Raw genomic sequence first — 223,943 nt, forward strand, 5'->3', positions numbered from 1 at the left:
TATCTTGTGCTTCTATAATAATCGGCGCTTGCTTTTTTGCTTCTTCTTCGGTTTTTCCTGCTTCGACTAATTGGTTAATTTCTGTTTTGTAGGCTTTATCAAACTCAACATAATATTTACCAACTAATTTATCGCCTTTTAAATTTGAACTTTGTGGTGTTTCTCCGTTTCCAAATTTTTCCCAAGCCAGCATTGATTTACAAATATGGATTCCACGATCGTTTATGATCTGCGTTTTGTAAACTTTTTTACCAGAAGCTTTTAAAATCTCTGCAACCGAATATCCTAACAAGTTGTTACGAACGTGGCCTAAATGTAAAGGTTTATTAGTATTTGGCGAAGAATATTCAACCATAATTGCTTTATCAGCAGGGTCTGGCGTTACATATCCAAATGTTTGGTTGTTTTTTATTTCATTAAAGAAATTCAGATAGTAGCTGTCTGAAATTACAATATTCAAAAAACCTGAAACTACATTGAAACGAGCAACTTCAGAAACATTTTCAACCAGATAGTTTCCAATTTTATTTCCTAATTCGGCAGGATTACTTTTAATTACTTTCAACAAAGGAAAAATTACCATCGTAATATCGCCTTCAAACTCTTTTCTGGTAGTCTGAAACTCAATTTTATCGACAGAAACATCAAATAATGCCTGTATTGCTTTTTGTATAGAAGGTGTTAGAATTTGTGATAATGACATGTAAACTTATTTTTAAAGTGAGCAAAGATACTGCTTATTCATCAATTAGAGAAAATGAAAAAGATATAAAATCATATAATCGTGTTAGAATTTCTTAAAATTTAAATTGTTTTGAATGTTAAAATTATCAAAAAATCAAAACGCTAACCTGCTCCAAAACAGAACTTCCCGAAAAAAGAAAAAGTTTTTTATGTTTTTCTTGTAACATATCGGCAGCAAAATAGTCTTAATAGTGACTTTAAATTTTATTTGAAGCGAAAAAATCAAAACAAAATAAAAAAACAACCTCATCATCAATCAAATCAAAATAATCATTATCAAGCTATGAAATTAAAATTCTTTCTGTTTGCATTACTGGGGGTAATTGCAACAGCACAAGCCCAGAATACCGGAACGGTCACGGGAAAAATCATTGAAAAATCAAACAACGCGCCTATTTCTTACGCTACTGTTTCTCTAAAAGAAAATGGAAAAGTAGTTTCGGGCGTAAATACAGATGATAACGGAGATTTCTCATTTAAAAATTTAGCTTTAAAAAACTATACAATCGAAATTCAATATATCGGTTTTAGAAAATATATTGGTTCTGTTCTTTTAAATGAAAATAAAAAGTCTGCAACGGTAAATGTTTCTCTTGAAGAAGAAGCAACTCAGCTTAAAGGCGTAAACATTGTTGCTGAACGTTCGACAATTGAACAAAAAATTGATAGAAAAGTAGTTACAGTTGGAAAAGACTTAACAACTGCCGGAGCTTCTGCATCTGACATTATGAATAATATTCCTTCTGTGAATGTTGATCAGGATGGAAAACTTTCGCTTCGCGGAAATGATAATGTTCGTGTATTAATTGACGGACGTCCATCTAACATTGATCCTGCGCAGTTATTGAAACAAATTCCATCAACTTCTATCAAAAAAATTGAGTTGATTACAAATCCGAGTGCAAAATACAATCCGGAAGGAATGTCTGGAATTATCAATATTATTTTGCATAAAAATGCCAACACTGGTTTTAACGGAAGTTACAGCGGTGGTATTACTTTTGGTGAAACGGCAAAATACAATCAGTCTTTAGATTTAAATTACAAAACCGGAAAAGTAAATTTCTTCGGGAATGCCGGAAATAACTTTGGAACTTATTTTAACGATGGTCATATCCAAAGATTAGATCAGAACGTATCTCAGAAATTAGAAATTTCGAATGATAACGATAATTATTTGTATAAAGTGGGTATGGATTATTTAATCAATGATCACAATACTTTATCTTTCTACACAAATCAAAATAAATCCACTGGTACTGGTATTGTAAATACTGATATTGATTACAATAACGGTGATCCTGAGATTAAAAACATTTATCAAAAATCAAGATATCAAGGACCAAACGAAACTGGAACTTATAATTTAGCATACAAACACATCTTTAAAAAAGAAGGACATACTTTAGATTTTGAAGGAAATTATAGCAAAACTACTGAATCTCAGAATGCAAATTTTGATACTCAGACCACAACTCCTGCTAATGCAGTAAATAGTGTTGTTTACAACGATTATATTCATGAAAACAGAAAACTAGGAACTTTAAACGTTGACTATGTTAATCCGTTGAATGATAAAACGACACTTGAAGCAGGTGCAGAAGCTAGAATAACAAGAACTGAAAATATTTACAATACAACCAATGCTGCATTTAAATCTTCTGTTTATACTTACGATACAGATATTTATTCTGCATATGTAACTTTTGGTCAGAAATACAAAAAATTCAGCTATCAATTAGGAGCTCGTTTTGAGAGTTATAATGTAAAGTCATTTTTAACTCCTGATGAGAAAAATTTTGATGATGACTACATTACATTATATCCTTCTGCTTATTTAACGTATAATTTAAATGAGAAAAACGTTTTACAATTAAGTTACAGCCGTCGTGTAGACCGTCCGAGTTTAGAGCAGACAAAACCTATTCGTGAGTTTTCTACTCCATTAGTAACTTCATACGGAAATCAGGAATTAAGACCTCAGTTTACAAATTCTGTTGAAGTAAATTATACTAAAACTCTTGAAAAAGGAAGCATTACCGCTGGAGTATTTGTAAGAGCGATTAATGATCAAATCAGCAGAACTTTAAGACCTGATCCAGACGATCCTTCTGAAAAACAAATCTTAGGTTTTACAAATTTTGATCACAATACTGCTTATGGTTTTGATGTTTCGCTAAACTATAAACTTACAAAATGGTGGGATATTCAGCCGGCAATCGATTTTTCAAGTATTAAACAACAAGGTGTTGTTTTTCAACTAGATCCAGACACCAACCTAAGTTCTCCTAAGGAACGTCATGTAACAACTTCAGCATTTAATGCTCGTATGAACTCAAACTTTAAACCAACAAAACGTTTAAGCTTTTTATTATTTGGTTTTTACAGAGGTCCTGTTGATGAAATTCAGCAAAGAAGAAACGAAATGTACAAAATTGACGTTGGTTCACGCTATACTTTGTTAGACAATAAAATGAATATCAGCCTACGTTTTAATGATGTTTTCAACACAATGAAATTCTCATTTGATGGTATTTATCCTTATCCTCAAACTGGTCAGTTTACTTGGGAAAGCCAGACAGTTTATTTAGGTTTAACATATAACTTTGGTGGTGCTAAAATCAAAAAATTAGAGCGTAAACAAAGAGAAGACAACACTAATCAAGGTGGCGGCGGAATGTTCTAATCGCCGCTTTCTTAGAAGATATTTTAATAATTTTTGAATAATTTTCTTGTAGAAAGAAAAAGCCTGGAGTATGCCAACTCCAGGCTTTTTTATTTAGGATAAATTATATTTCTATAAAAAATTTCGAAGCTCTTTTATTTCTTCCGGATTAGCAATTTCTGAATCATCTGTAATTGCCGATGAATGATAAAAAGTCAGATCTAAATGTTCTTGCAATAACTTAATATTTGAAGATCTTAGTCCGCCTCCAGGCATTATTTCAACCCTGTTTTTAGCAAGTTCCTGTATACGTTTTAAAGCTAAAACTCCTTCGGCAACATTTACACATTGTCCTGAAGTTAAGATTGTTTCAAAACCACAATCAATAACATCTTCCAAAGATTTCTCAACATCTTTTACAACATCAAAAGCCCGATGAAAAGTACAGGATAAAGGATGTGCCAAATGAACCAGTTCTTTATTTTGTTTTTTATTGACTTTACCGTTTTCTTTTAAAATTCCAAAAACAAACCCATCAACTCCCAATTTTTTATATTGTTTGATGTCTTGTTTCATTTCTATAAGTTCTTCATCAGAATAAACAAAATCTCCGCCCCTAGGTCGTATTATGACATGCATTTTTATGTTAAGGTTCTCACGAACTTTTACTACCAAAATAGAATTTGGCGTTGTTCCGCCAAGTTTCATGTTTTCGCATAATTCAATTCTATCTGCACCATTTTCCTGAGCAATCATGGCCGATTCGTAATTAAAGCATGCTATTTCTAGTTGATTTTTTTTCATTTTGATTATAATACTAATTTCCTGTTGTTAGTCATTGCGAGGAACGAAGCAATCTCATTTGATTATCCTTATAATTAGAAAACGCAATTTTGCTTGTGAGATTGCTTCGTTCCTCGCAATGACATTACTAAAGTATAAAAAAACCTGCTCCGAAAAGAAGCAGGTTTGAAATATAATGTAAGATGAATTAATTTACCATTTGATTATTGCACTTGCCCAGGTAAATCCGCTTCCAAAGGCAGCCAAAACTACAGTATCTCCAGATTTGATTTTTCCTTCTTCCCAAGCCTCAGTTAAAGCGATCGGAATAGAAGCTGCAGTTGTGTTTCCGTATTTTTGGATATTATTATGGACCTGATCGTCTGTCAGCTTAAATTTATTTTGAATGAATTGTGAAATTCTCAAGTTTGCCTGATGCGGAATCAGCATATCAATATCCGAAACCTGAAGCCCATTTGCTTCTAACCCTTCATTGATTACTTCTGCAAAACGAACAACAGCATTTTTAAATACAAATTGCCCGTTCATATACGGGTAATAACTTTCATCATTCGGGTCATTATCCGCAATAATATCGGTTACCCAGCGCGCTCCCATTCCTGGTGCCTGCAATGCCAATTCTTCCGCATGCTGTCCTTCAGAATGTAAATGAGTAGACAAGATTCCTTTTGTCAAATCTTCTTCACGGCTTAAAACCGCAGCTCCTGCTCCATCTCCAAAAATTACCGAAACTCCGCGTCCGCGAGTTGTCATATCCAATCCTGTTGAATGAACCTCAGAACCAATAACCAAAATATTTTTATACATTCCGGTTTTAATATATTGATCGGCAACTGAAATAGCATAAACGAAACCAGAACATTGATTTCTTACATCTAAAGCTCCTACTGTTTTTAATCCTAAATCGCGCTGTACTAAAACTCCAGGTCCTGGAAAATAATAATCAGGGCTTAATGTAGCAAAAACCACAAAATCGATATCTTCTTTGGCTACACCAGAACGTTCAATTGCAATTTTAGCTGCTTTTACTCCCATCGAAGTTGTTGTATCTTCACCACGAATGATATGTCTTCTTTCCTGAATCCCTGTTCTTTCCTGAATCCACTCATCATTGGTATCCATAATCTTAGACAAATCATCGTTTGTCACAACATTTGAAGGAACGTAATATCCTAAGCCTGCTATTTTTGAATGATACATATAGTATTGTTATTTGTTAAAAATTTAGAATGCAAATTTACGTATACTTTAAAACATAAGAGTACAAATTACTATTTTTTTCGTTATTAGCAATTTAATATACTTTAATTCTCAGACTGTTTAAAAAGAATTACTTTTCGAAAAAACAGTTTTTAGAGTAAATCATTGTAAAAAATGAAAAATAAGAATTATAACAAGAGATCTTTTTCAAAAAACAAAACCCGACAATTTAAAGGTTGTCGGGTTTTGTTTTATAAGTAATTCAGTCCAAGAAATATTTCCTGTTCGAGTGGTAAATCAATTTCACTTTCAAAAAATATTAACTGCCTCTTAAAAACGGTTTCAACTAAATAATGTCCGCCTCTAAAATACGTTCTTCTAATTTTTACCGGAAGTTTCGATTCGGCAACCATTTTAAACTGATGCGGATAAACTAGCGTTTTATGCGTTTCATCTTCATACGGAATTAATAAATGTGTCGGAACTTCATTTACTTCTCCAAATAAAGAAGCCACATATTTAGTCTGCGGGTCTTCGTATATTTTTGCCGGATCACCTTTTATAATAATTTCTCCATGTCGCATTACAATCGTTTCATCTGCAAAAGACAAAGCATCTGTGCTATCATGGGTAGCAATTATACAGGTAATTCCTTTTTGTTTTAAATATTTGAATAAATTTCTGCGTAAAGCATTTTTACGAAAAGCATCGATTTGGCTAAAAGGTTCGTCCAGCAAAATCACCTCGGGTTCTAAAGCCAAAACCCTTACCAATGCCACTCTTTGTTGCTGGCCTCCACTCAAAAATTTAGCTTTTACATTTGAAAACTGATCCATTTCTACCATTTCAAGCAATTCCTGAACGCGGAGTTTTTTCATGTTGGCAAAACCATTAGAAAGAAACTTACCTACGTTTTCTGCTACGGTTTCGTATGGAGACAGGTCAAAATCCTGAGCCAGATATTTCATATACGGCATTCCCGGAATCAAATTGTACTTTGGCCCCAGAATAGGTTTTTCGTTATAAAATATTTTGCCCTCGTCTAAATCGAAGAGACCGTACATAAGCTTTAAAAGTGTACTTTTCCCGCAGCCGCTCTCGCCAATAATGGCAATATTTTCACCTTTATTGATTGTGAAAGAAACATTATTGATAACTGGCTTATCAGTATACGAAAAAGAAATATTTTGAATATCAAGCATGAGTTATGTTTAGAGAGGTCAAATTTACAATGTTTAATTTCTAAAGTCAAAAAAAAGCTGCCTCAATTAAGAAACAGCTTTTTTTAAATTTTATTTTGTCTGAAAATTATTTTCCAGCTTCTGCTTTTGCATCGTTAACCATTTTGTCATTTGCTGTAATAGAAAATTCAACACGACGGTTTTGAGCTCTTCCTTCCGGAGTATCATTTGTTGCGATAGGATCTACAATACCTAAACCTGAAGTTTTAAAACGGCTTGATTTTAATCCTTTAGAAACTAAATAAGCTTGTACAGAAGCTGCTCTTTGTCCAGAAAGTGTCAGGTTATATTCTGGTTTCCCTGTATTATCTGTATAACCAAAAATTTGAATATCAGTATCTCCGTACTCATTAAATACAGGAACTAATTTATCTAAATTTGCTTTTGCCTGAGAAGTTAAAGTTGATTTGTTAGTATCAAAACGAACTGCATTCTCATTTAAAGTCAGGTGAATTCCTTCTCCAACTCTTTCTACAGAAGCACCCGGTAAAGCCTGATCGATTTCACGAGCTTGTTTATCCATTTTGTTACCAATCAAAGCACCTGTTCCACCACCAACGGCAGCACCAATTGCAGCTCCTAAAGCAGCATTTCCTCCTTTACCTAAATTATTTCCTAAAATACCACCGATGATACCTCCGGCAACTACTCCAATTCCGGCACCTTTTTGAGTGTTATTAGCATTTTTTACTGAATCGCAGCTTGCAAATAAACTAACTAATACAAGTAAACTACTTAAACCTAAAACTGTTATCTTTTTCATTTTTATCCTTTTTAATATTAATTAGTTCTTTGAAATTGGTAAGTAACATCTTTTACCTGTCCTCCAACATTGATATTGTCAATTAACTGAAAAGAACTTTCAGTTACACCGCCAACTTTAAGTAAATAACCATCTCTTACTTTTTTAGCTTTTTCACCTGCATCAAGAATTTTAAGCACAAACATCCCCTGATTGTTAATACTCCATACAATTGGTGAAGAAAATGAAGTACAGCTTGGCGATGTTAAAGCCATTGTACCTTTATTATTGTTTGAGATAAAACTCCATGTACTTCCGATGAAACATTTTGAATCTGCAAGATCAAATGAATTTACTTTGATATAATCTGAACCCGGATAAGTTACGTTAGTTAGTACCCAATTTCCTTTTAAAGCTACTTGGGTTTTTCTGTCAAGTTTAGTTGAAAGTGTTGTTGCTTCAGAAGATGAAGCTGTTGATGAAGCTGATTTACATGCAAAAAACATAGTGGAAACCAGACAAATGAAAATTATCTTCTTCATTTTGCTTATTTTTTTAAGTTAATACCTACAAGTTTAACAATTATTATACCACAAATATACGATTCGTAGAAATAAGTTTGGTTGTAAAATCTAATTATTTTCTTTCAAAATTAACATTTGCGACATTTTGTCACCTAAAAAAGAATGGTATTTTATTTGAAAGAATGAAAACCATCAAGTTAAATCAAAAAATAAAAAAATATGACAACAGGTAAAATTAATGTTTCGGTAGAAAACATCTTTCCCTTAATCAAAAAGTTCTTATACAGTGATCACGAAATCTTTTTACGTGAGCTGGTTTCAAACGGAACTGATGCTACATTAAAGTTAAAACACTTAATCAGCATTGGCGAAGCAAAAGTTGAATATGGAAACCCAATTATCGAAGTAAAAGTTGATAAAGAAGGTAAAAAAATCCATATTATCGATCAGGGTTTAGGTATGACGGCTGATGAAGTTGAAAAATACATTAATCAGGTTGCTTTTTCAGGAGCTGAAGAATTCTTAGACAAATACAAAGATTCTGCTAAGGATGCTGGAATTATCGGGCATTTTGGTCTTGGTTTCTATTCTGCTTTTATGGTTGCAGAAAAAGTTGAAATCATCACAAAATCATACAAAGACGAACCAGCTGCACACTGGACTTGCGACGGAAGCCCTGAATTTACTTTAGAGCCAGCTGACAAAACTTCACGTGGTACTGAAATTATTCTTCACGTTGCCGAAGATTCTTTAGAATTTTTAGAAGATTCTAAAATCAGCGGATTGTTGAATAAGTATAACAAGTTTATGCCTATTCCAATTAAATTCGGGACAAGAACAGAAACACTTCCAAAACCAGAAGATGCTCCTGAAGATTATGTTAATGAAACTATCGAGCTTGATAACATCATCAACAATCCAAATCCGGCATGGACAAAACAGCCTTCTGAATTATCTGATGAAGATTACAAAAACTTCTACAGAGAATTGTATCCAATGCAGTTTGAAGAGCCATTGTTCAACATTCACTTAAATGTAGATTATCCGTTTAACTTAACTGGTATTTTATATTTCCCAAAATTGGGTACAGATATGCAAATACAAAAAGATAAAATTCAATTGTACCAAAACCAGGTTTACGTTACAGATAACGTAGAAGGAATTGTACCAGAATTTTTGACGATGTTAAAAGGAGTTATCGATTCACCGGATATTCCGTTAAATGTTTCTCGTTCTGGTTTACAGGCTGATGGAGCGGTTAAGAAAATTTCAAACTACATTACTCGTAAAGTTGCTGATAAATTAAAAGCTTTATTTAACGAAAACCGTGCTGATTTTGAAGCTAAATGGAACGATATTAAAATCGTTTTAGAATACGGAATGCTTTCTGAAGATAAATTCTACGAAAAAGCCGGAGCATTTGTATTGTATCCAACTGTAGATGACACTTATTTTACTTTAGAAGAATTAAAAGAGAAATTAAAAGAAAACCAAACCGATAAAGACGGAAAATTAGTAATTCTTTATGCTGGAAATAAAGATGCACAGCACTCTTATATTGAATCAGCAAAAGACAAAGGTTACGAAGTATTGCTTTTAGATTCTCCGATTATTTCGCATTTAATCCAGAAAATTGAAAACGATAACAGAGATATAACTTTCGTTCGTGTAGATTCTGATCATATTGACAATTTAATCAAGAAAGAAGAAAACGCTATTTCCAGATTATCTGATGATGAAAAAGCTGCATTAAAAACTTCTTTAGAAGCATATATTCCAAAAGCATATAGCGTTCAATTAGAAGCTATGGATTCTCAGGCAGCACCGTTTATTATTACGCAGCCAGAATTTATGCGCAGAATGAAAGAAATGAGCCAGACTGGCGGCGGCGGAATGTTCGGAATGGGTAATATGCCGGAAATGTACAATCTGGTTGTAAATACAAATTCTGATCTGGCTTCAAGTATTTTAAATACTGAAGACAAAACGCATCAGGAACATTTAGTAAAACAAGCTTTAGATTTAGCTAAATTATCTCAAAACCTTTTAAAAGGTGAAGCATTAACAGCTTTCGTAAAAAGAAGTTTTGAAATGATTAAATAAAAATCTTTCATAAGAATATTTCAAAATCCTGCAGATTACTCTGCAGGATTTTTTTTTGATTTATATTGATTTATAAATAGTTAAAATTCGAAATCTAAAAAGCAGAATTTTCAGGATTATTTTTGCGAATTATTTTTTTTACTACATTTGAGTGCCTTTAATCTAATCTTAAACAAAAAAAAGTATGAAAAAAACTGCTATTTTACTTTCTGTTATGTGTGCTTCGGCATTTATTTATGTTTCGTGCTCAAGCGATGAAATAGTAAATCAAGCCGATACGACAACCGTAGGTGCTTCGGTTGTAATTGATGCTGTAAACGAAATGGATATTAAAACCGGATTAACTGTTACAAACTCAAATCCTGCTGCAAAACCATCTGAAACTTCACCTGGCGTTTGTGCCAATATTACGGTCGAAACTCCAAACGGAACTGCTTATCCAAAAGTTTTTACTGTAGATTACGGTACAGGATGCGCTGTTAACCAAATTACAAGAAAAGGAAAATTAAAAATTACACTTACTGGTCCGGTAATTACAACTGGAAGCAAAATGACCATCGAAAGAATCGATTATTATATCAACAGCCTTAAACTTGAAGGCACTATTGAATACACAAATACAACAACAGTTGCAACTGTACCGCAATGGACAAGAAAAGTAACCAACGGAAAATTTACAGATTTACTTGGCCGAGTTTTTACAAATTCAGGAACAATTACAGTAAAACAAACTGCCGGAGTTGACACGCCTTATGTTTTAGAAGATAATGTTTATGAAATGCCGGAAGGAAATCACACAGTAACTTCTGAAAAAGGAGGAACTTTGACACTTACTGTACAAGAAACTTTGGTTAAAAAATATTCTTGTGAATATATCTCTAAAGGAAAATTAAAAATTCAGGGAGGTTATTTAAACGGTGTTGTAGATTACGGAAACAACGACTGTGATACTAAATATACTTACACTCACGAAAATGGAGCAACATACACTTTAGCTATGTAATTGATTCATTTTTAAAAAAATATATCAATCCCAATTTAGAAATAGATTGGGATTTTTATTTTTTTGAAAAATTAAACAGCGACATATTTACATTCAAACTATTTTCTTTATTTTGCACCAAAATCCAATAAACTAATGAAAAAATCAATTATTGCCTTTGTTACACTTGCAGTACTTGCATCGTGCAGCAAAAAAGAATCTGCTCCAGATAACTTACACCTTACAGGAAATATAAAAGGTTTAAAAACCGGTACTTTATATATTCAAAGAATTGTTGATACTTCGCTTGTAGCAATCGACAGTATCAAAATTGACGGAAATGCTGCTTTTGAAAGAGATATTAAACTTGAATCTCCTGAAATGCTTTATTTATTTCTGGATCGTGGTGTAACAAATTCTTTAGACAATAATATTTTATTTTTTGCTGAACCCGGAAATATCAATATTGAAACTAATTTAGATAATTTTATTTCAAGCGCTAAAATCACCGGATCTAAAAATCAGGAGTTATATGAAGAATACAAAAAAATAAACTCTCGTTTTATCGACGAAAACCTGTCAATGGTTGAAGCAAGATTTAAAGCCATTAAAAGACAAGATCAAAAAGCAATCGACAGCATCGACGCAAAACAGCAGTCAAATATCAAAAGAAAATATTTATACGCTACAAACTTCGCCATAAATAATAAAGATCACGAAGTAGCCCCTTATATTGCTTTAGCAGAGATTTATGACATCAACATCAAATTCCTGGATACGATTCAGAAATCAATGACTCCAAAAGTAGCTCAGTCTCTTTATGGAAAAAAGCTTACCAAATATGTAGCTGACATTAAAAAAGAAGAACAAAAAGCTCCAGCAGCTGCAGAATAAAAACAAAAAAACGTCCTGAAAATTCAGGACGTTTTTTTTATCTTAAAACTTATTTCTATCTTCCGAAAAGAACTCCTAAAGCTCCAAAAACTATAGCAAGTCCATAAAATGCAAGCATTATAATCATCAAAATTCCGATGAATTTATAATGTGATTTTAAATAACTAAATGATGAAGTTAATGCTTCTGAATCATTTTCTCTAAATGCTTTTTTTCCGTTTGAAGCGAACTTAAATAAATAATAAACCGGGAAGAAATAAAGCCCCGCTAGTAATAAGTAAATAAAGCTAAAAATTGCCCCAACAGAGCCTCCTCCAAATCCAGGCATCGCACTTCCCATTGTAGAGAAAATTGCTCCGGCAAAAATTGCTATAAGCACTAAAAAAGCAATTCCAACAAAACCAATGATTGCAATAAAATAAGCCCATTTTACGGTTTCCTTTAAAAAGTCTTTTGCAGTTGAATCGAGATGCAGCTCAAATTTTTCAAATACTGAAGTTTCTTCCATTTTTTATGTTTTTGGTTAAGAAACAAACATAAGAAAATTAAAATTACATACAAATTGAAAATTTTAAATTGCAATTCTAAACTACAAATCCCAAGCTGAAAAATCTAAAACTCAAAACAATTTGTCATTTCTGTAAAGGTTAGATATTTCGGTAACAAAATTTACCTTTAATAAATTTTGTTGCGATGAGAAATAACAGTCAGGATTCAACATTAGAGAGAAACTATTTAGAGAAGTATCGTTTTTTAATAAAAGAATATGAGCAAGTAAAAAACAAGACTCATCCGTTGCATAAAAAGGCGATGGATTTTTACAAGGCAAATGACACCTGCAGAAAAAGCTTCTTAAAGTATTATAACCGTTATAAGCAGAGCGGTAAGTCTTTGGATCTGCTTCCTCAGAAGCGTGGTCCAAAATACAAGACAAGACGTCCTCTGCCATTTATAGAACGAAAAGTAATTGAATTAAGGGAAAAAGGAAACAACAAATATGAAATTGTTAGTATCTTAAAGCCAAAATTAGGAAAAAACACACCTTCATATTCAGGAGTTTATAATATTTTAAAGCGTAATAAAATAAACAGGTTAACTCCGAAGATTAAAAAGAATCATCAAAAAATAATCAAGGAAAGAATGGGACAGCTTGGTCATATTGATTGTCATCACTTAAGCAAAAGCATCATAAAAGGAGAAAATCGAAAATTGTACTTAGTATGTATAATTGACGACTACAGCCGGATTGCCTGGGCAGAATTAATCCCAGACATCACTAGTTTAACGGTTATGTTTGCGTCATTAAAATGCTTAAACATCTTAAGCGATCATTATGAGATAAAATTTGAAGAGATTTTATCTGACAATGGACCTGAATTTGGAATCAAAACCAGCCAGCAGAAATATAACCATCCTTTTGAGAGAATGCTTATGGAATTGGGAATTGTTCACAGACATACAAAACCTTATAGACCACAGACAAACGGGAAGGTCGAACGCTTCTGGCGAACTCTTGAAGATGATCTGCTCAGAGAAACTGATTTTGATTCTTTGGAAGAACTAAAAGAAGAATTATTGCAATATTTATATTACTATAATCACGAAAGGCCACATCAGGGAATTGATGGAAAAAAGCCAATCGAAATGATAAATCCGTTACCGAAATAAGTGACTTTTACAATTTCGACTGAAAGGAGAAATCACACCAGCAGCTCGACAAAGATTGGCGATTTTCGTTATGGAGTTTCTTATGTGATTTCTCCTTTCAGTTGAAATAACAATACAGGACGTTTATTCCAAAATACAGCAATACATTTTTTTCGAAACGTGAAACCTGAAACTTGGAATTTGGAATTTGGAATTTTTAAGGCATAAAAAAACCACCACATTTCTGTGATGGTTTTTTGAGCCGATAGAGGGACTCGAACCCACGACCTGCTGATTACAAATCAGCTGCTCTAGCCAGCTGAGCTACATCGGCGTTATTTTTTATTTCGGGTGCAAAGATAAAATTGTTTTTTAATATTCCAAAAATAATTTCACACATCTCTCTATTATTAAAAAAACCATCACATTTCTGTGATGGTTTCCGTTGAGCCGATAGAGGGACTCGAACCCACGACCTGCTGATTACAAATCAGCTGCTCTAGCCAGCTGAGCTACATCGGCCTCATTACGGGTGCAAATATAAAGCGGTTTTTCAATTTCCCAAAATAAATTTGCACTTTTTTACACTTTTTTTTGCTTAAAGTGCGTTGATTTTTTCAATCAATTGATTAGCAGTTTGTTCTAATTCAACATTGATTTGTTTGAAATGTGCTTTTTTATTTTCAACGTTTTTTGCGTTCACTTTTGTAATCAAAGTATCAAATGCAGCGATAGCTTCATCGATTAAAGCATTCGTTTCTGGAGTAGGATTTCCTGTTGTAGACATCTCAAACAAGTAAACTGCCTCAATAATATCTCCTAATACAAAATTGATGTCTTTCTTTAAATTTTTAACGTTTGCCATTTTTATTATAATTTTAATTTGCGTCTGCAAAAGTACGCATAATCTTTAGATTAAGTGTTAAGAAATGTAAATTTCTAAAATTGAAGCTTTTCCGCTCAAAATAAATGCATTTATCGCAGCAGGAACTAAAACAGTATCTCCTTTAATGTAAGTATGTTTAAACCCTTCATATTCGATTTCGAAGCTTCCTTCAATACACATATAAACTGTAAATGTTTCTCCGTTTTTAGAAACCTCAACCTTATCTTCTAAAGGAAGGAAATTTGTTGTGAAATAAGGACAATCTACAACTACGTTTGAAGTATTTGTTTTTGAATCGTATTTCTTTTGTGTATCAACTTTATTGTAGTTTATAGCGTCTAGTGCTAAATCTACGTGCAATTCTCTTTTATTTCCCTGCGCATCCACACGATCAAAATCGTATAAACGATAGGTAATATCAGATGTTTGCTGAATTTCGGCAACAACCAATCCGGCGCCAATTGCGTGAACTGTTCCGGTTTCTAAAAAGAAAACATCTCCGGCTTTTGCCTTAACATCATCTAAAATAGAAACTAAACTATTATCGTGTAAATGTTTTAAATATTCTTCTTTACTTGAATTTTCTTTAAACCCTACGATAATTCTTGAATCAGTATCAGCCTGCATTACGTACCACATTTCAGTTTTCCCGAATGAATTGTGACGTTCTTTTGCTAATTTATCGTTTGGATGAACTTGTATCGAAAGATCTTCTCTGGCATCAAGATATTTAAAAAGTAACGGAAATTGCTTTCCAAAACGTTCGTAAACTCTTGTGCCCAAAATTTCATTTGGTGTTTCATTAATTAAATCCATTAATGATTTCCCTTTCAAATCTCCGTTGGCAACTGTACTTACATCACCTTCAACTGTAGATAATTCCCAGCTTTCTCCGGTAATTTTAGAAGTGATAGGTTTGTTTAATAATGTTTTTAGTTTTTCTCCACCCCAAATTCTTTCTTTCAGGATTGGTTCAAATTGAAGCGGATATAATTTTTCTGGTTTCATAATTTCTAAATTTCGGCTAATATCTATATTAATTAAACAATGATGTAATACTATTTTCTAAATCTATAATACTAATTCTTTTATTATTTCGAGTGCTTTCGGAATGTGTTTGGCTGCATTCATACTATCAAAAATATAAATAACCACTCCGTTTCTGTCAATAACATACGTTACTCTTCCCGGTAAAAGCCCGAAAAGGTTATTTTTCACACCAAAAAGATGTCTTAATCTTTTATCCTGATCAGAAAGTAAAATAAAAGGCAGATTGTGTTTGTTTGCAAATTTATGATGTGATTTTACACTATCAGCACTAATACCAATTACTTCGGCTCCTAAATCTTTAAAATCTTCATATTGGTCTCTAAAACTACAGGCTTCTGTTGTGCAGCCCGGAGTATTATCTTTTGGATAAAAATAAATCACCAATGGTTTTCGGCCTAAAACGCTCTGGCTTTCAAAAACTTCTCCGTGATTATCTTTCGCAGTAAAATTCGGAACTATATCTCCTATTTTTAATGACATTTATTATTCTCCTTTATAAGTTACAAAATTGCGTTCTGTTTCATAAAGCACGACTTCAAGATCAAAATCGGGCTGAATTCTTTTTCTAATTTTATTCCATATCACAACAGCAATATTTTCTGCAGTTGGATTCAAATCCTGAAATTCCGGAACATCCAGATTCAGGTTTTTGTGATCAAACGGAATTTCTACTTCTTCAAGTATAATATCCGCTAATACTTTCACATCTAAAACAAAACCAGTTTCCGGGTCAATTTTTCCTGTAACACTTACTGTTAAACCATAATTATGACCATGAAAATTAGGATTGTTGCATTTTCCAAAAACGGCATTGTTCTTTTCTAATGACCAATCCTTCCTATGTAATCGATGTGCAGCATTAAAATGTGCTTTTCTTGATATGGTTACTCTCATTTAGGTCTTTGGTTAGTTTGGGTTATAATTTATGGTCTTCGAGATAATGATCAAATTCATCAAAAATTATCTTAAACCAAACGGTATAAATTTCGGGCTGTTTTTCAATATCTGCTTTAACATCTTCAATACTCATCCATTTCCAGTCTTCTACTTCATCAGGATTTATAATTGGTTCTTCATTATAGTAACCAATCATAACATGATCGAGTTCATGTTCTGTTAAACCATTATCAAAAGGTGCTTTATAAATAAAATGAAACAACTCTTTCAATTCGGCCTTAAAGCCCATTTCTTCAAACAGTCTTCGGCTTCCTGCTTCGATATTGGTTTCGCCTTCACGCTGATGACTACAGCAGGTGTTTGTCCAGAGTAAAGGAGAATGGTATTTATGATGAGCACGCTGCTGCAGCATGATTTCGTTTTTATTATTCAAAATAAAAACCGAAAAAGCACGGTGCAATAGGGCTTTTTCATGTGCTTCTAATTTTGGCATTAAGCCAATCTGCTCATCGTTTTGATTAACTAATATTACGTTTTCTTCTGTCATAAGGCTTCTTGAGCAAACAAAAATACGAAAAAAGAAATGGCTTAAAAACGCTGCTATAAGTTTGTCAAAAGCTTACTCTAAACGTATTTTCCTATTTAATTGATTTGCAACACAATAATTCAAACCAAAATTAAAAGCTGTTAAAATTAAGACATAAAAACTACACTGCATTGTTTTACGTAACTAATAAAAAGTTAAAACATACTTAAATAAATCTCAATTGTAAGCCAGCCGACATTTCTGAGCAAAATCTCACCGTATCTTTGATCTATACATTAAAGCATTCAAAAACATATGAAATCTAAAAACTTAATTTTCAGCCTTTGCTTTCTGGTTCCACTATTTATTTTACAAGCTTGTGGACAAAACACAAAAAAACAACCTGCAAAAATGGTTCCTATGGAAAATAAAATCAGTAAACCCGGAAATCCTTATTATTCAAACACCGACACTACCAAATTAAACGTAAGCAATGCCGAATGGAAAAAAGTTCTTCCTGAGGATGTTTATGCTGTAATGCGTGAGGCAGATACAGAAAGACCTTTTACCGGAAAATACTGGAACACAGACGAAAAAGGAACGTATTACTGCGCTTCTTGTGGTAACCTGCTTTTCAGATCGACTGCCAAATTTTCGAGCAGCTGCGGCTGGCCAAGTTTCTTTGAGCAGGAAAACAAAAAAAGCATTGTTTTTAAAGAAGATAATTCACTTGGAATGGAAAGAACCGAAACACTTTGCGGGCGCTGCGGTGGACATTTAGGTCATATTTTTGATGATGGTCCTGAACCAACCGGAAAACGCTACTGCATGAATTCGATTGCTCTTGATTTTATTCCTGATAATAAATAATATAAAAATGAAAAATATACTTTTAATCTGTCTTTTTGCTTTATCAGCAAGCGGATTTTCTCAAAACAAAAAACCAAATTTAGAAACTATAACTCTTGGCGGCGGCTGTTATTGGTGTGTTGAAGCCGTATATGAAAATCTTGACGGAGTAAAATCTGTGGTTTCAGGATTTTCAGGAGGAAAAACGGTAGATCCTTCTTATGAAGATGTCTGTACCGGAACAACCGGACATGCCGAAGTGGTTCAGATTACATACGACAAAAACGTAACTGACATTAACGAAATCTTTAAAGTATTTTTTACCGTTCACGATCCAACAACTTTAAACCGTCAGGGCGCTGATGTTGGAACACAGTATCGTTCTGTAATTTTTTACAAAAATGCCGAACAGAAAAAAGCTGCAGAAAGCATTATTGCAGAATTAAATAAAGCTAAAGTTTACAACAATCCGATTGTAACGAAAGTTGAGCCTTTTAGAGTTTTTTATAAAGCTGAAGATTATCATCAGAATTATTATGCAAACAACAAAAACCAGCCGTATTGCAAAATGGTAATTCAGCCGAAATTAGAAAAATTCGAAAAAGTCTTTAAAGACAAACTCAAAAAGAAATAAGAAATAAAAAAGGGAAATGAGCTAATTCATTTCCCTTTTTGTTTGCCCGAACTTTGTCAAAGTTTTAAACTTTGACAAAGCTGACTAGCTTAAAATTATTGCTTAGTCACTTTTTTAAATCGCATTACCGGTACGTCTTTATGGATTAAATTCAATTTTCCGTCTTTATCAACAGTATAACTGGTAACGTTTTTTATTTGTTTTAAAAATTCCTGCTCTCCTCCGCCTTCACAAAACATCATCGTAGTTGGACCTGCTTCTCCAAAAGTCAAAGAATTTCCTTTTAAAGTATAAGGCGCGCTATAACCATTACATCCATTATTACCATAAACCCTAGTTTCTTTTTGATCAAAAGTGAGCTGTGGTTTTTTATTTGGGTACAATCCTTCAAAAGCAATTCTTGGTCCAGAAATATATTCTAATTCCCAAGTTGTACCATATAGACCGCCTGAATTTTTAGTTTCTTTTGTCGCCATACAGGAAGCAAATAATAGAGTTAAAACTGAAACGACTGCAAGTGTGTATTTTTTCATAAAAATGCATTTTTAGAGATTAATGTAATTTGTTATTTGAAGATTATATTATTCAGTAAAGATTCCCTTCTCAATATTTATGCCCAATTATTCAATTTTTCAAAAATACTATTCCTCAATAATTACCTAAAATTTCACTGTAAACTTAGATTTTGTGATCTCTAAGTTACACTATTTTACTCAAAATACTACAAATCAAAAACTTAAATCAAAACAGCTGATCGCATTTTTTTTGTAATTTGCATGCAATAAAAAACCAAAAATCATCAAATAAAAAACCAAAAAAATGAAGCAGTTTCTATTAATACTTGCATTCTTAGCCGGTATTTCTCAAATTCATTCTCAAGAAAACCTTCCAACAGATTATCTTTCAAAAGAATTTCACAAAGGTCGACGTGAAGCTTTCAGAAATTTAATGCCTGCCAATTCTGTAGCTGTTATTTTTTCTTATCCTGAAAGAGTTTTCTCAAAAGATGTTAATTATAATTACCACGCAAATCCAGACATGTATTATTTAGCAGGTTATAAAGAACCTGATGCAGTTTTACTAATTTTTAAAGAAGAACAAGGAACTGAAAAATACAATGAAGTTCTTTTTGTACGAGAAAGAAATGCTACCAGAGAAATGTGGACAGGAAGACGTCTGGGTGTTGAAGGAACAAAATCTAAACTTGGTTTTACAACTGTTTTTAACGGAAAAGAGTTTGCCAATTTTGCTGTCGATTTTAAAAAATTCGATAAAATTATTTATGACAAAATCCCAACTGATATTGCAGCGAGCAATAACATTGACAACTTATATTCTTTAGTACAATCTTTTAAAACTAAAGCAGAAATTACAAAAGAAAACGAGGCTTCGGTAGATTTATTCACCAACATTACAAACTCTCTTCGCGAAATAAAAACTCCGGAAGAATTAGTATTAATGCGTAAAACCGTAAAACTTTCATGCATTGCACACAACGAAGTAATGAAAGCAGTTGGTCCTGATATGAGCGAAAATGATGCTGACGGAATTCACGCATACGTTCACAGACATTATGGTGCAGAAGACGAAGGTTATCCGCCAATTGTAGGAGCTGGAGCAAATGGCTGTATTTTACATTATAATGACAACAACGCTACAAAAATCGACAATCAATTATTGTTAATGGATGTAGGTTCTGAATATCACGGTTATTCTGCAGACGTTACCAGAACAATTCCGGCAAACGGCAAATTTACCGAAGAACAAAAAGCCATTTATCAAATTGTTTACGAAGCTCAGGAAGAAGTTTTTAAACTTTGTAAAGAAGGAACTCCTATTCAGGATTTAAATAAAAGATCTCGAGAAGTGGTTGCGGCTGGATTAATAAAATTAGGAATCATTACAGATCCTAAAGATGCCAGAATCTATTATCCGCACGGCTGTTCTCATTTTCTTGGTTTAGATGTTCACGACAAAGGAAATTACATGGGAACATTAAAAGAAAACATGATCCTGACGGTTGAACCTGGAATTTACATTCCGGCAAACAGTAAATGTGATAAAAAATGGTGGAATATTGGTGTTCGTATCGAAGATGATATCTTAATGAAAAAAGATTCTTATGAAAATCTTTCCGAAGAATCTCCAAGAAAATGGCAGGATATCGAAGCTTTAGCAAAACAAAAAAGTACATTTAACGAAATGAAATTTCCTAAAATATAATTTGCTTTTTGCCACAGATTAAAAGGATTATTAAGATTTTTTAAAATGAAATAATCTGCGAAAATCTTTTAATCTGTGGCAAAAAACCAACAACAAAAAGCCTCATTTAATTATTTAAGTGAGGCTTTTTCTTTGATTTTTCCCGTACTTTGTATTCTAAAAAATTAAAAAAATGAAAGCACTTACCTTCTCTACTTTTGGAGATTCAAATGTTTTAGAATATATCGAAATCCCTAATCCGCAATTAAAAAGCGATGAAATTTTAGTCGAAATGAAAGCCATCGGACTAAATTTTGCAGACGTTTACCGCCGAAAAGGAAATTATCACCTAAAAGGAAATCCGCCTTTTATAGCTGGTTATGAAGGCGCCGGAATTGTTGTCGATGCCAATAATCACCCTGAATATAAAGTAGGAGACCGCGTGGCTTTTGCCGATGTTCCGTTTGCTAATGCCGAATTAGTTGCCGTTAACACAAATCATGTTCTTCCCTTACCTCAAGCTATTTCTTTTGAAACTGCCGCATCGGTTTTATTACAAGGCTTAACGGCTCATTATCTGGCAACTGACAGCCATAAAACCTTAAAAGGAGAAACTGTTTTAATTCATGCAGTTGCTGGCGGAGTTGGACAGATCTTAACTCAAATCAGTAAACTTTTAGGTGCGAATGTTATTGGTTTAACTTCATCTGCTGAAAAAGCTAAAATTGGATTTGAACAAGGTGCTGACCATGTGTTTCTGTATAACGACGACTGGAAATCGCAGGTTTTTGATGTCGTATCAAAAGGTGTTGATGTAGCTTATGACAGTATTGGAAGCACTTTAAAAGATAGTTTTGAAGTTACAAAAGAATGCGGGCAAGTTGTTTTCTTCGGAATGGCGGGCGGCGATCCGGAACCTGTAGATCCAAGAATGTTAATGGACGGTTCGAAAACCTTAACCGGAGGCGATTTATGGAGTTATTTAAATTCTAAAGAAGAAAGAATTAAACGCGCTGCGCAATTATTCAATTGGATTATCGAAGGAAAAATCAAACTTTCTGAACCAACATCTTTCAAATTATCCGAAGGAAAATTGGCACACGATTATCTGGAAAGCAGAAAAAGCACTGGAAAGATTATTTTGATTCCGTAATAATCTGGACGTGCCACCAATAAAAAAAGGGACTGACTATGCAAACCGCTTAGTCGCCCCTTTTTTATTGCTGTCGGGCTATCCGCGCTACTTCGGTAGCCTGCTCCTATCCCTCACGCAAAATATATTGTGTACAAGTGTAGTCCTTACGGGACATTTTTCCATTTCACATTATATAAGTTCTACCGATATTTAACTCCTAACGGAGTTCATCTAGAAAAGCTAATTTCATTTAAAAATCTCATAGAAATTTAAAATTAATCTACTCTCACTCAACAATATCTAGTAGATATTATATGTTAATATACTCACAATCAACATATCTCGTAGAGATTTCATATCGGTAGAAAAAAAAAGACACAATACACATTTGTCCCGTGGGACTATACAGATCACAAAATTCTACAATTTATCAATCTCAATTTTAGTCAATTCAGACAATTCTAAAATCCTGTCAACGTCATTTTTATTGGCCACAAAAAACAAATAATTATCACCTTTTGTATCATAACTCATCAACTCAAAGCCTCGTTTTTCTAATGCTGATTGAATGTACGGAAACAAATCATGACTATAAGTTTCTTCTGGATATTCAAAATTAAAATCCTCACCAATCATTTCCGAAATGAAATATTCAGCATCTTCGGGATTAAATTTCCAATCGCTGTTCCAGGCATTTACACTTTCGAAGAGATCAAAATGTCCTTCAATAATTTCGTGATATTCTTTTGTTTCCTTTTGATAGTTTTTTAAAAGCTTTTTTGACTGCGTTTTCAATTCCTTTTCTTCGGCATTTCCTCTGGAAACTAAGTTTATAAACTCTTCAAAAGTTTTTGCAGTAACTTCTTCAGTTTCTGTTAAATTTCCTAACGAAGGAAGTTCTATAGTTTGAGGAATTTCTATATTTAAATATTGACAGATCCCTTGCAAAACCAATTTAAAATCTCTAACTCCAATTTCCTGACTTTCATTTTTTGGATTATTTATATCTAAAAGTTCGCTCTCCAGAAGTCCTTTTGTGTAATCGAAGAAATAGCTTCCAGAATACAGGATCCTAAAATCGTTTATTTGCAAACTATTATTTGTACAGCAAAAAAAGATAATGAAGTTTTTTATTGCGCGTTTAAAAACCTTTTTTTCGTCAGCCGTTGGCTCTGAATAAAACTGAATATGTATAAAATCATATTCTAAACCTTCCTGAATCATTTCATCAGAAAGAATACCAATATTCATCTTTTTATAAAGCTCATTTAAAACTTCATAAGAATTATTAAAACCTGCTTTTTTAATTTCTGCCTGAGCTTGTTCATGATCTAAAGATCCTGGAAAATAAAATAAATTAACGAAAACATTATCCTGAATTCCTTTTACTTTAAATTCAAGATTGGATTTCTCATTATATAAATACGAATATATGGGATCAATAACATCAAAAGATAGTATTGATTTTGGATCGTTATTTTTATTAAATAAATTGGAGAAAAAGTTTTTCATTGGGCCTGTAATTATTAAAACTAAATATATTACAAATTTTAATAATCAGAAAACCAAATCAACAAATCACTTCAAAGATTCTGCAATCATTAAGGCACATTTTTCACCATCAATCGCTGCAGAAATAATTCCGCCCGCATAACCTGCGCCTTCTCCGCATGGATACAATCCTTTTACCTGAAGATGTTCTAAAGTTAACGGATCTCTCGGAATTCTAACCGGTGAAGAAGTTCTGCTTTCTGGTGCGTGCAAAATAGCTTCATTGGTTAAATATCCGCGCATTGATTTTCCAAAATCCTGAAATCCCTGACGCATAATCTGCGTTAAAAACCCTGGAAAAACCTGTCCCAATTCAACCGAAGTTGTTCCCGGAACATAAGATGTTTTTGGAATATCTGCTGAAACTTTGCTTTTAGTAAAATCGATCATTCTTTGTGCCGGAACTTTTTGAGTTTGTCCAGCTAAATGCCACGCTTTTTGTTCGATACTTTTTTGAAATTCCATTCCGGCCAGAGCTCCGAATTTTGCAAAAGGTTTAAAATCTTCTAATTTCAATTCGACAACAATTCCAGAATTTGCCGTACTCTGATCACGTTTTGATGGCGACCAGCCGTTTGTAACTACTTCGCCCGGACTTGTCGCACAAGGCGCAATTACACCTCCCGGACACATACAGAACGAATACATTCCGCGGCCGTTAACTTGTTTTACTATAGAATATGGCGCTGGAGGCAAATGTTCTCCACGGAAATCACAACTGTATTGAATGCTGTCTATTAATTCCTGAGAATGTTCTGCACGAACTCCTAAAGCAAAAGGTTTTGCTTCTATTAAAATTTTCTTTTTATCTAATAATTCGAAAATATCACGTGCAGAATGTCCGGTTGCCAAAATCAGTTTATTAGCATGAATTTTATCTCCGTTTTGGGTTACGATTCCTTCAACTTCATTATTTTTCACCAAAATATCCGTAACTCTGGTATCAAATAAAACCTGACCGCCAAATTCGATTATTTTGTTTCGGATATCTTCAATAATTTTCGGAAGTTTATTGGTTCCGATATGCGGATGCGCTTCAACCAAAATATCTTCTGAAGCTCCAAAAGCAACTAAAAGTTCTAAAATTCGGGTTACATCACCGCGTTTTTTAGAACGCGTATATAATTTCCCGTCAGAATAAGTTCCGGCTCCGCCTTCACCAAAACAATAATTAGAATCTTCGTTTACAATATGTTCTCTGTTAATTGCTTTTAAATCACGTCGGCGGCCGCGAACGTCTTTTCCGCGTTCTAAAACAATTGGTTTTAAACCTAATTCTATTAATTGTAAGGCAGCAAAAAGACCAGCTGGACCTGCTCCAACCACAATAACCTCTTGTGCATTGGAAACATTTTTATAATTAGGAAGTTCAATTTTGGTTTCCTTAAAAGGTTCGCCCTTTAAATATATAAGAACTTTCAAATTTATTTTAATCGCTTTCTGACGTGCATCTATCGAGCGTTTTAAAATCGAAACGTGCTGAATTTCCTGAGCAGAAACTTTAATCTGCTTAGACAAATGGTCTTTTAGCAATGATTCGTTTGCAGCAATTTCTGGTGTAACCTGAAGTAAAAGTTCTTTTGGCATTTTTTTGTTTTTATTCTATTAGCTTTTCTTTCTATGAAAAGAAGATGCAAAAGTACTATTTTGAAATGAGATTTTATATTTACTGTAAAATTTGCCCACAGATTTGCACAGATCTAAACAGATATATAGTTTTTTTTAGCCACAGATTATTTGGATTAAAAGGATTTCTTGAAGAACAGTTTAAAAAACTTAGAATCTTAGCGTCTCAGAACCTAAGAACCTTTTTAAAAAAGACTTTGTACCTTTGCCACTCTGAACCTTTGCACCTTTAAAAAAAATGTCTAGAAAAATAAAACTGATTTGGGATTTTCGCGGTCCGGCTTCTGCTAAAACAGCAGAACATCACGAAATTCATCTAAAAGAATATATTGTAATCGAGAAGTTACCTTTGAATATCACAGGTTTTAATATCATTAACGAGATGCACGCTATCGCTTTTATGGTCGTAACCGATGAAAATATGATTCAGGTAAGAGATGCTTTGAAACCGCATCGTGGAGAAATTTATACTGAGTAAGATGTGAAATGAAAAATGTGAGATGTTTGTATCGAAAATACCATTTTACATCTCACATTTAACTTATAACTAATTAGCTACTTCACTAATAAACTTAATACGCATTAAACGTAATTCGTCAATATCATAATCACCGTCGAATTCTTTTAAGGCATCTTCGATTTTATCAGATTCTGATTCCATGAAGTAATCGTGAATTTCTTCCTGCTGATCGTCGTCTAAAATATCATCCAGCCAGTATTTGATATTTAATTTAGTTCCTGAATATACGATCTGTTCCATTTCTTTGATTAAAGCATCCATCGTTAAACCTTTTGCAGAAGCAATATCATTTAATGGTAATTTCCTGTCGATATTCTGGATAATGTATAGTTTGTTGGCAGAGTTTACTCCAGTCGATTTTACAACCAGATCATCCGGACGGATAATATCGTTATCTTCAACATAACGGCTTATTAAGGCTACAAACTCGCTTCCGTACTTTTTTGCTTTTCCTTCACCTACACCGTGAATGTTGTATAATTCCTGTATGGTTATCGGATATTTTAAAGCCATATCTTCGAGTGAAGGATCCTGGAAAACCACAAACGGCGGAACTCCCAGTTTTTTGGCTACTTTTTTACGAAGTTCACGTAGCATTCCGGTTAAAACTTCATCAGCAGTACCAGATGATTTTCCTCCTGTTACAATAGTTTCATCATCGGCTTCTGTGTATTCATGATCTTCAGACATCATAAATGAAACTGGGTTCTTGATAAAATCTAAACCTTGTTGTGTAATTTTTATGACCCCGTAAGTTTCTATGTCTTTTGAAAGATAACCTGTTACTAAAACTTGTCTTAATAAGGCCATCCAATATTTTTCGTCGTGGTCTGAACCCGATCCAAAATAAGACTGAATATCTGTTTTGTGTGCTTTAATAACAGCATTTACGCGACCAATTAAAGTAAACACAATTTCTTTTGACTTATAAATATGTTTGGTATCGCGAACAATTTCCAGAAGTTTAACGACCTGATCTTTGGCTTCAACTTTATGTTTCGGATTACGAACGTTGTCGTCCATATCTGCACCTTCGCCTGTTTCGCTGTCAAATTCTTCTCCGAAATAATGAAGAAGGAATTTTCTACGTGACATTGAGGTTTCGGCGTAAGCCACAACTTCCTGCAAAAGAGCAAATCCAATTTCCTGTTCGGCAACTGGTTTACCAGACATGAATTTTTCCAGTTTCTCTACATCTTTATAGGAGTAATACGCTAAGCAATGTCCTTCTCCTCCATCACGACCGGCACGGCCTGTTTCCTGATAGTAACTTTCTAATGATTTTGGAATATCATGGTGAATTACAAAACGAACATCTGGTTTATCGATTCCCATTCCGAAAGCGATTGTTGCCACAACAACATCAACATCTTCCATCAAAAACATATCCTGATGTTTTGCACGGGTTTTGGCATCGAGACCTGCATGGTAAGGCACAGCACTGATTCCGTTTACTTGTAAAACTTCGGCAACTGATTCGACCTTTTTACGGCTTAAACAGTAGATAATTCCTGATTTTCCTTTATGCTGTTTTATAAATCGAATTATATCCGATTCAATACTTTTTGTTTTGGTACGTACTTCGTAATATAAATTAGGCCTGTTGAAAGATGCTTTGAAAGTACTCGCATCAGACATGTCTAAGTTTTTCAGAATATCTTCCTGAACTTTTGGAGTTGCAGTAGCAGTAAGTCCAATAATAGGCACTTTACCTAATTGTTTAATTATAGTTCTCAGGTTTCTGTATTCAGGTCTAAAATCATGCCCCCATTCTGAAATACAGTGAGCCTCATCTATGGCAACAAACGAAATAGGAACACTTTGCAGGAAAGCAACATATTCCTCTTTTGTTAAAGATTCGGGCGCAACATACAAAAGCTTCGTTACACCTGAACTAATATCTTTTTTAACCTGAGCAATTTCTGTTTTGGTAAGAGAGGAATTCAACACATGTGCAATTCCGTTTTCTGATGAAAGGCTTCGAATGGCATCAACCTGGTTTTTCATCAAAGCAATCAGAGGAGAAACAACAATGGCTGTTCCGTCCTGAATTAAAGCGGGTAATTGATAACAAAGAGACTTCCCGCCGCCAGTAGGCATAATTACGAAAGTATTCTTTTTATCTAAAATACTCGTAATGACTTGCTCTTGCAAGCCTTTAAATTGGCTAAAGCCGAAATACTTCTTTAATTCCTTGTGTATTTCAATTTCGTTTGAATTCATTCTTTATTTAAATGGATATTTTTGTATAAATTTGCAACATATAAAGATACAACTTTCTTTTATACATACAAATTTTAAATATTCTGTTTTGATTACAAAAGAAAATATACTGGCAATAGCCAAAAAAACAATACTCTCTGAAAGTGAAGCAATTACAAAACTAATTGATTTTCTGGATGAAAATTTCTTCGAAGCAGTCCAGCGTATTTACGAAACTAAAGGCCGATTGATCGTTACAGGAATTGGAAAAAGTGCCATCATTGCTCAAAAAATGACCGCCACTTTTAACTCTACCGGAACACCTTCAATGTTTCTGCATGCAGCAGAAGCCATTCATGGCGATTTAGGAATGATACAAAATGATGATGTTATTATCTGCATTTCAAAAAGCGGAAACAGCCCTGAAATAAAAGTCTTAGTTCCGTTATTAAAACGTTTTGGAAACACCTTAATTGCGATTACCGGAAATGTAACTTCATTTCTTGCAAAAGGCTCTGATTATGTTTTAAATACAACTGTTGATACAGAGGCCTGCCCTATTAATTTAGCACCAACAAACAGCACTACAGCTCAACTTGTTATGGGAGATGCTTTAGCTGTCTGCCTTATGGAAATGCGCGATTTTAAACCAGAAGATTTTGCGGTTTATCATCCCGGAGGTGCTTTGGGCAAAAAATTATTGCTTCGAGTAAAAGACATGATCGAACATTCTTTAAAACCAGCCGTTACACCAGATACTTCAATCAAAAAAGCAATTTTTGAAATTTCTGAAAAAAGATTAGGTGTTACTGCTGTAATTGAAGACAATAAAATTATCGGAATTATTACAGATGGAGACATCCGACGAATGCTAAATGACGTAGATACTATTGCGAATTTGACTGCAAAAGACATTATGTCTAAAAATCCAAAAGTAGTTTCGTCTGAAACTATGGCTGTTGATGCTTTAAATATTTTAGAAGATTTCTCTATAACTCAGTTAATTGTTGCTGACGAAGGAGAATATAAAGGAGTTTTACATTTACATGACATTTTAAAAGAAGGAATCGTATAATGGCAAAGAAAAACCTTGGCGAGATGTCATTTTTAGACCATCTTGAAGAACTTAGATGGTTGTTAGTTAGAAGTACAATTGCAATATGTATTATGGCATTTGTTACTTATTTTGTTAGTGATTATTTATTTGATCAAATTATTTTAGGCCCTACAAGACCAACTTTTTTTACTTATGTATGGTTTTGTGATTTATCACACCAGCTTGGTTTTGCAGACAGTATTTGTATTACGGAACTAAATTTCATTATTCAAAATACTGAAATGGAAGGACAAGTAAATATATTTGTCTGGATGTGTCTATTGGCCGGTTTTATATTAAGTTTCCCTTATATTTTATGGGAAGTCTGGAAATTTATCAGTCCGGCTTTGTATGAAAAAGAAAGAAAAAATGCTAAGATTTTTATTTTTACCTCTTCGCTGCTTTTCTTTTTAGGAGTAATATTCGGCTACTATGTAGTAATACCAATGTCGGTAAACTTCGTTGCTACTTTTTCTATTAGTGAAATGGTAGTCAATCAGTTTACTTTAGACTCTTATATGGGAATGGTAAAAACGAGTATTGTGGCCAGCGGATTGTTTTTTGAACTTCCTATAATTATTTACTTCTTAACCAAATTAGGATTAGTAACGCCTCAATTTTTAAGAAAGTACTGGAAATATGCTGTTGTAATTATTTTAATTATTGCTGCAATTGTAACTCCTCCAGATGTTGTGAGCCAGACTATTGTAGCTATCCCAATGTTAATTATCTACGAAATCAGTATTTGGATTTCGAAGGTTGTATATAAAAATAAACAAAAAGAAAATGTCTGATTTAATTCAAGAATTTAACGACTATCGTTCTAAAATGAACGAAAAATTATTGGCTGACAATAACAAAATTGTAAAGCGAATTTTTAATCTTGACACTAATGCTTACGCAGAAGGTGCACTGGATGTAAAAACAAAAGAACTTTTAGGTTTAGTTGCTTCAACTGTTTTGCGTTGCGACGACTGCGTAAAATACCATTTGGAAACAAGTTATAAAGAAGGTGTTTCTAAAGAAGAAATGATGGAAGCTATGGGAATTGCAACTCTTGTGGGAGGAACAATCGTAATTCCGCATTTAAGAAGAGCTTACGAATTCTGGGAAGCACTAGAAGAAGCTGGAAATAAATAATTGTTAATACGTTTAACTGTTGAATCGTTTATTCGTTAATTTGCAGCGAATAAACGATTTATCGATTAAACGATTAAACTTAAAAAATGAAATTAAGAGCCGATAATTTAATCAAAACATACAAAGGCCGAAGTGTTGTAAAAGGAATTTCTGTAGAAGTAAATCAGGGAGAAATCGTTGGGCTTTTAGGTCCAAATGGTGCCGGAAAAACAACTTCTTTTTACATGATTGTAGGTTTGGTAAAACCAAATTCAGGAAACATTTATCTTGATGATTTGAATATTACCGATTATCCTATGTACAAACGTGCACAACAAGGAATTGGTTATCTGGCACAAGAAGCTTCTGTTTTTAGAAAATTAAGTATTGAAGATAATATTTTAAGCGTTTTACAATTAACCAAACTTTCAAAAGAAGCTCAAATTGCTAAAATGGAAAGTTTGATTGAAGAATTCAGCTTAGAACATATTCGAACTAACCGCGGAGATTTACTTTCTGGAGGTGAGCGCCGTCGTACGGAGATTGCACGTGCATTGGCAACCGACCCAAAATTCATTTTATTGGATGAGCCTTTTGCGGGAGTTGACCCGGTTGCGGTTGAAGATATTCAGAGAATTGTAGCTCAGTTAAAAAATAAAAATATCGGTATCTTAATTACCGATCACAACGTTCAGGAAACTTTAGCTATCACAGATAAAACATATTTAATGTTTGAAGGAGGAATCCTGAAAGCGGGAGTTCCGGAAGAATTGGTTGAAGATGAAATGGTGCGCCGTGTTTATCTTGGACAAAACTTCGAACTTCGTAAAAAGAAACTGGAGTTTTAAAAAGGTTATATGTGAATGGTAAAAAGTGAAATGTAAATTGCTTTTTACCATTTTTCATTTCACATCTCACTTTTTACATCTCACTTTTCACATCTTACTCTACAGTAATAAACTGCAGCTGCTCAATATCACCATTATAGATATTCACATCAACACGATGTTTTATTCCCGGCAGAGAAGCTTTTTCTGTAAATTGCCAAAACAGCCAGTCATCTTCGATTTTTTCTCTGTAGAAATTATAATTGGCTATCCAAAACAAATATTCTCCGAATTCTTCTTTTAGAAAATCAGAATAATATCTTTCTCCTGAATAAATAATAGGGCGAACCTGATAATGTTTCTCAACTTTAGTTAACCAACGTTTTAAACCTTTTTTCAAACTGTCTAAAGGCTGATTTTTAGGTAATTTTTCAATATCTAAAACCGGAGGTAAATCGCCTTTTTGCAATTTTACGGTTTTAATAAAAAGATTGGCCTGCTCAATAGAATTTTCGTTCGGACGATAATAGTGATAAGCTCCGCGAATAATTTTATTTTCTTTCGCGCCTGCCCAATTACGTTTAAACTGTCCATCAACACGATCGTTTCCGGCCGTTGCACGAATAAAAACAAACTGTACAGGATATTTTTCGTCTAAAATTTCAACCTCATCCCAATCCACTTTTCCCTGAAATTCAGAAACATCGATTCCAACAACTTTTCCTTTATGATTTTCGAGAACACGAATATTTCGTACATCAGATAAATGCTTATCTACCTCATCCTCATCCAGAACTTTCTCTGATCTAAATCCGAGATAATAAGCTAATCCTTTACGATAATGATATACAATTCCGACAAATAAAAGCGAGAAGAATATTAGCAGCAGCCCCCGAAAAAGCTTGCTTAGAAAAGATCTTCCTGCAGGTTTTCTTGAATATGTTTTACGATAAGTCGTTTTTCTTGCCATTACAATAGAACTACTTTTTCTTCAGAAATAAATTATTTATGATTGACAACAACACATAAAAAGTGATAATTAAAGGAATTGCGCCAAAATGAAACAATAAAAGTAAAACGAATGAAATTGTCAAAAACACAATTTGTAACGCATTATCCTTTAAATTAAACTTCTTAAATTTTAAAGAAAACAAAGGAATTTCGGCATTCATGATATAAGCACTACATAACGTAATTACTAATAAAACCCATTGATTTGTTAAGATTTCAAGTAACACCAATGAATCTGAGAACTTCAGAACCAATGGAAGACTCATCATGAAAAGTGAATTTGCCGGAGTTGGCAAACCAATGAATGAATCTGTCTGGCGAGTATCTATATTAAAGTTAGCCAGTCTGTAGCAAGAACCTAAAGTTACGATAAATCCTAAAAAAGGAATAAAAGGATTTGTTCCTAATTCGTGAGCACTATTGTTAAACAAGGTATACATTACATAACCTGGCGCAACTCCGCTCGTAACCATATCTGCCAATGAATCCAGCTGTAAACCAAGCGGACTTGAAACTTTGAATAATCTGGCAAAGAAACCATCAAAAAAATCAAAAAAGATTCCAAGGCAAACCATGTAAAAAGCCATTTCATAATCGGCTTTCGAAACAAAAACTATTGCAATACAGCCGCAAAAAAGGTTTATTAAAGTAATTAAATTCGGAATGTGTTTTTTGATATTCATGTTTTATAAATTTTGATAATCTCGGAGAACAAATTTAGCATAATAAGTACATGAAAAACGTGTTTTAGAAATTGTTTTTTAATAGAAATTCTGAGTTTGGTATTATTTCTAAAAAGGAAGAAATTAGATGAGTAAAATATTCTATTTTTGGTAAAAATTAAGATTAGGCCTGTGCCTGCAAAAAATTAGCTTTTGAAAAAACTTTTTGCATTTTTATTATTTTGGAGTTTTGCTTCGCAATATGGCCAAACTGTTCGAAAATATTCGAATGAGTTTATGAATATTGGTGTCGATGCCGCTGCATTGGGAATGTCGAGTGCTGTTACTTCATCTACCAATGATGTAAACGCTGTATATTGGAATCCAGCCGGATTGACTAATCTAGAAGACCATCAGCTTTCGCTAATGCATGCCAGTTATTTTGCCAATATTGCGCAATATGATTTTATTGGTTATGCCAGTCCGATTGACGATCGAAGTGCCTGGGGAATTTCGATGATTCGTTTTGGAGTCGATGATATTATGGACACGACTCAGTTAATCGATAGTCAGGGAAATATTGACTACAATCGAATTAAACTATTTTCTACTGCCGATTATGGTTTTACTTTTTCGTATGCGAGAAAGCTTCCAATAGAAGGTTTTCAATATGGTGTAAATGCAAAAATTATCCGAAGAGTTATTGGAAAATTTGCTAATTCATGGGGTTTTGGTTTTGATCTTGGGCTTCAGTTTCAACACAATGACTGGAAATTCGGATTGATGCTTCGGGACATTACTACAACTTATAATGTCTGGAATATTGATGAAGAGGAATATGAAAAAATTGCCAACGCGATTCCGGGAGAAAACAACGAATTACCAGAAAGTACTGAAATTACTTTACCAAAAGCACAATTAGGCGTTTCAAGAAAATTTGAATTTCATGGCGATTACAGTCTTTTAGCAGCCGGAAATTTGAATATGCGTTTTGAGCAGACTAATGATATTATTTCATCGAAAGCAGTAAGTATTGATCCTGCGATTGGTTTTGAATTTGGTTATACTGATCTTGTTTTTTTAAGAGCCGGAGCCGGAAACTTTCAAAATGTTACGCAATTGGATAATACTGATAAATTGAGTTTCCAACCGAATATTGGTCTTGGTTTTAAATACAAAGGCATTCAGGTTGATTATGCTTTAACGGATTTAGGAAATCAAAGTGCAGCTTTATATTCGAATATCTTTTCTATAAAAGTCGATCTCGGTATTTTTAGATAATAATTATAAACCCTTCTAAACTTCTTAAAAATTTTAAATTATGAAAAAAGTCCTTTTACAAAAAACACTTTTTAGTTTATTATTAATGAGTTTTGCGATTGGATTTAGTCAAAATATACCATTGTCTAAATATGCTAAAATAAGCGTTATTACCTGCGGATTAGGAAATGAAACGTATTCTTATTTTGGACATACGGCTATTCGTGTTGCAGACCCGATAAACAATCTTGATGTAGTTTATAATTATGGGGCTTTTGATTTTAGAACGCAAAATTTTGTGGCAAAATTTGCAAAAGGTGATCTGCAGTATTTTGTAGTAGCTCATTCTTTTCCAGATTTCATAAATGATTATACCTACGAAAAGAGAAGTGTTTTTGAGCAGGAATTGCTTCTTTCAGAAGAATTAAAACAAAAGCTTTTTGACAAATTAAATGCCGTTTTAATGTCTGATGAACGCTATTATACCTACAAGTTTATTGATAAAAACTGTACATCGATGGTTGTTGATGTTGTCAACTCTACTTTAGGAGGAAATGTAATTATTAAAAAAGAAGATACTGACAAAACATATCGTTCTGTTTTGTTTCCTTATTTTAAAGGGCATTTTTACGATCAATTAGGTACCAGTATTATTTTTGGAACCAAAGTTGATCAATTGGCAACCAGAATCTTTTTGCCTTTTGAATTAAAGAATAGTTTAGATGAAACAACTTTTCAAGGTCATCTTTTAGCAGGTAAAAGCAAAACACTTTTAAATTTTGAAAAAGAAACACCAACTTCGTGGTGGAATAACATTTATACCTATCTTTTTATTTTAGGATTTGTTGTTCTGGTTCACAATAAAATTGTAGACAAAATCTATTTATTGATTTTATCTTTAATGGGAGTATTTTTTGTTTCGGTTGGATTTTATTCATTTCACCAAGAACTGGCAATGAATTACAATGTGTTCTTATTTAGTCCGCTTTTGTTGATTTTGCTTTTCTTTTCAATCATCAAAAACAAAAAATGGACTTATCGATTTGCTGTTTTACATTTAATTTTACTAATAGGTTACAGCATTTTTATGATCAATAAAGCTCACTTTTTAATTGTGCTTCCAATGATTATCACTAGCGGTTTTGTTTTGGTAAGAGTCGCGATACGAAATAAAAAACCTATTCCGATAATTATTTAAAATTATTGTCCGCGGTAGAATAAAACTGTTGTTATTGTTTTAAAAGTAATACTCAAATCTAGAAAAACACTTCGGTGTTTTATATAGTAAAGATCATATTGCAATTTTATCAGACTCTCTTCTATTGATTCTCCATAAGAATAGTTTACCTGAGCCCAGCCTGTAAGTCCCGGTTTTACAACATGACGTGTTTCATAAAAAGGCATTACTTTGGCAATTTCTTCAACAAAAAAGGGCCTTTCCGGTCTTGGTCCAATAACAGCCATGTCTCCTTTTAAAACATTATAAAACTGCGGTAATTCGTCGATTCTTGATTTACGCATGAATTTACCGAGCGGCGTTATCCTTTTATCATTAAAAACGGCAAATACAGCACCATTAGTTTCAGAAGCTTCGATCATGGTTCTGAATTTATAAATTTTAAAAACCTTACCATTTTTTCCAACTCTATCCTGCGTATAAAACATACTTCCTTTATTTGCGAAAAGATTTCCAATAAAAATAAACGGAATTAAAACGACACAGATTATCAAACCTGAAACAGAAAATATAAGTTCTATAAAACGTATTAAAAACAAATACAACTTGTTATTATTACTCCTGCTGAAAGGGAAAAAACGATAAAAATCACGAGCTATATATTGCACCGGAATTCGCTGGGTTTTGCTTTCGTAAACCTGTGTGTATTCTCTAATGATATTTCCAGATTCTAATAAATGAAGTAATTGCTGATATAAATCTGCTGTGATTCCGTCCGTTTTTTGAGAAGCAATTACGATTTCTGAAACATAGTTCTTAGCTACAAAATCTTCTAATTCATTTTTATCAATTTCTTTAACATAATGAAAATCCAGATTAAAAGCTGAAGCTGAATCAGAATTAACAAATCCGATAATTTTATAATGCGGGTCAACATTTTCAAGTCCCAGAACCAATTCTTCAACCTGATCCTGATCACATATTAAAACCACGCTTTGTGAAAAACGATGTGATGCTAAGAAAATAGCATAAAAAAACCGCCACATTAATACTGTAAATAGTAATGTGAGGTAAAAAATTAATATTACTAATCGCTGCTTTGGTAATTCTGGCGACAAAACCGGTGTAAGAAGATATACTAAAACCGTTACAGATACTGCAAGTACAACACTTTTAAGAATTTGAAACTGATTACTAGCTACCTGCAGATTATACATTTCGAAAATTACCCCAAAAATATAGAGATAACCAATAAGAATTAAAGGTCTATAAATGGTTTCTATTTCGAAAGCAAAATAGTGGTAATTGAAAAAGCTATTTAAAAAATATAATGCACATAATACAAATATAACATCAAAAGCAAAAAGCAAAACTTTTCGTTCTGAAATCTCAAAATGCATTTTATTATTTGAACGCATATTTATGTAGGTTTAGGGGCTATAAACTGAGGCAAATGTATTATAAAAAACCAAACTAAAACGATTAGATTTCTGTTTTTTCAGGAATTTGTATTTGAACATGTAAAAGCATCATTGCATATACAAAAGCTGGGGCGGCTATTCGCATTGCAGCATGATTTATTGTTAAAAGCCAAAAAAGAAAGAAAGATAAAAAATAGAGATGCTGTCTATTATTAATATAAGTCATGAAGGGAACTATAAATAAAATTAAAAGACCAAAAATCCCAAATAAACCATGTTCACTCAACATACGTGATATTTCGTTATGTGCTGCAACTGCCTGCCCTAAAGATTCTTCCCGGAGTTGTTTTCCTATTCCAGCACCAACGCCTAAAACAGGGTTGTCGAGAAAAAGTTTATAATCAGCATCCATAATAGCTTCTCGTCCTCCTAATCTATCTTTTTTTGTTCTTCCTTTTGCATCTTGATTAGCATAACGTTTTTCTATAAGTCCTCTTGTCTGTAATGAACTATATATCCAGGTTCCTAATCCCATAGAACCTATCAAAATAAAAATCAAGATAAATTTCTTTTTAGCTTTTGCATTGGAAAAGTAATACAAGTAAAAAAGCGAACTCACAATCATTGCAGCGCCTGTTAAAACACCACCTCTGGAAAAAGTAACTATTCCTCTATAACTAATAAAGATTAGAACTACAATATTCAACATTGTAATTATTTTCGTTTTTGAAAATAAAATCAACTGTGTAAAAAAAATAAACATTCCCAATCCTAATATTGTTGAAACCTGATTGGGACCAAATCCCCCCGATGTTTCAAAATTTGAACTAGTTCCTGTAACTACATCTTTTACACTCGGATTGTATAAAAATAAATAAACTACTGTGGTAATTATTGGCAGTCCAATTATGGTTAAAATATTTTGTAGATCTGTAAAAACTATTTTTCTTTTAAACATGTATATTGAAGAAATCGCTAAGCAAAATGGACCAGATAAATTAAAAACTAAAGCCTTTTTAATATCTGTATCGATAGCAGCCTCAGTAAATGCTATCAAAATACCTGGGATTAAAAAAATAATGAAAACACCATAAATTGAAGCATTTATGGAAAAGTTGCTATATATCATTCCTAGTAACATAAAAAAAATGACGCAAAACTTTACGTACTCATTATTAAAGTTCCCCCCTGTCATTCTTAAAAAAACCTCAACACCTACTAAATATGCAGCAACAAAAAGAACTTCATTGTTTCTGTTTTTATTACGGGTAACAATATATAATCCTACGATAGGAATTAAAAGAGCATATATTTTTGACAAAAACGGAATTGCAAAAACGATCAATGCGATTATCGCATGAATTAAGATTAAATATATGTATGACAAAGAAAATTTTTTCATTGATTTAATCTTTTATATTCTGATAGTAATTTTTCGACCGCTACCTCTTTTGAATAATTATTATCACCTAACACTTTTAATTTATCTGCCATATCTTTTCTAAAAACCTTATCATTTATCATTTTTTGCAGTTGATTTTTCAATTCGAAATCATTTAAAGGATTAAATAACAATCCTGTTATTTCATTTTTTATAACCTCAGGACAAAACCCAACATTTGTTGAAACCACTCCTAATTTATTTGTCGCATATTCTAATAAAGTTACAGGAAATCCTTCTTCTGTGGAAGTTAAAACACCAATCTCTGCCTGAGATAAAATAAATTGAATGTCTTTTCTTTCACCATATAAATGGATATGTTTTTCTAATTTATTAGAGTCTATGAAATTTTTCAGCAAGACTGAATATTCATCAAAATAATCTCTTCCTATTAAATGCAGTGTCCACTCTGATTCTTGCAACTTTAAATCTAAAAAAGCTTTAAGCATTAAAATATGGTTTTTAGGATTTTTTAAATTTGCCAAAAAAACAATTCGTTTTCCGTCTACACCTTTCAAATTTGTAATTTCATCTACATTATTCTCTTTTATTGCAAAATTAGGAATAAAAACGACCCTCTTACAAAGCATTTTTTTTTGGCTCCAGTCTCTTAATTGGTAATTAACTACAAAAATGGAAGAAAAAAATACAGATAATGGAATCAAAACTTTATTCTCTTTCCATGACTCCTTAAATCGTGTACCATAATGATCATGCCAAACAATCTTAATTTTCAACAATGTTAGTTTAACTAATACAGCAGTAAAAAATGACGAGCTATGGGCATGAATAATTGTAATTTTATTTTCTACTATATATTTTCTTAATTTAAAAATTGCTTTTAAATCTATTTTCCTTTTTTTATTTAAAAACAAATAGGAAACATTTTTATCTATTTGATGAATTAATTCACCTTCTTTTCTTGTAGCAGTTAATCCTGAAAAGCTTATTTTCTTTGCAAGTGTATTTGCATAATTAACAGCCATTCTTTCTGCTCCACCAGACTCTAGGGAATCTATTAATTGTAGTATTCTCATTTCCCTAGCATTTTTTTAATTTCAAACTCAAAAATATCTGTTGTATAATACTGAGACCAATCGCTGACCTTACCGCTCATTTCTATAAAAAGTTCATTATCCAGGAAATTATTGATCTTTTTTACATCATTATCTAAATCAAATTCTATAAGAACGCCTCTTTTTCCATAATCAAGCATAAATGGAATACATGAAACTTTTGTTGCGATTGGTATACATCCCCAAAACATGGCTTCGGCAATAGCTTTAGGCCAACCTTCACTTTTAGATGGCAAGATTACAAAATGGCTTTCCTGATATGCTTTTTTTAAAATTTCTTTTGTTTGATTCCCATTTAATATAATAACATTTTCAAGTTTATTATTTTTAATATAATTCTCTAAAGCACTTCGTTCAACACCTTCTCCGTATATATCTAAAATGGCGTTATTCCCTTTTTTAATAAATTTTTCAACCAGATTAACCGCATACATTGGATTTTTTCCTAAAACTAAACTCCCTACAAAAATAAATTTTACAACTGGCCTTAAAGGTATTTTTTGTATTTGAGTTTTTTCAATTTCAGAATAAGTTGCTGTAAAAAAAGATTTGATATTTTTGGATTGTTTTTCCCAATCTCCATATACCAAAACTGTCATATTTTTAGTCAAAAAGGTATTATTTAAAATATATTTTTGCAATTTATAAGTCCATGGCTGTTTACTTTTAGGATCCCAATTTCCAGCATATTTTGCTGTTTTTATTTTTTTAGGAAATAATATTTGAACAAAACAACCTATGAGCCCCATATTTCCGGGACACCTTAAATGAATATGATCTGCATTTTTCATTGTCCAAAATATTTTCCAAATAATTATTGGAATTTTGAACATAGAAAAAATAATATTTTTAAAACTTATAAAACTAAAATCTGGTACTTTTTTAAATTCGATTTGATTATGAAAATAAGGAATATCGATAGTTGTTGGATTATCTTTTCTCGAATGAGCAACTATAGCTACCTGATCAACATATTTCAACCATATATTCATTTCTCGTACATATGGTGAATAGCCAAAAAATTGGCAATTCTTTTCGATATGGTTTACATTTGTAATTATTACAAATTTCATTTCAATATTTCTTTAGAAAAATTCAAACAATACTTTTCCATCGTAAATATTTCTGAAAAAGTTTCTCTGGCATTGAGAGCCATTTGTTGTTGATTGCCAAAATTATCTTCTACTCTTTTTAAAAGTAGAGTTATAGATTCTACTGTTGCATCAAATTTGAAACATTCTTCACCATCTTTTAAATAATGCGATAATCCTGTTGTATTTGATATAAGCAAAGGAGTCTTATTCATAAGAGATTCAATTCCTACCATATTTAGAGCGTCTACTTTTGACGGTATTATTGTAAAATGAGTATTCTTTAAATATTCATCAACTTCATTGTATTGTAATGCTCCTATATAAAAAATATCCGGCTGATTTATTATTAGCTTATTAATTTCTAATTCACAATTTCCGCTACCCGCAATATTCAAAATCATTCTGGATTTTTTATTGTGATTTTTATAGATTATAAATGCTTGTATTAACTCTATTATGCCTTTTGAAACAGCAAGTCTTCCTAAAAAAGAAATAATGATTTTATCACTTTTTATAGCTTCCTTGCTTAAAAACCTATCTTTCATTGGATTTAAAATGACTAATCCATTTTTTGAATTATAGTTTTTCTCAAAATCTTTTAGAGCCAATTCTGAAGGACATACTATTACATCACAAAAGAATTTATAAAACATTTTTTTACGCAAGAATAGGATCTTTCTTTTAAATGTAGAGGTATTTTGATTATCTAAATTGATTTGTTCCATCAAAGTATGATAATATGCAAAAGTTTTAACTTTAGTAAATGATAGTAATTTTGAAATCCCAATAGTAATATTTGCTCCAACAAAATGACCAACCACCATATTAGGCTTGTACATAAAATACAATTTAGCAAACCAAATAGCATCTTTTATAGAAGTTGGGCGTTTTTCTGATGGCCACGAATAAATTATTAATTCTCCTTTATCTTTTTTAATTTGTTTTTTTTCTGAAAAAAAAGGGCGATAAGAAATAAAAACAACTCTGTTGCCAAGATCTGCCAGATAATGAGCTAATGAATAGCTAATTACAGCAAATGAGTTTTCATTATAATTATGAGCTATTAAAATAGTCTTCATAAACTTTAGTTATATTTTGGATGTTGTTGAGTCAAGACTAATAAAATTTAAGAAATCAATATTTTGTTTGACAATAGTATCTAGTGCATACTTTTGAAGAACAAATTGTCTTGCTTCTTTACCAATCTTTACAGATCTCTCTACATCTGCTAGAAACCAAATAATTTTTTCTGCAATATCTTCCAGATTATATGGATCACATAACAATCCTGTTTTATAATCTTCTATAGCCTCAGGACCTGGACCCAATTTTGTAAAAATAACAGGTTTTTCCATTGCCATAGCTTCGGGAGCAACCAACCCTTGCGTTTCCATGTGAGAAGGAAATACACATACAGATGCTTCAGAATATGCATTTGGAATATCTGTATAAGAAATAGCTCCATGAAAATGAATATCTTCAGAAATTTTGCCGAGTTTTATTAATTCTTTTTCGTTTAGCATTTTTATGTACGAAGTGCCATCTGGAAAAAACCAATCTCTACCATAAATTTCTAATGTGAGATTAGGGAATTCTTTTTTTACTAACGGAAATGCCTGAATTAATTGACGTATACCTTTTTTTTCGCATACTGTTCCGGCAAAAACAATTTTATTTTCAGATTGGTTTTTAACTATTGGTTTAAAAAAATCTGTATCAATAGGATTGCTTATGTAGGCGATTGGTTTGTTGCGGTAACTTAAATATTGCTCTGTGTGCGTTTTTACATATTTAGAAACGGCTATAAAAGCATCGGCTTTTTTAAAGGATCTTTTTTCCTGAAATCCTTTCCATTTATTGATTTTTCTATTTTCGCTTTCGGCAAAAAAATGATGCCCTCCGTGTAAACGAATTACATATTTAATATTCCTAATTTTAGAAATAAAGGCAAATCCAAGCTCAGAAGATTCGACAACATCAATTGGATCTTGTTTATGAATCTCTAAAAGCTTTTTATTTAGTTGTTTCGAATTAAAATACCACGAAAATCCTTTTACATTGCTTTTCTGTATTCGGTAAACATTTACTCCGTCAATAATTTCATTTTCATTGTTTGAAGTATAATTAATGCCTACAACAGATATTTTAATATCCTTTTTTGCTAATGCGGTTGCCAAAGTTTTAACAAAACTGCCTATTCCTCCATGTGGGAAGCCTTTTTTTGGAAACTCATTTGTTAGAAAACAGATATGCATCTAGGAATGTTTTTTTATGAAATCGGTTATTGGCAAGTAGAAATCATTTATATTTAATTTCACTTTTTCATCAGACCAATCCCACCAGCTGATTTTATTAAAAGTATTAATAATTTCTTTATCGTGTTTGTATTTAATTATTTTCGCTGGAACTCCCCCTGCAATTGCATAATCTGGAATATCATCAGTTACAACAGCCCCAGCCAGAATTGTTACTCCATTACCAATTTTTACATTCGGTAAAATGGTTACATTCATTCCAATCCAAACATCGTTACCAACTATTATGTTAGCTTTTTTAGGTTTTAATTTTTCATTCAGATCTCTTACTTTGTATGATACATTTTCAATTACTACATGATCATTTTTTTCTAAAACTTCATGAAACAATGGAAAAGAAGTTATCTCACTTTCAGTATGAAAACCTGAATCGCAGATAAAATTTACATCATTTGCAATAGAACAATATTTCCCTATTTTGAGGCTTGAATCATTATACCATTTCCAAACAAAAGCACCGTTATCATATGTCTTATTGCCTACGACTGCCCATTTAGCATCTTTTAAATAAACTGTATTTTTACCTTTTAAATAATTGTAATATTTAATTCCTAAAAGATGCCATAAGAGTTTTCTAATTTTTTCAATCATAGCTTTATTTTTTTTAGAGCTTTTTCTAATAAATTTCCAATGTTTGTAGAAGCATTATTATCTTTTTCTCCAATTACTATATTATGCCACTCTTTTAAACTATCAATAGAAATCCAGTTTTTCTTATAAATAATTTTATCGACAATCTCTTTTTTACTATTGAGCCATATTACTGCATCTTCCTTTGGCATGCTTTTAAAATGCTGAAATTCGTAAATGGTTTTTACTGACCAATTTTTATCGTTTTGATTTTTTTGATCGTAATTAATAAAAACACATGGTTTATTAAACATTCCAAAATCAAAAGCCATGGTAGAACCAACATTTACGACAATATCAGAATAAAACGCTGTACTCACTAATAGTTTCACATCTTCAAAAGTTGGGTAAACTGTATTCCATTCTTTTGATTTACTGAAGTACCATAAAGGCGGTGCTTCTTTTATTAAATCTTTATATTCCTCAACAACTTTATCAAACCTGCCAGAAAAATCTACCGGGCATCTTCTCAATAAAATTTGAAATTCATTCTCCAAACCAGCTTTGGTAATTTCTTCGGCAATATCTTTTAAATAACTCGGATCATCCGGAGAAGTTTTAGTATCATCTCCAGAGAAACAAATTATTTTTTTATTTAAATCAAGATTATATTTTTCATAGAAAACATCTTTTTCAATGATATTTTTTGGTTCATCATAAAACTCAAACTGAGGAGTTCCTGTAACATGAATATTTTCTAATGGAATTTCGGCATAGTATTGTTTCAATTCATTTTTCATATGATCTGACCATACTAAATAATTATTTGCCCGTAATGCTAATCTCGCTTTTGGCAAATTATCCCATGAATAAATTACAGTACTTGTTGTAATCTCTAAGTCTTTTGCTGCAGCAAAAATCGGTGCCGCATTTAATGCTCTTTGATGAGAACAGAACAAATGGTCAACATTAGTCTCTTTTAAAATGTTTAGGACTTCATTGTAAAATGAATTTTGACGAATCACTTTTTCATATTTTTTTTCAAGTTCTAAAATACTCGAATATGTTTTATAAAAAATCGATAAAAATTCTATTGTCTTATAAAATATCTTTTTTGAAAATCCTTTTTGTTTCCAATTCCAATTGGTCAATAAAGTTGGATTATTAACTTTAGAATTGTTATATTTTAATCTCGAAAGACATATTAATTCTCTTAAAAACTTTTCCTTTACGGATTCTTTATATGAAGGAATTAAAATCTCTTTATTAATTTCTGTGTTTTGTTGAATTGCAGCAATTGTTTCCGGATCGAAATTATGAAATAGAATTACTTCATCTTTTAAAGTATCAAAAACCTTAGAATAGAGATAATTTCTAATTCCTACTCCATCAGGAAACAGCAATAGTATCTTATTTTTCTCCATTGAAATTATTTATTGAAAAAAATCTTTTAAAATTCTTGCTGTAAAGATTTTCGATCCCGCATCATTCATATGTCCACAAGAAGAAAAGTATTTATCTTCGATCACAACATTTTCGTAATTATGAATTTCCGGATATGCTTTTTTCACTTTATCAAAGTAATTCATCCCTTTTGTGTTTTCACACATTGGTGTCATAACCGAAATAAAATTAATGTTGTTCGTTTTGCAGATATTTTTAATTTCTTCGTAATACTTATTATGTTTTAATGGATTCAAATTGACAATATTATTTTTCATATTGCCATTTTTATGTTTTTCTAATGGATAGTATCCTAAATTATCTAACGCATTTGTTCTTCTATTCATAGAAGCAAAAAAAACTTCCCGAAACCCTATTCTGCCATCATATTTTATATATCTGTAAAACGGAATATAATATAGCTCATTGAAGTCTTCTTCTCCTGAAAAATGATCTTTTATAATTTTTGAATTATGAATGTATGGAAGAAATTTTGCCGATATTCCTTCTGCCTGATGTTCGTTTGATAAATTCAAGTCTGCTTCTAAAATGACATTTTTGATTTTGTACTTTCTTTCAATCATTAATTTTAACATCAATGAAGCCTCGAATAAATGTCCGCCGCTCATTCCGTAATTGAATGTTTTTAAGCCTTTATCTTCAAACATTTGTGCCACAAAATGATTATTTGCTCTTGAAGAACCTAAAATGACAACATCATAGTTTTGAGCCGTAGAATTAAAAACTTTTTCAATCTTTCCTCTATTATTCGAATGCATAAAGATATAAGTATATAATCCGTCTAATAGAAATGCTATTAAAACAGTTATTACAATAATTTTAGCGATATAAATTAAAAACTTCTTCATTAAAATTGAAAATATATAAATTCTTTATAATCTGAAAAAGTTCCAAAAGCCATTATAGCTAAAATTGCTAAAGCTACTTTTATTGTACTCCATTTTCCAGAAAGCGGTTCTACTTTACTGCGATTATTCCATTCTATTAAAACAAATACCCCAATCATAAGCAGTAATTCATAACTATAGCGTTCATTGTCTAAGTATTGAAAACTGAAATCTTTATTTGTAACTATTCGTTTTAAATATAAAACTGCATCTGTTATAGTTCTGGCTCTAAAAAACACCCAGGCAATACAGGTTAACAAAAATGTATAAAGTATGCTTGCGAAAACTTTCACCGAATTGAAGTTAAATTTTAACCGGATCGTATCCATATTATTTCGATTGCTATTTGAAAGAAGTAACGGAAGGAAATAAACTGCGTTTATAAATCCCCAGGCAATATAGGTCCAGTTTGCTCCATGCCAAAATCCGCTGACTACAAAAATGATGAAGGTGTTTCTAATTTTCATCCATAATCCGCCTTTGCTTCCTCCTAATGGTATGTATAAATAATCGCGAAACCAAGACGAAAGTGAAATATGCCAACGTCGCCAGAACTCTGCAATGTCTCTTGAAAAGTAGGGATAATTGAAGTTTCGTAATAAATCTAAGCCAAATAGTTTTGAAACACCAAGTGCAATATCTGAGTATCCTGAAAAGTCTCCATAAATTTGAAACGCAAAATATATGGCTCCCAAAATAAGCGAAAAGGAGTTCATAGAAGTATAATTATCGAAAACAGCATTTGCATAAGGTGCACAAGTATCTGCAATAATTACTTTTTTTACCAATCCCCAAATAATTTGATAAACACCTTGTTTGGCATTCTCTAAATCAAATTCACGCTTAACTTTTATTTCAGGCAGTAAATGTGTTGCTCTTTCAATTGGGCCGGCAACCAAAAGCGGAAAATAACTCACAAACAGAGAGTAATCTACAAAATTGTACTCGGCTTTTATTCTTTTAAAATAAATATCAATTACGTAAGAAAGTCCGTGAAAGGTGTAAAATGAAATTCCGACTGGCAAAATTACATCCAATAAAATTGGACTGGCTTTTATACCAATTGAATCTAATAACTCTGCAAATGAAGACGCAAAAAAGTTGTAATATTTAAATACTCCTAAAAATCCAAGATTGACTAAAATACTAAGCCAAAACCAAAATTTTCGGCTTTTTTCTGATTTTCCTTTTTCAATTTGAATCCCGGTATAATAATCTAAGAAAGTTGAGAAAACTAAAAGAAAAAGAAACCTCCAGTCCCAGCATGAATAGAAATAATAGCTTGCTACAATTAATAGAGCATTTTGAGTGCTTTTATTTTTATTAAAAACAAACCAATAAAGTACAAAAACTATTGGAAGAAAAATAGCAAACGCTATAGAGTTAAAAAACATAAAATCCTTAAGTGGTATTAAATTGTAAAAGACAATTATATGTCTCTAAATTGTTTTTGATGGTTGAGCTGCCAAATATCTTTTTTCTTTAGAGACTGCAAAAATAATTCATTACTGTTTCCTCTTCCAAAATCATTGTCTGAAATTTCAACTTGATGAGAGTCTATTTTGGAAAGCGCTTCATTTATACTGTTTTTCGAATAGTCGACATTTATAATATCTGCATGAATGGCTCTGTTTTGCTGACGGGTTCCTATATTTATAATTGGAATTCCGTAATAAGGAGCTTCGCGGATTCCGGCACTGCTGTTACCAATTATAAACTGGCTGTTTTTTAATAATGTCAAAAAGTATTCAAATCGTAAAGATGGAAAAATTCGGAATCTTTCGTTGTTTTCCAGTCTTTTAAATTCATCAATAATAAATTGGCTTCCTAAATCATTATTAGGAAAGATCACAACATAATTTCGATTGTCTTCAAGTAAACAATCTACAAAAGACACTGCATACTCTTTCATTGATGCATATTCTGTAGTAACGGGATGAAACATTACTAGAGCATAATCTTCAAATGAAATTTCGTAATATTTCTTTGCTGTTTCCAGTGAAGGCAAATCATTGGAAAACATAATATCAATATCAGGAGAGCCAATTGTAAAAATTGATTCTTTTATTTCTCCCATTTGAATTAGTCTTTTTGCAGCTTCTTTATTAGAAACAAAATGTACGTGGCTTAATTTACTTACACTATGACGAATTAATTCATCAACAGTTCCCGAAACTTCCCCTCCTTCTATGTGAGCAACTAAAATATTATTTAATGCCCCCACAATTGCACCAGCGAGAGTTTCTACCCTATCACCATGCACTACTATCATATCTGGATTTATGGTTTTACAATAATTTGAAAGGCCTTCAATTGTTTTGGCCAATGTCAAATCCATTGTAGTTTCGTGTGTATGATTTTCGAAAGTAAAAACATTTGTAAAATTGCAGCGCTCAATTTCAATTAATGTGTAACCATACATTTCCTGCAAATGCATTCCGGTGACGAAAATAAAAACTTCAAAATCCTGCTGTTTTTCCAGCGTTTGAATCAATGATTTTATTTTTCCGAAATCAGCACGGGTACCTGTAAGAAATAGAATTTTTTTTGGAGAATTACTCAAAATCCGTGAAATCTAATTGCTCATCATTTTCAATATCTCTTGAAGCTGTTTTACCGATTAAATCGTTAAAATGTTCTGCTAAAATTTTACCAGTTCCAGGGCGTTTAACCCAAATATTTTCTTTAGATAAAACTTCTCCTTTTTTAATTGATTTTATAGCGCAGACTGTTGCAAAGGCAAAATCTATTGTTACTTGTTCTTCAAGAGCAGGTTTTTTTGTTCCGCCGCGCATTAAAGCTATTTCTGCACTTGAAACAATTAACTCACCGCATGCTTTTTCGTCCATACTGCAAACAATATCTGGTCCGGTACGCTGCATATGATCTGTAAAATGCCTTTCAAGAATACTTGCACCAAGAGCTACTGCGCCAAGACAAGCATTATTATTTAATGTATGATCACTTAATCCAAATACTTTGTTCGGAAATGCTTCATGAAGTTCTACCATTGCGCCAAAACGAACTAAATGAATTGGTGTTGGATATAAATTTGTGGTGTGTAATAATGCTACCGGAATATTATGTTTATCAAAAATTGCAACTGCTTTTTGAATACTTTCGATGGTATTCATTCCGGTACTTAAAATTACGGGTTTTCCAAATGAAGCAATATGCTCTAATAAAGGATAATTATTGCATTCTCCAGAACCAATTTTGTATGCCGGAATATCAAACTTTTTTAATCTTTCGGCAGCCGCTCTTGAAAAGGGAGTTGAAATAAAAATCATGCCTTTACTTTCTACATAATTTTTTAACTCTAATTCATCTGCTTCATTTAGCGAGCATCTTTCCATAATTTCATAAATAGAAACATCTGCATTTCCGGGAATTACTTTTTTTGCTGCTCCGGACATTTCATCTTCAACAATGTGTGTTTGGTGTTTTACAACCTCAACTCCGGCACGATGAGCGGCATCGACCATTTCTTTGGCAACTTTTAAAGATCCTTCGTGATTAATTCCGATTTCGGCAATAACTAAAGGCGGAAAATCTGGACCAATTTTGCGACCTGCAATTTCTATATATGGATTCATTTCTTTTTTGGGATTTGGAATTTTATTGTTTTTGATACAAAAATCTCGCATAATCTAAATCGTCAGGAGTATCGATATCAACTTGTGCAAAAATATGATTTACTTCGAATGGAAAAGCATTTTCTGAGATAATTATATCATTCAAAATCAAAGATGCTTTTGAGATATATAGCAGCCCATTTTCAAAATAAAGTGGTTCTAAATCCTGACTCCTTTGTCCGAAAGAATAATTGAACGGCTGAAATTTATTTTCTACAATTTTTCCAAACTTTTGATGATTTCTTGAAATTGTAAATAAACTATCTTTATTTTCTTTTTGATATTGACTAAAAGCCTCTTTTAATAAATTTTGTGGGCGTAAAGGATTTGTAGGCTGGAGCAAAATAACATTTTCAACATCTGACCCTACTGATTCTAAAACATGTTTTAATGCTGAAACTGTTGGTTCTAAATCTCCAGAAATTGATTCAGGTCTGTCTATAACTTTTACCCCAAATTGTAATGCTGTTTTTTTGATTTCAGCATCATCAGTTGAAACATAAATTTCATCTATTATGTCGCTGTTTTCTTTTGCATATAATATAGAATGAGCTAATAAAGGATATTCACCCAATAATTGAACATTCTTTTCTGGAATTCTTTTCGAACCTCCACGGGCTGGAATTATAGCAATTGTTTTCATTTGTCTTTTGAGTTGAATTACCTACCAAGAAGTTATCAGTTTTTTTTCTTTTATTTTTTCCTTTATCGGTTTTTCAATATAGACGTAAGATAGTGCAGAAACTACAATTAAGATTACAAGTCTTAAAAAAAACACAATCGTTGGATCTGTTATATGGAAATATTTGTTTACGCTATATGAACTAAATAGTGAATAAATTGGAAATTGTAAAATATAAATTCCGTAACTGATTTCTCCTAAGAAAACAAAAGCTTTTTTCTGAAATAATTTTGTTATGTACCCCTTGTTCAAAGAAATTAAAACTATCAATGGAATAAATAAGACTGCCATTAGACCATTATGAAAATTTAGACTTGAAAATTTTAAAGTCAAAATTATTGAGCAGATTATTAAAAGAATTAAAAGATCATAGTTCCCTTTTTTATTCTGCCATTTTTTAATCATAAAATACCCTGCCAAATTTCCAACCAAAAATTCGTTAAGGTGCATTAAAGGGTTATATTTTAAAATATCTTTTATATTACCTGATTCACTTTCACCATATAGTGAAAAGAATATTTGAAATAAAATTTGGCTAAAAACCCAAAATAAAATGATAAGTATTGCAATCTTTTTTGATTTATCATTTTTAAGAAACTTTCTAAAAATAAAAGGAAAAATTGCATAAAAAAAGAATTCAACACATAAAGACCATCCAGGAGGATTGAAAGATAAAGCATAACCCTGAATCCAGCTTTGAATCATAAAAACATTCAAAAGCAAGGATGATAAACCTAAATCATTTGTTCGTATCTGTAAAAACAGGACTAAAATTATAGCAAGAAAATATATCGGATAAATTCTTGCAAATCTATTTCTAAAGTATTCTTTTGATGATAAGTTAGGTTTATTTCCATATGCAATCATCATAACAAAACCAGACAATATGAAAAAGTAACTTACACATACATCTGCATTAAAAAATATGAAGTTTACTGCATCATTATTAAAAATGAAACTTTTTTTTCCGAAATGAAAAATTACAATTGATATTGCCGCTAGAAATCTAGTAAAAGTTAATTGTTCTATTCTCATACTTTATAGTTTTGTTTCTAGTCTTAATTTTGCCTGATCAATTATTCTATTCATGTTATTTCTCCATAGATCTATTGAATATAAATCGTCTTCAATCTCTGGATTTTGAAATTTTCCTTCTAAAAAATCATTTATCGCGTTTACCCATTCAGAGGTAAAATGAGGATTTTCAATTAGTTTACCTAGTTTCCCATACTGCAAAACTTCTGGCACTCCTCCTAATGCTGATGCAATGCAATAATTGCCACAACGCAATGCTTCAATTAAACTTAAACCAAAACCCTCCTGCCATAAAGTAGGAAAAAGGTAGCAATCAGATGCTTGATAATATTGAGCTAAATCATCATTTGGAATCCTGCCTAAAAACCTTACTCCGGAAATATCATGTTTTTTTTCTGTTCCTATAACGAGCAATATAATGTTTTTTTCAGTTTCGTATACCTTTTTCCAGGCATCCAAAACTATATGTAGTCCTTTCTTAGGTCTTTCCTGCGAACACCAAATAAATACTTTTTTATTTTCAAGTTCGAATTTTTGTTTTAGGTTTTCTTTATCAGAAATCGATACTTTTTTAAATTTCTGCGTTTCTATCCCATTATGAAGAACAGAAAAATGACATGGTAAAACATGAATTCTATTTTTAAACTGTTTATAACTATCTTGAGTTAATACAATCAATTCATTAATTAGTTCATAAAAATCAGGTCCGGAATTCAATTGATCATACGGTGAAAAGCCATGATAAAAAAACTGGATATAACATTTTTTTATAACTCCTCTCGAAACAAGATACCTATGTAGTGGTTTCACCATTCCGTAATTATCAACAATCTGGATTATATAATTATTATCAGGTTGAATTATTTTATCTAAAGCTTTTAAATATTCTGTCTTTTGTTTCTTAAAAACTTTATTTTGAAACTTCTGCCAAAAATTAATATTCGCAAAACTATAATTTACATTGTCATACAATTTTTCTGGCTTAGGACAAATCAAGTAATCTATTTTATGATCGTTCAAAAAATAATTAGTATACAATGTTGTCCAACTTCCTATTTTTGAAAAAGGAAGCGGTACTTGAGAAATTAATATAACCTCTGTTAAACCATTCATTTTCTATTTATATTTTATTGCCTCTTCGTGAGAAAGTCCTTTTAGTTTAAGAAGAAGTTGCCAGATTTTTTTTCTTGTAATTATTTTTGCAAACACTTTAGATTTTATAAAATATCCAAACCTTGAAGATTGAATATTTTTAAGTACGATCGGCTTTTCAGCAAAAAAATCATTATTTTTTAATGCTTCTACTGTTTCTCGCATCCAGTTTTCTTGTACATTTCCTAGATGATAAGCGAAATTATTTTCTGTCGAAAGTCGCCACATCCCTTTTTTAACTACAGGAATATCAAGTAATTTTTGTTCACTGTCTCCACCAAGTTTATAATTAGTATGTTTAATATTCATTCCTTCAAAAATTTCTTTTCTGTATGTCGCTGCGAAATGCCCCGCTCCCACTACTGCTTTAAAATTTCCATTAGAAACCGTCAGATACTTTTCAAGATGAACTTCATTATAAAAATTTGGGTTTTCGATGCTCACTGCAAATGCTTTTAAAGCCTTCGAATTTTTAACTTTTGTAAAATGTAATGACTTTGAAAAAAGTAAATCAAACCATATATTGTAAGTATAGTTTTTAAGAGATCTTGAAGAAGGAGTTGGACAAACTACCCCTGTTTTAGGAAAGTTTTCAAAAATGTTATAAGTTTCTTTTTGCCAATTTTCTAAAAAAAGAACATCACAGTCTGTTATGGTTACAAGTGAAAAATCATGCCCCGAAATACCTTTTAAAATTGCATTGAGTTTTCCAATATTTGTGGTATTTATTATTTCTTGAATTTTTCCCAATTTGTTAAGTTCACTCAAATAATTGACGACCTCAAAATGACTTCCGTTATTAACAATTGTTATATACGTTTTTTCATGAATTGTTTTTAATAAAGATTCTAAGCAATATTTTAAGATCTGAAAACTATCTTTAAAATAATCTTCATTGTTGGGTATATAAACGGGAATAATTATCTGATGAAAAAAATCTTCAGAATCTTTTATTTTATCTTTATTAGGATTAAAACCTACTCGCATAAATAATTTTTAACTAAATCTAAATATTGCCTTGAGACGTTTTTCATTGAATAAAACTTTAAATATCTAGCTCTGTTTTCGTTAGACAATTGGATGATTTCATTTTCTTCCATTGCAGAAACTTTCTTTATTTGACTTAATAAACTATTTACATTGTTATCAAACCAGAAAGGATTATTTGGGAGTCTTTCCATCATTGCTCCCGTTTTTGCTGATATTATTAATCTAGCAGAAGCCATTGCTTCAATTCCCGTTAATGGGCCTGTTTCTTCATCATAATGAGATACTATTAAAGCATCTGAAAGAGCTAAAAATTTATCTAATTCCTGATTTGGCATAAATCCAGTAAATATAATCGATTGATTATCTTTTGCTATTTGTTTTAGATTACTTATTTCTAAACCATCACCAACAATATACAATTTCAATGAGACATCATTAATTTCATTAAAAGCATTTATTAGAACATCTAAATTTTTTTCTTTAACGAGCCTTGAAATAGTTACAAATGTTCTAGCCTTATTACTTACATTATCGATTTTTAAAAGCTTTTCTTCATTATAAGCGCACTGATCAATAACCGAATATGGCAAATTCAAATTTGAAGCATTAGCTTCAGAGTGATGAATAAACTGAGTAACTTTTTTTAAACAATCACAATCCTCGTAAATTTCTTTCTTAATTACACCAGTTGTTCTAAAAAGAACCGGCTTTTTTCCTGAATATGAATAATTAATAATTTCTTGTATATAATTTGAAGATAATTGAGCGCAAATAATTATTAAATCATGTTTAGAAATAATACTTTCGATTTGATGCTTAATTTTTTCTTCACTATTAAAATACTTTTTATTGATTGTATTATTTACAAAAGAAAACAAAGGAAACTTCCCTCCATGTTTAACAAAAGATAGAAAAGAGGTGATTTTTAAGATTAAGTTATTTTTAAATGCTAATTCTTTTATTGTATTAACCTGCTCTTTTTTCACAAAATCAAACACTTGAGATTTTGCAGTTAAATCTCCCGTAGAGCAAATTCTAACTTCAAATTCATCTTTAAGTGATTTGGCTATAAACCCAGCTTCTAATTCTCTCCCTCCAAAATCTCCAATAGGGCCAATTATTAAAACTTTTCTCTTCATAAATTCAATTCAAACTAAGATTTATTTACGAAAGAAAGTCATCACTTTAACAATTACTGACAATTGTAAAGTTACTATTTTTCTAAAAAAAGGGTGATTATCAATTATTTTGAGATACTTAAAACGTTTATTCGTTTCTCGAAATTTATCAAAAATATAGCTGTCATTTTCATTATTAAAGATATATGGCAAATACTTTTTTAAAACAATTTCCTTTTCATTTTTGACCTTTTCTATTTCAGAAGAAGAAATTCCAGCCATATCAAAATTAGTTATAGTATAATCGATCTTTTGATAACTTTCTCCATTTAATCCTAAGGCTTTAAAGAAAAACTCCCAATCAGAAATTATTTTATTTTCTTCATTATAAACCCCATACTTATCAAACATCGCTTTTTTTATAAAAGTACTCGGATGGGAAACTGTTTTAGAAACTAAATAACTAAAAGACATTGTGTCTGGATGTTTTCTAATTCTTTTTTCATTATCTATTTCGTAATACAAATGACCGCAAACGAAAGAAGCATCCGTGTTTAATTTATCAATCATATCAAACAGAACATGATTATTAAAAAGACAATCACCAGAATTTAGGAATAAAAGATATTCTCCATTTGAATTTATTATGCCTTTATTCATGGCATTATATATTCCGGAATCCTTCTCGCTAACCCAATAATTAAAATATTGACTTTGAGACTCGATATATTCTTTACTTCCATCATTACTGCCTCCATCAATTATAATATATTCGAATTCCTTCCAAGTTTGATTTGCAACGCTGTTAACCGTTTTTATTAAACCTTCTTTATTATTATAATTAATTGTAATTATCGACAATTTAAACATATATTCTACATACTTTTTATCTCAAATAAAATGAATAGTAATTTTTCATTTATTGAAGCATATTTTATATTTTATCAGCTACATTACCAATAACATCCATTTTCAACATTCAGAAAATTTTCAGGTTTTTCTACATCCAACGGTCTAATCCAATGATCATTAAAAATTGCAGACATATCATATTCTTCTTCCCATCTCTTTCCTTTTATTCCAAATAAAACCTGAGTTGCACCTCCCAGATGAATGCTTTTCTTTCCAATTTCTTTTATAAAACTAGCTAATGGAAATCCGTAAGCACCACATCCGATAATTGCAATATCGAATTCAATCTTATGAATGTCTTTTTTCATAAATTCTAAAGCTTCAAACCATGTCTTAAAGTCGATATTTTTATGATTCCCTGCAAAAGATTGAACAGGCTTATAAGTTATTAAATCAAAATCTGGCAGAACATCTGGATTCTTAAATAAAAGTTTTCTATTCTCATACTGAGATTTGATACTTTTTACAAAAGGATGTATAACTAGTACCTTTTTATTTTTTAATGCTATGCTCCATGGCTGTTTATGATAATAAGGTTCTAAATCTGTTAATGGAACAGTTTTTACATCTGACAATTCGATTTTGAAATTATTTTCTTTTTGAAGCCAAGAGCCCAAAATATCTAAATTACTTATACTTTTAAGCATTAATTGAGAAAATTTTGTCAAGTTTACATCATCAACAGGAAAAAAACCTGCATTATTAAGCATACTTTTTCTGATCTCTTCTGTCCAATCAATCGTATTCGAATTTTCATTAATATATCTAAAATATCTCTTAAAAAGATTATTTTGTTTTTCTTTATAACAATCTAAACAATCTAATTCTACACTTCCAAACCGAGCAATCATACAAGGTTTTTCAGATTCCAATAGATCTTTTATTATATCTGAAGCCTTTTGAGAATTATATTGCGGTGGTTGTTGATTGAAAAAAAAACTTCTTTTTTTTCCAAAAAACTTAGCTTTAAACTTTCTTAATACCTTCAAAAACAACATCTCTAAATTATTTTTCATTTTTTTTATACAAAACTTAAACTTTACCTGATTGTTTTAAAATAAAATCATATAAGTCTAAATATGAATCTGCTTGTTTTTGAAAATTAAAACTGTCTTCAGCATATTTTCTAATAATCTGAGTGTTGTAATTTGCATAATTATTTTTCATATTGATGATTGCTTCAGCTAATGATTGTGCAGATATTTCTTTTGCCAACACTCCTGTATGATTTTCTATTACATGTTCAGATATTCCCCCTACTTTAAATCCTACAAGAGGTAACCCGCAAGCAAAAGATTCCAACATAACATTTGGTAAATTATCCTCGCGGCTTGGTAAGACAAATGCATCAGCCAAAGAATAACATTCTGCCATTTTAGAACTTGAATAAATTTCTCCTAAATAGATAACTTTATGATTCTCAATAAATGGAAGACTACCTTTTCCAATAGTCAATAATGTAACTTCTTGATTTTTTAATAACATTAATGCTTCTACCAATAAATCATAACCTTTTCTATTATTAGTTAAACTATCGGAAACAAATAGTATCGCAAAATCATTTTTATCAATATTATATTTATCCCTTAATTTGTTTTTATCATTGACTTTAAAAACATCTAAATCAATCGAATTTGGCACACAAAATTTATCAAAATTAGAAAATACTTGATTCTTTTTCGCTTCTTCGAGCAGCCAATTTGATGGAGTTACAACAACTCCATTCTTTACTTTCGTAATTGCATTCTTTTTAATTTCTTTAATTTTAAAATTTAGAGATGATGCAATTTCTATATTTCTAACCTCATCATTATGATAATGGAAAATTCCCATGAAAGGATTCATATCATGAAATGTCCAAATAATTGGTTTGTTACTTTTTGAAAAAAAGGTAGGATAATCTACAATTCCATCTATCCAATGTAAATTTATGATATCTGCTTCAAGATATAATGGGTGGTTTTGTAATTGATAATTGGAGAATGGCAAGGTAGCGATTTCACAATTTATTTTATTTGTTAATAACTTGAGTTCCTTTTCGAAGTATTCTTTCTCAGACTTTTTGTAATATTTCTTTAATTTATTAAGTATTTTTTTAAAATAATTCGGCCTTTTATATGCAAAAAAAGAATTAGAAATTATTTTATTATTATAATCAATTGCAAGATTGGCTGAAACAAAAGCTGATTTTACATTATATTTATGCAATGCTTCATGTAATCTAATAGCAGCTATCCCAGCTCCTCCTTTTGAAGATGTTGTAACATGAAGTACTTTCATATATTTTTATTTGATTTTATCTCATGATATATTTTACGTGAAAATTCTTTAAAATACCTTCGAAAGTAAGTATAAGAATAACCATAAATTAAAAAATCGAATATTACTTCTCTCCAATTTTTAAACAATATACGTAATCCTGTTTGCTTTTTAGTTTGCCAGGAATGATCCCAAAGATGTACTGATACACTATTAGAATTCAAATATTTAGAGTAATCTTCTAATCTGTTTTGATATGGCAATGGATAGAAATATTCAGCATTATAAATTATTTCATTATGCTGAATACTGTTTTTATTTATTATGGGACTAAAAGTATGCGTGATAACCGGAGGAGAAAATACATTAAATTCAGTAGTTTCATAAAAATCAATCATCTTTTTTAAAATCGGATGATTTTTTTCAGAACCAAAAATTCCAAAAGCAACTCTATCCTCTACTTCTTCTCCTATAAAAAAATTATATTTCAGTAAATTATTTATTGGTTTCACTAATAACATATCAGTATCTAAATAAATACCTCCAAATTCAAATAATACTTTTGCTCTTATATAATCTGATGCAAAAGCATATTTTTTTTTTCTCAATGCGTTTCTATAAAATTTATTTGTATACTTTTTTGCATTCTTTTCATTCCATTCCAATATCTCATAATCAGGGCAAAATTGCTTCCAGGAATCTAAACATTCTGTAAAAATTTTTGATTTTTGGCCATTACCAAACCAACAATAATGAAGTATTTTTGGAATCATTTTTTTATACAAATAAATTTTGCTGGATTACCTGCATAAACATTATTCGAGAGAATACTTTTTGTTACAACTGAACCTGCTCCTATGATAACATTATCTCCTATGGAAACACCTGGCTTAATAAGTCCTAGCTTAATCAATATTTTTTTTAAAAGATATCTCATTATTTAACAATAAAATTTATCAAACTTAACATCATTGATGATAACTTTCTTCCAGCATAAGATTCTTCTAATTTTCGCAATTTTCTAAATCTTTCTTTATTTAGTAATTTCCTATCGTCAATTAAACTTTTATAATCATCGTAATAAAGGGAATAGTCTTTTTTTAGAATTTCTTTTCTCTCATTTTCCACGAGTATTACTCCTTCAGGAGTACAGCTTAAACCTCCAAAATAAAAAGTTGATAACGTTTTATTTATTCGTTTATAAGTAGCATTGTGTTTTACAATAGCATCTATAAAGAATTTCCAATCAGCTACCATTTTAAGATCTTCATTGTAAACACCAACTTTTTTGAATAAATTTTTTTTAATAAAAACCGATTGATGAGCGAGTGTTCTTTCGAATAAATATAGAAAAGTTAGTTTATCAGGATGTTCATATATAAAATCATTTTCAGAATCTTTTAAATGGATATCAAAACATAAAATATCTTCACCTGTAAAAAAAATTATATTCTCTTCCAACACATCATTTTTATAAAGATGATCTCCACTATTTAAGAATAATAAGTATTCTCCTGTTGCCATTTCAATGCCTTTATTCATTGCATGGTATATTCCATTATCTTTTTCACTAACCCATTTAGAAATAGAAGACTCATGTTTTTGAATAATCTCAACACTATTATCAGTAGAACCACCGTCTATAATAATATATTCTATATCCAAATATTCTTGTAGTAACACACTATCAATGGTTTTTTTTAAACCGATAGCGTTATTAAAATTTATAGTTATAATTGATAATTTCATTACTAATATTCCACTTTTACATTGAAAATAATATTCTTACAAAAAGCTGCAATAAAGTCGTAGGTTTTACTTTTTTTATAATCTAAGAATCGCATAGTTTTTAAAAAATAATTAATCCTTTCAGATTTTTTTATACTATTCGAAAACAAAAAAGACTTTGATAAAGTTTTTATTCTATCACTCAAAAAATCACCATATTGTTTTCTTAGCTTAGGAACGCTATATAAAACTAACACTCTGTGGTATTGAATAAGATTTAGTTTTATTGTTGATGTTCCGCTCCAAACTCCTCCTGAATGATATCGATAAGAAGCTCCATTAAAATTTAAAAAAAACAATTTACCATTTTCAGTAATTATAATATCTAGTATTTCATCACATAAATTTGACAATAATATCTTCGGCGCGTTTTTTAAAACATTTTTTCTGAACACTAATGAACAAGTCGCATAAGAAGATTTCAGTATTTTTAGACATTGCTCCTGATTATAACTATTAATCTCCCCAACTTTTGGATTATATATTTCATTGATAATAGATCTATCTTGATCTACAAATGAAGCATGGTGAAAACACCCCATAGCTTCTTTATTGTTTTCTAAAAAGTCAATCTGTTTTTGCAACTTAAGTGAATCTGTCCAATAATCATCCCCTTCACAAGCTGCAATATATTCTCCTTTACTATTATCTAATACAAATTGAGTGTTTAGCATCATACCAATATTAGGATCTTGTTTTGTGTACTTAATCCAACTTCCCCTAGGATGAGTTTTTATAATTGATTTTACTATTTCATCAGTTTTGTCAGGTGAAGAATCGTTAGAAATAATCAGTTCAATTTCAAAATCGACTTCTTGCATCAAAACTCCATTTATTGCTTCTTCAATGAATTTTTCATGACCATAAGTTATCATGCATACGCTGACTTTAATGTTTTTTGACATTACCTTTTATTATTTTTTATTGTAGTTTCCATTCAAATTGTGGTCTTATGTAGCCTGGTTCTCTTCCCATATAAGTACCTAGTTCTCTTTCAGAATCTATTACTGTAAAAGAAATAATATCATTTTCAACAAATATGGCCTGTCTAGAATCTTCGACGATAAAAAGAGATAAAAAATATTGTCCTGATTGAAAAAAGGAAGCTGGAAAACTACAAATGATGTCATTTGTACCGTTTTTCAAATAAAATGATCCTGCATTTGTAAATGAAAACATAACTTCACCAATTTCATTATACATATGATATGTTATATGATATCTTTCAGCATCTCTTACTTTTATATCTATTTTGGTATTAAGAATTATAGTCTCTTTTTCGTTTAATACATCGTCGGTGTTTCTTCCGTTATTTTTTAAAGAAATTTCGTTTAACTTAAAAATTGGAAAATCATATTCCTTTCCAAATGTTCTCAAATTCATTGATTCGGCATCTCCGCCAAGGTAATAACTTACTGCATTTTCTATTTCACCTTCAAAAACTACTTTTCCATGCTCTAAAATAACCCCTCTAGTACATAAACTTTTTACTGCAGCCATATTATGACTAACGAATAGAACTGTCCTTCCTTCTCCTCTGGAAATATCCTGCATTTTTCCAATTGCTTTTTTTTGAAATTCAGCATCTCCAACAGCTAAAACCTCATCTATAACTAAAATTTCTGGTTCAAGAAATGCTGCTACTGCAAATGCAAGACGAACTGTCATACCGCTACTGTATCTTTTTACAGGCGTATCAATATATCGTTCACATCCTGAAAATTCTATTATTTCATCAAGTTTAGAAGCAATTTCCTTTTTGGTCATCCCTAGTATAGCGCCATTCAAAAAGATATTTTCTCGCCCCGTCATTTCTCCATGAAATCCTGTTCCTACTTCCAATAAAGATGCAATTCTACCACGAGATTTTATACTTCCTGTTGTTGGTGCCGTTACTTTTGAGAGTATTTTTAATAATGTCGATTTTCCTGCACCGTTTTTACCTATAATTCCTAATACTTCTCCACGTTTTACTTCAAAATTAATATCTTGTAAAGCCCAAACATAATCTGAAGTCCCTTTTTTAGAACGATCATTAGTATCTCCTATTTTCAGATAAGGATTTTCTTTACCACGAATTTGATGCCACCATCTATTTAAATCATGTGTTAATGTACCAGTTCCTACTTCTCCTAAGCGATATTGTTTAGATATATTTTCGGCCTTTAAAATGATATTTTTTTCCAATTATAATTCGTAATTGTTAGTTATTTAAGAATAGCAGACTGTTCAATATTAATTTAAACTGTATCAATAAAGCTCTTTTCAGTTTTGTTAAATGTTAAAATCCCAAAAAAAAGTATGATAATTGTAACAGCTACGGTATAACTCAACCCTAATATCGAAATTTCACCAACATTTAAAAGCATATATCGTGATGATTCAATAATATATGCAAGCGGGTTATATTCTACAATCCATCCATAAGTTGGTAATTTTGCTTTTATGAGTTCCATCGGATACATTACTGCTGACAAATACATCAACAACTGTATTCCAAAAGTTACTAAATAACTAAAATCTCGATACTTAGTAACCATTGAAGAAATAAGCATTCCTAAGCCCAATCCTAAAATCCCAATAATTACAATTAATATTGGAAAAAATAGTAAAGATTTATTTAGAGTTAAATTATCGCCTTGAAAATAATAGAATAAATAAAACGCAATAAAAATTACAAGCTGAATTCCAAACTTAATTAGATTAGAAATAACGACCGAAAGGGGAGTAATTATTCTCGGAAAATAAACTTTCCCGAAAATATTTGCATTAGCTTTAAATGTATCAGAAGTTCCATTCAAACATGCTGTAAAATAATTCCATACAGTAATACCAGCTAAATTAAACAAGAATGGTCGTACCGAACCTGTATTAATACCGGCAACATTGTTAAATATTATAGTAAACGTTATTGATGTAAACAACGGCTGAATTAAATACCAAAGAGGGCCTAATACAGTTTGCTTGTAAACAGTAATAATGTCTCTTTTAACAAAAAGAAATAATAAATCTCTGTATTGCCAAATTTCTTTAAAGTTAAGCGAAAAGAACTTGTTTTTGGGTGTTATCTCAAACAACCAATTATTTGAATTACTATTCATTTATTTTTTATAATTGTATTTACCACTGTTTAAATCTCGCATTTAACAAGATTTTTAGTCTTTTATTATTTTATTAAAAAGCAAAAAGGCGTTTAAAAAAACACCTTTTGTAAAATTAAATTAAAATTGATATTGGAAATTATTTGTCAAGAACTTCAAAAGCAGAGTTCATACTTTTAAATTCCGGAACAATTTTTTTCATTTTTGCTACTATATCTTCATTATCATAAAAATCTGCAATTCCTATTAGTTCATCAATATCGGTATGCAGATTTTCATATTCATCCTGAATTTCCTGAGCAATCATAATCTTATTGTGATAGGTTGGCAGGGTTTTAGAAGTATCATTTAATAATTCTTCATATAGTTTTTCACCAGGTCTCAATCCTACAATTTTAATTTTAATTTCCTTATCTGGAATAAATCCTGCAAGCTTAATCATTTTTTTAGCCAAATCAATTATTCTAACAGGTTTGCCCATATCAAAGATATAAATTTCACCTCCGTTACCCATAGCACCGGCTTCTAATACTAATTGACAAGCTTCAGGAATAGTCATAAAATAACGAATAATATCCTGATGCGTAATTGTTACAGGTCCACCTTCGGCAATTTGTTTTGTAAAAAGAGGGACTACAGAACCATTAGAACCTAAAACGTTTCCAAAACGAGTAGTAATGAACTTAGTTATTCCTAACTCGTTTTCTTTTTGATTTTTCAAAAATAATGATTGAACATATTTTTCTGCAATTCGTTTACTGGCTCCCATTACATTACTAGGATTCACAGCTTTATCTGTAGAAACCATTACAAATTTTTTGACATGGTACTTACATGCTAAATCAGCCAAATTTTTTGTTCCTTTTATATTTGTTAATATAGCCTGTGACGGATTTTCTTCCATAAGAGGAACATGTTTATAAGCCGCAGCATGAAAAACAACATGTGGATTGTAGTTTTTAAATACTTTTTCTAATGCTTTTTTACTTTTAACATCAGCAATAACTGCTACAATTTTTGCTGTTGTATCTGTACTAAGCGTTTCTAAGCATAAATTGTGCAAAGGAGTTTCTGCGTGATCCAGTATAATGACTGTTTTTGGATTAAATCCCAGAACTTGTCTTACAATCTCACTACCTATAGAACCAGCTGCACCAGTAATAAGAATTGTTTTATCTTTTAATTGTTTTGAAATTGATTTACTATCAAGTACAATCGGCTTTCTTTCCAATAAATCTTCAATCTGAATATTCTTTACTTTTTGAGAAATCTCTTTTTGATTTTCCCAATCTGAAATCAAAGGTACAGTATATACTCTATAATTAAATTCTAAACACTGATCGACTATGATTAACTGTTCGTCTTTAGTTAAACTCTTATCTGCAATAATAACACCTTCTGCTGCTACAGAACGCATTAAGGCAGGTAATTTTTTTCTTAAAATCAAAATTGGTAAATCCAACATTCGTTTAGATGCATTTTGATTATTCTTATCTACAAAACCAACAATTTTAAAACGTGAAGGTGTCTCAAACTTTAATGCATTTGCAACTGAGATTGCATTTGCATCGGTTCCATAGATTACGGTTCTTATAAGTTTTGAATTCGTTTTTTCTGAAAAATACAATTCGAAAGTTTGCTTAACTACAACACGATATAAAAACAAGCCACAGAATGACAAGACTAAATTGATGAAAAGAGCTGTATTTAAAAATGCTTTATGTCCGAAGTATAACTCAAAAACTAAATTCACAAACAGAAAAAACACTAAAACTGACATCTGCGAAAACAGTAATTTAATCGCATCAATATAGGATGAATGCCTTATAATTCCTGAATAGGTTCTAAATAGCCAAAAGAAAAAAACATTTACTATTATTAAACTTGAAACAAAATAAAAATCATGAGAAATAATAATATATCCTAAAGCTGTTCCTTCAAACAGCATATAAGTAAATGTAAATGAAAAAATAAGCACCATCACATCTATAGCAACAATAATCCACCTTGGCAAATAACTAAGGTTATTAATATGTGCTCTCAAATTCCTTGGTGAAAAAGAATTATACAATAAGGATGCTATTTTAGTTGATTTATCTGTATCCAATTTGGTTTAGTTTAATTCTGCAAACTTTCTACGGCTTACAAAAATACAAATTAAAGGTTTAAAAATTTACTTATTAATTAAAATTAAAATTTTGAATGGTTTTTCTTTTGTTTTAAAAATTCTAATAAATAAGATCCATATCCAGATTTAACTAAAGGTAAAGCTAAAGCTTCTAATTGCTTATCATCTATAAATCCTTGTCTCCATGCAACCTCTTCAACACATCCTACTTTCAAGCCCTGTCTTTCTTCAAGTACTTGCACAAATTGACCAGCTTGCATTAAGCTATTGAATGTTCCGGTATCTAACCATGCAGTACCACGGCTTAATATGCCAACTTTCAATGAATTTTTATCCAAATATACTTTATTGATATCTGTAATTTCATATTCACCTCTTGCACTTGGTTTTATACTTTTAGCAATTTCTATTACTGAATTATCATAAAAATACAAACCAGGGACAGCAAAATTAGATTTTGGTCTTTTTGGTTTTTCTTCAATACTAATGGCATTTAAGTTTTCATCAAATTCAACAACACCATAACGTTCTGGATCAGAAACATGGTAGGCAAAAACAACACCTCCTTTTGGCTTTCTATTTGATTTTAACAGTTCTTGCATATTGGCTCCAAAAAATATATTGTCTCCTAAAATCAGGGCCACATCATCATCGCCTATAAATTCCTCACCAATAACAAAAGCTTGAGCTAAACCATTAGGTATTTCTTGTTCTGCATAACTAAATTTACATCCCAGGCTTGATCCATCTCCTAATAATTTTTCAAAATTTGGCAAATCATGCGGAGTTGATATAATTAATATCTCATTAATTCCAGACATCATCAATGTAGATAATGGATAATAAATCATGGGTTTGTCATAAACTGGCATCATCTGTTTACTCATAGCAAGTGTAAGTGGGTGTAAACGTGTACCAGAACCTCCAGCTAAAACTATTCCCTTCATAATCTGTTTTAAAATTTTAGACTTTATGTTAACTCAAACGTTAACTATTCAAACATTTTTTTAAACTTTCTTTGTAATCAGGAATATTGATATTATAAATTGCTTTTATTCTTTCCTTACTTAACAATGAAAATTTTGGTCGCTTTGCTTGTGTTTGATATGCAGATGTTGGAATAGGTTTCACATTGCATTTATACATACCTAGCTCTTTTATTAGCAACGCAAACTCATACCAACTTATTTCTCCTTCATTGGAATAATTAAAAATTCCCGGAATCCATTTTTTAGATTCAAGAATATCTATCAGTACATTAGCCAAATCAACAGCATATGTTGGCGATCCTATTTGATCATTTACTACGCTGATTTCTTCCTTTTCCTGCATTAATTTCTGCATTGTTTTTACGAAATTATTCCCAAATTTACTATAAACCCATGAAGTTCTTATAATAATCGAATTTGGATTCTCCTCTAAACAAGCAATTTCACCAGCTCTTTTACTAGCCCCATACACATTGATTGGATTAGTTTCTGCATCTTCACTTAAAGCTATCGAAGTATTTCCATCAAAAACATAATCTGTAGATATATGAATCAAGTTTATATTATTATTTACAGCATATCTAGCAATTATTTTTACAGCCAAACAATTAATTCTAAAAGCCAATTCTTTTTCAGATTCAGCCTTGTCAACAGCTGTGTAAGCTCCACAATTAAATATTATATTTGGTTGAATTTCTTTTAATTGAGTTTCGAGTAAGTCTAAATCGTCTAATGTAATTTTTGTTCTATCAGCAAAAATCCATTCGTATTCGGAATGTTTTTTAGATAAAAGATTTAACTCGGAACCTAATTGTCCATTTGCTCCTGTTACCAGTATTCTTTTCATTAAAATAAACTGTTACAATTTTCTATAAAAGGAAGTATTAAATCCTTTTCTGAAACTATTGCGTCTTTTAAATCTATTCCCCAATTTATATTTAATGAAGGATCATTAAATGTAATTCCACCTTCTGAAAGTTTATTATAAAATTGGTCACATTTATACATTACTGACGCTGTTTCACTAATAACTGAAAAGCCATGGGCGAAACCTTTAGGCACCAATAATTGTTTTTTATTTTCTGCTGATAATGAAATAGTAAATGATTTACCATAAGTTGCAGAATTTTTTCTTAAATCAACAACAGCGTCGATAATTTCACCATGTAAGACACGTATAAGTTTAGTTTGAGCATATGGTGGATTTTGATAATGAAGCCCTCTTAAAGTTCCATATTTAGAAAATGATTGATTGTCTTGCACAAAGTCAATTTCAATACCTAAATTATTAAACTTCGTTTTATTATATGACTCAAAAAAGCATCCTCTTTCATCCTCAAAGACCTCAGGTTCAATTATCAACAAATCTTTTAAAGATGTTTCTGTAATTTTCATATTACTTTTTAATTGTTTTATGACTTAAAGAAACCGGTAATTACTTCTTTAATTTTATCTCTATTTTCATCAGTAAGGCTAGATCCCGAAGGCAAACACAGTCCTATATTAAATAAATCCTCTGCAATTTTTTTTCCATAATAAGGATATTTATTGAAAATTGGCTGCAAGTGCATAGGCTTCCATAAAGGACGGCTTTCAATATTTGAATTCTCCAGCGTTAATCTCAAGGCTTCTCTATCTTTTCCTTTATTAGGTTTAATAAGAATAGTATTTAACCAAAAATTAGAAAAAACGTCCTTCTCTGAAACTTCAGTAAGTTCTACATTATCAATTTTATTGAACAATTCTCTGTAAAAAGAATGATTATTTCTTCTCCTCTCAACGTTAGTTTCTAATATTTTGATTTGTCCTAGACCAATTCCAGCGCATATATTACTCATTCTATAATTATAACCAATTTCAGAATGTTCATAGTGAGGGGCTTTATCTTTAGACTGTGTAGAATAAAAAATTGCTTTATCTTTCAAATCTTGAGAATTTGTGATTAATGCTCCTCCGCTAGAAGTAGTAATAATTTTGTTTCCATTAAATGATAAAATCCCAAAAGCTCCAAAAGTCCCGCATTCTTTCCCTTTATATTTACTGCCAAGCGCTTCTGCACTGTCTTCAATTATTGGAATTTCATATCGATCAGCAATTGAATGAATCTCTTCAACTTTATAAGGAACACCATACAAATGAACTGCTATAATTGCTTTTGGTTTTTTACCTTTTTTTATTCGATCTTTTATAGCAATTTCTAAATTGTTTGGACAAATATTCCATGTTTCATTCTCGCTATCAACAAAAATGGGCACAGCTCCTTGGTATAATATTGGATTTGCAGAAGCAGAAAACGTTAAACTCTGACAAATAACTTCATCCCCATGTGTAATTCCTAATAAAATTAATGCTAAATGGATTGCTGATGTACCTGAATTAAGAGCCGTCACAAATAATTTTTCTTTAAGATAATTCTGTAAGGCTATTTCAAATTCATTTACATTTGGCCCTCCGGAGGTGATCCAATTTGTTTCTAATGCTTTTCGAATATATTCAAATTCAAAACCACTTTGCTGTGATAATGATAAATAAATTTTATTATTACTCATTTATATTCCAATAATCTGAAGGATAACGAGCATCATCTTCTTTTACATTAATTAATGGCAAAGTAGAAAATGAAATTAATTTTGAGTTAGTCTCTAACGATTGTATTGCATTTGCATAACCTGTCGGAATATGAACTATTTTACTGTCAAATTCAGAAACAATAATTGTTTCAACAGGTAAATCTTTTGAAGGATTCTCCCAATTATCAATTTTTACAAAATGAATTTTGAAGGAGCCGCTTACGCAATAAAAATTTTTTGAATCTAATTTATGCCCTTGCCAAGCTCGAATTGGATTTTCATCAGAATTACTAATGATATAAAACCTTTCAATATCTTTAAAACTAAAATCATTTACATAGGAAATAATACCCCTATGATCTGAAAAGTTTCCTCCCTGAATTACTTTAGGAATCATATATTTAATCTCATTTTTTTTAACAAATAAAACTTAGATGAATATATCAACAGCAATGGCAAAATTACAATTACGAATAAAATCAAATCATCTACTTTTTGATAAAGAAATATAACTAATAAAGAAATTACTGCCTGAACTAATGCGTAATAAAGAGAAACAATTCTATGCTGTATCTTGTATTCATTACTTAAAACCTGATACAAATGCAAACGATGTGCCTCAAAAATATTTTGTTTTAGATATAGTCTATGTATAATTGTACACACAGCATCCACACCATAAACAGCTAAAAACAAAAGCCATATAAATGAGCTTGTATTAAGGATAAGTTTTAAAACTAAATAAATTATCCAAAATGCGATCGCAATGCTACCAACATCGCCTGCAAAACACTTCGCTTTTTTTCTATAATTAAAGAACAAAAAAACCAAACTGGCAATCATACCATATTTTACAAAGCTGGAGTCAATAAAAAGTTGAATTTTTGAATTAACATACAATAACGATCCTAAAACTACTAATGTATATAATCCCGTTATTCCATTAATACCGTCCATAAAATTGTAGGCGTTTATTAGCCCAATTGCTAAAATGTATGCTATTATTACACTCCAGACGGGAGTCAAATTAAACAATCCTAAATCATAAAATATTAAAGTAATTGATATGAAATGAATAGAAATTCGGATTTTATTCGATAAACTTTGAATATCATCCCAAAAACTGACTAAACTGACTAAAGTAATTCCTGTGAAAAAAAAATAATTACTCTCTATGTTTTTTATAAAATAAAGCAAGGCTGCAAACCAAAAGATGATTCCTCCTCCTCTTAATGTTATGTCTGTGTGCGAGCTTCTTTGATTAGGTTTATCAATTATATTAAAATGATCTGCTACTTTAAAATAAAGTAACATTATCGTCGTCAAAATTATTCCTATTAATAAGTATTGCATTAATTACAGAAGTTTATCTATTCCCAATTAGTGTCTTTTATCTCATCATAAACTTTCTGAATACCTTCTTCAAGTGTCGTTTTGGCTTTCCATCCAAAACTATTCAATTTTGATACATCCATTAATTTACGAGGAGTCCCATCCGGTTTACTTGTATCTGTTAAAATTTCGCCTTCAAAACCAACTACTTTTTTTACTAAAACAGCCAAATCTAAAATTGAAATATCTTCCCCAACACCTATATTTACTAAACCTTCTTCATTGTAATTTTCCATTAGGAAGAAACAAGCCTCGGCTAAATCATCTGCATGTAAAAACTCTCTTCTTGGACTTCCAGTTCCCCAAATTGTAACTGAAGCATCTTTATTACGTTTTGCAGTTATAAATTTTCTAAGCATTGCAGGTAATACATGAGAGTTTTTTAAATCATAATTATCATTTGGCCCATATAAATTTGTAGGCATTACAGAAATAAAATTACACCCGAACTGGCTTCTGTATGCATCACACATTTTAATTCCGGCAATCTTTGCGATCGCATAGGGCTCATTTGTTGGTTCTAATTCTCCAGTCAAAATATACTCTTCTTTCAATGGCTGAGGAGCCATTTTTGGATAAATACATGATGACCCCAAAAACATTAATTTTTTAACATTTTTTAAATATGACTGATGGATTATATTATTTTGAATCATCAAATTCTCATAAATAAAATCTCCTCGGTAAGTATTATTTGCAATAATTCCACCAACCTTTGCAGCAGCTAAAAAAACATAATCTGGTTTTTCTTGCTCGAAAAAATCAGCAACAGCTTGTTGATTTCTTAAGTCAAGTTCTGACGAGGTTTTTAAAATAAAATTGGTAAATCCTTTGCTTTTTAATTGGCGTAAAATAGCAGAACCTACCATTCCTCGATGTCCGGCTATATATATTTTATCATTTAAATTCATAGTATCAAATTTCTCTGTTTTCAGAATAAAATTATTTTAACTCAATTTAATATTTAATTCCTGATCTTACTTCTTTTAGCATCTTTTCTCTATTAACATACTCTAGATCAGACGCCATCATTTCTTTAACTAATCCAGCCAAATCATACTTAGGCACCCATCCTAATTTGGTTTTAGACTTTGTTGGATCTCCAATAAGTAAATCAACTTCTGTAGGACGGAAATATTGCGGATCAACTGCAATCACCTGTTTTCCTATCTCAATTTGATATGATGGGTTATTACATGCAGCAACATATCCTTTCTCATTAACTCCTTCTCCTCTAAACTCAATATCTATTCCTACTTCTGCAAATGACATTTTCACAAAATTGCGTACATAAGTCGTTTCTCCCATAGCAATTACATAATCCTCAGCAACGTCTTGTTGTAAAATTCTCCACATTGCTTCTACATAATCTTTCGCATGTCCCCAATCACGCTGAGCATCTAGATTACCAAGATATAAACAATCTTGCTCTCCTAATGCAATAGCAGCTGTAGCCATAGTAATTTTTCTAGTAACGAAAGTTTCTCCTCTACGTGGTGATTCGTGATTAAATAGAATTCCATTACAAGCATACATATCATAAGCCTCACGATAATTTTTAGTTATCCAAAAACCGTAGATTTTAGCTACCCCATATGGTGATCGAGGGTAAAAAGGTGAGTGTTCATCATAAAAACCTTTCTCATTTTTATTTTCAGCCAAACCTCCATATAATTCAGATGTAGACGCCTGATAAATACGTGTTTTCTTTTCTAATCCTAAAATACGTACAGCTTCTAAAATTCTTAATGTACCTATTCCATCAACATTTGCAACATATTCTGGTGAATCAAAAGAGACTTTTACATGACTCATTGCTCCTAAATTATAGATTTCATCCGGCTGTACTTCTTGAATAATTCTAATAACATTAGTCGAATCAGTTAAATCTCCATAGTGTAATTTAAAATTCACATGAGCTTCATGTTGATCCTGATATATATGGTCAATACGTTGTGTATTAAAAGAAGAAGCTCTTCTTTTAACTCCATGAACCATATAACCTTTCTCTAATAATAATTCTGCCAAGTATGAACCATCTTGTCCTGTAATCCCTGTTATAAGAGCTATTTTCATATTCAAATTTTTAACTATTCTATTTATTTTTTATTTTTAAAGGACTTAAAAGTAATTATCAAACCTTCGCGAGTTGATACAGGTAAAGGTTTTTCAATAGCTTTTAATATTTTATTATTACTCACCACGTAATTTTCAGTCAATTTTTGAAGTCTCTCTGAATTTAGAGGTAATTTTAAAAAGTCTCCAACTCTTGAAATCCCATATATAAACGAAGTGGGAATTTTCAAAATATTTGGTTTTTTCTCTAGAGTTTCGCACAAATTTATAATTAATTCATTTGTAGAAAGAGCTAAATCATCTGCCACTTGATAAACGCCAGAAATAATAGATTCGTTTTCAATCATTTCTTTAACTACAAAACAAAGATTTTCTATACTAAGAAATGATCTTTGATTTTCAAAAGAACCAAGCGGCCACGGAATACCCTTTGAAACTATATTATATAAAAGATTTAAATTTCCTTTATTACCAGGTCCATGAATCATGCAGGGCCTAATAATATATACTCTTTTTCCTTCTGGAAGTTCGTTACTTAAAATATATTGTTCTGCTTTGTATTTGGAAATCCCATAATGAGTTTGGGGATTAGGCGTATTTTCTTCGGTTAAGATTCCGTCAACTTTATCTGAAGATGCTTTAACACTGCTCATAAAAACAAAAACACTAGCATCTGAAACTAAAAATGCATCAAATAATTGTTTTGTCAATTCAAAATTTGCCTCATAATAGTCAGATGGTTTCGAAACTTTCTTTAAGTCATGTGCTTTACCCGCTAAATGAATTACTGCATCCGTTTCAAATTTAAATTTTTGATCATTTTCAAAACGTACTTTCAATGCATTTATTTCGTGATCATTTCTTAAATAACTCTGAAGATTTAACCCAACAAAACCAGAAGCACCTGTAATTGTTACTTTCATTTTTTTAAGAATCCTATTATTTTCCAAAAAAAGCGCATTTTAATCTTAAAAGGAGAAAATTCAAGCTGATTCATTTTTAATGCTTTCTGAATTTCTTTTGTAATTAACTTATAAGATGAAGACCCTGAACTACTCAAGCCTCCAACAAGCATAGCTGTTGTCGTTATATTTGAATATTTCCACGATATTTTATTTTTTAAGAAAAATCTAGTGATCAGCTCGTAATCAGCACCGATTTTAAAACCAAGTTCATAATTGCCAAACTTGGAAAATAATTTTGTTTCAAAAAAAATAGACGGGTGTGGAGGCATGAATCCTATACGTAATTTTTCAGGACTCCAAAATTTTGACGAATATATTCTCACAACTTTGCCATCTTCTTTATGTTGGATAATATTTCCAACCGAAGCATCTATATTATTATTTTCATGAAATTTTGCAATTTCTTCTATAACATTGACAGAATAAAAAGTATCATCAGAATTTAAAATCCCAATTAAATCACCAGTTGCCAAAGCCAATCCTTTATTCATTGCATCATAAAGTCCTTTATCTGGTTCTGAAATCCATTTAGTTATATTATTTTCATGTTTTTTGATAATATCAATTGTATTATCTTTGGAATTACCATCAACAATAATATATTCGATGTTTTTGTATGTCTGACTAGCAACAGACTTAATTGTTTTTTCAATAGTTGATGCGCTATTATAGCAAACAGTAATTATAGAAATTTTCATATCCTCCTATCAAGCATCCATTTTAAAGTTATTTTTATTCCCTCTTTTCTTGAATATGGTAATACTGGTGCAACTTTGTAAGTATTTTCTAAATTTATAATATTATTAGTTGTCATATTACGAAGACGAAATGAACTCATTGGAAAATTTATTTTGAAAAAAATCAAACCATCACCAATTAAAGCCGCAGTCTTAATTAAAAAATAAGGCATTTTTTTAATCTTTTGTCCAAGTTCACCTGCAATCTCATTTCCCCATTCTTCAATATTTATTGCTGGATTATCTCCTATAAAGAAAACTTTTTCTTGCTCATTAAGTGTTTCTTTAAAAAGAATATTTTCAATTTGATAAATTGCATTACCTATAAATCCGTATGTTTTTGTACAACCTCTATCTCCTATATGAAAATATTTACGTGAAATAACCATTTCAAAAAAATTCTTGTATGGTGTACCAAACCAAGGTCCCCAAATTGATGTTGGTCTTAAAATTGCCCAATCACAAACAGGCTTATTATCCCAAACTATTTTTTCTGTAAGTACTTTACTTTCTCCATAAATTGTTGATGGAGTATAATCAAACTGATTTTTCGGATAATAACCCGTATGACAAACTAACATTGAAGAAGTTATTAAAATTTTTTTTAAATTGTTTAGCTCATTCGCTATTTTAAGTAAATTATCAACTCCTAAAATATTTGCATTATAGTCTTCTATACTTTTTCCATCCAAATCAGTTCTGGCAGCAAGATGAACAATATAATCCGGTTCAAATTTTAAAACGATTTCTCTAAAGTTTTGCAGGTCATTAATATCTGCTTGCTCCCAATATTTTGACAATTCCTCATTCTGTGGTTCTTTAATGTCAATATTTAGCACTTTATGGCCATCTAAAATTAATTTATCTGTCAAATTTGTCCCTATAAATCCCGAACCTCCTGTTATTAATATTTTATGTTTGATAGACATTCCGTTTTAGTCTTTATTTTTTTAATTTTCTACTCTTTCTAGATATTGTGAGAATAGTGATTTTATTCTAAAATTGAATTGTTCTGGTGAAAATTCTAATTTTGCGTGTTCAATATTGTGTTGTTGAATTTTTAAAAGTGTTTCTAAGTTTTCAAGAAAATATTTTACTGCATTATAGGTACTTTCAACATCATTTGGTTTAACCAGAATACCTTCATCTTTTGTCACAATATCAGACAGAAAATTATGATCTGTTGTAATTACTGCATTTCCTGTTCTCATTGCCTCAACATTAACCAGTCCGAATGATTCTGTTTTAAAGAAAGTCGGAAATAATAGTATATCACTGTTTAAAAATAGTTCCTTTTTATCATTTCCTTTTACTACACCATGATACTTAAATCGTTCGGGATAAATTTGTTGTAGTTTAGATAATTTATCTTCAAACAATAGTTTTACTTCTGCAGATGACATTAAATAATCAGATAAAGGTTCTCCAGCTATATGAAATACAACATTTGTATATTCAGAGGCTATTTTTTCAAATGTATCCAAGGCTACAAAAATACCTTTGCTTTTCATCAAAAAAGAAATATACAATATCTGTATTTCGTCTTTTTTGTTTTTATGGTTAAAATCAACATCATCTAAAATTGAATCATAACAATTTGGAATGACAATTTTTTTCATATTTGATAATGATAATGGCATCAATTCTTTTTGGCGCTCCGTTACAAAAATTGTCACATCTATTTGCTTATATGCCAAAGTAATTATTTTTGAAAAAATATCATTTTCTTCAAAGAGATCCATAATCTCATTACCATGTAAATGATTTATTACTTTTATCCCACGCAACTTACACAGAAAAAGTAGAAACACATCTTTTATAGCACCTTTTTTACTTCTAGTACAGGTAAAATAAACCAGATCAACTTTACGGAAAATTAATATTAAAAAGGTCCTGAATATAGTTATTAATGTTCCAAAATATTTACTTTTTACATTTGTATCAATTAAAAATTCAGGTCTGATTAAATTATATACAATACTTGAAATCAATGCCTGTCCCCCAATTGGTGGTGGGATTGGGCAAAAAAATAAAATGTTTTTTTTCATTTATATCTTTATAATTTTTCATTATTTATTAGCTGGTCTTAGCCTTTAAGATTTGCTAGAATAATAATGAAAAAATAATTTGTAATTTTAAATTTCTGATTGGTTAAAGTTTTCTTTTTGGGACCCCTTAATTTTATATTTTAATTTATAAAATTTTACAAAAAATGAATTCGGCATTGATATTTTGAGTGTTTCTACAAAATATAAATATGAAGTACTTTTAAAATAGTTGAAATAATTACTTAAAGAAGGTATTAACGTGTTTTTTATTTTTAATCTTTCTTTAAAAACTTTTATTCGATTTATATCTGATAGTCCTCCATTTGAAATAGTGGCTATTTCTTCTGAAATTCTAAGAAAAACAGCTCCCTCCAAATAACTTTTTAATAAGAAATCATAATCGGCACAAATTTTATATTTTAAATTATAATAACTTTTTTGATGTAGTGTTCTTTTTATAAGACAAGCCTGATGACTAAAAACCATATCTTTTTTTATATTCTCAATACCACCTGCTTTACGAACAAAACTAAAATCTAAATTTTCAGACAATACGTTGTAATTTCCATAAATAATATCAACATTCTTGTTTTGTTCGATGTAACCAGAAATTTTGTCTAGAATGTTTTTATCATGAAAAAAGTCTCCGGAATTAAGAAAAAGAATCCAGTCTCCTGAACACAATCCAATTCCTTTATTCATAGCATCATAAATCCCGTTATCTTTTTCAGAAACGAAAATATCAATATTACTAATATATTTGTTAATTTGATCCAATGTTGAATCAGTTGATCCACCGTCAATTATCAAATATTCTATATTACCATAAGATTGATTAATTACACTTTCGATGGTTCTTGATATATTAATGTGGTCGTTATAAACTACGGTAATAATGGATATTTTTGGTAACATTTTTAAAATTTAATGAAGTTAAGGTTAAGAGACATACTGTTAGATAGGTCAATATTCCTCCAATATAATCAGGTCTTTGTAATATCAAAACTAAATATATCAGACAGCTTTTTTGAGGAATTGTCAGCCATGCTCTTTTTTTAAAACAAACATAGATATAATAAAATACATGTAAGGAAAATATTAGTCCTCCAATTATCCCATGTATTCCGAATATTCCAAGAAAATTTGCTGACATAAAAGTCCCATAAAACTTACTATCTTCGTTTGAAGCATATGAGATTCCTTGGCCAATTATTGGGGAATCAATAATTGCTTCTTTGGCATTTGATATTAAATTTGATCTATTATCTGCTTGAAAATTGTCCGATGCAGAACCTGGATTAATTATACTCTCTAGTCTTCCTATTGATGACCCATATATAACTCCTTGATATTCGCTATCCAATTGTGAGTATAAATAAACAGAAATAAAAGAAATGAAGAAAAAAGAGATCAAAATTTTTATCAAACTTTTTTTACTTAAATATAATAATCCGTAAAGGGTAAGAATTAAATAAAATGCTACTGAGAATGTAAAAAGTCCCACTATCATTAATGTAGTTTGAATCTTTGTATTTTTTATCGTTAAATCATTTAGCAGTATTCCAACTATTAGATAAAAAGCAAGTGTTCCAGGCTCATCAAAAAAACCTGCCGGACGAATAAATTTACCAAAACCGTAATCAACATTGGTATTTGTAAATGCTATAATAAAATTAAAGCCATCCCTTCCATCAGGGTTTTGAAAAACTGAATAATATGGCAAATTAATTGTTAAACAAAGTATAAAACATATCACAGATAAAACTCCCATAACTAATGACAGCTTAATTAACTGTTTTGATAAAATTCCTATATCTAAGAATAGTAGTACATATATATATATTATAAATGGTACTAAAATTTGAAACAAAAGGTTTATATATGCTAAATCTCTATGAATAAATAAATATATGAATGATGTTAAAATTTGAGATAAAAAGATAAAAGCAATTGTTGTATTTACTTTAATATCTTTGATTTTAAACAAAAGTCCCCCCATCAATAAAGTCGTTAACAAAGCCATTATTATTTTTGCTGGCAAATTGTAAGCTTGTGCAATTGAAAAAGGAAATGCCATAAACATAATAATCCATATTATTACATATCCTTTTTTATTAATCTTAAAGAAACTAATCATTAATATTTTTTCTGTCTAATAAAATTTCATCATAAAGTTTCATATAGTTTTCTGTTACAATTGACGAACTAAAATTCTCAACAATTTTTGTTCTTGAATTAACAGAAAGCTGTTTATGATTATCATCATTTAAAACCCATTGAATACCATTTGCTAAATCTTCCTTTTCGAATGGTCTAGCCAAATATCCCGTTTTAAAATGCTCAACAATATCTAATAATCCTGTATGCCCAAAAGCAACTACTGGAGTACCACATGACATCGCTTCGATTGCAACTTGTGGTAATGTTTCTTGCAAACTAGGTACAACTACTAAATCAACCGCATTATACAAGGAAACTAAACTAACATCATCACTCAAATGACCTAAATAATGTGTTTTAAATTTTAAAAAATCTTTCTCTTTAGGTTCACTACTTCCAAAAATAACCAACTCAATATTATCATTGTCTAATAACTCTAATGCTCCTTTCAATTCTTGATATCCTTTATTAATGTCACTTGTAGCAACCATCGCTCCAAATAATACTAATTTTTTATCTTTAGGAAATTTCCACAAATTTCTTGATAATTCCTTATCGAAAGGAGAAAATAAATCTGTGTCAATAGGATTTGGAAGATTAACGATTTTATGTGTTTTAAACAACGTACTCTCTTTTGCGCAATTTGTAATCCATTGACTCAAACCAATAATAACCATATTAGGTATTTTAGAGTATGTTTTCTTTTTTCGATTAAAAACATACCTACTCAAATCATTTTCCTTATCGCTGCCTAGTCTTGGGCAACTTCCACAATTTGCTTTATATTTATTGCAATCCCACATAATATGACACCCTCCTGTGAAGGCCCAATTATCATGCAATGTCCAAACAATTTGCGCTTTAATTTTTGCTAAATCTTCAACTTTAATCATTCCTCCACAAATCCAATGTAAGTGAACAATATCAGGATTAAATGCATTTATTTGATTAACAACATTATTAAAACCTAACCATGAGGGACTAAAAAGTGTTTTATTTTTTTTTTTATAAAATCTTAGTGGAATCAAATCTAATATATGCTTGATTTTAGCAAGTAACTCTTGAAAAAGGCTATTTGGAAAAGCATGTACTGTGTAATCATCACTTAATTTGCGCTGCACGAGCATAGTACTATCAACTCCTTTTAATAAAAGAGATTTATGCAATCTATATGCTGCTCTTGCTGCTCCACCAACATTATCAAATGAATTAACTATTAATATTTTCATTATCTCTTGAACTTAATTTTATTATAAAGTATAAATTCAAGGATGCGATATCTATTTATCATTTAAACTTTAGAATTATTTAAAAAAATTTGAAGAAATTCAATCCTCTAAATTTATTATAAGAAATTACAGAACAATAAAAAACACTTATAAGTGCATCTTATTTTAACGCTTTTTTTAATTCTACTGAACTTTTTAAATATTGTAGTCCAAAAAAATCTTTAACAAATATTAAATCGTCTGAATTTGGATTTTCAGATAAAATAGACATTAATTTTTTCTGTATTTGATAATAATCAACCATATGATCTTCTGCTTCTATAAAACCAATTCTATTGATATGCTCCTCATTTCCTTTTTCTGCAGAAAATTCACTTTTTTGACTAAATAATTTAATTTTTTTATTTAAACATAAGCAATAGGCAATATAAGTTCCTATTTCATTAGAGATTACAAAATCTGATAATTCGATAATTGATCTAAGTCTATTCAAGAAAAACATATCGTTTATATGCCCAGCTGTAGTAACTTTATAACCTTTTTGTATATATTTTTCTGCTCTACCAATTTGAATATCTTTCCAATACAAACAAACCAATACACTATCAAATTCTTTTTCAATTTTATATTTGTCTATGTTCTTAATAAAAAAATCTGTATCAAAACTACTCAAAACCCCATCTATAGAGTGGAATGGAAAAACTAATAATGTTTTGCCCATTTCTTTTTTTATTTTATCTTTTTCTTCTATTGATAATAAAGAATCCGCATAATGAATATAAGGTCCAATTTTAATAACATTTAAACCATCCGAATATTTTTTTTGCAAATATTTTTCCCTATAATCACTAAATGTAAATACTATATCTCCCTTTATATATTTTTCAGACACAAAACTGGAGAATATAAAACCATGTTCATTTGTAATTTTACTTTTCAAATTTGATAATCCAATATATTTTGAAATCACCTGGTTAAAACCGTAAAACTGTATTTCATTTGGATAGAAAAAAGGCGCAATATTCTTAGCTAATTCATTATAATTAAATAAATCTATCTTTTTTCTTCGATAACATTCTTCTGTCATTTTTTGAATTTCTTTAGAATTTTTCAATTTCAACAACAGGTAAATATAATTTCTAGATATGGAAAATTTTAAAAAATATTCTATAATCTTTCTTTTCATTTATTTTGTATATTTTTTGTGTAATTATTTTTATAAAAAAAGACTAAAATGAGCAATAAAACAGAAGTTATTAGCAACTTATATATATAATTAACTTCTACTAAAAAAAGAACTGCTATAAAACAGAATATTGTTGTTAAAAACCAAATTAGAGGTTTAAAATTGATTATAGCAATTTCTCTATAATCCTTCAAGAAAAAAACGCCATAGCCCATTATCAAATAACTGAAGAATAACACAAAAGCAGGAACTTTAAAACCTAAAGTGGGAATTAGCAAAAAATTAGATATTACACAAAAAATTCCCGCTCCAAAAGTAACTTTCCAAAGATTTCTAGTTTTTTCATTATAGAATAAAAAACTTCCAGTGCCAAAATACATAGGTCTGTAACTATGCCCCATTATGAAGACTATTGCTAAAAAATATGTAGCTTGTAAATGATCATTTTTAACGATTAAATAAAAAATTTCTTTCATCCATATACATCCTAGAGTAACGGCAATTAAAAAGGTACCCTGAATTATCCAAATTAAATTGCGAATTGAAGTATATTCTTTGTTTCTCATTAATTGAAACAATATTGGACCTACTGCTGTGTTTATTGCACCAACAAATAAAGCCATTAAATTTCCAAATGTTGCGGCGAAACCGTAAAATCCAATTTGAACAGTCGCAACCATATAATACTTTAATATTAAACTGTCAGCAGAACCAAGTAAAAATGAACCATAATAATGAGGAATCATTGGTAAAGAAACCTTTAAACCTTTTTTAATTACAATCGTTTTGAAATGATAAATAGGTCTTATACCTAATTTATAATGTAAAGGATACCAATATGAAACATTTAATAATAAAGTCGATACACAAGTTGAAAAAAACCATCCCATGTAATGCAATTCAAAAATTACAATAGTTACATAATTTAATATTATTGATATAAAAGAGACTATTATAGTTCGAACTACAACTTGTTTTGGCTGCTGATTTAACTGATAATATAATTGACCAATATCAGCAGTTGGACCAAATAAAACTATAGGTATTACATTAAATACAATAATTAGGAATACATTATCACGAGCTTCTAAAGGAACAATATAGTATATTATTCCTGCTAGTAAAATAGAATAGATAACCATCCATAGGTTTAAAAAACCATAAAATTGAGCCCATCTTTTCTTATAATGATTATTGTGTTTATAAAATACATTGGTTAAAGGTAAATTAAGACCTAGCATTGCTAAAACACCAATAAGTCCCATACTTGAGTTTAACAATGATTGCACCCCATAATCTACTGGATTTAAAACTGCTGTAAAAATTGGCAGCATTAACAGATTAATTATTTTAGGTATAAATGGGGCTAAACCATATATTAAACTATGCGAAATAACTTTTTTAAACATAAAAACTACATTTTCACTTTTATAGATAGTGAAATAGATTCTAAATAGATTTAAATATCGAGTGTATTCAAATCTATTTGCGAAAGATAAATTGATGTGCCATATTGATTTTCATGTGCCGAATAATAGCTCATCCATAAAATATTATCTTTTAAAATCATCCCTGCATAAGAACAATCTCCACCACTAGGAAGCTCTAAAAGTTTTTTATATTTATTTAATTCTACATCATATACTCCTAAAATCAATCTTTGACCTTCTCTTCCAGAAACTAACATTTTATTCTGATCTAATAATAAAAAATTAGGCCCACCGAAACTAGTAACCGGTATTTCTCCAAACCAATCCCATTCTAATTCTGGTTTTTTTGATTTTCCAATTATTGCACTTCCAGAGCTTCTTCTTGCAAGAATAAAAAATTCTCCGTTTTTACTGATACGAATTGTCGCTTCATTAGGTAAATTTGTAATTTTTTTAAAAACATTAGTTTTTCTAAAAAATTCTCCATCATTACTAACATATAAATCAAAAATACCATTTAAATTATAACCTACAGAGTAAGCTTTATTTTCAAACCAAGTAATTCTCCATGGCCAAGCTTGATTGCCCTGAGTTTTTGATTGAGAATCTTTAACATTGTCAAGAACAACGCTCTTTAATTCTTTCCAGCCGCTAGTCGAAGAATAATATGAAATATAATCTGAAAAACCTGTCAGTTCTTTGTTTGTATAGGTAGATCCGTGAATATAAAGCATTAATTTCCCATTATTCTGAGAAAATTTCGGATCTCTTAAATCAATTCCAGAAACATTAAATTCTTTTATCAGTGTCCATTTTTTTCCATCAGAACTACTTAACATTTTTACAATTCCATCTGTGCCTAACGCATGTGAATCTGATTCTCTGAAAACTAAAAAAAACTGATTATTAAAAAAAACTAAGTCTGTAAAAGCTTGATGCTTGCCTTTATCATTTGTTAATCTTTTGACGATAATAGAACTATTATCATCATTATCTTGTGAAGTACAAGATGTGCAAAATAAAACCCCAAAAAATAAACTTAGTAAAATTCTCTTCATAAAAAATTAGCTTATGTGAATTTGTTTCAATGCATCTCCTTTTTCTAAATCTACCACTACTTTTTTACCAAGAATATCTTTTAAAAATTTTGGATGCATTCCAAATCCTGGCCTAATTGAACGAACATTATTTTCAGTAATAATTTCACCTGATTTAATATTTTCGACAACGTATAATGATCTTGAAAAATCTTTCCCTTTTCTTTGTTTTTCTGTTAGCTTATAATCAACAACTCCAATAGCGCTTTCAGCTTCGCGTACAGCTTTTACCATTTCACTAAACTCTTCTTCATTCATTGAGAAAGAAGCATCAGGCCCTCCAATAGCTCGATCTAAGATAAAGTGCTTCTCTATTATTTTTGCACCAAAACAAGTTGCTACAATAGGTACTGTAGACCCCATTGTATGATCAGACAAGCCACTAATTACATTATATCGTTCTGCTAAATCCTTTACCATAGACATATTGGCTTCATTAATCGGAGCTGGATAGCTAGAAGTGCATTTTAATAGTGCTATATCCTTATTTCCCATTCTCCTGCATGCATCTAATGCCAGTTCAATGTCTGTTTGTTCAGAAATACCTGTAGAAATAATAACTGGTTTTCCTTTTGAAGCAACATATTCAATTAAAGGTATGTCAGTGATTTCAAATGAAGCGATTTTGTAAGCAGGAACATTTAGTTTTTCAAGAAAATCAACTGCTGTCTTATCAAATGGAGAAGAAAAGCAAATTAGTCCTTCTTCTTCTGCAACCTTAAATAATTCTTCATGCCACTCCCATGGTGTATAGGCTTCTTGATATAGTTTATGTAAATTTTGTCCATTCCAAATTGTTCCGTTAATGATAAAATCGTCTTTGTCACAATCTATAGTCATTGTATCAGCAGTGTATGTTTGCAATTTGATACAATCTGCACCAGCTCTTTTAGCTGCTCTTATAGTATCTAAGGCTGTTTTTAAATTACCGTTATGATTTGCTGATAATTCAGCAATTATAAAAACTGGTGATGTACTATTTATTTCTATGTTTCCTAACTTCATAATAATATAACTAATTTATTGATCTTACTAAACAAAAAGCTTCTGCAAAATTATTACCTATAACTATTCCCCATCTTTGAGCTTGAATTCGTAATGCTTCTGGTGAACGAGGATGTGGATATTCTCTACGTTCAAATTCGTAACTTTCCATTCCTTTAATTTTTGCATTAATATCTTCCTCTGATACACTAAAAAATAAATTTGGCAAAAAATGTCTCGGATCTGTAGAAGATCTCCATTCTGTCCCTGAAGGAGTTTCAAAAGTTATTATGACTTTAACTTTTTCATTTTTCATTGGTCTGCAAGAAGTTATAACAGATTCAAAAGTTCTTTGATGATCAATATTTACATCTCCACCATGATGTGTAAAAATTACATCTGGATTAAAAAGACTCTTTTCTTTTTCAATGGTTTTTACTATATCAAGCAAAGCTACTGAATCAAAACGATTATCTGGAAAATCATAAATACTTGTACTGTGATAACCAATAGCTAATTGAGCTTTTTTTATATTTTCTCGATGAATGGATAATTCTTTCTCCCATACATTTACATCTCTTGTATCTGATCTTGATGTTATTCCTTCTCCCAGGATTACAACATGAGTCTGAACATTATATTCCTTTATTAATTTATGAAATGTAGCTCCTAATCCTAGTAATTCATCATCAGGATGTGCAACAACAATCATTATTTTTTTATTTCTTAAAGATTCGAACATTGGCCTTTATTATTTCTTGAGTTTCATCAAAACTGGCGTTATCAAACTCAAATTTTAAATTATTTGTTTCTATATATCCATTTGGATAACCTTCACAATCAAGCATCCTAATATAATCATATACTTCTTGTAGTTCATTTAATAAAATCAAATTACTATCCTCTTTTTTTCTTCTTTTAAATTCAACCACCTCGCCAACTTGTGGTTTTGCAACAATTTTGTTATTTATAATATCAAAAATCATATTTTCGATTATTCCTGACGCACGAAGAAAAATTTCAGATGCTGTACCATACAACTCTAGAGGGGCTTTTAAATAAATATCTCCTGTATCTAGTCCTTCTTCTACTCTCAAAGCAGATATTTTGGTTGATTTATAACCTCTAACAATTAAATTCTGCAAGGGACTACCACCTCTTCCAAATGGAAGATCTGTCATATGAAAAACAATACATTCATATTTATCAAATATTTCCTTTGGTATAATATGTGACCAATGTGGAATAAAAATTTTGGTTGGATTAATTTTTTTTAAATTGTCAAGATTAAAATCTTTTTTTGAATCAATCATAAACCATTTATCATTGCTAAAAAAAACTTCTAGATTACTAAAAAGCTCTTTGTGCCAGCTTTTTTCTGACAGAATTAAATATCTAAACATGATTAATTTAAATTAATATTCAAAAAATGCAAAATCCGGATCATTTATTAGTAATTGTTTAAATCCTAATTTAATAAACACCGAAGAAGATGCTTCATTATATTTTTTTACAGTAGCCTTAAATTTAAATGTTTTAAATTTTTTCAGTAAAAGGTTTACTATTTGTGTTCCAAGACCCTGGCCTCTATAATTGTAATCAATAGAATAATCAATATGCCATACGGAATCAATTTCATCTATTCGTATTTGCCCAAATGAATTATTTCCATCACTTAAAATGAACATTTGCGTTTTGGAACTATTCATTTTTTTCTCAAACCAGATTATATGCTTTTCCCAAGTAATTGTATCCTGATTGATTGCATTTTTTCTAACATGCATATCATTTGCCCAGTTAAATAATAACTTTGTATCATTTTCTTTAACTTCTCTTAAAAAAAGGATATCTTGTTTAATTATAAGATTTTGCATTTATAAATTTTGAATGAATAACTACATCAATGAATTTACCATCAAAAAAACAATGATTTTTTAAAACAGCTTCTTTCTGATATCCTTCAGTTTCGATAACCTCATACAAATGAGGTCTTAGATCAAATGCATAAGTATATATTTTGTAAAGATTTAATTCATTAAAAGCAACAATTTCAATTAATCTTAAATAATTTGACCAATATTTTTTGAAATTATCCTTCTGTAACTTAGTATTCATCACAAAAGATATCTCTGCATTTTTATCAATCCAATTAATATGAACCAAGCCTCCATAACCTATACATATATCATTCTCCAAAAAAGAAAATAAAATCTGTCTCGGCCTTTCCTGATTAAAAAGATTAGCTATAACATCATCAAAATAGTGATCTTGATCTTCAATTGTAAGTGGCTTATCCTGACGTAAATGATAAATTTGTTCGTTCCGCCAATTCATTATTTCAAGTCGATCTTCATAACGAATCGGTATAATTTTAAAATTATCTAAACTGAAAAAAGATTTTTCCAGACAGACATACTTAGCTCCTTTTTTAAACATCACAATAATTTATTTTCAACTTTAATATTTTGTTAAATAGTAATAAATTTTAAGATTCTAAATGTTTTTTTAAAATTTCTGAAGCATTTTTTAATTCAAACTGATCTAATAAGTAATGCGCTTCCTTAATTTCCAGATTAATTGTCGGGAATTGTCTCTTTTGAAAATTAAAAGAATTAGATTCAAATAACCATGGAAATTTTGAATAAGTAACCTTAATTAGTTCAATACCTCTTAAACCAACATTATTATTTATCTGAGAAAAAATAGATGATAGTAGCGTATAATCTGAGGAGTAATCAACCGTAAGTCTAAAATCTTTAAAAATCTCTTCACAACTCACCACATACTCCCCCTTTTTAAATTGAGAGTTATTTTTTATAAATAGAGTAACATGTTCTCTATCTGAATCATTTAAATTACAATTTTCAAGAGAAATCAGAGCATCTGGTGCTATTACTTCAAAATTCATTCCAATTGGCAACCCAACTGTATTTGTATAATCATTATTATTAAAAAAATGATATTTTATAGTATCATCTAATATTTTAATATCAATTACTGGATTATCTGCAGTTAGCCTTACAACACAATTATAATTATCTCTTTTGGCGATAGAAATAAACCTGCTTAAGACATCCTCTTCATTACCTCTAAAAATTTCTACTTTGTTTTTTTTACAAAATGCTTCCAATATATCATTTTCAGTATTTGTAGAACTAGCAACTATGATTTTATTATCGAATTCTGAAAAATTTAATTCATCTAGTATCCATGACAATAACGTCTTATCACCACCTAAAGGAATCGGTAATAAAATTTTACCAGGCAATCTTGTAGATTTCATTCTTGCCTGTATAATAAAGGCAATTTTTTTATTTGATTGTCCACCCTCCATCTATAATGATATTTTGTCCTGTTATAAAATCTGACATTTCAGAAGATAGAAAAACAAAAGCCCCTGCAAGATCTTCTGGTTTTCCTATTCGCTTTAAAGAAGTTTTATTTTCAAGTTTTTTTATAAACATTTCTGATTTTTGAACTTCTAAAGAAGGGAATGGTCCTGGAGTAACTGAATTAACATTTATTCCTAAATTACCTAAAAAACTAGCATAATATTTAGTCAATTGTATAATTCCAGCTTTTGCTGCCCCATAATGTGGTGGGTTTAAAAATTGCTCAAAATCATCATATACATCAAATTGCGGAGCAACTAAACCATACATTGAAGATACATTAATAATTTTCCCTCCTTTAGTTTTAAAATAAGGTATAATCTCCCTTATACATCTAAAAACACTACTCAAAGTTCCATCTATACCAGTACTCCATTCATCATCTGTCATATCTTCTGGAGATTTTCCTTTACTATAAAACGCATTATTTATAAGTACGTCTATTTTATTGTTTTTTTCAAAAATATTTTTAAAAGTAATTTTTATATCTTCTGTACTAGAGATATCACAATACTCAAAAAAAAGACTATCCTTATGACTATCTCCAAAACAATTCAAAAATTTATTCTTATCACGACCTAACACATATACTTTAGCGCCATGATACAATAAACTTTCTGTAATAGCTTTTCCTAAATACCCATAACCTCCAGTTATCAGTATAACTTTTTTATCTAAATTAAATGTTTTAATCATTATGACATTTTAGGCCAATTCGATGGCATTAAAATTTGATCAGTAAAATCGAAATCCTGATCTGGAAGATTTCTACTAAGATCGATATTTTTTAAGTTATCCTTAAGCTGTTTTTCATCATTAACTCCCATAATTACAGTATCAATAAAGTCCAAAGACAAAACATATTTTAATAGTGATTTGGACAAATCTTGTCCTAAATCTAACTGAAGACTTTTTATTATTTCTTTTGTGTCATCAAAAAAAGACGGAAGTTTTTGAACATCAGTAAAAAAAAGACCTTGTAAAAATACAGAACGAGTATGTATTTCACACCCCATATTTTTTAATGCAATCAAACTATCCTTAAACCTATTATCAAAATAATTATACGGAACTTGTACTAAATCTGGGGTATAGCCTTTTTCTAATAGCTTATCTATTTCCTGAGGGCTATTCAATGAAAAACCTATTTTCTCAACTTTTTTATTACTTTTTAAAAACTGTAACTCCTCCCATAATGTTGGATTATTGAGTAATGATAATGGTCGATGTGATAAATATCCATAAATTGAATTTAGTTTCAAATTTGCTAAACTTTTATCAAATTCATTTTGGATATTTTTTTCAGAAATAAATTTTGATACAATCTTAAACTTAGTGAGATCATTATCCCCCAATACTTTTTCCGCATTTCCATATGCTGATGCAGTATCAATTATAGATATATCATATTTTTTTGCCGTTCGCAAAACATTTAAAACCTCATTTTGAGAAGTTTGACCTGTTAAATTTGATACTCCATATTGCATACCAAATTGAACTGATCCTAATCCTATTTTATTTAACGGAATCATAAAATGCAATTACTTTATCTATAACAAAATTTTGCTCTTCAATTGTTAAGGTAGGATACATCGGTAAACTTATGCATTTTGAATAATAGTTTTCAGAGATACTCAAATCAGTATCATTATTATATCCTATTTTTTTATAATAAGGTAATTGGTGAACTGGAATATAATGGATTTGGGCATAAATTTTATTTTGATGCAAATAATCATAAAGCCCTTTTCGATCTTCAACTTCTATTACAAAAAGATGATGCGCATTTAAAAAATTATCTGGTAAACTTTGAAATTTAATCTTTCCTTCAAAAGCTTTTTTATATCTTTTTGAAATCTCATTTCTCACTTCGACACCTTTCTCATTTCTTGATAATTGTGAGATTCCTAGTGCCGCCTGAAAATCAGTTATTCTATAATTATAACCTAATGTCTGCATTTCGTAAAACCATCCACCTTGATTTTCTGACATATTTTCTTTTGTTATTCCATGAGAACGTAAAAGGAATAATTTTTTATAAACTTCTTCAGAATTCGTAGTGACCATTCCGCCTTCTCCACAAGCGATATGCTTAACTGGATGAAATGAAAAAACAGCTGCATCAGCATATACTCCATTACCACAAAATTGTTTTTGATTTTTAGAATCAATAAAATATCCACCTGGAGCATGACAAGCATCTTCCAAGATCCAAAGTCCATGATCATCTGCTAATTTTCTAAACGCTTCTAAGTTTACTGGTAATCCCGCAAAATCTACAGGAATTATTCCTTTAAAGAAACCTTTAGGTTTACTTTCTATTAGTTCTCGTGTTTTATCAAGTGATAAAAGATAAGTATCTTGATCTATATCAGCAAACCAAACTTCAGCTCCTACAAAACGCGCGCAATTAGCTGAAGCTGCAAAAGTAATTGGAGTTGTGATTACTCTATCTCCTTCTACCAACCCTAATGCCATAACACCAATATGTAACCCAGCTGTTGCATTATTAACCGCTACAGCATATTTTGCACCAACAGATTTTGCAAACTTCTCTTCAAATTCTTTTATTTTCGGGCCTTGCGTTAAAAAATCAGATTTTAAAGTTTCAATTACAACTTTAATATCTTCATCTGTTATATCTTGTCTTCCGTAGGGAATAATTTTATTTTCCATTATACTTCAAAATTAGCATCAACATGTTCTTTTATTAAAGTTCTTAGCGTATCAACGGTTTCCCAATCCTCATTTGAACCAGAATTGTAATTAAACCCTTCCTCAACTTTCTTTGCATTAAAATGATTTAAATATTGCTCTAATTTAAAATTAGGAATTGAAGGTAATATTGTATAATATTTACCTAAGTCATAAGTGTAAAAAGAATCAGACGCAGTAATCATTTCTTCATGAATTTTTTCGCCCGGTCGAATTCCTATTACTTCAATTGGACAAAGCGGAGCAATTGCTTCAGCAACATCAGTAATTTTATAAGATGGTATTTTAGGAATAAAAATTTCTCCACCCCATGCATGTTCCATTGCATGCATAACCATATCTACTCCTCCCTGAAGAGAGATATTAAAACGAGTCATTGCAATATCAGTTATTGGTAATTTACCTTCTTTCTTTTTATTAATAAAAAACGGAATTACAGATCCATTAGATCCCATTACGTTTCCATATCTAACTACTGAAAATTTTATAGGATTAAATCCCTTTATATTGTTTGCTGCAACAAATAACTTATCAGAGGTCAATTTTGTAGCTCCATAAAGATTAATTGGCGCACAAGCTTTATCAGTTGATAAAGCGACAACATTTTTCACATTGGTTTGCATTGCTGCATGAATAACATTCTGAGCACCTCCTATATTTGTTTTTATGCATTCATCAGGATTATATTCAGCCAGATGCACATGTTTCATAGCTGCTGCATGGATCACATAATCTACTCCTTGAAAAGCTCTTACTAATCTTTGTTCATCTCTAACGTCACCCAAAAAAAATCGAATCTGAGGATAGCTGCTTAATGGATATTCCTGAGCCATTTGAAATTGTTTTTGCTCATCTCTAGAGAATATAATTACTTTTTTAACTAATGGGTAAGTACTAAAAATATGTTTTGTTAGTGCTTTACCAAGAGATCCTGTTCCTCCTGTTATTAAAATTGTTTTATTGTTCAACATATAATAGTTGTTATAAATATTAAAAAAAAGATTTAAATTAATCGTTTAACTATACGTTTAATAATTAAATAAATCAACATTAAAAAACCTCCTAAAAAACCTCCAAAGATTATACCTTTTGCTTTACCAAAGCGTTCTTTAAACAATGGCAATATAGGCTTATCTATTACTTGAATAAGGGGAGTTTCTCTACGCAAAGTAACTTTTGCTAATTCTGTTTGTTTTACCAGTTCTGTAAGGATAGCTGTATTAGCCTGAACATCTACCTGTCTTCGAACTGATGGCGCTTTCCGAACATTAAGAGCAGGATTTAAGTTAAAAGTATTATCATTAGCTACAGCAACACCCGTAATTGCCCCATTAAGCTCACTTCGAATAGAATCAGTTTGTCTTTGAAGTATATTCATGTTTAATCTGGCTTTTTTGCTTTTGGTATCTATGTAAAAATTTCCAACTTGTTGAACCAACCCTTCACAAAAATATTTTGAAAAAAGCTCATCGCTTGAAGAAACTTCAACAGTGATGATTGATATTTTTTTATCTTTTTGATCAACACTTAATCCCCCTTTTGATAATCTGTCAAAAATAATCCCTAAAATACTATCTTGAACACGATTAAAATTTTGACGCTGTGAATTAGGTAAAAACTGAATCTTTTTTAATTTCAAATCTTTATCCCATTTTTCTCTCCAGTCATTATTTTTAATATACATCTCAGCCAAAGAAATAGTCTTACCATCTACAGTAACAGGTGATAAAAGTGTTTTTTCAACCATATATCTTGATTTAAACAGCTCAGTTAAATTACTCCCAGAAAACATTCCCCCACCACTTCCGCCTAAATCTAATCCAAGTGTACTAGCCAAGCCTAATGCTCCACCAAATCCTCCTCCAGCTTTTTCATCTTCTAGAGCAAAGGATAATTTGGCCGTATAAATTGGCTTTTTTATTAGTGAGTAACCAATTCCTAAAAATGCTCCTAATATTCCTGCCAGCATTATAATTTTCCATTTAGAAAATAGATAGGCTGTCCATTCTTTTAATTTTATAATTAATTCTTTCAATGAAATTTCATCATTTTCAAAAGCAATATTATCCATTTAATTTATTTAAAAGCTGTTACTATTAATAATGCCAGACTAGTTAATACACTTCCAATACTAACCCATTCTCCTGTACTCATTTTTTTAGTTTCAGGTTTTTCAGGAACAACAATTTGTGAATCAGGTTCGACTGAAGGATATGCTCTGAAAAATAAAAATGATTTTGTTACATCTGCCTTACCATTTGGATATATAATATATGCCTTTCTCTTCCATCCTTTATTATTAACTCCCCCTACAGCATTAATGTAATATTTAAATCCTTTTCCGCTTCTATATGGAATTTCAGATGTTAATAATACATTTCCTGTCACTTTAACACCTTCATTATATACAGCTACTTCAATCTCATCGCCTGGAAATAATGTAACATTAGAATAATGATCTTTATCTTTCTCTATTTTTTCCCAGTTAATAGGAATTGTAGAAAATTTTATATCCGCTAATTTTTCTTTTAAAGAATCATTTTTAGATAAATTTAAATCTACACTTTCTAATTTTTCAATTTCTTCTTTCTTTATAGGTCTTTTAATTTTCATTCCTTCTATATTAGAAATTGAAGTTAAACCACCAGCCCTCAAAACTATGTCATAGACTTTTTCTTTTTTATTTGCTAAAACATATTTTCCTGGATAAACAACGGCTCCTGAAATAGTAACCATTTCTGGCTTTTCATAAACCGCTATTCTTCTAATATTTATAACATCAAAAGGTTTTAAAATAAAATTTTTAATCTGTTCATTGTTATCTGTAGTAATTTCAAGTTGAACTAATTCTACACGTTTTGGATCTGAATCATTTATTTTATCAGATTTAACCATTCTTGCAATTTCAACTCTTTTTGATGCAGAGCCAGTTAATCCTCCAACTTGTACTATTAGATCATTCAAGGTTAAATTTTCGTAATAATCGTAAACTCCAGGTTTTTTCACTTCTCCATCTATAGTAACTTTATATTCTTCTCTAAAATCCAAAATAGAGTAAACAGTTACTATATCTTCTCTCCTTAATTCAATATCTGCATTTATGTCTCCAGATAATGCTGCACTTAAATCTACATTTACTATTTCAGTTGTTAAGTCTGACTTTAAACGAATAATTCTAGCTCTTTTACTATATGCATCTTCTTTAAGTCCTTCTGCTCTTGTAACAATATCCGATACCCTCATTCCTTCTGTAAAAGAATAATAATCCGGTCTAAAAACAGCTCCTTCGATTTTAATTCTATTTTCAAATCTGTTTAGAATCTTTGTTACTCTAAAAACATCTCCAGATTGTGGTTTATAGATTGAAAAATCACTTTCATTTATATCATGAACTTTGAATTCTTTTCCTGTTTTTTGAGTTACATTTACAGAAGCTGTATAAGCAAACTCGTTAAACCCTGAAGCAAAGTTTAATAAATCTGAAAAAGTTTCGCCCTTTTTCATCTCAAAAATACCTGGACGTTTTACTTCTCCTTGTAATGTTACTCTTTGGCTGTAAGCCGGAATTCTTATAACATCATTATCCTTTAAGCTAACATTATCAGACTGATCTCCTTTAACTAAAAATCTATATATATCTATATTTTTAAAAACTTTATTATTGCGAATCAATTCAATATTTCTATAACTCCCATTCTTCCCTGGTCCTCCAGCTAGATGTAATGCATTATAAACTGTTGCTAGAGATGAAATTGAATAATTCCCTGGCTGCTTTCCTCCAACTACGGTTATTTTTATGGTACGTATTTGAGTTAGACTAACACTAACTTGTGACTGACCGGAGCGAACTGTACTATAAACTTTTGCAATTGCCGATTTTATCTTTTGTGTAGCAGCTTCAACTGACATTCCTGATACTGGTATTTGCCCTACATATTGAATTGTGATTTTACCTTCAACACTTACTGGAATACTTGCGTTATATTCTTGAATTCCATAAACACTAACTTGTAATTCATCTCCAGGACCTAATACATAATTCACTGGTGTAGCTAATTTTAAATCCGGTTCAAAATTAAGAGTTGGGTTATCAAAAAGTTCCGATCCAAAAATTAATGCATTTGCTGAATCTTTTACTTTTTCATTTATAATTTTTTCTTGTTTTCTCCCTGTATCTTTGGTAATATCTTGATTTTTTGGTTTATCAGCCAATTTAGCGGAATACATATTTAGCTTCGTCTTTAGCTTATCAAATTCTGCCTGGCTCATTCCTCTCGAAAGCGCCATAGGTTCAACTTGTTCAATTGTTGTATTATTACTTTTTAATTGTGCATTAATTTTAGCTAAATCATCATCCGTTAAATAATCTACATTTATGGTGCTTAGATCTTTAGATCTTAGTATATCTTGAGCGTTTACATGTAAGGAAGTAAGTAAAATCGTAAAGAGAATAAAAACGTATGTTATTTTTTTCATATTAAATTGTTTGATAAAAATAAATCTTATGAATATTGTTTTTTATAGTAATCTTTATAAGAACCTAAAGTCACATTTCGTAACCATTCTTCATTTTCAAGATACCAGTTTATTGTTTTTTCTAATCCTTCTTCAAAGGTTACAGATGGCTTCCATCCTAATTCTTTATTTATTTTTGAGGCATCAATTGCATAACGTAAATCATGACCTGGTCTATCTTTAACATATGTAATTAATTCATGAGAAGTGCCTTCTGTTCTACCTAATTTTTTATCCATTAAATTACACAAAAGCTTAACTAACTCAATATTTTTCCATTCATTAAACCCACCGATATTATAAGTTTCATGATTTTTACCTTCATGAAAAACTAGATCTATTGCAATTGCATGGTCTTCAACAAATAACCAATCACGAGTATAGTTTCCATCTCCATATACTGGCAATGGCTTATTGTTTATAATATTATTTATAAAAAGAGGAATTAATTTTTCAGGAAAATGATAAGATCCATAATTATTTGAACAATTAGTTAAAACATATGGCAAGCCATAAGTTTCACCATAAGCTCTGACAAAATGATCCGAACTAGCTTTTGATGCAGAATAAGGAGAATTAGGATCATAAGGTGTATTCTCTGTAAAAAGCCCTTCCCTACCAAGAGAACCATATACTTCATCTGTACTAATATGGTAAAATCTTTTTCCTTCAAAATTCCCTTTCCATTGATTTTTTGCAGCATTCAATAAATTCATTGTCCCAATAACATTTGTTTTTACAAAAGCTAACGGATCTTCAATAGAACGATCAACATGTGATTCAGCTGCTAAATGCAAAATCCCATCAAAATTATGTTTTAAAAAAAGATTATTAATAAATCTTTCATCAACTATATCACCTTTTACAAAAGTATAATTTGGTTTATCCTGTATATCTTTTATATTTTCCAGATTTCCCGCATAAGTTAATGCATCCAAATTAAAAATTTGATAATCTGGATATTTATTCACGAAACGTCTTACTACATGAGAACCGATAAAACCAGCTCCACCAGTTATAAGAATTTTTTTCATTTTGATTAATTTAATAAATCTGAATTTTGTTTTTCTAATTCACTATAGATATCTTTTACATCTTGTGAATTTTCTTTTTGTAAAATCAGATTTGCAGTATTAGTATGCACAAATATAGCATTTTGTAATCCTAAAAAAGTTGTATGAGTATCACAACCAATAACCATATTGCCATTTTTATCTACTGGATGTCCCTTTGCAACTAAATATTCATAAACAGACTCAAATGATCCTAAATCTGACCATGAAAATGAAGCTGGTACAACTTTAATTTTTTTACTACGTTCCATTACAGCATAATCAATACTTATTGATGGAATTTGTAAAGATAAATCTAAATCAAGAAAACCTTCTTTATGAGCTTCCCACACAGCTTTTGAACTTTCATATACATCTGGCTGAAACTGTTTCAATTCGTCTAAGAGTACACCTGCTTTGAAACAAAACATACCGCTGTTCCATAAAAAATTACCTCTTGCAATAAACTCTTTTGCTGTAGTTTCATTTGGCTTTTCCCTAAATGATATTACTTTATCTCCTTTTGATTCAATGTACCCATAACCTGTTTCTGGCTTAGTTGGAATAATCCCAAATGTAACAATAAACCCTTCTTGAGCTTTATTAATAGCATCCTGAATTGCATTATTATAATCATCCATTTTATCAATAATATGATCAGATGGGGTGATTATTAATATATCTTCAGGATTTGATGCAAATGCTGCAAAAGCAATAGCTGCTGCAGTATTTCTTGGTGTCGCTTCAACAATATTCACATAGTCTGTCTTTGTTTTATTCATCACTTTTCCACTTAAATGGTGATTATCAACATTTCCAACTACCATAACTTTATCTGCTAAATGGCTATTACGCTCAACAGTCATTTCAAACAAAGATTTATTTTCAAATATTTCTAAATATTGCTTTGGCTGGCTTTTACGAGAAAGAGGCCATAATCTGCTTCCTACTCCGCCAGTTAAAATTACATGTATTATTGATTTTTTATTTTCCATTTATTTAAATTTAAAAAGCAGAAAATCACAGTCTATTATCTGCGATTTCTCCTAAGACGCCTTTAACGTCATATAATAAACTATCATTTTTTTGCAACGCTGAAAAATTCAACCCTAAAAACTCGCTATGAGCTACTCCTAAAACTATAGCATCGAATTTTTCTGTTGGTAAAGAATTTTTAGTGTCTAATTTATATTCATTTTTCACCTCTTCCGGACTGGCTAGAGGATCAAATATTGTAACTACTATCCCGTATTCTTTTAATGCTTTTATTACATCTACTATTTTAGTATTTCTAACATCCGGGCAATTTTCTTTAAATGTGATTCCTAACATTAAAAGTTCTGCTCCATTAACTGAAATACCTTTTTTAATCATCAGTTTTACAATTTGTGAAGCAACATACTCACCCATGCTGTCATTTAAACGTCTGCCTGCTAAAATTATTTCAGGGTGATAGCCAAATTCTTGTGCTCTTTGGGCTAAATAATAAGGATCTACCCCTATGCAATGACCTCCAACAAGACCCGGTTTAAATGGTAAAAAGTTCCATTTTGTTCCTGCGGCTTTTAATACTTCCTGAGTATCAATATTCATTAAATTGAATATTTTAGCCAATTCATTAACAAAAGCAATATTAATGTCTCTTTGAGAATTTTCTATAACTTTTGCAGCTTCAGCTACTTTTATTGATGGTGCTAAATGCGTTCCGGCAGTTATTACGGACTTGTATAATGAGTCTACTTTTATTCCTACTTCTAGAGTTGAACCAGATGTTACTTTTAAAATTTTTTCTACCGTATGCTCCTTATCCCCCGGATTAATTCTTTCAGGCGAATACCCAACAAAAAAATCTTCATTGAATTTAAAGCCGGATATTTTTTCAAGAACAGGCACACATTGTTCCTCAGTAACTCCCGGATAAACTGTTGATTCGTAAATTACAATATCTCCTTTTTTTAAGACTTTAGCAACTGATTCACTTGATTTATATAAGGGAGTAAGATCTGGACGATTATTTCGATCTACTGGGGTAGGAACTGTTACAATGAAATAATTGCATTTTGAAATATCTTCAAGAGAATCTGTGCAATAGAGTCCAATTTTATTATCATGATCTGTAGTCAATACTTTTTGAAGTGTTTCTTTATCTACTTCTAATGTTGTATCAATACCTGCATTTAAACTTTCAACTCTTGCTTTGTTTATATCAAAACCAACAACTGAATATTTTGTAGCAAATAATCTAGCCAAAGGCAGGCCTACATAACCCAAACCTACAACCGCTATTTTTATGTTTTCTTCCAATTTTATTTTCAATTTATTAGTTTCAGTCAATAAAACTCACGGCTTCGCCTCTCTGAGTCCCCAAAAAGAGGTCAGATTTTCAAAATTTAATTTCGGCAAATATAAGATATTAACTCAATTTATTTATTAAAGTTTTCGCTAATACTTAGTAAACTATGGATTTCTAACAATTTTAACTTGTAAAGTTCTTATAATCAATATGTAGTAAAATGTTTACAAATAAAAACAGGAAACTTTAACTTAATTTTAATTATAATTATCCATGATACTGACATCAAAAAGTCTTATTTATATTTTATTTTCAACACACATCCTAAAGATTCTAATATCAAAATATAATGTGTATTTGAAACTTCCTGAACTATTGCATTTTGATTATTAAATGCACCCGATTCTAACTTTATTTTATCTCCTACTTGAAGAGATGTCACAGAAATATCGGCAATATTTGAAGATTTAAGACTCTTTTTAATAATATTTATTTCTTCATCACGAACTATAGCGGGTTTTCCTAACCAAAATAAGTATCTTACAACTCCTGGAATTTGAAAAACAGAGTTTCGATCTGCATCAGATACCTGCACAAAAACATATGAATTAAAAAGTGGAATTTCAACTTTCTTTTTTCTATCAGACCATTGCTGCACTTTAATTATTAAAGGACAGTAACATTCTATCCCAACCTGCTGAAGTCTTTCTGCAACTTTTTTTTCCCATTTCGGCTTTGTATAAATAACATACCAGTTCATATTTTTTCTATTGAAATAAATCTTTTAACCAACCTTTTTTCTTCATCCATATATCAAAGCCTATCTCAATACAAGCAATCTATACTTACGAACCTATTCCGTTATATACAAAACCAATAGATTTTAATTTATTTGCATCTAATATATTTCTTCCATCAAAAATAAATGCTGGTTTGTGCATTGATTCATAAATTTTCTGCCAATCGTATGTAGTAAATTCATCCCATTCAGTTAACACAGCAACTGCGTGAGCATCTTTACATGCCTCATATGCATTTTCAAATATTTTTAAGGCATCAAGATTTTCTTCTTTGGTTCTAGTTTCTAAATAATCCAAATCACTTAACATTTTACTTTTTGAAACTTTTGGATCATAAACAGAAATTTTAGCCTGTTCATTTATCAAATCATCTGCAACATATATCGCAGCCGATTCTCTTGTATCATTTGTATCTTTTTTGAAAGCCCAGCCTAAAAAAGCAATTTTTTTATCAGCAACTGTATTGTATAATGTTTGAACAATCTTATTTGAGAATCTTCTCTTTTGGTGATCATTCATAATTATAACCTGCTCCCAGTAATCTGCAACCTCATTTAAGCCGTATGTTTTAGCAATATAAACCAAGTTTAAAATATCTTTTTGAAAACAAGACCCTCCAAAACCTACTGATGCTTTTAAAAACTTAGGACCAATTCTACTATCCATTCCGATAGCTTTAGCAACTTCATTTACATCTGCTCCTGTTTTTTCACACAACTCAGACATTGCATTGATTGACGAAATTCGCTGTGCTAAAAATGCGTTAGCAGTTAACTTTGATAATTCAGAAGACCAAACATTTGTTGTTAAAATTTTATCTTTACTTACCCAATTTGCATACACATTTACTAAAGCATTAATTGCTTCTTCACCTTCAGGTGTTGTATCGCCACCGATTAAAATTCTGTCAGGAGCTAATAAATCTGTAACAGCAGTTCCTTCAGCTAAAAATTCAGGGTTCGATAAAATTTGAAACTGAACTCCATTTCCGGTATTATCTAAAATACTTTTTATGGCTTCTGCCGTTCTAACTGGCAAAGTCGATTTTTCGACTACAATTTTATTTTGTTTGGCAACTTTTGCAATTTGTCTGGCACATAATTCAATATATTTTAGGTCTGCAGCCATACCTTTACCTTTACCATAAGTTTTAGTTGGGGTATTTACTGAGATAAAAATTATTTGTGCTTCATCAATTGCTTTTTCAACGTCTGTTGAAAAAAACAGGTTTCTTCCTCTGGCTTCTGCCACAATTTCAGAAAGACCTGGCTCATAAATAGGAATATTATCAGTATTTGGATCATTCCAATCTTTAATTCTTTGTTCGTTCAAATCTACGACTGTAACCTGAATATGCGGGCATTTTTGCGCTATAACTGCCATTGTAGGACCTCCAACATAACCAGCACCAATGCAGCAAATTTTTGTAATTTCCATTTACTATAATTATTATCTTTTATTTTACTTCAAATTATTCCAATACCAGCTAACGGCTTCTTTTAATCCTTCTTGCAAAGAATATTTAGGATTATATCCTAAAAGTGCTTTTGCTTTTTCAATACTTGCAAGTGAATGCGGGATATCTCCTGCTCTATTTGCTCCATATATAATTTCTACATCTGCAATTTTGGAATCAAACTCTGATAAGTATTTTTTTAAATATTTCACCAGATCATTTAATGTATTCCTGTCTCCAAAAGCTGTATTATAAACGGTATTAAAAGCTGAAGAATTTTGAGTTTTTATTGCCAACTCATTCATTTGAATCACATTCTCTATATATGTAAAATCACGTGAATAATTTCCATCTCCATTAATAACCGGGCTTTCATATTTCATTAATTGCTTAACAAATTTTGGAATTACTGCCGCATACGCTCCATCTGGATCTTGTTTTCTGCCAAAAACATTAAAATAACGCAACCCTATTGTTTCTAAGCCGTATGTTTTACTGAAAATTTCAGCATATAATTCATTGACGTATTTTGTAATTGCATAAGGAGATAATGGTTTCCCGATTACTTCCTCTACTTTTGGCAATCCCTCAGAATCTCCATAGGTTGATGAACTAGCCGCATATACAAATCTTTTTACTTTTGCATCTCTTGAAGCTACCAGCATATTTAAAAACCCCGAAACATTAACTTCATTTGTAGTAATTGGATCGTTTATAGATCTGGGAACAGAACCCAAAGCTGCCTGATGCAAAACATAATCTACACCTTTAACAGCTAGAATACAATCTTCAATATTTCGAATATCTCCTTCAATTAATTTGTAATTGGGATTGTTTATGAAATCGTTTAAATTATGATGATGTCCTGTAGAAAAATTATCCAAACACACTACTTTGTATCCTAATCCTAAAAAATACTCAGATAAATTAGACCCTATAAAGCCTGCTCCTCCAGTAATTAATATTGTATTTTGATTTGAAATTTCCATTTATATCAAAATTATTTTTTTCTAAATTTATTAGAAATCAATTTCCATAATCCAGTTGGTTTTTCTTCTTCATGATATCCATTTGAATAAGCTCCGTATCCATATCCGTATCCATAAGTAGATCCATATTTTGCTTTGTTTTCAAAACCGTTAAAAACAATACTTGCATTGCTTAGTTCTCCTCTCTTAACCTTATTATTAAGCAACGTGATCATATCTTTTTTAGTATAATTCTGTCTTACGATATACAAAGTCACATCTGCATATTGAACTAGCTCAGAAGCATCTGACACTAAACCAACCGGTGGTGTATCCAAAATTATATAATCATATTTTTGTTTTAATTCATCTATTAATTCATGCATTGCATCGCTCAAAATTAATTCTGATGGATTAGGAGGTATTGGTCCTGAAAGGATAACATCCAGATTTGCAATTTGAGTAGAATTAGTAATTTCATCGAGACTATTCTGTCTAATTAAATAATTTACTACCCCTAATTGTTTGTTTGTTAAACAAAATTCATCAGCCAATCTTGGTTTTCTCAAATCCAAACCAACAACAACTGTTTTCTTTTCGCTTAAAGCAAAAACTGTAGCAATATTAACCGAACAAAATGTTTTTCCTTCACCACTTATTGACGATGTAATCATCAGGGTTTTTGAACCGTTGAGCTGTTGTTTTTTATATAAAAATTGTAAAGAAGAACGAATTCCTCTGAAAGCTTCTGAAAGTGCTGATTTTGGCTTATCAAATACAGCCAGACTTCCTGTATCTTTATTTAAGCCTACTACCCCAATTATTGGAATATCGGTTAATTTATTAATATCATCTGTGTTTTGAATTGTGTTATTAATAAAGAAAATTATAAAGACAAATATTAATGGAATTAATATCCCCAGAAATAATGCTAAAATATAGTTTGCAGAAGTTTTTGGACCAATCAACCCTTCTCCAATATCTTTTGCCGGATCAATAAAATGAATATCTGATAGATTTGAAGCTTTTACAATTTCTGCTTCATTTCTTTTTTGAAGAAATTCTGTATATATGTTATCATTAAGGTCGTATTTCCTTTTAATCTTTAAGAGTTCTTGCTGTTCTTGAGGAAGTCTCTTAACAGTACTTTCTGCTTGTCCGATTTTTGCATTTACCAATGATAAATCATACAATAAAGAAGCTTTAGCTGAAACTATATTTTCTAATAAAACACTTTTAACAGCTTGCATTTGGTTATCAAAGTCTTTAAAAATCTTATCGCTTTTTACTGCATATGCCATTTCTGATCTTTGAGTAGAAAGAGCGATAAGTTTTGACACATTTGTAACAATATTAGGATCTTCAATTCCCGCAACAGATGGCGCTGGTAATCTCGAATAATCAACACTATTATTTAAGTATGACTTTAAAGAATTATAATACGCTATTTTTCTGGTAACCTGATCTTTTTCAACATCAAAATCCATTATTTTGTCAGAAACCTTCGCACCACCCCCTTCAATTTCAAATACGTTTCTATCTTTTGTGAAAGTTTTTAATTCGTTACCCGTTTGCTTCAACTGAGCTTCCATAGCGACAAGTGTGCTGTCTATAAACCTAATAGTATTAGTTGCAAACTGATTTTTACCATCGAGTTGAATCTTAATCAACATTCTAACTGTTGCATTAAGATATTCCACTAACCGGGCCTTGTTTGTACCTTGCATTGCTAAGGTTAATATTGATCCACCGTTTTTATCACTATCTACACTTATTCCTTTATAGCGGGAAACTGTACCATCAAAATCATTGAATTTTACAAAATATTCTTTCCCTTTATAGAAACCCGGATTATCATTAATTTGTAATTTCCAATTTAAAAAAGGTAAAGAAACCTGCTCACCAACTTTATATTTTTTAGCAAATACTTCAGGCTGTACTGATGTATTTCCATAAGTATTCGTGGAATAAGTAATCAGCGAAACTGAGTTGCTTTCAAATGGTATCTGAATTTGATATTCATTTTCATTTAAAAACTTAATACCAATCAAAGTATTAGCAAGCTGTCCTTTAGTTTTATCAATATCAACATAGAAAGGAACAGATCCATAAGAATCAACTAGATTATATTCTCCTTGTTCCAGATAATCGATATAATATTGTAATTTATCAACTACCAATTCATTATGAGATCTTGACTGCAGTATAGTAGAAATTCCATTTACCTGATCTGAAATTCCTCCCCAATTAAAAACCAAACTTGTATTAGATGTAAAAAACGGATTGCTTTCTTCTTTAATAGAAATCATTGTCTGCATTCCGTAAATTTTTTCTTTTCGAATATTTACCTGATATGCAATTGTAAAAGCAATAATTAAACTTAACAGAAACCATTTCCAATAGCTTAGAATTTGCAATAAAAACCCTTTAAAATCAAAATTTGAATGATTCTCAAAAATGGAAAAATCTTTTATATCTAACATCTTAAAATAAATTATTTTTTAATTTCTGATTATCAAATAAACAGTTGTAGCTAATGACAATAAGGTTATAACTGTACCTATTGATTGTATTCCGGTTTGCCCCGTTCCCCAAGTTTTTTGCTTCAATGGTTTTACATAAATGTAATCATTAGGCTGTAAATAGTAATACGGAGATTTCATAACGTTAACATCGGTAAGGTCAATATTATTCATTTGAACGCCTGTTGGTGTTTGACGAATAATGGTTACTTCCTTTCTATTACCAACAGTTGTAATATCACCTGCATTTGCAATTGCTTCCATTACATTCACATTATCTTTAAATAATGTTTTTGTGCCTGTACTTCCTACTTCTCCATTTATAGTATATCTAAAACCCGCTAATTTTACTGTAACAAAAATGTTAGCCTCACTTTTAAAATATTCTTCTAGTAATTTTTTTTCAATCTTGACACGAACTTCTTCAAGAGTGTATCCAATAACATTTATTTCTCCTAAAACAGGCATCCTGATATTTCCATGATCGTCTACAGTAAATCCGTCGAAATATAATGTTGATTCTGATTTTCCTTGTTCTTTTGCTTCTGTTGTATTAAAAATAGAAACCAATTTAGGATCAATAGCTTTTATGTTAATACTTAAAACATCATTTACTTGTAATCTATAAGGCTTAGACTCTACTGATGAAATATTATTTTGCTCTGAAGAAGTATTTTTATCCTGCAGATATACTAGATCATTTAACGGGATACAAGATGTAAATAATAAACTAATGAGTAATAATATATAAAAGCTTTTTTTTGTCATTTTGAAAATTTTACCGCAAATATAGTTTTTCCTTTAGTCTTCAGAAAATCTATATCTTATTTGATGTCTTTTAATTGTTTTTGAAAGTTCTTTCGAACGGAACACGATGCAAAATACTTCTCCCTAATGTAATTTCATCTGCATATTCTAATTCATCTCCAACAGATATACCTCTCGCAATTGTTGAAATAACAATATCTGTGTCAGCAATTTGTTTATAAATGTAAAAATTGGTAGTATCACCTTCCATTGTAGAACTTAGAGCGAAAATAATTTCGACTACTTTTCCTGATTTTACTTTTTCTACCAAACTGGAAATATTTAACTGGCTTGGACCTACTCCTTCAATAGGAGAAATTTTTCCGCCTAAAACATGATAAACTCCTTTATATTGCCCTGTATTTTCTATTGCCATTACATCGCGAATATCTTCGACAACACAAATAGTTTGATGATTTCTTGCTGAATTTGCACATATTTCGCACACTTTGGTATCTGAAATATTATGGCAGTTTTCACAAAATTTAATATCCTCACGCATATTCAGTAATGCCTGCGACAAAAATCCAGTTTGTTCTTTTGGCTGTTTTAACAAATGCAGAACCAAACGCAGCGCTGTACGCTTACCAATTCCGGGTAACTGCGACATTTCGTTGACCGCTTTTTCGATTAATTTCGATGAAAATTCCATGAGAACAAAAGTAATAACTTTTAACGGCATTGTTAAGCTTTAAAGAAACTAAAAATCAATGTGATTATTATTTGATTTTAAAGCCAAACAATAGCTAAAATCATTCTTTCAAGAATTTTCATTAACAATTAAATCATACCAAATTTAATATCTAAAAATTAATATTGATTGGTTGCCAATAAAACTAATGTACAAGCTACTTCAACTTCAATATTGTTTAATTCTAATAATTGATACAATTCAGGATTTTCTGTTCCGGGATTAAAAATCACTCTTTTGGGCTGCGCTTCAACAATATAATTATAGTAATCACGCTGACGAGTTGGGTTTAAATATAAAGTTACGGTGTCTATATTTTTAACAGGTATTGCTTTTGTGTGTATTTTTACACCTGCAACTTCTCCAGTATTTTGTCCTATTGCTATAACTGTATGCCCTTTTTGAGTAAGCATATTTATCGCTCTAAAAGCGTAACGATCTGGTTTTGTAGTTGCTCCAAGCAATAAAGTCTTTTTATTTTTCATAGTCTTAAAATATTTCACAAAAGTAGTCAAAAAGATACGCTTACCTTAGCTCATTTACTTACAATTATTGACTATTAAAAACAATATCATAATATTATTTTGACTGCAAATATTAAAATTTGACTACTTTTACTTGACAAACCAATATTCTATGGATTTATTTATTTATCTATTTGCTGCACTTTTTTCGGTACTTAACCCAATCGGAACTGTTCCAATTTTTGTTGGATTAACGCAGCATGACTCACAAAAAGAACGTTCAAGAATTTCTTTATGGACCGCTATTAATGTTTTTATCATCTTACTGGTTTCCTTTTTTATTGGTCAATATGTTTTGACTTTTTTTGGAATTAGTATTGATGCACTTCGAATTGCCGGAGGAATTGTAATTGTAAATTCTGGTTTCTCTTTACTTTCAGGCAAATTCAACAAAAAACGTGGAATTAATAAAAAGATTGAAAATGAAGTTCAACAAAGAAATGATATAGCTTTAACTCCTCTGGCTATTCCTATGCTTGCCGGACCAGGATCAATTTCTTTATTAATTGCTTTTTATCAGGAGCATCATCAAATGGAAGAAATTATTTTTTCATGTCTTGCAATTTTAGCAATTGCGGTTGCGATTTTTGCCATTCTAAAGAGTGCGCATTACTTGGCGAGAATTTTAGGAGCATCCGGAATTGTTGCTATTTCAAGAATAGTTGGCTTCATCGTAATTTCTATTGGAATTCAATATATCGTAAGTTCAATTGTAAATATCATCAAAGGAAATTTGATGTAGAAAATTTAATTTACAACAAAAATAAAATGGGATAAACTTTATAATGTTTATCCCGTTTTTATTGGTCTAATATTTTTAATTTCTTGGCAAGAACACTTCCGCCATCATACATCTGGCGCTTCCGCCTCCACAAGCTTCAATTGTATCTAAACTTGAGCTTAAAATTTCAGCATGTTTTTCTAACTGTTCGATTTGTTTTGAAGTCAAACTTTGATGCGCTGAAGCACTCATTATAATATATCGTTTATCATTTGTGCCTTTAACTTCTAACATATTTCCTGCAAAATTGTTTACCTGATCTTCTGTTATTAAAATGACTTCTTTTTTATCATCTTTCAGATTATCTAAAACCATTTTACGCTCTTTTTTATCATCAATGCAATCCGCACAAATGACCGCAAAAGTCTCACCTAAGCACATCATTACATTTGTGTGATAAATCAACTTACGTTCTCCGTTAACAGTTTGAAATGCTTCGAAAATCACAGGAGCATAATCAAAGTCTTCACAGAACTCTATAAACAATTCCTCGTCTGCTCTTGGAGAAAGTGCACAATACGCTTTACCATTTGCTCTATCCAAAAGTAAACTTCCTGTTCCTTCTAAGAAAATACCATCTTCTTCTGCCGATGTATAATCCATTATATTAGAAATCTCGAATCCTTTTTCTTCAAGAGTGTCTAAAATATCCTCACGACGCTCAAGACGGCGATTTTCAGCAAACATTGGATAAAGTGCTACGTCTCCATTTTCATGAAACGAAACCCAGTTATTCGGAAATATACTATCAGGAGTATCCGTTTCTAAAGTATCCTCAATTACCGTCACATCAACACCAACCGCTCTTAGTTTTTCAACGAAGGTATCAAATTCTTGCTGTGCTTTTGCATTTACAGTACTTGGCAATAATCCGTCTAATACTTTTTGGTAATAATTATTTACAGCCGTCTGCTCATTCATTCTGAAAGCTACTGGCCGAATCATTACAATCGCATTTGTTGTTTGTTTCATTTTTTATGTTTTTTGTTTCAGGTTTCAAGTTTAAATAATAGTAACCTGAAACCATTTTTAATCTCTAATTAACGGAAGCGTTGAACATCTTAATAATCCTTCCTGCTTTGCAATTTCAGCATAAGGGATTTCTTCTACAGTAAAACCTTTTGAGCGAAGCCAATTGTTTAATCTAGTGAAGTTTTTTTCAGAAACAACAACATCTTTATCAATCGAAAATACATTCGAAAACATATTATACATTTCTTCTCTTTCGATATGAAACAAATTTTCTTTTCCAAAAAGATTTACCAAATACAAATAATCAGCTTCTTCACGAAACCCTCTTTTGTAGATAATACCTTTATCTTCTCCAACTGGCTGAAAACAACAGTCTAAATGCAATGCATTATCACGAGCTTCTAATTTAGATTTAACTAAATCAAATTCTTTGACAATTTTATTTGGAAATAATTCTTTAATATAATTTACGCCATGCATATTGGTTCTGGCTGTGATGTAATCTTTATAGTCACTTCCTTTATAAGTTCCAATAAAAATGTGATCATTCCAAAGCATAACATCACCGCCTTCAATATGTACTTCTTCCGGAGGACGAACTACTTTTAATGGATTAATTTGATCAATAACATATTGAATAGCATCCAATTCACGTTCACGATCAGGCAAGATATTTGACTTTACAAAAGTATCGTCAATTACAAAACCAATATCTCTGGCAAAAATCTGGTTGTAGTTTTCGATCATTTCAGGACGATAAACCGTCACATCATATTTTTGAAAAACAGCATTAAAAGCATCCATTTCAGCAACCATATCTTTCTCGATTGGATATGTTCCTGCTTTAATATGTTCCAACGATTTAGGATCATAGGCTTCATCTATAGTAGGAGTTGGCCCATTATGAACGGCAGAACCTAAAACTACAGCACGCAGTCTAGACGTTTCGTTCTTAACATTTAATTGCAACATAACTTTATTGTATTTTGGACAAAGATAAAAAAAGCTTCACAGTAAAGTGAAGCTTTAGTTTTTTTATTTATTAGACTTAAATTCCCTTAAAGGGTGTCCTGTATAAATTTGTCTTGGTCTGCCAATTGGTTCTTTGTTTTCACGCATTTCTTTCCATTGCGCTATCCAGCCCGGAAGTCTTCCGATAGCAAACATTACTGTAAACATATCAGTTGGAATTCCTAATGCTCTGTAAATAATTCCAGAATAAAAATCTACGTTTGGATATAAGTTTCTTGATTTGAAGTAATCATCTTCAAGAGCTGCAGCCTCTAATCTTTTAGCAATTTCCAAAATTGGATCATCTACACCTAAAGTTTCTAATACTTCTTTAGCTGCTTTTTTAATGATTTTTGCACGTGGATCAAAGTTTTTGTAAACTCTATGACCAAATCCCATTAAACGGAATGGATCATTTTTATCTTTTGCTTTTGCTAAGAATTTATCTGTATCACCACCATCTTTATTTATTTCTTCCAGCATTTCAAGCACCGCCTGATTAGCACCTCCATGAAGCGGCCCCCAAAGAGCAGAAACTCCAGATGAAATAGACGCAAATAACCCTGCATGTGAAGAACCTACCATTCTTACTGTAGATGTTGAACAGTTTTGTTCGTGATCAGCATGAAGAATAAATAATTTATCTAAAGCATCAACAACAACAGGATTTGCTGCGTAAGGTCCTGTAGGCAATTTAAACATTAACTGCATAAAGTTCTCTACATAACCGGTAGTATTATCATAATAATTCAACGGATACCCCATAGATTTTCTATAAGTCCAAGTTGCAATTACAAGAAATTTCCCCATTGTTTTACAAATGGCTTCATACATTTCTTTTTCATTTTCCACATTAACCGCTTTTGGATTAAATGCTGTTAAAGCACTTGTCAAAGCTGATAACACTCCCATTGGATGTGCTGTTTTTGGAAAACCGTCAATGATATTTTTCATCTCTTCGTTTACAAGAGTATGTTTTTTAATACCATTTTCAAATTGCTCTAGTTCTTGAGCAGTTGGTAATTCTCCAAAAATCAAAAGATAAGAAACTTCTAAAAAGCTAGCTTTTTCAGCTAAATCTTCGATTGCATATCCTCTGTAACGTAAAATACCTAATTCTCCGTCTAAGAAAGTGATTTCACTTTTACAAGATCCTGAATTTTTGTAACCCGGATCAATTGTAATAATACCAGTTAAATCACGTAATTTGTTGATATCGATAGCAGATTCATTTTCGCTCCCTGTTATTACTGGAAGTTCAATTTTCTTACCATCTACTTCTAATGTGGCTATTTTTGACATAATATAATCGGAAATAATTCTTTAAAATAATAATTTACCAAATCTAAGGAATTTAAGACTAATTTAAAAAAGAATACTGCTATGAATTTGTTAAAAGTCCAAAAAAAAACCATTCGTTAAAACGAATGGTCTTTCCTTAATATATAACTCTTACAATTATTTAATTTTGAAAGCGTTTAAGCCTGGAAAATAAGCTGTACTTCCTAGCTCTTCTTCAATTCTTAATAATTGGTTGTATTTTGCCATACGGTCAGAACGAGATGCAGAACCTGTTTTAATTTGTCCACAGTTTAAAGCAACAGCTAAGTCAGCAATTGTATTGTCTTCTGTTTCTCCTGAACGGTGAGACATTACTGAAGTATAACCAGCATTTTTAGCCATGTTTACAGCAGCAATAGTTTCAGTTAAAGTTCCAATTTGGTTTACTTTTACAAGAATTGAATTAGCAATTCCTTTTTCGATACCAGTAGATAAACGAGCAACATTAGTAACAAATAAATCGTCTCCAACTAATTGTACTTTATTTCCAATTTTCTCAGTTAAAGCTTTCCATCCATCCCAGTCATCTTCATACATACCGTCTTCGATTGAGATAATTGGATATTTAGCAGCAAGTTCAGCTAAGTACTCAGCCTGCTCAGCAGATGTTCTGATTTTTCCAGTTTCACCCTCGAATTTAGTATAATCGTATTTACCATTAACATAAAATTCAGAAGCAGCACAGTCAAGAGCAATCATAATCTCGTCTCCGAAAGTATATCCTGCTTTTTCAACTGCTAATTTGATAGTATCTAAAGCATCCTCAGTACCACCAGCTAAATTTGGAGCAAATCCCCCTTCGTCACCAACAGCTGTGCTTAAACCTCTATCGTGTAAAACTTTTTTCAAGCTGTGGAAAATTTCAGTTCCCATTTGCATAGCATGTGTAAAAGAAGTTGCTTTTACCGGGAAAATCATAAACTCTTGAAAAGCGATTGGCGCATCAGAGTGAGAACCACCATTGATAATGTTCATCATCGGCACAGGTAATGTATTAGCAGAAACTCCACCTACATATCTGTATAAAGGTAATCCAAGTTCATTTGCAGCAGCCTTAGCAGCAGCCAAAGAAACTCCTAAAATAGCATTAGCTCCTAATTTAGATTTATTTGGAGTTCCATCTAAATCGATCATTAATTGATCAATTGTATTTTGTTCAAAAACAGAAGTTCCAACTAATTCTTCAGCAATAACAGTATTTACATTGTTCACTGCATTCAAAACTCCTTTTCCAAGATAAGCCTTACCTCCGTCACGTAATTCAACAGCTTCGTGTTCTCCAGTTGATGCTCCAGATGGAACAGCTGCTCTACCTAAAACTCCGTTTTCAGTTACTACATCAACCTCAATAGTTGGATTACCTCTGGAATCCAGAATTTGTCTTGCGTGAACTTTAATTATAATACTCATTATTTTTGTTTTTTATTAATAGATTATAGATTTTTTTTCGAAATTATAAAAATATTTAATATTAAAAATGGTTTTTCTTTATTAAACACCTTTATTTATTAACTACATCGTTTTAGACACAGCTAGTTTTATATTCTCAACAAATTGGTCGAATAAATAAGATGAATCGTGTGGTCCTGGACTTGCTTCAGGATGGTATTGTACTGAAAAACAATTTTTATTTTTCATTCTCATTCCCGCAACTGTACCATCATTTAAATGAACGTGAGTGATCTCTAATTCCGGATGGTTTTCTAATTGTTCTTTTTTAACCGCAAAACCATGATTTTGAGAAGTTATCTCTCCTTTACCTGTAATCAAATTTTTTACAGGATGATTTATTCCACGATGTCCATTGAACATTTTATATGTTTGAACACCATTTGCTAAACCAATAACCTGATGTCCTAAACAAATTCCGAACAAAGGTCTGTCTTCAGCTAAAATCTTTTTAGCAACTTCAATAGCTCCAAATAATGGATCTGGATCTCCTGGCCCGTTTGACAAGAAAAACCCATCTGGGTTAAATGAATTCAAATCTTCATAAGTCGAGTTGTATGGAAACACCTTGATATAACAATCTCTCTTAGCAAGATTTCTTAAAATATTCTTTTTTATTCCCAAGTCAAGAGCTGAGATTTTATAAGTTGCATTTTCATCTCCAACAAAATATGGTTCAGTTGTAGATACTTTTGAAGCTAATTCTAAACCTTCCATATTTGGAACATTTGCCAGTTCTTTTTTCAGCTCTTCAATTGAAGTTCCGTCTGTACAAATCACAGCATTCATTGCTCCATTATCACGAATGTAACTTACAAGTGCTCTTGTATCAACATCAGAAATACAGATTAAGTTTTGTTTAGCAAAATAATCTTCTAAACTTCCAGAAGCACCTTCTCTTGAATAATTAAAGCTAAAGTTTTTACAAACCAAACCTGCAATTTTAACGCCGTCTGATTCAACTTCTAAATCATTAACACCATAATTACCAATATGTGGGTTAGTAGCCACCATAATTTGACCAAAATAAGATGGATCTGTAAAAATCTCCTGATATCCTGTCATTCCAGTATTAAAACAAACTTCACCGAAAGTTTTACCGCTGATTCCGATAGATTTACCATGAAAAATAGTTCCATCGCTAAGTAATAAAATGGCGCTTTGTCGTGTTGTGTATTTCATTCTTTAATTTGTATTGTTTTTAATCGTCTTATGAAACTTTAGGTTTCAATTGTAATTAGATATTTTGCAAATTTACTTCTTTAAAAGAGTGCTGCCAAGATTTTTTAAAAATTTCATTCATAAAAATAAAACCAAGGCATTGAAATAAGTTAAATTTTACTCTTTTAAAAAAATCAAAAAAAAAGGATAAACTAAAAATTAGTTTATCCTTGATTTCTATAGAATCATTACTTTCATAATTATTCAGAAGCTTCAGTAGTCGATTCTGATTCAGCTGCTGGAGCTTCAGGAGCAGTACCTTCAGCTTTTTTAGCTTTACCACCACGACGGCTTTTAGCTTTTTTAACTTCTTTTTTACCTCCGTTGTAAAGTTCATTGAAGTCAACAAGCTCGATCATCGCCATATCAGCGTTATCTCCCAAACGATTTCCAACTTTAATGATACGAGTGTATCCTCCTGGACGGTCTCCTACTTTAGCAGCTACATCTCTGAACAAATCAGTTACAGCATATTTGCTACGTAAGTATGCAAAAACAACACGACGGTTGTGAGTCGTATCTTCTTTTGATTTTGTGATTAAAGGCTCAACAAATTGTTTAAGCGCTTTAGCTTTAGCAACAGTAGTGTTAATACGTTTGTGCTCGATAAGAGAACAAGCCATATTAGCTAACATAGCTTTTCTATGTCCAGTCTGTCTGCTTAAGTGATTGATTTTTTTTCCGTGTCTCATTGCTATTTTAAATTTAATCCCGAATAATCGGGATTGAATTATTCTTTATCTAGTTTGTATTTAGCTAAATCCATTCCGAAAGTTAAATTTTTAACTGCAACAAGTTCATCAAGTTCAGTTAAAGATTTTTTACCGAAATTACGGAATTTCATTAGGTCATTTTTATTGAACGATACTAAATCACCAAGTGTATCAACTTCAGCCGCTTTCAAGCAATTTAATGCTCTTACAGATAAATCCATATCAACAAGCTTAGTTTTAAGCAATTGTCTCATATGCAATGACTCTTCATCATACGATTCTGTTTGTGCAATTTCGTCAGCCTCAAGTGTAATTCTTTCGTCAGAAAACAACATGAAATGGTGAATTAAAACTTTAGCAGCTTCAGTAAGAGCATCTTTTGGATTGATAGATCCATCAGTTTTAATTTCAAAAACTAATTTTTCGTAATCCGTTTTTTGCTCAACACGGAAATTTTCGATTGCATATTTTACATTTTTTACCGGAGTAAAAATAGAATCTGTAAAAATCGTTCCAATTGCAGCATTCTGTTTTTTGTTCTCTTCAGCAGGCACGTATCCTCTACCTTTTTCGATAGTTAAATCGAAATTCAATTTGATTTTAGAATCTAAATTACAGATAACAAGGTCTGGATTTAGAACTTGAAAACCTGAAATAAATTTTTGAAAATCACCTGCTGTTAATTGATCTTTACCTGAAACAGAAATAGTAACTGATTCATTATCGATATCTTCGATTTGACGTTTGAAACGTACTTGTTTTAGATTAAGGATAATTTCGGTAACATCTTCAACAACACCTGAAATAGTAGAAAACTCATGATCTACACCTTCGATACGAACAGATGTAATTGCATAACCTTCTAACGCTGAAAGCAAAACTCTTCTAAGTGCATTACCAACTGTCAATCCGTAACCAGGTTCTAAAGGTCTGAATTCAAATTTACCTTCAAAATCGGTTGAATCGATCATGATAACTTTATCGGGCTTTTGAAAATTAAATATTGCCATAAATTTCGACTAAGTCAATTATTATTTGTTGTACAACTCTACGATTAATTGTTCTTTAATGTTTTCTGGAATTTGAAGTCTCGCAGGTACAGAAACAAAAGTTCCTTCTTTAAGATCATTGTTCCAAGTAATCCATTCATAAACATGACTTGAATTTGATAAAGAACGTTCGATAGCTTCTAAAGATTTAGATTTTTCACGAACTGCAACTTTATCACCAGGCTTAAGGTGGTAAGAAGGAATATTAACAACCTCTCCATTTACAGTAATGTGTCTGTGAGAAACGATTTGACGCGCACCTCTTCTAGATGGAGCAATCCCCATTCTAAAAACAACATTATCTAATCTTGCTTCGCATAATTGTAATAGAACTTCACCAGTTACTCCTTTAGTTGCTGATGCTTTTTCGAATAAATTTCTGAATTGTTTTTCTAAAATTCCATAAGAATATTTAGCTTTTTGCTTTTCCATTAACTGAACAGCGTACTCAGATTTTTTTCCTCTTTTTTTAGCCATCCCGTGTTGTCCAGGTGGGTAATTTCTTTTTTCGAAAGACTTATCATCTCCGAAGATTGCTTCGCCAAATTTACGAGCGATTTTGGTTTTTGGACCAGTATATCTTGCCATTTTAAAAAAATTTTAAGGTAGAGATTATGAATTCAGGTCTAATCCTCCGATAATCTATATTCTACCTTGATTATACTATAAAAATAAAAAAATTAAACTCTACGTCTTTTTGGAGGACGACATCCGTTGTGAGGCATTGGAGTAACATCGATAATCTCAGTAACTTCAATTCCACCGTTATGAATAGAACGGATTGCAGACTCACGTCCGTTTCCTGGTCCTTTTACATAAACTTTTACTTTTTTAAGTCCTGCCTCAAGAGCTACTTTGGTGCAATCTTCTGCTGCCATTTGAGCTGCATACGGAGTGTTCTTTTTAGAACCTCTGAAACCCATTTTACCAGCTGAAGACCAAGCAATAACTTCACCTTTCTTATTTGTCAAAGAAATGATAATATTGTTGAAAGTCGAAGAAATATGAGCTTCACCCGTTGATTCAACGATAACTTTACGTTTTTTTGCAGTTGCTTTAGCCATATTACTTATTATTTAGTTGCTTTTTTCTTGTTAGCAACAGTTTTTCTTTTTCCTTTTCTTGTTCTAGAGTTGTTTTTAGTTCTTTGACCTCTTAATGGAAGACCAGATCTATGACGAATACCTCTATAACAACCAATATCCATTAAACGTTTGATGTTCAAAGAAACTTCAGAACGTAATTCTCCTTCAATTTTGTAAGATGAAACAGCTTCACGAATTGCTCCGATCTCGTCATCATTCCAATCTTGAACTTTTTTATCCTGGCTAACTTGAGCTTTTTCTAAAATCTCAATAGCTCTACTTTTTCCTAATCCGAAGATGTAGGTAAGTGCAATAACACCTCTTTTGTTTTTTGGGATATCTACCCCTGCTATTCTTGCCATAATTATCCTTGTCTTTGTTTAAATCTAGGATTCTTTTTGTTTATCACGTACAATCTTCCTTTTCTACGCACGATAATGCACTCGGCACTTCTCTTTTTTACTGATGCTCTAACTTTCATACTGAATATCTTTTAATATCGATAAGTAATTCTTGCTTTTGACAAATCGTAAGGGCTCATTTCTAACTTCACTTTATCACCAGGTAATAATTTGATATAATGCATTCGCATCTTTCCAGAAATATGAGCAATTACAATATGTCCATTTTCTAACTCCACACGGAACATAGCATTTGATAATGCCTCAATGATTGATCCGTCTTGTTCTATTGCTGATTGTTTTGCCATAAATATATTAAGCTACTGCTTTTCTATTTTTACCAGTCTTCATTAAACCATCATAATGTTTGTTTAACAAGTATGAATTGATTTGTTGAATAGTGTCTATTGCAACTCCAACCATAATTATTAATGAGGTACCTCCAAAAAACATTGCCCAAGATTGTTGTACATCCATAATACTTACAACAATAGCTGGGAACACAGCAATCAAAGCAAGGAATAAAGATCCTGGGAAAGTTATTAAAGACATCACTTTATCTAAGAAATCAGAAGTTTCTGCTCCTGGACGAACTCCCGGAATAAAACCACCACTTCTTTTTAAATCATCAGCCATTTTGTTAGTAGGTACAGTGATTGCAGTATAAAAGAATGTAAATACAATAATTAAAGTTGCAAAAACAAAATTATACCAGAAACCAAACATATTACTAAATGCTCCAACAATAGATTGTGATGTATCTGACTTAGACAATCCAGCTACTGCTGCAGGGATAAACATAATTGCCTGAGCAAAAATGATTGGCATAACTCCAGAAGCATTAAGCTTAAGAGGAATCCATTGTCTATTACCACCTGCTAAATCTTGCTCATAATCACCAGTTGTAGTACGACGAGCGTATTGAACCGGGATTTTACGTACTGCCATAGTAAGCAATACACAAGAAATGATTACTAATAACCACACAATAATTTCAATAACTAACAACATTGGACCTCCATTGTTGTTGGTAACTCTCGTTGTAAACTCTTGAATAAAAGCTTGCGGTAAACGAGCTAGGATACCAACCATAATTAATAATGAAATTCCGTTTCCAATACCTTTATCTGTAATTTTTTCACCAAGCCACATAGCAAAAATTGTACCTGTAACTAAGATGATAACAGACGAGAACAAAAATTCAGGTGAATTAAAGCCTAGTAGAAAAGCACTACCAGGCAATGTTCTGTATAAATTATAGATATAAGTTGGACCTTGAACCAGTGTAATAGCTATAGTCAACCAACGAGTGATTTGATTAATCTTTTTTCTACCACTTTCTCCATCATTTTGAAGTTTTTGTAAGTAAGGGATAGCAATTCCCATTAACTGAACAACAATAGACGCAGAAATATAAGGCATGATACCTAAAGCAAAAACTGAAGCTTTAGAGAAAGCACCCCCAGTAAACATGTCTAGGATAGATCCTAAACCATTTTTAGTTTGTCCCGCTAAACCTGTTAATTGAGTTGCATCAATTCCAGGAAGCGTAACATGTGCACCAAAACGATATACTAAAAGCAATCCTAATGTAATTAAGATTCTGTTTTTCAGTTCTTCGATTTTCCAAACATTACTTAGTGATTCAATAAATTTCTTCATCTTAGTAGATAAGTTATATAGTTACAGCTTCACCACCAGCAGCTTCAATAGCAGCTTTTGCAGTAGCAGTAAATTTGTGGGCAGTTACTTTTAATTTTGCTTTCAATTCACCTCTACCTAAAATCTTAACGATTTCATTTTTTGAAGCTAGACGATTTGCTACGAAATCTGTCATAGAAACAGAATCAGTAATCACACCATTGTCTACTAATAATTGAAGCGTATCTAAATTAACACCTTCGTATTCTTTACGATTGATGTTTTTGAAACCAAACTTAGGAACACGTCTTTGAAGTGGCATTTGTCCACCCTCAAAACCAATCTTTTTAGAATAACCAGAACGAGATTTAGCTCCTTTGTGACCTCTTGCAGCGGTACCACCTTTTCCAGAACCTTCTCCTCTACCTACTCTTTTATTTTGATTATGTGTTGATCCCTCAGCAGGTTGTAAGTTACTTAAATTCATAACAGTATTTGTTATTTAGCTTCTTCTACAGAAACTAAGTGTTTAACTTTGTTTATCATACCAAGGATAGCAGGATTTGATTCATGCTCTACAACTTGTCCTAATTTACGTAGACCTAAAGCTTCTAAACCTCTCTTTTGAGAAAGAGGACAGTTGATCTTGCTTCTTACTTGTTTTACTAATAATTTAGCCATAATTTCCTTGATTAACCTTTAAAAACTTTTTCTAAAGAAACTCCTCTCTGTTTTGCAACAGTATGAGCACTTCTCATTTGCAATAAAGCATCAAAAGTTGCTTTAACTACGTTATGAGGATTTGATGATCCTTGAGATTTTGATAATACATCGTGAATACCTACTGACTCAAGAACTGAACGAACAGCTCCACCAGCAATAACTCCTGTACCATGAGAAGCAGGAATTAAGAATACACGAGCACCACCAAATTTACCTTTTTGTTCGTGAGGAACTGATTGTCCATTCAGAGGAATTCTAACTAAATTTTTCTTAGCATCTTCTACTGCTTTCGCAATTGCTTCAGAAACATCTTTAGATTTTCCTAATCCGTGACCAACTACTCCATTTTCATCACCTACAACTACAATAGCAGAAAAACCGAAAGCTCTACCTCCTTTTGTAACTTTAGTAACACGATTTACACTAACTAGACGATCTTTAAGTTCAAGACCACTAGGTTTTACCAATTCTACATTTTTGTATTTAGACATAATATATTAGAATTTAAGTCCAGCGGCTCTTGCGCCTTCTGCTAATGATTTAATACGACCGTGATATAAATAACCACCTCTATCAAAAGTAATGGTATCAATCCCAGCTTTTAACGCTTTCTCTGCAACTAATTTTCCAACAGCAGCAGCTACTTCAACGTTAGTACCTTTTCCTATTTCTTTTTCTCTTGAAGATGCAGCTAATATAGTAACTCCATTTACATCATCAATAATTTGAGCGTAAATTTCTTTATTACTTCTAAAAACAGAAAGTCTAGGTCTTGCAGCAGTACCACTAACCGATTTTCTAATTCTGAATTTAATTCTCTGTCTTCTTTCAGATTTTGTTAATGACATAATCTTATATTTTAAGCTGATTTACCTGCTTTTCTTCTTAATACTTCACCCACAAATTTAACACCTTTTCCTTTGTATGGCTCTGGCTTACGGAAACCTCTGATTTTCGCAGCAACTTGTCCTAAAAGTTGTTTATCAAATGATGTTAATTTTACGATTGGGTTCTTACCTTTTTCAGATATTGTTTCTAAAGATACTTCTGGAGCAATTTCTAAAACAATATTGTGAGAATATCCAAGAGCTAAATCTAACTTTTGACCTTGGTTTGAAGCTCTATAACCAACTCCAACTAATTCTAGTTCTTTTGTGAAACCTTCAGAAACACCCACAACCATATTACTGATCAAAGATCTGAATAAACCGTGTTTCGCTCTGTGGTCTTTATGATCAGACGATCTTTCTACTAAAACTTGATCGCCTTCAACTGTTACATTTACGTCCGAAAACTCCTGAACTAGTTGACCTTTTTTTCCTTTTACTGTAATAATACCGTCTTTAACTTCTACAGTTACACCAGCAGGGATTACAATTGGGCTTTTACCTATTCTTGACATCTTATCTAGTGTTTAAAATTAGTATACGTAACAAATTACTTCACCACCTACATTTAACTGCTTAGCTTGTTTTCCTGTCATCAAACCTTTTGATGTAGAAACAATAGCAATTCCTAATCCATTAAGGATTCTTGGTAATTTGGCAGCACCTGCGTACTTACGTAAACCAGGTTTACTAATTCTTTGGATATCTTTGATTACAGGCTCTTTAGTATCTTTATCATACTTTAAAGCAATTTTGATAGAACCTTGTACAGTATTCTGCTCAAATTTGTAACTTAAGATATAACCTTGATCAAATAAGATCTTAGTTATCTCTTTTTTAAGATTAGATGCTGGAATTTCAACAACTTTGTGGTTTGCAGCCACAGCGTTACGAACTCTAGTCAAATAATCTGCAATAGGATCTGTATACATATGTATTTGATTGCGATTATGGTTTTCGGGAGATACTCATCTCCCGAACCTTTAATCAATTAAAAATTATTTTTTGGTTTGCAAAAATAACAACTTATTGCCAGATTACCAAGATGCTTTTTTTACACCTGGAATCAATCCATTGTTAGCCATTTCACGGAAAGTTACACGTGAAATACCGAATTGACGGATATAACCTCTAGGTCTTCCAGTCAATTTACAACGGTTATGCAAACGAACAGGTGAAGCATTTTTTGGCAGTCTTTGTAATCCTTCGTAGTCTCCAGCTTCTAATAAAGCTTTTCTCTTCTCAGCATACTTAGCTACTGTTTTCTCTCTTTTCACCTCGCGGGCTTTCATTGATTCTTTAGCCATGTCTTAATTCTTTTTAAAAGGTAATCCTAATTCAGCCAATAATGACTTTGCTTCCTTGTCTGTTTTTGCAGTAGTAACAAAAGTAATATCCATTCCTGAAATTTTGTTTACTTTGTCAATATCAATTTCTGGGAAAATGATTTGCTCTAAAACTCCAAGATTGTAGTTACCTCTTCCGTCGAAACCTGTAGCTTTAATACCACCGAAATCTCTAACACGTGGTAAAGCAGAAGTAATAAGTCTATCTAAAAACTCATACATTCTTTCTCCACGTAAAGTAACTTTTGCTCCAATAGGCATCCCTTTTCTTAATTTGAAAGACGCAACGTCTTTCTTAGAAATTGTAGATACTGCTTTTTGTCCAGTGATCTTTGTTAACTCATCAACAGCATAGTCAATAAGTTTTTTATCAGATACAGCTGCACCAACTCCACGGCTCAAAACGATTTTTTCAAGTTTAGGAACTTGCATTACGTTTGTATATCCGAACTCTTCTTTAAGAGCAGCGATTACTCTACTCTTATATTCTTCTTTTAGTCTAGGTATATATGCCATTACTATAGTACTTGATTAGATTTTTTTGAAAATCTTACTTTCTTATCTCCTTCTACTCTAATACCTACTCTTGTTGTTTCCTTAGTTTTAGGATCAATTAGAGCAATGTTAGAAATTTGAATAGAAGCCTCTTTCTTAACGATACCACCTTGAGGGTTTTTAGCACTTGGTTTTGTATGTTTTGAAACCAAGTTTACACCTTCAACTACCGCTTTGTTTTTCTCACGGTAAACACGTAAAACTTTACCTTCAGCACCTTTATGGTCTCCAGCAATAACTCTTACGATATCTCCTGATTTTATTTTTAGCTTTATCATCTTAAAACGAATTAAAGCACTTCTGGTGCTAATGATACAATTTTCATGAATTGTTTTTCACGAAGTTCTCTTGCTACCGGACCAAAAACACGAGTTCCTCTCATTTCACCTGCAGCATTCAAAAGAACACATGCATTGTCATCGAAACGGATATAAGAACCATCAGCTCTTCTCACTTCTTTTTTAGTACGTACAACAACTGCAGTTGAAACAGCTCCTTTTTTCACGTTTCCGTTTGGAGTTGCATCTTTGATAGAAACTACAATTTTGTCACCAACAGAGGCATATCTTCTTTTAGTACCTCCTAAAACACGAATAGTTAAAACTTCTTTAGCTCCCGTGTTATCTGCTACTTTTAGTCTTGATTCTTGTTGTACCATAATTATTTAGCTCTTTCTAAGATTTCAACTAATCTCCAACATTTTGTTTTACTTAAAGGACGCGTTTCGCTAATTCTTACAGTATCACCAATGTTACAGTCGTTTTTTTCGTCGTGTGCAACATATTTCTTAGTTTTCAACACGAACTTACCGTATAATGGGTGTTTTACTTTTCTTACTTCTGAAATAACGATAGATTTATCCATCTTATTTGAAGTAACAACACCTATTCTTTCTTTTCTTAAATTTCTTTTTTCTTCCATCTTTCAGCAGAATACAATTATTGTAACTCTCTTTTAGTTAACTCTGTAGCTAATCTAGCAACTGTTCTTCTAACGCTTCTAATTTGAAGTGGGTTAGCAATTGGAGAAATAGCGTGAGCCATTTTTAGGTCAGCATATACTTTCTTAGTTTGACTAAGCTTTTCTTGCAACTCCGCTGCAGAAAGATTCTTTATTTCTGATTGTTTCATAATAAATATAAATTATGCTTCGAAATCTCTAGCAACGACGAACTTAGTTTTTACTGGAAGTTTTTGAGCTGCAAGACGTAAAGCCTCTTTTGCAACTGACAAAGGAACACCTCCAACTTCAAACATAATTCTTCCTGGTTTAACAACAGCAGCCCAATATTCAACTGCTCCTTTACCTTTACCCATACGTACTTCAAGAGGTTTCTTAGTAATAGGTTTGTCTGGGAAAATTTTGATCCACAATTGTCCTTCTCTCTTCATGTAACGAGTTGCAGCGATACGTGCAGCTTCGATTTGACGAGATGTTAAGAACATTCCATCTTCATGTACAGATTTAATACCAAACATTCCATTTGAAAGTTCATGCCCTCTTTGAGAGTTACCTTTCATTCTACCTTTTTGTACCTTACGGTATTTTGTTCTTTTAGGCTGTAACATTTTTCTTTAGTTTAAAAATTTACTTTCTTTTACGAGCGTCTGGTTTTCCACCTTTATTAAAGTTAGATTTACCTCTTGGGGCATCTCCACCTTTACCACCACCAGTACCAGATTGTTTTTTATCCATTCCTGCAAGTGGAGAAAGATCTCTCTTTCCATAAACTTCACCTTTCATGATCCATACTTTGATACCCATTCTACCGTAAGTAGTATGAGCTTCAGCCAAAGCATAATCAATGTCAGCTCTGAAAGTTGATAGAGGAATTCTACCTTCTTTAAAACCTTCTGAACGCGCCATCTCTGCACCATTCAAACGACCAGAAATTAAAACTTTGATACCTTCAGCGTTCATACGCATGGAAGCAGCAATAGCCATTTTAATTGCACGTCTGTAAGAAATACGGCTCTCGATTTGACGAGCGATGCTTGTAGCCACAAGATAAGCATCTAGTTCAGGTCTTTTAATTTCAAAGATGTTAATTTGAACCTCTTTGTCAGTAACTTTCTTAAGTTCTTCTTTTAACTTGTCTACCTCTTGTCCGCCTTTTCCGATAATGATACCAGGTCTAGCAGTAGTGATAGTAACGGTTACAAGTTTTAAAGTTCTCTCGATGATTACTTTAGATACACTAGCTTTTGATAAACGAGCGTGGATATACTTTCTGATTTTGTGATCTTCGGCAAGCTTATCACCGTAATCATTTCCACCATACCAGTTTGAGTCCCATCCTCTGATGATACCAAGTCTATTTCCAATTGGATTTGTCTTTTGTCCCATGCTGCTTAAGAATTGCTTTGTGTGTTATTGATAGCTCCAAGCACGATTGTTACGTGATTAGAACGTTTTCTTATTCTGTGTGCACGACCTTGTGGAGCTGGACGAAGTCTTTTTAACATCATTCCACCATCTACTCTGATCTCTTTAACAAATAATCCAGCTTCTTCTAAATTACCTTCACTATTTTTTTGCTCCCAGTTATTGATCGCAGATAATAATAGTTTTTCTAATTTTCTTGAAGCTTCTTTAGAACTGAATCTTAAAATGTTAAGTGCTCTTTCTACCTTCTGACCTCTTACCAAGTCCGCTACTAAGCGCATTTTTCTAGGTGAAGTAGGGCAGTTATTCAATTTTGCGAAAGCGATAGACTTATTAGCCTCTTTTCTCGCATCTGCTGTTTCTCTTTTACGAACTCCCATTGCTTCTTTTATTTTTTACCTTTATTTTTTGCTCCAGCATGACCTCTAAAAGATCTAGTTGGTGAAAACTCTCCTAATTTGTGACCTACCATGTTTTCTGTTACGTAAACTGGTACAAATTGACGACCGTTATGAACTGCGATAGTTTGTCCAACGAAATCCGGAGTAATCATAGAAGCTCTAGACCAAGTCTTAACTACACTATTTTTACCACTTTCTACGTTTTCCTGAACTTTCTTGTCTAATTTATAATGAACGAAAGGTCCTTTTTTTAATGAACGTGCCATATCTTATTATTTCTTTCTACGTTCTACGATATACTTGTTACTCGGGTTTTTCTTAGAACGAGTTCTGTAACCTTTAGCTGGCAATCCTTTTCTTGAACGTGGATGCCCTCCAGAAGAACGTCCTTCACCACCTCCCATAGGGTGATCAACAGGGTTCATCGCTACTGGTCTAGTTCTAGGTCTTCTTCCTAACCATCTTGTTCTACCTGCTTTTCCAGACACAACTAATTGGTGGTCAGAGTTAGAAACAGCTCCAATTGTAGCCGAACATGTTAACAAGATTAATCTTGTTTCTCCAGATGGCATTTTAATTGTAGCGTATTTTCCGTCTCTTGCCATTAACTGAGCAAAAGTTCCAGCTGAACGAGCAATAACTGCTCCTTGTCCTGGACGTAACTCAATACAAGATATAACAGTTCCAAGAGGAATTCTGCTTAAAGGTAATGTATTACCAATTTCCGGTTGAGATTCTGGACCAGAAACTAATTTCTGACCAACTTTCAATCCGTTTTGAGCAATAACATAAGTTTTCTCTCCATCAGCATAAGCTAATAAAGCGATAAAGGCAGTACGATTTGGATCGTATTCGATTGATTTCACTGTAGCTGGAATTCCATCTTTAGTTCTTTTGAAATCAATAATACGATATCTCTGCTTGTGACCACCACCCGTATAACGCATGGTCATCTTTCCTTGACTATTTCTACCTCCTGAGTTTTTTATCGGCGCTATCAAAGAGCGTTCCGGCTTATCAGTTGTAATAGCGTCATAACCATTCACAACTCTAAATCGCTGACCCGGGGTAATAGGTTTTAATTTTCTTACTGACATTTTTCTATCTTAGATATTGTTGTAAAAATCAATTGTTTCTCCTTCTTGTACTTGAACAATTGCTTTTTTAATTGCATTTGTCTTTCCACTGATTAAACCACTTTTAGTGTATTTAGTAGATCTATCTGGTCTCACATTCATTGTATTAACAGAAACGATAGTTACTCCATAAGCAGCTTCAACAGCTTTCTTAATTTGAACTTTGTTCGCTTTTTTGTCAACAACAAATCCGAAGCGGTTTAGAACTTCACTTTCTTTGGTTACTTTTTCAGTTACTATAGGTCTAATAATGATGCTCATATTCCTATTATTTGCTTAAATTTTCTTCAATTAACTCTAAAGAACCCTCCAAAAGCACTAAATTATTAGTGTTTAATATCGCGTAAGTGCTTAATTCTGAGCTAGTTACGACATTAGAAGCCTTTAAATTGCGTGACGACAAATATACATTTTTATTTGACTCACCCAATACAAATAGAGATTTTTTATTTTCTAACCCTAAAGCTTTCAAAACGTTAATGAAATTTTTAGTGTTTGGCACATCAAAATTAAAGTCTTCAAGAACGATAATATTTGATTCTTTTGCTTTGATTGAGAAAGCTGATTTTCTAGCCAACCTTTTCAAACCTTTATTCAATTTAAATGAATAACTTCTTGGTCTTGGTCCGAAAACTGTCCCTCCTCCTTTAAACAAAGGATTCTTAACACTTCCTGCACGAGCAGTACCCGTACCTTTTTGTTTTTTAATCTTACGAGTACTTCCAGTTACTTCAGCTCTTTCTTTAGCTTTATGAGTACCCTGTCTTTGATTAGCAAGATATTGCTTTACATCAAGATATACTGCGTGATTGTTTGGCTCAATTGCGAATACTGAATCAGAAAGTTGAACTTTTCTTCCAGTATCTTTTCCGTTGAAATCTAATACTTTTACTTCCATTACTTCTGAATGATTACGTAAGAGTTTTTGTGTCCAGGAATACATCCTTTAACAACAAGTAGATTCTTCTCAGCAACTACTTTTAAAACTCTAAGGTTTTGAACTTTTACATTATCTCCTCCCATTCTTCCAGCCATACGCATTCCTTTGAATACTCTAGATGGATAAGAAGAAGCTCCTACAGAACCTGGCGCTCTTAAACGGTTGTGCTGACCATGAGTAGCTTGTCCAACACCACCAAAACCGTGACGTTTAACAACACCCTGGAAACCTTTACCTTTAGACACACCTTGTACGTCTACAAATTCTCCTTCTTCAAAAATAGAAACATCAATAAGATCTCCTAATTTTTGTTCAGTTGCAAAATCTTTAAATTCAACGACTTTTTTCTTAGCAACAGTTCCAGCTTTTTTAAAGTGACCTAAAGCCGCTTTAGTAGAATGTTTCTCGTTTTTGTCATCGAAACCAAGTTGCAACGCTTCATACCCGTCAACCTCGTTGGTTCTGACTTGGGTAACAACACATGGCCCAGCTTCGATTACCGTACAAGGAATGTTTTTCCCGTTTTCATCGAAGATACTAGTCATGCCGATTTTCTTACCAATTAACCCAGACATAAATATTAATTATTAATTACTAAAATTCCCTTCAATTTGGAGATAACAGAAATTTCCAAACAGGGAGTGCAAAAGTAGATATTAAAATCGAATAAACCAAACAGTTACAAAAATTAAATCGCTCATTATCAAAATCCAAGCCTCAAAAGCATACAAAATCAAATCTAATCCAACCTAAAAAACAAGTTTCAGATTCACATCCAAAACAACAACATATCCAACAAATACTTAAAAAATTCACAACTTAAACCTCTCCTACAACCCTAAAATAAAGGCTTTTGCAAATTTCATCACAAATTATTAATAGAAAAAATTTAATCAAAAATCATCATATAGCAACAAAAAAAGCGAGACAGAAATGTCTCGCTTTTGATATATTAAAAATATAAAAAAATTATACTTTTATCTCTACTTCAACCCCACTTGGCAATTCAAGTTTCATTAAAGCATCAATAGTTTTAGATGAAGATGAATAAATATCAATCAATCTCTTGTATGACATTACTTCAAATTGCTCTCTCGCTTTTTTATTAACGTGCGGAGAACGCAATACAGTGAAAAGTTTTTTGTGAGTTGGCAACGGAATTGGACCTGTTACAACCGCACCAGTAGTTTTTACTGTTTTTACGATCTTTTCAGCAGATTTATCTACCAACATGTGATCGTAAGATTTTAGTTTTATTCTGATTTTTTGACTCATTTTCCTTAAAATTAAGCGTTACCTTTTGCTTTTTTGATTACCTCTTCTGAAATATTAGAAGGTGTTTCTGCATAATGAGAAAACTCCATTGTAGATGTTGCTCTACCAGATGATAATGTTCTTAATGTAGTAACATAACCAAACATCTCAGCTAACGGCACATCTGCCTTAATAGTTTTCGCTCCGTTTCTATCACCCATATCATTAACCTGACCTCTACGACGGTTCAAGTCACCTACGATATCACCCATATTTTCTTCTGGAGTAATAACCTCGATTTTCATGATTGGCTCTAAGATAACAGCTCCAGCAGCTTTACCAGACTCTTTATAACCCATTCTTGCAGCTAATTCAAAAGAAAGAGCATCAGAATCCACAGGGTGGAAAGATCCATCTAATAAAGTTACTTTTAAACTATCAACAGCATATCCAGCTAAAGGACCAGTTTTCATAGCTTCACGGAAACCTTTTTCAACTGCAGGAATATACTCTTTTGGAACGTTACCTCCTTTTACTTCATTCACAAACTGTAATCCAACCGGAACTTTACCATCAACTTCATCAGCAGGCTCGATTCTAAATACGATATCACCGAATTTACCACGACCTCCAGATTGTTTTTTGTAAGTTTCTCTATGTTGAGCAGATCTTGTAAACGCCTCTTTATACTCTACTTGCGGCTCTCCTTGATTAACCTCTACTTTAAACTCACGTTTCATACGGTCAACTAAGATATCTAAGTGAAGCTCACCCATACCAGAAATAATAGTTTGTCCAGAAGCTTCATCAGTTCTAACTGTAAATGTTGGATCTTCTTCAGCCAATTTAGCTAAAGCCATACCCATTTTATCAACGTCAGCTTTTGTTTTTGGCTCAATAGCGATACCAATTACAGGATCTGGGAATTTCATAGATTCCAAGATAATTGGATTCTTTTCATCAGAAAGTGTATCCCCTGTTTTAATATCTTTAAAACCTACAGCAGCTCCAATATCTCCAGCCTCAATAAATTCAATTGGGTTTTGTTTGTTAGCGTGCATTTGGTAGATACGAGAAATTCTTTCTTTATTACCAGAACGAGTATTTAAAACATAAGAACCAGCATCTAAACGTCCAGAATATGCACGGAAGAAAGCTAAACGACCTACGAATGGGTCAGTAGCAATTTTAAATGCTAAAGCAGCAAACGGCTCTTTAACATCTGGTCTACGTAAAATTTTCTTTTGGTCTTCTTCTAATAAATCAGCATCATCAGGATGAATTCCTTCAATACCTTCTTTATCTAATGGAGATGGCAAATACTTACAAACAGCATCTAACATAAATTGAACTCCTTTATTTTTGAAAGAAGAACCAGCAAGCATAGGAATAATTGCCATATCAATAGTAGCAGCTCTTAACGCGTTGTTGATTTCTTCCTCTGTAATAGAGTTTTCATCTTCCATGTATTTATCTAAAAGATTTTCATCATAAGTAGCAATCTCTTCGATAAGAATAGAACGATAGTGTTTTACATCATCAACCATATCCGCTGGGATATCAACGATATCAAAAGTAGCCCCTTGAGTTTCATCATGCCATACGATAGCTTGATTTTTCACCAAGTCAACAATACCTTTAAAATCAGCCTCATCACCAATAGGCAAAGTAATTGCAACCGCATTCGATTTCAACATATCTTTCACCTGTCCGCATACAGCTAAGAAGTTAGCACCTTGACGGTCCATTTTATTTACGAATCCCATACGAGGAACTCTATATTGATCTGCAAGCCTCCAGTTAGTCTCTGATTGAGGCTCAACACCATCAACAGCACTAAACAAGAAAACTAAACCATCAAGTACACGTAAAGAACGGTTTACCTCTACAGTAAAGTCAACGTGTCCAGGAGTATCAATAATATTAAAGTGATATGGTAATGATTCTGGAAGAACTTTACCTTGCTCAGTTGGAAAGTTCCAAGTACAAGTTGTAGCAGCAGAAGTAATTGTAATACCTCTTTCTTGCTCTTGTGCCATCCAGTCCATTGTTGCAGCACCATCGTGCACCTCACCAATTTTGTGTGACTTTCCAGTATAAAAAAGAATACGCTCAGTAGTTGTTGTTTTACCAGCATCAATGTGAGCAGCGATCCCGATATTTCTTGTATATTTTAAATCTCTAGCCATTTCTTACGAATTAAAATCTAAAGTGAGAGAATGCTTTATTAGCTTCTGCCATTTTGTGAGTATCCATTCTTTTCTTAACTGCAGCACCTTCTTCTTTAGCAGCAGCTAAACACTCTGACGCTAAACGTTGTGCCATAGATTTTTCATTTCTTCTTCTAGAATAAAGTATCAACCACTTCATTGCCATAGAAATTTTTCTGTCTGGACGAATCTGCATTGGGATCTGGAATGTAGCTCCACCAACTCTACGGCTACGCACTTCTACGTGAGGCATAACGTTTGTTAAAGCATCTTTCCAAATTTCTAATGAAGTTTTCTCATCATTTTGCTTTTTAGTTTCAATGATATCAATAGCATCATAAAATACTTTAAAAGCTGTAGATTTCTTACCATCCCACATTAAGTTGTTCACAAAACGAGTTACCAATTGGTCATTAAACCTTGGATCCGGTAAAAGTGGTCTTTTCTTTGCCGCTCTTTTTCTCATGTCTTTTTCTTAAAAGTTTTAAATTACTTTTTTGCTTCTTTTGGGCGTTTAGCACCGTACTTAGATCTTCTTTGCGTTCTTCCTGCAACACCTGACGTGTCAAGCGCTCCACGAACGATATGATATCTAACACCTGGTAAATCTTTTACCCTTCCGCCTCTAACTAATACTATCGAGTGCTCTTGTAGATTGTGTCCTTCTCCAGGAATGTAAGCATTCACCTCATTACCATTTGTCAAACGTACACGCGCAACTTTACGCATTGCAGAGTTTGGTTTTTTTGGTGTAGTAGTGTAAACACGCGTACAAACCCCTCTTCTTTGAGGACAAGAATCTAAAGCAACCGATTTACTCTTCTTAGTTATCTGAGTTCTTCCTGTTCTTACTAATTGTTGAATTGTTGGCATAATTAATACTAAAAATTAATATGATATTAAATTCCCGCTTTTTACGGGGTTGCAAATGTATAAAATAAATTTCACTATACAAACGTTAATCTATTAATTTTCAACAAGATTATTTAATAATATGTTTTTACAAACAAACAACTGATATTTGCAATATGTTTAATTAAATAAAACTTTATAATTGAAACGTTTATTTCATACATTACTTTTCTCCTTTATAAGCATATCAGCTTATACACAAAATTTTTATTTAAAAATAAACGGATCTAATATCAGCGAAAACAAAACCCTCGACTCATTAAATTACAAAACAGTTCACCCCAATCTAAAATCACTTTTTGACGAAATCACAAACACCTCAAAAAAACTTTCTAAAGACGGATATTTAGACAACAAACTATTAGAAACCAACAAGATAAACGACAGCACATTTGTCTCTAATTTTGAACTAAAAAAAAGGATAAAAAACATACATATATATATAGGTATAAATAATCATTTTTTTGAAGGAGAAAAAATCCAAAACGACACACTTATCATCCCTTATAATGAGATTGAGAATTACTTAAATCAAAAAACAATTAATGCAGAAAAAGCCGGTTTTGCACTTAGTAAAATTAAACTTGAAAATATTCGAAGAAAGAATTTAATAATTTTTGCTGACTTAAATTTTAAATCCGAAAAAAAACGGAATGTAAATTCAATTATTCTAAATTACACAAATAGCAATTCTACTTCATTCTTCCCAAAAGGGCACTTAAAACAACTCAACAAAAAATACTTAAACAAAACTTTTAACCAAACTGTCATAAAACAACTTTATGAAGACATTAATAGTTTTGAATTTGTTTCTCAAACAAAATATCCTGAAATATTATTCACAAAAGATTCTACAAAAATCTACACTTATATTGAAAAAAGAAAAGCAAACACATTTGACGGATTCGTTGGATTTTCAAATGACGAAAACAAAAAAGTAACATTAAGCGGATATTTAGATATTTTACTCATCAACACGCTACATGCTGGCGAAGAATTTTCGTTATATTGGAAAAGCGATGGAAACCAGCAAAAAACCTTTAACACTAAGCTAGAGATTCCATATATTTTCAAATCATCATTTGGAATAAAAGCCCAATTAAACATTTTCAAACAAGACAGCACTTTTCAAAACACAAAAACCGCTATCGATCTTGGCTATTATATTAACTATAATTCAAAACTATATTTAGGACATCAATCTACAGAATCCAGTGATATCCAAAACACAAACAACACAACTATAAGCGATTTCAACAACTCTTACTTCACGACTTCTTACGAATACAAAAAACCGGATCAACTCAATAGCTTAATGCCCAAAAAGGCTTTTTTAAATTTTGCAACAGGAATAGGAAAAAGAGAAACAAACAATGATTTAGAAACAGCTGGCACAAGTAAACAATTCTATACAAACCTGAATACAGGATACAATTTTGAACTCAACAAAAAAAATTATATTAACATAAATTCACAAAATTTTTATTTGCAAAGCAAAAACTACATTACGAATGAATTATTTCGTTTTGGTGGAAATAAGTCAATTCGTGGTTTTTTAGAAAACAGTCTACAAGCAAACTTGGCCGCCACTATTCTTACAGAATACAGATATGTAGTTTCTTCAAATCTTTATATTAATTCAATACTTGATTATGGAATATATCAAGACTTAACAAGCGTTTCGAACCCAGAGAAAATAAAAAAATTAATAGGAATTGGGATTGGAACATCGATACTAACTCCAAACGGATTAATAAATATTAACCTTACAAATGGAGCCAACAAAACACAGGAATTACAATTATATAACACTATCATAAACATATGTTATAATGTTAAATTTTGACCTTTAACGAAAAAAAAAAATATTTTACTAGGAAAGTTAACAAATTATTAAGAGTTTTGCGATACTAATTCAAAATATTTAAAAATGAAACTAAAGTTCAATGGATTCTTAGTGCTTTTATTAGTACTAGTTGCGCAACTTTCTTTTGCGCAAGAAAGAGCTGTTTCGGGAACAGTTTCTGATAATGCAGGAATGCCTTTGCCGGGTGTTAGTGTAATTGTCAAAGGAACAAAATCTGGAACACAAACCGATTTTGATGGTAAATATTCTATCAAAGCTTCATCAAGCCAAATTTTGGTATTTAGCTACATTGGGATGAAAACCCAAGAAATAGCTGCAACTTCATCAACAGTTAACGTAAAATTAGCTGGAGATGCACAAGAACTTGAAAGCGTTGTTGTAACAACAGCTTTAGGTGTTAAAAGAGAGAAAAAATCTCTTGGTTATGCAACACAAGAGGTAAAAGGAGGAGATTTAAGAAATGGTACTTCTAGCGGTAACTTCTTAAACGAACTTTCTGGAAAAGTTGCGGGTGTTAACATTACAAGAAACTCAAACTTTGGAGGTTCTACAAGTGCAATTTCTCGTGGGGTTAAAGCTATTGGTCAAAGTAATGAGATGTTAATCGTTATTGATGGTATGCCAATCAACAACGGAAACAATACAAACGACGGAACAACAGCTCAATCATCTGGAGCTAGAGGATTTGACTATGGTAACAATGCAATGGATATTAACCCAGAGGACATCGAAAGTGTGAACGTGCTGAAAGGTGCTGCTGCATCTGCATTATACGGATACTTAGCTGGTAACGGGGTTTTAATGATTACTACTAAAAAAGGTAAAGCTAAAAAAGGATTAGGAATTACAGTTTCATCTGAAGTAGTAACAGGTTCACCTGACAAAGATACATTCATCAAATATCAGAAAGAATACGGAGCTGGTTACGGTGGTTCTTTTGATACTAGATTTGACCTTGATGGCGATGGCACAGTAGACGAAGTTGTTTATATGGGGGATGATGCCTCTGTGGGAGATCGTTTCGATCCTTCTATAAATGTTTATCAATGGGATGCTTTTTCTGCATATCCAGGAAATGAAAACTACGGAAAAAAAACACCTTGGAAAGCTGCTGCGAATGATCCGTTTAAATTCTTCAAAAATTCTCTTTCATTAGTAAACAGTATCTCTTTTGAGGATGGTAACGATAAAACGAATCTTGTTTTTAACTACACAAACACTAAACAAACTGGTATTTTACCAAATAGTGAATTAAGAAAAAACAACTTCAGTTTAAAATTAAACCACCAATTTTCTGATAGATTATCTCTTAGTACTTTTGCTAACTTTTCAGCACAAGAAACTATGGGTAGAAACATGACTGGTTACAGCGACAACATGATCTCTGGTTTCCGTCAATGGTGGCAAACTAACGTTGATATTAAACAACTTGAACAAGCTTACAACGCTTCAGGCGGACAAAACATCACTTGGAATAGAAAATCTATCGAAGATGGAAGTCCTGCTTACTGGAACAACCCTTATTTTGAGCGTTACAAAAACTATCAAAATGACAGCAGAAATCGTTTCATAGGTTATGCAAACTTTACATACAAAATTGCTGACTGGGTTTCTGCAACTGCAAAAATCTCTACAGATACTTACTCTGAAATTCGTGAAGAAAGAGTTGCTGTAGGATCTGTATCAAAAACTTTTGGTATCAATGCTCTTGATGAGACATCTGGTTACCAACGTTACAATGGTAACTTCTCTGAGCAAAACTATGATATCCTTCTTAACTTCAAACACAATTTTGGTGAAAACTTTAATTTAACAGGAGTTGCAGGGGGTACAATAAGAAACACTTATTTCAACCAAATTACTGCTTCTACTCAAGGAGGTCTTATCATTCCTGGAATATACAGTTTATCAAACTCTAAAGCTGCTAGCCCATACCCATATGAAAGAGAAACTACAGCATCTGTTAATAGTTACTATGCTTCTGCCTCATTAGGATATTTAGATACTTATTTTATTGATGCAACATTACGTAGAGATGCGTTTTCAAACTTACCTTCTGATGACAACAACTTATGGAGTAAATCTATTTCTGGAAGCTGGGTATTCTCAAAAAATATTGACGCAAGCTGGTTATCTTTTGGTAAATTAAGAGGAGGTTACTCTGAGAGTCCACTTGGAACACCACCTTTGGCATTAGTTGATACATATACTAAATATGATCCATTCAACAATAACCAAATGTATTCTGTTAACTCAATTAAAAACAACCCAGATTTAAGACCTATCAAAACAAATACTTATGAAGCTGGTCTTGAGATGCAATTCTTAAACAGAAGAGTTGGTTTTGACGTGAGTGTGTACAAAAACATAAATGACGGAGAAGCTGTAAGAGTACCTTATTCAACTGCTACAGGTTATACTTCTAAATATGTAAACGCAGCAACAATTGAAAATAAAGGTATTGAGGTTCAGTTTAATGCAACTCCAGTAAAAACTAACAATTTTGCTTGGGACATCAATGTAAACTGGTCTAAAAACGAAAATGAAGTAACAGCTTTAGCTGATGGTGTAACAAACTTACAAGTTGCTTCATTCCCTGGTACGGTAACTTTAAATGCTGTTGTTGGACAACCATTTGGAGTATTAAAAGGAACAGATTATACTTATACTGCAGATGGACAAAAAGTTGTTAACCCAACAACTGGAAGATATGTAATCAATACTTCAACAAATAACATTATTGGAAATATCAATCCTGATTGGATTGGAGGTGTACGTAATAAATTTACATACAAAAGCTTCTCATTCAGCTTCTTAATTGATGTGAAACATGGAGGAGATATTTTCTCTACAGATCAATGGTATGGTGTTGGTACTGGTTTAACAGCTGGAACTGTTGGAAACAACGACTTAGGTAATCCAAAAAGAAACACACAAGCTAATGGTGGTGGTGTTATTCTTCCAGGTGTATACGCTGATGGAACTCCAAATACAACAAGAACTGATTATGTTTATTTAGCTCAAGGTGCTGTAACTAACGCTTATACAAACGGACCAAGAAGTCAATATGTATATGATGCTAGTTTTGTTAAACTAAGAGAAGTTAATATTACTTATTCTTTACCTACTTCATTAGTACAAAAAATGAAATTAGTAGATGCTAAAATCTCACTTATTGGATCTAACTTATGGATAATTGACAAAAATCTTCCAGATGCAGACCCAGAAAGTGGATTAGGATCTAATTTAGGATCTCAAGGACTTTCTATCGGTTCTTTACCAACAACTAGAAATATTGGTTGTAACTTAACAATAAAATTCTAAGCTATGAAAAATAGACTAATAATATTAATCTCATTCATTACCTTATTTTCATCATGCTCTGATGATTTCGGGAATATGAATCAAGACACCAAAAACCCTACCACTACTTCTCCTGAGTTTTTATTTACAAATGCTGAGAAATTCATGGTAGATCAGGTTACTAGTACATCAGTTAACTTTAATGTTTTCAGATTGTATGCTCAACAATGGACAGAAGTACAATATCCACAAGAAACTCAATATGACCTTACTGGACGTACTATTCCAGATCGTCACTGGGCAACATACTACCGTGATGTATTAAAAGATTTTAAAGAAGCTAAAACTCTTTTAATTGAACAAAAAGCTGCATATACTGGAGCACCAGAAGGGTTAATTGTTTTTGATAATAAAATTGCAATTATAGACATCTTATCATCTTATTGCTATGGGATTTTAGTTGATACTTTTGGTGATGTTCCTTACACAGAGGCTTTAGACATTGATGGTCATCCACAACCAAAATACGATGATGCACAAACAATCTACAGAGATCTTCTTGCTGTATTAACTGCAGCATCTCATAAATTAGATCAAAGTGCAGAAAGCTACGGAGATGCTGATCTTATTTATGGTGGAGATACTGCTAAATGGGCAAAATTCGCTAACTCTCTACGTTTCAGAATGGCCATCATGATGGACGATGTTGATCATGCTTATGCAAGTACACAAGCTTTAGCAGCTCAAACTGATGGACTAATTTTAGATAGTGCTGATGGAGCTTACATGCCTTATGCTACAAATACAACAAATAATAACCCATTGTATTTAGACTTAGTGGCAAGTGGTCGTAACGACTTTATTCCAGCAGATACATTTGTAAACAAAATGAACGCTCTTTCTGATCCAAGAAGAGCTAAGTTCTTCACTGAATACCCAGTAGGTTCTGGTCTTTATAAAGGTGGTGTTTACGGATCTGTTAACGTTTATGGTAGTTTTTCTCACATAAATGAAACATTGAAAGATCCTGTATATCCAGGTGTAATTTTCACTTATTCTGAAGTAGAATTTTTATTAGCTGAAGCTGTGGAAAGAGGTATTGCTGTTGGTGGTACTGCTGAATCTCACTATAATGCTGCTGTAACTGCATCTTTAGAAGATTGGGGAGTAACTAGTGCTGCTATTACTACTTATTTAGCTAGAACTGATGTTGCTTATGCAACAGCTACAGGAACTTGGAAACAAAAAATTGGAGAACAATCTTGGATTGCATACTACAACAGAGGATTTGAAGCGTGGACATCTTACAGAAGATTAGATTTCCCAGTTTTATTACCTCCTGCATCAACTTTTGGAGATATTAAAGAAGTTCCTAAACGTTATTCTTACCCTGGTATTGAACAGACCTTAAATGCAGCTAATTTACAAGCAGCTGTTGCTAAACTTGGCAATAACAATGTTACAACTAAATTATTCTGGGATAAATTCTAATTCTATTCCAAATTAATACTAAAAGCCACTCCGTTCATTCGGGGTGGTTTTTTTTTATATAAACATTATACCTATATTTGCCCTATGGAAAAAGAACATCAAATATTTGGTATTAGAGCCATTATAGAAGCGATACAAGCTGGTCAGGAAGTTGACAAAGTATTTATACAAAAAGAGATTTCCGGAGAATTAATGAAAGACTTAATGAAGGTAATGAAACGTGCCAACATTAATTTCTCTTATGTACCTGTGGAAAAATTAAACAGATTAACACCAAACAATCATCAAGGTGCTGTTGCTACAATTTCACCTATTGGATTTATTGATATTGAACATTTAGTTGAATCAACAATTGCATCTGGATTGAAACCATTATTTTTAATATTAGACCAAATTTCTGATGCAAGGAATTTTGGCGCAATAATCAGAACTGCAGAATGTACTGGAGTTAATGGAATCATTATACAAAAAGCAGGATCGGCACCTGTAAACGGAGATACTGTAAAAACATCTGCCGGTGCAGTATTTAATGTTCCTATTTGTAAAGTAGAGCACATCAAAGACGCCATATTTTATTTACAAGGTTCCGGAATAAAAACGGTTGCTGCCACAGAAAAAACAGATCAAAACATCTATGACCTCTCACTTAATGAACCTTTGGCTATTATAATGGGATCAGAAGACCGAGGAATTAATCCATCTGTTCTTAAAATTGTAGATGAGAAAGCAAAATTACCAATGTTCGGATCAATAGGATCTCTCAATGTATCTGTTGCCTGCGGTGCATTTTTATACGAAACTGTACGTCAAAGAAGTTAAATAGTATTACGAGAATTAGGATTGACAAATAAATACTAAATTTTATGTCTCTTAAACCTAATCATATCTTACTAGTAAAAAAAATATGCCCAATACTTGCAATTATTTTAATGTCAAGTATTGGCTATGGACAAACTATACACTACAGTCAATTTTGGGGAGAAGTTCAGTTTAACAGAACTATAACTGAAAAATGGTCAACTGAACTTGATTTAGGAACCAGTTACAGCAGTGCGGAATCATCTCCCAATATGTTTGAAAAAAACACTCAGAGATCATTTAGAGCATGGGGACATTTTTATCTCACTCCTCGCTGGAAGTTATCATCTTTTATCGCTTATTACAACAACAAAGATGTTCCGGAAATTGGTCAGTTTGAATCTCCTGAATGGCGATTTGCTTTACAGGGAGTTTACTACTTCCATAAAACCGGATATACATTAAGTACAAGAATGAGAACTGAACTTCGTCACATGAAAAACGAAGATGATACTTATGAAAATGTAATTCGTTATCGGCAGCAAATTAAATATTTACAACCTATTAATAGCAAAGTTCTTCGTTCAGGAGTAGTTTATGCAATTGCTTCAGATGAGCTTTTCTTTAAATCCGGAACCAAAGTAACAGGCTTAAGCTTCTTTGACAGAAACAGACTAAATATAGGTGCTGGATATTTATTTACAGATGATATTCAAATTGAGATAACTTATGCCAATGAATACCTGCCAAGAGATAATGGAAATCAAATCATAAATGCCGCATCTTTAACTCTTAGCTTTAACAACCTTTTTAAAAATTTAAATAAAAAGTTTCTACACAAACCTGAACCAGTTTCAGAAGACTAAAGCTTACTTTTCTTCTTTTTTTAAAAAACAGGCAAGCTGTTTCTTTATTTCATCTTTGTGAAGTTTAAAATTATAATCACGAATAAATTCCGTTCCTTTCATATTAATTGTAGCCACAATAGCCTCAAATTTAGAAAAAGCATCGATGTCTTTATTATCAATCATATACAAAACCTGCATTATCGAATCATTTTGTATATACTGCGTGTCATAATGCGTCAATTTATATTCTTGATTATTTGCTAAACGAATCGTCAAATCATCTGTTATTTTTTTCCCAACTTTTTTTTCTGGAAAAGGTATCGGCTGTAACGCAACGAAGTAATTCTCTTTATCAGTTACAATATTAATTTTTAACGACTTAGATTTGGTTGTGTAAAAAACTGCCGGATCAAAATAATAGACCATAGAACCATCTGCAAGAATCCTGTTCTTTATATCACATTGTGCAAAAGATTCTACAGATATTATAACCGAAATTATCAAAAAGATCTTTTTCATGATGTTATTTGAAAAAATTAAACTCTTCTTACAAATTTAATCATTTTAGGTTGATGTTTTCAAACAATCATTCTTTATCTTCTGATTCTGTTTTAGTTACAATATAATTCACTATAACATTAGAATTAAAATAAGGATCTGAAAATTGATTTTCTTCTTCCTCAATTTCGGTATTGACAAAATTTCCGTTTTCATCAAAATGTTTCATAAAAGGATCTTCTGACGGATCAAAATCAGGTCTTTGCCAATCGTAAATTATGGGCTTTGTATATTCTGGAGTTTTATAATACATAGAAAGTCCAAAACCAGTTATAAATCCGGCCAAATGTCCTTCCCATGATATTCCGGCATCAACATCTGGAAATACATACCAGATCATTCCTCCATAAAGTAAAACAACTGAAAACGAAAGAGCAACTAAGCGATAATATTTTGTTTGAATTCCTTTAAAAAAAATAAAACTCACCAAAACATAAATTAATCCACTTGCCCCTATGTGAAAATTTTCGCGGCCAATAAGCCAGGTTAATAATCCTGAAAATAAAATACCGAAACAAATTACGGAAACTGACTGCTTAGGATAAAAATACTGCAAAGCTGGCAATAAGACTAAAAGAGGAATTGTGTTATTATACAAATGATCCATATTTTCATGGATAAAGGGACTAAACAAAACACCTTGCAACCCCGAGAAATCTCTAGGATAAATTCCGTGTCGGTAAAAGTCAAAATCGAATCGAATCTGCATCCAATAAATAACCCATATAAAAAGGATAAAAAATAATGGAAGCCCGATTACAGCATTTGAAAATTTAAACTGGTTATCATTCATAAACTTCAATTAAAGATATACAGTTGTCATCAAAAAACTATCCAAACAAAAATTACTGATAATTTGTCAGTGTATGCATTTGTGTTAATGTTACAAATTAGAACAGTATAAATCTTTTCGTATAATAAATTTAGATTTGAAAATAGTAATTTTACAAAATGGAAGCACCTTTAGCCGAGCGTATTCGCCCACAGAAACTGGAAGATTATATTAGTCAAAGCCATTTAGTTGGACCAAATGGTTCATTGACTCAGCAAATTTCAAGAGGAATAATTCCTTCGATCATTTTTTGGGGGCCGCCTGGAACCGGAAAAACAACTCTGGCTCAAATTATAGCACAAAAATCTAAACGTCCGTTTTATGAATTGAGTGCCATAAATTCAGGCGTAAAAGACATCAGAGACGTAATTGAAAAAGCAAAACAAAGCGGCGGATTATTTACTGCTAAAAATCCCATTTTGTTTATCGACGAGATTCATCGCTTTAGTAAATCACAACAAGATTCTTTATTAGCTGCTGTTGAAAAAGGATGGATAACCCTAATTGGTGCTACAACAGAAAACCCGAGTTTTGAAGTTATTCCCGCATTATTATCGCGTAGTCAGGTTTATATATTAAATGCTTTTACAAAAGAAGATTTAGAAGCTTTATTGCATCGTGCAATGAAAATTGATAAAGAACTTTCGTCAAAAAATATAACACTAAAAGAAACCGAAGCTTTATTGAGACTTTCTGGAGGCGATGGAAGAAAACTGCTTAATATTTTTGAACTTGTCGTAAATGCATCGCCAAATGATGAAATAGTAATAACAAACGACAGAGTCCTGGAACTTGTACAGCAAAATACTGTTTTATATGACAAAACAGGAGAACAGCATTATGACATAGTTTCTGCATTTATAAAATCTATAAGAGGAAGCGATCCAAACGGTGCTGTTTACTGGCTGGCAAGAATGATCGAAGGCGGTGAAGATGTAAAATTTATTGCCAGAAGAATGTTGATTTTATCAAGCGAAGATATAGGAAATGCTAATCCTACGGCATTTATTATGGCTAATAATACTTTTCAGGCCGTATCAACAATTGGATACCCTGAAAGCCGTATCATTTTGAGCCAATGTGCCATTTATTTAGCAACATCGCCAAAAAGCAATGCATCCTATATGGCAATCGGAAATGCACAGCAATTGGTAAAACAAACCGGAGATCTGCCCGTTCCTATTCATTTACGAAATGCTCCAACAAAATTAATGAAAGAATTAGGTTATGGTGAAGATTATAAATATTCGCATGACTATGCAAACAATTTTGCTGAACAAGAATTTTTACCCGACGCTATAAAAGAAACGGTTCTTTACAATCCGGGAAGCAATTCCAGAGAGAACAGCAACCGCGAATTTTTAAAGAACCGTTGGAAAGATAAATATGGCTATTAAACCGTACTATATTTTAGAATTTTACAGAAACCTTTTCTGAAACCAATTTATCATTTTGGTAATACTCAAAATACCACTGATTATCTTTTGCGTTTAAAGAACCTTGAATTCCGTCTTTAATAGCTATAAAAGAATCCGGACGTGACGTTTTTAATAATTTCATTACCACTTTCGGTGTTTTGTCAATCAATTGATAACCATTTTCTGTTGGCTGTGCATATAACAAATTTGGATCTGATAAATTAGCCACAGGTTTTTCTTCAATTGGAGTATTGGCAACAGCAGTAACAGGTACAGCGGCTTGTGTAACATTTGAAGAAACTGTAGAGACAGATTTTCCACTGTATGCATAATGCAATGCGATTACAGATACAAACGCATTTTCAAGACTTTCTTTATAGGCAACTTCATAATCTTTTTCTCTGCTTTTTCCAGTTTCAGAAGTGTAAATCACTTTTCCGTAGCAATCTTTAAACTGAATAAAAAGCTTTGTTACTAAAAATGCATTGTCCTTTTTAACATCAATATACAAAAGTTCACATCTGTCAAATCCAGCCGGAATTTGCTCATTTGTATAAAAAGCCTGAAATCCTGCTTTTAGCAAATTTGATTTTGTTAAAGTAGCTAATCTATACTGATTTTCAGTTTTAATAAAATCATATTTTAAAGGAATTATCACAGCTTTGTAATCATTAACAGATTGTGAAAATCCAATGAAAGAGCAAAGAAGAAGAGCTAATAAAGCTTTTAGTTTCATAATTATAAATATTTTTTTAGTTCTAGTAAATGGTTAATTTGTTTAAAATTTTGTGGAACTTCGATATTTTTTGCATTAAAAAAAATAGCATCAAGTCCTGCATTTAAAGCACCGTTAACATCTGCATCAAGATCGTCTCCAATCATAATACTATTTTCTTTTGATGCCTGAGCCAAATTGACAGCATAATCAAAGATAATACTATTTGGTTTTTTAACACCGGCTAATTCAGAATTTGTAATTGTACTGAAATAACCTCCAAGAGCGGCATTATTAATTTTCTTAGTCTGAACATTTGCAAAACCATTGGTAATAATATGAAGTTTGTATTTTGGTTTTAAATATTCTAAAACTTCAATTGCACCATCAAACAAGTGATTATTATCAGTCAGAAATTCAATATAATCATTTGCAATCTGATTTATATTTTCATCTGATATTGCATAATTTAAAGCATCAAAAGAAAACTTTAATCGGTTGTAACGCAATTCCTGATGCGTAATTTGATCATTTTGATACAATCGCCAGCATTCCTGATTTATGGGAACATATTTTTCGATAAAATCCTGAATTTTAATTTCTCCAAAGTTATTCTTAAAAATACGATCAAAAGCCATTTCAGAATTTTTGTCAAAATCCCAAAGTGTATGATCTAAATCAAAAAAAATGTCTGTAATGTTGGTATTCATAAATTAAAAAATTCCTTCATCTACAAAACTATAATATTTTGTTTCAGTTATAATCAAATGGTCTAAAATTTTAACATCTAAACTCTCTCCTGCCAGTTTTAATTTCTTTGTAATTTGTTTATCGGCATCACTTGGCATGAGGTTTCCAGATGGATGATTATGGCACAAAATCAATCCTGTAGCTCCATTTTCTAATGCTAATTTAAAAACCAATCTTGCATCTACTATAGTTCCTGCAATTCCACCTTTACTCATTTGAGATTTCGAAATGACTTTATTAGAATTATTAAGAAAAAGCACCCAAAATTCTTCATGAGATAATTCTCCTATAATGGGCTGCATAATTTCGAAAGCATTTTTACTCGATGTAATTTTTTTCAACTCTACCCTATCTTCAGCCCTTCTCCTGCGTCCTAATTCTAAAGCCGCAATAATTGTAATTGCTTTTGCTTCTCCAATCCCTTTAAATTGCATCAATTGAGAAATAGACATTTTTCCTAAAGAATTTAGATTTCCCGCGCTGGCCAAAATCCGTTGACTTAATGCTACAGCAGATTCATTACGACTGCCAGAACCAATTAAAATAGCCATTAATTCGGCATCACTTAAAGAATCTTTTCCTTTAAGCATTAATTTCTCCCTTGGTTTGTCATCTTCAGACCAGTTTGTAATAGGAAAATGACCTTCATCCATAATAATATATTTTAAGAAGCGAATATATATTAAAAAGAAGAAAAATCTTTCAAAAATTAGATTTATTAAAAAAATAGATAAAAAATGCCAATCACTATTGTAATTGGCATTTTTTCTAATTCTTAAATTGACTAATTATTTATTCTATCAATTGTTTTACTTCGTCAAAATTTAAACCACCGTAATTTCCTGAACTCATTAATAAAAGTGCAGAATTATCAAGATTTAAGTTGAATAAATATTCTTTAAATTCAGCTGGATTCGTGTAAATAATTAAATCTTTTCTATTGAATGAAGTTGCAATTTGCTCATAAGTTACTTCTTCTAATTGTTTAATTTTTACAGCGTCGGGAGAATAAAATACAACGGCAACATCAGCATATTCTAATGCTCCTTCGTACTCTTTCAAAAACTCAGCATTTAAACTGCTATAGGTATGCAATTCTAAACAAGCGACCAAAGTTCTGTTTGGATATTGTTCTTTTACAGCTTTTGTCGTTGCGGCTACTTTACTTGGCGAATGTGCAAAATCTTTATAGGCTACTTTTCCTTTTCCTTCTGCAATTTTTTCTAAACGTTTAGATGCACCTTTAAAACTTGCAATTGCTTCGTAAAAATCAGCTTCGTCAACGCCCATATTCTGGCAGATCCATTTTGCACCCGCAAGATTATTCAAATTGTGAGCACCAAAAACTTCAATTGGCATATCGCCTTCCGGCGTTTTTAATAAAGTAACTCCATCGGCAACAGAATATTCTGGTGTAGAGTAAGGTAATTTTCGAATTGGGTTTGTCGCAGCTTCAGAAACTCGTTTTACTTCAGGATCATTTTCGTTGTAAACTAAAATCCCTCCGTTTGTAATTTTAGAAATAAAGATCTCAAATTGCTCCACATAATTTTCATAAGTTGGAAACACATTAATATGATCCCAGGCAATTCCTGAAATTAAAGCAATATTTGGCTGATACAAATGAAATTTTGGGCGTCTGTCAATTGGCGATGATAAATATTCATCACCTTCGAGAACCATAAAATCATTTTCTTCGGTAAGATGCACCATTGTGTCAAAACCTTCTAATTGCGCACCAACCATATAATCGACTTCAATATTATGATAATGCATAACATGCAAAATCATCGAAGTAATGGTAGTTTTTCCGTGAGAACCTCCAATAACTACACGAGTTTTATTTTTCGATTGTTGGTATAAAAATTCCGGGTATGAATAAATTTTCAATCCTAATTCCTGCGCTTTCAACAATTCTGGATTATCAGCTTTAGCATGCATTCCAAGAATTATGGCGTCAATGTCGGCAGTAATTTTTTCAGGAAACCAGCCCATTTCTGCAGGCAGAATTCCTTTTTTTTCTAATCTTGATTTTGAAGGTTCAAAAATAGCATCATCACTTCCTGTAACCTGATATCCTTTATTATGTAATGCCAATGCGAGATTGTGCATAGCGCTTCCGCCTATAGCGATGAAATGTGTTTTCATTTAAAATGTTTAATCGTTAAACTGTTCAATCGGTTAATCGAAATAACTAATAAAACTCAATAATTATTTTTCAAAAATAAGGAAATATAAAATGTGTTATTTCCTTTTATAGATAAATTAGTACTTTGTACGAAAAATAATTTTAATCCCTCCCAACCTTTATTAAAGTTTAATCATCTATAGATTAAAAACTATCTTATGAAAAATATATTATTCGTTTTCTTATTGATTTCAACTACTTTTTTTGGACAGCAAAATGATAAAAATTGGGATAAAATTATTGCTTTAGAAAATGAAGGCAAGATAAAATCTGCAAACGAGATTGTCGCTAAGATTTATAAAAAAGCAATTAATCAGAAAGATGAAGTTCAAATGATTAAATGCTTTTTCTATCAATCAAAATATCTACAGATTGTTGATGAAAACGCACAAACAAAAATTCTGAATAATCTTAAAACTGACATTAATCGAATTACAGAGCCATCAAAAGCAATTTTAAATTTAGTTTATGCTAAATGCTTAACAGATTACTTAGCAAAGAATAGATATCAAATTCAAAGAAGAACAAATACAACAGAACTAGACAATGATTTCCTTACGTGGACAGAAAAAAATTTCAATACTCAAATTGATCTTGCTCTAAAAAGTTCTTTAGAAAACGAATCTATTTTAAAAAATACTCCACTCACTATATATGAGGCTATTTTTGATTATCAAACAATTGAAAAATTTAAAACTCTGAATTTATTAAATTATGTAATAGCCGAAAACATTTTACTTCAATCGCAAAAGATACGTTCGTGGGAAATTCAAAAAAGCGATTTTCTATCTTCTAAAAAAATGCTTTTGGGAAATTCAAACAGTTTTATAAAATTAAATTTTGATTCTGTTTCAAACGAAAATCTTAAAATCACTTTAAAACTCTATCAAAAACAAGAAATAAATAATCCTACGACTGAAAACGTATGGGGAAGAATTCAATTTCTTAAAAAGAATGTTATTGATACCGATGAAGATTATATTAAAGCATTGGTTTCTCTGCAAAAACAAACCAATAATGTAATTTTAATACAAAACATTCAATTAGAGAAAGCTGCTTTTTTATCTCAAAACGCTTCCAAAGAAGTCTATCCTGATAATAATATAAAAGCGATTGTAATTTTAGACAGTATTTTACAAATCAATAACCAATCAAATGCATACAAACTAGCTTTGCAGAAAAAGGAGAATATATTATATAAAACTTTAAATGTACAACTTGAAAAATATACTTATCGCAACGAAAATACCCGCGCTTTTATTCAATATAAAAATGTTGAAAAACTAAAAATTTCTTTTTTTAAAATTACAAACTCGCAATTTATAGAATTAAGTGAATCTTATCGCACTCGGGAAGGAATTAGAGACTCTATTCTAAAAAAAACAAAACCTGTTGTTTCTCAATTCTATACATTTACCAATAAAAAAGATTATTTCGATTACACTACAGAAGTTGTACTTCCTCAGCTTCAGACAGGTTCATATTTAGTATATTTTGAAAGTGAATCTGACTCAAAAGAAAAAAAAGCTACTGCTTTTGAAACGATTACGGTTTCTAATTTTATTGTTTTAGGAACTCAGAATGATAAATCTGAAAGTTATCAGGTTCTGGATCGAAAAACTGGAAAACCATTACAAAATGTAAATATTAAATCGCCGTTGTTTAATATTTTGACTGATAAAAATGGTACTGCTGTTTTTCAAAAAGCAACAGATGCTTACTCCGGTAATTATAATATAATATTGTCTACAGCACAGGATACTCTTTATATTAATAAAAATTATCTCCCTTATAATTCTAAATATGGGGATAAAGATGATGATGAGTTTAGAGGAAAAGTGCAATTTTATTTAGACCGTGCTATTTATCGTCCTGGGCAAACTGTGTTTTTTAAAGGTATTGCAGTTCAGAAAATCAATCAAAAATCTTCTGTAGTCCCATTCACGACTTTTAATATTATTATTGAAGATCCAAATAACACAGAAATTAAGGAATTTAATGTTATTACGAATGAATTTGGTTCTTTTTCTGGCGAATTTACTTTACCAAAAACTGGTCTTACCGGTGATTTTCGTATTAGTGCGGAGGAACCAGATGATTATGAAAATGATAAGGTATACGACAAACGAAAAGACGAGCATCCATTTTGGGATAATGTTGATTTTGAACATTCAGAAAACGTCTTTTCTGTTGAAGAATACAAACGTCCAAAATTTGAAGTCACTTTTGAACCTAAAAAAGAAAGCTTTCAGATTAACCAATCTGTTAAAGTAAAAGGTATAGTAAAAGCTTTTGCCGGAAGTAATATTTCTGATGCAAAAGTTACATATAGTGTTACTCGATACACAACTTATTCAAGATATTTTTCTTCACAATTTGAACAAAATGAAGTTTTGGCAACAGGAGAAACCAAAACTGATGCTTCAGGGAAATTTGCAATCGATTTTAATGCCGTTCCGTCAAAAAATTCAAACAAAGAACAGCTGCCAATTTACAATTATAGTATAAAAGCGTCTGTTACGGATATTAATGGTGAAACACATGATTCAGAAACTTCTATAAAGGTTGGATACCATGACCTAGAACTAGATGCTTTAATTAATAGCGAAATTTTTACTAAAAAGAAAAATGAGATTCAGCTCATAAGTACAAATCTAAATGGAGAATTTTCTGCGGTTAAAGGCGAAATAAAAATTTATTACATCAACCCCTTTTCTACAAAATTCAAAACACGAATTTTTCCTAAACCGGATTTTGCAGCTATTTCAGATTCTGATTTTGAAAAATTATTCCCATATGAAAACAATGAAAATGCAAAAGAAAAAATAATCGAAACCTTATTGTTTTCCAAAAATGTAGACACTCAAAAAGACAAAACCCTAGCTTTAGATTTTATATCAAATTACAAATCCGGAAATTATAAAATTGTTTTTTCTGCAAAAGATAGTTTCGGAAACTTAATCGAGAAAACTTCAAATTTTAAACTTTTTCAAAGTAATGATAAATTTGACGCAAGTCGTTTATTTTCTGTAACACAAACCAATCTTAACCCTGTAAAAGATGGTTTTGTTTCAATAAGAATTACTTCGGTAATACCTGAACTATACATTAGTGCAACGGTTAATTATGAAAACAAAGTATATTTTGAGGAAATGTATACACTTCAAAATCATGAAGCTTTAATTAAAATTCCTGTAAAAAAAGAATTTGAAAACGGACTTACAATTGATTTTACAACCCTATTTGAAAATCAAAAATTTGATAACAATGTTTTGGTTTTTTTACCAAAAGAAAAACCGGAATTTAAGTTTGATGTAGAAACATTTAGAACTAAAATACAACCTGGAAGCAGTGAAAACTGGTGTTTTAAATTAAGCGGTACAGCGACCAAAAAAGAATCTGAAATTTTAGCTTCGATGTATGACAGTTCTTTAGATCAATTTACTGTTAAAAACTGGGAAAGTTTAAATAATAATGATTATCGTTTTGGGTACAGTTACAAGTCACTTATTGGCGTCGAAAAAACATACACTACAATCAATAATTTAAACACGCCTTCTAAACAAATTGAACTCAAAAATGAAAGCACAAAATTGATCTGGTTCGGATTTGATTTTGCTAACAATAGTAACAATGTACTTTATTTACAAAGAGAATATCAAAGACAGTTAACAAAAAAAGCCCGAAAACCTTTAGATGCTAAATTGATTTCTGGTATTGTAACAGATTCAGGAAATCAGCCACTTCCCGGAGTGAGCATTACCATAAAAGATACCCAGCGAAGTACAACAACTGATTTTGACGGATATTATGAAATTGAAGCAAAAGAAAATGAAGAACTGGTTTTCTCTTATATCGGTTTTAAAAGCCAGTCTGCAAAAGTTTTAAAAGACAAAACGATCAATCTTACCTTAAGTGAAGAAGCAAATAAACTAGAACAAGTTGTTGTAACGGGTTATGGCAGGCAAAAAAAGATGGCTTTAACTGCTGCAGTAAGCAAAGTAATAAGTTCAGAATTTGCTCCGCAGGATAATGCTGGTGATATATTAGCTGGAAAAGTACAAGGCGTACAGGTTAGAGGAGTTTCAACTATTTCTGGAAAAAGTCCTTTATATATCGTTGATGGCAAAATCGTAAGCGAAATAAACACCTTAAATCCGAACGATATACTTTCAATTGATGTTTTAAAAGATGATAAAGCAATTGCACTTTACGGTAGCAAAGGAACAAATGGAGCTATAATTATTACTACCAAAAATGCTCTCGAAGATCTAACCCAAGTAAAAGCCAGAAAAAATTTATCTGAAACTGCGTTCTTTTTTCCGAATTTAAAAACAGATTCAAACGGAAAAGTAAGTTTCAATTTTACTTCACCTGAAGCTTTAACGGCTTGGAAACTTCGTTTGTTGGCACATAATAAAGATGCTGTTTCTGGTTATCTGGAGAAAAGTGTTATTACACAAAAAGAATTAATGGTTTTACCAAACTTTCCACGATTCTTTAGAGAAAAAGATACGATTGTAATAAGTGCCAAAATTTCTAATGTTACTGCTGAAGCAAAAACAGGAATTGCTTCTTTACAATTTTTTGACGCCGTAACTATGCAGCCAATTGATGCGAAAATGCTAAACACGAAAAACATCAAAAACTTTACAATTCCGGCGTACGGAAACTCAACAGCAAACTGGACTATTACAATCCCCGAAGGTTTACAAGGTGTTCAATATAAAATCGTAGCGAAAGCCGGTAATTTTTCAGACGGAGAAGAAAACATTCTTCCCGTCTTGACAAACAATATGCTTATTACGGAAAGTATTCCCGTTTGGGTTCGTGAAAATTCGACTAAAGAATACATTTTCGAAAACTTAAAAAACAATAATTCAACAACATTAAAAAATCATCAATTTACGTTTGAATATACTTCAAACCCAACCTGGATCGCGATTCAATCTTTGCCCTATTTAATGGAATATGAGCATGAATGTGCCGAACAGACTTTTGCACGTTTTTATGCGAATGCTTTGGCCACGGAAATTATTTCAAGTAATCCGAAAATTGCAAATGTATTTGATGATTGGAGAAAAAACGGAAAACTTAATTCTAAATTAGAAGAAAACGAAGAATTAAAATCGCTTATTTTAGCTGAAACACCTTGGCTGAATGATGCTCAAAATGAAGATGAAAAGAAAAAAAACATGGCACTTTTATTTGATTTAGAGAAAATGAAAACTTCTCAGGAAGCAACTTTCGAAAAACTAAAGCAAAAACAAAAATCTTCTGGAGGGTTCTCCTGGTTCGACGGAGGTGATGAAAGCGAATATATAACCAGACATATTTTAGCCGGTTTAGGACATTTAGAAAAACTGACTAAAAACAATATTTCTAAAGCTGATGAAATTACCAAAACCGGAATTCCATTCATAGATAATAAATTCTTAGAATATCATAAATCGAGAATCAAAAACTTAAATGCAACTGATAAACTAATCTGGATCAATCCATATTTTGATTTGCATTATTTATATGCCAGAAGTTTTTATTTGAAAAAATATCCTCTTTCTGACACCTTAAAAAAAGCAACAAAACTATATCTCGAAACAGCAAAAAAAGACTGGCTGAATTATTCTCTTTATGAAAAAGGATTAACAGCTTTGACTTTAAACCGTTTTGGAGAAAAAGAAACAGCTAAAAAAATCATCGAAAGCTTAAAAGAAACTTCTTCAAACAACGAAGATTGGGGAATGTACTGGATTGCTAATAAATCTGGCTGGTACTGGTATCAGGCACCAATTGAAACTCAGGCTTTATTAATTGAGGCTTTCGCCGAAGTTACGCAGGATTCTAAATCTGTTGACGCAATGAAAGTTTGGTTATTAAAAAATAAACAAACCAAAAACTGGCCAACTACAAAATCTACAACCGAAGCCATTTATGCTTTATTATTACAAGGCACAGATTGGCTTTCTGTAAAAGACAATACGGTTATAAAATTGGGCGATGAAAAAATCATAACCAAAAAACTGGCAGAAAATGAAAAGGAAGCAGAAACTGGCTACATCAAACTAAACTGGAAAGGTGATGAAATTAAAAAAGAAATGGCTTCTATTAAAATTCAAAATAAATCAAAAGTTCCCGGATATGGTGGTGTTTACTGGCAGTATTTTGAAGATTTGGATAAAATCAAAAACAATTCAGGATCAGTTTTATCGGTTTCAAAAGAATTGTATCTAAAGAAAAGCACTTTAAAAGGTGATGAATTAGAAAAAATCACAAATCAAAATGCTTTAAAAAAAGGAGATTTAGTAACCGTAAGATTAATTATAACTTCAAAAGAAGATACCGAATATGTTCATCTAAAAGATATGCGCGCTTCATGTTTTGAACCTGTAAATGTTCTTTCTGAATATCAATACAAAGATCGTTTAGGATATTATATGAGTACAAAAGATGCCGCAACACACTTTTTCTTTGATCAAATTAATAAAGGGACTTATGTTTTAGAATATGATATTCGGGTAAATAACAGCGGCGAATTCTCAAACGGAATTACAACTATTCAAAGTATGTATGCTCCGGAATTTGCAAGTCATACTAAAGGAATTCGCGTGAAAGTTGAATAAGTTTTTTTGTCAGGTTGAGCGAAGTCGAAACCACGCAATCTAGGGCTTCGACTTCGCTCAGCCTGACAGTCTTTTCAAAATTAAAAGCAACAAAAAACCCGACAGGTTTTAAAACCTGTCGGGTTTGATATTTATAATCAGAACTAAAGATTATTTAGAAATTGTCAATTCATCAATAATATTTTTAGCACCAGCATATTTATCAATAATCCAAAGTACATAACGAATATCAACATTGATCGTTCTTTGTAATTTAGAGTCAAAAATAACATCTCCTGCCATAGCTTCGATATTTCCGTCGAAAGCAAGACCAATTAACTCTCCTTTTCCGTTAAGAACCGGTGATCCGGAATTTCCTCCTGTAATATCATTATCTGTTAAAAAGTTTACCGGCATATAACCTGCTTTATCAGCATATTGTCCAAAATCTTTTGCTTTGTTTAATTCAAGTAAACGTTTTGGTAAATCAAATTCCTGATCTCCTGCTTTGTATTTTTTAACCATACTTTCCATAGTTGTATAGTTATTAATTGCTGCATCGTTACGAGGATCAGCAGGTAAAGCACGAACTTTTCCGTAAGTCAATCTCAAAGTTGAGTTAGCATCCGGATACTGAATTGCATTTAATTTTGATTCTCTTAAACCTTCAACAAGTTCACGGTAAGCTGTTGCAAAACCATCATCAGCTTTTGCCTGATCATCTGTTTTAGCACGATATTTTGTCACTAAATCATTAGAAATAATATACAACGGATCGTGTACAATTGCCAATGGTTTTGGATCAGCCATAAAAGCCAGTATTTTTTCTTTAGTTGTAAAATAACTTACTTCTGTTGCTTTTTCTACATCAGCAGTAAAATCACCATTATTGGCCGTTTTCATTTTTGCTATCTCTGGAGCAAGTCCGTACTCAGCAGCTTTAGAAGCATATAAATTCAATTGTGCTGTTAATACATCTTTCTCTAACGGAGCGTAAAAATTTCCGTAGATATTTTCAATCATTTTATTGATCTTAGGCAGTAACTCAGCTTTTTTAGCATCGTTTTCTTTAAAGTATGCAATTAATTCATTTCCTAAGTTTGCCGGATTTGCAGCATAACTAGAAGTACGTAAAACCTGCGTTAAGTAATTATCGTGACGCGCTTTTAAATTAGTTTCTCTGTAATAATCGTTAATAGTCGGAATTACATTTTCATACTTATCTTTATTAGCTGGTTTACTTGCCCACTCATAAAACTTATCTTCTTGTTCAGATTTCGTATCAACTGTTCCAGCTTTTGTTAAAGCATCGATCATCCCCTGACGGTTTTTCCAGTAATTAGCTGTAGAAGCATATTTAGAAGCATATTGCAAACGAACTGCAACATCTTTATCCATATACTTTTTCATTACATCCATTCCGGTTTTTGCACCTTCAACCCATGCAGGATATGCATATTTTATGTTTTGCTCGATTCCACCAGCCGGCATCCATCTGTTTGTTCTTCCTGGATATCCTAAAATCATGGCAAAATCGTTTTCTTTTACACCTTTCAAACTTACCGGTAAATAGTGTTTTGGTTTCAAAGGCACATTGTCTTTAGAATAGGCTGCCGGATTTCCGTCTTTATCAGCATAAACTCTAAACATAGAGAAATCTCCTGTTTGGCGAGGCCATTCCCAGTTATCAGTATCTCCTCCAAATTTACCAACACTTTCTGGCGGCGTTCCTACTAAACGAACATCTGTGTAATCTTGGTAAACAAAATAGTAATATTCATTTCCTTGAAAGAAAGGACGAACAGAAACTGTGTATTTCCCGTTTTCGCTATTTTCTTTTTCGATTAAAGCAATTTCCTGCTGAATAACTTTGTTTCTTTCCGTTTCTGTCATTGTATCATTTACTTTAGACAAAATTCTTTTAGAAACATCATCCATACGAACGAAAAAACGAACATATAAAGATTTTGGTTTCATTTCTGCACTTTTATCTTTTGCCCAGAAACCATCTCTTAAATAGTTTTGCTCTGCAGTAGAAAGTTCTGCAATTGCATTATACCCACAATGGTGATTTGTTAACACCAAACCGCTGTTAGAAACAATTTCAGCTGTACAACCGCCATTAAACTGCACAATAGCATCTTTTAAACTATGATGGTTGATACTGTAAATTTCTTCGGCTGTTAATTGTAAGCCCATTTTCGCCATATCTCTATGGTTCAATCTCTCGATAAACATCAAGAACCACATTCCCTCATCTGCTCTTACCGGAAAAGCCATAAGACACATGGTCAAGAATAAAACTATTTTTTTCATGTTATTTTGTTTAAGATATGCGAATATAACTCATTTTCGCAAAAAAAATAACCATTTCAGTCAAAAACAAAACATATTAAATAAATACGAATATGATTTTGCGAAATTCATAATTTATCAAAAAAGGAAAATTATTAGAATATTAAAAAATTAAAAACAATTAAAGTTATAAAACTTCAGATTAAATAAAATTTTAATTCTAAAATTTAAAATTAATTGTAAAAATTAACTTTCAATAATAAAAAAATAAATTAATCTATTTCTTACAAAATAATAATTCCTTTAATTTGCCATTCTAATTAAAAAAATAAAAATGAAAAAATTATTAGTTGCAGTTGTTCTGTTAGTAACAACTATGGTGAGTGCACAAAAGAACTCTATTTTATTAGGCGGAAATGTTGGATTTGGATCAGAAAAAATTGGCGAAAGTAAAATAGAAGCTTTCGAATTTTCTCCAAAAGTAGGATATCAATTTTCTGAAAACTGGACTCTAGGAGTTGAAGGTTCAATCTTGAATTATAAAGAATCTGGTTCTAAAAGAGAAGAAGCTTACAGAATTGGTGCATTTACACGTTACTCAGTGCCTCTTTCTGATTTATTTTCTTTCTACACTGATTTAGGAGTTGGATATCAAGAAAGAAGTATTGATAAAACTAAAGGAGTTTATGCTAGTTTAACGCCAGCATTATTCATTAACATGAAAAAAGGATTAGGTTTAAATTTCTCAATTGGAGGAGTTGGTTATGATAACCTTAGTGGAAAAGAAGTTTCAAGAGAACAGCGTTTCGGTTTTAATTTCGGAAAAACTTTAAACATTGGAATCTCTAAAAACTTTGGATTATAATTTTTGAGGATTTAAGTTAAAAAGTAAAATCCTTATACTTTTTGTTTTTTCGCGCAAAAAGTAAAAAACCCGACAATAAAATTGTCGGGTTTTTATATTTATAAAATAATGCTTTTATTCATTAAGCATTTTCCAAAGTTTATCTTTTAAATCTGTTAAACCTTGCTGTGCAACAGACGAGATAAGCATATACGGAACATCTTTAAAAGTAACATCTAATTCTGCTTTCAATTCTGCCTTTAACTCATCATCAAGCATATCGCATTTTGAAATCACCAATAGACGCTCTTTGTCTAACATCTCCGGATTATATTTTGTTAATTCATTAACCAAAATATCATATTCTGCTCTAATATCCGGCGTATCAACCGGAACTAAAAATAGTAAAGTCGAGTTTCGTTCGATATGACGAAGGAAATAATGTCCTAAACCTTTTCCTTCAGCCGCGCCTTCAATAATTCCGGGAATATCAGCAATTACAAAAGATTGAAAATCTCTGTAAGCCACAATTCCTAAATTTGGTTTTAATGTTGTAAACGGATAATCGGCAATTTTGGGTTTTGCAGAAGTTAAAACAGATAATAAAGTAGATTTTCCAGCATTTGGAAAACCAACCAGACCAACATCTGCCAAAACTTTAAGTTCCAGAATAACATCCATTTCAATTCCAAGTAAACCCGGCTGTGCATAACGAGGCGTTTGGTTTGTTGAACTTCTAAAATGCCAGTTCCCTAAACCTCCCTTTCCTCCTTTTGCCAGAATCTTTTTTTCTCCGTCTTCGGTAATTTCAAAAAGTACTTCTCCGGTTTCTTTGTCCTTTACAACAGTTCCCAGCGGCACTTCAATAATTTTATCTTCACCATCAGCACCAGTACTTCTGTCTGAACCTCCATCTCCACCGTGTCCGGCTTTAATATGACGCGCAAACTTTAAGTGAAATAATGTCCAGAGTCCTTTATTCCCAACTAAATACACATGTCCTCCGCGACCACCATCACCACCGTCGGGACCACCTTTTTCAATAAATTTCTCTCTATGTAAATGCGTAGATCCTTTTCCTCCTTTTCCGGAAGAAACATATATCTTAACGTAATCTACAAAATTTCCTTCTGTCATTTTTCTGAATTTCAGAGTTTAGATTTTAGATTTCAGATTGCTCTAAATTCTGTTCTAAATTCTATATTTATTTATTTTTCAGTCGCAGTCACAGTTTTCAGTGCAAATTGCGACTAAAAACTGTGACTGAAAACTATGTTTTATTTATTCTTTAAGCGCTTTCACCAAAACTTTATCAATCTTAACACCATCCATGTCGACAACTTCTAAAACGAATTTCTGCCAAACCAGTTTTTCTCCTTCTTTTGGAATATGAGAAAGCTCAGTCATAATCATCCCGCTTACGGTGTTTACTTCGTAATCATTTGTTAATTCGTCTAATTCAAAATAAGTTAAGAAATCATGCAATGAATAATGTCCGTCTACCATCCATGAACCATCTTCTCTTTCTACAAGCTGAAACTCATCTTTGTAAAACTCAGAAGCATCTCCAACTAAGGCTTCCAGAATGTCATTCAAAGTAATCATACCCTGAAAAACACCATATTCATCTGAAACTAAAGCATAATGAATTCCGGTTTGTTTGAAATTTTCTAAGGCCTTGTACGCCGTAGTCTGTTCCATTAAATAAGGTGCTTCAGATATTATAGATCCAAAATCGAAATTATCATTTTCAATATTGGCAAAAATATTTTTTAAGGTTGCAACCCCAACTATATCATCATAATTATCGTTGTAAACCGGATAAACTGCATGCAGATCCTGAACAACTAATTCTTTGATTTTACTTTTATCCGCTTTTAAAGGCAGCATATCAACCGATTTACGGTGTGTCATAAGAGAACTTACTTTTCTGTCTCCAATATGAAAAACACGCTCCACAATATCCTGCTCAATTTCCTGAACCTCTCCAACTTCGGTTCCTTCTTTGATAATAGCTTTAATTTCTTCCTCAGTAACTTTTCCGTCTGCTGTTGGTTTTATCTGCAAAACATTCAATAAAAATTCTGTTGAAGAAGTTAACAGCCAGATAAACGGCGCCGTAATAATCGAAATTACTTTCATGGGCATAGCCACCATTTTAGCAATCGCTTCCGGGTAATTCAGTCCAATTCTTTTTGGAAGTAATTCTCCTAAAACCAAAGAGAAAAACGTTAAAACTACAACTACAATCCCAACCGCGATTGAATGTGCATAAGGTTTTAAAACGGCAAAACCTGCAACGAATACCTCAACATCGGCAGTGATTTTATCACCTGAATAAATACCTGTTAAAATTCCGATTAAGGTAATTCCGATTTGTACAGTTGATAAAAATTTATTTGGCGAATTTGCCAGATCGAGTGCTGTTTTTGCACTTTTATTTCCTTTTTTAGCGGCAGTTTCCAATCTGTTTTTTCTGGCCGAAATAAGGGCAATTTCAGACATAGAGAAAACTCCATTTAATAGTATTAGAAAAAATATTATTAGTATTTCCAATGTTTAGTAGATTCGTTATTTGTTTGGTTCGTTGTATATTATGGTATTCTATTTTTTTCTCATCAATATCAGTAGAGAGAAAAGCCCGGAGTTAAAAAAACTAATTTTCTATCCCGAAATATTTCAGAATAGAAAAATAGTTTTTAATATTCCAGACTTTTTAAGAAACGTCAGCTATCCCGAATTCACGGGAAGCTTCTACAAATTATCTATAACCGACGTTAATCTCTGTGTGATTTCTTCGATAGTTCCGATACCGTTTACAGCATGAAACTTATTCTGCTCTTTATAATATCCAATTAACGGAGCTGTTTTTTCGTTGTATTCCTGATATCTTACACGGATTTTTTCTTCATCCTGATCGTCTGCTCTTCCGCTTGTTTTTCCTCTTTCAAGTAAACGTGCTACCAGGATTTCGTCATCAGCTTCTAAAGCAATAGTAGCTGTTACGCTAGAACCAATTGTTGGTAAAAATTTATCTAAAGCTTCAGCCTGATTAAGTGTTCTTGGGTATCCGTCAAATAAAAATCCTGCTGTATCCGGGTGTTTTTTAACTTCGTCAATTAACATTGCAGTTGTTACTTCACATGGAACTAATTCTCCATTATCCATAAAAACTCTTGCTTTTTTTCCTAGTTCAGTATCGTTTTTTAAATTAAAACGAAAAATATCTCCAGTAGAAAGGTGTGTTAAATTGTATTTTTCTTTTAAAAATTCTGCCTGAGTTCCTTTGCCTGCTCCAGGCTTTCCAAATAAAACAATGTTAATCATAGTATGTTTGAGTTGTGTGACTTCTTAAATTTTCAAAGAAGTTTAAAATGAATATATAGTTGTGTTTTGTTTAATATTATTCTGCTAATTTGTACACTTCGGTAAGGTTTCGTCCTAAACCATCATAGTCTAATCCGTAGCCCACAATAAATTTATTCGGAATTCTGATTCCGATATAATCTATCTTCATGTCTTTTTTATACGCCTCAGGTTTAAAGAACAAAGTAGCCACTTTAAAGTGTTTTACATTTTGTGCTTTAAACAAATGCTTCAATTCTTCGATTGTATTTCCGGTATCGACAATATCTTCTATTATAACAACGCTTTTTCCTGACAAATCCTGATTAATTCCGATTAATTCCTTAACCGAATTTGTACTTTCTGTTCCTTCATATGATGCCAATTTTATAAATGAAACCTCGCAAGGCTTTTTATATTTTTTCAGGAAATCGGCTACTACCATAAATGCGCCATTCAAAACTCCAATAAAAATTGGAGTATCATCTCCAAAATCATCTTCGACTTGTGCCACTAATTTGGTTAAAGCAAAATCAATTTCTTTAGCCGAAATAAACGGAACAAATTGTTTATCGTGAAGTTGTATCATTATTTTTAAATTTAAAATAATGGACAAAGATACAGAATTACAAACAATTTGCCCACATGAAAATAAATTGGCATTATTACTTTTTTGTGAATGTTAAATATCAGTTAATAATTACAAAATGTTTCTTTTCGGGACTTTTTATTTCACTAAATTGTTGTTGAATAATTATTTAACTCCAAAATACCAATGAAAAAATCCTTACCACTATTTTCTATATTATTGCTGGCTATAATGACGGCCTGCAACGGCCAAGTTAAAAAAGAAGAAAAAGAAGCGCTGGCAAAACAGCCCGGAAATGTTGTAAAAACTGCGATTGGCGATATTACGCTTCCTCCTCCATATGCAACAGAATCTAAAACTAAAAATAGCAAAGTTATTGGATGGCCAAAAGATAAAACACCAAAAGCTCCTGAAGGTTTTACAGTTACCAAATTTGCAGATGGTTTTGAAAATCCCCGTTGGACTTACATTGCGCCAAACAGTGATATTTTTGTTGTAGAAAGCGGAACCCGCGCCAGCAAAAATCAAATTACAGTTTTACGTGATAAAGACAAAGACGGAAAATTTGAAACCCGTGAAGTTTTTATAAAAGATTTAAATAAACCTTTTGGAATGCTGGTTTTAAAAGATTTTTTCTACATAGCGAATACCGACGGTTTATATCGTTATCCATACAAAAACAATCCTTTGAAATTAGAAACCAAAGGAGAAAAGATCCTTGAACTTCCAGCCGGAGGTTACAACAATCACTGGACAAGAAACCTATTGGCAAGTCTTGACGGAAGTAAAATTTATGTTTCTGTAGGTTCAGGAAGTAATAATGCTGAACATGGAATAGATAAAGAAGTGCGTCGTGCCGGAATTCTTGAAATTAATCCTGACGGAACGGGAGAAAAAATCTATGCCTCCGGGTTAAGAAACCCTGTTGGAATGGACTGGAATCCGGTTAATAAAGAGCTTTGGACGGCTGTTAACGAACGTGATGATCTGGGCGACGATTTAGTTCCGGATTATATTACAAGTGTTAAAAAAGATGGATTTTATGGCTGGCCTTATTCTTATTTTGGAAATATTCCTGATCCGAGAATGAAAGGCGAAAGAAAAGATTTAGTTGAAAAAGCCATTGTTCCAGATGTACCGGTTGGTCCGCATACAGCTTCATTAGGTTTGGCCTTTTACACCAAAGATGCTTTTCCTGCAAAATATAAAAACGGCGCTTTCGTAGGGCAGCACGGCTCATGGAATCGCTCAATAATTTCAGGTTACAAAGTTCTTTTTGTTCCTTTTAAAGATGGAAAACCGTCTGGAAAACCGGAAGATTTTTTAACCGGATTTATTTCTGATGAAAATAAAGCAGAAGTTTACGGACGTCCTGTTGCTGTAACGGTTATGAACGACGGATCGCTTTTGGTAAATGATGACAGCGGAAATACGATTTGGAAGGTTACTGCGAATAAATAAATTCTAAATCTATACAGATATTTTAAACACATAGAGACATAGATTTTTGCTTAAAAAGAAGTTGTTAAATAAATGAAACGCCTTTTTTGCCTCAATCAATGCTATGTTTCTATGTGTTAAAAAAACTACTTCTTTAATCCGAATCATTTATGATATCAAAAAAACATTGTTTTTTTCTTTTTGTGTTTTTTATTTTTAAGAATATCTGTGCGCAAGAAAAAGAAAGCAAAACTATTGATTCTCTTAAAACAGAAAAACTGAACGAAATTGTCATCAGTTCACTTCATATTAATAACAATTTATTAAACACTCCGGCTTCAATTGGCATTCTTTCCAAAAAAGATTTACTGCAAAATAACACAACTGATATTTCAACCGTAATCAATACAATTCCGGGTGTTTTTATGCAGTCTTCTAATTTTACTACAACCCGAATTTCTATTCGGGGAATTGGCGCACGAACTACTTACGGAACTAATAAAATCCGTGCTTTTTACGGCAGTATTCCTCTGACTTCCGGAAACAGCGAAACGGTTATTGACGATATTGATCTCGAAAACCTCAACCAAATCGAAATTATAAAAGGTCCGCTTTCGAGTGTTTACGGCGCAGGTTTGGGCGGCGCAATTTTGATTTCACCTCAGCTTTCTAAAAACGGAAATCAAAGCGCAGGAATAAGTTCGGTTTTTGGTTCTTACGGATTATTGAAAAATAGTCTGAATTTTAGTCTGGACGAAAAATCAGGAAGTTTAAATATCAGCTATCACAATTTAAAAACCGATGGCTGGCGTGAAAATAGTGCTTACAATCGTGAAGGAATTACACTTGCTGGAGAATTGTTCAGGAAGAAAAACAGCAAACTGACTTATTTTTCAAACTATACTTATTTAAAAGCTTTTATTCCGAGTTCGATTAACAAAACAACTTTTGAAAATAATCCAGAATCTGGCGCGCCAACCTGGGTTGCTTCAAAAGGATATAAAGAATACAAATCGACTTTGGGCGGATTGGCTTATGATTTTTCAATAAATGAAAATCTAAAAAATTCAACTTCTGTTTTTATCAATTATAAAGACAGCAACGAACCAAGGCCTTTTGATATATTGCGCCAATATACTTTTGCAACTGGCGCCAGAACACAATTTTCGGGAGATTTTAAAATCGGAAAAATCAAAAATAACTTTATTGCCGGAATTGAATATTTTACGGATACTTATAAAGGAAATACTTTCGAAAATCTGTATCAGCAAAATAATGGTTTGGGAAGTTTGCAAGGCGATCAGCTTACCGAAACAGGTCAGAAAAGACATTTCTACAATATTTTTTCTCAGTTGAGAACTTTGCTTTCGGAACAATTTGAAATTCAGGCTGGTTTAAATTATAACAAAACAAAATTTAATCTTGACAATTATTCTGAAAACACCAATCAGGATTATAGTTATGACGGAATATTTTCGCCGCAATTGTCTTTTCTTTTTAAACCAAATTCTTTAAAAACGATTTATTTTTCTGTAAGCCGGGGATTTTCTCTTCCGGCTACAGAAGAAACTTTGACAAGCGAAGGCAAAATCAATACCGATATAAAACCTGAAAATGGTTATAATTTTGAAATTGGCGGAAAGCTCTATTTTTTCAATAAAAATCTTTATACAGAAATCGCCGTTTACCGAATGGAAATCAAAGATTTATTGGTTGCCAAAAGAGTTGGCGACGATCAATATGTGGGTTTAAATGCCGGTAAAACTTTTCATGAAGGAATCGAAATTACCTTAAATCACAATTGGTCAATAAACCGTTTCTTTTCTCTCAATTCTTATTTGTCTGGATCTTTAGGAAATTATGAATTCAAAGAATTTGTCGATAACGGAAATGATTATTCAGGAAATAAATTAACCGGAGTTGCGGCTAATAAAATTAATGCCGGGATTACTTTTAATACAAATATTGGATTTTATTTTTCTGCCGATTATCAATTTGTGGATGAAATTCCGATGAATGATGCCAATACGGCTTTTTCGGATTCTTATAATCTAATTAACTTAAAAACCGGTTATCGTTTTGAGATTTTTCCAAAACTTACTACGCATTTTGCCTTTGGAATAAACAACGTAACGAATTCAAAATATGCTTCGTTAATACTCCCAAATGCTGTTGCTGTCGGAAATGCATCACCTCGTTACTATTATCCGGGGCTTCCCGTTAATTATTACGGAATTGTTTCATTAAATTATTTATTTTAGATGCTCGAAATCAAAATTACCTCCAAAAAAATGTTTTCTGAATTACAGCAAAAACTGGATTATGTAAGTGCCTATAGAGAAAATCGTCTAAAATGCGCTCAGGATATTCTTGAAAATCCTCATTTATTTAATGAATTAGTTGCTATTTGCTTTTCTCCCGAAGACAAAAACAATCATAAAGCCTGCTGGATTTTAGAATTTGTTTCTTACGAAGAATTACATTGGCTTCAACCTCATCTTGATTTTTTCTGTACGAACTTGAAAATTTTAAAAGACGAAAGTTCCATGCGTCCGATTGCAAAAGTAGTTCAGCTTTTGGTAAAATCACATTATAAGAAAAACGAAAACGGAATTCAACTCTCAGAAGAAAATCTTCAAGATTGCATTGAAGCTTCTTTTGATTGGTTAATTAATGATACAAAAGTCGCTACAAAAGCGTATTCCATTCGAACTTTATATGTTTTAGGAAATTATTACGACTGGATTCATCCCGAACTTAAAGTGATTATTGATAAAGATTACGCAGATCATTCTGCCGCATACAAAGCCGTAGCCAAAGAAGTTTTGAAGAAAATAAAATAGCTTTTTTGATCGCCACGAATTCACGAATTTTTATTAAATATATGCTAAAAAATAATTCGAGAATTCGTGGCAAAAAACTAAAATTAGAAAATCATTTTAATCCTTTTAATCTGTGGCAAAAATTAAAAAAATATAATTCGTGAATTCGTGGCTAAAAAAACTAAATTTTGGCTAAAAAAAGATTAAAAAGTATCTTTGCAAAAACACAACTCAAAATGAATTATTTTTCTTCTGATTTTAAATTAGGAATACTAGGCGGCGGACAATTAGGTAAAATGCTTTTATTCGATACCCGCAAATTTGATATACAAACTTATGTTTTAGATCCGAGTGACGAAGCGCCGAGTAAAATTGCCTGCAACAAGTTTTTTCAAGGTGATTTAATGGACTACGAAACCGTTTATAATTTCGGAAAACAAGTCGATGTTTTAACTTTTGAAATCGAATTGGTAAATCTTGAAGCTTTAACGCAATTGGAAAACGAAGGCTTAAAAGTATATCCGTCTCCAAAAACCCTAAAAGAAATTCAGAATAAAGGAACTCAAAAAGATTTTTATACAGAAAGTAATATTCCGACCGCATCGTACTTACGATTCGAAAGTCCGGCACATTTGCAAAAATCAGTTGGAAATAATGAAATCACAATTCCGTTTGTTTGGAAATGCACTGAATTTGGTTACGACGGAAATGGCGTAAAAGTAATTCGCCAAATTTCAGACATGGATGATTTACCAAATGTAGAATGTATTGCAGAAACTATGGTTCCATTCAAAAATGAATTGGCCGTAATCGTGGTAAGAAATCCATCTGGAGAAATTAAAACATATCCGGTTGTAGAAATGGAATTTCACCCAGAAGCCAACCAGGTTGAATATGTAATTTGTCCCGCAAGAATCGACGAAAAAGTCGCTGAAAAAGCCAGAGCAATTGCCTTGAATGTTTCGGAAAAATTCAATCACGTTGGACTTTTGGCAGTTGAAATGTTCCAAACTCAGGACGACGAAATTTTAGTTAATGAAGTTGCGCCTCGCCCACACAATTCAGGACATTATTCAATAGAAGCCAGTTATACTTCACAATTCGAAAATCATTTACGTGCTATTTTAGATCTTCCGTTAGGAAATACAGACAGTAAAGTTGCCGGAATTATGGTAAATTTAGTGGGAGCCGAAGGTCATTCTGGAAATGTGGTTTATGAAAACATCGAAACCATTTTAGGATGGGATGGCGTTACCCCGCATATTTATGGAAAAAAACAAACGCGTCCGTTTAGAAAAATGGGCCACGTGACAATCGTAAATGAAAACATGCAGGAAGCAAGACGAATTGCTGAGGAAGTTAAGAATACTATTAAAGTGATTTCTCAGTAATCAGTTTTCAGTCGCAGTCACAGTTTACATTTTAAAACTATAATATTTTTTTAAGTCTCAGAAATAACATGAAACCTGAAACTTAAAACTTGAAACAAAATAAAAACATGAGCAAAGTAGCTATTATAATGGGAAGCATCTCCGACATGCCAGTTATGCAGGATGCAATCGACATATTAAAACAATTTAATGTAGAAGTTGAAGTAGATATCGTTTCGGCACACAGAACACCGGAGAAATTATTCGATTTTAGTAAAAATGCCCACAATCGCGGTATTTCGGTAATTATTGCCGGTGCGGGCGGTGCAGCGCATTTACCTGGAATGGTGGCTTCAATGTCTCCACTTCCAGTAATTGGAGTTCCTGTAAAATCAAGTAATTCAATTGACGGTTGGGATTCTGTATTATCGATTCTGCAAATGCCAGGTGGAGTTCCTGTTGCAACAGTTGCTTTAAACGGAGCAAAAAATGCCGGAATTTTAGCAGCACAAATCATCGGAAGCCACGACAAAAAAGTTTTAGATACTATTATTTCTTACAAAGAAGAATTGAAAGCGGCGGTTAATAAAGCGGCTGAAGGTCTTAATAAATAAGTTAATTCCACAGAGATTCACAAAAGCAAACACAAAGCTTCACAAAAATTAATTTAAAAAACTTTGCGAAGCTCTGTGCCTTCTTAGCGAAACTTTGCGTAACACAACAACACTATGAGCGTTTTAACCCAATATTTCAACACCAAACATAACACAGCACCTTTTTCGCAAATTAAAATCGAAGATTACGTTCCTGCTTTTCAGGAAGGAATTGCTTTGGCAAAAGCAGAAATCAATGCAATCGTAAATAATCCGGATGCACCAACTTTTGAAAATACAATTGTAGCGATGGATTATTCGGGCGATATTTTAGATCGCCTTTCAAGTATTTTCTTCAATTTGAATTCGGCTGAAACGAATGACGAAATGCAGAAAATTGCTCAGGAAGTTTCGCCTTTGCTTTCAGAATTTGGAAATGACATTCGCTTAAATGCTGATTTATTTGCACGAGTAAAAGCTGTTTATGATCAAAAAGAAAGTTTAAATCTGAATGCAGAACAAACAACTTTATTAGATAAAAAATACAAAAGCTTCTCGAGAAACGGTGCCAATTTGCCAGAAGACAAGAAAAACCAATTAAGAGAAATCGACAAAGAATTATCGAAATTGAGTTTACAATTTGGCGAAAATGTTTTGGCTGAAACCAATAATTTCGAATTGCATTTGACAGACGAAAAAGACTTATCTGGTTTGCCTGAAGGAACTATCGAAGCGGCAAGATTGTTGGCCAAAAATCAGGAAAAAGAAGGCTGGATTTTTACTTTAGATCATCCAAGTTACGTTCCGTTTTTGACTTATGCAGATAATCGCGAACTGCGTAAAAAAATGGCGATTGCTTTTGGGGCAAAAGGTTTCCAGAAAAACGAATTCAACAATGAAGAAAACGTTTTAAAGATTGCTAAACTTCGTCATGAAAGAGCCAATTTATTAGGTTATAAAACGCACGCGCATTTTGTTCTGGAAGAAAGAATGGCCGAAAGTCCGGAAAAAGTTTTCTCTTTCCTGAATGATTTATTGGCAAAAGCGAAACCGGCGGCTCAAAAAGAGTTTGCAGAATTAACTGCTTTCGCGAAAGAATTAGACGGAATCGAACAATTAGAAAAATGGGACGGCGCATATTATTCTGAAAAATTAAAACAACAGCTTTTTAATTTAGATGATGAAAAACTGAAACCTTATTTTCAGTTAGAGAAAGTTTTAGATGGCGCTTTTACGGTTGCCAAAAAATTATACGGTTTAACTTTTACCGAGGTTTTTGATATCGATAAATATCACGAAGAAGTTACAACTTACGAAGTAAAAGATAATGATGGCAATTTAGTTTCTATTTTCTACGCTGATTTCTTCCCAAGAAAAGGAAAAAGAAACGGTGCGTGGATGACTTCATTCAAATCGCAATATGTAAAAGACGGTGTAAACGAAAGACCACATATTTCGAACGTTTGCAACTTTACAAAACCAACTGAAACAAAACCTTCATTATTGACTTTTAATGAAGTAACGACTTTATTCCACGAATTCGGGCACGGATTACATGGAATGTTAGCAAATACCGTTTATCCAAGTTTATCCGGAACTTCTGTTTACTGGGATTTCGTAGAATTACCAAGCCAGATTATGGAAAACTGGTGTTACGAGCCGGAAGCTTTGGCTTTGTTTGCGAATCATTATGAAACAGGAGAAATCATTCCGATTGAGTATGTGCAGAAAATTAAAGAAAGTGCGAGTTTCCAGGAAGGTTTGGCAACGTTGCGTCAGTTAAGTTTTGGATTATTGGATATGGCTTGGCACGGACAAGATCCAACTTCTATCACAGATTTAAAAGCTTTCGAAACAGAACAATTCGCCAACACACAATTGTATCCAGATGTAAAAGAAAATGCAATGAGTACAGCTTTCTCTCATATTTTTCAAGGCGGATATTCTTCTGGATATTACAGCTACAAATGGGCGGAAGTTCTGGATGCGGATGCTTTTGAATATTTCCATGAAAATGGAATCTTTAAAGAAGAGATTGCGAAAAAATTCAAAGATAATGTTCTTTCTAAAGGAGGAACAGAACATCCGATGACTTTATACAAACGTTTTAGAGGTCAGGAACCTAAACCTGAAGCTTTGTTGAAAAGAGCAGGATTGGTTTAGACTTTCTTAGACTTCTTAGAATATTAGACATTTTAGAAACCGAAGCAAAAAACGCTTCGGTTTTTTTATTTGATTTTACTTTAGTTATCTTCGCATTTTTGAATCTTAATCTTACAAAATAAGCCGTGAAAAAATATTTCAAAATCGTTCTTTACCTCGCAATTATCGGATTAATTGCAATAGTGTCTGTAAACTATTATGTCAAATCTTCGACTAAAACCAAGATTTATTATTCGGTAAAAAAGTTTCCTAAGAATGATGTGGGAATTATTTTTGGCGCTGGAATTAATGGAGATCAGCCGAGTAAATATCTTAAAGATCGTCTTGATGCGGGAATTTTGCTGTATAAAATGAAACGAATCAATAAAATTCTGCTTTCAGGAGATAATGGCCGTGACGAATATGATGAATTAACGGTAATGAAAAATTACTGTTACAATCATGGCGTTGATACCACAAAAATTTTTATTGATTATGCCGGTTTTGATACCTACTCGACCATGTATCGCGCGAAACATATTTTTAAGATTAAAAGAGCTACTTTAATTTCGCAGAAATATCATTTGAACCGCGCCATTTATATTGGAAACAAACTTGGTGTAAAATCAATTGGTTTTTCTGCCAATAATGGAGAATATCTAGGATATAATTATGTTTGTTTTAGAGAATATGGTTCTGTTTTTAAATCGTTTTTTGATGTTTTGAGAAATCGGGAACCTCATTTTTTAGGCGGTGAAATCAACATAAATGGTATCTCAAATTATTCAAAAGATGATAAACGATAAAGCTTTTTAAATATACTTTTTACTCTACTGAAAACAGTATAATAGATATTATCTTAAATCTAATAACTGAGGTGTTTTGGTTGTATTAGGATCCGTATACAAATCAGCTGCTGCGACCAGTAAAACTTCAACTTCCATAAATTTCTCATTATAGCCGAGACGTTCTTTTAATGCTTGTGTTTTTTTCAGGATAAAATCTGTTTTTTGGCCCTGTGGAATATTTTGTACGATTAGCATTTTAACGACTTCTTTAAAATCTTTACTGGATAGCTGGATCTGAAAAGAAATGGCTTCTCCGGCAAGAGAAACAAATTCATCGACATCATAATGCTGTTCACAGAGTATAAAGGATTTGGTTTCTCTGGATTTTAATTCCAGAAAAGGCTTTCCTTCTACTTCAACCCATCTTCCTAAATCGCCAATTGCATATCGAAAAACCGGAAATCTTTTTCGGAATGTATTGGTCACGGCAATGGTACCATATCCTTCTGTATCAGGATTTATTATTTCTATTAATATTCCTTTTATAACAGAAAATAAAGAGGGATTTTTAGAAGCATCCGACCATGCCCAGATTCCGGTTTCGGCAGAGCCATACATGGAATAAATCTGTTGGAATCCCAGTACTTTTTGTAAAAGCTTTTGTATTTCGGGTCTTAAAAACTCTCCTGCATATAATAGATTTTGTATTTGAAGTTTTTGATTTTTTTCCTGTAAATACTGTGCAAAACATAATAATTTGGAAGGTGTGCCCATTATAAAATCGGGTTTAAAATAACGAGCTGCCTGTTCCATATCCTGATAATCTGCATGTGCACTCAGTGCCAATGTGGTAGCCTGACATTTTTCTAAAATATCATCCATTATGGCCGCAGTTCGGTACATATCTGAATAGCCAAAAATATTGAGGGCTATTGTTTTAGAAGTAAAAAAGTTATTTCTAGTCAGTTCCTCCGCCATAGCCAAACGCTGATTGTGATTTTCCTGTATGTCTACCGGAAAAACCAACGGTTTTTGCGTACTTCCTCCTGAACGAACCAAATACACTCCTGTCTTTTCGTCTTGAAGATTGAACTTAGTATTTAAAATTGGTATTAATACTTTTTTGCTCAGCATGGGGGCGCTGGCTGCAGAATCATGCCCTTTATAAAATTCCGAATACAGAGAGTTTTGTTTGGTCCATTCAAAATAAGCCTGCAATTCAGTATGGTCGGTTTTTACGGTATTTGAATTCATAAAATCTGTTTTAATTAATCAGGCTCTTTTGTAGAAATAATACTTGTTTCTAATCAGGATTTTGGAATGGTTCAGCAGAAACAACGCTTTTTGCTGCCATGAAGGAAGTCGTTCCATCGCATGTTCAAACCATCGCTGAGATAACATTCCCATAAGGTACCTATCGTAAGGGTTACTGCTTTTATGATAGCGTTTTATAATAACAGGAATATCCAGTTCTTTCCAGCTGGCATAACTGATTCTTGACAAACTGCCTTCTACTTCTCTTACTTCAATGCAAATTTTATTTAGTAAACCGGCCCGAAAACCAACAGGCATATTTTTCAGTACGCGATACCAGAAGTCGATTCCTTCATTTAAGGAAACATTGGTTTCGTAACGAATGTTGTCGAGATATTTTTTTCTGATTATTACGTTACTGCCAACTCCCATAATAAAATCCGGCGAACTGATGCTGTGCAGTATATCTGGTATCAAAAAAAGTTCATCTGCTAAAGGGATGAGTTCTTTTTTAAAAGACTGAATAGCGGGAAGGTAATAACGTGACGGCACTAGTAAAATTCCAAGTACCAAAATGTCAATATTTTCCTGTTCCATAATCAATGCGGCTTGTTTTAAACAAGCAGGAGTATAACAATCATCTGCATCTAAAAAACTAATGAGTTCTCCTGATGCTTTTTCCATTCCAATATTTCTGGCATATCCCGGGCCTTTGTTTTCCTTTAGTTCAACAACCTCAACAGAGGTTTCTAAAAAATGAGTTTTAAAAAAAGACAGAGCATCATACAAACAGTCCAGACTTTTATCTGTACTGCAGTCATCTACAATAACAATCTGTGATGCTTTTTTCTCCTGAAAAGCCAGTGACCTAATGGTATCATAGATATATGCTTCTTTATTATAAAGAGGGATAACAACGGTATGTTTCATGATCTACTCTGCTATAGGATAAACTAAAGCTCTTCCCTGATGCACATTAACTACCGATTCATCTGATCCTCTGAATAAACCGGAACCATACGTTTTATTGTCTCTGCACAACAGCATGCCTACCAGATGAATCTGACGATTGTTTTCAATATCATTAAACTCTTTTTGGTCTACAAAATGCTGTATGACATATTTACTCCAGTTTTCCCTGATAATAGTTTCCCATTCCGAAGGTGTACAATCACTTTTTACATAGGCTCCAATTCCTCTTCCGCCGCTGTTTAGTTTTAAAATTAAATTCTGACTGCTCTTAATAAAAGCATCGCAACCAGAAGGTTCGGTAATAACGTAACTAGGAATCAGGAACTTTCTTAAAAAGTTATAATCCTCAGAACTTAAATAATCATTCATTATTTCAGAATCGTACATAACGGCCAGGACTCTTTTATCATGAATTAAAATTAAAGTTCTGATATCATTAAAATAGGAATTTTGCTCAATCAGTTTATCCATTACCTCGGGTTTTATTTTTTTTAACTCTTCCCGATCCATTTCTAATATAAATTGCGAAACCGATATTTCGTTTACACAAAGATTGTCATTAGAAATTTTCAGATCCTGAGGACGCACTGAAATCAATTCAACTCCCAGTTTTGCCAATTCTTTCTGAAGATAAAAAATCTCTGTGCCTTTTTCGTCATCATGAACAAACGCCGCTTTTTTGTCTGGAGTAAAATGATAATACAAATCGTCAATCAGTTTTTTTAAATCGTTTTGGTCTAAATCTACCTGATCTTTGATTGTATGTACTTCATGGCTGATCAGTTTTAGATAATAACTAATCATCCAGCCGTTTAAAGGATAACGTGCCCCAATCTCACAAATCTTGGGCTGATTACTGGTATCATATAAAAAATCAGGGCGGTAAAAACCCTGATTATATACTTTGTGGATGCATTTTTTTAATAACGCTTCAAGTTCTTTATCGAGCTGATAATAGTTTCGAATTCTCTCATCGTTAAAATAGTTTTCGACAATGGCTTTGCAGGCGAGGTTTAAAACCGAGCACAAACGTTCCATTTCACTATTGTATTCCGGAGACAATTTTACCGAAGAATTAGCAAAAAAATGACCTTCCAGTCCAGCTCCTTTCTGAAAATATTCAGGAAAAGACTCTTTCCATATTTTCAGTTTTTCCGGCTGATTCTGCCTGAGAATAATGGTATCAGAAACAAATAATTCTGTTTCTTGCTCTGTATGAATCATCTGCAGGAACATAAATTATATACTAACTTCTTCTATTTCCATTACATCTTCCATCACAGCCGATTTTTTATCCAGATAATCTTTGATAATTGGTTCCAGATCATATTCTTCCAGATTAACATTCATTGCTTTGGCATAATGGAAAATAGCACTGACTGCAAAAAAGAAATGATTTTTTTCTGTAGGCCCGCAGTGAACACTTATCCAGGCTAGTGTTTTATCTCTGTCTTCTTCAGAAAAGCCATAATCTTTAGTAAGCCAGGATTCGAATTTTGGAAGAATATATTCTACTTCACCATGTGTATAAATTTCATGAATTAAAGTAGTAAGCAGGGCGATCATGATGTCTTTATTTCGCAGTGAATTTTGATCTTTCCACGCTTTAAATTCGTAAGCACTTTGGTTTAAGTATTTACGTGAAAGCCAGTCATCGTCTGTACAAATATTAGTAGCCATTGTATAGAACAATTGTGAGTGCAGCACTCTTCCTACCACTGCTAAATCTTCGTCTACAATTCTGTTTAAACTTGTAATAGACTGTAAAAGGGCTTCTTTGTCTGCAATAGGCTGATTTTTATGAACCAGCATTGTCATACGGTTACTGATTCCGGCAACTGTCATGGCGCTGTTATTGGTTTGGCTCCAACTGTGAAAAAAAAGCTGTAAACGTTCTTTGTCCTGAACTTTTGAGGTTAATTGTTTGAAACTTTTTTCGATTTTTGAAAATGCTTCTTCCTGATTTGGAAGAAATTTTAATAGTTGATCTTTTAAATACGATTCTTCCATATCCTGAAGAACCGGAATAATAATTGAACTTAGATTTGTCATGATTGCTGGGGTTTTAGAGTTTATTTTTGATTTGTTTTTGGTTTGATATTTCTTCTGATTTAAAATCTGTTATAAACAGCAGAAATATTCTTTTGGTAAACTTATTCTTTAAGCAATTACAGATTTTAAAAAAATGCTATAAACACATTAATATCAGGTATGAGCTGGTTAATTTCTGTAATGAAAAATAATTATGATTTAGGTTTTGATGCTTTAAAAAATCTTAATGAAACAGACCTTTTTAATGGTTTAATTAAATTTGGAACGATAGTATTTAATTTTTCTAACCACATCAATATCTTTAAGATGGTATTGTTCTAACCATTCGGCTTCGTCAAAAAAATTACATCTGGATTCTGCAATTACGATGATCGGTTTCTGTAATGAAATCTGGTGTAGTTTATTTAATAATTCAGCGTATTGAAAATCGTAAAGAGGATTGTACAAATAAAAAATAGTTCCATCAGAAATATCCGTTTTTAAAATATCACCGCAAATTGCATCGGCATTTTTTATTTGCTCTTTTTCGATTAAACCGGCACAAACTTCATGTCGTTCTTTCAGAATTTCAATTCCTTTAAACTTCGCATTTGGATATTTTACAGCTCCATATAATATTATGTTTCCATAACCGGAGCCTAAATCATAAAATACGGTTTCGTTAGTTATTGCGATAGGATCAAAAAGATCAGATAAAAAACTGGAAGAACCATACCGATAAGAATTGAGGCCGTATTTAATTGTAATTTCAGACAGACTTAAGGATTCTTCAATATGATTAGAATACTTATCAATTTCTGATTGGATTTTTTCTAGCAGTTCCATATTATTTCATCATTAATAATTCTAATTTTTCAAGTGATCTTTTGGCTTTTTCCATTTTAACGGCGTACTCATCGTTTACTTTCTGGATATCGGCATTGCAGAAACTGCAGCAGGTTTCTTCTTCATAAACATAATTATCACAGCCATTACAAAGTTTAAGTGCTTTAGGTATGCGGGGAACTCTTTCTGTAAAATCAGATGCCTGAATTTCAGGAGCATTATGCGGTGACTGTACTTCTACTATTTCTCCTTTTTCATTTTCTACAATGATTTCAAACAGACCAATATCAAAAGACTGCCCCGGAGCTTCCTGTATTTTTCGAATACGTTCCTGAAGACCTTTTTTCTTTAGTTCCAAAGCACGATGGTGGCAAAACGGATTGTTTCCTCTTTTTCCAAAAAGTACAGAACTGGTCCAAGTGCATCCGGCCAGGCAGGAAGATTCATAATAACAGCCTTTACAGCCTCCCCATAATTCTTCTTTATTTCTGTATCGGGAAAAAACCATTTCTTCGCTGTATTTCCAGATATCTTCAAGCTTCATGTCTTTGACATTTCCGCCTGTATAACCGTTTGTAGGCAATGAAGGACATCCTTTTATTTTACCATCGGCTTCAATGCCAATTCCGGTATGACCGGCAGAACATCCTGTATAATATTTTTCATTACCCTGTCTCCAGATATGTTCGTAAGGACCAAAATAGCCAATGTTGTTTCCTGCCTGTATCAACACATTATGAGCCAGTGCTTTTCTGTATATTACAATGAGTTCTTCGTAAAAATCAATCAGCTCATAAGGCTGCAGGATCAGTTCATCTGAATGGTCTACGGCATTTCCCATTGCTACGGCCAGTTGTATCTGCCAGTTTCTGACATTATTTTCGATCAGGATATCAAGCAGTTCACTGAGTTCATTCTTGTTCAGCTTTGTAATTACCGTATTAACGCTTGAGGGCAGATCATAGGTTTTGAGCAGTTGCAGACAATTGATAACATGGTCAAACGAATCTCTTCGTCCACGAATTTTATTATGGGTATCCGGCAATCCGTCTAGTGAAACACCTATATTTCGTATTCCGGCTTTTTTAGCACTGCTGATTCTTTCCTCGTTTAAATTATAAGCTCCGGACTGCATAGAACATTCAATTCCGCTCTGGTTAATTTTTTCAATTATTTCCAGCCAGTCTTTTCTTAAAAAAGCTTCTCCGCCAATAATGGTGATTTCTCTTGTTCCCAAACGTTTAAGGCTGTCAATAACATCAAAACACTGTTCGGTAGTCAGTTCTCCGGGTCTTACTTTTCCGGCTCTGGATCCGCAGTGAGAACATTTTAAATTACAGGCAAGCGTTATTTCCCATACCACATGAACCGGGGTCGCTGTTCTGTAATCATCTCTTACTCTGTATCGTATAGAAGTCTTGTCCATCATAATTTATTTATAGTTAGTTTGTTATTTTAAAAAACGGTTTAAAAAGTAAACCTTCATAAACCGTTTTTCCTCAAATTACTTTTTAAGGCTTTCAATAGCCTCAAGCAGTTCTAACAATGCAGCGCTCAAGTCTCCTTGTTCTCTTACTGTTTGTTTAGCTTGTTCGGCCACTGCTCTCATTTTTTCTAAATCATTTGAAGCTATTGCTTCTCTGATTCCTGCTGCGTAAAGCATTACTACTCCCATAACATTTTGTTTTTTAGTTATTCCTACTCTTAAGGTTTTTCGGATTCCCCCTTGTTAGTCTGAACAAGACAGTTTGTTCTGTCAGGTTAAAACCTTTTATTTTTTGTTTTTAAGTTCCTCGATTGCTTCCAGCAGTTCTAGCAAAGCAGAGCTCAGGTCTCCCTGATCTTTTATAACCTGCTTAGCCTGTTCTGCAACAGCTTCCATTTTAGCCAGATCATTTGAAGCTATCGCTTCTCTGACGGCAACACCATAAGGCATCATTATTCCCATAACTTTCTTTTTTTAGTGATTAGCATCGTTTTGTTTCGAAAAGTTCTTCATAAAGAAAACCGTATCTCTTATGAAAGAATTCTTTTTATTATTCAGCAGGTCCAAACTGATGTAAAAAAATCGCCGGATCATTTGGATTCAAACAAGTCAGGTTCCCCATTGTAACAGTTCTTCCATCTTTGTTTTTTCCGCTGATCATGATATTTTTCAATCCTGTTCTTAAGGTTCCTACACGATCACCGCCTCTTACTTCAACCCCCATTTCATGAGGTGTACCGGTTCTGGTGGCAATAATATTTCCGGATGCGTTTTCTATTAGTAATACTTCGCCAATTGCCGGAGGAGGAAATGATTGCGTAACGGTAATATCCGTAAGCGGCCCCAGTGTAATGTATTCTGGCAGAACTTCTGTATTTACAGCATCTAACTCCGGTTTAAGAAGGCGAATAGTTCTTCCGAACTCCGGATTATCCCCTGCATTAGTACAGAACATCCACGGAGTTGTAAAAGAAGTTCCGTCTTCTGTCTGCCCTATGGCTACATAGCGCTGATGTACTTTAAGCGGTGTTATCTGAGTTGCTGATTTAAGATCAAGATTGTAAAATACAGAAGTGATAAGTGTTCCAACAGCGTAGGTTCCGCTGGCTCCTTCAATCACCGGAAGAATAACAGGGCCAACACCTCCGCCTTTCCAGTCTATATAAGGATATACGTTAACGTTTTTAACTTTTTGTGGTATAGGTTGCATAATAGTTGAATTTTGGGTCTTACTCATGAGGCTTTTCGGGTTCCGCCTTCGCTTTTTTCTGTGCGAAACAGCTCGTTTTTTTTAGTGGGGTCTGCTCCACTATTTCTGTTTTTAAGTAATCCAAAAAAGTTTTTATCTGCATCATAAAAATTGCTGTCAGTAAAAATCAAATTGAAATACTTTATAAAATAAATTCCGCCGGCTGTTTTTATTTTACAAATTAAAATTACACTTGATAAACAGATATTTACACCAAAAATGTTACCAACAGAATATTTTTTGTTATGAAACAGAAAAAACAAGCCATAAGATTATTCTTAAAAATCAATACACCTTTAGATAAGTTTTTATTTACAATTTTATAATATCGAATCATTGAGTTTTATTTACAGTTAATGCTGTAAAACCGATTTTAGTAATCACAAAACAATGGAAAATCAGGTTAAAAAAAATCCCTGTCATAACATGTTGGTTATAACAGGGAACTCCGTCAAAAAAATAAAATAGTACTTAGGGTTTTATATTTGGAATATAACTGCAGCAGAAACTGCTTAGAAATAATTGGTTGAAAAAACCTTTTTAATTGTTCGAGTTTTTTGACTTCAATATCTTCAATACGTTTTCTTTTGAAGCAGGTGCGGACATCTGATCATTTAGAGACCTGTTGTCTAAACAGCAGCTGAAGCAGTATGCTTTAATGGTACTCCCATTTTTTCCATCATTTTTTCTTTATTCAGAAAAAACAATAAAATGAATGCTATTATAAAAACAAACAGTAAAGTGATAATGATAGGCTTTCTTTTCATTTTCTTGTAATTTATTTTTTGGTAATAAAAAAGGCCGACTCTAACAGACGGCCTTTTCAAATCAAAACTGTAACCAAATCAGGAACCAAATAAATCCTGATTATTTCATGCTTCGAGTGGTTTAAATTTGGGGTCTTTTTTTTAAGCCAACTCTGCTTGTAAAACCGGTGTTGCTTTTACAGGAACATTTTCTACATTGTTCTGGTAGTATGAAAAACCTCCAGTTCCGTTCCACGCTCCATCGATAGCTAAATGAGCATCAAAATTTGCTAAAAAAGCTCCAATTGCCGGTGGAGGGAAAGAGTGAACGTATTGTCCTTGTAAACTTACTACCTGAGTAAATTGTCCAAATCCTGTTGCATAAATTTTTCCTGTTACCGGAACTACAATATTTCCATCAGGACCACTAATAGCCTGAGTAATTACTACTGTACCAGAAACAGAATTTTGTGATGGTACAACAACTAAACTAAATGTTGCGATTGGAGCACCTGGTGTTCCTACATTTCCTATTGTGCCTTTTGCTAAATAAGCACCTGCTAATAAATCTGACATAACTTTTTGTTTTTGGATTTTCCTACTCATAAGGCTTTTCGGTACCGCCTCGTTTTTTCAAGTGGGTTCTGCTCCACTTATGGGTTACATTATTACTTAAAAGTCTTTTAATAAACATATTAAGCAATAACATTTGGGACTATTACTACATCAAAACTATATTGAATAAGTAGACTTAATTAAAAAAATGATGCAAAATGGAGTTTCTTTGACATAAAACAGGCTAAGATTGACACGAGATAATTTTACCCGTAAAAACACCTGTTTAAACAAAAAAACCACTAATATTTTATCGTAATATCAGTGGTTTTTAAACTTATTTAGTTACTATGAGCTCACTCCATCTAAAGCTAAATGGTTAGAAAGTGTAGTTCCGGAGCAAGTATAATCAGCTACAGATGAATTTCCTGACTGATATGTAAATGCCTGCTGCGCCTGATTGTCGTGTCCTGCCATAACCCAGATTTTCATCCAAAGTATTGATCCGTCTGGAACACCAAGACTTCCCGGGTCTGTCGTGTACGATTGCCCTAAAAGTTGATTGCCCGTTTGAGAAGAGCTTTGTAATTGACCATTTGAGTCTAAGTAAACAAACTCTGTTCTGCAAACATATCCTCCTTGTTGATTTAATTTAAATTTTCCTACGGTTTGAATTGCCATGATGATTAATTTTTAAAATATTATGACCTACTCTGTTTCTGCTTTTCGGTTTTCGCAGTCGCTTTTTCTGTGCGAAACAGTTCACTTAAGTGGTTTAATTCAATTTTGTTTGATTTGTCGTTTCAGGTAAAAAGTCATAAATTTTATTTTTCAACTTGAAACAAACTCTTAGAAAAAGATTGCTAGCTATTTCAATTTTCTATTTCAAAATTATAGCAGATGTTTTTTTCTGATAAAAAAATTGCCGCAGAATAGGCAATATTGGTTATCAAGTAATTAAATTCAATACATGAAACCTAATTTTATTTAATCTAAAAACAAATAAAAAACAGCTCACACAAACTTTCAATTATTTTTGAAAGTTTAAAAACTTTTATTTACTTTTGAACTATGGAATTCAAAGAAGCAAAAAATAAGTTTGTACAAACCTGGGGAGCATTAGGTTCTCAATGGGGAATTAATAAAACGATGGCACAAATCCACGCTTTATTAATGGTCTCAAACGAAGCTGTTTCTATGGAAGACATTATGGAGGAATTGCAAATTTCGCGCGGAAACGCCAGCATGAACCTAAGAGCATTGATGGATTGGGGAATTGTTTATAAAGAATTTAAGGCTGGAGAACGTAAAGAATTCTTTACTGCCGAAAAAGATTTAGATGAACTAGCTGCAAAAATCTCCAGAGAAAGAAGCAAAAGAGAAATTAAACCGGCTCTTAAAATCTTAAAAGAAGTTTCGACAATCGAAGCGAATAATTCGGAAGAAGAAAAACACTTTGTTGATCAGACAACTAAACTTTATGACTTTGTTTTAAAAGCTGATAATATGTTGGACAAAATGACTGAATTTAACGAAAACTGGTTAGGAAAATTGGTTATCAAAATGATGAAATAAAAAAATTTAATCAAAACTTTCATTTTTTTCTGAAAGTTTAAAAACAACAAACAGTTATGAAAACACTTAAATTAATCAACAAAATTGCATTATTTACAACCTTAGTTTTATTTCTAACAGTATATCTTGGAATGTTGGCACAAATACCTTTGGGAATTATTCAAGTAGTTTCAGCTATTATTTTAACTGTAAAAACGTATCAGAATTCAGATTATGCTAAAAGAAACTTATCTATTTATTGGATAGCAGCAATCTCTGAACTTACATTGTTTCACATACAACATTATTATTTCCCAACCTCAAATGATGCAGTTGAATGGTCTCTAATGGTAATTTTTCCAATGTCAATTGCTATTTATTTTTACATCATAATGAGAAAAATAGTAAACGAATATGAATACAATCATGAAATAAACATTCAAAATAATAAAAGTTATGAACCTTAATATTATTGGATATCTAATCTACCTCAGCATTACGACTTTCATAATTCTAAGAGTTGGCAAAATCTGCTACAAAAACGGAAATATTTATGTTGCAGATTTAATTCCTAATCATTCAGAACTCTGCCATAAAATCAATCAGGTTTTGCTTTTAGGATATTACCTTTTAAACATTGGGTATTGTGCAATGACTTTAATCTCCTGGCAGAAAATTATTTCCTCAACTCAATTGATTGAAACAATCTGCATCAAAACTGCTGTTATTATTTTTATTATTTCAATTCTCCATTACCTCAACATTTTAATTATAACAAAATACATTCAAAAACTAATTCATAACAACAAAAACTAAATATTATGGAAACTACAAAAATCTTAATCGGTTACGGAATTTATTTACCAGTTGCTTTATTCCTAACCTATTACGTTTCTAAAATACTTTTTAAAAACGGAAAAATCTTTATGCTTGACATTTTTAAAGGCCGCGAAGAAATTGCAGAAGCCACTAACAAACTTTTTGAAACCGGATTTTATCTTTTAAACATAGGTTTTGCCTTAATGATCTTAGAATTACAATTAAACAACGATACATATCAGGAATTAATTGAAAATTTAAGTTACAAAATTGGCGGTTTTTCTATCTATCTTGGTATAATGTTATTCTTCAATTTATATTTCTTTTTTAGAGGAAAAAGAAAAGCTAAAGAAGCTCAAAGAGAAGAAAGATTAGTTTTTAAAGCTTAATTCTCCTTACGAAACCCGACAGGTTTTTAAAAACCTGTCGGGTTTACAAATAACTTTAAACCATAAAAAAATGACACATCAGGAAATACTCAAAAAAGTGGAATGGAAAGATTTAAAAACGCTTACCATCAAAGAAATGCTGGTTGAAAACAACTTAACAATTCCGTGGTTTTTAATTTCTATGACCCTTGCTTATTTTGGATATTATTTATTAGCAATTCCATTTTCAGCATTTTTCTTTTTAGCCGGATTGAGACAAGTTCATAATGGTTTTCATAATTCATTGGGAACTAATAAATTCCTGACATGGTTTACACTTTATTCAAATAGTATTTTACTGATAGTTTCAATTCATGCCGTTAAATTTAATCATATCCGACACCATAAATATTGTTTGTCTGATGAAGATTACGAAGGAAAATCAGCCCGAATGACTTGGTATGGCGCTATTCTTTACGGACCAATTCACATGTTTTTGATTCATAAAGTAACGCTGCAAAAAGGAAATAAAAATTATGTCAAAAATGTAATTTTAGAATTGGCTTCAATTGCAATTGTAACCTTTATAGTTTTCTACTTTCAAATTCATTTCCTTATTTATCATATTATTATAATGGTTTTCGCCGAATTTTTAATGGCTTTCTTTGCTGTTTGGACAGTGCATCACGATACGGAAGATTCTCCGGAATTTGCCAGAACACAGCGAGAAGGCTGGAAAAACAAAATTACTTTCAGCATGTTTTATCATTTAGAACATCACTTATTTCCGGCTGTTCCAACAATTAAACTTCCTGAATTAGCAAGAAGAATTGATGAAGCACTTCCTGATATGGAAAAAAAGAAGACTTTTTAAATTGTAAAAAATGAAAAAACTCGTAATCGCAGCCGGAACAGGATTTTTAGGAGAAGTTTTAGTCAATCATTTCAAAGATAAATTCGAAGAAATCATAATTCTGACCCGAGGAAAATCTCGAACAGTTGACCGAATAAAATATGTAAACTGGAATGCCAGAACTTTTACAGGCTGGCAAAAGGAATTAGAAAATGCTACAGTTTTAATTAATCTTGCAGGAAAATCTGTTGATTGTCTTTATACTAAAGAAAATAAAAAAGAGATTTTATGGTCAAGAATTGAAAGCACGAAAATTTTAAATAAAGCAGTTTTAAATTGCAAAAATCCGCCAAAACATTGGCTGAATTCATCAACGGCAACCATTTATCGTTTTTCTTTAGACAAACAAATGGATGAAATTGACGGCGAAATCGGAAATGACTTTTCTATAAATGTCGCACTTTCTTGGGAAAAAGCGTTTTTTAAAACCGAAACTCCAAATACATTAAAAACGGCTTTGCGAACTTCTATAGTTTTAGGCAAAAATGGCGGTGCTTTGATTCCGTTGAAAACTTTGGCTAAAATTGGTTTTGGAGGAAAACAAGGAAAAGGAAATCAGTTTGTAAGCTGGATTCACGAAGAAGATTTTGCGAATGCAGTTGATTTTATAATTGAAAAAGAAATTATCGGAATTATAAATGTAGTTTCACCAGAACCAATTCGCAATGTAGATTTTATGCAGAAACTGAGAAAAGCTGTTGGATTTCCTTTCGGAATTCCATTGAATAAATTTTTTCTGGAAATTGGAGCATTTTTTATTCGAACTGAAACTGAACTGGTTTTGAAAAGTAGAAATGTAGTTCCGAAACGACTTTTGGATAATGGGTTTGAATTTAAGTTTGGAGATATTGACAAGGCTTTTAAATATTTGACAAATTGAATATTTTTTCAATATTGTCATTCTGAGGAACGAAGAATCTCCACGAGAAGCTCGCCAAAGATTGGATTCGCATTGTAGAGTTACTTACGAAGATTCTTCGTTCCTCAGAATGACAAGATTGCGCAAAAACAAACTTAAATCAATGACAACAATACATCTCACAACCAAAATAAAAGCACCAAAACAAATCGTTTTCGACGCTTCAAGAAATATCGATATTCACCAGCAATCTGCGAGCCCAACAAAAGAGAAAGCAATTGCCGGCGTAACTTCTGGTTTAATAAATTTAAATGAAACGGTAACTTGGCGCGGCAAACATTTTGGATTTTACTTAACACACAAAACCCGGATTCCGGTAATGATTTTCTATGATTATTTTGTAGATGAAATGGAGGAAGGAAAATTCAAATCGTTCAGACATGAACATATTTTTGAGGAAGAAAACGGCGTAACAACCATGAAAGATGTATTACAATATGAAACTCCGTTTGGGATATTCGGAGAACTTTTTGATATTTTATTTTTAGAAAAACATCTTACTAATTTTCTTTTGGAAAGAAATAAAGTTTTGAAAGAAGTTTCGGAAAACCATAATTGATAATTGTTTGGATTTTATTTCACGCAGATTCAAACAGATTTTCGCAGATTTTGCAGATAAAAAAATTCAATTGCCTCCAGTTTTAACTGGAGGCAAATTATATTAAACATTCTTGGCTTTAGCCAAATGAAAAAGTTTGGCTAAAACCCTTATTCGAGATATTTCTTTAACCTCCAGCTAAAGCTGGAGGCAATTCATTTTTGTTTTAAAAAAACACAAGCATCAACCACCAAAAAATGGGCACACTTTCGACCCAAAAGGAAGTATAATATTTGGAGCGTTCTGTATTGGCAAAGAAAATAAAAAGCATTAAAGTTACAACCATAATAAGGTTGATAATAAGATCGTGAACTGTAAAAGACAAAGTTCCTAAAACCCAAAACGGAACTAAAAGTGAAAATCCCAAAATCTTAGTTCGTTTTACGCCAATGGTCTGCGGAACAGTTTGCAAATGCGGATCATCATTAGCTAAATCTAGAATTTCGAAAACCAAAATAAGCACAAAAACCAAAACAAAACGCTGAATGCATTTTATAAAAAAGTTGGCTGTAAACGGAATTTCGGCATTTATATACGGTAAAACCAAAGTCGCTCCCACCCAGCAAAGTGCTACGATATAAATTTTAACGCCTGCCCAGTTTCGGGCATTTTTTCTGTTTGGAAAAAACGGTAAAGTGTAAAGTGCTGTTATGACAAAAATCACAACAGAAACTATTTGGGTAATCAGCTTTAAATGAAAAAAATAGTATCCCACTAAAATAACCGAGATGAAACTCAAAACGGCAATAATTTTCAGCTGAGTTCCAATCGGATTTTTCTTTACCCGAACCAAGGCATCATATTTTACGAAATTATATCCTACAATTGTTCCGAAAAAAACAAACAACGCCATTGGCTCATCATATTGAATATGAAAGAAATGAAATGTGATTCGAACCAAAGCATAACACGATAAAGCCACGTGAATGCTGCTGTTTAAATAAAAATCTAATATTTGTTTTAGAAGTTTCATGCCTCAAATCTAATCAATTGGTAACAAATCAACTCTTTAGTTAGAAATTTGATAAAAATTGAAGTTAAAAATACCTATTAAATTATTAATAATACTTAATTTTGCGCCACAAAAAAACAACACATTTACTTTTAAATGTTATTCGCACCTTATAACCGTGCAGAATCGCATTCATTTAAAACATTAGATAGCTACATGAAAACAGATGCTTTTGCTTTAAGACACATTGGTCCAAGAGAAACTGATCTTCAGCACATGCTGAAAACTATTGGAGTTGATTCGATTGAACAACTTGTTTACGAAACCCTTCCGGACGATATTCGTTTAAAAGCGCCTTTGAATTTAGACCCTGCTATGACAGAATTCGAATTTGCAAATCATATTCGCGAATTAGGAAAGAAAAACAAAACATTTAAATCATACATTGGCTTGGGTTATCACCCAACTATTGTTCCGGCTCCAATTCAGAGAAATATCTTCGAAAATCCAGGATGGTATACAGCTTATACGCCTTACCAGGCAGAAATTGCTCAAGGTCGTCTTGAAGCGATTTTAAATTTCCAAACAACTGTTATCGAATTAACAGGAATGGAAATTGCAAACGCTTCTTTACTTGATGAAGGAACTGCTGCTGCAGAAGCAATGGCTTTGTTGTTTGACGTTCGTACTCGTGACCAAAAGAAAAACAATACACACAAATTCTTCGTTTCTGAAGAAATTTTACCTCAAACTTTATCAGTTTTACAAACGCGTTCGACTCCAATCGGAATTGAATTAGTTGTTGGAAACCACGAAACATTTGATTTTTCAAATGAATTTTTCGGAGCGATTTTACAATATCCAGGAAAATACGGTCAAGTAAACGATTATAGTGCTTTTGTTGCTAAAGCAAAAGAAAACGAAATCAAAGTTGCATTCGCAGCAGATATTTTATCATTGGCAACTTTAACTTCTCCAGGAGAAATGGGAGCTGCGGTTGTTGTTGGAACAACACAACGTTTTGGTGTACCAATGGGTTACGGTGGTCCTCACGCTGCTTATTTTGCAACTAAAGATGAGTACAAGCGTTCTATGCCAGGTCGTATCATCGGAGTTTCTGTTGATGCAAATGGAAACCGCGCTTTACGTATGGCTTTAGGAACTCGTGAACAGCACATCAAACGTGAAAAAGCGACTTCTAACATTTGTACTGCTCAGGTATTATTAGCAGTTATGGCTGGAATGTACGCAGTTTATCACGGGCCAGAAGGATTGAAATACATTGCAAATAAAGTTCACGCATCTGCGGTTACTACTGCCGAAGCTTTAAATAAATTAGGAGTTTATCAAACCAATACAGCTTACTTTGACACGATTTTAGTAAAAGCTGATGCTCAAAAAGTAAAAGCTGCTGCTGAGAAAAACAAAGTAAACTTCTTCTACCCTGATGCTGATTCAGTTTCGATTTCGTTAAACGAAACAACTTCAGTTGCAGACATCAACCAAATTATTGCGATTTTTGCTGAGGCTTTAGGAAAAGAAACTGTTACGGTTTCTGAATTAACTTCTGCAAGCCAATTACCGGCTTCATTAGAAAGAACATCTTCTTTCTTAACGCATGATGTTTTCAACAATCATCATTCAGAAAGTCAGTTAATGCGTTATATCAAAAAATTAGAGCGTAAAGATTTATCATTGAATCACTCAATGATTTCATTAGGTTCTTGTACAATGAAATTAAACGCAGCTTCAGAAATGCTGCCTCTTTCAATGCCAAACTGGAACAGCATTCACCCGTTTGCACCAGTTGACCAAGTAGAAGGTTACCTTACAATGCTTAAAAAATTAGAGCAGCAATTAAATGTAATTACTGGATTTGCCGGAACAACTTTGCAACCAAACTCAGGAGCTCAAGGAGAATATGCTGGATTAATGGCCATTCGTGCTTACCACATGTCAAGAAACGAAGGTCACCGTAATGTATGTTTAATTCCTTCATCGGCTCACGGAACAAACCCTGCTTCTGCAGCGATGGCTGGAATGAAAATCATTGTTACGAAAACGACTCCAGAAGGAAACATTGACGTAGAAGATTTAAGAGAAAAAGCGATTGAACACAAAGATGATTTATCTTGTTTAATGGTAACGTATCCTTCTACTCACGGAGTTTTCGAATCTTCAATTATCGAAATCACAAAATTAATCCACGAAAACGGTGGATTAGTATATATGGATGGTGCAAACATGAACGCACAAGTTGGATTAACAAATCCTGCTACAATTGGTGCTGACGTTTGTCACTTAAACTTACACAAAACATTCGCTATTCCTCACGGTGGTGGCGGACCTGGAGTTGGACCAATCTGCGTGAACGAAAAATTAGTTCCGTTCTTGCCTACAAACCCAATCTTAAATGTTGGTGGCGAACAAGCGATTACAGCTATTTCATCTGCACCTTACGGATCTGCTTTAGTTTGTTTAATTTCTTACGGTTACATCACTATGATGGGAGCTGAAGGATTAAAAAGTGCTACAGAGCATGCTATCTTGAACGCAAACTACATGAAAGCACGTTTTGAAGGTCACTATCCAATTCTTTATACAGGAGAATGCGGAAGAGCAGCTCACGAAATGATTCTAGATTGCCGTTCATTTAAAGAAAACGGAATCGAAGTTGGTGATATCGCAAAACGTTTAATGGATTATGGTTTCCACGCTCCAACGGTTTCTTTCCCAGTTGCAGGAACTTTAATGATTGAGCCAACAGAATCTGAAGATTTAGCGGAATTAGATCGTTTCTGCGATGCGCTTATCTCAATCAGAAAAGAAATCGAAGCTGCAACTGCTGATGACAAAAACAATGTATTGAAAAATGCACCTCACACATTAGCCATGTTAACTTCTGATTCTTGGGATTTCCCTTATTCTAGAGAAACAGCGGCTTATCCATTAGATTACATTGCTGACAATAAATTCTGGCCATCTGTTCGTCGTGTAGACGATGCATACGGTGACAGAAACTTAGTTTGCAGCTGTGCTCCTATTGAAGCATATATGGAAAACTAAGAAATTCGTTTTTTTATACATATTTCAAACCCGACAGGTTTTAAAAACCTGTCGGGTTTATTTTTTTGTTTTAAGTCGACACTTTTCCTTTTTATAACATTCCTTTCAATTCTTCTTATTTTTATAACATTCTAAAATAAAACAGTGAAATAAAAATAAGCTCACTAATCAATCTCAAACGTTTGAAATCTCGTAAAAATTAAAAAATCATTAGAAAATAACCATTATATCATCCAAAAAATCGTTATTTCACAATTATATGCGTGCATAGTATTTTTTATGATAGTTATCATATTTTTATTTATACTTTAGCATGAAATTTATCGGATAATTAAGGGAAAAATGAAAATAAAAATTATTGGTATTGGGAGCTACATTCCTAATTTAGAAGTTAAAAATACAGATTTTGACAAGCATATTTTTTTGAATGAGGATGGAACTCCTTTTGGTTATCCGAATGAAGTCGTTATTAAAAAATTCAAAGGCATTACCGGAATCGAAAACCGCCGTTATGCTGAATCTCAATACAATGCCTCTGATTTAGCCTTTTTTGCAGCCGAAAAAGCAATTGCAAATGCAGGAATTGATGCCGAGACTTTAGACTACATTATTTTCGCCCATAATTTTGGTGATGTAAAAAACGGAACACATCAAACTGATATTCTGCCAAGTTTAGCAACACGAGTTAAAAACAAATTAGGGATTAAAAATCCTAAATGTGTGGCTTATGATATTTTATTTGGATGCCCGGGCTGGATTGAAGGTGTTTTGCAAGCGAATGCATTTATCAAATCGGGAATGGCAAAAAGAGTTATGGTAATTGGTGCCGAAACTTTATCAAGGGTTGTCGACGACCACGATCGTGATTCTATGATTTATTCAGACGGTGCCGGAGTTTCAATTTTAGAAGCTTCTACTGATGAAGCTGGATTGTTATCTTACGAAAGTGCCACTTTTGCAAATGACGAAGCGAATTATCTTTTCTTCGGAAAATCATACAATCCAGATTTAGACCCAGACATCAAATATATTAAAATGTACGGCCGTAAAATTTACGAGTTTGCCTTAAGCAATGTTCCGTGCGCTATGAAAAGCTGTTTAGACAAAAGCGGTATTGATATAAGCGAAGTGAAAAAAATCCTGATTCATCAGGCAAATGAAAAAATGGACGAAGCGATTATCGAACGTTTCTACAAACTTTACGATAAAACTGCTCCTAAAGATATTATGCCAATGAGTATTCATGATTTAGGAAACAGCAGTGTTGCAACCGTTCCTACTTTATATGATTTGATTTTACAAGGAAAGATCGAAAACCACGAAATCAATAAAGGCGATGTTCTAATTTTTGCTTCAGTTGGAGCTGGAATGAATATTAATGCTTTTGTATATCGATACTAGTATTTAGTCGCAATTTACACTCGCAGTGACCAGTTCTACAAATTGTAAACTGCGACTTTAAACTGAAAACTAAAAAAAGTCCGCATCTTATAGTGCGGACTTTTTTAGTATATTTGCGCCTTTGTTGTTAAAAACTATAAAATGTACGAAAAAACGTTTCCGAATAAAAGATTTAGACTTACCCTTGAATTTTTAAAAAAGCACGTTAACACATCTGAAACTATTTTTGATTTTGGTGTACCAAATCCATTTTCTAAAATAATGGAAGAAAACGGCTATACAGTAAAAAACACCAAAGGCGAAGATTTAGATAACGATCATACTGCTTTACAAACAGAAGAATATACCGTTTTTACAGCATTTGAAATTTTCGAACATTTACTAAATCCATACACGGTTTTAGAAAACGTAAAATGTGATAAATTATTGATTTCAATTCCGTTGCGTTTATGGTTTTCGTCAGCTTATCGTTCTAAAACGGATATGTGGGACAGACATTATCACGAATTTGAAGACTGGCAGTTAGACTGGCTTTTAGAAAAAACGGGATGGGAAATTACTGATCGACTTCAATTTACACATCCGGTGAAAAAGCTTGGACTTAGACCATTATTACGATATTTCACTCCAAGATATTATATTGTTGTGGCAGAGAAAGTAAAGAAATAAGATTGCAGATTAACGATTTTAAATTTTTGATTTTAGATGACTTCCACACAATCTAAAATCTAAAGTCTAAAATCTAAAATTTTCTAAATGAGATATTACATCGTTATTCCCGCACACAACGAGCAAGATTTAATTGGCCTTACTTTACAATCTTTGGTTTCTCAGACTGTGCTACCATCAAAAATTGTGGTTGTTAATGATAATTCGACTGATAAAACGGAAGAAGTTGTTTTAGGATTTGCAAAGGATAATCCTTTTATTTCTGTTGTAAACAAAACTTCGGATGCAATTCATTTACCGGGAAGCAAAGTAATTCAGGCATTTCAAAAAGGTTTTGAAACTTTGGATGCTGATTATGATATTATTGTAAAAATAGACGGTGATTTAATTTTTCCTCCAAATTACTTTGAAACTATAATCAAACATTTCGAATCTGATGCTAAAATCGGAATGGCTGGCGGATTCTGCTACATCGATAAAAACGGCGAATGGGTTTTAGAAAACCTAACCGATAAAGATCACATTCGCGGAGCGCTAAAAGCGTACAGAAAAGAAACATTTCAGCAAATTGGCGGTTTAAAACCTGCAATGGGCTGGGATACCGTTGATGAATTATTGTGTAAATATTACGGATGGAAAATTGTTACTGATGAATCTTTACATGTAAAACATCTTAAACCAACAGGTGCCAATTACAACAAAACGGCCCGCTATAAGCAAGGTGAGGCTTTTTACACTTTAGGATATGGTTTTTGGATTACAGCAATTGCATCGGCAAAATTGGCGATGATGAAGAAAAAACCATTTCTGTTTTTAGATTACATTAAAGGTTTTTTGAAAGCCAAAAAAGCCAAAACGCCTTTATTAGTAACTCCTGAACAAGCTAAATTTATTAGAAATTATCGTTTGCAGAAAATGAAACAAAAGTTAATTTGATTGCCAAAACAGTCGAAAAAACTGAACTCATAACTCATAACTCATAACTTCTTTTTACCTTAGCAAATATTTAAAACTTATGATGCTAATTCGTTATTTATCTCAAATAGGAAGATATTTTTTAATGCTCAAGGAAATTTTCAATAAACAGACCAAATGGCCTGTTATGCGAAATTTAATTTTCAAGGAAATTGATGATTTAATTATTGACTCTCTTGGAATCGTTTGCTTTATATCTTTCTTCGTTGGAGGTGTTGTTTCTATTCAAACAGCATTAAACTTAACAAACCCTTTAATTCCAAAATATTTAATTGGTTTCGCCACACGTCAATCTGTAATTTTAGAATTTGCCCCTACTTTTATTTCGGTAATTATGGCCGGAAAAATGGGTTCTTTCATTACATCAAGTATTGGAACAATGCGCGTTACAGAACAAATTGATGCGCTAGAAGTTATGGGAGTAAACTCTCTTAATTATTTAGTTTTTCCAAAAATTATTGCCTTGCTATTGTATCCGTTCGTAATTGGAATCAGTATGTTTTTAGGGATTTTTGGTGGATGGCTTGCAGGTGTTTATGGTGGTTTTACCACTAGTGCCGATTTTATTTCCGGAGCACAAATGGAGTTTATTCCGTTTCACATTACGTATGCTTTCATCAAAACATTAATATTTGCTATGTTGTTAGCAACAATTCCATCATTTCACGGATATTATATGAAAGGTGGAGCTCTTGAAGTTGGTAAAGCAAGTACAATTTCGTTTGTTTGGACATCAGTATCCATCATTCTTTTTAATTATATACTAACACAATTGTTATTAGGATCATGATAGAAGTAAAAAATGTAGAAAAATCATTTGGTGACAGCAAAGTCCTTAAAGGAGTTTCGACAGTTTTTGAAACTGGAAAGACCAACCTGATTATTGGACAAAGTGGATCTGGGAAAACTGTTTTATTAAAAACCTTATTAGGAATTCATACGCCAGATAATGGAACAATTGAATTTGACGGAAGGGTTTATTCTGAATTAGATCCGGATGAAAAAAGAGAATTAAGAACCGAAATTGGAATGGTTTTTCAGGGAAGTGCTTTATTCGATTCGATGACAGTTGAAGAGAATGTAGCTTTTCCTCTTAAAATGTTTACCAACGATAATAAAGCCAAAATTAAAGAACGTGTTGATTTTGTTTTAGAAAGAGTAAACCTTATCGATGCACACAAAAAACTGCCGTCTGAGATCTCAGGAGGTATGCAGAAACGTGTGGCGATTGCCCGCGCTATTGTAAACAACCCAAAGTATTTATTTTGTGATGAGCCAAACTCTGGTCTGGATCCAAATACCTCAACTTTAATTGACAACCTGATTCAGGAAATTACGCGTGAATATAATATCACAACTGTGATTAATACACACGATATGAACTCTGTAATGGAAATTGGAGAGAATATTGTTTTTCTTAAAAAAGGACTTAAAGCCTGGCAGGGAACTAAAGAAGAAATCTTTAGAACAGATAATAAAGACATTGTCAAGTTTGTTTATTCTTCAAACTTATTCAAGAAAGTACGTGAAGCGTATTTGAAAGGCTAAAAGTTTTTTAAAATTTCAAATCTTAGAAATATCAATACAAAAATCCCAAATTCCAATTTTAAAAGTCTGGAATTTGGGATTTTCAATTTATCTCCTCTTTTTGAAATTAGGTCTTTATTTATTGAAATTAGGTGAGTATGTTTCAAACTTTAATTTACCAACGTCTTCTAAAAACAATTTTAATTCATCTGAATGTTTCTGCGAATTCAATCTAACTATAGATTCTTTTTCTAAATGATTATCACTTAATAAAACAAAATCCTGAACGGCAAATTTATAACTTACATCTGCACCTCCGGCACTTAGATAATCATTTCGCTGAAATACATTTTTATATAGAATAGAGAATATCTTATTGTTTTTAGGGTTTGTCTTTTTTGAGTAAAATTCAAAGTTTAAAAAAGACAATGTTCTATAAAGCTCATCATTATGAATTTTAAAACCAACTTTAGAAAAGGTCAATGCCAGCAATGATATTCCTAAAATTGAAAAAACGAACAACATAATAAAAAAAACATAATTCAATTCTTCAATCTTGTGGTTAAAAAATGTTCCCCAGCCAATATAAGAGAAATATAAGAAAAAAAAGGCTGGCACCAATAACATTGCTTTTTGCTTAAATTCAAAATTATCGTTTAGTATTACTTTATTCATCATGTTATTTAATTTTTCACTGGCAAAAGTTCCACCTCAGCATTTGGATTAAAAAGATAGGTTCTTCCTGAGCTTATTTCAAGACACTCAAAACGTTTTGTTCTTACGGCTATTTTCTTGAAAATTTTGCCATTTTTAATTCTGAAAATGCTTCCGTATGGAATTTCAAAAATGTAGTTTTTATCGTTTGCTAAATCATATTGTTTTAATGCCAAAGATAAAGTCGTATCTGTATCGCTGCTTGCTGATGGATTTTTAAAATGTCTTGCCAGCAAAGGTAAAAGCTGACTAGGAAATATCTCCGGACGTATAAATGGAACCATTAAACGCTGAAAAGTATATTTCCACTCGTTTCCGTGCGGTTTTATATTTCGTCCAAATTTTTCAAAAGCAACTAAATGTGCAATTTCATGAACGAGTGTAATCAAAAACCTGTATTTATTCAAACTTGCATTAACCGTAATTTCATGTTTCCCACTTGGTCCGCGTCTATAATCACCATGACGCGTCTGACGCTCGTTTACAATCTTCAAATGAACCTGATTGGCCACTATCAAATCAAAAACAGGCTTGACTGCGTGTTCGGGAATGTATTTTGCTAAAGTTTCGTTCAATTTAAAGTTAAATGTTATTTGTTAAATGTTAGAAGTTTTCTCCCGACATTGGACTTTGGAATTTATTTCTTGGAATTTAATTATGGATTAGTAGAGGAAACCTCAAGTACTTTTCCATTAAAATATTTATTTCCGTTAAGAGTAAAATCATAAATATAAGTTGCCATTCCTTCGGCTGAAATCGGAGCTTGGTAACCCGGGAAAGCTTCATTCAGCATTTCTGTTTGTACAGACCCCAGAGCTAGCACATTAAAAGAAATTCCTTTTTCTTTATATTCTTCTGCTAATAATTCGGTTAAAGTAATCACGGCGCCTTTACTAGAACTATAAGCTGCCAAACCTGCAAATTTTAAACTTCCGCGTACGCCGCCAATCGAACTTATGGTTACAACATGACTTCCTTTTTGTAAATACGGAAGACAAATTCTGGTAAGATTTGCCACAGCAAAAACATTTACTTTATAAATACTTTCAAAATCTGCCTGCGTCGTTTCTGCAAAAGGTTTCCATATTAAAGCTCCGGCATTATGTACAACTGCATCAACTTTTTTCCATGTTGAAGAAAGAAAACTTTCTACTTCGTGCAATGCAGTTTCATCTGCCAAATCAATTGATAAGCAGGTAACGTTTTTATGTTCTAAAAGTGTTTTAGGAGTTTTTCTGGAAATCGCTAAAACCTGATTTCCGGCATTTGCAAACTGCAATGCTAATTCGTATCCTATTCCTCTACTCGTTCCAGTAACAATAATATTTTTCATGGAGCAAAAATAAGCAAAACCAAAATAACGAACTGTTATTTATTCATTACAATTTCTTCTGTTGGTGTTGTTGCAATTTTAGTTACAGCCGGTAAAAATTCCTGAATAAAAGCTGTCATGTGCGGAATATCCATTACTTTAAATTCGTCTGAAACGTGGTGATAAAAATCGAAATTCTCAAAATCAAAAGTACTTATAGACTGACATGGTTTTCCGAAAGCTTCAAAAAATGAATAATTATCAGATCTGTAAAACAATTTATATTCGGCTTCTTTAGGCAAAAATCCGATTGTTTTTTTTCCAGTATATTCATTTATTTTTTCTGCCATATTCGATTTATCAAAACCGGTTATATAAGCCAGATAATCACGTTTCATAGGAACGCCGATCATTTCGATATTCAGCTGGGTATATAAATTGAAGTTTTTAGCTTTTAGTTTTGGAGCCATACTTTTTGAACCTAACAAGCCTTTTTCTTCTCCGGCAAAAAACACAATAAGAATACTTCTTTTGTTTGATTTTGTTTTACTGAAATATTTTGCCAATTGCGCAACTGCCGTTACTCCCGAAGCATCATCATTTGCACCGTTATAAATTTGGTCAGGCTGTTGTTTTTTCTCAATTCCGATATGATCGTAGTGTGCGCTTAAAACCACAAATTCATTTTTAAGAACCGGATCTGTTCCTTCTAAAACTCCCACAATATTAAAAGCCGGAGATTTGAAGTTAGTTAATGTATCTCTGTACGTTTTAAAGTAAGGTTTAATGTCAATTTTCTTTAGGAAATCTTCTAAAAAAACGGCTGCTTTTTCAATTCCTTTTGTTCCGGTTTCGCGACCTTCTAATTCATCTGAAGAAAGATATTTTAAAAAATCTGAAACATCAGATTCTTCAACTTTATACGTGATTTCAACAGATTCTGGTTTTGCTTCTTTTTGACCTACTGTTGATGTATTGGTTTTACATCCCAGAAAAACAAATGGAAGTAGAAAGTAAAGTTTTTTCATAAATGAAGATTTAAGCGGGTTTGGTGAACTAGGTTCTTAAAACCGGCAGTTTAAAATATTTTTTATAAACCTTATATGCCTGAATACTTCCTAAAACAATAAAAAATAATGGTATGCAGACAGGCAATATTGACTTTGACAATTGATTTGTTTTATAAAAAATAGTCTGTAATACGACGATCAGACTAAACATTCCTAAAAAAATCCCCATCAAAGTTCCTGCAATATAATAATATTTTAACTTTCTTTCTATAACAATATGATTTCCATTAAGTAAATATAAGTTCCAGCTAGTCCAGAACGGAAGCTGTAAAAAATTGAAGCAGTTTAAAATTACTCCTATCACAAAAGGTGAATACATTAAATATTCCTGCAGATAATTTTGTGACTGCTCGGCTTTATTAAAATTGAGGTAAAAAACAAAAGCCAGTATAAACATAAAGGCGACAGAAAAAAAATCAATAATTTTCATTAATTTTTTATTGTCGACAAGCTCTTTTGCAAAGAGCAGCGTAAAATAAATGACAAAAGTTTCAATAAAAACAACTCCAAATAAAAAGAAAATCAAGTTGTGAATTCCTGATTTTGAATATATTTCAAGTCCGGCCAGGTTTAAATACCCTAGCGGAATTGACCCTAGAAAACTTACCAGAAATCCAACCGAGATGTTTTTTATTTGTTTCATTTCTAAAAATTCATGATTTTATTATTTTGCGCCACATGCAGTCTGTATTGATGCATTCCTACTTTATGGTCTAAATAAGGAACTCCCATTTTATGGTTCTCTACACTTATTTCATACATATAAGTAATATGGCGCGCGAGCTCTTTCCAGGCAAACCATACGGAATGTTTAGGATCGTAAATATGAGTAGGTTCGCTTGCCGCACCATTAAGTTCTACTATTTGAAAATTTTCTCCTCGCTCTAATTCTTCAAAAGTATTGTACATGATATCAAAACGTCCGAAATAAAATTCCGGAATTTGAACTGCAACCTTGTTAATTGCTTCTGTTAATTCAGGCGTTATCCAATGGCTGCCGTCAAGAAATTTTGCTCCGCGTGCGTGATTGCCAAACGGAACCAAATTCATAGTTTCATCCTGCGATAAAATTTGCTGCAGCTGTTTTCCATATTCTGCTTTTAAAGCATCCATTTGCAGTTCAAATCTCGGATTCTGCTTAATTAAATCTTCAATGGTAGATTTTCCGTCTCCCGTTACAATCAAAAATTCTTTAGAAACAATTCCGGTAATTTTTCCGTTTTTTTGAAGCGGACGACGTACATAAAAGATGCCTACTTCTTTTTCAAACGGAATTAGATCCTGCAATAAAAAATCAAAGTTTGCTTTGCTTGCATAATCAGCCAGCTCAGAAACAGATTTGATTTTTTTTACACCAGAACCCCGCAGTCCAATGTCGGGTTTTGCGATTAACGGAAAATCAATTTCATTTTCCTCCAATAAATTTAGAATCTCTTTAAAATCAGAATTCTCGTGAATCAAAATGGTTTTCGGGTAATGTTTTTTGGGCAGCAAATCGTAAATCTGTTTTTTACTTTCCATCATAAATCCGCCATTTTTAATTTTGGGATTAGAAGCATTAAAGAAAAAAACAGATCTGGCTTTTACAGCGTAATAGGCCCAAAGAAAATAAATAGGAAAATATAAAACCTGAAACGGCCAGTATTCACAATTGGTAACTTTATGAAAAAATAACTTCATTGTTTTCGATTTTAAATTTGAATAAAAGAGGCCGAAAAATCTTTGGTTTTAACTAAATCATAATATTTCATGGCACCTTTATTTTGCTCTGTTACTACCTGAGTTACACTTAAGGTTTTCATAATATTTTCCCTATTGATAATTAAACCGTTTTGCGCATCGTCGGTATGAGTGTTTTTATGAAAATGGATCATATCCGGAGCCGAGATTTCATTTTTATCTTTGATAAATTCAAAAAACCAATCAGATCGTTCTTTTCTAATTTCCTCAGGATATAAAGTTACCGATGACCAAATGTAACTTTGTGTTTCATCCAGCTTTGTTGTTCTTTTACTGAAACCATCCCAGATCAATTCGTATAGTCTTTTTTGCTGATACAAAACCAGCGTAAAAGGTTCTATATTTTCAAGATTAATCTGTTTCCAAAAATCTTTGGGAGAATCATTTTCGATAATATCGAGCACAATTAATCCGCGGCTTTTTCGATACGGAAGAACCGGAGTGTGTTTTATAATTCCGCCATTTAACAAAACCACAACCGTTCCATTTTCATCAACGGCAAACCAGGTTCCTCCCGCTTTTGAATCTTTTGGATACATAATTTTTTTTCCGTTGTGACTGTAATTTCTTGGCACAATTGCACCGGCCCGAATTACTTTTTCGTCCCGGTTTGAAGTAATAATGGCAACTCCGTTATTATTTACAAAACTTACTGTACACATTGTTTTCTATATTCGATTGTGGAACGCGCTACACCAAAATTTTCGTTCAGCAAAACATTTTCAAATTGCAAAACAGCAACTTTTATCAAAGCCTGATGATGAATACAATGTTCTAAATTATAAAGCAGTTCTCTGTAATAATTACTCTGAATTCTAAAAGTAAGTCCGTCAATCATTTGTTCTAAAAAAAGAATTTTATTTTCTGACTTTAAACTCTTTTTAATTTTCAGAATACATTCGTTTGCAAATTGAGTTTCGGTTTGAATACGTTTGTTACGTTCTCTGTTATCATAATTTAAAACTTCAGATTCATAACTATTTTCAAGACATTGAAACATTTCAATAATATGGCGCGTGTGTTCGCCAATACTTGAGTTACTCAAAGCCGCACAGGGCTCTGAGTATAATTGATCAGATAACTGGTTTAATAAATTTGTTAACTCATCTAAACTTTGGTTTATTGATTTTATCAGCATGATTATTTTGTTTTTAGAAGGTTAATTATTTTGTTCTTATTTAAATAAAGTAATCCTAAACAAGATAGAAACGTAATCAGAGCGAGAGTAAACAAAAGCCCGCCATCGTTTTTAACTTCAATTCCTAAAACAAATAAATGCGAAAAGATGGCACCTGTCATAACGCCAATTCCGCCTAAAGCGCCTAGCCACGTTGTTTTAGGAATCAAAATTAAAATCGCAAAGATCAGTTCGGCAATTCCAGATCCTAATCGTCCGTAAGGTTCAATCCCTAAAGTCGAAAAAATATAAACACTTTCCGGCGCTCCTGTAAATTTAAAATATAAAGTCTGCAGTAAAATCACCGATGCTGTCAGTCTCAAAACCCAGGTTATTATTTGTGTTTTCATAACCTTAGTTTTTATATATTTTTTTCCAATTCGTATCTGCTTTCTCTTTTAAATTATCCTGATCCTCGTTCCAGCTTTTCAATGTATTATTAAAATAAGCATTGTAGAACAAATACAGTTTGCCATCGACAATTTTAAAAGTTTCCGGATTTATTTCGACTTTTTCACCAGTACTTCCCATAGCATAAGCACACCAGCCGCCATATTGAGGTTCGTATTTTGATGGATTTTTTAAGAAAGCATTTTTATTTTCAGCAGAAGAAAAATTATAAGTCACGCCCTGATACGAAACCGAAATTTCTTTTTTCCCTTTAACTGCTTTTCCCTGATTAAAATATCCAACAGGATCATAACCCTGAATACCTACTTTGTTTTCTAAATTATACTGGCTGATTCTTTTTGCATCGTTTTGAGCAAATGAACTACCTGAAATTAAAATCAATAACAATAATACTAGCTTTTTCATCTTTAATTTATTTTAAGTTTTTTAATACTGATACCAATAATTCTGTTGAGATACGTTGTTTAAAATCGGGTGCGATATATTCAAAAAGTATATCAGCATCGGTGTTTACTACAAAAACAGATGGAACTGGCAGTAAGCTGTTATTGATTCCATTAGAATGTACGTTAATTACTTCTTTGTAGTTTTCCGGAGCCTGATAATCAATCCCTACCGCTTTTATTAATGCCATGTTTGAATCTGAAAGTAAACTGTATTTTACTTTATCTTTTTCTTCTGTTATTTTTAGATTTTCAGGAGAATCCGGACTTACAGCAATAATTTGGTAACCTAAATCGATAATTTGTTTTTCAGCTCCAGCCAATGACTGCAAATGGATATTGCAATACGGACACCAACCGCCGCGATAAAAAACAAGAACCGTTTTTTTCTTGTTAAGTAAGTCTAAAATACTAACATCTGCATTTTCAGGTGTTTTCAAACTTGCATTTGGAATTTTTTCACCAATTAATAAAGGTGCAATATCCGTTGCCGATTTAGGAGTCGGTTTTTGTGCATGAGCAGCCGAAGTCAGGGCTGTCAGAAAAATTAAAAGTATTTTTTTCATAGTGTATTTGTTTTACATCTTTTTGATGATGTAAAATTATAGCACTACGAAAAAGCAAAATGTCGGCTAATTTACACTTCTGGTAAAATAGTTTTTAAGCTATTGTATTTATTAAATGTTTCACGCAGATTTGGAAAGATTTAGGCAGATAAACACAGATTTATTTTAATTAAATCTGTTAAAATCTTTTAAAATCTGCGTGAAAAAAATCTAACGAATTATTATAATTTGGTAATATCAGGAATGATAATTTCCTTTCTGTTGTAGCTCAACAGCTGGTTAATTTCCATTTCATTCAGTAATTGTGTAGCGGTTTGTCTCGAAGTACAAATAATTTGGGCAATATCATTTTGGGTTAAATAATTTTCGAGAGTTACCGAATTTCCATTTTTTACACCTTCATTTTCTGCCCAGTCTTTAAGAAATTGATAAAGTCTGGTTTTGGCGTCTTTAGAAATTAAATTAGCATAACTGTTCTTGACGCGTTTCATTTTTAAACCAACAAATTTGGTATATGAAATTGCAAGAGTAGGATTTCGAAGTAATAAATCTTCAAAATCAGACATTAAAAAACTGCAGATTACAACATCATCAGAAAGTACTTTTGCATATTCTTCTTCCTTACTATCTGTTTCTAAAGTTAATTCGCCAAACAAATCTCCTTTTTGAATAATGTCTTTTATTGTTTCATTGCCATCATCATCAATAGCCACAATTTTTATGTTTCCTTTTTTGAGTAAAAAAATACGAGGCACATCAGAAGAAGAGAAATAAATAATTTCTCCTTTTGATGCTTTTTTAAAACCGGTAATAATGCATAATTGTTTGATTTGTGAATAGCTCAGCGTTCTAAACAATTTATGATCCCGCAAGTACCAATATTTTAAATCTTCGTACATAAAAATTAAATCTGTTGGTGTAAAAGTAATTAATTTAACAGTTACATGTGATTATCTTTCCGATAAGTTTTAAGTACGCTGATGAGGCGGATTCGCTACCGCGAAGACGCTGATTGAGGCGGATTTTTTATTTTCAAAAATAATAGAAATCCGTTTTATCCGCGTCTTCGCGAAGCGAATCCGTGTCATCCGCGTTCAATTTAAAGTTAAAAACAAAACCCTTTTAAAGCCTAAACTTCAAAAGGGTTTTTATTAATTTATTTTTATAGAAGATTATCCTGCGATAACGGCTCTTGAAATTACTATTTTCTGGATTTCAGAAGTTCCTTCATAGATTTGAGTAATTTTTGCATCACGCATTAAACGCTCAACATGGTATTCTTTCACATAACCATTTCCTCCGTGAATCTGAACAGCTTCTACAGAAGTATCCATAGCAACCTGCGAAGCAAATAATTTTGCCATTGCCCCACTTACATCGTAGTTTTTATGCTGATCTTTATCCCAGGCTGCTTTCATACATAAATGACGCGCCGCTTCTATATTCACAGCCATATCTGCTAATTTAAAAGCAATTGCCTGATGATTGCAGATTTCTGTTCCGAATGCTTTTCTTTCTTTAGAATATTTCAAAGCCAGTTCATAAGCTCCGGAAGCAATTCCTAAAGCCTGAGATGCAATACCAATTCTACCTCCTGCTAAAGTTTTCATTGCAAATTTAAATCCGAAACCGTCTTCACCAATTCTGTTTTCTTTCGGAACTTTTACATCCGTAAACATTAAAGAATGCGTATCAGAACCACGGATTCCCATTTTTTGCTCTTTTGGACCAACAGAGAAACCTGGCATATCTTTAGTCATAATCAAGGCATTGATTCCTTTATGTTTTAATTCAGGATGCGTTTGTACAATTACTAAATATACCGAAGCTGTGTTTCCGTTTGTAATCCAGTTTTTAGTTCCGTTTACCAAATAGTGGTCGCCCATATCAATCGCAGTTGTTTTTTGCGAAGTTGCGTCACTTCCGGCTTCCGGCTCGCTTAAACAAAATGCTCCGTGAATTTGTCCAGAAGCTAAGCCCGGTAAATATTTTTGTTTTTGTTCTTCGGTTCCATATTCCTGTAATCCCCAGCAAACTAATGAATTGTTTACAGACATTACTACAGAAGCAGAAGCATCAACTTTAGAAATTTCTTCCATTGCAATAACATACGAAATCGCATCAAGTCCGCTTCCTCCGTATTTAGGATCAACCATCATTCCCATGAATCCTAGTTCTCCCATTTTTTTAACTTGCTCAGCCGGGAAAATTTGTTTTTCGTCACGCTCAATAACTCCTGGTAATAATTCATTTTGAGCAAAATCTCTCGCAGCTTGCTGAATCATTAAATGTTCTTCGGTAAGATTAAAATCCATAGTTTTTATTTTATTGTTTTTCTAAACCGAATGTATAATTCAGTTTGGTGGTTTTTTATTTATTTTTTTGAAAAGCCAATTTATGGTCAAAAGGCTTCCAAAGATAATTTTTAAATGCGGATTTTACAATGCACGCATATAAATTTAATAGATCAACAAGAATAACGATAACGTTTTCGTAATAATTTATCATTTGTATCAAACAGACTATAATTTTGCAGCGTTTTTTCTAAAATCCAAGATTAAAAAATGCGGTGTAGAAACTTCAAAAAATCAAATTTCAAGACATTTTCTTCTCAGAAAAGATTAAACAATTGCTAAAGGGCGTAAATCTACGTAAAACTAGTCTTACTAATTTGATTACTAAACCGATAGAGTAAAAAAAATAAAAAACAGCAGAAAAAAAACTTCTAAAAAAAGGCCATAATATTGACAAATTAACATTATTTTTGCCTTAAAATTAAATAATTGACAGAACATGAAAAAGATTTTACTAGTACTTACACTCCTATTAACTTTACAATTTTCGACGGTTTCTGCCCAAACTCAATTAGAAGTAAATGGCGTAACTGTACCTAGAAAAATAGAATTCCAAAACAAAACGCTGCAATTAAACGGAGCAGGCGGAAGATCAAAAATGTGGTTAGAAGTTTATGTTCAGGCATTGTACTTATCACAATTAAGCCAGGATCCTAAATTTATTATTGACAGCGATACCGAAATGGCAATTCGAATTGAAATCACTTCATCTATGGTTTCTTCAAACAAATTAACAAAAGCAATGAATGTTGGTTTTGAAAAATCTGCCGGAAGCAATCTTGAACAATTACGCCCGAGAATCGAACAGTTCAAAACGTATTTAAGTGACGCAATTACAGAAAAAGATGTTTTCGTTTTAGCATATAATCCGCTGGACCAAACTATCAATGTTTTTAAAAATGAAGTTTTGAAAGGTAAAATTCAGGGATTTGATTTCAAACAAGCATTATTCGGTATCTGGCTTTCAGACAAACCAGTTGACGAAACTTTGAAAAAACATTTATTAGGGATATAATTCTTAATTTTTTACATATTCAGAAAGCCGAAAACCAAATAGTTTTCGGCTTTTCTTTTTTGTTTTATAAATTTGATGCAAAATACATTATTCGCATTATTCTATTTCATACATTTACACAAAATAAACATATCACAACAAAATGAAAGATTTATTACAACAATTTGAAAACAAGGCGCCTGAAATTGTTTTCAATTGGAAAGATTCAGAAACAGAAGCCGAAGGGTGGACTGTTATTAATTCACTACGCGGAGGAGCTGCTGGTGGAGGAACAAGAATGAGAAAAGGCTTAGACATGAATGAGGTCTTGTCATTGGCTAAAACCATGGAAGTTAAATTCTCTGTTTCAGGCCCTGCCATTGGCGGAGCTAAATCTGGAATAAATTTTGACCCGAACGACCCTCGCAAAAAAGGTGTTTTACAACGCTGGTACAAAGCTGTTTCTCCTTTATTAAAAAGTTACTACGGAACTGGTGGAGATTTGAATGTTGATGAGATTCACGAAGTAATCCCAATGACAGAAGAATGCGGTGTTTGGCATCCTCAGGAAGGTGTATTCAACGGGCATTTTAAACCAACCGAAGCTGATAAAATTAATCGAATTGGCCAGCTGCGTCAGGGAGTAATTAAAGTGATCGAAAACCCCAAATTCTCTCCAGACGTTACCAGAAAATATACCGTTGCTGATATGATTACCGGTTATGGTGTTGCCGAAGCGGTTCGCCATTTTTACGCAACTTACGGCGGAGATATTAAAGGTAAAAAAGCAATCGTACAAGGTTTTGGAAACGTTGGTTCTGCTGCGGCTTTTTATCTAGCTGAAATGGGAGCAAAAGTTATCGGAATTATTGACCGTGACGGAGGTTTGATTAAAGAAGATGGTTTTTCGTTTGAAGAAATCAGAACTTTATTCTTAAACAAAGACGGAAATAAATTAGTTGCCGATAATATGATTCCGTTTGAGGAAATCAATTCTAAAATCTGGACTATTGGTGCAGAAATTTTCACACCTTGTGCGGCTTCAAGACTGGTTACTCAAAACCAAATCGACAGCTTAATCGCAAACGGATTAGAAGTTATTTCTTGTGGAGCGAATGTTCCTTTTGCAGATAAAGAAATTTTCTTCGGTTCTATTATGGAAGAAGTTGATCGTAAAGTAAGTTTGATTCCGGATTTTATTTCAAACTGCGGAATGGCAAGAGTTTTTGCTTATTTCATGGAGAAAAAAGTTCAAATGACAGATGAAGCTATTTTTAACGATACTTCTGAAATTATAAAAAATGCAATTGTAAAAGCGCACGCTTTAAATTCATCAAAAACAAATATCAGTGCAACTGCTTTTGAAATTGCATTGAAACAATTAGTATAACCTTTTTTATACTTTATATATAAACGAGCCAAATTGTTATTTGGCTCGTTTTTTTTAGCTCAATCGCAAAATTCCGCGCATTTTATGTCATTTCGACGAAGGAGAAATCTGCGCAAGTAACTCCACAACGAGAATCCAGTCTTTGGCGAGCTACTTGCGCAGATTTCTCCTTCGTCGAAATTGTAAAAGTCACTTATTTCGGTAACGGATTTATCATTTCGATTGGCTTTTTTCCATCAATTCCCTGATGTGGCCTTTCGTGATTATAGTAATATAAATATTGCAATAATTCTTCTTTTAGTTCTTCCAAAGAATCAAAATCAGTTTCTCTGAGCAGATCATCTTCAAGAGTTCGCCAGAAGCGTTCGACCTTCCCGTTTGTCTGTGGTCTATAAGGTTTTGTATGTCTGTGAACAATTCCCAATTCCATAAGCATTCTCTCAAAAGGATGGTTATATTTCTGCTGGCTGGTTTTGATTCCAAATTCAGGTCCATTGTCAGATAAAATCTCTTCAAATTTTATCTCATAATGATCGCTTAAGATGTTTAAGCATTTTAATGACGCAAACATAACCGTTAAACTAGTGATGTCTGGGATTAATTCTGCCCAGGCAATCCGGCTGTAGTCGTCAATTATACATACTAAGTACAATTTTCGATTTTCTCCTTTTATGATGCTTTTGCTTAAGTGATGACAATCAATATGACCAAGCTGTCCCATTCTTTCCTTGATTATTTTTTGATGATTCTTTTTAATCTTCGGAGTTAACCTGTTTATTTTATTACGCTTTAAAATATTATAAACTCCTGAATATGAAGGTGTGTTTTTTCCTAATTTTGGCTTTAAGATACTAACAATTTCATATTTGTTGTTTCCTTTTTCCCTTAATTCAATTACTTTTCGTTCTATAAATGGCAGAGGACGTCTTGTCTTGTATTTTGGACCACGCTTCTGAGGAAGCAGATCCAAAGACTTACCGCTCTGCTTATAACGGTTATAATACTTTAAGAAGCTTTTTCTGCAGGTGTCATTTGCCTTGTAAAAATCCATCGCCTTTTTATGCAACGGATGAGTCTTGTTTTTTACTTGCTCATATTCTTTTATTAAAAAACGATACTTCTCTAAATAGTTTCTCTCTAATGTTGAATCCTGACTGTTATTTCTCATCGCAACAAAATTTATTAAAGGTAAATTTTGTTACCGAAATATCTAACCTTTACAGAAATGACAAACAGGAAGTTTTTAATTATTGCTGAAAAATCTTTGCCTGAACCTTAGCGAACGTTGCGGTTAAATTCTCTCTTTCATTCTAAACAATTTTTAGTACTTTTAAACGTTTTTATTTTATACTATTTCAAAATTCAGAATCACAATGAGTTTCACTATTTCTTCAGATAAAAAGAAATCATTACTACTCACAACTGCTATATATGCAGCGATCATTGTATTGCTGTTTTTCATACGTTTTTGGCCTCCATACAATCCAGAAAATAACGTTGCCCTTGCAGATGGCGGCGGTGGCGGTGGTGGCGTAACGGTAAATTTTGGTGACAGCGATTTAGGTTCAGGAGCGAATTATAAAAGTGAAGTTCTGGATGTAAAAAACAATGTAAAGCAAGCTCCGGCAAAAGCAGTTGAAGAAGAAGCTATTATTTCTCAGGAAAACTCAAAAGCTGATGAAACTGATGTTGTAATTCCAACAAAAGAAAAACCTAAAAAACCTGTTCCGGTTGAAAAACCAATACAAAAACCTGTTCCTGAAAAACCAAAAGTTTCGAACTCTACAAACGATGCTTTATCGAGTATTTTAAAAGGTTCGAACAAAGGCGGCGATGGTGATGACAAAGTTTCAGGAAATAAAGGTAACCGTGGAGGCGACTTAAACTCTAAAGGTTATTATGGTACTGGCGGTTCTGGCGGAGGAACCGGAGGCGGTAACGGTACCGGAAATGGTATAGGAAACGGAAGCGGTTATGGAGCCGGAAGCGGCGGAGGTTCTGGAGGTGGATCAGGATATTCTTTAAATGGCCGAAAAGCACTTTCTAAACCAGCACCTAAATACACTTGTAACGAAGAAGGAACTGTTGTAGTTGAAGTTACGGTTGATCAAAATGGAAAAACTATAAGTGCTACTGCCGGAATAAAAGGAACAACAAACAAAGCAAGTTGTTTATTAGAACAAGCAAAAATAGCGGCATTAAACACGAAATGGTCTGCTGATGATAATGCTGCGCCAAAACAAATTGGGAGGATTATTTATAATTTCAATTTGAATTAAAAAACACAAATTACACGGATTTTCACGAATCTGTTCTCATAAAAAAAGGCTTTCTGATTACTTTAGAAAGCCTTTTTTCGTCTAGTTTGTCATTTCGACGAAGGAGAAATCTGCGCAAGAAGCTCGACAAAGATTAGATTCTCGTTGCGGAGTTACTTGCGCAGATTTCTCCTTCGTCGAAATGACAAAATTGTGTTTACTTATAAAAGCGAGGCTGCTTCGTTCCTCTCAAGGACTCAGATTAACAATTGACACAGAACAAAAAAGAAAGACCTAACAGGTTTTTAAAACCTGTTAGGTCTAACACAAATTATTTATATTTTTTTTACTTAGGACTCGTAGCAATTACAAACTTCAAATTGTTCCTCACTCCTATCTGTAAAACATCAACTAAATCCTGAACCTGCAAATTAAACGGAATTCGGACTACAACTGTCTGCGTTTTGTCTGCTCCTATTTTATTCATTAAAGTTGTTTCTAATTCTTCAAAAGGAACGGGCTGTTTATCGATATAAAATTGCTTGTCTTCTGTAACGGATAAACTGATTAATTGTTTATTCGTTTTTTCATTTGATTTCGCTTTTGGCAGCGTCATCTTAATAACATTCGGATTTGCCAGTGTTGAAATAATTAAGAAAAACAACAACAGGAAAAACATAATGTCACTTAAAGACGAAGTCGCAACCTCGGCGTGAAATCTTCTTTTTCTCTTAATTGACATACCTTATGATCTTTGAATTATGTTTACAAATTCTAATATTTGTTTCTGAATTTTTAAAGCAAAATCGTCAATTTTTCCGTTCAGTAAGTGGTAAGCGCTATACGCGATAATTCCCACGATAAGTCCAGATCCTGAACTGATCATTTTCTCGTACAAACCTCCTGAGATATTTCCGATACTGATATTTTCTGTAACCGAAATACTGTAGAAAATTTTAATTACTCCAGAAATTGTTCCGATAAAACCAAGAGTTGGTGCGATCCCGGCGATAAGTCCTAAATGACCTAAACGTCTTTCCATTTCACCAATTTCAATATCAGCGGCGCGGTCCATGTTGGATTCTATTTCGGCAATTGGTCTTCCAATTACTAAAACTCCTTCTTTTAGAATATTTCCAACAGCGGTATCATTTCTCTCTACAATTGTTCTAGCCAATTCAATGTTTCCGGCGTGCAATTTATCGCCAACATCCTGCATTAATCTGGCGTCGATTCTTGAAGCTTTTTGTATATATAAATAGCGTTCAAAAATTACGTAAATTGTATAGAATAATAAAAGTGCAATTGGTATTAAGAAGAAACCTCCTTTTAAGATAAAACCTAAAACAGAAATTTCAGTTTCCGGATGAGCAACCTTTTCGATCACTACGTTTGAGGCGTTTGCAAGAGTATCAGCTTGTAATTGAATGTAGCTAAACATATTTTAATTCTGGTTTTTTAATAATTAATTCTAAAAAATATTTCAATTTTGCAATAAAGATAATTTTCATTGTAATATTAAACTAAAAAAAACGGAAATTATTTCAATCAACAACTTATTTTATCCAAACAAAATGAACTATCAGGAAACAACAAACTGGATGTTTAATCAATTACCAATGTATCAGCTTCAGGGTGCTTCGGCATACAAAGAAGATCTGACAAACATCAAGTTACTGGCAGAGCATCTTGGAAATCCCGAAAAGAATTTAAAAACGATTCATGTTGCGGGAACAAACGGAAAAGGCTCAACTTCTCACATGCTGGCTTCAATTTTGCAGGAAGCGGGTTATAAAGTGGGTTTGTACACTTCGCCGCACTTAAAAGATTTCAGGGAAAGAATTAAAATAAATGGTCAGGAAATTTCAGAAGATTTTGTCTGTGACTTTATTGCTAAACACAAAAGTTTCTTTGAGGCAAATGACATGAGTTTCTTCGAAATGTCGGTTGGTTTAGCGTTTGATTATTTTGTTTCTGAAAAAGTTGATATTGCCGTGATTGAGGTTGGTTTGGGCGGAAGACTTGACGCAACGAATATTATTACGCCTTTGGTTTCGGTAATTACAAATATTGGTTTAGATCACACGCAGTTTTTAGGAAATACGCTTGAAGCCATTGCAGGTGAAAAAGCCGGAATCATTAAACCCAATGTTCCGGTTGTTATTGGTGAATATACTCCAGAAACGCAACCTGTTTTTTTGGCTAAAGCCGAAGCAAACAACGCACCGATTTCTTTCGCTTCTGATTTAATTGATCAAATTTATTTGTCTGATTTAATTGGCGATTATCAGTTTCATAATAAAAAAACGGTTCAGCAGACGATTTCAATTCTGAACAATCAAACCGATTTTAAAGTTTCAACAGAACAATTAAAAGAAGGTTTATTGAATGTTGTAAAAAATACCGGTTTACAAGGAAGATGGCAGCAATTGGGCGAAAACCCGAAAATTATCTGCGACACAGCTCACAACAAACACGGATTAGCCGTTGTGATGAATCAGCTTCAAAATGAAAAATATGAAAAACTGCATATTGTTCTGGGTGTTGTAAACGATAAAGATTTGGATTCTATTTTACCACTTTTCCCAAAAGAGGCGCAATATTATTTCTGCAGTCCAAATTCGGCGAGAGGTTTACCTACCGAAACTTTGCAAAATGCGGCTGAAAAATTCAGTTTAATTGGAGAAAAATACGATTCTGTTGAAAGCGCTTTCGCGAAAGCCAGAGAAAATGCATCAAAAAATGATTTTATTTACGTTGGCGGAAGTACTTTTGTCGTTGCCGAACTGCCTTTGTAATTATCAAAACCAAATTCGCAGAAAAAAGTTCAAAAAAACCAATTTAATAACAAATTCATAAACAGCGAGATATAATTTATTTTTAAAAAAGTTTTATTTTTTCTTCTAAATTCTTTGCAGAACTCAAAAACTAGCGTATATTTGCACTCGCAATCACAAATGATAGCAACCTAGTAAAATAGGGCGATTAGCTCAGCTGGTTCAGAGCACCTCGTTTACACCGAGGGGGTCGGGGGTTCGAACCCCTCATCGCCCACCAAGAAACTCCTTAAGAAATTAAGGAGTTTTTTTTATATCATTATCTTCCCACTCCTCATAAAATTAACTTCAAGGTTTATAAGAATTTAATATTGGCAACACAAAATAACGCCCGACATTTATTAGATTTATTAATTCAAATTTAAACCAAAAACAAATGAGAATATCAATACTGTTAATGCTTGCTGTACTAACTTTTAGCTGTTCAAATAAAGAAAAATCTAATATATCAAGTAATAAAAGTTCGCAAAATCTGCCTAAACCTAAAGAGGAAAAAATTGAGGAATTGAATGAAAATGTTCATTATCTTGGATTTGTAAACAAATTCTATTTCTCAAATAAAAACGAAGCTTATATTGAGCTTTACTTCAACAATGAAGAAATAGATGAAAAAGAATACAATCAACTAATAAAACTTTCTGATTCGTTGGTTTACAAAGACGATGAAAATGACAGATATAAATTTCCAACGAGTTTATCATCAAAGAATTTTGACTTAAGAGGACTTTCTAAACTTGCCATCTATGACGAAAACAATAAATTTTTCTGCAATGCAAATTTTGTTCGTGTAGAATATTTAAATCAACCTATTTCTTCTTACTTCATTGCTGTTTACAAAACAGAAAAGAAAATCACATCAGATCATTATTATGGTATTAGCAATTTCGAAAAAGATTTTGAATCTTCAAATTACACAATATCAAAAGATACTTTATTGACTCAAAAATTGCTCACAAGACTTAATATTCCTAAATCGTATTATGGACTTGAAGATAGTGGAACTCACATTTTATCTGCCAAAAACGATACAATACTATCTGTAGTTAATTCTGAAAACTCTGCTTACATAGTTTCGCATACTGATAAAGATTTTAAAATTTTATACAAAAGTTCTGAATCTGAAAACATTAATGAATTGAGAGTCGTCCCTATAATAAGAAATAAACTTCCATGTATTTTGACAAAAAATTCTAAGCCTGATACTGATACTGAATGGAATAATTTATTTTTATATAATGGCACTAAATATATTATTGCGAAACAGCAACGGATAGAATAGAAGAAATATTAGCAATGACTTTTTTTTTAGTTTATGATTTATCTAAGAGAAAAATAATTAATAGAAAATTAAAACATTCAAAATGAACACTATCATAACAAAGATCAAATTTTTTGTTTTTACAGTAGCATTATTTACATACGGTCATTTTTACGGCCAGACAAATAACGTAGAAACTAAGCTGGACAGTCTATTTCAAAAAGCACTTGAATCGAAAACTTTTAACGGAAATGTTTTAATTGCTAAAAAAGGTAAAATACTTTACGAAAAAGCTTTTGGTCAAGCTGATGCGAGTAATACTATTCTATTAAATAAAGAGTATCGTTTTCATATTGGTTCGATTGCTAAAGAATTTAATTCTGTTGGAATTATGATGCTTAAAGAACAGGGGAAATTAAAATTGGATGATCCGGTTTCGAAATTCCTTCCGGAACTTCCATCCTGGACCAATAAAATTAAAATCATAAATCTGCTTCAATATACAAGCGGACTTCCGCAGATAAAATGGAGTGAAGTAAATCAGGATTCAGACAATATGGCTTTTCTGTTAAAGACTTCAGAACTTGATTTTGAACCGGGAACAAAGTATGATTACAACAATAATAATGTGTTTTTGCAAAGACGTATTATTGAGAAAATCACCAAAATGAGTTTTAATTCGTTTGTGATAAAGAAAATCTTAAAACCTATTGGAATCAAAAATGCAGTTGTCGATCCTGATGACAAAGAGCCTCTTTTTGCAAAATCTTACAACAGTAAAGGAAAACAGGATATTCTGAAATACAACATTTCCGGCTGGACGGCCTTGAACTTAAAAGATTTTTACAAATGGTCAGAAGCTATTAATTCTTTTAAAATTATCAATTCTGAATCTACACGTCAGCTTTTTGAACCTTTTTCTAAAGATAATCAAACGGGTCTTGGCGGCGGATCTATCGAAAACGGGAAAGTTACCAGTCATATTCATGATGGCGCTGCTTTTAATTATCAGGCTTTGTTAATCAGTAATCCTAATTTTACGATTATTTTAATGACTAATAATAAACAGAATAATTTGGAAGAAATTAGTAATTCGATAAAAAGTATAGTTGATAAATAAACATGATAAAATTTTAAGATTCTATAGTTTAATTTCTTTACACACGTAACCTTGGCTTTCAGAAAGATCTTTTGGGAAATTTAATAAAAAGCTACCACGCAATTCCCATAATATTAATGTCCCGTCTTTAAGAAAAATCCAGCGGGAAAAGCTTCTTTTTGAATTTCGGTTTTCTGTTAATTCAAAGAAAATTGCATCCTTATATTTTCCTTCGTATTTATTTTTATCTACTCCATTTTCTTGCAAATCTTCTTCAAAATTATTTTTTGCTACTGTGCTTAAGGATTTAGATTTAACCCAATGTATTTCACCTAAACAACTGTCGCAGTTTAATGTATATTTATAAATACGATTTTCTTTTAATAGATTTACCAAATGCTTTCTTTCATTAATAATCGATCTTTTTGTACTCAATATTTCATTTATTCCGGAGATGGTGCAAAATTCAATATTTTTTGAGATTTTTAAATCCTTTATAGACATTTCAAGACATTCATCTCCTTCCCATTCAATTGAAGAAATATCAGCAATTTGCGCTTTAGTAATTTCAAACTCCTTTTCTAATAATTTGAATGTCTTTGGGAATTTATTTCTGGCTTCTAAATAATTTTCTTTATCCTCAAAAAATAATTCCCGAATTTTTCCAACTAATGAATTGTTAAATTCTTTTCCGCTTAACCTCTCTTTGTTGCCTGGATCCTTATCGGGTAATAGTTCCGAAACCAATTCGGAAATTTTTGAATTGTAAACTATCTTTCTATTTATATGCCATGGCAGCATATAAGGGTGTTGTCCTGCAGAGTATACAGAAAGTGTATCATTTTCTTTTATTACACTAACAATAATTAATGGATAATCATCTGTCCATTTCGAATCTTGAAGAGATAAAACAGCTTGGTTTGCTTTCTTATAATCCTTGATTGTATTAATTGCAATAGAATTTATTTCTTCTGCTCTTTTATTTTTTTCTGTGTATTCTTTCCAAAGATTTTCTGCATTTTTAATAAGCCAAAGAGAATCTCTGCCAAAAGAAAGTAAAGGTTCTTTAAAAAAATCAGAATTGTTTGTTCTTGTTATCAATTTAATTATTTCAGAAACCACATTAGAATCAACTTTTTGATTATAGAATCAGGTTTTTCTAATGATGTAAGTAACAAATTCTGCTTTTTAACTTGAAAGTTATTTTCATAACTTGATAATCCCCCGCCAGCATCTTTAATAATTATTTTATCCCAGTCATTTAATTGATCATTATTATTTTGACCGATTAAAATCTGAATTCCAAATAAAAAAGTTAATAAAGCTAAAATTGGTTTGTTCATTTTTTGATTTTCCAAGTAAAAACATTTTATAAAGCTAATATAAAGAAAACAAACTATAAAGAAATTTATCCCTCCACCAAACAAATCTCAAAAACCGTCCTCCCATTTTCAGTTTTAAAAGAAATATAACCGCCATGTGCTTCGATAATATTTTTAGAAAGCGTTAAACCAATTCCAGCGCCTTCGGTGCGAGTGGTGAAGAAAGGCAGGAAAATTTTGTTTTCGATTTCTTTTTCGATTCCGTAACCGTTGTCTATGATTCTGATAAAAGTTCTGTTTTCTTTAGTTTCGGCCGAAATTATAATTTGTTTTTGTTCCGAATTTTTTAAGGCATAAATCGAATTCGTCAACAGATTAATAATTACCTGTTCTGTTTGCTGTTGATCGACATTGATTATACGTTTCTGTAAAATCGTATTTACAATTTCAATGTCGTCTTTTTTAAATAACGGATTCATGATTTGAATACAATTTTCAATTAAATGCTGCAGTTCTGTTTCTTGTTTTTTAGGAGACGGCAGCATCGCCAGTTTTCGGTAACCTTCTACAAATTTCTGTAAATGATCGCTTCGACGTAACATGGTTTCTACGCTGTTTTTAATATCTTCTAAATCTTCTGCCGAAAGCGAATCCTGTTCTACCAAATCCTGCAGGTTTTGACAAATAGAACGAATTGGCGTTATCGAATTTAAAAGTTCATGCGAGATCACTTTCATCAAATTTACCCACGCATCTTTTTCTTTTTTCTCGACTACATTCTGAATCGAATCGAGTAAAACTATGCAATAATTACGTTCAAAAATTTCTGTTCTCGAAGCCTGCAAAACAAAAGTCTGCGGAAGTTGTTCGTTTATACTGATATCTACTGAGGTTTTTATTTCATGAAAATCATCTTTTTCGATAATTTCACAAAGTGACGAAAGCTGGTTTTTAAGATATTTCCATTTCGAAACTTTAGGCACATTAAAGTGTGACGAAAAATAATCGTTCATTAGAAAAATATCCCAGTCGTTTTCCTGTTTTTCTAAAATGATAATTCCGGTTTCGATATTATTTAAAATCGAACGGTAAATAATGTCTTTTGAAATTTGTTCGTTCTGCCTGCTTTTGAGCGTATCGTATAATTGAAATAATTCGTCGTAATTCTTATCGGTTTTATGCTTTGTAAAATCCGATGAAAAGTCATTTTGCAAAATCGAAGAAATGGTTTTATCGTAAAGCAAAACAAAATTCCGAACGTAAAAATACATTTCGCGAACGAGTAGAAAAACGATAAAAAAGCCAAATATCCCCGTAAAAAACAAATCGGTTTTGAAGAAATAAATCGAAATTTCTATTGCCACGACTATAGCCAGCAGTCGAAAAAAAAGCAATTTATAAGTTTGCAGTGATTTAAACATACTAATTGATGTTGATATTGTATTTTTCTAAACGTCTGTAGAGCGCACCACGTGATAGACCTAATTCATCGGCCGTTTTGCTGATATTATTTTGGTGTTTTAAAAGTGCTTTTTCGATCGCAGATTTTTCTACAGATGAAAGTTGAATATCGTCCTGATTTTCATCATAAGGTGTTATGGTTTCTAAATCGAGATCTGAAACCGTGATCACATTATTTTCACACAAAATAACAGCGCGTTCTATTTTATTTTCCATTTCGCGAATGTTTCCGTTCCAGGCGTGTTTTTCAATTTGTTCCAGAACTTTTTTATCAAAAGTAATTTCACTTCGTCCGTATTTTTCGATCATTTTATCCAGAAGATATTCTGCCAGCGGAATTTTATCTTTGTTTCGTTCACGCAGCGGAGGCAAAACTATTTCCATCGTATTGATTCTATAATATAGATCTTCTCTGAAATTTTTATCGGCCACTTCTGTTTTTAAGTTCAAATTGGTTGCCGTAATAATGCGGACATTTAATGGTCTTGCTTTGGTTTCGCCCAATCGTGTTACGGTTTTGGTTTGAATAACCTGCAATAGTTTTGACTGTAAATGCAGTGGCACATTCCCTATTTCATCTAAAAAAATCGTTCCGTTTTGCGCCATTTCAAAACGTCCGGGCGTATCGTTTTTGGCATCGGTAAAAGCACCTTTAGCATATCCGAATAATTCGCTTTCAAAAATATTCGAATTCAAAGAACCTAAATCTACGGCTATAAAAGGATTACTTTTTCTTTGAGATTGATTGTAAATATGATGCGCCAGAACAAATTTTCCGGTTCCGTTTTCACCCAAAATCAAAACATTCGCATCTGTTTTGGCCACTTTATCAGCCAGTGAATAGGCTTTTTTTATGATTTCAGAATTTCCAATAAAAAAGTCATTTTCAATTTCAATCTCTTTGCTCTTTTTTTGTTCTTTCCGAGATTTATCTACTGCTTGTTTTACAGATTCTAACAGCTTTTTATTTTCCCACGGTTTTAAAATATAATCAAAAGCACCTGATTTTAATCCTTCCACAGCGGTTTCTACTTTTCCAAAAGCCGTCATTAAAATCACAACTGTTTTTGGCGAAAGCGTTTTTATTTCTTTTAATAAATACAAACCTTCTCTCCCATCTTCAAAACCTATTCGGTAATTCATGTCGAGCAAAACAACATCAACAGTATTTTGGGCTAATAATTCGACTACTTTTTTGGGGTTGTTAAGTGTATAAATATTCTCAAAATACTTTTTAAGGTACACTTTTGAAGCAAAAAGTATGTCTTCCTGATCGTCGATGATTAAAATTGAAGCGTTTGTTTTTTTCATTATTGTTCAGTTTTGGACAAAAAGTGTCCAATTATGGACATCGCGGCTTTTTTTAAAAAAATAAAATTTTAAAAATAAGGCAGTTACAAATTTTAATTTTTTGGCACAAAAATCCCTTTTCTACTTGTAAATCAATTAATTATTGAAGCCTTTCAGAAGTAAAAATAACAAAATAAATATCTATTTAACCGCATTATTAATTTCTTAATTTTCGGTCGTGTTTCTTTTACTTCTGAAGATCAAAAAAACGAACATCAATCAAACATTAAAAAATCAATTATGATCAAAATCAAAAATCTTTCAAAAGTTTTTAGAACCGAAGAAGTAGAAACCAGAGCTTTAAATGACATTTCATTAACCATAAATCAGGGCGATTTTGTTTCGATTATGGGGCCGTCAGGAAGCGGAAAATCAACCTTATTAAATATTATCGGTCTTTTAGACAGTGCTTCGGGTGGAAGTTATACTTTGCTCAATCAGGAAATGGTGGGTTTAAAAGAAAGTTTAAAATCAAAAGCCAGAAAAAAGAATATCGGATTCATTTTTCAAAATTTTAATTTAATTGATGAATTATCGGTTTATGATAATATCGAACTTCCGCTGCTTTACATTAATAAATTGCATTCTTTTGAAAGAAAGAAAAAAGTAGAAGAGATTGCGGCTATATTGGGCATTTCGCATCGTTTGAAACATTTTCCTCAGCAGCTTTCGGGCGGGCAGCAGCAGCGTGTTGCTGTGGCAAGGGCTTTAATTAATGATCCGGAAATTATTTTGGCTGATGAACCTACGGGAAATCTGGACAGCAAAAATGGAAATGAAGTGATGGAATTACTGACGGATCTTCACGCCAGCGGCTCGACAATTTTAATGGTTACACATTCTGATTATGATGCTTCTTTTTCGCAGAGAACTATTTTGATGAAAGACGGTGTTATTCTTTCAGAAAAATTGAATCAACGAAATGTAGATGTTTTAGTAACTTCTAAAAACTAAGATCATGCTGAAAAATTGGATTAATGTTTTTACGTATCATATTAAAAACAACAAACTGTTTACGGTTTTAAATGTTTTGGGATTGAGTATTGGAATTGCAGGATTAATATTTGCGATTTTGTACTGGAACGACGAACAGAGTTACGATCAATGGAACCCAAATAAAGACAACGTTTTTTTAGTAGCCAACCAAATGGATCCGACTACATATTGGGCTTCGAGTTCTGCACCAATGGGGTCAGCTTTAAAAAATGTGAGTCCTGAAGTCGAATCTTTTTGTTATGTAAACGGCGATTACAACGATGAGATTATTCGCTTTAATACTAAAAAAGTACAGTCGAATAAAATACTTGTGGCTCAAAAAAACTTTTTTGATTATTTCCCTTATGAATTTATTGAAGGCAGCAGAAAAAGTGCTCTTCCGGATGTTAACAGTATTTGTTTATCAAAAGATTTAGCCGTTCAGCTTTTTGGTAATGAACCTGCTATAGGAAAACAAATTGTTCTTAATAATCAAAGTCTGATTGTAAGAGGAGTTTATAAACTAGACAAAAAATCAATTTTCAATCCTTCGTGCGTGATTAATTTTATGGACGAAAGAATAAATGCAAACATTCAGGGTTGGGGAAATTTTCAATTTATTTTACTATTAAAATTAAAAAATCCAAATGACAAGCAGCGAGTAACAGCAAATCTTCAAAAAATATACTTTGATAATTTGATTGTAAAACAAGCAAAAGAGCAAGGTATGAATCCTCAGGAATTTATTAAAAAATTTGGGAAAGTAAAACCTGGCTTAGAGCCCTTATCCAGTATTCGTTTGCATACCAAAACCAATGGTCTAGTTGAGCCAAAAGGCAATTTTCAGTTTTTATTGATTATGTTAGGATTATCTATTTTAATTCTGGCGCTTTCTATAGTAAATTATGTTAATTCGGCTACGGCAAATGCTGTAAAAAGAGCCAAAGAAATCGGAGTTCGAAAAATTATCGGTGCTTCAAAATTAGAAATAATTTTGCAGTTTATTTTTGAAACAGCCATTCTGTCTTTACTTTCTATTCTAATTTCGCTTGTTATCGTAGAACTTTCGTTACCGTATTATAATGTCTTTTTAGAAAAAACACTCGTATTGCAAAGTGGTCAGTTTTATTTACAGCTTGCCGGCATATTTATTATTACCGTGATTCTGGCAGGAATATTTCCGGCAGTTTATGTTTCAAATTTTGAATCTCTAAAAGTTTTAAAGGGAAATTTTGGAAGAAGCAAAAACGGAATCTGGCTTCGAAACGGAATGTTAATTTTTCAATTTGCTGTGGCTGCTTTTTTTATTATTGGTTCTTACATTGTGTATGAGCAAATAAATCTTATGAATGAAAAAGATTTAGGTTTTAGCGGTAAACAAATCTTGAATATTTCATACAGAAATATTTATGGCGAAGGAATTACAGATAAAGACCGCTTTAACCGATACACAACTATAAAAAATCAATTACTGCACATTAAAGGTGTACAACAAGTTGTGGGCGGAGGTTTTGTTTTAGGTCAAGGCGCAAAATCTGTGATTTCATATCATTATAAAGATATAAATGTTGATGGAAATAATATGCCGATAGATTTTGGTCTTCTGGAAATGATGAAAATAAAAATAGTTAAAGGCCGATATTTTGACCCAAAATTTTCTCAGGATACTATTAGCTCAATGCTGATTAATGAAACGGCTTTAAAATTATTAAATGAAAAAGATCCTATTGGCAAAAAAATAAACTGGGGCGGACATAACGCCATTATTGTCGGCATCGTAAAAGATTTTAATAACGGAAATCCGGGAGAACCAATTCCTCCTATGACTTTTTTTCATTTTAAAACTATTCCCTGGTTTAACGGATTTATAAATAATATTTATATTTCTGCTGATCCAAAAACGATGCAGCAAACTATATCAGAGGTAGAAAATTTATGGACAAAAAAGATAGATCCTGATTATCCATTTATATATGATTTTGTAGACAAAGGATATAAAAAGTCATACAGTAATTATGTAAAGCAAAAAAATCTGTTTTCTTTACTAAATATCATTGTTATTACAATTGCTCTTTTCGGATTATTCGCTTTAGCTTCTTATTCTATTGAAAGACGTATGAAAGAAATTGCAATTCGAAAAACTCTTGGCGCAGAAACCGATGTTTTATTAAAAGAACTTTGTAAACAGTATATTGTTTTCAGCATAATTGGCTTTTTAATTGCTTTATTTCCTGTTTATTATTTATTAAATAAATGGCTGGAGAATTTTGCTTACAGAATAACTATTTCGATTTATCCTTTTTTAATTGGATTTGCTGCTTTACTAACTTTAACTTTATTAGTTGTACTTTCAAGAGCGTATCAGGCAACAAAAGTTGATGTACTGAAGTATTTGAAATACGAATAAATTAATTTTTAATAAAACAAAAAAGACTCCCTGATAGGAGTCTTTTTTGTTTATGGAATTGTTATTTACCACGGACTTATTCCTGTTTCATCTTCAATATCATTGCTAAAAAACTGGCCTGTTGGTCCGTTCGCATCTGTCAATGTATGTTTGATAATAAACGATGCTGCACTTTCTACAGTTCCAGGTCCGCTATGATGATTAAAATCTGTTGCGGTATAACCCGGATCGATTGCATTTACTTTAAAAGATAAATCTTTTAGTTCATAAGCCAGTACAATAGTATATGCATTTAATGCTGCTTTTGAAGTTCCATAAGCTGCCGATTTGAAATCGTAATATTTCCAAGTTGGATCACTATGCAAAGTCAAAGAACCAAGTCCTGAAGTTATATTACTGATTCTTGGATTTTCTGATTTTTTAAGTAGTTCCAAAAAAGCCTGAGTAACACTTATGACACCAAAAAAGTTTGTTTCAAATACATTTTTAATTTCTTTGACACTAGTATCCGAAGCGGTTTGAGGAAACTGACCGCCGCTTATTCCCGCATTGTTAATCAGGATATCTAATTTTCCTTGTTCACTTTCTACAATATTTTTTGCTGCTAAAATTGAGTCTGGATTTGTAACATCAATTTGAATAGCTTTGATGTTTTCAAATCCATTTTTGTTTAATTGTTTTACAACTTCATTTCCATTTTCAAGATCGCGACTTCCTAAATAAACAAACAATCCTTGCTTTGAAATTTGTTTTGCGATTTCTAATCCTATGCTTCTATTTGCTCCTGTTATTAATACTGATTTCATTTTTAATTTGTTTTAAAATTATAATACAAAGTTGGTTACTTTGAAAATGGAATCATTTGTCATTTGGCAAAAAGCAATTTTAACTGATGTTTTTTCTAATTCTGCTTAATGATGATTGTGTAATTCCTAAATAAGAAGCCACATAAGATAACGGAATCCTATTGATTACATTTGGATAAATTTTCAAAAACATTAAATATCGTGTAGTGGCATCTTCTGAAACCAGCGGACTTCTTCTTTCTACTTTTTGTCTCAATGCTTTTGAAATGATTCTATGTACTATAGCATCCCAGCCAATAATAGTTTCTAAAAGTTCTCTCCAGTCTTTTTTAGAAAAGACCAAAAGTTTACAATCTGTTATCGCCTGCACATAAGCATTGGAACAAATATCATTGTCGAAACTCTCCATATCAACAACCAGATTATTTTCGTCGATAAAATATTTGGTAATTTCTTCACCTCTATTGTTGTAATAACAAACGCGGGTAATTCCGTCTAAAACAAAACCTACTTGCTGAGCAATTTTCCCAGCTTCCGAAAAATATTCATCTTTCTTAAGTTCCAATACAGTTGTTTTACTCGCAATTAAATCCAACTGATGTTGATTTAAAGTTCCAAATTGCAATATATAATCTATAAATTCTTTCATAGAGGCAAGTTAATCAAAGTTATTTGTTCGGAATTTGTCATTTGGCAAAAACGATTCAAAACATATCAATTATTTTTCAGGATTGATTTCATTTTAATTTCTGTTGAATTGTTCCTGAAAGGCAATCGGACTTAAATTGGTCTTTTTCTTAAATAATTTATTGAATGACTGCGGATGTTCAAAACCCAATTTGTATGCTATTTCAGACATTGAAAAAGTTCCTTTCGCAATATATTCTTTTGCTTTTTCGATTAATTTATCATGAATAAACTGCTGTGTATTTTGTCCCGAAAGATTCCGAAGCAAATCACTTAAATATCTGGCAGACAACCCCAATTCATCTGCCACAAACTGAACGGTTGGCAAACCATTTTCAAGTGCTTTTTCGTTATTAAAATAATCTTCAAGCAAAGATTCTAATTTAGAAAACACATCATTATTAACCGCTTTTCTGGTAATAAACTGCCTGTTATAAAACCGCTTGCTATAATTTAGCAGAAGTTCAATCTGAGAAATAAGAACGTCCTGACTAAAATTATCAATTCGTTCTTTTAGTTCGTTTTGAATATTGGTAAAAACCCCTAAAATGGTTTCTTTTTCACTTTCAGATAAATACAAAGCTTCAGAAGCCGAATACGAAAAAAATCCATATTTTTTAATATTGGCATTTAAAGCATAAGGCCGAATAAAATCAGGATGAATATTTAATGACATTCCGCTATAGTCCGCTTCTTCCTCCTGCATTTTTAAAATTTGTCCCGGAGAAACAAATGACATTCCGCCTTCTTCAAAATCATAAAAACCATGGCCATAACGAAGTTTTCCGGAAAAATGAGTTTTAAAAGAGATTTTATAAAAGTCTAAAATAATTCCGTTTTCAAAATCTTTCGGGTCAAATACTGCTTCACCATAATTTAAAATACTGATAAGAGGATGCATAGGCTTTGGTTGTCCCATCGCCTTATGCAATTCTGATATCGAATGAAATATTTTAGGTTGATTCTTCATCTCACAAATTTATAAAATGTTCGACTGGCGCAATATTCCAGCTCACGCTACTTTGATCAATCATATCATGCACAACAGAATCACTGAGTTCTGTCATTAATTTATGCATTGCATCTGTACCTTCAGCCGTACTGTCCCAAACTACCATATCGTAAACAATTCCTTTTTTGAGTTCGAAAATTGTTCTGGATCGAAATCCTTTTTGACGTTTTAAAAAATCGTCAATTTCTTTATTGGCTTCAATAAACTGCTGTGTTGTAAAACCATTTAATTTAAAAGTTGTTAATTCTATCGCTTGATTTTTCATCTCATTTTAAATTAAAAAGTAAACATTGCTTTAATATTCTGAACCTGAACTTCTGCTCCGTTTTTCAATCGTTCATTGTATAAAGCATTTGCATCATTTCCGGCAACATAACGTAATTGATTTTTATTGTCAGTAGCGGCATCGTATATAATTTGAGCCACATCATCGGCATTTGTATAATTCTCCATTTGTTCTGCGCTGTAACCTTTGCTTACTTCGGCGGTTAATTTTTCATATGCTTCATGTTGTCCAACTTCCATAGAACGAATAGCAAAATCGGTTTTCATTCCGCCCGGAGCGACCACTTTAACCTGAATTCCAAATTGTGTTAATTCTGAGGCCAGACTTTCTGAAAAACCATCCACACCAAATTTTGTTGCACTGTAAATAGAACAAGTCGGAAATCCAATTAAACCAAAAGTAGAAGTAACATTTATAAAAGTACCGCTTTTTCTCTCACGAAAATAGGGTGTAAAAGCTTTTGAAACTCTAACGACTCCAAATAAATTCGTAACAATCTGACGTTCGATTTGAACCTCACTTAAAGATTCTAACGCTCCAATTAATCCATAACCCGCATTATTCAAAACAACATCTACCGTATAATTTTCAATAATATTTTGAATCGTAGAATTAATTTGTTCCGAATTTGTAACATCTAAAGGTAAAACAATTACGTTTTTTAATAAAGTTAATTCTGTTTCCTTTTCAGGATTTCGCATAGTGGCAATTACCTGCCAGCCTTTGCTTTGAAATAATTTTGCTGTTGATTTTCCTAAACCAGTTGAAGCTCCTGTAATAAAAATTGTTTTTTGCATTTTTAATTGCTTTAAAATTATAATGCAAAGATGTACCGAAACAAAAACCTGCTTTTAGTCGTTTTGGATAATTGATTAGCCAAAATGACGGTTCTTAAATAAACTTAATCACCGCCGCATCCACCACATGAACTTCCACACGAACTTCCGCAGGAGTTTCCACATGAGCTCCCGCATGAACTTCCAGATCCTGAACTACTGTTTGATGAAGTAAATTTATTATTTTCAGGCATTGCTAAAGGCATAAAAGAAACTGTCAGACCTCCATATAAAAAATAATTCCATTGCCAGTCTTGCTCAGGATCGGTATTGTTTTTTTCCTTTTTGAAAGTTGAATGAATTGTATTAAAAAATAAGTAGTTTACTATTTTCTTAAAGTAATAATAAGATATCGCAGCTAAAATTATAGTTAGAAAAACAATTTTAGTTACTGCTTTTTCTCTTGAAATTCCTATAATAATCCTGCTAACACCTATACTTAAAAGAAGTCCAAAAACCAACATCGCTGCTTTTATAATAAATAAAAACTGCTTAGAATCTAAAATCGTTTCTCTGATTTTTTCAACTCCTTTTTTTATTTGTTGAAATACTGGTTTGTTCTTAATTAATTGGTTTAACTGAGGGTAAGGTATTAAATCATACTCTTTCATAATTTCAATGACACAATTTTCATATGGATTATTTGTTAGCTTATCATCGATTAAGTTTAATTTATTGCCTGTAACCTGTACTCTTCTATTTTCAATTAGATTATTTACAACTCCATGAATTACATAATCTAAATCATTTTTTTGAAAAAAAATTAATTCAAAAGGTGTAAGATTACTGATAATTAATTTGGGCTTAATTTTTTCAATCATTGAATTACAAGCTTTTTTAACAAATTGCATCAATATGAATGTGACAAAAGCAAACAAGAATATATAATACCATACAAAATTTGGATTACCAATTTGAATCAAAACTGGTTTTATAAGAAAAGAAATAGGAAAACTTAAAAGTATAAATGACGCTAAGAAAATTATTTTTAATATTCCGAGATTATAATTAGCATTGTTTAATTGAAGTGAAGCCATTGGATTTCTAAAAATCCAAATTTCTTCTGGCTGCTTTCCAAAATTTAATTCGTATAAGTTTTTAGTAACTTCTTTTGCTTTATGAAATTTATCTTTTTCTGCCTTATTATGTGTCGATGGAATATGTTCAATCCTTTTTGATAAAATGTTGCATAAATCAGAATACGAATTCGTAAATATTAAATGCTGATGCCAAACAATATCAACAATTTCCGAAGGTGAAACCATTTCATTTGACGTTGCTGCGAGATACATAAACTTTTTATATTCTAAGATTGCCTTTTTAGTAAAATAAATAGTCCAGCTATTTTCTGAGGCTAATCTTGTTGAAAATCCATATTCATCATTTGGATTGTCAAGGTCAAATTTTTCAATTTGATTCCAAAGTTGTGTATCCATAAATAATTAAAGCTCTTTCGTTAAACGGTCTAACTCTTTTAATAAAGTTGGCATTCTAAATTCGCCAGCCATACTTTCTATTTTTTGAAAAGCATCTTGTAAATCAATTCCAATAGAAGTTATAAATAATGGTTTTATACTATCACCTCTAAATAAAGGTTTTTTATTTTTTTCGATACTGGCAAAATTAGTTTTAGCAACACCAATAATCGGAATCTGCTTATTTAACTTTTCATATAAATGTCCGCCTAATCCGTATTTTTTTTCATCATCTAAATACACAAATCCATCTACAACAATTGCTTCAATATTTTCCAGATCAATCTGATTCAATAAACTGATGATACACGGCAATTCTCTTCTGTAAAATTCTCCCGGAATATATTCTGAAACATTATCGATTATTTCTGAATGAATTTTAAAGTTTTTATCTTCATTCCAATTGTTAAATTCAAGGCATACTGTTTTGGCTTTATTATCGAAATAATAAGTATCAAAGGCTAATATCATGTTTATTTTTATTCTTTTAAACTCTTAATGAACCACGAAAACCTCGCGCTGCATAATACGAATCGGCACCATTATGATATACAAAAACAGTATCATAACGAAAATCTGAAAAAATTGCCCCACCTAATTTTCGAATATTATCAGGCGTTAAAATCCAGCTTGAAGTTTTGGTATCAAATTTTCCTAGTTTTTGAAGGCTACGATATTCTTCTTCATTCAAAATTTGAATTCCCATTTCTTGAGCCATATTTATTGCGCTGTCTGTAGGTTTATTTTCTTTTCTTTTTTCTAATGCTTGGTGATCGTAGCAAATACTTCTGCGTCCTTTTGGACTTTCTGCCGAACAATCATAAAAAATATATTCATTTGCTTTTTCATCATAACCTACAACATCCGGTTCGCCTTCGGTTCTCTCCATTTCATCAAGTGACCAAATTTTTTTAGGATTAGCTTTCAGTTTTTCCTGAACCTTTTCCCATTTTATACCTTGATGGCGATGCATATTATTTTCAAAACGTGCTTCTAAAACACTCAATAATGATTCTTCCTGTTCTAGGGATAATATGTTTTTTTGACTCATCTTTTTTAATTTAGTATTCGATTAATCATTTAACCCTTTTCCATCCAAAATATTCGGAATATTTTTTTCTACACGAGCTTCACGGGTTTTGGATTGTTTGGGCTGAGAAAAATGAAGTAAGTAAGCTCTCTGTCTTCCGGGAGTTAAGGCAAAAAAAGATTTTTGAAGATCCGGCATTTCATCTAATTTTTTTTGAAACTCTTCACAAACAGGAAAATCAGAAGTTTTTTTCAATTCAACTTTTAAACCTGCTTTTTCTATTTCAACAGCTTGATAAATATATGTTTTTAAAACCGCTTTTAAATCAACTATCTCCTGAAGACTTGTAAATCGTATTTGTCGTGCAGCCTGAACATTTTCTGATTGTTGAATTAAAATTCCATCTGTATCTTTTAATAAAGCCCCTTTAAAAAACAAAAAAGCACAATATTCCTTAAACGCATGAATTAAAACAACATTGCTGTCTTTAAATGTATAACACGGAACTCCCCATTTTAATTCTTCATTCAATTGACATTCAAGCGCAATTTTTCGCATTAAAACTAATTCTTCCTGCCATTTATTGGCTTTATCAAAGAAGAAATCAACTTTAGGGTTTTCATTATTATCCAACATTTAAACTATTTTAATATTATTTTTCATCTTTAAAAACTATAAAATAAAATTAAAACAATATTTTGATTTAGATTCAACAATGAAATTAAAATCACTCAAAAAATAAAAAGATTTTTAAAAGAATAAGTAGGCAGAAAAGGAGAAAGAAACAATTTAAAACTAAAGAACACAAATAAACTGCGAAATAAGGCTTTAATTTCAAAAAACGAAGCAGAGATCAAAACAAAGAAAACAAAAACAGATAAAGCCTAAAATAAAGATTGAAATTATCTTTCACATTAAAAAATAATTATAAAACAAAAAAACCCTATCCAAGAACGGATAGGGTTTTTCAAAAAGAAAGGCGACGACATACTCTCCCACAATAATGCAGTACCATCTGCGCAGGCGGGCTTAACTTCTCTGTTCGGGATGGGAAGAGGTGAGCCCCGCCGCAATAACCACCTTAAGGTTGTTAGTTGTTGGTTTGTGGTTGTCGGCTGCTGGGATTTTCCATCAACTATCAACTATTAACCATCAACTGCTCTGCGTCGAGCAAATATTTTAACATACTGAGATAAAGAAAAGTAAGTTTTAGTTTTAGAAAGTTTCCTCCCTCTCGTCTGGGACGAGAGGGAAAAGGGTGTACATAAGCTTACGGATTATTAGTACTACTCGACTATGACATTACTGCCTTTACATCTATAG

The 223,943-nt window shown here is 32.0% G+C and carries 227 protein-coding genes, 3 tRNA genes and 1 rRNA gene (1 of these 231 running past the window's edge); 54 read left to right on the plus strand and 177 right to left on the minus strand.

Annotated elements, in window-relative coordinates; all coding sequences use genetic code 11:
• Positions 1-703, minus strand: partial view of an arginine--tRNA ligase gene (gene argS, locus ABDW27_RS08590; protein WP_343695526.1) — the 5' portion only. The gene continues 1,076 nt to the left of window position 1, outside the view; the window shows 703 of its 1,779 coding nt (coding positions 1-703); its start codon is at positions 701-703; its stop codon lies off the left edge, out of view.
• Between the two features lie 324 nt (positions 704-1,027).
• Between argS and ABDW27_RS08595 the strand changes: the two genes are divergently transcribed.
• Positions 1,028-3,430, plus strand: a complete 2,403-nt coding sequence (locus ABDW27_RS08595; protein ID WP_343695527.1) for a TonB-dependent receptor — start codon at positions 1,028-1,030, stop codon at positions 3,428-3,430.
• A gap of 111 nt (positions 3,431-3,541) precedes the next feature.
• On the opposite strand, the gene ABDW27_RS08600 is transcribed toward ABDW27_RS08595, so the two are convergent.
• From ABDW27_RS08600 to ABDW27_RS08620, 5 genes are all read right to left on the minus strand, one after another.
• Complete coding sequence (locus ABDW27_RS08600; RefSeq protein WP_343695528.1) at positions 3,542-4,213, minus strand: copper homeostasis protein CutC; 672 nt, start codon at positions 4,211-4,213, stop codon at positions 3,542-3,544.
• Positions 4,214-4,405: 192 nt separating this feature from the next.
• Positions 4,406-5,413, minus strand: a complete 1,008-nt coding sequence (locus ABDW27_RS08605; RefSeq protein ID WP_343695529.1) for a beta-ketoacyl-ACP synthase III — start codon at positions 5,411-5,413, stop codon at positions 4,406-4,408.
• A gap of 251 nt (positions 5,414-5,664) precedes the next feature.
• Positions 5,665-6,615 carry an ABC transporter ATP-binding protein gene (locus ABDW27_RS08610; protein ID WP_343695530.1) on the minus strand — a complete coding sequence of 317 codons (951 nt, stop codon included), beginning with the start codon at positions 6,613-6,615 and terminating at the stop codon, positions 5,665-5,667.
• A gap of 106 nt (positions 6,616-6,721) precedes the next feature.
• Positions 6,722-7,417: an OmpA family protein gene (locus ABDW27_RS08615; RefSeq protein WP_343695531.1), complete on the minus strand. Its 696-nt coding sequence runs from the start codon at positions 7,415-7,417 to the stop codon at positions 6,722-6,724.
• 17 nt (positions 7,418-7,434) lie between these two features.
• A complete protein-coding gene (locus ABDW27_RS08620; RefSeq protein ID WP_343695532.1) occupies positions 7,435-7,938 on the minus strand; it encodes a lipocalin family protein in 504 nt (167 codons plus the stop codon).
• Between the two features lie 201 nt (positions 7,939-8,139).
• Between ABDW27_RS08620 and htpG the strand changes: the two genes are divergently transcribed.
• From htpG to ABDW27_RS08635, 3 genes are all read left to right on the plus strand, one after another.
• Positions 8,140-10,023, plus strand: coding sequence for a molecular chaperone HtpG (gene htpG / locus ABDW27_RS08625; protein ID WP_343695533.1), 1,884 nt, complete (start codon positions 8,140-8,142; stop codon positions 10,021-10,023).
• A 184-nt stretch (positions 10,024-10,207) separates the two neighbouring features.
• Positions 10,208-11,026, plus strand: a complete 819-nt coding sequence (locus ABDW27_RS08630) for a hypothetical protein (protein WP_343695534.1) — start codon at positions 10,208-10,210, stop codon at positions 11,024-11,026.
• A gap of 135 nt (positions 11,027-11,161) precedes the next feature.
• Positions 11,162-11,899 carry a DUF4369 domain-containing protein gene (locus tag ABDW27_RS08635; RefSeq protein WP_343695535.1) on the plus strand — a complete coding sequence of 246 codons (738 nt, stop codon included), beginning with the start codon at positions 11,162-11,164 and terminating at the stop codon, positions 11,897-11,899.
• Positions 11,900-11,954: 55 nt separating this feature from the next.
• On the opposite strand, the gene ABDW27_RS08640 is transcribed toward ABDW27_RS08635, so the two are convergent.
• Positions 11,955-12,407, minus strand: coding sequence for a DUF5362 family protein (locus ABDW27_RS08640; protein ID WP_343695536.1), 453 nt, complete (start codon positions 12,405-12,407; stop codon positions 11,955-11,957).
• Positions 12,408-12,592: 185 nt separating this feature from the next.
• Between ABDW27_RS08640 and ABDW27_RS08645 the strand changes: the two genes are divergently transcribed.
• On the plus strand, positions 12,593-13,567 hold the full coding sequence (locus tag ABDW27_RS08645; RefSeq protein ID WP_343695512.1) for an integrase core domain-containing protein: 975 nt from the start codon (positions 12,593-12,595) through the stop codon (positions 13,565-13,567).
• 239 nt (positions 13,568-13,806) lie between these two features.
• Here ABDW27_RS08645 and ABDW27_RS08650 read toward each other — a convergent pair.
• The 7 genes from ABDW27_RS08650 to idi all read right to left on the minus strand — a co-directional run bounded on the left by ABDW27_RS08650 (position 13,807) and on the right by idi (position 16,926).
• A tRNA-Thr gene (locus tag ABDW27_RS08650) sits at positions 13,807-13,880 on the minus strand.
• A gap of 114 nt (positions 13,881-13,994) precedes the next feature.
• Positions 13,995-14,068, minus strand: a tRNA-Thr gene (locus tag ABDW27_RS08655).
• A gap of 76 nt (positions 14,069-14,144) precedes the next feature.
• Positions 14,145-14,411, minus strand: coding sequence for a hypothetical protein (locus ABDW27_RS08660; protein WP_012022371.1), 267 nt, complete (start codon positions 14,409-14,411; stop codon positions 14,145-14,147).
• 57 nt (positions 14,412-14,468) lie between these two features.
• Positions 14,469-15,440, minus strand: a complete 972-nt coding sequence (locus tag ABDW27_RS08665) for a type I phosphomannose isomerase catalytic subunit (RefSeq protein ID WP_343695537.1) — start codon at positions 15,438-15,440, stop codon at positions 14,469-14,471.
• A gap of 63 nt (positions 15,441-15,503) precedes the next feature.
• Positions 15,504-15,962 (minus strand): peroxiredoxin, encoded by a 459-nt coding sequence (locus tag ABDW27_RS08670; RefSeq protein ID WP_343695538.1) that lies wholly within the window; start codon positions 15,960-15,962, stop codon positions 15,504-15,506.
• 3 nt (positions 15,963-15,965) lie between these two features.
• Complete coding sequence (locus tag ABDW27_RS08675) at positions 15,966-16,376, minus strand: 6-carboxytetrahydropterin synthase (RefSeq protein ID WP_343695539.1); 411 nt, start codon at positions 16,374-16,376, stop codon at positions 15,966-15,968.
• 22 nt (positions 16,377-16,398) lie between these two features.
• Entirely contained in the window at positions 16,399-16,926 is a 528-nt protein-coding gene (gene idi, locus ABDW27_RS08680; protein WP_343695540.1) for an isopentenyl-diphosphate Delta-isomerase, read from the minus strand.
• Between the two features lie 294 nt (positions 16,927-17,220).
• On the opposite strand from idi, the gene msrB reads away from it, so the two are divergent.
• Positions 17,221-17,775 carry a peptide-methionine (R)-S-oxide reductase MsrB gene (msrB, locus tag ABDW27_RS08685; RefSeq protein ID WP_343695541.1) on the plus strand — a complete coding sequence of 185 codons (555 nt, stop codon included), beginning with the start codon at positions 17,221-17,223 and terminating at the stop codon, positions 17,773-17,775.
• A gap of 7 nt (positions 17,776-17,782) precedes the next feature.
• Positions 17,783-18,388 carry a peptide-methionine (S)-S-oxide reductase MsrA gene (msrA, locus tag ABDW27_RS08690; protein ID WP_343695542.1) on the plus strand — a complete coding sequence of 202 codons (606 nt, stop codon included), beginning with the start codon at positions 17,783-17,785 and terminating at the stop codon, positions 18,386-18,388.
• Positions 18,389-18,483: 95 nt separating this feature from the next.
• Here msrA and ABDW27_RS08695 read toward each other — a convergent pair whose 3' ends face one another.
• Positions 18,484-18,921: an META domain-containing protein gene (locus ABDW27_RS08695; protein ID WP_343695543.1), complete on the minus strand. Its 438-nt coding sequence runs from the start codon at positions 18,919-18,921 to the stop codon at positions 18,484-18,486.
• A gap of 286 nt (positions 18,922-19,207) precedes the next feature.
• Here ABDW27_RS08695 and ABDW27_RS08700 point away from each other — a divergent pair, with 286 nt between their 5' ends.
• Positions 19,208-20,611: an aminopeptidase P N-terminal domain-containing protein gene (locus ABDW27_RS08700; protein ID WP_343695544.1), complete on the plus strand. Its 1,404-nt coding sequence runs from the start codon at positions 19,208-19,210 to the stop codon at positions 20,609-20,611.
• A gap of 172 nt (positions 20,612-20,783) precedes the next feature.
• Complete coding sequence (locus tag ABDW27_RS08705; protein ID WP_343695545.1) at positions 20,784-21,743, plus strand: quinone oxidoreductase; 960 nt, start codon at positions 20,784-20,786, stop codon at positions 21,741-21,743.
• Between the two features lie 402 nt (positions 21,744-22,145).
• Here ABDW27_RS08705 and ABDW27_RS08710 read toward each other — a convergent pair whose 3' ends face one another.
• Positions 22,146-23,237, minus strand: a complete 1,092-nt coding sequence (locus ABDW27_RS08710; protein ID WP_343695546.1) for a hypothetical protein — start codon at positions 23,235-23,237, stop codon at positions 22,146-22,148.
• Between the two features lie 66 nt (positions 23,238-23,303).
• Complete coding sequence (locus ABDW27_RS08715) at positions 23,304-24,863, minus strand: FAD-dependent protein (protein WP_343695547.1); 1,560 nt, start codon at positions 24,861-24,863, stop codon at positions 23,304-23,306.
• A gap of 277 nt (positions 24,864-25,140) precedes the next feature.
• On the opposite strand from ABDW27_RS08715, the gene ABDW27_RS08720 reads away from it, so the two are divergent.
• On the plus strand, positions 25,141-25,380 hold the full coding sequence (locus tag ABDW27_RS08720; RefSeq protein ID WP_343695548.1) for a hypothetical protein: 240 nt from the start codon (positions 25,141-25,143) through the stop codon (positions 25,378-25,380).
• A gap of 69 nt (positions 25,381-25,449) precedes the next feature.
• On the opposite strand, the gene recQ is transcribed toward ABDW27_RS08720, so the two are convergent.
• Positions 25,450-27,645: a DNA helicase RecQ gene (recQ, locus tag ABDW27_RS08725; protein WP_343695549.1), complete on the minus strand. Its 2,196-nt coding sequence runs from the start codon at positions 27,643-27,645 to the stop codon at positions 25,450-25,452.
• A gap of 88 nt (positions 27,646-27,733) precedes the next feature.
• Here recQ and ABDW27_RS08730 point away from each other — a divergent pair, with 88 nt between their 5' ends.
• The 4 genes from ABDW27_RS08730 (at position 27,734) to lptB (ending at position 30,687) form a co-directional block, all read left to right on the plus strand.
• A complete protein-coding gene (locus ABDW27_RS08730; RefSeq protein WP_343695550.1) occupies positions 27,734-28,699 on the plus strand; it encodes a KpsF/GutQ family sugar-phosphate isomerase in 966 nt (321 codons plus the stop codon).
• Entirely contained in the window at positions 28,699-29,514 is an 816-nt protein-coding gene (gene tatC / locus ABDW27_RS08735) for a twin-arginine translocase subunit TatC (protein ID WP_343695551.1), read from the plus strand. The genes ABDW27_RS08730 and tatC overlap by 1 nt, the downstream gene beginning before the upstream one ends.
• On the plus strand, positions 29,507-29,860 hold the full coding sequence (locus tag ABDW27_RS08740; protein WP_073416358.1) for a carboxymuconolactone decarboxylase family protein: 354 nt from the start codon (positions 29,507-29,509) through the stop codon (positions 29,858-29,860). Before tatC ends, ABDW27_RS08740 begins: the two co-directional genes overlap by 8 nt.
• An 86-nt stretch (positions 29,861-29,946) precedes the next feature.
• Positions 29,947-30,687, plus strand: a complete 741-nt coding sequence (gene lptB, locus ABDW27_RS08745; RefSeq protein ID WP_017494919.1) for an LPS export ABC transporter ATP-binding protein — start codon at positions 29,947-29,949, stop codon at positions 30,685-30,687.
• A gap of 94 nt (positions 30,688-30,781) precedes the next feature.
• On the opposite strand, the gene ABDW27_RS08750 is transcribed toward lptB, so the two are convergent.
• Together ABDW27_RS08750 and ABDW27_RS08755 are read right to left on the minus strand one after the other, a co-directional pair.
• Positions 30,782-31,636 (minus strand): glycoside hydrolase family 25 protein, encoded by an 855-nt coding sequence (locus ABDW27_RS08750; RefSeq protein ID WP_343695552.1) that lies wholly within the window; start codon positions 31,634-31,636, stop codon positions 30,782-30,784.
• Positions 31,637-31,646: 10 nt separating this feature from the next.
• Positions 31,647-32,360, minus strand: coding sequence for a CDP-alcohol phosphatidyltransferase family protein (locus tag ABDW27_RS08755; protein ID WP_343695553.1), 714 nt, complete (start codon positions 32,358-32,360; stop codon positions 31,647-31,649).
• 276 nt (positions 32,361-32,636) lie between these two features.
• Between ABDW27_RS08755 and ABDW27_RS08760 the strand changes: the two genes are divergently transcribed.
• Entirely contained in the window at positions 32,637-33,620 is a 984-nt protein-coding gene (locus tag ABDW27_RS08760) for a PorV/PorQ family protein (protein WP_343695718.1), read from the plus strand.
• A 40-nt stretch (positions 33,621-33,660) separates the two neighbouring features.
• Entirely contained in the window at positions 33,661-34,797 is a 1,137-nt protein-coding gene (locus ABDW27_RS08765) for a DUF4105 domain-containing protein (protein ID WP_343695554.1), read from the plus strand.
• Positions 34,798-34,799: 2 nt separating this feature from the next.
• Here the strand turns inward: ABDW27_RS08765 and ABDW27_RS08770 are convergent, their stop codons facing one another.
• From ABDW27_RS08770 to ABDW27_RS09095, 66 genes are all read right to left on the minus strand, one after another.
• Positions 34,800-36,194 carry a sugar transferase gene (locus tag ABDW27_RS08770; protein WP_343695555.1) on the minus strand — a complete coding sequence of 465 codons (1,395 nt, stop codon included), beginning with the start codon at positions 36,192-36,194 and terminating at the stop codon, positions 34,800-34,802.
• Positions 36,195-36,258: 64 nt separating this feature from the next.
• Complete coding sequence (locus ABDW27_RS08775) at positions 36,259-37,599, minus strand: O-antigen ligase family protein (protein WP_343695556.1); 1,341 nt, start codon at positions 37,597-37,599, stop codon at positions 36,259-36,261.
• On the minus strand, positions 37,596-38,675 hold the full coding sequence (locus ABDW27_RS08780; protein ID WP_343695557.1) for a glycosyltransferase: 1,080 nt from the start codon (positions 38,673-38,675) through the stop codon (positions 37,596-37,598). The genes ABDW27_RS08775 and ABDW27_RS08780 overlap by 4 nt, the downstream gene beginning before the upstream one ends.
• Complete coding sequence (locus tag ABDW27_RS08785; RefSeq protein WP_343695558.1) at positions 38,672-39,787, minus strand: glycosyltransferase; 1,116 nt, start codon at positions 39,785-39,787, stop codon at positions 38,672-38,674. Before ABDW27_RS08785 ends, ABDW27_RS08780 begins: the two co-directional genes overlap by 4 nt.
• Positions 39,784-40,887: a glycosyltransferase family 4 protein gene (locus ABDW27_RS08790; protein WP_343695559.1), complete on the minus strand. Its 1,104-nt coding sequence runs from the start codon at positions 40,885-40,887 to the stop codon at positions 39,784-39,786. Before ABDW27_RS08790 ends, ABDW27_RS08785 begins: the two co-directional genes overlap by 4 nt.
• A 9-nt stretch (positions 40,888-40,896) precedes the next feature.
• Positions 40,897-42,063, minus strand: coding sequence for a glycosyltransferase family 4 protein (locus ABDW27_RS08795; RefSeq protein ID WP_343695560.1), 1,167 nt, complete (start codon positions 42,061-42,063; stop codon positions 40,897-40,899).
• Positions 42,064-42,714 (minus strand): CatB-related O-acetyltransferase, encoded by a 651-nt coding sequence (locus ABDW27_RS08800; RefSeq protein ID WP_343695561.1) that lies wholly within the window; start codon positions 42,712-42,714, stop codon positions 42,064-42,066.
• Entirely contained in the window at positions 42,711-44,117 is a 1,407-nt protein-coding gene (locus ABDW27_RS08805) for a UDP-glycosyltransferase (RefSeq protein ID WP_343695562.1), read from the minus strand. Before ABDW27_RS08805 ends, ABDW27_RS08800 begins: the two co-directional genes overlap by 4 nt.
• A gap of 9 nt (positions 44,118-44,126) precedes the next feature.
• The gene (locus ABDW27_RS08810) at positions 44,127-45,005 is read right to left on the minus strand and encodes a hypothetical protein (RefSeq protein WP_343695563.1); all 879 of its coding nucleotides are present in this window, start codon (positions 45,003-45,005) and stop codon (positions 44,127-44,129) included.
• Entirely contained in the window at positions 45,005-46,438 is a 1,434-nt protein-coding gene (locus tag ABDW27_RS08815; RefSeq protein WP_343695564.1) for an MBOAT family O-acyltransferase, read from the minus strand. The genes ABDW27_RS08810 and ABDW27_RS08815 overlap by 1 nt, the downstream gene beginning before the upstream one ends.
• 35 nt (positions 46,439-46,473) lie before the next feature.
• Complete coding sequence (gene neuC, locus ABDW27_RS08820) at positions 46,474-47,607, minus strand: UDP-N-acetylglucosamine 2-epimerase (RefSeq protein ID WP_343695565.1); 1,134 nt, start codon at positions 47,605-47,607, stop codon at positions 46,474-46,476.
• Complete coding sequence (gene neuB / locus ABDW27_RS08825; protein ID WP_343695566.1) at positions 47,600-48,640, minus strand: N-acetylneuraminate synthase; 1,041 nt, start codon at positions 48,638-48,640, stop codon at positions 47,600-47,602. The genes neuC and neuB overlap by 8 nt, the downstream gene beginning before the upstream one ends.
• A 22-nt stretch (positions 48,641-48,662) precedes the next feature.
• The gene (locus ABDW27_RS08830) at positions 48,663-49,322 is read right to left on the minus strand and encodes an acylneuraminate cytidylyltransferase family protein (RefSeq protein WP_343695567.1); all 660 of its coding nucleotides are present in this window, start codon (positions 49,320-49,322) and stop codon (positions 48,663-48,665) included.
• A 21-nt stretch (positions 49,323-49,343) separates the two neighbouring features.
• Positions 49,344-50,396, minus strand: a complete 1,053-nt coding sequence (locus ABDW27_RS08835; RefSeq protein WP_343695568.1) for an acyltransferase — start codon at positions 50,394-50,396, stop codon at positions 49,344-49,346.
• Between the two features lie 3 nt (positions 50,397-50,399).
• Positions 50,400-51,509: a glycosyltransferase family 4 protein gene (locus ABDW27_RS08840; protein WP_343695569.1), complete on the minus strand. Its 1,110-nt coding sequence runs from the start codon at positions 51,507-51,509 to the stop codon at positions 50,400-50,402.
• Positions 51,510-51,512: 3 nt separating this feature from the next.
• On the minus strand, positions 51,513-52,535 hold the full coding sequence (locus ABDW27_RS08845) for a glycosyltransferase family 2 protein (protein WP_343695570.1): 1,023 nt from the start codon (positions 52,533-52,535) through the stop codon (positions 51,513-51,515).
• Entirely contained in the window at positions 52,526-53,677 is a 1,152-nt protein-coding gene (locus tag ABDW27_RS08850; RefSeq protein WP_343695571.1) for a glycosyltransferase, read from the minus strand. Before ABDW27_RS08850 ends, ABDW27_RS08845 begins: the two co-directional genes overlap by 10 nt.
• A gap of 21 nt (positions 53,678-53,698) precedes the next feature.
• The gene (locus tag ABDW27_RS08855; RefSeq protein ID WP_343695572.1) at positions 53,699-54,526 is read right to left on the minus strand and encodes a glycosyltransferase family 2 protein; all 828 of its coding nucleotides are present in this window, start codon (positions 54,524-54,526) and stop codon (positions 53,699-53,701) included.
• An 83-nt stretch (positions 54,527-54,609) separates the two neighbouring features.
• A complete protein-coding gene (locus ABDW27_RS08860) occupies positions 54,610-55,584 on the minus strand; it encodes a hypothetical protein (protein WP_343695573.1) in 975 nt (324 codons plus the stop codon).
• A 16-nt stretch (positions 55,585-55,600) separates the two neighbouring features.
• On the minus strand, positions 55,601-56,848 hold the full coding sequence (locus ABDW27_RS08865) for a glycosyltransferase (RefSeq protein ID WP_343695574.1): 1,248 nt from the start codon (positions 56,846-56,848) through the stop codon (positions 55,601-55,603).
• A complete protein-coding gene (locus ABDW27_RS08870) occupies positions 56,845-57,600 on the minus strand; it encodes a glycosyltransferase (RefSeq protein WP_343695575.1) in 756 nt (251 codons plus the stop codon). The genes ABDW27_RS08865 and ABDW27_RS08870 overlap by 4 nt, the downstream gene beginning before the upstream one ends.
• Before the next feature lie 163 nt (positions 57,601-57,763).
• On the minus strand, positions 57,764-58,576 hold the full coding sequence (locus ABDW27_RS08875) for a glycosyltransferase family 2 protein (protein ID WP_343695576.1): 813 nt from the start codon (positions 58,574-58,576) through the stop codon (positions 57,764-57,766).
• A gap of 2 nt (positions 58,577-58,578) precedes the next feature.
• Positions 58,579-59,520 carry a glycosyltransferase gene (locus tag ABDW27_RS08880; protein ID WP_343695577.1) on the minus strand — a complete coding sequence of 314 codons (942 nt, stop codon included), beginning with the start codon at positions 59,518-59,520 and terminating at the stop codon, positions 58,579-58,581.
• A gap of 16 nt (positions 59,521-59,536) precedes the next feature.
• Complete coding sequence (locus ABDW27_RS08885; protein ID WP_343695578.1) at positions 59,537-60,802, minus strand: ABC transporter ATP-binding protein; 1,266 nt, start codon at positions 60,800-60,802, stop codon at positions 59,537-59,539.
• Positions 60,803-60,855: 53 nt separating this feature from the next.
• Entirely contained in the window at positions 60,856-61,716 is an 861-nt protein-coding gene (locus tag ABDW27_RS08890; protein ID WP_343695579.1) for an ABC transporter permease, read from the minus strand.
• A 139-nt stretch (positions 61,717-61,855) separates the two neighbouring features.
• A complete protein-coding gene (locus tag ABDW27_RS08895) occupies positions 61,856-63,823 on the minus strand; it encodes a nucleoside-diphosphate sugar epimerase/dehydratase (RefSeq protein WP_343695580.1) in 1,968 nt (655 codons plus the stop codon).
• Positions 63,824-63,906: 83 nt separating this feature from the next.
• The gene (gene rfbA / locus ABDW27_RS08900) at positions 63,907-64,791 is read right to left on the minus strand and encodes a glucose-1-phosphate thymidylyltransferase RfbA (RefSeq protein ID WP_343695581.1); all 885 of its coding nucleotides are present in this window, start codon (positions 64,789-64,791) and stop codon (positions 63,907-63,909) included.
• Between the two features lie 40 nt (positions 64,792-64,831).
• A complete protein-coding gene (gene rfbD / locus ABDW27_RS08905) occupies positions 64,832-65,680 on the minus strand; it encodes a dTDP-4-dehydrorhamnose reductase (protein ID WP_343695582.1) in 849 nt (282 codons plus the stop codon).
• Positions 65,680-66,228, minus strand: coding sequence for a dTDP-4-dehydrorhamnose 3,5-epimerase (rfbC, locus tag ABDW27_RS08910; RefSeq protein WP_343695583.1), 549 nt, complete (start codon positions 66,226-66,228; stop codon positions 65,680-65,682). The genes rfbD and rfbC overlap by 1 nt, the downstream gene beginning before the upstream one ends.
• A 17-nt stretch (positions 66,229-66,245) precedes the next feature.
• Positions 66,246-67,382 (minus strand): aminotransferase class I/II-fold pyridoxal phosphate-dependent enzyme, encoded by a 1,137-nt coding sequence (locus ABDW27_RS08915; RefSeq protein WP_343695584.1) that lies wholly within the window; start codon positions 67,380-67,382, stop codon positions 66,246-66,248.
• Positions 67,375-67,800 carry a hypothetical protein gene (locus tag ABDW27_RS08920; RefSeq protein WP_343695585.1) on the minus strand — a complete coding sequence of 142 codons (426 nt, stop codon included), beginning with the start codon at positions 67,798-67,800 and terminating at the stop codon, positions 67,375-67,377. Before ABDW27_RS08920 ends, ABDW27_RS08915 begins: the two co-directional genes overlap by 8 nt.
• Complete coding sequence (locus ABDW27_RS08925; protein WP_343695586.1) at positions 67,797-68,756, minus strand: glycosyltransferase family 4 protein; 960 nt, start codon at positions 68,754-68,756, stop codon at positions 67,797-67,799. The genes ABDW27_RS08920 and ABDW27_RS08925 overlap by 4 nt, the downstream gene beginning before the upstream one ends.
• A gap of 17 nt (positions 68,757-68,773) precedes the next feature.
• Positions 68,774-69,706 (minus strand): GDP-L-fucose synthase, encoded by a 933-nt coding sequence (locus tag ABDW27_RS08930; RefSeq protein ID WP_343695587.1) that lies wholly within the window; start codon positions 69,704-69,706, stop codon positions 68,774-68,776.
• Between the two features lie 46 nt (positions 69,707-69,752).
• Positions 69,753-70,871, minus strand: coding sequence for a GDP-mannose 4,6-dehydratase (gene gmd / locus ABDW27_RS08935; RefSeq protein WP_343695588.1), 1,119 nt, complete (start codon positions 70,869-70,871; stop codon positions 69,753-69,755).
• 23 nt (positions 70,872-70,894) lie between these two features.
• The gene (locus tag ABDW27_RS08940; protein ID WP_343695589.1) at positions 70,895-71,794 is read right to left on the minus strand and encodes an NAD-dependent epimerase/dehydratase family protein; all 900 of its coding nucleotides are present in this window, start codon (positions 71,792-71,794) and stop codon (positions 70,895-70,897) included.
• The gene (locus ABDW27_RS08945) at positions 71,791-72,534 is read right to left on the minus strand and encodes a glycosyltransferase family 2 protein (protein ID WP_343695590.1); all 744 of its coding nucleotides are present in this window, start codon (positions 72,532-72,534) and stop codon (positions 71,791-71,793) included. The genes ABDW27_RS08940 and ABDW27_RS08945 overlap by 4 nt, the downstream gene beginning before the upstream one ends.
• On the minus strand, positions 72,531-73,502 hold the full coding sequence (locus ABDW27_RS08950; RefSeq protein ID WP_343695591.1) for an NAD(P)-dependent oxidoreductase: 972 nt from the start codon (positions 73,500-73,502) through the stop codon (positions 72,531-72,533). Before ABDW27_RS08950 ends, ABDW27_RS08945 begins: the two co-directional genes overlap by 4 nt.
• Positions 73,503-73,523: 21 nt before the next feature.
• Positions 73,524-74,621 carry a glycosyltransferase family 4 protein gene (locus ABDW27_RS08955; protein WP_343695592.1) on the minus strand — a complete coding sequence of 366 codons (1,098 nt, stop codon included), beginning with the start codon at positions 74,619-74,621 and terminating at the stop codon, positions 73,524-73,526.
• 87 nt (positions 74,622-74,708) lie between these two features.
• On the minus strand, positions 74,709-75,536 hold the full coding sequence (locus ABDW27_RS08960; RefSeq protein ID WP_343695593.1) for a glycosyltransferase family 2 protein: 828 nt from the start codon (positions 75,534-75,536) through the stop codon (positions 74,709-74,711).
• On the minus strand, positions 75,499-76,758 hold the full coding sequence (locus ABDW27_RS08965; protein ID WP_343695594.1) for a hypothetical protein: 1,260 nt from the start codon (positions 76,756-76,758) through the stop codon (positions 75,499-75,501). The genes ABDW27_RS08960 and ABDW27_RS08965 overlap by 38 nt, the downstream gene beginning before the upstream one ends.
• Positions 76,751-78,010: a glycosyltransferase family 4 protein gene (locus ABDW27_RS08970; protein WP_343695595.1), complete on the minus strand. Its 1,260-nt coding sequence runs from the start codon at positions 78,008-78,010 to the stop codon at positions 76,751-76,753. Before ABDW27_RS08970 ends, ABDW27_RS08965 begins: the two co-directional genes overlap by 8 nt.
• A gap of 160 nt (positions 78,011-78,170) precedes the next feature.
• Complete coding sequence (locus tag ABDW27_RS08975) at positions 78,171-79,196, minus strand: hypothetical protein (RefSeq protein ID WP_343695596.1); 1,026 nt, start codon at positions 79,194-79,196, stop codon at positions 78,171-78,173.
• Positions 79,193-80,605 (minus strand): lipopolysaccharide biosynthesis protein, encoded by a 1,413-nt coding sequence (locus tag ABDW27_RS08980; RefSeq protein WP_343695597.1) that lies wholly within the window; start codon positions 80,603-80,605, stop codon positions 79,193-79,195. Before ABDW27_RS08980 ends, ABDW27_RS08975 begins: the two co-directional genes overlap by 4 nt.
• A gap of 50 nt (positions 80,606-80,655) precedes the next feature.
• Positions 80,656-81,684, minus strand: a complete 1,029-nt coding sequence (locus tag ABDW27_RS08985) for a hypothetical protein (RefSeq protein WP_343695598.1) — start codon at positions 81,682-81,684, stop codon at positions 80,656-80,658.
• A gap of 6 nt (positions 81,685-81,690) precedes the next feature.
• Positions 81,691-82,728 carry a pseudaminic acid synthase gene (gene pseI, locus ABDW27_RS08990; RefSeq protein WP_343695599.1) on the minus strand — a complete coding sequence of 346 codons (1,038 nt, stop codon included), beginning with the start codon at positions 82,726-82,728 and terminating at the stop codon, positions 81,691-81,693.
• 10 nt (positions 82,729-82,738) lie between these two features.
• Positions 82,739-83,449, minus strand: a complete 711-nt coding sequence (locus ABDW27_RS08995; protein ID WP_343695600.1) for a PIG-L family deacetylase — start codon at positions 83,447-83,449, stop codon at positions 82,739-82,741.
• Entirely contained in the window at positions 83,427-84,110 is a 684-nt protein-coding gene (locus ABDW27_RS09000; RefSeq protein ID WP_343695601.1) for a formyltransferase family protein, read from the minus strand. The genes ABDW27_RS08995 and ABDW27_RS09000 overlap by 23 nt, the downstream gene beginning before the upstream one ends.
• Before the next feature lie 12 nt (positions 84,111-84,122).
• Positions 84,123-84,581 (minus strand): GNAT family N-acetyltransferase, encoded by a 459-nt coding sequence (locus tag ABDW27_RS09005; protein ID WP_343695602.1) that lies wholly within the window; start codon positions 84,579-84,581, stop codon positions 84,123-84,125.
• Positions 84,562-85,143: a GNAT family N-acetyltransferase gene (locus ABDW27_RS09010; protein ID WP_343695603.1), complete on the minus strand. Its 582-nt coding sequence runs from the start codon at positions 85,141-85,143 to the stop codon at positions 84,562-84,564. The genes ABDW27_RS09005 and ABDW27_RS09010 overlap by 20 nt, the downstream gene beginning before the upstream one ends.
• Positions 85,144-85,192: 49 nt before the next feature.
• A complete protein-coding gene (locus tag ABDW27_RS09015) occupies positions 85,193-86,041 on the minus strand; it encodes a hypothetical protein (RefSeq protein ID WP_343695604.1) in 849 nt (282 codons plus the stop codon).
• The gene (locus ABDW27_RS09020) at positions 86,019-86,795 is read right to left on the minus strand and encodes an SDR family oxidoreductase (protein ID WP_343695605.1); all 777 of its coding nucleotides are present in this window, start codon (positions 86,793-86,795) and stop codon (positions 86,019-86,021) included. Before ABDW27_RS09020 ends, ABDW27_RS09015 begins: the two co-directional genes overlap by 23 nt.
• Complete coding sequence (locus ABDW27_RS09025) at positions 86,795-87,631, minus strand: aldo/keto reductase (protein WP_343695606.1); 837 nt, start codon at positions 87,629-87,631, stop codon at positions 86,795-86,797. Before ABDW27_RS09025 ends, ABDW27_RS09020 begins: the two co-directional genes overlap by 1 nt.
• Positions 87,615-88,775: a UDP-4-amino-4,6-dideoxy-N-acetyl-beta-L-altrosamine transaminase gene (gene pseC / locus ABDW27_RS09030; RefSeq protein WP_343695607.1), complete on the minus strand. Its 1,161-nt coding sequence runs from the start codon at positions 88,773-88,775 to the stop codon at positions 87,615-87,617. Before pseC ends, ABDW27_RS09025 begins: the two co-directional genes overlap by 17 nt.
• Positions 88,775-89,785 carry a UDP-N-acetylglucosamine 4,6-dehydratase (inverting) gene (gene pseB / locus ABDW27_RS09035; RefSeq protein ID WP_343695608.1) on the minus strand — a complete coding sequence of 337 codons (1,011 nt, stop codon included), beginning with the start codon at positions 89,783-89,785 and terminating at the stop codon, positions 88,775-88,777. The genes pseC and pseB overlap by 1 nt, the downstream gene beginning before the upstream one ends.
• A 32-nt stretch (positions 89,786-89,817) precedes the next feature.
• The gene (locus tag ABDW27_RS09040) at positions 89,818-90,885 is read right to left on the minus strand and encodes a Wzz/FepE/Etk N-terminal domain-containing protein (RefSeq protein ID WP_073416413.1); all 1,068 of its coding nucleotides are present in this window, start codon (positions 90,883-90,885) and stop codon (positions 89,818-89,820) included.
• A gap of 5 nt (positions 90,886-90,890) precedes the next feature.
• Positions 90,891-93,290: an SLBB domain-containing protein gene (locus tag ABDW27_RS09045; RefSeq protein WP_343695609.1), complete on the minus strand. Its 2,400-nt coding sequence runs from the start codon at positions 93,288-93,290 to the stop codon at positions 90,891-90,893.
• 26 nt (positions 93,291-93,316) lie between these two features.
• Positions 93,317-94,363 carry a dTDP-glucose 4,6-dehydratase gene (gene rfbB / locus ABDW27_RS09050; RefSeq protein ID WP_343695610.1) on the minus strand — a complete coding sequence of 349 codons (1,047 nt, stop codon included), beginning with the start codon at positions 94,361-94,363 and terminating at the stop codon, positions 93,317-93,319.
• Between the two features lie 5 nt (positions 94,364-94,368).
• Complete coding sequence (locus tag ABDW27_RS09055; protein WP_343695611.1) at positions 94,369-95,376, minus strand: mannose-1-phosphate guanylyltransferase; 1,008 nt, start codon at positions 95,374-95,376, stop codon at positions 94,369-94,371.
• A 25-nt stretch (positions 95,377-95,401) separates the two neighbouring features.
• A complete protein-coding gene (locus ABDW27_RS09060) occupies positions 95,402-96,685 on the minus strand; it encodes a nucleotide sugar dehydrogenase (protein WP_343695612.1) in 1,284 nt (427 codons plus the stop codon).
• A 284-nt stretch (positions 96,686-96,969) separates the two neighbouring features.
• Positions 96,970-97,434: a UpxY family transcription antiterminator gene (locus tag ABDW27_RS09065; RefSeq protein ID WP_343695613.1), complete on the minus strand. Its 465-nt coding sequence runs from the start codon at positions 97,432-97,434 to the stop codon at positions 96,970-96,972.
• A gap of 85 nt (positions 97,435-97,519) precedes the next feature.
• Positions 97,520-98,911 carry a UDP-glucose 6-dehydrogenase gene (locus tag ABDW27_RS09070; RefSeq protein ID WP_343695614.1) on the minus strand — a complete coding sequence of 464 codons (1,392 nt, stop codon included), beginning with the start codon at positions 98,909-98,911 and terminating at the stop codon, positions 97,520-97,522.
• Positions 98,912-98,935: 24 nt separating this feature from the next.
• The gene (locus tag ABDW27_RS09075; RefSeq protein WP_343695615.1) at positions 98,936-99,919 is read right to left on the minus strand and encodes an SDR family oxidoreductase; all 984 of its coding nucleotides are present in this window, start codon (positions 99,917-99,919) and stop codon (positions 98,936-98,938) included.
• 11 nt (positions 99,920-99,930) lie between these two features.
• Positions 99,931-102,381 carry a polysaccharide biosynthesis tyrosine autokinase gene (locus ABDW27_RS09080; protein ID WP_343695616.1) on the minus strand — a complete coding sequence of 817 codons (2,451 nt, stop codon included), beginning with the start codon at positions 102,379-102,381 and terminating at the stop codon, positions 99,931-99,933.
• Positions 102,382-102,399: 18 nt separating this feature from the next.
• On the minus strand, positions 102,400-103,188 hold the full coding sequence (locus ABDW27_RS09085; RefSeq protein ID WP_343695617.1) for a polysaccharide biosynthesis/export family protein: 789 nt from the start codon (positions 103,186-103,188) through the stop codon (positions 102,400-102,402).
• A 70-nt stretch (positions 103,189-103,258) separates the two neighbouring features.
• Entirely contained in the window at positions 103,259-103,879 is a 621-nt protein-coding gene (gene recR / locus ABDW27_RS09090) for a recombination mediator RecR (RefSeq protein WP_343695719.1), read from the minus strand.
• Positions 103,880-104,037: 158 nt separating this feature from the next.
• Entirely contained in the window at positions 104,038-104,403 is a 366-nt protein-coding gene (locus ABDW27_RS09095) for a CoA-binding protein (RefSeq protein ID WP_343695618.1), read from the minus strand.
• 151 nt (positions 104,404-104,554) lie between these two features.
• Between ABDW27_RS09095 and ABDW27_RS09100 the strand changes: the two genes are divergently transcribed.
• The gene (locus tag ABDW27_RS09100; RefSeq protein ID WP_343695619.1) at positions 104,555-105,184 is read left to right on the plus strand and encodes a MarC family NAAT transporter; all 630 of its coding nucleotides are present in this window, start codon (positions 104,555-104,557) and stop codon (positions 105,182-105,184) included.
• A gap of 75 nt (positions 105,185-105,259) precedes the next feature.
• Here the strand turns inward: ABDW27_RS09100 and ABDW27_RS09105 are convergent, their stop codons facing one another.
• From ABDW27_RS09105 to rpsL, 37 genes are all read right to left on the minus strand, one after another.
• Positions 105,260-106,195: an arginine deiminase-related protein gene (locus ABDW27_RS09105; RefSeq protein WP_343695620.1), complete on the minus strand. Its 936-nt coding sequence runs from the start codon at positions 106,193-106,195 to the stop codon at positions 105,260-105,262.
• Positions 106,196-106,252: 57 nt separating this feature from the next.
• Positions 106,253-107,167 carry an arginine deiminase family protein gene (locus ABDW27_RS09110; protein WP_343695621.1) on the minus strand — a complete coding sequence of 305 codons (915 nt, stop codon included), beginning with the start codon at positions 107,165-107,167 and terminating at the stop codon, positions 106,253-106,255.
• A 63-nt stretch (positions 107,168-107,230) separates the two neighbouring features.
• Positions 107,231-108,508: a citrate synthase gene (locus ABDW27_RS09115; protein ID WP_343695622.1), complete on the minus strand. Its 1,278-nt coding sequence runs from the start codon at positions 108,506-108,508 to the stop codon at positions 107,231-107,233.
• Between the two features lie 156 nt (positions 108,509-108,664).
• Positions 108,665-109,957, minus strand: coding sequence for a phosphopyruvate hydratase (eno, locus tag ABDW27_RS09120; protein ID WP_343695623.1), 1,293 nt, complete (start codon positions 109,955-109,957; stop codon positions 108,665-108,667).
• 102 nt (positions 109,958-110,059) lie between these two features.
• Complete coding sequence (carA, locus tag ABDW27_RS09125) at positions 110,060-111,178, minus strand: glutamine-hydrolyzing carbamoyl-phosphate synthase small subunit (protein ID WP_343695624.1); 1,119 nt, start codon at positions 111,176-111,178, stop codon at positions 110,060-110,062.
• A 239-nt stretch (positions 111,179-111,417) separates the two neighbouring features.
• Positions 111,418-111,909 (minus strand): 50S ribosomal protein L17, encoded by a 492-nt coding sequence (gene rplQ / locus ABDW27_RS09130; RefSeq protein WP_343695625.1) that lies wholly within the window; start codon positions 111,907-111,909, stop codon positions 111,418-111,420.
• A 38-nt stretch (positions 111,910-111,947) separates the two neighbouring features.
• Positions 111,948-112,940, minus strand: coding sequence for a DNA-directed RNA polymerase subunit alpha (locus ABDW27_RS09135; protein ID WP_008464329.1), 993 nt, complete (start codon positions 112,938-112,940; stop codon positions 111,948-111,950).
• A 21-nt stretch (positions 112,941-112,961) separates the two neighbouring features.
• Positions 112,962-113,567 carry a 30S ribosomal protein S4 gene (gene rpsD, locus ABDW27_RS09140; RefSeq protein ID WP_008464326.1) on the minus strand — a complete coding sequence of 202 codons (606 nt, stop codon included), beginning with the start codon at positions 113,565-113,567 and terminating at the stop codon, positions 112,962-112,964.
• Positions 113,568-113,659: 92 nt separating this feature from the next.
• Positions 113,660-114,043 carry a 30S ribosomal protein S11 gene (gene rpsK, locus ABDW27_RS09145; protein ID WP_343695626.1) on the minus strand — a complete coding sequence of 128 codons (384 nt, stop codon included), beginning with the start codon at positions 114,041-114,043 and terminating at the stop codon, positions 113,660-113,662.
• An 8-nt stretch (positions 114,044-114,051) separates the two neighbouring features.
• Entirely contained in the window at positions 114,052-114,426 is a 375-nt protein-coding gene (gene rpsM, locus ABDW27_RS09150) for a 30S ribosomal protein S13 (RefSeq protein WP_343695627.1), read from the minus strand.
• A 2-nt stretch (positions 114,427-114,428) separates the two neighbouring features.
• Positions 114,429-114,545 carry a type B 50S ribosomal protein L36 gene (ykgO, locus tag ABDW27_RS09155; protein WP_002987490.1) on the minus strand — a complete coding sequence of 39 codons (117 nt, stop codon included), beginning with the start codon at positions 114,543-114,545 and terminating at the stop codon, positions 114,429-114,431.
• A 12-nt stretch (positions 114,546-114,557) separates the two neighbouring features.
• Positions 114,558-114,773 carry a translation initiation factor IF-1 gene (gene infA, locus ABDW27_RS09160; protein ID WP_007136545.1) on the minus strand — a complete coding sequence of 72 codons (216 nt, stop codon included), beginning with the start codon at positions 114,771-114,773 and terminating at the stop codon, positions 114,558-114,560.
• Positions 114,774-114,780: 7 nt separating this feature from the next.
• A complete protein-coding gene (gene secY / locus ABDW27_RS09165; protein ID WP_057124289.1) occupies positions 114,781-116,127 on the minus strand; it encodes a preprotein translocase subunit SecY in 1,347 nt (448 codons plus the stop codon).
• Positions 116,128-116,140: 13 nt separating this feature from the next.
• Positions 116,141-116,593: a 50S ribosomal protein L15 gene (rplO, locus tag ABDW27_RS09170; protein WP_012022480.1), complete on the minus strand. Its 453-nt coding sequence runs from the start codon at positions 116,591-116,593 to the stop codon at positions 116,141-116,143.
• A gap of 11 nt (positions 116,594-116,604) precedes the next feature.
• Complete coding sequence (gene rpmD, locus ABDW27_RS09175) at positions 116,605-116,787, minus strand: 50S ribosomal protein L30 (protein WP_012022481.1); 183 nt, start codon at positions 116,785-116,787, stop codon at positions 116,605-116,607.
• 11 nt (positions 116,788-116,798) lie between these two features.
• Positions 116,799-117,323, minus strand: coding sequence for a 30S ribosomal protein S5 (gene rpsE, locus ABDW27_RS09180; protein ID WP_085949269.1), 525 nt, complete (start codon positions 117,321-117,323; stop codon positions 116,799-116,801).
• 3 nt (positions 117,324-117,326) lie between these two features.
• A complete protein-coding gene (gene rplR, locus ABDW27_RS09185; protein WP_008464310.1) occupies positions 117,327-117,677 on the minus strand; it encodes a 50S ribosomal protein L18 in 351 nt (116 codons plus the stop codon).
• Between the two features lie 11 nt (positions 117,678-117,688).
• A complete protein-coding gene (rplF, locus tag ABDW27_RS09190) occupies positions 117,689-118,231 on the minus strand; it encodes a 50S ribosomal protein L6 (RefSeq protein WP_012022483.1) in 543 nt (180 codons plus the stop codon).
• Positions 118,232-118,249: 18 nt separating this feature from the next.
• Positions 118,250-118,648, minus strand: coding sequence for a 30S ribosomal protein S8 (gene rpsH / locus ABDW27_RS09195; protein ID WP_008464306.1), 399 nt, complete (start codon positions 118,646-118,648; stop codon positions 118,250-118,252).
• Positions 118,649-118,753: 105 nt separating this feature from the next.
• Positions 118,754-119,023, minus strand: coding sequence for a 30S ribosomal protein S14 (gene rpsN, locus ABDW27_RS09200; protein ID WP_008464305.1), 270 nt, complete (start codon positions 119,021-119,023; stop codon positions 118,754-118,756).
• A 3-nt stretch (positions 119,024-119,026) separates the two neighbouring features.
• Positions 119,027-119,578, minus strand: a complete 552-nt coding sequence (gene rplE, locus ABDW27_RS09205; RefSeq protein WP_343695628.1) for a 50S ribosomal protein L5 — start codon at positions 119,576-119,578, stop codon at positions 119,027-119,029.
• Positions 119,579-119,580: 2 nt separating this feature from the next.
• Complete coding sequence (rplX, locus tag ABDW27_RS09210; RefSeq protein ID WP_343695629.1) at positions 119,581-119,895, minus strand: 50S ribosomal protein L24; 315 nt, start codon at positions 119,893-119,895, stop codon at positions 119,581-119,583.
• An 11-nt stretch (positions 119,896-119,906) separates the two neighbouring features.
• Positions 119,907-120,275: a 50S ribosomal protein L14 gene (gene rplN / locus ABDW27_RS09215; protein WP_007803649.1), complete on the minus strand. Its 369-nt coding sequence runs from the start codon at positions 120,273-120,275 to the stop codon at positions 119,907-119,909.
• A gap of 2 nt (positions 120,276-120,277) precedes the next feature.
• A complete protein-coding gene (gene rpsQ / locus ABDW27_RS09220; protein ID WP_008464298.1) occupies positions 120,278-120,538 on the minus strand; it encodes a 30S ribosomal protein S17 in 261 nt (86 codons plus the stop codon).
• Positions 120,539-120,555: 17 nt separating this feature from the next.
• A complete protein-coding gene (gene rpmC / locus ABDW27_RS09225) occupies positions 120,556-120,747 on the minus strand; it encodes a 50S ribosomal protein L29 (protein WP_073418350.1) in 192 nt (63 codons plus the stop codon).
• A gap of 12 nt (positions 120,748-120,759) precedes the next feature.
• A complete protein-coding gene (rplP, locus tag ABDW27_RS09230) occupies positions 120,760-121,185 on the minus strand; it encodes a 50S ribosomal protein L16 (RefSeq protein ID WP_008464295.1) in 426 nt (141 codons plus the stop codon).
• Between the two features lie 19 nt (positions 121,186-121,204).
• A complete protein-coding gene (rpsC, locus tag ABDW27_RS09235) occupies positions 121,205-121,963 on the minus strand; it encodes a 30S ribosomal protein S3 (RefSeq protein ID WP_012022487.1) in 759 nt (252 codons plus the stop codon).
• Between the two features lie 5 nt (positions 121,964-121,968).
• Positions 121,969-122,382 carry a 50S ribosomal protein L22 gene (gene rplV / locus ABDW27_RS09240; RefSeq protein ID WP_007803631.1) on the minus strand — a complete coding sequence of 138 codons (414 nt, stop codon included), beginning with the start codon at positions 122,380-122,382 and terminating at the stop codon, positions 121,969-121,971.
• An 8-nt stretch (positions 122,383-122,390) separates the two neighbouring features.
• Positions 122,391-122,669, minus strand: a complete 279-nt coding sequence (gene rpsS / locus ABDW27_RS09245) for a 30S ribosomal protein S19 (RefSeq protein ID WP_012022488.1) — start codon at positions 122,667-122,669, stop codon at positions 122,391-122,393.
• Positions 122,670-122,675: 6 nt separating this feature from the next.
• Positions 122,676-123,500 carry a 50S ribosomal protein L2 gene (gene rplB / locus ABDW27_RS09250; protein ID WP_073418348.1) on the minus strand — a complete coding sequence of 275 codons (825 nt, stop codon included), beginning with the start codon at positions 123,498-123,500 and terminating at the stop codon, positions 122,676-122,678.
• 9 nt (positions 123,501-123,509) lie between these two features.
• Complete coding sequence (gene rplW / locus ABDW27_RS09255) at positions 123,510-123,800, minus strand: 50S ribosomal protein L23 (RefSeq protein ID WP_012022489.1); 291 nt, start codon at positions 123,798-123,800, stop codon at positions 123,510-123,512.
• A gap of 7 nt (positions 123,801-123,807) precedes the next feature.
• On the minus strand, positions 123,808-124,437 hold the full coding sequence (rplD, locus tag ABDW27_RS09260) for a 50S ribosomal protein L4 (RefSeq protein ID WP_135222813.1): 630 nt from the start codon (positions 124,435-124,437) through the stop codon (positions 123,808-123,810).
• Entirely contained in the window at positions 124,437-125,054 is a 618-nt protein-coding gene (rplC, locus tag ABDW27_RS09265; RefSeq protein WP_343695630.1) for a 50S ribosomal protein L3, read from the minus strand. The genes rplD and rplC overlap by 1 nt, the downstream gene beginning before the upstream one ends.
• Positions 125,055-125,448: 394 nt before the next feature.
• On the minus strand, positions 125,449-125,754 hold the full coding sequence (rpsJ, locus tag ABDW27_RS09270; RefSeq protein ID WP_007803605.1) for a 30S ribosomal protein S10: 306 nt from the start codon (positions 125,752-125,754) through the stop codon (positions 125,449-125,451).
• A gap of 11 nt (positions 125,755-125,765) precedes the next feature.
• Positions 125,766-127,922, minus strand: coding sequence for an elongation factor G (gene fusA, locus ABDW27_RS09275; RefSeq protein WP_073418342.1), 2,157 nt, complete (start codon positions 127,920-127,922; stop codon positions 125,766-125,768).
• A gap of 10 nt (positions 127,923-127,932) precedes the next feature.
• A complete protein-coding gene (rpsG, locus tag ABDW27_RS09280) occupies positions 127,933-128,409 on the minus strand; it encodes a 30S ribosomal protein S7 (RefSeq protein WP_026727879.1) in 477 nt (158 codons plus the stop codon).
• A 23-nt stretch (positions 128,410-128,432) separates the two neighbouring features.
• A complete protein-coding gene (gene rpsL / locus ABDW27_RS09285) occupies positions 128,433-128,816 on the minus strand; it encodes a 30S ribosomal protein S12 (RefSeq protein WP_007136570.1) in 384 nt (127 codons plus the stop codon).
• 181 nt (positions 128,817-128,997) lie between these two features.
• Between rpsL and ABDW27_RS09290 the strand changes: the two genes are divergently transcribed.
• The 5 genes from ABDW27_RS09290 (at position 128,998) to ABDW27_RS09310 (ending at position 137,180) form a co-directional block, all read left to right on the plus strand.
• Positions 128,998-130,701 (plus strand): hypothetical protein, encoded by a 1,704-nt coding sequence (locus tag ABDW27_RS09290; RefSeq protein WP_343695631.1) that lies wholly within the window; start codon positions 128,998-129,000, stop codon positions 130,699-130,701.
• 84 nt (positions 130,702-130,785) lie between these two features.
• The gene (locus ABDW27_RS09295) at positions 130,786-134,046 is read left to right on the plus strand and encodes a SusC/RagA family TonB-linked outer membrane protein (protein WP_343695632.1); all 3,261 of its coding nucleotides are present in this window, start codon (positions 130,786-130,788) and stop codon (positions 134,044-134,046) included.
• A gap of 75 nt (positions 134,047-134,121) precedes the next feature.
• The gene (locus tag ABDW27_RS09300; RefSeq protein ID WP_343695633.1) at positions 134,122-135,516 is read left to right on the plus strand and encodes a SusD/RagB family nutrient-binding outer membrane lipoprotein; all 1,395 of its coding nucleotides are present in this window, start codon (positions 134,122-134,124) and stop codon (positions 135,514-135,516) included.
• 84 nt (positions 135,517-135,600) lie between these two features.
• Positions 135,601-136,335 (plus strand): 23S rRNA (guanosine(2251)-2'-O)-methyltransferase RlmB, encoded by a 735-nt coding sequence (gene rlmB, locus ABDW27_RS09305; RefSeq protein ID WP_343695634.1) that lies wholly within the window; start codon positions 135,601-135,603, stop codon positions 136,333-136,335.
• A 44-nt stretch (positions 136,336-136,379) separates the two neighbouring features.
• On the plus strand, positions 136,380-137,180 hold the full coding sequence (locus ABDW27_RS09310) for a DUF2490 domain-containing protein (protein WP_343695635.1): 801 nt from the start codon (positions 136,380-136,382) through the stop codon (positions 137,178-137,180).
• 3 nt (positions 137,181-137,183) lie between these two features.
• Here the strand turns inward: ABDW27_RS09310 and ABDW27_RS09315 are convergent, their stop codons facing one another.
• Together ABDW27_RS09315 and ABDW27_RS09320 are read right to left on the minus strand one after the other, a co-directional pair.
• Positions 137,184-137,681, minus strand: coding sequence for a hypothetical protein (locus tag ABDW27_RS09315; protein ID WP_343695636.1), 498 nt, complete (start codon positions 137,679-137,681; stop codon positions 137,184-137,186).
• A gap of 67 nt (positions 137,682-137,748) precedes the next feature.
• Entirely contained in the window at positions 137,749-138,513 is a 765-nt protein-coding gene (locus ABDW27_RS09320; RefSeq protein WP_343695637.1) for a rhomboid family intramembrane serine protease, read from the minus strand.
• 158 nt (positions 138,514-138,671) lie between these two features.
• On the opposite strand from ABDW27_RS09320, the gene ABDW27_RS09325 reads away from it, so the two are divergent.
• Positions 138,672-139,949 carry a replication-associated recombination protein A gene (locus ABDW27_RS09325; protein ID WP_343695638.1) on the plus strand — a complete coding sequence of 426 codons (1,278 nt, stop codon included), beginning with the start codon at positions 138,672-138,674 and terminating at the stop codon, positions 139,947-139,949.
• Positions 139,950-139,962: 13 nt separating this feature from the next.
• Here the strand turns inward: ABDW27_RS09325 and ABDW27_RS09330 are convergent, their stop codons facing one another.
• From ABDW27_RS09330 to ABDW27_RS09345, 4 genes are all read right to left on the minus strand, one after another.
• Positions 139,963-140,706: a hypothetical protein gene (locus ABDW27_RS09330; protein ID WP_343695639.1), complete on the minus strand. Its 744-nt coding sequence runs from the start codon at positions 140,704-140,706 to the stop codon at positions 139,963-139,965.
• 2 nt (positions 140,707-140,708) lie between these two features.
• Entirely contained in the window at positions 140,709-141,395 is a 687-nt protein-coding gene (locus ABDW27_RS09335; protein WP_343695640.1) for a YjjG family noncanonical pyrimidine nucleotidase, read from the minus strand.
• A 3-nt stretch (positions 141,396-141,398) separates the two neighbouring features.
• Positions 141,399-142,088: a DNA repair protein RadC gene (gene radC / locus ABDW27_RS09340; protein WP_343695641.1), complete on the minus strand. Its 690-nt coding sequence runs from the start codon at positions 142,086-142,088 to the stop codon at positions 141,399-141,401.
• 139 nt (positions 142,089-142,227) lie between these two features.
• On the minus strand, positions 142,228-143,583 hold the full coding sequence (locus tag ABDW27_RS09345; RefSeq protein WP_343695642.1) for a Mur ligase family protein: 1,356 nt from the start codon (positions 143,581-143,583) through the stop codon (positions 142,228-142,230).
• Positions 143,584-143,781: 198 nt separating this feature from the next.
• On the opposite strand from ABDW27_RS09345, the gene ABDW27_RS09350 reads away from it, so the two are divergent.
• A complete protein-coding gene (locus tag ABDW27_RS09350; protein ID WP_343695643.1) occupies positions 143,782-150,243 on the plus strand; it encodes a carboxypeptidase-like regulatory domain-containing protein in 6,462 nt (2,153 codons plus the stop codon).
• A gap of 150 nt (positions 150,244-150,393) precedes the next feature.
• Here ABDW27_RS09350 and ABDW27_RS09355 read toward each other — a convergent pair whose 3' ends face one another.
• A complete protein-coding gene (locus ABDW27_RS09355; RefSeq protein ID WP_343695644.1) occupies positions 150,394-152,538 on the minus strand; it encodes a S46 family peptidase in 2,145 nt (714 codons plus the stop codon).
• Positions 152,539-152,851: 313 nt separating this feature from the next.
• Between ABDW27_RS09355 and ABDW27_RS09360 the strand changes: the two genes are divergently transcribed.
• Positions 152,852-153,382: a porin family protein gene (locus ABDW27_RS09360; RefSeq protein ID WP_343695645.1), complete on the plus strand. Its 531-nt coding sequence runs from the start codon at positions 152,852-152,854 to the stop codon at positions 153,380-153,382.
• 114 nt (positions 153,383-153,496) lie between these two features.
• Here ABDW27_RS09360 and obgE read toward each other — a convergent pair whose 3' ends face one another.
• The 4 genes from obgE to hpt form a co-directional block, all read right to left on the minus strand.
• Positions 153,497-154,498: a GTPase ObgE gene (gene obgE, locus ABDW27_RS09365; RefSeq protein WP_073418311.1), complete on the minus strand. Its 1,002-nt coding sequence runs from the start codon at positions 154,496-154,498 to the stop codon at positions 153,497-153,499.
• A gap of 144 nt (positions 154,499-154,642) precedes the next feature.
• Positions 154,643-155,917, minus strand: a complete 1,275-nt coding sequence (locus ABDW27_RS09370; protein WP_343695646.1) for a hemolysin family protein — start codon at positions 155,915-155,917, stop codon at positions 154,643-154,645.
• 198 nt (positions 155,918-156,115) lie between these two features.
• Positions 156,116-156,688, minus strand: a complete 573-nt coding sequence (locus tag ABDW27_RS09375) for an adenylate kinase (protein ID WP_343695647.1) — start codon at positions 156,686-156,688, stop codon at positions 156,116-156,118.
• Between the two features lie 76 nt (positions 156,689-156,764).
• The gene (gene hpt / locus ABDW27_RS09380) at positions 156,765-157,295 is read right to left on the minus strand and encodes a hypoxanthine phosphoribosyltransferase (protein ID WP_343695648.1); all 531 of its coding nucleotides are present in this window, start codon (positions 157,293-157,295) and stop codon (positions 156,765-156,767) included.
• Between the two features lie 186 nt (positions 157,296-157,481).
• On the opposite strand from hpt, the gene ABDW27_RS09385 reads away from it, so the two are divergent.
• The 7 genes from ABDW27_RS09385 (at position 157,482) to ABDW27_RS09415 (ending at position 166,468) form a co-directional block, all read left to right on the plus strand.
• Complete coding sequence (locus tag ABDW27_RS09385; protein ID WP_343695649.1) at positions 157,482-158,756, plus strand: sorbosone dehydrogenase family protein; 1,275 nt, start codon at positions 157,482-157,484, stop codon at positions 158,754-158,756.
• A gap of 149 nt (positions 158,757-158,905) precedes the next feature.
• Complete coding sequence (locus ABDW27_RS09390) at positions 158,906-160,996, plus strand: TonB-dependent receptor (protein WP_343695650.1); 2,091 nt, start codon at positions 158,906-158,908, stop codon at positions 160,994-160,996.
• Between the two features lie 30 nt (positions 160,997-161,026).
• A complete protein-coding gene (locus ABDW27_RS09395; RefSeq protein WP_343695651.1) occupies positions 161,027-161,578 on the plus strand; it encodes a hypothetical protein in 552 nt (183 codons plus the stop codon).
• 215 nt (positions 161,579-161,793) lie between these two features.
• Positions 161,794-162,948 carry a 5-(carboxyamino)imidazole ribonucleotide synthase gene (locus tag ABDW27_RS09400; protein WP_343695652.1) on the plus strand — a complete coding sequence of 385 codons (1,155 nt, stop codon included), beginning with the start codon at positions 161,794-161,796 and terminating at the stop codon, positions 162,946-162,948.
• Positions 162,949-163,055: 107 nt separating this feature from the next.
• Positions 163,056-163,541, plus strand: coding sequence for a 5-(carboxyamino)imidazole ribonucleotide mutase (gene purE, locus ABDW27_RS09405; protein ID WP_111424354.1), 486 nt, complete (start codon positions 163,056-163,058; stop codon positions 163,539-163,541).
• A gap of 114 nt (positions 163,542-163,655) precedes the next feature.
• The gene (locus ABDW27_RS09410; protein WP_343695653.1) at positions 163,656-165,683 is read left to right on the plus strand and encodes a M3 family metallopeptidase; all 2,028 of its coding nucleotides are present in this window, start codon (positions 163,656-163,658) and stop codon (positions 165,681-165,683) included.
• Positions 165,684-165,808: 125 nt separating this feature from the next.
• On the plus strand, positions 165,809-166,468 hold the full coding sequence (locus ABDW27_RS09415; protein ID WP_343695654.1) for an ElyC/SanA/YdcF family protein: 660 nt from the start codon (positions 165,809-165,811) through the stop codon (positions 166,466-166,468).
• 48 nt (positions 166,469-166,516) lie between these two features.
• On the opposite strand, the gene ABDW27_RS09420 is transcribed toward ABDW27_RS09415, so the two are convergent.
• The 12 genes from ABDW27_RS09420 to ABDW27_RS09475 all read right to left on the minus strand — a co-directional run bounded on the left by ABDW27_RS09420 (position 166,517) and on the right by ABDW27_RS09475 (position 176,270).
• On the minus strand, positions 166,517-167,704 hold the full coding sequence (locus tag ABDW27_RS09420) for a hypothetical protein (RefSeq protein ID WP_343695655.1): 1,188 nt from the start codon (positions 167,702-167,704) through the stop codon (positions 166,517-166,519).
• Between the two features lie 18 nt (positions 167,705-167,722).
• Positions 167,723-168,634, minus strand: coding sequence for a glycosyltransferase family 2 protein (locus ABDW27_RS09425; RefSeq protein ID WP_343695656.1), 912 nt, complete (start codon positions 168,632-168,634; stop codon positions 167,723-167,725).
• A 3-nt stretch (positions 168,635-168,637) separates the two neighbouring features.
• Positions 168,638-169,900 (minus strand): hypothetical protein, encoded by a 1,263-nt coding sequence (locus tag ABDW27_RS09430; RefSeq protein ID WP_343695657.1) that lies wholly within the window; start codon positions 169,898-169,900, stop codon positions 168,638-168,640.
• Positions 169,901-169,915: 15 nt separating this feature from the next.
• On the minus strand, positions 169,916-170,728 hold the full coding sequence (locus tag ABDW27_RS09435; RefSeq protein ID WP_343695658.1) for a hypothetical protein: 813 nt from the start codon (positions 170,726-170,728) through the stop codon (positions 169,916-169,918).
• Between the two features lie 249 nt (positions 170,729-170,977).
• Positions 170,978-171,553: a hypothetical protein gene (locus ABDW27_RS09440; RefSeq protein ID WP_343695659.1), complete on the minus strand. Its 576-nt coding sequence runs from the start codon at positions 171,551-171,553 to the stop codon at positions 170,978-170,980.
• Between the two features lies 1 nt (position 171,554).
• Complete coding sequence (locus tag ABDW27_RS09445; RefSeq protein WP_343695660.1) at positions 171,555-172,982, minus strand: radical SAM protein; 1,428 nt, start codon at positions 172,980-172,982, stop codon at positions 171,555-171,557.
• 75 nt (positions 172,983-173,057) lie between these two features.
• A complete protein-coding gene (locus ABDW27_RS09450; RefSeq protein ID WP_343695661.1) occupies positions 173,058-173,228 on the minus strand; it encodes a DUF1843 domain-containing protein in 171 nt (56 codons plus the stop codon).
• 96 nt (positions 173,229-173,324) lie between these two features.
• Complete coding sequence (locus ABDW27_RS09455) at positions 173,325-173,501, minus strand: DUF1843 domain-containing protein (protein ID WP_343695662.1); 177 nt, start codon at positions 173,499-173,501, stop codon at positions 173,325-173,327.
• Positions 173,502-173,589: 88 nt separating this feature from the next.
• Positions 173,590-174,249 (minus strand): hypothetical protein, encoded by a 660-nt coding sequence (locus ABDW27_RS09460; RefSeq protein ID WP_343695663.1) that lies wholly within the window; start codon positions 174,247-174,249, stop codon positions 173,590-173,592.
• A gap of 668 nt (positions 174,250-174,917) precedes the next feature.
• Positions 174,918-175,055, minus strand: a complete 138-nt coding sequence (locus ABDW27_RS09465; RefSeq protein WP_343695664.1) for a hypothetical protein — start codon at positions 175,053-175,055, stop codon at positions 174,918-174,920.
• Between the two features lie 141 nt (positions 175,056-175,196).
• A complete protein-coding gene (locus tag ABDW27_RS09470) occupies positions 175,197-175,610 on the minus strand; it encodes a DUF1842 domain-containing protein (protein WP_343695665.1) in 414 nt (137 codons plus the stop codon).
• A 327-nt stretch (positions 175,611-175,937) separates the two neighbouring features.
• The gene (locus tag ABDW27_RS09475; protein ID WP_343695666.1) at positions 175,938-176,270 is read right to left on the minus strand and encodes a hypothetical protein; all 333 of its coding nucleotides are present in this window, start codon (positions 176,268-176,270) and stop codon (positions 175,938-175,940) included.
• A gap of 390 nt (positions 176,271-176,660) precedes the next feature.
• On the opposite strand from ABDW27_RS09475, the gene ABDW27_RS09480 reads away from it, so the two are divergent.
• The 7 genes from ABDW27_RS09480 (at position 176,661) to ABDW27_RS09510 (ending at position 180,721) form a co-directional block, all read left to right on the plus strand.
• Positions 176,661-177,164, plus strand: a complete 504-nt coding sequence (locus ABDW27_RS09480) for a MarR family transcriptional regulator (protein WP_343695667.1) — start codon at positions 176,661-176,663, stop codon at positions 177,162-177,164.
• 56 nt (positions 177,165-177,220) lie between these two features.
• Positions 177,221-177,610 carry a hypothetical protein gene (locus ABDW27_RS09485; protein ID WP_343695668.1) on the plus strand — a complete coding sequence of 130 codons (390 nt, stop codon included), beginning with the start codon at positions 177,221-177,223 and terminating at the stop codon, positions 177,608-177,610.
• Complete coding sequence (locus ABDW27_RS09490) at positions 177,600-177,959, plus strand: hypothetical protein (protein WP_343695669.1); 360 nt, start codon at positions 177,600-177,602, stop codon at positions 177,957-177,959. Before ABDW27_RS09485 ends, ABDW27_RS09490 begins: the two co-directional genes overlap by 11 nt.
• A 5-nt stretch (positions 177,960-177,964) precedes the next feature.
• Positions 177,965-178,351: a hypothetical protein gene (locus ABDW27_RS09495; protein ID WP_343695670.1), complete on the plus strand. Its 387-nt coding sequence runs from the start codon at positions 177,965-177,967 to the stop codon at positions 178,349-178,351.
• 70 nt (positions 178,352-178,421) lie between these two features.
• Positions 178,422-179,204 carry a fatty acid desaturase gene (locus ABDW27_RS09500; protein ID WP_343695671.1) on the plus strand — a complete coding sequence of 261 codons (783 nt, stop codon included), beginning with the start codon at positions 178,422-178,424 and terminating at the stop codon, positions 179,202-179,204.
• A gap of 10 nt (positions 179,205-179,214) precedes the next feature.
• Positions 179,215-180,123: a TIGR01777 family oxidoreductase gene (locus tag ABDW27_RS09505; protein WP_343695672.1), complete on the plus strand. Its 909-nt coding sequence runs from the start codon at positions 179,215-179,217 to the stop codon at positions 180,121-180,123.
• A gap of 142 nt (positions 180,124-180,265) precedes the next feature.
• Complete coding sequence (locus tag ABDW27_RS09510) at positions 180,266-180,721, plus strand: SRPBCC family protein (RefSeq protein WP_343695673.1); 456 nt, start codon at positions 180,266-180,268, stop codon at positions 180,719-180,721.
• 205 nt (positions 180,722-180,926) lie between these two features.
• Here ABDW27_RS09510 and ABDW27_RS09515 read toward each other — a convergent pair whose 3' ends face one another.
• On the minus strand, positions 180,927-181,733 hold the full coding sequence (locus ABDW27_RS09515; protein WP_343695674.1) for a hypothetical protein: 807 nt from the start codon (positions 181,731-181,733) through the stop codon (positions 180,927-180,929).
• A 195-nt stretch (positions 181,734-181,928) separates the two neighbouring features.
• Between ABDW27_RS09515 and gcvP the strand changes: the two genes are divergently transcribed.
• The 6 genes from gcvP to ABDW27_RS09545 all read left to right on the plus strand — a co-directional run bounded on the left by gcvP (position 181,929) and on the right by ABDW27_RS09545 (position 189,371).
• A complete protein-coding gene (gene gcvP / locus ABDW27_RS09520) occupies positions 181,929-184,778 on the plus strand; it encodes an aminomethyl-transferring glycine dehydrogenase (protein WP_343695720.1) in 2,850 nt (949 codons plus the stop codon).
• 342 nt (positions 184,779-185,120) lie between these two features.
• Complete coding sequence (locus ABDW27_RS09525) at positions 185,121-186,179, plus strand: ketoacyl-ACP synthase III (protein ID WP_343695675.1); 1,059 nt, start codon at positions 185,121-185,123, stop codon at positions 186,177-186,179.
• A gap of 141 nt (positions 186,180-186,320) precedes the next feature.
• On the plus strand, positions 186,321-186,848 hold the full coding sequence (locus tag ABDW27_RS09530; RefSeq protein WP_343695676.1) for a methyltransferase: 528 nt from the start codon (positions 186,321-186,323) through the stop codon (positions 186,846-186,848).
• An 87-nt stretch (positions 186,849-186,935) separates the two neighbouring features.
• Positions 186,936-187,784: a glycosyltransferase family A protein gene (locus tag ABDW27_RS09535; protein ID WP_343695677.1), complete on the plus strand. Its 849-nt coding sequence runs from the start codon at positions 186,936-186,938 to the stop codon at positions 187,782-187,784.
• Between the two features lie 79 nt (positions 187,785-187,863).
• A complete protein-coding gene (locus ABDW27_RS09540; RefSeq protein WP_343695678.1) occupies positions 187,864-188,613 on the plus strand; it encodes an ABC transporter permease in 750 nt (249 codons plus the stop codon).
• Complete coding sequence (locus ABDW27_RS09545; protein WP_343695679.1) at positions 188,610-189,371, plus strand: ATP-binding cassette domain-containing protein; 762 nt, start codon at positions 188,610-188,612, stop codon at positions 189,369-189,371. Before ABDW27_RS09540 ends, ABDW27_RS09545 begins: the two co-directional genes overlap by 4 nt.
• A gap of 114 nt (positions 189,372-189,485) precedes the next feature.
• Here the strand turns inward: ABDW27_RS09545 and ABDW27_RS09550 are convergent, their stop codons facing one another.
• From ABDW27_RS09550 to ABDW27_RS09610, 13 genes are all read right to left on the minus strand, one after another.
• Entirely contained in the window at positions 189,486-190,028 is a 543-nt protein-coding gene (locus tag ABDW27_RS09550; RefSeq protein WP_343695680.1) for a hypothetical protein, read from the minus strand.
• A gap of 5 nt (positions 190,029-190,033) precedes the next feature.
• Complete coding sequence (locus ABDW27_RS09555) at positions 190,034-190,639, minus strand: SprT-like domain-containing protein (protein WP_343695681.1); 606 nt, start codon at positions 190,637-190,639, stop codon at positions 190,034-190,036.
• A gap of 80 nt (positions 190,640-190,719) precedes the next feature.
• Positions 190,720-191,397 carry an SDR family oxidoreductase gene (locus tag ABDW27_RS09560; protein ID WP_343695682.1) on the minus strand — a complete coding sequence of 226 codons (678 nt, stop codon included), beginning with the start codon at positions 191,395-191,397 and terminating at the stop codon, positions 190,720-190,722.
• 35 nt (positions 191,398-191,432) lie between these two features.
• On the minus strand, positions 191,433-192,404 hold the full coding sequence (locus tag ABDW27_RS09565) for a M28 family peptidase (protein ID WP_343695683.1): 972 nt from the start codon (positions 192,402-192,404) through the stop codon (positions 191,433-191,435).
• Positions 192,405-192,432: 28 nt separating this feature from the next.
• Positions 192,433-193,089 (minus strand): hypothetical protein, encoded by a 657-nt coding sequence (locus ABDW27_RS09570; protein ID WP_343695684.1) that lies wholly within the window; start codon positions 193,087-193,089, stop codon positions 192,433-192,435.
• A gap of 2 nt (positions 193,090-193,091) precedes the next feature.
• Complete coding sequence (locus ABDW27_RS09575; RefSeq protein ID WP_343695685.1) at positions 193,092-194,126, minus strand: D-alanine--D-alanine ligase; 1,035 nt, start codon at positions 194,124-194,126, stop codon at positions 193,092-193,094.
• 11 nt (positions 194,127-194,137) lie between these two features.
• Positions 194,138-194,848, minus strand: a complete 711-nt coding sequence (locus ABDW27_RS09580; RefSeq protein ID WP_343695686.1) for an NRDE family protein — start codon at positions 194,846-194,848, stop codon at positions 194,138-194,140.
• Complete coding sequence (locus tag ABDW27_RS09585) at positions 194,836-195,324, minus strand: DinB family protein (RefSeq protein ID WP_343695687.1); 489 nt, start codon at positions 195,322-195,324, stop codon at positions 194,836-194,838. The genes ABDW27_RS09580 and ABDW27_RS09585 overlap by 13 nt, the downstream gene beginning before the upstream one ends.
• A gap of 2 nt (positions 195,325-195,326) precedes the next feature.
• Entirely contained in the window at positions 195,327-195,713 is a 387-nt protein-coding gene (locus ABDW27_RS09590) for a DoxX family membrane protein (protein WP_343695688.1), read from the minus strand.
• Positions 195,714-195,717: 4 nt separating this feature from the next.
• On the minus strand, positions 195,718-196,179 hold the full coding sequence (locus ABDW27_RS09595) for a YHS domain-containing (seleno)protein (protein WP_343695689.1): 462 nt from the start codon (positions 196,177-196,179) through the stop codon (positions 195,718-195,720).
• A 7-nt stretch (positions 196,180-196,186) separates the two neighbouring features.
• Entirely contained in the window at positions 196,187-196,783 is a 597-nt protein-coding gene (locus tag ABDW27_RS09600; protein ID WP_343695690.1) for a peroxiredoxin-like family protein, read from the minus strand.
• Between the two features lie 221 nt (positions 196,784-197,004).
• A complete protein-coding gene (locus ABDW27_RS09605; RefSeq protein WP_343695691.1) occupies positions 197,005-197,682 on the minus strand; it encodes a Crp/Fnr family transcriptional regulator in 678 nt (225 codons plus the stop codon).
• Between the two features lie 273 nt (positions 197,683-197,955).
• Positions 197,956-199,098 (minus strand): acyl-CoA dehydrogenase, encoded by a 1,143-nt coding sequence (locus tag ABDW27_RS09610; RefSeq protein WP_343695692.1) that lies wholly within the window; start codon positions 199,096-199,098, stop codon positions 197,956-197,958.
• A gap of 478 nt (positions 199,099-199,576) precedes the next feature.
• Here ABDW27_RS09610 and ABDW27_RS09615 point away from each other — a divergent pair, with 478 nt between their 5' ends.
• Together ABDW27_RS09615 and ABDW27_RS09620 are read left to right on the plus strand one after the other, a co-directional pair.
• Positions 199,577-200,152 carry a chalcone isomerase family protein gene (locus ABDW27_RS09615; RefSeq protein WP_343695693.1) on the plus strand — a complete coding sequence of 192 codons (576 nt, stop codon included), beginning with the start codon at positions 199,577-199,579 and terminating at the stop codon, positions 200,150-200,152.
• Positions 200,153-200,294: 142 nt separating this feature from the next.
• Complete coding sequence (locus ABDW27_RS09620; protein ID WP_309843085.1) at positions 200,295-201,521, plus strand: Glu/Leu/Phe/Val dehydrogenase dimerization domain-containing protein; 1,227 nt, start codon at positions 200,295-200,297, stop codon at positions 201,519-201,521.
• 193 nt (positions 201,522-201,714) lie between these two features.
• On the opposite strand, the gene ABDW27_RS09625 is transcribed toward ABDW27_RS09620, so the two are convergent.
• Positions 201,715-202,689, minus strand: a complete 975-nt coding sequence (locus tag ABDW27_RS09625) for an integrase core domain-containing protein (RefSeq protein WP_343695512.1) — start codon at positions 202,687-202,689, stop codon at positions 201,715-201,717.
• A gap of 205 nt (positions 202,690-202,894) precedes the next feature.
• Here ABDW27_RS09625 and ABDW27_RS09630 point away from each other — a divergent pair, with 205 nt between their 5' ends.
• Positions 202,895-203,800 (plus strand): energy transducer TonB, encoded by a 906-nt coding sequence (locus ABDW27_RS09630; RefSeq protein WP_343695694.1) that lies wholly within the window; start codon positions 202,895-202,897, stop codon positions 203,798-203,800.
• A 325-nt stretch (positions 203,801-204,125) separates the two neighbouring features.
• Here ABDW27_RS09630 and ABDW27_RS09635 read toward each other — a convergent pair whose 3' ends face one another.
• Together ABDW27_RS09635 and ABDW27_RS09640 are read right to left on the minus strand one after the other, a co-directional pair.
• Positions 204,126-204,521 carry a biopolymer transporter ExbD gene (locus ABDW27_RS09635; protein WP_343695695.1) on the minus strand — a complete coding sequence of 132 codons (396 nt, stop codon included), beginning with the start codon at positions 204,519-204,521 and terminating at the stop codon, positions 204,126-204,128.
• A 3-nt stretch (positions 204,522-204,524) separates the two neighbouring features.
• Positions 204,525-205,220, minus strand: a complete 696-nt coding sequence (locus ABDW27_RS09640) for a MotA/TolQ/ExbB proton channel family protein (RefSeq protein WP_343695696.1) — start codon at positions 205,218-205,220, stop codon at positions 204,525-204,527.
• A 133-nt stretch (positions 205,221-205,353) separates the two neighbouring features.
• On the opposite strand from ABDW27_RS09640, the gene ABDW27_RS09645 reads away from it, so the two are divergent.
• From ABDW27_RS09645 to ABDW27_RS09660, 4 genes are all read left to right on the plus strand, one after another.
• Complete coding sequence (locus ABDW27_RS09645; protein WP_343695697.1) at positions 205,354-206,577, plus strand: folylpolyglutamate synthase/dihydrofolate synthase family protein; 1,224 nt, start codon at positions 205,354-205,356, stop codon at positions 206,575-206,577.
• Between the two features lie 181 nt (positions 206,578-206,758).
• A tRNA-Val gene (locus tag ABDW27_RS09650) sits at positions 206,759-206,836 on the plus strand.
• 156 nt (positions 206,837-206,992) lie between these two features.
• Positions 206,993-207,895, plus strand: a complete 903-nt coding sequence (locus ABDW27_RS09655; RefSeq protein ID WP_343695698.1) for a hypothetical protein — start codon at positions 206,993-206,995, stop codon at positions 207,893-207,895.
• An 82-nt stretch (positions 207,896-207,977) separates the two neighbouring features.
• Entirely contained in the window at positions 207,978-208,994 is a 1,017-nt protein-coding gene (locus tag ABDW27_RS09660; RefSeq protein WP_343695699.1) for a serine hydrolase domain-containing protein, read from the plus strand.
• Between the two features lie 21 nt (positions 208,995-209,015).
• On the opposite strand, the gene ABDW27_RS09665 is transcribed toward ABDW27_RS09660, so the two are convergent.
• The 4 genes from ABDW27_RS09665 to ABDW27_RS09680 all read right to left on the minus strand — a co-directional run bounded on the left by ABDW27_RS09665 (position 209,016) and on the right by ABDW27_RS09680 (position 213,067).
• Entirely contained in the window at positions 209,016-210,074 is a 1,059-nt protein-coding gene (locus ABDW27_RS09665) for a hypothetical protein (RefSeq protein ID WP_343695700.1), read from the minus strand.
• Positions 210,075-210,079: 5 nt separating this feature from the next.
• Positions 210,080-210,316, minus strand: coding sequence for a hypothetical protein (locus tag ABDW27_RS09670; protein ID WP_343695701.1), 237 nt, complete (start codon positions 210,314-210,316; stop codon positions 210,080-210,082).
• Between the two features lie 65 nt (positions 210,317-210,381).
• Positions 210,382-211,716 (minus strand): HAMP domain-containing sensor histidine kinase, encoded by a 1,335-nt coding sequence (locus ABDW27_RS09675; protein WP_343695702.1) that lies wholly within the window; start codon positions 211,714-211,716, stop codon positions 210,382-210,384.
• Between the two features lies 1 nt (position 211,717).
• Positions 211,718-213,067, minus strand: a complete 1,350-nt coding sequence (locus ABDW27_RS09680) for a sigma-54 dependent transcriptional regulator (protein WP_343695703.1) — start codon at positions 213,065-213,067, stop codon at positions 211,718-211,720.
• A gap of 279 nt (positions 213,068-213,346) precedes the next feature.
• On the opposite strand from ABDW27_RS09680, the gene ABDW27_RS09685 reads away from it, so the two are divergent.
• A complete protein-coding gene (locus ABDW27_RS09685; RefSeq protein ID WP_343695704.1) occupies positions 213,347-214,060 on the plus strand; it encodes an ABC transporter ATP-binding protein in 714 nt (237 codons plus the stop codon).
• A gap of 4 nt (positions 214,061-214,064) precedes the next feature.
• A complete protein-coding gene (locus tag ABDW27_RS09690) occupies positions 214,065-216,488 on the plus strand; it encodes an ABC transporter permease (protein ID WP_343695705.1) in 2,424 nt (807 codons plus the stop codon).
• 65 nt (positions 216,489-216,553) lie between these two features.
• Here ABDW27_RS09690 and ABDW27_RS09695 read toward each other — a convergent pair whose 3' ends face one another.
• The 10 genes from ABDW27_RS09695 to rrf form a co-directional block, all read right to left on the minus strand.
• The gene (locus tag ABDW27_RS09695) at positions 216,554-217,294 is read right to left on the minus strand and encodes an SDR family oxidoreductase (RefSeq protein ID WP_343695706.1); all 741 of its coding nucleotides are present in this window, start codon (positions 217,292-217,294) and stop codon (positions 216,554-216,556) included.
• A 79-nt stretch (positions 217,295-217,373) separates the two neighbouring features.
• The gene (locus tag ABDW27_RS09700) at positions 217,374-217,943 is read right to left on the minus strand and encodes a Crp/Fnr family transcriptional regulator (protein ID WP_180861188.1); all 570 of its coding nucleotides are present in this window, start codon (positions 217,941-217,943) and stop codon (positions 217,374-217,376) included.
• A gap of 93 nt (positions 217,944-218,036) precedes the next feature.
• Entirely contained in the window at positions 218,037-218,951 is a 915-nt protein-coding gene (locus tag ABDW27_RS09705) for a helix-turn-helix domain-containing protein (protein WP_343695707.1), read from the minus strand.
• 1 nt (position 218,952) lies between these two features.
• The gene (locus ABDW27_RS09710) at positions 218,953-219,258 is read right to left on the minus strand and encodes a hypothetical protein (protein ID WP_343695708.1); all 306 of its coding nucleotides are present in this window, start codon (positions 219,256-219,258) and stop codon (positions 218,953-218,955) included.
• 11 nt (positions 219,259-219,269) lie between these two features.
• Positions 219,270-220,076 carry an SDR family oxidoreductase gene (locus tag ABDW27_RS09715; RefSeq protein ID WP_343695709.1) on the minus strand — a complete coding sequence of 269 codons (807 nt, stop codon included), beginning with the start codon at positions 220,074-220,076 and terminating at the stop codon, positions 219,270-219,272.
• A gap of 104 nt (positions 220,077-220,180) precedes the next feature.
• On the minus strand, positions 220,181-221,551 hold the full coding sequence (locus ABDW27_RS09720; protein ID WP_343695710.1) for a hypothetical protein: 1,371 nt from the start codon (positions 221,549-221,551) through the stop codon (positions 220,181-220,183).
• A 6-nt stretch (positions 221,552-221,557) separates the two neighbouring features.
• Positions 221,558-222,061 (minus strand): endonuclease V, encoded by a 504-nt coding sequence (locus ABDW27_RS09725; RefSeq protein ID WP_343695711.1) that lies wholly within the window; start codon positions 222,059-222,061, stop codon positions 221,558-221,560.
• A gap of 16 nt (positions 222,062-222,077) precedes the next feature.
• Complete coding sequence (locus ABDW27_RS09730) at positions 222,078-222,641, minus strand: DUF4256 domain-containing protein (protein WP_343695712.1); 564 nt, start codon at positions 222,639-222,641, stop codon at positions 222,078-222,080.
• Positions 222,642-222,662: 21 nt separating this feature from the next.
• Complete coding sequence (locus ABDW27_RS09735; RefSeq protein WP_343695713.1) at positions 222,663-223,256, minus strand: DUF1801 domain-containing protein; 594 nt, start codon at positions 223,254-223,256, stop codon at positions 222,663-222,665.
• Between the two features lie 338 nt (positions 223,257-223,594).
• Positions 223,595-223,704, minus strand: a 5S ribosomal RNA gene (gene rrf, locus ABDW27_RS09740).
• Between the last annotated feature and the right edge of the window lie 239 nt (positions 223,705-223,943).

The sequence above is a fragment of the Flavobacterium sp. genome, assembly GCF_039595935.1.
GTDB lineage: Bacteria > Bacteroidota > Bacteroidia > Flavobacteriales > Flavobacteriaceae > Flavobacterium.

Bases quoted from the DNA above. Each gene is read 5' to 3' on its own strand.
- ABDW27_RS09600 (WP_343695690.1), bottom strand. From the start codon at position 196,783: ATGAAAAAAATACTTTTAATTTTTCTGACAGCCCTGACTTCGGCTGCT.
- ABDW27_RS09355 (WP_343695644.1), bottom strand. From the start codon at position 152,538: ATGAAAAAAATAGTTTTATTCTTGACCATGTGTCTTATGGCTTTTCCG.
- ABDW27_RS09505 (WP_343695672.1), top strand. From the start codon at position 179,215: ATGAAAAAACTCGTAATCGCAGCCGGAACAGGATTTTTAGGAGAAGTT.
- rpsC (WP_012022487.1), bottom strand. From the start codon at position 121,963: ATGGGACAAAAGACAAATCCAATTGGAAATAGACTTGGTATCATCAGA.
- ABDW27_RS09100 (WP_343695619.1), top strand. From the start codon at position 104,555: ATGGATTTATTTATTTATCTATTTGCTGCACTTTTTTCGGTACTTAAC.
- ABDW27_RS09715 (WP_343695709.1), bottom strand. From the start codon at position 220,076: ATGCAAAAAACAATTTTTATTACAGGAGCTTCAACTGGTTTAGGAAAA.
- ABDW27_RS08840 (WP_343695569.1), bottom strand. From the start codon at position 51,509: ATGAATGGTTTAACAGAGGTTATATTAATTTCTCAAGTACCGCTTCCT.
- purE (WP_111424354.1), top strand. From the start codon at position 163,056: ATGAGCAAAGTAGCTATTATAATGGGAAGCATCTCCGACATGCCAGTT.
- ABDW27_RS08830 (WP_343695567.1), bottom strand. From the start codon at position 49,322: ATGAAAACAATTGCTATAATTCCAGCCCGTGGAGGTTCGAAAAGAATT.
- eno (WP_343695623.1), bottom strand. From the start codon at position 109,957: ATGAGTATTATAATTAAAGTTCACGCAAGACAAATTCTGGATTCCAGA.
- ABDW27_RS09300 (WP_343695633.1), top strand. From the start codon at position 134,122: ATGAATCAAGACACCAAAAACCCTACCACTACTTCTCCTGAGTTTTTA.
- ABDW27_RS09425 (WP_343695656.1), bottom strand. From the start codon at position 168,634: ATGAAACATACCGTTGTTATCCCTCTTTATAATAAAGAAGCATATATC.
- msrA (WP_343695542.1), top strand. From the start codon at position 17,783: ATGAAAAATATACTTTTAATCTGTCTTTTTGCTTTATCAGCAAGCGGA.
- ABDW27_RS09480 (WP_343695667.1), top strand. From the start codon at position 176,661: ATGGAATTCAAAGAAGCAAAAAATAAGTTTGTACAAACCTGGGGAGCA.
- ABDW27_RS08915 (WP_343695584.1), bottom strand. From the start codon at position 67,382: ATGAGTAATAATAAAATTTATTTATCATTATCACAGCAAAGTGGTTTT.
- ABDW27_RS09410 (WP_343695653.1), top strand. From the start codon at position 163,656: ATGAGCGTTTTAACCCAATATTTCAACACCAAACATAACACAGCACCT.
- rpsM (WP_343695627.1), bottom strand. From the start codon at position 114,426: ATGGCAAGAATAGCAGGGGTAGATATCCCAAAAAACAAAAGAGGTGTT.
- ABDW27_RS08780 (WP_343695557.1), bottom strand. From the start codon at position 38,675: ATGAGAATACTACAATTAATAGATTCCCTAGAGTCTGGTGGAGCAGAA.
- rplD (WP_135222813.1), bottom strand. From the start codon at position 124,437: ATGGAAGTAAAAGTATTAGATTTCAACGGAAAAGATACTGGAAGAAAA.
- ABDW27_RS09685 (WP_343695704.1), top strand. From the start codon at position 213,347: ATGATCAAAATCAAAAATCTTTCAAAAGTTTTTAGAACCGAAGAAGTA.
- ABDW27_RS09345 (WP_343695642.1), bottom strand. From the start codon at position 143,583: ATGAAAACACATTTCATCGCTATAGGCGGAAGCGCTATGCACAATCTC.
- ABDW27_RS09575 (WP_343695685.1), bottom strand. From the start codon at position 194,126: ATGAAGTTATTTTTTCATAAAGTTACCAATTGTGAATACTGGCCGTTT.
- ABDW27_RS09000 (WP_343695601.1), bottom strand. From the start codon at position 84,110: ATGTTTAGATATTTAATTCTGTCAGAAAAAAGCTGGCACAAAGAGCTT.
- rfbA (WP_343695581.1), bottom strand. From the start codon at position 64,791: ATGAAGGGAATAGTTTTAGCTGGAGGTTCTGGTACACGTTTACACCCA.
- ABDW27_RS09005 (WP_343695602.1), bottom strand. From the start codon at position 84,581: ATGCAAAATCTTATAATTAAACAAGATATCCTTTTTTTAAGAGAAGTT.
- ABDW27_RS09330 (WP_343695639.1), bottom strand. From the start codon at position 140,706: ATGAAACTAAAAGCTTTATTAGCTCTTCTTCTTTGCTCTTTCATTGGA.
- ABDW27_RS08675 (WP_343695539.1), bottom strand. From the start codon at position 16,376: ATGAGAGTAACCATATCAAGAAAAGCACATTTTAATGCTGCACATCGA.
- ABDW27_RS09085 (WP_343695617.1), bottom strand. From the start codon at position 103,188: ATGACAAAAAAAAGCTTTTATATATTATTACTCATTAGTTTATTATTT.
- ABDW27_RS09660 (WP_343695699.1), top strand. From the start codon at position 207,978: ATGAACACTATCATAACAAAGATCAAATTTTTTGTTTTTACAGTAGCA.
- ABDW27_RS08940 (WP_343695589.1), bottom strand. From the start codon at position 71,794: ATGAAAGTAACAATTACAGGTGCTTCTGGTTTTGTTGGGTTAAATCTT.
- ABDW27_RS09065 (WP_343695613.1), bottom strand. From the start codon at position 97,434: ATGAACTGGTATGTTATTTATACAAAGCCGAAATGGGAAAAAAAAGTT.
- ABDW27_RS08860 (WP_343695573.1), bottom strand. From the start codon at position 55,584: ATGAAAAATAATTTAGAGATGTTGTTTTTGAAGGTATTAAGAAAGTTT.
- fusA (WP_073418342.1), bottom strand. From the start codon at position 127,922: ATGGCTAGAGATTTAAAATATACAAGAAATATCGGGATCGCTGCTCAC.
- ABDW27_RS09725 (WP_343695711.1), bottom strand. From the start codon at position 222,061: ATGATATTAGCCTTTGATACTTATTATTTCGATAATAAAGCCAAAACA.
- ABDW27_RS08850 (WP_343695571.1), bottom strand. From the start codon at position 53,677: ATGAAGAGAAAAGTTTTAATAATTGGCCCTATTGGAGATTTTGGAGGG.
- ABDW27_RS09395 (WP_343695651.1), top strand. From the start codon at position 161,027: ATGTTTTCTGAATTACAGCAAAAACTGGATTATGTAAGTGCCTATAGA.
- ABDW27_RS09455 (WP_343695662.1), bottom strand. From the start codon at position 173,501: ATGGGAATAATGATGCCTTATGGTGTTGCCGTCAGAGAAGCGATAGCT.
- ABDW27_RS09045 (WP_343695609.1), bottom strand. From the start codon at position 93,290: ATGAAAAAAATAACATACGTTTTTATTCTCTTTACGATTTTACTTACT.
- ABDW27_RS08750 (WP_343695552.1), bottom strand. From the start codon at position 31,636: ATGGCAAGAAAAACGACTTATCGTAAAACATATTCAAGAAAACCTGCA.
- ABDW27_RS09570 (WP_343695684.1), bottom strand. From the start codon at position 193,089: ATGAAACAAATAAAAAACATCTCGGTTGGATTTCTGGTAAGTTTTCTA.
- ABDW27_RS09070 (WP_343695614.1), bottom strand. From the start codon at position 98,911: ATGGAAATTACAAAAATTTGCTGCATTGGTGCTGGTTATGTTGGAGGT.
- ABDW27_RS08815 (WP_343695564.1), bottom strand. From the start codon at position 46,438: ATGTTTTTTAACTCTATAGCGTTTGCTATTTTTCTTCCAATAGTTTTT.
- ABDW27_RS08875 (WP_343695576.1), bottom strand. From the start codon at position 58,576: ATGAAATTATCAATTATAACTATAAATTTTAATAACGCTATCGGTTTA.
- ABDW27_RS09540 (WP_343695678.1), top strand. From the start codon at position 187,864: ATGATGCTAATTCGTTATTTATCTCAAATAGGAAGATATTTTTTAATG.
- rpsL (WP_007136570.1), bottom strand. From the start codon at position 128,816: ATGCCAACAATTCAACAATTAGTAAGAACAGGAAGAACTCAGATAACT.
- rpsJ (WP_007803605.1), bottom strand. From the start codon at position 125,754: ATGAGTCAAAAAATCAGAATAAAACTAAAATCTTACGATCACATGTTG.
- ABDW27_RS09605 (WP_343695691.1), bottom strand. From the start codon at position 197,682: ATGTACGAAGATTTAAAATATTGGTACTTGCGGGATCATAAATTGTTT.
- rplX (WP_343695629.1), bottom strand. From the start codon at position 119,895: ATGATAAAGCTAAAAATAAAATCAGGAGATATCGTAAGAGTTATTGCT.
- ABDW27_RS08695 (WP_343695543.1), bottom strand. From the start codon at position 18,921: ATGAAAAAATACACACTTGCAGTCGTTTCAGTTTTAACTCTATTATTT.
- radC (WP_343695641.1), bottom strand. From the start codon at position 142,088: ATGGATGAAGGTCATTTTCCTATTACAAACTGGTCTGAAGATGACAAA.
- ABDW27_RS09675 (WP_343695702.1), bottom strand. From the start codon at position 211,716: ATGTTTAAATCACTGCAAACTTATAAATTGCTTTTTTTTCGACTGCTG.
- gcvP (WP_343695720.1), top strand. From the start codon at position 181,929: ATGAAAACAGATGCTTTTGCTTTAAGACACATTGGTCCAAGAGAAACT.
- ABDW27_RS08890 (WP_343695579.1), bottom strand. From the start codon at position 61,716: ATGAATAGTAATTCAAATAATTGGTTGTTTGAGATAACACCCAAAAAC.
- ABDW27_RS09015 (WP_343695604.1), bottom strand. From the start codon at position 86,041: ATGGAGGGTGGACAATCAAATAAAAAAATTGCCTTTATTATACAGGCA.
- ABDW27_RS09510 (WP_343695673.1), top strand. From the start codon at position 180,266: ATGACAACAATACATCTCACAACCAAAATAAAAGCACCAAAACAAATC.
- ABDW27_RS09080 (WP_343695616.1), bottom strand. From the start codon at position 102,381: ATGTTAGATATAAAAGATTTTTCCATTTTTGAGAATCATTCAAATTTT.
- ABDW27_RS09710 (WP_343695708.1), bottom strand. From the start codon at position 219,258: ATGAAAAATCAAGCGATAGAATTAACAACTTTTAAATTAAATGGTTTT.
- ABDW27_RS09530 (WP_343695676.1), top strand. From the start codon at position 186,321: ATGTACGAAAAAACGTTTCCGAATAAAAGATTTAGACTTACCCTTGAA.
- ABDW27_RS08710 (WP_343695546.1), bottom strand. From the start codon at position 23,237: ATGAAAAACTTTTTCTCCAATTTATTTAATAAAAATAACGATCCAAAA.
- ABDW27_RS08720 (WP_343695548.1), top strand. From the start codon at position 25,141: ATGTCTAGAAAAATAAAACTGATTTGGGATTTTCGCGGTCCGGCTTCT.
- ABDW27_RS08970 (WP_343695595.1), bottom strand. From the start codon at position 78,010: ATGAAAATATTAATAGTTAATTCATTTGATAATGTTGGTGGAGCAGCA.
- ABDW27_RS09440 (WP_343695659.1), bottom strand. From the start codon at position 171,553: ATGGAACTGCTAGAAAAAATCCAATCAGAAATTGATAAGTATTCTAAT.
- rplB (WP_073418348.1), bottom strand. From the start codon at position 123,500: ATGTCAGTAAGAAAATTAAAACCTATTACCCCGGGTCAGCGATTTAGA.
- rpsH (WP_008464306.1), bottom strand. From the start codon at position 118,648: ATGTATACAGATCCTATTGCAGATTATTTGACTAGAGTTCGTAACGCT.
- ABDW27_RS09615 (WP_343695693.1), top strand. From the start codon at position 199,577: ATGAAAAAGATTTTACTAGTACTTACACTCCTATTAACTTTACAATTT.
- ABDW27_RS09610 (WP_343695692.1), bottom strand. From the start codon at position 199,098: ATGGATTTTAATCTTACCGAAGAACATTTAATGATTCAGCAAGCTGCG.
- rplR (WP_008464310.1), bottom strand. From the start codon at position 117,677: ATGTCATTAACAAAATCTGAAAGAAGACAGAGAATTAAATTCAGAATT.
- ABDW27_RS09110 (WP_343695621.1), bottom strand. From the start codon at position 107,167: ATGTTGCAATTAAATGTTAAGAACGAAACGTCTAGACTGCGTGCTGTA.
- ABDW27_RS09565 (WP_343695683.1), bottom strand. From the start codon at position 192,404: ATGAAAAAACTTTACTTTCTACTTCCATTTGTTTTTCTGGGATGTAAA.
- ABDW27_RS09115 (WP_343695622.1), bottom strand. From the start codon at position 108,508: ATGTCAAAAATAGCCACATTAGAAGTAGATGGTAAGAAAATTGAACTT.
- ABDW27_RS08805 (WP_343695562.1), bottom strand. From the start codon at position 44,117: ATGGAGAAAAATAAGATACTATTGCTGTTTCCTGATGGAGTAGGAATT.
- ABDW27_RS08945 (WP_343695590.1), bottom strand. From the start codon at position 72,534: ATGAAAATTTCTATAATTACTGTTTGCTATAATAGCGCATCAACTATT.
- ABDW27_RS09690 (WP_343695705.1), top strand. From the start codon at position 214,065: ATGCTGAAAAATTGGATTAATGTTTTTACGTATCATATTAAAAACAAC.
- ABDW27_RS09680 (WP_343695703.1), bottom strand. From the start codon at position 213,067: ATGAAAAAAACAAACGCTTCAATTTTAATCATCGACGATCAGGAAGAC.
- ABDW27_RS09730 (WP_343695712.1), bottom strand. From the start codon at position 222,641: ATGAGTCAAAAAAACATATTATCCCTAGAACAGGAAGAATCATTATTG.
- ABDW27_RS08740 (WP_073416358.1), top strand. From the start codon at position 29,507: ATGTCTGATTTAATTCAAGAATTTAACGACTATCGTTCTAAAATGAAC.
- rplO (WP_012022480.1), bottom strand. From the start codon at position 116,593: ATGAATTTAAGTAACTTACAACCTGCTGAGGGATCAACACATAATCAA.
- ABDW27_RS08795 (WP_343695560.1), bottom strand. From the start codon at position 42,063: ATGCATATCTGTTTTCTAACAAATGAGTTTCCAAAAAAAGGCTTCCCA.
- ABDW27_RS09360 (WP_343695645.1), top strand. From the start codon at position 152,852: ATGAAAAAATTATTAGTTGCAGTTGTTCTGTTAGTAACAACTATGGTG.
- ABDW27_RS08800 (WP_343695561.1), bottom strand. From the start codon at position 42,714: ATGATTGAAAAAATTAGAAAACTCTTATGGCATCTTTTAGGAATTAAA.
- ABDW27_RS08835 (WP_343695568.1), bottom strand. From the start codon at position 50,396: ATGAGAATAGAACAATTAACTTTTACTAGATTTCTAGCGGCAATATCA.
- ABDW27_RS09470 (WP_343695665.1), bottom strand. From the start codon at position 175,610: ATGTCAGATTTATTAGCAGGTGCTTATTTAGCAAAAGGCACAATAGGA.
- recR (WP_343695719.1), bottom strand. From the start codon at position 103,879: ATGGAATTTTCATCGAAATTAATCGAAAAAGCGGTCAACGAAATGTCG.
- ABDW27_RS09655 (WP_343695698.1), top strand. From the start codon at position 206,993: ATGAGAATATCAATACTGTTAATGCTTGCTGTACTAACTTTTAGCTGT.
- ABDW27_RS08670 (WP_343695538.1), bottom strand. From the start codon at position 15,962: ATGTCATTAAAAATAGGAGATATAGTTCCGAATTTTACTGCGAAAGAT.
- ABDW27_RS08980 (WP_343695597.1), bottom strand. From the start codon at position 80,605: ATGTTTAAAAAAGTTATTTCGCATAGTTTAATATATGGTTTAGCCCCA.
- ABDW27_RS09645 (WP_343695697.1), top strand. From the start codon at position 205,354: ATGAACTATCAGGAAACAACAAACTGGATGTTTAATCAATTACCAATG.
- ABDW27_RS09720 (WP_343695710.1), bottom strand. From the start codon at position 221,551: ATGGATACACAACTTTGGAATCAAATTGAAAAATTTGACCTTGACAAT.
- rplC (WP_343695630.1), bottom strand. From the start codon at position 125,054: ATGTCTGGGTTAATTGGTAAGAAAATCGGCATGACTAGTATCTTCGAT.
- ABDW27_RS09485 (WP_343695668.1), top strand. From the start codon at position 177,221: ATGAAAACACTTAAATTAATCAACAAAATTGCATTATTTACAACCTTA.
- ABDW27_RS08620 (WP_343695532.1), bottom strand. From the start codon at position 7,938: ATGAAGAAGATAATTTTCATTTGTCTGGTTTCCACTATGTTTTTTGCA.
- ABDW27_RS09310 (WP_343695635.1), top strand. From the start codon at position 136,380: ATGTCTCTTAAACCTAATCATATCTTACTAGTAAAAAAAATATGCCCA.
- ABDW27_RS09105 (WP_343695620.1), bottom strand. From the start codon at position 106,195: ATGAAACAAACAACAAATGCGATTGTAATGATTCGGCCAGTAGCTTTC.
- rpsN (WP_008464305.1), bottom strand. From the start codon at position 119,023: ATGGCTAAAGAATCAATGAAAGCCCGCGAGGTGAAAAGAGAGAAAACA.
- ABDW27_RS09375 (WP_343695647.1), bottom strand. From the start codon at position 156,688: ATGATTAACATTGTTTTATTTGGAAAGCCTGGAGCAGGCAAAGGAACT.
- ABDW27_RS09350 (WP_343695643.1), top strand. From the start codon at position 143,782: ATGAAAAATATATTATTCGTTTTCTTATTGATTTCAACTACTTTTTTT.
- ABDW27_RS09315 (WP_343695636.1), bottom strand. From the start codon at position 137,681: ATGAAAAAGATCTTTTTGATAATTTCGGTTATAATATCTGTAGAATCT.
- ABDW27_RS09420 (WP_343695655.1), bottom strand. From the start codon at position 167,704: ATGAATTCAAATACCGTAAAAACCGACCATACTGAATTGCAGGCTTAT.
- ABDW27_RS09620 (WP_309843085.1), top strand. From the start codon at position 200,295: ATGAAAGATTTATTACAACAATTTGAAAACAAGGCGCCTGAAATTGTT.
- ABDW27_RS09595 (WP_343695689.1), bottom strand. From the start codon at position 196,179: ATGAAAAAGCTAGTATTATTGTTATTGATTTTAATTTCAGGTAGTTCA.
- rfbC (WP_343695583.1), bottom strand. From the start codon at position 66,228: ATGAAAATTACAGAAACATCTTTAAAAGATTTGTTGATAATTGAACCT.
- ABDW27_RS08640 (WP_343695536.1), bottom strand. From the start codon at position 12,407: ATGGAAGAAACTTCAGTATTTGAAAAATTTGAGCTGCATCTCGATTCA.
- carA (WP_343695624.1), bottom strand. From the start codon at position 111,178: ATGAAATACACAACACGACAAAGCGCCATTTTATTACTTAGCGATGGA.
- tatC (WP_343695551.1), top strand. From the start codon at position 28,699: ATGGCAAAGAAAAACCTTGGCGAGATGTCATTTTTAGACCATCTTGAA.
- rplP (WP_008464295.1), bottom strand. From the start codon at position 121,185: ATGTTACAGCCTAAAAGAACAAAATACCGTAAGGTACAAAAAGGTAGA.
- ABDW27_RS08985 (WP_343695598.1), bottom strand. From the start codon at position 81,684: ATGAAGAGAATTTTACTAAGTTTATTTTTTGGGGTTTTATTTTGCACA.
- gmd (WP_343695588.1), bottom strand. From the start codon at position 70,871: ATGAAAATAGCTCTTATAACAGGGATTACAGGACAAGATGGTTCATAC.
- ABDW27_RS09640 (WP_343695696.1), bottom strand. From the start codon at position 205,220: ATGTTTAGCTACATTCAATTACAAGCTGATACTCTTGCAAACGCCTCA.
- recQ (WP_343695549.1), bottom strand. From the start codon at position 27,645: ATGAATTCAAACGAAATTGAAATACACAAGGAATTAAAGAAGTATTTC.
- ABDW27_RS09095 (WP_343695618.1), bottom strand. From the start codon at position 104,403: ATGAAAAATAAAAAGACTTTATTGCTTGGAGCAACTACAAAACCAGAT.
- rpsK (WP_343695626.1), bottom strand. From the start codon at position 114,043: ATGGCTAAAGCAACTGCAAAAAAACGTAAAGTTATCGTTGAATCAACG.
- ABDW27_RS08930 (WP_343695587.1), bottom strand. From the start codon at position 69,706: ATGAATTTAAATGATAAAATATATATAGCCGGACATCGAGGAATGGTA.
- ABDW27_RS09490 (WP_343695669.1), top strand. From the start codon at position 177,600: ATGAACCTTAATATTATTGGATATCTAATCTACCTCAGCATTACGACT.
- neuB (WP_343695566.1), bottom strand. From the start codon at position 48,640: ATGAATCCATATATAGAAATTGCAGGTCGCAAAATTGGTCCAGATTTT.
- ABDW27_RS08775 (WP_343695556.1), bottom strand. From the start codon at position 37,599: ATGAAAAAATTTTCTTTGTCATACATATATTTAATCTTAATTCATGCG.
- ABDW27_RS09735 (WP_343695713.1), bottom strand. From the start codon at position 223,256: ATGTTGGATAATAATGAAAACCCTAAAGTTGATTTCTTCTTTGATAAA.
- ABDW27_RS08785 (WP_343695558.1), bottom strand. From the start codon at position 39,787: ATGAAATTTGTAATAATTACAAATGTAAACCATATCGAAAAGAATTGC.
- ABDW27_RS08645 (WP_343695512.1), top strand. From the start codon at position 12,593: ATGAGAAATAACAGTCAGGATTCAACATTAGAGAGAAACTATTTAGAG.
- ABDW27_RS09010 (WP_343695603.1), bottom strand. From the start codon at position 85,143: ATGTTTAAAAAAGGAGCTAAGTATGTCTGTCTGGAAAAATCTTTTTTC.
- ABDW27_RS09700 (WP_180861188.1), bottom strand. From the start codon at position 217,943: ATGAAAGAATTTATAGATTATATATTGCAATTTGGAACTTTAAATCAA.
- ABDW27_RS09385 (WP_343695649.1), top strand. From the start codon at position 157,482: ATGAAAAAATCCTTACCACTATTTTCTATATTATTGCTGGCTATAATG.
- ABDW27_RS08700 (WP_343695544.1), top strand. From the start codon at position 19,208: ATGAAGCAGTTTCTATTAATACTTGCATTCTTAGCCGGTATTTCTCAA.
- ABDW27_RS09320 (WP_343695637.1), bottom strand. From the start codon at position 138,513: ATGAATGATAACCAGTTTAAATTTTCAAATGCTGTAATCGGGCTTCCA.
- ABDW27_RS08660 (WP_012022371.1), bottom strand. From the start codon at position 14,411: ATGGCAAACGTTAAAAATTTAAAGAAAGACATCAATTTTGTATTAGGA.
- ABDW27_RS09400 (WP_343695652.1), top strand. From the start codon at position 161,794: ATGAATTATTTTTCTTCTGATTTTAAATTAGGAATACTAGGCGGCGGA.
- ABDW27_RS08605 (WP_343695529.1), bottom strand. From the start codon at position 5,413: ATGTATCATTCAAAAATAGCAGGCTTAGGATATTACGTTCCTTCAAAT.
- msrB (WP_343695541.1), top strand. From the start codon at position 17,221: ATGAAATCTAAAAACTTAATTTTCAGCCTTTGCTTTCTGGTTCCACTA.
- ABDW27_RS08975 (WP_343695596.1), bottom strand. From the start codon at position 79,196: ATGAAAAGAAAGATTATAGAATATTTTTTAAAATTTTCCATATCTAGA.
- ABDW27_RS09430 (WP_343695657.1), bottom strand. From the start codon at position 169,900: ATGATTCATACAGAGCAAGAAACAGAATTATTTGTTTCTGATACCATT.
- rplQ (WP_343695625.1), bottom strand. From the start codon at position 111,909: ATGAGACACGGAAAAAAAATCAATCACTTAAGCAGACAGACTGGACAT.
- ABDW27_RS08600 (WP_343695528.1), bottom strand. From the start codon at position 4,213: ATGAAAAAAAATCAACTAGAAATAGCATGCTTTAATTACGAATCGGCC.
- ABDW27_RS09390 (WP_343695650.1), top strand. From the start codon at position 158,906: ATGATATCAAAAAAACATTGTTTTTTTCTTTTTGTGTTTTTTATTTTT.
- ABDW27_RS08765 (WP_343695554.1), top strand. From the start codon at position 33,661: ATGAAAAAAGTCCTTTTACAAAAAACACTTTTTAGTTTATTATTAATG.
- ABDW27_RS09635 (WP_343695695.1), bottom strand. From the start codon at position 204,521: ATGTCAATTAAGAGAAAAAGAAGATTTCACGCCGAGGTTGCGACTTCG.
- rfbB (WP_343695610.1), bottom strand. From the start codon at position 94,363: ATGAAAAAAATTCTTATAACTGGTGGAGCTGGTTTTATCGGTTCTCAT.
- ABDW27_RS08615 (WP_343695531.1), bottom strand. From the start codon at position 7,417: ATGAAAAAGATAACAGTTTTAGGTTTAAGTAGTTTACTTGTATTAGTT.
- rpsG (WP_026727879.1), bottom strand. From the start codon at position 128,409: ATGAGAAAAAGAGCGGCAAAGAAAAGACCACTTTTACCGGATCCAAGG.
- ABDW27_RS09630 (WP_343695694.1), top strand. From the start codon at position 202,895: ATGAGTTTCACTATTTCTTCAGATAAAAAGAAATCATTACTACTCACA.
- ABDW27_RS09695 (WP_343695706.1), bottom strand. From the start codon at position 217,294: ATGAAATCAGTATTAATAACAGGAGCAAATAGAAGCATAGGATTAGAA.
- ABDW27_RS09055 (WP_343695611.1), bottom strand. From the start codon at position 95,376: ATGGAAAATAAAAAATCAATAATACATGTAATTTTAACTGGCGGAGTA.
- ABDW27_RS08870 (WP_343695575.1), bottom strand. From the start codon at position 57,600: ATGATTCCAAAAATACTTCATTATTGTTGGTTTGGTAATGGCCAAAAA.
- rlmB (WP_343695634.1), top strand. From the start codon at position 135,601: ATGGAAAAAGAACATCAAATATTTGGTATTAGAGCCATTATAGAAGCG.
- ABDW27_RS08955 (WP_343695592.1), bottom strand. From the start codon at position 74,621: ATGAAAAAAAACATTTTATTTTTTTGCCCAATCCCACCACCAATTGGG.
- rpmC (WP_073418350.1), bottom strand. From the start codon at position 120,747: ATGAAACAATCAGAAATAAAGAATCTTTCTGCAGCGGAGTTGCAAGAA.
- rplF (WP_012022483.1), bottom strand. From the start codon at position 118,231: ATGTCAAGAATAGGTAAAAGCCCAATTGTAATCCCTGCTGGTGTAACT.
- ABDW27_RS09590 (WP_343695688.1), bottom strand. From the start codon at position 195,713: ATGAAAACACAAATAATAACCTGGGTTTTGAGACTGACAGCATCGGTG.
- rfbD (WP_343695582.1), bottom strand. From the start codon at position 65,680: ATGAAAAGAATACTGGTAACAGGAGCAAATGGACAATTAGGTTCCGAG.
- ABDW27_RS09025 (WP_343695606.1), bottom strand. From the start codon at position 87,631: ATGATTCCGTTAAATAAAATAGGATTAGGATCAGTTCAATTTGGTATG.
- ABDW27_RS09525 (WP_343695675.1), top strand. From the start codon at position 185,121: ATGAAAATAAAAATTATTGGTATTGGGAGCTACATTCCTAATTTAGAA.
- ABDW27_RS08855 (WP_343695572.1), bottom strand. From the start codon at position 54,526: ATGTTTAAATTGTCGATAATTACAATTAATTATAATAATAAAGAAGGT.
- rpsD (WP_008464326.1), bottom strand. From the start codon at position 113,567: ATGGCAAGATATACTGGTCCAAAAACCAAAATCGCTCGTAAATTTGGC.
- ABDW27_RS08665 (WP_343695537.1), bottom strand. From the start codon at position 15,440: ATGAAACCAGAAAAATTATATCCGCTTCAATTTGAACCAATCCTGAAA.
- pseI (WP_343695599.1), bottom strand. From the start codon at position 82,728: ATGAAGTTAGGAAACATAGAAATAAATAGTACATCACCAGTTTTTATA.
- ABDW27_RS09495 (WP_343695670.1), top strand. From the start codon at position 177,965: ATGGAAACTACAAAAATCTTAATCGGTTACGGAATTTATTTACCAGTT.
- ABDW27_RS09580 (WP_343695686.1), bottom strand. From the start codon at position 194,848: ATGTGTACAGTAAGTTTTGTAAATAATAACGGAGTTGCCATTATTACT.
- ABDW27_RS09040 (WP_073416413.1), bottom strand. From the start codon at position 90,885: ATGGATAATATTGCTTTTGAAAATGATGAAATTTCATTGAAAGAATTA.
- ABDW27_RS09450 (WP_343695661.1), bottom strand. From the start codon at position 173,228: ATGGGAGTAGTAATGCTTTACGCAGCAGGAATCAGAGAAGCAATAGCT.
- rplE (WP_343695628.1), bottom strand. From the start codon at position 119,578: ATGGCATATATACCTAGACTAAAAGAAGAATATAAGAGTAGAGTAATC.
- ABDW27_RS09500 (WP_343695671.1), top strand. From the start codon at position 178,422: ATGACACATCAGGAAATACTCAAAAAAGTGGAATGGAAAGATTTAAAA.
- ABDW27_RS08950 (WP_343695591.1), bottom strand. From the start codon at position 73,502: ATGTCTATCAAACATAAAATATTAATAACAGGAGGTTCGGGATTTATA.
- ABDW27_RS08865 (WP_343695574.1), bottom strand. From the start codon at position 56,848: ATGAAAGTACTTCATGTTACAACATCTTCAAAAGGAGGAGCTGGGATA.
- ABDW27_RS08960 (WP_343695593.1), bottom strand. From the start codon at position 75,536: ATGTTACCAAAAATATCCATTATTACCGTAGTTTATAACGACCACATT.
- ABDW27_RS09585 (WP_343695687.1), bottom strand. From the start codon at position 195,324: ATGCTGATAAAATCAATAAACCAAAGTTTAGATGAGTTAACAAATTTA.
- ABDW27_RS09075 (WP_343695615.1), bottom strand. From the start codon at position 99,919: ATGGAAATTTCAAATCAAAATACAATATTAATTACTGGAGGAGCAGGC.
- ABDW27_RS08995 (WP_343695600.1), bottom strand. From the start codon at position 83,449: ATGTTCGAATCTTTAAGAAATAAAAAAATAATGATTGTTGTTGCACAT.
- ABDW27_RS08715 (WP_343695547.1), bottom strand. From the start codon at position 24,863: ATGCCAAAAGAACTTTTACTTCAGGTTACACCAGAAATTGCTGCAAAC.
- ABDW27_RS08705 (WP_343695545.1), top strand. From the start codon at position 20,784: ATGAAAGCACTTACCTTCTCTACTTTTGGAGATTCAAATGTTTTAGAA.
- ABDW27_RS08810 (WP_343695563.1), bottom strand. From the start codon at position 45,005: ATGAAGAAGTTTTTAATTTATATCGCTAAAATTATTGTAATAACTGTT.
- ABDW27_RS09445 (WP_343695660.1), bottom strand. From the start codon at position 172,982: ATGATGGACAAGACTTCTATACGATACAGAGTAAGAGATGATTACAGA.
- ABDW27_RS08770 (WP_343695555.1), bottom strand. From the start codon at position 36,194: ATGCGTTCAAATAATAAAATGCATTTTGAGATTTCAGAACGAAAAGTT.
- rpmD (WP_012022481.1), bottom strand. From the start codon at position 116,787: ATGGCTAAATTATTAGTAAAACAAGTAAGAAGCAAGATCAACTGTCCT.
- htpG (WP_343695533.1), top strand. From the start codon at position 8,140: ATGACAACAGGTAAAATTAATGTTTCGGTAGAAAACATCTTTCCCTTA.
- ABDW27_RS08965 (WP_343695594.1), bottom strand. From the start codon at position 76,758: ATGATTAGTTTCTTTAAGATTAATAAAAAAGGATATGTAATAATATGG.
- ABDW27_RS08920 (WP_343695585.1), bottom strand. From the start codon at position 67,800: ATGATTCCTAAAGTAATTCAGGGAGGAAACTTTTCAGATCATAGGGGT.
- ABDW27_RS08790 (WP_343695559.1), bottom strand. From the start codon at position 40,887: ATGAAGACTATTTTAATAGCTCATAATTATAATGAAAACTCATTTGCT.
- ABDW27_RS09020 (WP_343695605.1), bottom strand. From the start codon at position 86,795: ATGATTAAAACATTTAATTTAGATAAAAAAGTTATACTGATAACTGGA.
- rplV (WP_007803631.1), bottom strand. From the start codon at position 122,382: ATGGGAGTTCGTAAAAGAGAAACAGCAGATGCGAGAAAAGAGGCTAAT.
- ABDW27_RS09475 (WP_343695666.1), bottom strand. From the start codon at position 176,270: ATGGCAATTCAAACCGTAGGAAAATTTAAATTAAATCAACAAGGAGGA.
- ABDW27_RS09435 (WP_343695658.1), bottom strand. From the start codon at position 170,728: ATGACAAATCTAAGTTCAATTATTATTCCGGTTCTTCAGGATATGGAA.
- ABDW27_RS09535 (WP_343695677.1), top strand. From the start codon at position 186,936: ATGAGATATTACATCGTTATTCCCGCACACAACGAGCAAGATTTAATT.
- ABDW27_RS08880 (WP_343695577.1), bottom strand. From the start codon at position 59,520: ATGTCAAAAAACATTAAAGTCAGCGTATGCATGATAACTTATGGTCAT.
- ABDW27_RS08925 (WP_343695586.1), bottom strand. From the start codon at position 68,756: ATGCAATACTTATTAATAGGAATAATTTTGACGACGATAATGTTACTT.
- ABDW27_RS09335 (WP_343695640.1), bottom strand. From the start codon at position 141,395: ATGAATACCAACATTACAGACATTTTTTTTGATTTAGATCATACACTT.
- ABDW27_RS09550 (WP_343695680.1), bottom strand. From the start codon at position 190,028: ATGATGAATAAAGTAATACTAAACGATAATTTTGAATTTAAGCAAAAA.
- ABDW27_RS09515 (WP_343695674.1), bottom strand. From the start codon at position 181,733: ATGAAACTTCTAAAACAAATATTAGATTTTTATTTAAACAGCAGCATT.
- rplN (WP_007803649.1), bottom strand. From the start codon at position 120,275: ATGGTACAACAAGAATCAAGACTAAAAGTAGCAGATAACACGGGAGCT.
- lptB (WP_017494919.1), top strand. From the start codon at position 29,947: ATGAAATTAAGAGCCGATAATTTAATCAAAACATACAAAGGCCGAAGT.
- ABDW27_RS08755 (WP_343695553.1), bottom strand. From the start codon at position 32,360: ATGAATATCAAAAAACACATTCCGAATTTAATTACTTTAATAAACCTT.
- infA (WP_007136545.1), bottom strand. From the start codon at position 114,773: ATGGCAAAACAATCAGCAATAGAACAAGACGGATCAATCATTGAGGCA.
- ABDW27_RS08595 (WP_343695527.1), top strand. From the start codon at position 1,028: ATGAAATTAAAATTCTTTCTGTTTGCATTACTGGGGGTAATTGCAACA.
- obgE (WP_073418311.1), bottom strand. From the start codon at position 154,498: ATGACAGAAGGAAATTTTGTAGATTACGTTAAGATATATGTTTCTTCC.
- rpsS (WP_012022488.1), bottom strand. From the start codon at position 122,669: ATGGCACGTTCATTAAAAAAAGGACCTTTCGTTCATTATAAATTAGAC.
- pseC (WP_343695607.1), bottom strand. From the start codon at position 88,775: ATGGAAAATAAAATTATTCCCTACGGAAGACAAGATATAACAGATGAA.
- ABDW27_RS09295 (WP_343695632.1), top strand. From the start codon at position 130,786: ATGAAACTAAAGTTCAATGGATTCTTAGTGCTTTTATTAGTACTAGTT.
- ABDW27_RS09325 (WP_343695638.1), top strand. From the start codon at position 138,672: ATGGAAGCACCTTTAGCCGAGCGTATTCGCCCACAGAAACTGGAAGAT.
- ykgO (WP_002987490.1), bottom strand. From the start codon at position 114,545: ATGAAAGTTAGAGCATCAGTAAAAAAGAGAAGTGCCGAGTGCATTATC.
- ABDW27_RS08610 (WP_343695530.1), bottom strand. From the start codon at position 6,615: ATGCTTGATATTCAAAATATTTCTTTTTCGTATACTGATAAGCCAGTT.
- ABDW27_RS09545 (WP_343695679.1), top strand. From the start codon at position 188,610: ATGATAGAAGTAAAAAATGTAGAAAAATCATTTGGTGACAGCAAAGTC.
- ABDW27_RS09670 (WP_343695701.1), bottom strand. From the start codon at position 210,316: ATGAACAAACCAATTTTAGCTTTATTAACTTTTTTATTTGGAATTCAG.
- rpsQ (WP_008464298.1), bottom strand. From the start codon at position 120,538: ATGGAAGAAAAAAGAAATTTAAGAAAAGAAAGAATAGGTGTTGTTACT.
- hpt (WP_343695648.1), bottom strand. From the start codon at position 157,295: ATGATACAACTTCACGATAAACAATTTGTTCCGTTTATTTCGGCTAAA.
- secY (WP_057124289.1), bottom strand. From the start codon at position 116,127: ATGAAGAAATTTATTGAATCACTAAGTAATGTTTGGAAAATCGAAGAA.
- ABDW27_RS08845 (WP_343695570.1), bottom strand. From the start codon at position 52,535: ATGCGAGTAGGTTTTAATCCTAATAAAGATAAAATAAAAGATTCTGAA.
- ABDW27_RS08760 (WP_343695718.1), top strand. From the start codon at position 32,637: ATGAATATTGGTGTCGATGCCGCTGCATTGGGAATGTCGAGTGCTGTT.
- ABDW27_RS09465 (WP_343695664.1), bottom strand. From the start codon at position 175,055: ATGAAAAGAAAGCCTATCATTATCACTTTACTGTTTGTTTTTATAATA.
- idi (WP_343695540.1), bottom strand. From the start codon at position 16,926: ATGACAGAAGAAAACGTAATATTAGTTAATCAAAACGATGAGCAGATT.
- ABDW27_RS09705 (WP_343695707.1), bottom strand. From the start codon at position 218,951: ATGAAGAATCAACCTAAAATATTTCATTCGATATCAGAATTGCATAAG.
- ABDW27_RS09625 (WP_343695512.1), bottom strand. From the start codon at position 202,689: ATGAGAAATAACAGTCAGGATTCAACATTAGAGAGAAACTATTTAGAG.
- ABDW27_RS08630 (WP_343695534.1), top strand. From the start codon at position 10,208: ATGAAAAAAACTGCTATTTTACTTTCTGTTATGTGTGCTTCGGCATTT.
- pseB (WP_343695608.1), bottom strand. From the start codon at position 89,785: ATGTTGAACAATAAAACAATTTTAATAACAGGAGGAACAGGATCTCTT.
- ABDW27_RS09460 (WP_343695663.1), bottom strand. From the start codon at position 174,249: ATGCAACCTATACCACAAAAAGTTAAAAACGTTAACGTATATCCTTAT.
- ABDW27_RS09135 (WP_008464329.1), bottom strand. From the start codon at position 112,940: ATGGCAATATTTAATTTTCAAAAGCCCGATAAAGTTATCATGATCGAT.
- rplW (WP_012022489.1), bottom strand. From the start codon at position 123,800: ATGAGCATCATTATTAGACCTATAGTAACTGAAAAAGTAACCAAAGAA.
- ABDW27_RS09560 (WP_343695682.1), bottom strand. From the start codon at position 191,397: ATGAAAAATATTATTGTTACTGGAACGAGTAGAGGAATAGGATACGAA.
- ABDW27_RS08635 (WP_343695535.1), top strand. From the start codon at position 11,162: ATGAAAAAATCAATTATTGCCTTTGTTACACTTGCAGTACTTGCATCG.